Source organism: Aliinostoc maniaoense, assembly GCF_058172895.1.
Window position 1 is genome coordinate 5880463 of sequence record NZ_CP187952.1, and the last position, 230686, is coordinate 6111148.

At 41.1% G+C, this 230686-nt stretch carries 212 protein-coding genes, 1 tRNA gene, 1 other RNA gene, 3 pseudogenes and 1 CRISPR repeat array (2 of these 218 running past the window's edge); of the genes and pseudogenes, 117 read left to right on the forward strand and 100 right to left on the reverse strand.

Annotation, left to right across the window (positions count from 1 at the left end):
• Both ACPZ3T_RS25690 and ACPZ3T_RS25695 read left to right on the forward strand, forming a co-directional pair.
• On the forward strand, window positions 1-1561 hold the 3' portion of the coding sequence (locus tag ACPZ3T_RS25690; RefSeq protein ID WP_490272261.1) for a GAF domain-containing sensor histidine kinase. The gene continues 377 nt to the left of window position 1, outside the view; only the last 1561 of its 1938 coding nucleotides appear in the window; the start codon falls outside the window, past its left edge; its stop codon occupies window positions 1559-1561.
• Entirely contained in the window at window positions 1554-1751 is a 198-nt protein-coding gene (locus ACPZ3T_RS25695; RefSeq protein WP_490272262.1) for a hypothetical protein, read from the forward strand. Before ACPZ3T_RS25690 ends, ACPZ3T_RS25695 begins: the two co-directional genes overlap by 8 nt.
• On the opposite strand, the gene ACPZ3T_RS25700 is transcribed toward ACPZ3T_RS25695, so the two are convergent.
• Window positions 1739-2623, reverse strand: a complete 885-nt coding sequence (locus tag ACPZ3T_RS25700; RefSeq protein ID WP_490272263.1) for a hypothetical protein — start codon at window positions 2621-2623, stop codon at window positions 1739-1741. The genes ACPZ3T_RS25695 and ACPZ3T_RS25700 overlap by 13 nt on opposite strands.
• A gap of 678 nt (window positions 2624-3301) precedes the next feature.
• Here ACPZ3T_RS25700 and ACPZ3T_RS25705 point away from each other — a divergent pair.
• Window positions 3302-4210, forward strand: a complete 909-nt coding sequence (locus ACPZ3T_RS25705) for a metallophosphoesterase family protein (RefSeq protein ID WP_490272264.1) — start codon at window positions 3302-3304, stop codon at window positions 4208-4210.
• A 567-nt stretch (window positions 4211-4777) separates the two neighbouring features.
• On the opposite strand, the gene ACPZ3T_RS25710 is transcribed toward ACPZ3T_RS25705, so the two are convergent.
• Complete coding sequence (locus ACPZ3T_RS25710; RefSeq protein WP_490272265.1) at window positions 4778-5293, reverse strand: L,D-transpeptidase; 516 nt, start codon at window positions 5291-5293, stop codon at window positions 4778-4780.
• A gap of 348 nt (window positions 5294-5641) precedes the next feature.
• On the opposite strand from ACPZ3T_RS25710, the gene ACPZ3T_RS25715 reads away from it, so the two are divergent.
• Window positions 5642-7084 (forward strand): RtcB family protein, encoded by a 1443-nt coding sequence (locus ACPZ3T_RS25715; RefSeq protein ID WP_490272266.1) that lies wholly within the window; start codon window positions 5642-5644, stop codon window positions 7082-7084.
• Window positions 7085-7188: 104 nt separating this feature from the next.
• On the opposite strand, the gene ACPZ3T_RS25720 is transcribed toward ACPZ3T_RS25715, so the two are convergent.
• Complete coding sequence (locus ACPZ3T_RS25720; protein ID WP_490272267.1) at window positions 7189-7821, reverse strand: bifunctional 4-hydroxy-2-oxoglutarate aldolase/2-dehydro-3-deoxy-phosphogluconate aldolase; 633 nt, start codon at window positions 7819-7821, stop codon at window positions 7189-7191.
• A 240-nt stretch (window positions 7822-8061) separates the two neighbouring features.
• Here ACPZ3T_RS25720 and ACPZ3T_RS25725 point away from each other — a divergent pair, with 240 nt between their 5' ends.
• Both ACPZ3T_RS25725 and ACPZ3T_RS25730 read left to right on the forward strand, forming a co-directional pair.
• A complete protein-coding gene (locus tag ACPZ3T_RS25725; protein ID WP_490272268.1) occupies window positions 8062-9408 on the forward strand; it encodes an erythromycin esterase family protein in 1347 nt (448 codons plus the stop codon).
• Window positions 9409-9461: 53 nt separating this feature from the next.
• Window positions 9462-10037 (forward strand): HdeD family acid-resistance protein, encoded by a 576-nt coding sequence (locus ACPZ3T_RS25730; RefSeq protein ID WP_490272269.1) that lies wholly within the window; start codon window positions 9462-9464, stop codon window positions 10035-10037.
• A gap of 183 nt (window positions 10038-10220) precedes the next feature.
• Here the strand turns inward: ACPZ3T_RS25730 and ACPZ3T_RS25735 are convergent, their stop codons facing one another.
• The 3 genes from ACPZ3T_RS25735 to ACPZ3T_RS25745 all read right to left on the reverse strand — a co-directional run bounded on the left by ACPZ3T_RS25735 (window position 10221) and on the right by ACPZ3T_RS25745 (window position 13390).
• Window positions 10221-10634 carry a heavy metal-responsive transcriptional regulator gene (locus ACPZ3T_RS25735; protein ID WP_490272270.1) on the reverse strand — a complete coding sequence of 138 codons (414 nt, stop codon included), beginning with the start codon at window positions 10632-10634 and terminating at the stop codon, window positions 10221-10223.
• Window positions 10635-10773: 139 nt separating this feature from the next.
• Entirely contained in the window at window positions 10774-10950 is a 177-nt protein-coding gene (locus tag ACPZ3T_RS25740) for a hypothetical protein (RefSeq protein WP_490272271.1), read from the reverse strand.
• Window positions 10951-11008: 58 nt separating this feature from the next.
• Window positions 11009-13390, reverse strand: coding sequence for a heavy metal translocating P-type ATPase (locus ACPZ3T_RS25745; protein WP_490272272.1), 2382 nt, complete (start codon window positions 13388-13390; stop codon window positions 11009-11011).
• 242 nt (window positions 13391-13632) lie between these two features.
• On the opposite strand from ACPZ3T_RS25745, the gene hemJ reads away from it, so the two are divergent.
• Window positions 13633-14217 (forward strand): protoporphyrinogen oxidase HemJ, encoded by a 585-nt coding sequence (hemJ, locus tag ACPZ3T_RS25750; protein WP_490272273.1) that lies wholly within the window; start codon window positions 13633-13635, stop codon window positions 14215-14217.
• A 451-nt stretch (window positions 14218-14668) separates the two neighbouring features.
• Entirely contained in the window at window positions 14669-15532 is an 864-nt protein-coding gene (locus ACPZ3T_RS25755; RefSeq protein ID WP_490272274.1) for a DUF6671 family protein, read from the forward strand.
• Between the two features lie 2 nt (window positions 15533-15534).
• Here ACPZ3T_RS25755 and ACPZ3T_RS25760 read toward each other — a convergent pair whose 3' ends face one another.
• A complete protein-coding gene (locus ACPZ3T_RS25760) occupies window positions 15535-16575 on the reverse strand; it encodes a mechanosensitive ion channel family protein (RefSeq protein WP_490272275.1) in 1041 nt (346 codons plus the stop codon).
• Between the two features lie 115 nt (window positions 16576-16690).
• On the opposite strand from ACPZ3T_RS25760, the gene ACPZ3T_RS25765 reads away from it, so the two are divergent.
• From ACPZ3T_RS25765 to gshA, 4 genes are all read left to right on the forward strand, one after another.
• Window positions 16691-17611 carry a histone deacetylase family protein gene (locus ACPZ3T_RS25765; protein WP_490272276.1) on the forward strand — a complete coding sequence of 307 codons (921 nt, stop codon included), beginning with the start codon at window positions 16691-16693 and terminating at the stop codon, window positions 17609-17611.
• A gap of 353 nt (window positions 17612-17964) precedes the next feature.
• Window positions 17965-18192: an AbrB/MazE/SpoVT family DNA-binding domain-containing protein gene (locus ACPZ3T_RS25770; RefSeq protein WP_490272277.1), complete on the forward strand. Its 228-nt coding sequence runs from the start codon at window positions 17965-17967 to the stop codon at window positions 18190-18192.
• Entirely contained in the window at window positions 18189-18581 is a 393-nt protein-coding gene (locus ACPZ3T_RS25775; protein ID WP_490272278.1) for a type II toxin-antitoxin system death-on-curing family toxin, read from the forward strand. Before ACPZ3T_RS25770 ends, ACPZ3T_RS25775 begins: the two co-directional genes overlap by 4 nt.
• Before the next feature lie 306 nt (window positions 18582-18887).
• The gene (gene gshA / locus ACPZ3T_RS25780) at window positions 18888-20027 is read left to right on the forward strand and encodes a glutamate--cysteine ligase (protein WP_490272279.1); all 1140 of its coding nucleotides are present in this window, start codon (window positions 18888-18890) and stop codon (window positions 20025-20027) included.
• On the opposite strand, the gene ACPZ3T_RS25785 is transcribed toward gshA, so the two are convergent.
• Window positions 20024-20305, reverse strand: coding sequence for a hypothetical protein (locus ACPZ3T_RS25785; RefSeq protein ID WP_490272280.1), 282 nt, complete (start codon window positions 20303-20305; stop codon window positions 20024-20026). The two genes, gshA and ACPZ3T_RS25785, sit on opposite strands and share 4 nt — an antisense overlap.
• 185 nt (window positions 20306-20490) lie before the next feature.
• Here ACPZ3T_RS25785 and ACPZ3T_RS25790 point away from each other — a divergent pair, with 185 nt between their 5' ends.
• From ACPZ3T_RS25790 to ACPZ3T_RS25805, 4 genes are all read left to right on the forward strand, one after another.
• Window positions 20491-20952 carry a tRNA (cytidine(34)-2'-O)-methyltransferase gene (locus ACPZ3T_RS25790; protein ID WP_490272281.1) on the forward strand — a complete coding sequence of 154 codons (462 nt, stop codon included), beginning with the start codon at window positions 20491-20493 and terminating at the stop codon, window positions 20950-20952.
• A gap of 830 nt (window positions 20953-21782) precedes the next feature.
• Window positions 21783-24059 carry a peptidoglycan DD-metalloendopeptidase family protein gene (locus tag ACPZ3T_RS25795; protein WP_490272282.1) on the forward strand — a complete coding sequence of 759 codons (2277 nt, stop codon included), beginning with the start codon at window positions 21783-21785 and terminating at the stop codon, window positions 24057-24059.
• Window positions 24060-24200: 141 nt separating this feature from the next.
• Entirely contained in the window at window positions 24201-24374 is a 174-nt protein-coding gene (gene rpmF / locus ACPZ3T_RS25800) for a 50S ribosomal protein L32 (protein WP_490272283.1), read from the forward strand.
• Between the two features lie 211 nt (window positions 24375-24585).
• Complete coding sequence (locus ACPZ3T_RS25805; RefSeq protein ID WP_490272284.1) at window positions 24586-25179, forward strand: sulfite oxidase-like oxidoreductase; 594 nt, start codon at window positions 24586-24588, stop codon at window positions 25177-25179.
• A gap of 413 nt (window positions 25180-25592) precedes the next feature.
• Here the strand turns inward: ACPZ3T_RS25805 and ACPZ3T_RS25810 are convergent, their stop codons facing one another.
• Both ACPZ3T_RS25810 and ACPZ3T_RS25815 read right to left on the reverse strand, forming a co-directional pair.
• Window positions 25593-26975: an aldehyde dehydrogenase gene (locus tag ACPZ3T_RS25810; RefSeq protein WP_490272285.1), complete on the reverse strand. Its 1383-nt coding sequence runs from the start codon at window positions 26973-26975 to the stop codon at window positions 25593-25595.
• A 283-nt stretch (window positions 26976-27258) separates the two neighbouring features.
• The gene (locus ACPZ3T_RS25815; protein WP_490272286.1) at window positions 27259-28356 is read right to left on the reverse strand and encodes an ATP-binding response regulator; all 1098 of its coding nucleotides are present in this window, start codon (window positions 28354-28356) and stop codon (window positions 27259-27261) included.
• Here ACPZ3T_RS25815 and ACPZ3T_RS25820 point away from each other — a divergent pair.
• Window positions 28355-28516: a hypothetical protein gene (locus ACPZ3T_RS25820; RefSeq protein ID WP_490272287.1), complete on the forward strand. Its 162-nt coding sequence runs from the start codon at window positions 28355-28357 to the stop codon at window positions 28514-28516. The genes ACPZ3T_RS25815 and ACPZ3T_RS25820 overlap by 2 nt on opposite strands.
• A 492-nt stretch (window positions 28517-29008) precedes the next feature.
• On the opposite strand, the gene csx18 is transcribed toward ACPZ3T_RS25820, so the two are convergent.
• Window positions 29009-29317, reverse strand: a complete 309-nt coding sequence (gene csx18, locus ACPZ3T_RS25825; RefSeq protein ID WP_490272288.1) for a CRISPR-associated protein Csx18 — start codon at window positions 29315-29317, stop codon at window positions 29009-29011.
• A 613-nt stretch (window positions 29318-29930) separates the two neighbouring features.
• On the opposite strand from csx18, the gene ACPZ3T_RS25830 reads away from it, so the two are divergent.
• The 5 genes from ACPZ3T_RS25830 (at window position 29931) to ltrA (ACPZ3T_RS25850) (ending at window position 38204) form a co-directional block, all read left to right on the forward strand.
• On the forward strand, window positions 29931-30944 hold the full coding sequence (locus tag ACPZ3T_RS25830) for an IS701 family transposase (protein ID WP_490277297.1): 1014 nt from the start codon (window positions 29931-29933) through the stop codon (window positions 30942-30944).
• 62 nt (window positions 30945-31006) lie between these two features.
• Window positions 31007-31957 (forward strand): CRISPR-associated endonuclease Cas1, encoded by a 951-nt coding sequence (gene cas1 / locus ACPZ3T_RS25835; protein ID WP_490272289.1) that lies wholly within the window; start codon window positions 31007-31009, stop codon window positions 31955-31957.
• Window positions 31958-32053: 96 nt separating this feature from the next.
• Window positions 32054-32338 (forward strand): CRISPR-associated endonuclease Cas2, encoded by a 285-nt coding sequence (cas2, locus tag ACPZ3T_RS25840; protein ID WP_490272290.1) that lies wholly within the window; start codon window positions 32054-32056, stop codon window positions 32336-32338.
• Window positions 32339-32671: 333 nt separating this feature from the next.
• Window positions 32672-33250: direct repeats of the CRISPR family, unit length 37 nt; unit sequence GTTAAACACCACCTCTTCCCCGCAAGGGGACGGAAAC.
• 586 nt (window positions 33251-33836) lie between these two features.
• On the forward strand, window positions 33837-35606 hold the full coding sequence (gene ltrA / locus ACPZ3T_RS25845) for a group II intron reverse transcriptase/maturase (protein ID WP_490270564.1): 1770 nt from the start codon (window positions 33837-33839) through the stop codon (window positions 35604-35606).
• Between the two features lie 828 nt (window positions 35607-36434).
• Window positions 36435-38204 (forward strand): group II intron reverse transcriptase/maturase, encoded by a 1770-nt coding sequence (gene ltrA, locus ACPZ3T_RS25850; protein ID WP_490272291.1) that lies wholly within the window; start codon window positions 36435-36437, stop codon window positions 38202-38204.
• A gap of 322 nt (window positions 38205-38526) precedes the next feature.
• Here the strand turns inward: ltrA (ACPZ3T_RS25850) and ACPZ3T_RS25855 are convergent, their stop codons facing one another.
• Complete coding sequence (locus ACPZ3T_RS25855; RefSeq protein WP_490272292.1) at window positions 38527-39081, reverse strand: Uma2 family endonuclease; 555 nt, start codon at window positions 39079-39081, stop codon at window positions 38527-38529.
• A 36-nt stretch (window positions 39082-39117) separates the two neighbouring features.
• Here ACPZ3T_RS25855 and ACPZ3T_RS25860 point away from each other — a divergent pair, with 36 nt between their 5' ends.
• From ACPZ3T_RS25860 to ACPZ3T_RS25875, 4 genes are all read left to right on the forward strand, one after another.
• The gene (locus ACPZ3T_RS25860) at window positions 39118-39978 is read left to right on the forward strand and encodes an urease accessory protein UreD (protein WP_490272293.1); all 861 of its coding nucleotides are present in this window, start codon (window positions 39118-39120) and stop codon (window positions 39976-39978) included.
• A 176-nt stretch (window positions 39979-40154) separates the two neighbouring features.
• On the forward strand, window positions 40155-40457 hold the full coding sequence (ureA, locus tag ACPZ3T_RS25865; protein ID WP_490272294.1) for an urease subunit gamma: 303 nt from the start codon (window positions 40155-40157) through the stop codon (window positions 40455-40457).
• A gap of 107 nt (window positions 40458-40564) precedes the next feature.
• Window positions 40565-41338 (forward strand): Uma2 family endonuclease, encoded by a 774-nt coding sequence (locus ACPZ3T_RS25870; RefSeq protein WP_490272295.1) that lies wholly within the window; start codon window positions 40565-40567, stop codon window positions 41336-41338.
• A gap of 16 nt (window positions 41339-41354) precedes the next feature.
• Complete coding sequence (locus ACPZ3T_RS25875; RefSeq protein WP_490272296.1) at window positions 41355-41681, forward strand: urease subunit beta; 327 nt, start codon at window positions 41355-41357, stop codon at window positions 41679-41681.
• An 18-nt stretch (window positions 41682-41699) separates the two neighbouring features.
• On the opposite strand, the gene ACPZ3T_RS25880 is transcribed toward ACPZ3T_RS25875, so the two are convergent.
• Complete coding sequence (locus tag ACPZ3T_RS25880) at window positions 41700-42077, reverse strand: GxxExxY protein (protein WP_490277372.1); 378 nt, start codon at window positions 42075-42077, stop codon at window positions 41700-41702.
• A 79-nt stretch (window positions 42078-42156) separates the two neighbouring features.
• Here ACPZ3T_RS25880 and ureC point away from each other — a divergent pair, with 79 nt between their 5' ends.
• A complete protein-coding gene (gene ureC, locus ACPZ3T_RS25885; RefSeq protein ID WP_490272297.1) occupies window positions 42157-43863 on the forward strand; it encodes an urease subunit alpha in 1707 nt (568 codons plus the stop codon).
• Window positions 43864-44789: 926 nt separating this feature from the next.
• Here the strand turns inward: ureC and ACPZ3T_RS25890 are convergent.
• The 6 genes from ACPZ3T_RS25890 to lipA all read right to left on the reverse strand — a co-directional run bounded on the left by ACPZ3T_RS25890 (window position 44790) and on the right by lipA (window position 51482).
• Window positions 44790-45737, reverse strand: a complete 948-nt coding sequence (locus ACPZ3T_RS25890; protein ID WP_490272298.1) for an NAD(P)-dependent alcohol dehydrogenase — start codon at window positions 45735-45737, stop codon at window positions 44790-44792.
• A gap of 66 nt (window positions 45738-45803) precedes the next feature.
• Window positions 45804-46703, reverse strand: a complete 900-nt coding sequence (locus tag ACPZ3T_RS25895) for a polysaccharide deacetylase family protein (RefSeq protein WP_490272299.1) — start codon at window positions 46701-46703, stop codon at window positions 45804-45806.
• Between the two features lie 249 nt (window positions 46704-46952).
• Window positions 46953-47408: a Fur family transcriptional regulator gene (locus tag ACPZ3T_RS25900; protein ID WP_490272300.1), complete on the reverse strand. Its 456-nt coding sequence runs from the start codon at window positions 47406-47408 to the stop codon at window positions 46953-46955.
• A gap of 353 nt (window positions 47409-47761) precedes the next feature.
• Window positions 47762-49012: an RNA polymerase sigma factor SigC gene (gene sigC / locus ACPZ3T_RS25905; RefSeq protein WP_490272301.1), complete on the reverse strand. Its 1251-nt coding sequence runs from the start codon at window positions 49010-49012 to the stop codon at window positions 47762-47764.
• A gap of 620 nt (window positions 49013-49632) precedes the next feature.
• Complete coding sequence (locus tag ACPZ3T_RS25910; RefSeq protein ID WP_490277373.1) at window positions 49633-50556, reverse strand: NAD(P)H-dependent glycerol-3-phosphate dehydrogenase; 924 nt, start codon at window positions 50554-50556, stop codon at window positions 49633-49635.
• A 32-nt stretch (window positions 50557-50588) separates the two neighbouring features.
• Window positions 50589-51482 carry a lipoyl synthase gene (gene lipA, locus ACPZ3T_RS25915; protein WP_490272302.1) on the reverse strand — a complete coding sequence of 298 codons (894 nt, stop codon included), beginning with the start codon at window positions 51480-51482 and terminating at the stop codon, window positions 50589-50591.
• A gap of 336 nt (window positions 51483-51818) precedes the next feature.
• On the opposite strand from lipA, the gene ACPZ3T_RS25920 reads away from it, so the two are divergent.
• The 5 genes from ACPZ3T_RS25920 (at window position 51819) to ACPZ3T_RS25940 (ending at window position 55884) form a co-directional block, all read left to right on the forward strand.
• Window positions 51819-51892: transfer RNA gene (locus tag ACPZ3T_RS25920), tRNA-Pro, on the forward strand.
• A 308-nt stretch (window positions 51893-52200) separates the two neighbouring features.
• Window positions 52201-53280, forward strand: coding sequence for a GDP-mannose 4,6-dehydratase (gene gmd, locus ACPZ3T_RS25925; RefSeq protein ID WP_490272303.1), 1080 nt, complete (start codon window positions 52201-52203; stop codon window positions 53278-53280).
• A 24-nt stretch (window positions 53281-53304) separates the two neighbouring features.
• Window positions 53305-54249, forward strand: coding sequence for a GDP-L-fucose synthase family protein (locus ACPZ3T_RS25930; RefSeq protein ID WP_490272304.1), 945 nt, complete (start codon window positions 53305-53307; stop codon window positions 54247-54249).
• A 176-nt stretch (window positions 54250-54425) separates the two neighbouring features.
• Window positions 54426-54995, forward strand: a complete 570-nt coding sequence (locus tag ACPZ3T_RS25935) for a 5-formyltetrahydrofolate cyclo-ligase (protein ID WP_490272305.1) — start codon at window positions 54426-54428, stop codon at window positions 54993-54995.
• A 49-nt stretch (window positions 54996-55044) separates the two neighbouring features.
• Window positions 55045-55884: a carbohydrate ABC transporter permease gene (locus ACPZ3T_RS25940; RefSeq protein ID WP_490277374.1), complete on the forward strand. Its 840-nt coding sequence runs from the start codon at window positions 55045-55047 to the stop codon at window positions 55882-55884.
• A 163-nt stretch (window positions 55885-56047) separates the two neighbouring features.
• Here the strand turns inward: ACPZ3T_RS25940 and ACPZ3T_RS25945 are convergent, their stop codons facing one another.
• Complete coding sequence (locus tag ACPZ3T_RS25945; RefSeq protein WP_490272306.1) at window positions 56048-59983, reverse strand: hypothetical protein; 3936 nt, start codon at window positions 59981-59983, stop codon at window positions 56048-56050.
• Window positions 59984-60512: 529 nt separating this feature from the next.
• Between ACPZ3T_RS25945 and ACPZ3T_RS25950 the strand changes: the two genes are divergently transcribed.
• The 3 genes from ACPZ3T_RS25950 (at window position 60513) to ACPZ3T_RS25960 (ending at window position 63353) form a co-directional block, all read left to right on the forward strand.
• Entirely contained in the window at window positions 60513-61187 is a 675-nt protein-coding gene (locus ACPZ3T_RS25950; protein ID WP_490272307.1) for a Crp/Fnr family transcriptional regulator, read from the forward strand.
• A gap of 13 nt (window positions 61188-61200) precedes the next feature.
• Window positions 61201-61932, forward strand: a complete 732-nt coding sequence (locus ACPZ3T_RS25955; RefSeq protein WP_490272308.1) for a DUF2232 domain-containing protein — start codon at window positions 61201-61203, stop codon at window positions 61930-61932.
• Between the two features lie 176 nt (window positions 61933-62108).
• Window positions 62109-63353 (forward strand): nicotinate-nucleotide--dimethylbenzimidazole phosphoribosyltransferase, encoded by a 1245-nt coding sequence (locus ACPZ3T_RS25960; protein WP_490272309.1) that lies wholly within the window; start codon window positions 62109-62111, stop codon window positions 63351-63353.
• Between the two features lie 63 nt (window positions 63354-63416).
• Here the strand turns inward: ACPZ3T_RS25960 and ACPZ3T_RS25965 are convergent, their stop codons facing one another.
• A complete protein-coding gene (locus ACPZ3T_RS25965) occupies window positions 63417-63791 on the reverse strand; it encodes a hypothetical protein (RefSeq protein WP_490272310.1) in 375 nt (124 codons plus the stop codon).
• Between the two features lie 528 nt (window positions 63792-64319).
• Between ACPZ3T_RS25965 and ACPZ3T_RS25970 the strand changes: the two genes are divergently transcribed.
• Window positions 64320-64433, forward strand: a complete 114-nt coding sequence (locus ACPZ3T_RS25970) for a helix-turn-helix domain-containing protein (RefSeq protein ID WP_490272311.1) — start codon at window positions 64320-64322, stop codon at window positions 64431-64433.
• A gap of 232 nt (window positions 64434-64665) precedes the next feature.
• On the opposite strand, the gene ACPZ3T_RS25975 is transcribed toward ACPZ3T_RS25970, so the two are convergent.
• Both ACPZ3T_RS25975 and ACPZ3T_RS25980 read right to left on the reverse strand, forming a co-directional pair.
• A complete protein-coding gene (locus tag ACPZ3T_RS25975; protein WP_490272312.1) occupies window positions 64666-65856 on the reverse strand; it encodes an FtsW/RodA/SpoVE family cell cycle protein in 1191 nt (396 codons plus the stop codon).
• A 211-nt stretch (window positions 65857-66067) separates the two neighbouring features.
• Entirely contained in the window at window positions 66068-67057 is a 990-nt protein-coding gene (locus ACPZ3T_RS25980; RefSeq protein WP_490272313.1) for a UDP-N-acetylglucosamine--LPS N-acetylglucosamine transferase, read from the reverse strand.
• Window positions 67058-67623: 566 nt separating this feature from the next.
• On the opposite strand from ACPZ3T_RS25980, the gene ACPZ3T_RS25985 reads away from it, so the two are divergent.
• Window positions 67624-71736, forward strand: coding sequence for a non-ribosomal peptide synthetase (locus tag ACPZ3T_RS25985; RefSeq protein ID WP_490272314.1), 4113 nt, complete (start codon window positions 67624-67626; stop codon window positions 71734-71736).
• A 312-nt stretch (window positions 71737-72048) separates the two neighbouring features.
• On the opposite strand, the pseudogene ACPZ3T_RS25990 reads toward ACPZ3T_RS25985, so the two are convergent.
• From ACPZ3T_RS25990 to ACPZ3T_RS26005, 4 genes and pseudogenes are all read right to left on the reverse strand, one after another.
• Window positions 72049-74229, reverse strand: a pseudogene (locus ACPZ3T_RS25990) (esterase-like activity of phytase family protein); the annotation flags it as partial.
• Window positions 74230-74459: 230 nt separating this feature from the next.
• Window positions 74460-75074: an FHA domain-containing protein gene (locus tag ACPZ3T_RS25995; RefSeq protein ID WP_490272315.1), complete on the reverse strand. Its 615-nt coding sequence runs from the start codon at window positions 75072-75074 to the stop codon at window positions 74460-74462.
• A gap of 3 nt (window positions 75075-75077) precedes the next feature.
• A complete protein-coding gene (locus ACPZ3T_RS26000; protein WP_490272316.1) occupies window positions 75078-75755 on the reverse strand; it encodes a hypothetical protein in 678 nt (225 codons plus the stop codon).
• Between the two features lie 8 nt (window positions 75756-75763).
• Window positions 75764-76666, reverse strand: a complete 903-nt coding sequence (locus ACPZ3T_RS26005) for a hypothetical protein (RefSeq protein ID WP_490272317.1) — start codon at window positions 76664-76666, stop codon at window positions 75764-75766.
• Window positions 76667-76816: 150 nt separating this feature from the next.
• Between ACPZ3T_RS26005 and ACPZ3T_RS26010 the strand changes: the two genes are divergently transcribed.
• Entirely contained in the window at window positions 76817-78010 is a 1194-nt protein-coding gene (locus tag ACPZ3T_RS26010; protein ID WP_490272318.1) for a glycosyltransferase family 4 protein, read from the forward strand.
• Here the strand turns inward: ACPZ3T_RS26010 and ACPZ3T_RS26015 are convergent.
• The 8 genes and pseudogenes from ACPZ3T_RS26015 to ACPZ3T_RS26050 form a co-directional block, all read right to left on the reverse strand.
• Window positions 77974-79140, reverse strand: a complete 1167-nt coding sequence (locus ACPZ3T_RS26015; RefSeq protein ID WP_490272319.1) for a glycosyltransferase — start codon at window positions 79138-79140, stop codon at window positions 77974-77976. The genes ACPZ3T_RS26010 and ACPZ3T_RS26015 overlap by 37 nt on opposite strands.
• Before the next feature lie 375 nt (window positions 79141-79515).
• On the reverse strand, window positions 79516-79722 hold the full coding sequence (locus ACPZ3T_RS26020) for a phycobilisome linker polypeptide (RefSeq protein WP_190702125.1): 207 nt from the start codon (window positions 79720-79722) through the stop codon (window positions 79516-79518).
• A 236-nt stretch (window positions 79723-79958) separates the two neighbouring features.
• Window positions 79959-80444, reverse strand: coding sequence for an allophycocyanin subunit beta (gene apcB / locus ACPZ3T_RS26025; RefSeq protein ID WP_490272320.1), 486 nt, complete (start codon window positions 80442-80444; stop codon window positions 79959-79961).
• A 69-nt stretch (window positions 80445-80513) separates the two neighbouring features.
• Window positions 80514-80999 carry an allophycocyanin subunit alpha gene (apcA, locus tag ACPZ3T_RS26030; RefSeq protein ID WP_490272321.1) on the reverse strand — a complete coding sequence of 162 codons (486 nt, stop codon included), beginning with the start codon at window positions 80997-80999 and terminating at the stop codon, window positions 80514-80516.
• A 381-nt stretch (window positions 81000-81380) separates the two neighbouring features.
• Window positions 81381-84635: pseudogene (locus ACPZ3T_RS26035) on the reverse strand (phycobilisome rod-core linker polypeptide); the annotation flags it as partial.
• A gap of 920 nt (window positions 84636-85555) precedes the next feature.
• Window positions 85556-86215 (reverse strand): hypothetical protein, encoded by a 660-nt coding sequence (locus tag ACPZ3T_RS26040; RefSeq protein WP_490272322.1) that lies wholly within the window; start codon window positions 86213-86215, stop codon window positions 85556-85558.
• A gap of 114 nt (window positions 86216-86329) precedes the next feature.
• Window positions 86330-86779 carry an Imm30 family immunity protein gene (locus ACPZ3T_RS26045; protein WP_490272323.1) on the reverse strand — a complete coding sequence of 150 codons (450 nt, stop codon included), beginning with the start codon at window positions 86777-86779 and terminating at the stop codon, window positions 86330-86332.
• Complete coding sequence (locus ACPZ3T_RS26050) at window positions 86776-87162, reverse strand: hypothetical protein (RefSeq protein ID WP_490272324.1); 387 nt, start codon at window positions 87160-87162, stop codon at window positions 86776-86778. The genes ACPZ3T_RS26045 and ACPZ3T_RS26050 overlap by 4 nt, the downstream gene beginning before the upstream one ends.
• A 134-nt stretch (window positions 87163-87296) precedes the next feature.
• Between ACPZ3T_RS26050 and ACPZ3T_RS26055 the strand changes: the two genes are divergently transcribed.
• The 13 genes from ACPZ3T_RS26055 to ACPZ3T_RS26115 all read left to right on the forward strand — a co-directional run bounded on the left by ACPZ3T_RS26055 (window position 87297) and on the right by ACPZ3T_RS26115 (window position 97445).
• The gene (locus tag ACPZ3T_RS26055; protein WP_490272325.1) at window positions 87297-88481 is read left to right on the forward strand and encodes a class I SAM-dependent methyltransferase; all 1185 of its coding nucleotides are present in this window, start codon (window positions 87297-87299) and stop codon (window positions 88479-88481) included.
• A 74-nt stretch (window positions 88482-88555) separates the two neighbouring features.
• On the forward strand, window positions 88556-88696 hold the full coding sequence (locus ACPZ3T_RS26060; protein ID WP_490272326.1) for a hypothetical protein: 141 nt from the start codon (window positions 88556-88558) through the stop codon (window positions 88694-88696).
• 170 nt (window positions 88697-88866) lie between these two features.
• Complete coding sequence (locus ACPZ3T_RS26065; RefSeq protein ID WP_490272327.1) at window positions 88867-89310, forward strand: ATP synthase subunit I; 444 nt, start codon at window positions 88867-88869, stop codon at window positions 89308-89310.
• Window positions 89311-89372: 62 nt separating this feature from the next.
• Window positions 89373-90131, forward strand: a complete 759-nt coding sequence (atpB, locus tag ACPZ3T_RS26070; RefSeq protein ID WP_490272328.1) for a F0F1 ATP synthase subunit A — start codon at window positions 89373-89375, stop codon at window positions 90129-90131.
• A gap of 148 nt (window positions 90132-90279) precedes the next feature.
• The gene (gene atpE / locus ACPZ3T_RS26075; RefSeq protein WP_008233924.1) at window positions 90280-90525 is read left to right on the forward strand and encodes an ATP synthase F0 subunit C; all 246 of its coding nucleotides are present in this window, start codon (window positions 90280-90282) and stop codon (window positions 90523-90525) included.
• A gap of 178 nt (window positions 90526-90703) precedes the next feature.
• The gene (locus tag ACPZ3T_RS26080) at window positions 90704-91129 is read left to right on the forward strand and encodes a F0F1 ATP synthase subunit B' (protein ID WP_103135532.1); all 426 of its coding nucleotides are present in this window, start codon (window positions 90704-90706) and stop codon (window positions 91127-91129) included.
• A gap of 263 nt (window positions 91130-91392) precedes the next feature.
• Window positions 91393-91962 carry a F0F1 ATP synthase subunit B gene (locus ACPZ3T_RS26085; protein WP_490272329.1) on the forward strand — a complete coding sequence of 190 codons (570 nt, stop codon included), beginning with the start codon at window positions 91393-91395 and terminating at the stop codon, window positions 91960-91962.
• Window positions 91962-92516, forward strand: coding sequence for an ATP synthase F1 subunit delta (gene atpH / locus ACPZ3T_RS26090; protein WP_490272330.1), 555 nt, complete (start codon window positions 91962-91964; stop codon window positions 92514-92516). The genes ACPZ3T_RS26085 and atpH overlap by 1 nt, the downstream gene beginning before the upstream one ends.
• Window positions 92517-92578: 62 nt before the next feature.
• The gene (locus ACPZ3T_RS26095) at window positions 92579-92701 is read left to right on the forward strand and encodes a hypothetical protein (protein WP_490272331.1); all 123 of its coding nucleotides are present in this window, start codon (window positions 92579-92581) and stop codon (window positions 92699-92701) included.
• 43 nt (window positions 92702-92744) lie between these two features.
• Window positions 92745-94265 (forward strand): F0F1 ATP synthase subunit alpha, encoded by a 1521-nt coding sequence (atpA, locus tag ACPZ3T_RS26100; protein WP_490277375.1) that lies wholly within the window; start codon window positions 92745-92747, stop codon window positions 94263-94265.
• Window positions 94266-94365: 100 nt separating this feature from the next.
• Complete coding sequence (locus ACPZ3T_RS26105; RefSeq protein ID WP_490272332.1) at window positions 94366-95313, forward strand: F0F1 ATP synthase subunit gamma; 948 nt, start codon at window positions 94366-94368, stop codon at window positions 95311-95313.
• Between the two features lie 289 nt (window positions 95314-95602).
• Entirely contained in the window at window positions 95603-96964 is a 1362-nt protein-coding gene (locus tag ACPZ3T_RS26110) for a pentapeptide repeat-containing protein (RefSeq protein WP_490272333.1), read from the forward strand.
• A 214-nt stretch (window positions 96965-97178) separates the two neighbouring features.
• On the forward strand, window positions 97179-97445 hold the full coding sequence (locus tag ACPZ3T_RS26115) for a ribbon-helix-helix domain-containing protein (protein WP_490277376.1): 267 nt from the start codon (window positions 97179-97181) through the stop codon (window positions 97443-97445).
• Window positions 97446-97525: 80 nt separating this feature from the next.
• Here the strand turns inward: ACPZ3T_RS26115 and ACPZ3T_RS26120 are convergent, their stop codons facing one another.
• Window positions 97526-97720, reverse strand: coding sequence for a hypothetical protein (locus tag ACPZ3T_RS26120; protein WP_490272334.1), 195 nt, complete (start codon window positions 97718-97720; stop codon window positions 97526-97528).
• On the opposite strand from ACPZ3T_RS26120, the gene ACPZ3T_RS26125 reads away from it, so the two are divergent.
• Window positions 97719-97874 (forward strand): hypothetical protein, encoded by a 156-nt coding sequence (locus ACPZ3T_RS26125; protein WP_490272335.1) that lies wholly within the window; start codon window positions 97719-97721, stop codon window positions 97872-97874. The two genes, ACPZ3T_RS26120 and ACPZ3T_RS26125, sit on opposite strands and share 2 nt — an antisense overlap.
• Window positions 97875-97935: 61 nt before the next feature.
• Here the strand turns inward: ACPZ3T_RS26125 and ACPZ3T_RS26130 are convergent, their stop codons facing one another.
• Both ACPZ3T_RS26130 and ACPZ3T_RS26135 read right to left on the reverse strand, forming a co-directional pair.
• Window positions 97936-98373, reverse strand: coding sequence for a type II toxin-antitoxin system VapC family toxin (locus ACPZ3T_RS26130; protein WP_490272336.1), 438 nt, complete (start codon window positions 98371-98373; stop codon window positions 97936-97938).
• Between the two features lie 8 nt (window positions 98374-98381).
• The gene (locus tag ACPZ3T_RS26135; protein WP_490272337.1) at window positions 98382-98678 is read right to left on the reverse strand and encodes a hypothetical protein; all 297 of its coding nucleotides are present in this window, start codon (window positions 98676-98678) and stop codon (window positions 98382-98384) included.
• Between the two features lie 217 nt (window positions 98679-98895).
• On the opposite strand from ACPZ3T_RS26135, the gene ACPZ3T_RS26140 reads away from it, so the two are divergent.
• Both ACPZ3T_RS26140 and ACPZ3T_RS26145 read left to right on the forward strand, forming a co-directional pair.
• Window positions 98896-99207 carry a type II toxin-antitoxin system TacA family antitoxin gene (locus tag ACPZ3T_RS26140; RefSeq protein WP_490272338.1) on the forward strand — a complete coding sequence of 104 codons (312 nt, stop codon included), beginning with the start codon at window positions 98896-98898 and terminating at the stop codon, window positions 99205-99207.
• Between the two features lie 6 nt (window positions 99208-99213).
• Window positions 99214-99711, forward strand: a complete 498-nt coding sequence (locus ACPZ3T_RS26145) for a GNAT family N-acetyltransferase (protein ID WP_490272339.1) — start codon at window positions 99214-99216, stop codon at window positions 99709-99711.
• Between the two features lie 4 nt (window positions 99712-99715).
• Here the strand turns inward: ACPZ3T_RS26145 and ACPZ3T_RS26150 are convergent, their stop codons facing one another.
• From ACPZ3T_RS26150 to ACPZ3T_RS26160, 3 genes are all read right to left on the reverse strand, one after another.
• A complete protein-coding gene (locus ACPZ3T_RS26150) occupies window positions 99716-100354 on the reverse strand; it encodes a hypothetical protein (protein WP_490272340.1) in 639 nt (212 codons plus the stop codon).
• Window positions 100355-100470: 116 nt separating this feature from the next.
• A complete protein-coding gene (locus ACPZ3T_RS26155) occupies window positions 100471-100737 on the reverse strand; it encodes a Txe/YoeB family addiction module toxin (protein ID WP_490272341.1) in 267 nt (88 codons plus the stop codon).
• Entirely contained in the window at window positions 100730-100984 is a 255-nt protein-coding gene (locus ACPZ3T_RS26160) for a type II toxin-antitoxin system Phd/YefM family antitoxin (protein WP_490272342.1), read from the reverse strand. Before ACPZ3T_RS26160 ends, ACPZ3T_RS26155 begins: the two co-directional genes overlap by 8 nt.
• A gap of 148 nt (window positions 100985-101132) precedes the next feature.
• Between ACPZ3T_RS26160 and ACPZ3T_RS26165 the strand changes: the two genes are divergently transcribed.
• Together ACPZ3T_RS26165 and ssrA are read left to right on the forward strand one after the other, a co-directional pair.
• On the forward strand, window positions 101133-101897 hold the full coding sequence (locus ACPZ3T_RS26165; RefSeq protein ID WP_490272343.1) for a class I SAM-dependent methyltransferase: 765 nt from the start codon (window positions 101133-101135) through the stop codon (window positions 101895-101897).
• A gap of 99 nt (window positions 101898-101996) precedes the next feature.
• Window positions 101997-102388, forward strand: a transfer-messenger RNA (tmRNA) gene (gene ssrA, locus ACPZ3T_RS26170).
• 144 nt (window positions 102389-102532) lie between these two features.
• Here the strand turns inward: ssrA and lysS are convergent.
• A complete protein-coding gene (gene lysS / locus ACPZ3T_RS26175; RefSeq protein WP_490272344.1) occupies window positions 102533-104059 on the reverse strand; it encodes a lysine--tRNA ligase in 1527 nt (508 codons plus the stop codon).
• Between the two features lie 137 nt (window positions 104060-104196).
• Between lysS and ACPZ3T_RS26180 the strand changes: the two genes are divergently transcribed.
• Window positions 104197-104754: a Uma2 family endonuclease gene (locus ACPZ3T_RS26180; protein ID WP_490272345.1), complete on the forward strand. Its 558-nt coding sequence runs from the start codon at window positions 104197-104199 to the stop codon at window positions 104752-104754.
• Window positions 104755-104828: 74 nt separating this feature from the next.
• On the opposite strand, the gene ACPZ3T_RS26185 is transcribed toward ACPZ3T_RS26180, so the two are convergent.
• Together ACPZ3T_RS26185 and ACPZ3T_RS26190 are read right to left on the reverse strand one after the other, a co-directional pair.
• Window positions 104829-105254 carry a hypothetical protein gene (locus ACPZ3T_RS26185; protein WP_490272346.1) on the reverse strand — a complete coding sequence of 142 codons (426 nt, stop codon included), beginning with the start codon at window positions 105252-105254 and terminating at the stop codon, window positions 104829-104831.
• Window positions 105255-105582: 328 nt separating this feature from the next.
• Window positions 105583-106545 carry a M48 family metalloprotease gene (locus ACPZ3T_RS26190; protein ID WP_490272347.1) on the reverse strand — a complete coding sequence of 321 codons (963 nt, stop codon included), beginning with the start codon at window positions 106543-106545 and terminating at the stop codon, window positions 105583-105585.
• 169 nt (window positions 106546-106714) lie between these two features.
• Here ACPZ3T_RS26190 and ACPZ3T_RS26195 point away from each other — a divergent pair, with 169 nt between their 5' ends.
• From ACPZ3T_RS26195 to ACPZ3T_RS26205, 3 genes are all read left to right on the forward strand, one after another.
• Window positions 106715-108283 (forward strand): helicase C-terminal domain-containing protein, encoded by a 1569-nt coding sequence (locus tag ACPZ3T_RS26195; protein WP_490272348.1) that lies wholly within the window; start codon window positions 106715-106717, stop codon window positions 108281-108283.
• 102 nt (window positions 108284-108385) lie between these two features.
• A complete protein-coding gene (locus ACPZ3T_RS26200) occupies window positions 108386-108598 on the forward strand; it encodes a DUF2839 domain-containing protein (RefSeq protein ID WP_490272349.1) in 213 nt (70 codons plus the stop codon).
• Window positions 108599-109686: 1088 nt separating this feature from the next.
• Window positions 109687-110031, forward strand: coding sequence for a DUF1815 family protein (locus ACPZ3T_RS26205; protein ID WP_490272350.1), 345 nt, complete (start codon window positions 109687-109689; stop codon window positions 110029-110031).
• 366 nt (window positions 110032-110397) lie between these two features.
• Here ACPZ3T_RS26205 and ACPZ3T_RS26210 read toward each other — a convergent pair whose 3' ends face one another.
• Complete coding sequence (locus ACPZ3T_RS26210) at window positions 110398-112437, reverse strand: CHAT domain-containing protein (RefSeq protein ID WP_490272351.1); 2040 nt, start codon at window positions 112435-112437, stop codon at window positions 110398-110400.
• 120 nt (window positions 112438-112557) lie between these two features.
• Between ACPZ3T_RS26210 and ACPZ3T_RS26215 the strand changes: the two genes are divergently transcribed.
• Complete coding sequence (locus ACPZ3T_RS26215; RefSeq protein ID WP_490272352.1) at window positions 112558-113058, forward strand: acyl-CoA thioesterase; 501 nt, start codon at window positions 112558-112560, stop codon at window positions 113056-113058.
• A 182-nt stretch (window positions 113059-113240) separates the two neighbouring features.
• Here ACPZ3T_RS26215 and ACPZ3T_RS26220 read toward each other — a convergent pair whose 3' ends face one another.
• Together ACPZ3T_RS26220 and dxr are read right to left on the reverse strand one after the other, a co-directional pair.
• Window positions 113241-113438 carry a hypothetical protein gene (locus ACPZ3T_RS26220; protein ID WP_490272353.1) on the reverse strand — a complete coding sequence of 66 codons (198 nt, stop codon included), beginning with the start codon at window positions 113436-113438 and terminating at the stop codon, window positions 113241-113243.
• A 444-nt stretch (window positions 113439-113882) separates the two neighbouring features.
• Window positions 113883-115079: a 1-deoxy-D-xylulose-5-phosphate reductoisomerase gene (gene dxr / locus ACPZ3T_RS26225; RefSeq protein WP_490272354.1), complete on the reverse strand. Its 1197-nt coding sequence runs from the start codon at window positions 115077-115079 to the stop codon at window positions 113883-113885.
• Window positions 115080-115359: 280 nt separating this feature from the next.
• Between dxr and ACPZ3T_RS26230 the strand changes: the two genes are divergently transcribed.
• On the forward strand, window positions 115360-116652 hold the full coding sequence (locus tag ACPZ3T_RS26230) for a mannosyltransferase family protein (RefSeq protein WP_490272355.1): 1293 nt from the start codon (window positions 115360-115362) through the stop codon (window positions 116650-116652).
• A gap of 443 nt (window positions 116653-117095) precedes the next feature.
• Here the strand turns inward: ACPZ3T_RS26230 and ACPZ3T_RS26235 are convergent, their stop codons facing one another.
• Window positions 117096-118643, reverse strand: coding sequence for an ArnT family glycosyltransferase (locus tag ACPZ3T_RS26235; RefSeq protein ID WP_490272356.1), 1548 nt, complete (start codon window positions 118641-118643; stop codon window positions 117096-117098).
• Between the two features lie 1298 nt (window positions 118644-119941).
• On the opposite strand from ACPZ3T_RS26235, the gene ACPZ3T_RS26240 reads away from it, so the two are divergent.
• Window positions 119942-120859 (forward strand): polysaccharide deacetylase family protein, encoded by a 918-nt coding sequence (locus ACPZ3T_RS26240; RefSeq protein WP_490272357.1) that lies wholly within the window; start codon window positions 119942-119944, stop codon window positions 120857-120859.
• Between the two features lie 239 nt (window positions 120860-121098).
• On the opposite strand, the gene gltB is transcribed toward ACPZ3T_RS26240, so the two are convergent.
• Entirely contained in the window at window positions 121099-125784 is a 4686-nt protein-coding gene (gene gltB / locus ACPZ3T_RS26245; RefSeq protein WP_490272358.1) for a glutamate synthase large subunit, read from the reverse strand.
• A 775-nt stretch (window positions 125785-126559) separates the two neighbouring features.
• Between gltB and ACPZ3T_RS26250 the strand changes: the two genes are divergently transcribed.
• The 10 genes from ACPZ3T_RS26250 to ACPZ3T_RS26295 all read left to right on the forward strand — a co-directional run bounded on the left by ACPZ3T_RS26250 (window position 126560) and on the right by ACPZ3T_RS26295 (window position 136208).
• Complete coding sequence (locus tag ACPZ3T_RS26250) at window positions 126560-128560, forward strand: phosphodiester glycosidase family protein (RefSeq protein ID WP_490272359.1); 2001 nt, start codon at window positions 126560-126562, stop codon at window positions 128558-128560.
• A gap of 130 nt (window positions 128561-128690) precedes the next feature.
• Complete coding sequence (locus ACPZ3T_RS26255) at window positions 128691-128867, forward strand: hypothetical protein (protein WP_490272360.1); 177 nt, start codon at window positions 128691-128693, stop codon at window positions 128865-128867.
• 138 nt (window positions 128868-129005) lie between these two features.
• Entirely contained in the window at window positions 129006-129425 is a 420-nt protein-coding gene (locus ACPZ3T_RS26260; protein ID WP_490272361.1) for a phosphomannose isomerase type II C-terminal cupin domain, read from the forward strand.
• A gap of 175 nt (window positions 129426-129600) precedes the next feature.
• Window positions 129601-129939, forward strand: coding sequence for a HesB/IscA family protein (locus tag ACPZ3T_RS26265; RefSeq protein ID WP_490272362.1), 339 nt, complete (start codon window positions 129601-129603; stop codon window positions 129937-129939).
• A gap of 107 nt (window positions 129940-130046) precedes the next feature.
• A complete protein-coding gene (rpsL, locus tag ACPZ3T_RS26270; protein ID WP_015140400.1) occupies window positions 130047-130430 on the forward strand; it encodes a 30S ribosomal protein S12 in 384 nt (127 codons plus the stop codon).
• A 408-nt stretch (window positions 130431-130838) separates the two neighbouring features.
• Window positions 130839-131309, forward strand: coding sequence for a 30S ribosomal protein S7 (gene rpsG / locus ACPZ3T_RS26275; RefSeq protein ID WP_490272363.1), 471 nt, complete (start codon window positions 130839-130841; stop codon window positions 131307-131309).
• 137 nt (window positions 131310-131446) lie between these two features.
• Window positions 131447-133525 carry an elongation factor G gene (gene fusA / locus ACPZ3T_RS26280; RefSeq protein ID WP_490272364.1) on the forward strand — a complete coding sequence of 693 codons (2079 nt, stop codon included), beginning with the start codon at window positions 131447-131449 and terminating at the stop codon, window positions 133523-133525.
• A 22-nt stretch (window positions 133526-133547) separates the two neighbouring features.
• A complete protein-coding gene (gene tuf, locus ACPZ3T_RS26285; protein ID WP_490272365.1) occupies window positions 133548-134777 on the forward strand; it encodes an elongation factor Tu in 1230 nt (409 codons plus the stop codon).
• 253 nt (window positions 134778-135030) lie between these two features.
• The gene (rpsJ, locus tag ACPZ3T_RS26290; RefSeq protein WP_015113498.1) at window positions 135031-135348 is read left to right on the forward strand and encodes a 30S ribosomal protein S10; all 318 of its coding nucleotides are present in this window, start codon (window positions 135031-135033) and stop codon (window positions 135346-135348) included.
• A gap of 209 nt (window positions 135349-135557) precedes the next feature.
• The gene (locus tag ACPZ3T_RS26295; RefSeq protein ID WP_490272366.1) at window positions 135558-136208 is read left to right on the forward strand and encodes an LON peptidase substrate-binding domain-containing protein; all 651 of its coding nucleotides are present in this window, start codon (window positions 135558-135560) and stop codon (window positions 136206-136208) included.
• A gap of 15 nt (window positions 136209-136223) precedes the next feature.
• Here ACPZ3T_RS26295 and pheA read toward each other — a convergent pair whose 3' ends face one another.
• Window positions 136224-137102 (reverse strand): prephenate dehydratase, encoded by an 879-nt coding sequence (pheA, locus tag ACPZ3T_RS26300; protein ID WP_490272367.1) that lies wholly within the window; start codon window positions 137100-137102, stop codon window positions 136224-136226.
• 120 nt (window positions 137103-137222) lie between these two features.
• Window positions 137223-138905 (reverse strand): glycosyltransferase family 39 protein, encoded by a 1683-nt coding sequence (locus ACPZ3T_RS26305; RefSeq protein ID WP_490272368.1) that lies wholly within the window; start codon window positions 138903-138905, stop codon window positions 137223-137225.
• A 299-nt stretch (window positions 138906-139204) separates the two neighbouring features.
• Between ACPZ3T_RS26305 and ACPZ3T_RS26310 the strand changes: the two genes are divergently transcribed.
• Complete coding sequence (locus tag ACPZ3T_RS26310) at window positions 139205-139792, forward strand: DUF1997 domain-containing protein (protein WP_490272369.1); 588 nt, start codon at window positions 139205-139207, stop codon at window positions 139790-139792.
• Window positions 139793-139882: 90 nt separating this feature from the next.
• Here ACPZ3T_RS26310 and ACPZ3T_RS26315 read toward each other — a convergent pair whose 3' ends face one another.
• The 4 genes from ACPZ3T_RS26315 to ACPZ3T_RS26330 form a co-directional block, all read right to left on the reverse strand.
• Window positions 139883-140518, reverse strand: coding sequence for a ribonuclease HII (locus tag ACPZ3T_RS26315; RefSeq protein ID WP_490272370.1), 636 nt, complete (start codon window positions 140516-140518; stop codon window positions 139883-139885).
• 325 nt (window positions 140519-140843) lie between these two features.
• Entirely contained in the window at window positions 140844-142919 is a 2076-nt protein-coding gene (rne, locus tag ACPZ3T_RS26320; RefSeq protein WP_490272371.1) for a ribonuclease E, read from the reverse strand.
• A 555-nt stretch (window positions 142920-143474) separates the two neighbouring features.
• Window positions 143475-146153 carry a TIGR03960 family B12-binding radical SAM protein gene (locus ACPZ3T_RS26325; RefSeq protein WP_490272372.1) on the reverse strand — a complete coding sequence of 893 codons (2679 nt, stop codon included), beginning with the start codon at window positions 146151-146153 and terminating at the stop codon, window positions 143475-143477.
• A 760-nt stretch (window positions 146154-146913) separates the two neighbouring features.
• A complete protein-coding gene (locus ACPZ3T_RS26330) occupies window positions 146914-147231 on the reverse strand; it encodes an STAS domain-containing protein (RefSeq protein ID WP_490272373.1) in 318 nt (105 codons plus the stop codon).
• A 484-nt stretch (window positions 147232-147715) separates the two neighbouring features.
• Here ACPZ3T_RS26330 and ACPZ3T_RS26335 point away from each other — a divergent pair, with 484 nt between their 5' ends.
• Complete coding sequence (locus ACPZ3T_RS26335; protein WP_490272374.1) at window positions 147716-147916, forward strand: hypothetical protein; 201 nt, start codon at window positions 147716-147718, stop codon at window positions 147914-147916.
• A 158-nt stretch (window positions 147917-148074) separates the two neighbouring features.
• The gene (locus ACPZ3T_RS26340) at window positions 148075-149247 is read left to right on the forward strand and encodes a pyridoxal phosphate-dependent aminotransferase (RefSeq protein ID WP_490272375.1); all 1173 of its coding nucleotides are present in this window, start codon (window positions 148075-148077) and stop codon (window positions 149245-149247) included.
• Window positions 149248-149381: 134 nt separating this feature from the next.
• Here the strand turns inward: ACPZ3T_RS26340 and ACPZ3T_RS26345 are convergent, their stop codons facing one another.
• Window positions 149382-149738, reverse strand: a complete 357-nt coding sequence (locus tag ACPZ3T_RS26345; protein WP_490272376.1) for a hypothetical protein — start codon at window positions 149736-149738, stop codon at window positions 149382-149384.
• A 232-nt stretch (window positions 149739-149970) separates the two neighbouring features.
• Between ACPZ3T_RS26345 and clpS the strand changes: the two genes are divergently transcribed.
• Window positions 149971-150252, forward strand: coding sequence for an ATP-dependent Clp protease adapter ClpS (clpS, locus tag ACPZ3T_RS26350; RefSeq protein ID WP_490277377.1), 282 nt, complete (start codon window positions 149971-149973; stop codon window positions 150250-150252).
• Between the two features lie 11 nt (window positions 150253-150263).
• Here clpS and ACPZ3T_RS26355 read toward each other — a convergent pair.
• Window positions 150264-150422: pseudogene (locus ACPZ3T_RS26355) on the reverse strand (RNA-guided endonuclease TnpB family protein); the annotation flags it as partial.
• Window positions 150423-150472: 50 nt separating this feature from the next.
• Between ACPZ3T_RS26355 and ACPZ3T_RS26360 the strand changes: the two are divergent.
• From ACPZ3T_RS26360 to ACPZ3T_RS26375, 4 genes are all read left to right on the forward strand, one after another.
• On the forward strand, window positions 150473-151297 hold the full coding sequence (locus ACPZ3T_RS26360) for a CPBP family intramembrane glutamic endopeptidase (RefSeq protein ID WP_490272377.1): 825 nt from the start codon (window positions 150473-150475) through the stop codon (window positions 151295-151297).
• A gap of 2 nt (window positions 151298-151299) precedes the next feature.
• The gene (locus tag ACPZ3T_RS26365; protein ID WP_490272378.1) at window positions 151300-151593 is read left to right on the forward strand and encodes a hypothetical protein; all 294 of its coding nucleotides are present in this window, start codon (window positions 151300-151302) and stop codon (window positions 151591-151593) included.
• Between the two features lie 98 nt (window positions 151594-151691).
• Window positions 151692-151913 (forward strand): type II toxin-antitoxin system VapB family antitoxin, encoded by a 222-nt coding sequence (gene vapB / locus ACPZ3T_RS26370; RefSeq protein WP_490272379.1) that lies wholly within the window; start codon window positions 151692-151694, stop codon window positions 151911-151913.
• A 1-nt stretch (window position 151914) separates the two neighbouring features.
• Window positions 151915-152304, forward strand: a complete 390-nt coding sequence (locus ACPZ3T_RS26375) for a type II toxin-antitoxin system VapC family toxin (RefSeq protein ID WP_490272380.1) — start codon at window positions 151915-151917, stop codon at window positions 152302-152304.
• Here ACPZ3T_RS26375 and ACPZ3T_RS26380 read toward each other — a convergent pair.
• The 3 genes from ACPZ3T_RS26380 to ACPZ3T_RS26390 all read right to left on the reverse strand — a co-directional run bounded on the left by ACPZ3T_RS26380 (window position 152299) and on the right by ACPZ3T_RS26390 (window position 156024).
• Window positions 152299-152937, reverse strand: coding sequence for a pentapeptide repeat-containing protein (locus tag ACPZ3T_RS26380; protein WP_490272381.1), 639 nt, complete (start codon window positions 152935-152937; stop codon window positions 152299-152301). The genes ACPZ3T_RS26375 and ACPZ3T_RS26380 overlap by 6 nt on opposite strands.
• A gap of 4 nt (window positions 152938-152941) precedes the next feature.
• Window positions 152942-154312: a DICT sensory domain-containing protein gene (locus tag ACPZ3T_RS26385; protein WP_490272382.1), complete on the reverse strand. Its 1371-nt coding sequence runs from the start codon at window positions 154310-154312 to the stop codon at window positions 152942-152944.
• A 137-nt stretch (window positions 154313-154449) separates the two neighbouring features.
• Window positions 154450-156024 carry a photosystem II high light acclimation radical SAM protein gene (locus ACPZ3T_RS26390; protein ID WP_490272383.1) on the reverse strand — a complete coding sequence of 525 codons (1575 nt, stop codon included), beginning with the start codon at window positions 156022-156024 and terminating at the stop codon, window positions 154450-154452.
• A gap of 620 nt (window positions 156025-156644) precedes the next feature.
• Between ACPZ3T_RS26390 and ACPZ3T_RS26395 the strand changes: the two genes are divergently transcribed.
• The 5 genes from ACPZ3T_RS26395 to ACPZ3T_RS26415 all read left to right on the forward strand — a co-directional run bounded on the left by ACPZ3T_RS26395 (window position 156645) and on the right by ACPZ3T_RS26415 (window position 159477).
• Window positions 156645-157022 (forward strand): DUF1830 domain-containing protein, encoded by a 378-nt coding sequence (locus ACPZ3T_RS26395; RefSeq protein ID WP_490272384.1) that lies wholly within the window; start codon window positions 156645-156647, stop codon window positions 157020-157022.
• Between the two features lie 273 nt (window positions 157023-157295).
• Window positions 157296-157760 carry a DUF4079 domain-containing protein gene (locus tag ACPZ3T_RS26400; RefSeq protein WP_490272385.1) on the forward strand — a complete coding sequence of 155 codons (465 nt, stop codon included), beginning with the start codon at window positions 157296-157298 and terminating at the stop codon, window positions 157758-157760.
• 114 nt (window positions 157761-157874) lie between these two features.
• A complete protein-coding gene (locus ACPZ3T_RS26405; RefSeq protein WP_490272386.1) occupies window positions 157875-157997 on the forward strand; it encodes a hypothetical protein in 123 nt (40 codons plus the stop codon).
• Between the two features lie 10 nt (window positions 157998-158007).
• Complete coding sequence (locus ACPZ3T_RS26410; RefSeq protein ID WP_490272387.1) at window positions 158008-158562, forward strand: hypothetical protein; 555 nt, start codon at window positions 158008-158010, stop codon at window positions 158560-158562.
• 162 nt (window positions 158563-158724) lie between these two features.
• On the forward strand, window positions 158725-159477 hold the full coding sequence (locus tag ACPZ3T_RS26415; RefSeq protein ID WP_490272389.1) for an ABC transporter ATP-binding protein: 753 nt from the start codon (window positions 158725-158727) through the stop codon (window positions 159475-159477).
• Between the two features lie 46 nt (window positions 159478-159523).
• Here ACPZ3T_RS26415 and ACPZ3T_RS26420 read toward each other — a convergent pair whose 3' ends face one another.
• On the reverse strand, window positions 159524-160294 hold the full coding sequence (locus ACPZ3T_RS26420; RefSeq protein WP_490272390.1) for a response regulator transcription factor: 771 nt from the start codon (window positions 160292-160294) through the stop codon (window positions 159524-159526).
• Between the two features lie 653 nt (window positions 160295-160947).
• On the opposite strand from ACPZ3T_RS26420, the gene ACPZ3T_RS26425 reads away from it, so the two are divergent.
• Entirely contained in the window at window positions 160948-161196 is a 249-nt protein-coding gene (locus ACPZ3T_RS26425) for a DUF6761 family protein (protein ID WP_103139212.1), read from the forward strand.
• Window positions 161197-161498: 302 nt separating this feature from the next.
• Here the strand turns inward: ACPZ3T_RS26425 and grxD are convergent, their stop codons facing one another.
• The 4 genes from grxD to ACPZ3T_RS26445 form a co-directional block, all read right to left on the reverse strand.
• Window positions 161499-161822, reverse strand: coding sequence for a Grx4 family monothiol glutaredoxin (gene grxD / locus ACPZ3T_RS26430; RefSeq protein ID WP_490272391.1), 324 nt, complete (start codon window positions 161820-161822; stop codon window positions 161499-161501).
• 69 nt (window positions 161823-161891) lie between these two features.
• A complete protein-coding gene (locus ACPZ3T_RS26435) occupies window positions 161892-162146 on the reverse strand; it encodes a BolA family protein (protein WP_490272392.1) in 255 nt (84 codons plus the stop codon).
• Between the two features lie 124 nt (window positions 162147-162270).
• Window positions 162271-162456: a hypothetical protein gene (locus tag ACPZ3T_RS26440; protein ID WP_490272394.1), complete on the reverse strand. Its 186-nt coding sequence runs from the start codon at window positions 162454-162456 to the stop codon at window positions 162271-162273.
• Window positions 162404-162979 (reverse strand): hypothetical protein, encoded by a 576-nt coding sequence (locus ACPZ3T_RS26445; protein WP_490277378.1) that lies wholly within the window; start codon window positions 162977-162979, stop codon window positions 162404-162406. The genes ACPZ3T_RS26440 and ACPZ3T_RS26445 overlap by 53 nt, the downstream gene beginning before the upstream one ends.
• Before the next feature lie 175 nt (window positions 162980-163154).
• On the opposite strand from ACPZ3T_RS26445, the gene ACPZ3T_RS26450 reads away from it, so the two are divergent.
• Window positions 163155-165260 carry a S8 family serine peptidase gene (locus ACPZ3T_RS26450; RefSeq protein WP_490272395.1) on the forward strand — a complete coding sequence of 702 codons (2106 nt, stop codon included), beginning with the start codon at window positions 163155-163157 and terminating at the stop codon, window positions 165258-165260.
• Between the two features lie 47 nt (window positions 165261-165307).
• Here the strand turns inward: ACPZ3T_RS26450 and ACPZ3T_RS26455 are convergent, their stop codons facing one another.
• The 3 genes from ACPZ3T_RS26455 to ACPZ3T_RS26465 all read right to left on the reverse strand — a co-directional run bounded on the left by ACPZ3T_RS26455 (window position 165308) and on the right by ACPZ3T_RS26465 (window position 168426).
• Window positions 165308-167290 carry a primary-amine oxidase gene (locus ACPZ3T_RS26455; RefSeq protein ID WP_490272396.1) on the reverse strand — a complete coding sequence of 661 codons (1983 nt, stop codon included), beginning with the start codon at window positions 167288-167290 and terminating at the stop codon, window positions 165308-165310.
• A gap of 453 nt (window positions 167291-167743) precedes the next feature.
• The gene (locus ACPZ3T_RS26460) at window positions 167744-168184 is read right to left on the reverse strand and encodes a type II toxin-antitoxin system PemK/MazF family toxin (protein WP_490277379.1); all 441 of its coding nucleotides are present in this window, start codon (window positions 168182-168184) and stop codon (window positions 167744-167746) included.
• Entirely contained in the window at window positions 168184-168426 is a 243-nt protein-coding gene (locus ACPZ3T_RS26465) for an AbrB/MazE/SpoVT family DNA-binding domain-containing protein (protein WP_490272397.1), read from the reverse strand. The genes ACPZ3T_RS26460 and ACPZ3T_RS26465 overlap by 1 nt, the downstream gene beginning before the upstream one ends.
• Before the next feature lie 383 nt (window positions 168427-168809).
• On the opposite strand from ACPZ3T_RS26465, the gene ACPZ3T_RS26470 reads away from it, so the two are divergent.
• Complete coding sequence (locus tag ACPZ3T_RS26470) at window positions 168810-169205, forward strand: rhodanese-like domain-containing protein (RefSeq protein ID WP_490272398.1); 396 nt, start codon at window positions 168810-168812, stop codon at window positions 169203-169205.
• An 80-nt stretch (window positions 169206-169285) separates the two neighbouring features.
• Here ACPZ3T_RS26470 and ACPZ3T_RS26475 read toward each other — a convergent pair whose 3' ends face one another.
• The 4 genes from ACPZ3T_RS26475 to rpmI form a co-directional block, all read right to left on the reverse strand.
• Window positions 169286-169810, reverse strand: coding sequence for a tetratricopeptide repeat protein (locus ACPZ3T_RS26475; RefSeq protein WP_490272399.1), 525 nt, complete (start codon window positions 169808-169810; stop codon window positions 169286-169288).
• A gap of 145 nt (window positions 169811-169955) precedes the next feature.
• On the reverse strand, window positions 169956-170777 hold the full coding sequence (locus tag ACPZ3T_RS26480; protein WP_490272400.1) for a transporter substrate-binding domain-containing protein: 822 nt from the start codon (window positions 170775-170777) through the stop codon (window positions 169956-169958).
• A 12-nt stretch (window positions 170778-170789) separates the two neighbouring features.
• A complete protein-coding gene (rplT, locus tag ACPZ3T_RS26485; RefSeq protein ID WP_490272401.1) occupies window positions 170790-171146 on the reverse strand; it encodes a 50S ribosomal protein L20 in 357 nt (118 codons plus the stop codon).
• 26 nt (window positions 171147-171172) lie between these two features.
• Complete coding sequence (gene rpmI, locus ACPZ3T_RS26490; protein WP_015140715.1) at window positions 171173-171370, reverse strand: 50S ribosomal protein L35; 198 nt, start codon at window positions 171368-171370, stop codon at window positions 171173-171175.
• 3 nt (window positions 171371-171373) lie between these two features.
• Here rpmI and ACPZ3T_RS26495 point away from each other — a divergent pair, with 3 nt between their 5' ends.
• The 7 genes from ACPZ3T_RS26495 (at window position 171374) to ACPZ3T_RS26525 (ending at window position 175282) form a co-directional block, all read left to right on the forward strand.
• Window positions 171374-171535, forward strand: a complete 162-nt coding sequence (locus tag ACPZ3T_RS26495) for a hypothetical protein (protein WP_490272402.1) — start codon at window positions 171374-171376, stop codon at window positions 171533-171535.
• Between the two features lie 507 nt (window positions 171536-172042).
• Window positions 172043-172324, forward strand: a complete 282-nt coding sequence (locus ACPZ3T_RS26500) for a hypothetical protein (protein WP_490272403.1) — start codon at window positions 172043-172045, stop codon at window positions 172322-172324.
• Window positions 172325-172369: 45 nt separating this feature from the next.
• Complete coding sequence (locus ACPZ3T_RS26505) at window positions 172370-172810, forward strand: nitrogen fixation protein (RefSeq protein WP_490277380.1); 441 nt, start codon at window positions 172370-172372, stop codon at window positions 172808-172810.
• A 17-nt stretch (window positions 172811-172827) separates the two neighbouring features.
• Window positions 172828-173139, forward strand: a complete 312-nt coding sequence (locus tag ACPZ3T_RS26510) for a Nif11-like leader peptide family natural product precursor (protein ID WP_490272404.1) — start codon at window positions 172828-172830, stop codon at window positions 173137-173139.
• Window positions 173140-173187: 48 nt separating this feature from the next.
• On the forward strand, window positions 173188-173541 hold the full coding sequence (locus tag ACPZ3T_RS26515) for a Nif11-like leader peptide family RiPP precursor (RefSeq protein ID WP_490272405.1): 354 nt from the start codon (window positions 173188-173190) through the stop codon (window positions 173539-173541).
• Between the two features lie 281 nt (window positions 173542-173822).
• Entirely contained in the window at window positions 173823-175073 is a 1251-nt protein-coding gene (locus ACPZ3T_RS26520) for a nif11-class peptide radical SAM maturase 3 (protein WP_490272406.1), read from the forward strand.
• 44 nt (window positions 175074-175117) lie between these two features.
• Window positions 175118-175282: a hypothetical protein gene (locus tag ACPZ3T_RS26525; RefSeq protein WP_490272408.1), complete on the forward strand. Its 165-nt coding sequence runs from the start codon at window positions 175118-175120 to the stop codon at window positions 175280-175282.
• Between the two features lie 575 nt (window positions 175283-175857).
• Here the strand turns inward: ACPZ3T_RS26525 and ACPZ3T_RS26530 are convergent.
• The 15 genes from ACPZ3T_RS26530 to ACPZ3T_RS26600 all read right to left on the reverse strand — a co-directional run bounded on the left by ACPZ3T_RS26530 (window position 175858) and on the right by ACPZ3T_RS26600 (window position 190869).
• Window positions 175858-176445, reverse strand: coding sequence for a hypothetical protein (locus ACPZ3T_RS26530; RefSeq protein ID WP_490272409.1), 588 nt, complete (start codon window positions 176443-176445; stop codon window positions 175858-175860).
• A 374-nt stretch (window positions 176446-176819) separates the two neighbouring features.
• Complete coding sequence (locus ACPZ3T_RS26535; protein WP_490272410.1) at window positions 176820-177581, reverse strand: peptidylprolyl isomerase; 762 nt, start codon at window positions 177579-177581, stop codon at window positions 176820-176822.
• A gap of 40 nt (window positions 177582-177621) precedes the next feature.
• Window positions 177622-178659: an aldo/keto reductase gene (locus tag ACPZ3T_RS26540; protein WP_490272411.1), complete on the reverse strand. Its 1038-nt coding sequence runs from the start codon at window positions 178657-178659 to the stop codon at window positions 177622-177624.
• Window positions 178650-179774 carry a T3SS effector HopA1 family protein gene (locus ACPZ3T_RS26545; protein ID WP_490272412.1) on the reverse strand — a complete coding sequence of 375 codons (1125 nt, stop codon included), beginning with the start codon at window positions 179772-179774 and terminating at the stop codon, window positions 178650-178652. Before ACPZ3T_RS26545 ends, ACPZ3T_RS26540 begins: the two co-directional genes overlap by 10 nt.
• Before the next feature lie 36 nt (window positions 179775-179810).
• Window positions 179811-180998, reverse strand: coding sequence for a phosphotransferase (locus tag ACPZ3T_RS26550; protein ID WP_490272414.1), 1188 nt, complete (start codon window positions 180996-180998; stop codon window positions 179811-179813).
• Window positions 180999-181370: 372 nt separating this feature from the next.
• A complete protein-coding gene (locus ACPZ3T_RS26555) occupies window positions 181371-181607 on the reverse strand; it encodes a hypothetical protein (protein ID WP_490272415.1) in 237 nt (78 codons plus the stop codon).
• A 28-nt stretch (window positions 181608-181635) separates the two neighbouring features.
• Entirely contained in the window at window positions 181636-181872 is a 237-nt protein-coding gene (locus ACPZ3T_RS26560) for a hypothetical protein (RefSeq protein WP_490272416.1), read from the reverse strand.
• A gap of 28 nt (window positions 181873-181900) precedes the next feature.
• The gene (locus ACPZ3T_RS26565) at window positions 181901-182131 is read right to left on the reverse strand and encodes a hypothetical protein (protein WP_490272418.1); all 231 of its coding nucleotides are present in this window, start codon (window positions 182129-182131) and stop codon (window positions 181901-181903) included.
• A gap of 550 nt (window positions 182132-182681) precedes the next feature.
• On the reverse strand, window positions 182682-183425 hold the full coding sequence (locus tag ACPZ3T_RS26570; protein WP_490277381.1) for a peptidylprolyl isomerase: 744 nt from the start codon (window positions 183423-183425) through the stop codon (window positions 182682-182684).
• Window positions 183426-183499: 74 nt separating this feature from the next.
• On the reverse strand, window positions 183500-185023 hold the full coding sequence (locus ACPZ3T_RS26575; RefSeq protein WP_490272419.1) for a beta-barrel domain-containing protein: 1524 nt from the start codon (window positions 185021-185023) through the stop codon (window positions 183500-183502).
• A 58-nt stretch (window positions 185024-185081) separates the two neighbouring features.
• On the reverse strand, window positions 185082-187802 hold the full coding sequence (locus tag ACPZ3T_RS26580; RefSeq protein WP_490272420.1) for an ABC transporter transmembrane domain-containing protein: 2721 nt from the start codon (window positions 187800-187802) through the stop codon (window positions 185082-185084).
• A complete protein-coding gene (locus tag ACPZ3T_RS26585; protein WP_490272421.1) occupies window positions 187696-188421 on the reverse strand; it encodes a helix-turn-helix domain-containing protein in 726 nt (241 codons plus the stop codon). Before ACPZ3T_RS26585 ends, ACPZ3T_RS26580 begins: the two co-directional genes overlap by 107 nt.
• 936 nt (window positions 188422-189357) lie before the next feature.
• On the reverse strand, window positions 189358-189669 hold the full coding sequence (rbp, locus tag ACPZ3T_RS26590; RefSeq protein ID WP_490272422.1) for an RNA-binding regulator: 312 nt from the start codon (window positions 189667-189669) through the stop codon (window positions 189358-189360).
• A 385-nt stretch (window positions 189670-190054) separates the two neighbouring features.
• On the reverse strand, window positions 190055-190243 hold the full coding sequence (locus tag ACPZ3T_RS26595) for a hypothetical protein (RefSeq protein ID WP_490272424.1): 189 nt from the start codon (window positions 190241-190243) through the stop codon (window positions 190055-190057).
• Window positions 190244-190629: 386 nt separating this feature from the next.
• Window positions 190630-190869 (reverse strand): hypothetical protein, encoded by a 240-nt coding sequence (locus ACPZ3T_RS26600; protein ID WP_490272425.1) that lies wholly within the window; start codon window positions 190867-190869, stop codon window positions 190630-190632.
• Between the two features lie 316 nt (window positions 190870-191185).
• Between ACPZ3T_RS26600 and topA the strand changes: the two genes are divergently transcribed.
• The 5 genes from topA to ACPZ3T_RS26625 all read left to right on the forward strand — a co-directional run bounded on the left by topA (window position 191186) and on the right by ACPZ3T_RS26625 (window position 198306).
• On the forward strand, window positions 191186-193822 hold the full coding sequence (gene topA / locus ACPZ3T_RS26605) for a type I DNA topoisomerase (protein ID WP_490272427.1): 2637 nt from the start codon (window positions 191186-191188) through the stop codon (window positions 193820-193822).
• A gap of 263 nt (window positions 193823-194085) precedes the next feature.
• Window positions 194086-194223, forward strand: coding sequence for a hypothetical protein (locus ACPZ3T_RS26610; protein ID WP_490272428.1), 138 nt, complete (start codon window positions 194086-194088; stop codon window positions 194221-194223).
• A gap of 19 nt (window positions 194224-194242) precedes the next feature.
• Complete coding sequence (gene aroQ, locus ACPZ3T_RS26615) at window positions 194243-194698, forward strand: type II 3-dehydroquinate dehydratase (RefSeq protein WP_490272430.1); 456 nt, start codon at window positions 194243-194245, stop codon at window positions 194696-194698.
• 135 nt (window positions 194699-194833) lie between these two features.
• Window positions 194834-195757 (forward strand): ADP-ribosylglycohydrolase family protein, encoded by a 924-nt coding sequence (locus ACPZ3T_RS26620; protein ID WP_490272431.1) that lies wholly within the window; start codon window positions 194834-194836, stop codon window positions 195755-195757.
• Window positions 195758-195915: 158 nt separating this feature from the next.
• Window positions 195916-198306: an HD family phosphohydrolase gene (locus ACPZ3T_RS26625; RefSeq protein ID WP_490272432.1), complete on the forward strand. Its 2391-nt coding sequence runs from the start codon at window positions 195916-195918 to the stop codon at window positions 198304-198306.
• A gap of 493 nt (window positions 198307-198799) precedes the next feature.
• Here ACPZ3T_RS26625 and ACPZ3T_RS26630 read toward each other — a convergent pair whose 3' ends face one another.
• Complete coding sequence (locus tag ACPZ3T_RS26630; protein WP_490272433.1) at window positions 198800-200242, reverse strand: FAD-dependent oxidoreductase; 1443 nt, start codon at window positions 200240-200242, stop codon at window positions 198800-198802.
• 112 nt (window positions 200243-200354) lie between these two features.
• Between ACPZ3T_RS26630 and ACPZ3T_RS26635 the strand changes: the two genes are divergently transcribed.
• Together ACPZ3T_RS26635 and ACPZ3T_RS26640 are read left to right on the forward strand one after the other, a co-directional pair.
• Entirely contained in the window at window positions 200355-200477 is a 123-nt protein-coding gene (locus ACPZ3T_RS26635) for a hypothetical protein (protein WP_490277382.1), read from the forward strand.
• Window positions 200474-200692 (forward strand): type II toxin-antitoxin system HicB family antitoxin, encoded by a 219-nt coding sequence (locus ACPZ3T_RS26640; protein ID WP_490272435.1) that lies wholly within the window; start codon window positions 200474-200476, stop codon window positions 200690-200692. Before ACPZ3T_RS26635 ends, ACPZ3T_RS26640 begins: the two co-directional genes overlap by 4 nt.
• A 25-nt stretch (window positions 200693-200717) precedes the next feature.
• Here ACPZ3T_RS26640 and ACPZ3T_RS26645 read toward each other — a convergent pair whose 3' ends face one another.
• Complete coding sequence (locus ACPZ3T_RS26645) at window positions 200718-202418, reverse strand: RluA family pseudouridine synthase (RefSeq protein WP_490272436.1); 1701 nt, start codon at window positions 202416-202418, stop codon at window positions 200718-200720.
• Between the two features lie 290 nt (window positions 202419-202708).
• Here ACPZ3T_RS26645 and ACPZ3T_RS26650 point away from each other — a divergent pair, with 290 nt between their 5' ends.
• The 4 genes from ACPZ3T_RS26650 (at window position 202709) to rfbA (ending at window position 206583) form a co-directional block, all read left to right on the forward strand.
• Window positions 202709-203482 (forward strand): nucleoside phosphorylase, encoded by a 774-nt coding sequence (locus ACPZ3T_RS26650; protein WP_490277383.1) that lies wholly within the window; start codon window positions 202709-202711, stop codon window positions 203480-203482.
• A 231-nt stretch (window positions 203483-203713) separates the two neighbouring features.
• Complete coding sequence (locus ACPZ3T_RS26655; protein WP_490272438.1) at window positions 203714-204289, forward strand: retropepsin-like aspartic protease family protein; 576 nt, start codon at window positions 203714-203716, stop codon at window positions 204287-204289.
• Window positions 204290-204357: 68 nt separating this feature from the next.
• Complete coding sequence (rfbB, locus tag ACPZ3T_RS26660; RefSeq protein WP_490272440.1) at window positions 204358-205422, forward strand: dTDP-glucose 4,6-dehydratase; 1065 nt, start codon at window positions 204358-204360, stop codon at window positions 205420-205422.
• Between the two features lie 201 nt (window positions 205423-205623).
• Window positions 205624-206583, forward strand: a complete 960-nt coding sequence (gene rfbA / locus ACPZ3T_RS26665) for a glucose-1-phosphate thymidylyltransferase RfbA (protein WP_490272442.1) — start codon at window positions 205624-205626, stop codon at window positions 206581-206583.
• A 191-nt stretch (window positions 206584-206774) separates the two neighbouring features.
• Here the strand turns inward: rfbA and ACPZ3T_RS26670 are convergent, their stop codons facing one another.
• Both ACPZ3T_RS26670 and miaB read right to left on the reverse strand, forming a co-directional pair.
• Window positions 206775-207056, reverse strand: coding sequence for a YiaA/YiaB family inner membrane protein (locus ACPZ3T_RS26670; protein WP_490272444.1), 282 nt, complete (start codon window positions 207054-207056; stop codon window positions 206775-206777).
• Between the two features lie 341 nt (window positions 207057-207397).
• The gene (gene miaB / locus ACPZ3T_RS26675; RefSeq protein ID WP_490272445.1) at window positions 207398-208762 is read right to left on the reverse strand and encodes a tRNA (N6-isopentenyl adenosine(37)-C2)-methylthiotransferase MiaB; all 1365 of its coding nucleotides are present in this window, start codon (window positions 208760-208762) and stop codon (window positions 207398-207400) included.
• 202 nt (window positions 208763-208964) lie between these two features.
• Between miaB and ACPZ3T_RS26680 the strand changes: the two genes are divergently transcribed.
• Window positions 208965-209312 carry a translation initiation factor gene (locus ACPZ3T_RS26680; RefSeq protein WP_490272447.1) on the forward strand — a complete coding sequence of 116 codons (348 nt, stop codon included), beginning with the start codon at window positions 208965-208967 and terminating at the stop codon, window positions 209310-209312.
• Between the two features lie 312 nt (window positions 209313-209624).
• On the opposite strand, the gene ACPZ3T_RS26685 is transcribed toward ACPZ3T_RS26680, so the two are convergent.
• Window positions 209625-212738, reverse strand: coding sequence for an MFS transporter (locus tag ACPZ3T_RS26685; protein WP_490272449.1), 3114 nt, complete (start codon window positions 212736-212738; stop codon window positions 209625-209627).
• A 592-nt stretch (window positions 212739-213330) separates the two neighbouring features.
• Between ACPZ3T_RS26685 and ACPZ3T_RS26690 the strand changes: the two genes are divergently transcribed.
• Both ACPZ3T_RS26690 and ACPZ3T_RS26695 read left to right on the forward strand, forming a co-directional pair.
• Window positions 213331-213537 (forward strand): high light inducible protein, encoded by a 207-nt coding sequence (locus ACPZ3T_RS26690; RefSeq protein WP_490272450.1) that lies wholly within the window; start codon window positions 213331-213333, stop codon window positions 213535-213537.
• A 53-nt stretch (window positions 213538-213590) separates the two neighbouring features.
• The gene (locus tag ACPZ3T_RS26695) at window positions 213591-213803 is read left to right on the forward strand and encodes a high light inducible protein (protein ID WP_490272451.1); all 213 of its coding nucleotides are present in this window, start codon (window positions 213591-213593) and stop codon (window positions 213801-213803) included.
• Between the two features lie 115 nt (window positions 213804-213918).
• Here ACPZ3T_RS26695 and ACPZ3T_RS26700 read toward each other — a convergent pair whose 3' ends face one another.
• On the reverse strand, window positions 213919-214401 hold the full coding sequence (locus ACPZ3T_RS26700) for a gluconokinase (RefSeq protein WP_490272452.1): 483 nt from the start codon (window positions 214399-214401) through the stop codon (window positions 213919-213921).
• 10 nt (window positions 214402-214411) lie between these two features.
• The gene (gene sfsA / locus ACPZ3T_RS26705; RefSeq protein ID WP_490272453.1) at window positions 214412-215137 is read right to left on the reverse strand and encodes a DNA/RNA nuclease SfsA; all 726 of its coding nucleotides are present in this window, start codon (window positions 215135-215137) and stop codon (window positions 214412-214414) included.
• A 383-nt stretch (window positions 215138-215520) separates the two neighbouring features.
• Between sfsA and ACPZ3T_RS26710 the strand changes: the two genes are divergently transcribed.
• The 3 genes from ACPZ3T_RS26710 to ACPZ3T_RS26720 all read left to right on the forward strand — a co-directional run bounded on the left by ACPZ3T_RS26710 (window position 215521) and on the right by ACPZ3T_RS26720 (window position 218038).
• Window positions 215521-216189 (forward strand): 2OG-Fe dioxygenase family protein, encoded by a 669-nt coding sequence (locus ACPZ3T_RS26710; RefSeq protein WP_490272454.1) that lies wholly within the window; start codon window positions 215521-215523, stop codon window positions 216187-216189.
• Window positions 216190-216432: 243 nt separating this feature from the next.
• Window positions 216433-217854, forward strand: a complete 1422-nt coding sequence (locus ACPZ3T_RS26715; protein ID WP_490270384.1) for a hypothetical protein — start codon at window positions 216433-216435, stop codon at window positions 217852-217854.
• A gap of 46 nt (window positions 217855-217900) precedes the next feature.
• Window positions 217901-218038: a histidine kinase gene (locus ACPZ3T_RS26720; RefSeq protein WP_490272455.1), complete on the forward strand. Its 138-nt coding sequence runs from the start codon at window positions 217901-217903 to the stop codon at window positions 218036-218038.
• On the opposite strand, the gene ACPZ3T_RS26725 is transcribed toward ACPZ3T_RS26720, so the two are convergent.
• From ACPZ3T_RS26725 to ACPZ3T_RS26750, 6 genes are all read right to left on the reverse strand, one after another.
• Window positions 218031-219164 (reverse strand): DUF711 family protein, encoded by a 1134-nt coding sequence (locus ACPZ3T_RS26725; RefSeq protein ID WP_490272456.1) that lies wholly within the window; start codon window positions 219162-219164, stop codon window positions 218031-218033. The two genes, ACPZ3T_RS26720 and ACPZ3T_RS26725, sit on opposite strands and share 8 nt — an antisense overlap.
• Before the next feature lie 115 nt (window positions 219165-219279).
• Window positions 219280-219615, reverse strand: coding sequence for a XisI protein (locus tag ACPZ3T_RS26730; protein WP_490272457.1), 336 nt, complete (start codon window positions 219613-219615; stop codon window positions 219280-219282).
• A gap of 255 nt (window positions 219616-219870) precedes the next feature.
• Window positions 219871-221868, reverse strand: coding sequence for an ATP-binding protein (locus ACPZ3T_RS26735; protein ID WP_490272458.1), 1998 nt, complete (start codon window positions 221866-221868; stop codon window positions 219871-219873).
• 1 nt (window position 221869) lies between these two features.
• Window positions 221870-223036, reverse strand: coding sequence for a cysteine desulfurase family protein (locus tag ACPZ3T_RS26740; RefSeq protein ID WP_490272459.1), 1167 nt, complete (start codon window positions 223034-223036; stop codon window positions 221870-221872).
• Window positions 223037-223308: 272 nt separating this feature from the next.
• On the reverse strand, window positions 223309-223785 hold the full coding sequence (bcp, locus tag ACPZ3T_RS26745; RefSeq protein WP_490272460.1) for a thioredoxin-dependent thiol peroxidase: 477 nt from the start codon (window positions 223783-223785) through the stop codon (window positions 223309-223311).
• 318 nt (window positions 223786-224103) lie between these two features.
• Complete coding sequence (locus ACPZ3T_RS26750; protein ID WP_490272461.1) at window positions 224104-226176, reverse strand: right-handed parallel beta-helix repeat-containing protein; 2073 nt, start codon at window positions 226174-226176, stop codon at window positions 224104-224106.
• 56 nt (window positions 226177-226232) lie between these two features.
• On the opposite strand from ACPZ3T_RS26750, the gene ACPZ3T_RS26755 reads away from it, so the two are divergent.
• The 4 genes from ACPZ3T_RS26755 to ACPZ3T_RS26770 all read left to right on the forward strand — a co-directional run.
• Entirely contained in the window at window positions 226233-227153 is a 921-nt protein-coding gene (locus ACPZ3T_RS26755; RefSeq protein ID WP_490272462.1) for a histone deacetylase family protein, read from the forward strand.
• Between the two features lie 1043 nt (window positions 227154-228196).
• Window positions 228197-228334, forward strand: a complete 138-nt coding sequence (locus ACPZ3T_RS26760) for a hypothetical protein (protein ID WP_192881704.1) — start codon at window positions 228197-228199, stop codon at window positions 228332-228334.
• A 180-nt stretch (window positions 228335-228514) separates the two neighbouring features.
• Window positions 228515-228958, forward strand: coding sequence for a tellurite resistance TerB family protein (locus ACPZ3T_RS26765; protein WP_490277384.1), 444 nt, complete (start codon window positions 228515-228517; stop codon window positions 228956-228958).
• Between the two features lie 595 nt (window positions 228959-229553).
• A protein-coding gene (locus ACPZ3T_RS26770; protein ID WP_490272463.1) for a UDP-N-acetylmuramoyl-tripeptide--D-alanyl-D-alanine ligase crosses the window boundary here: on the forward strand, window positions 229554-230686 show its 5' portion. 205 nt of this gene lie beyond the right edge of the window; 1133 of the gene's 1338 nt are visible here — the first part of the coding sequence; it begins with the start codon at window positions 229554-229556; its stop codon lies off the right edge, out of view.

Below are 230686 nucleotides of genomic sequence, written 5' to 3' on the forward strand. Positions count from 1 at the left end.
TACTTATCAACATCTAGAATATTATCGTCAAATTCTCCAACCTAATGATGCTACCCTACAAAGTCAGTTTTCTTTGTTGTTATTAGAATCTCTTTTACCTCCTCAAGCGAACGGTGAATTACTAACATCTACACTCAAAGATGTTCCAGAAGTTTATAGCTGTCAACCAGTAGAAGATGCTTTAAAAAAACAAATTTCTCAAGAACGACTACTGAATCAAGTAACAACCCAAATTCGCAAAAGCCTAGATTTGTCAGTGATTATGACAACGGCAATTGCCCAAGTCAGAGAGTTTTTAGAATTAGACAGATTAGTAATATATAAATTTGATGGTTCACGAGTCAATAATTACAATTCTCGACGCTCTCCCATGCAAGATTTACAACAATATGGGGGTTGTATAGTTTATGAAGCTCGTGCTACAGATAATATCCCATCCATATTAGATTACCAGGAAAAAACTTGTTTTGCTAGAACTTCCCCATGTTGGGAGAAATATCGTCAAGGTTTTACTTTAGTTGTCGATGATGTTGAAAAATCTTACGCTCTGGAAGAGTGTTTGTTAAATTTTTTAAGACAAAGCCAAGTCAGAGCAAAATTAGCAGCACCAATTATGTTTGAAGATAAACTTTGGGGTTTGCTGATTGCTCATCAATGTTACAATCCTCATCAGTGGACTGAAAGCGAAAAAAGTTTATTGACTTCCATTGCTGAACAATTAGCGATCGCTATTCATCAATCAGAATTAATGCGATCGCTCACTCAAGAAAAACAAACCCTCGAACAAAGAGTCATTGAGCGCACAATGGCTTTACATGATGCTTTAATGGCAGCAGAAGCTGCTAGTCGTCTCAGAAACGAATTTTTAGCTACCATTAGCCATGAATTGCTCACCCCTCTAACTTACGTAATTGGGATGTCATCTACATTATTACGTTGGCCTTTAGGTGAATTGACTCAACGACAACGAGATTATTTACAAACAATCCACGATAGCGGCGAACATCTCCTAGAAATGATCAACGATATCCTCGATTTATCTCAAATTGAGGCAGGAAAAGCAGCATTAAATATTGCAGAATTTTCCTTAGTTAATCTCGCAGAAAATACCATAGAAGCATTATTAGATAAAGCTCAAACTGAGCAAGTGAGTCTCAAACTAGATTTACAAATCGATCCCAGACGCGATCGCTTCACTGCCGATATAGTCAGAGTACAACAAATCCTGTGGAATTTATTAACCAATGCCATTAAATTTACCCCTGAAGGTGGCAGCGTAACTTTACGTTTGTGGGTAGAAAATGACACTGCTATTTTTCAAATTGAAGATACAGGTATTGGCATTCCTGAAAACAAATTACCACTCTTGTTTGAAAAATTTCAACAACTCGATACCCCCTATCGTCGTCGCTACGAAGGTACAGGTTTAGGTTTAGCGTTAACTAAACAATTAGTAGAACTACATCGAGGTCGCATTGAAGTAGAATCCACAGTAGGAATTGGCTCAATTTTTACAGTCTGGATACCATCTCAGCCAATGGGAGTGTTGAGTAGTGAGTAGAGATGTGGTAAGGGGGCAGGGGGCGGGGGGCAGGGAGCAGGGGGCAGGGGGCAGGGGAGACAAGGTAGACAAGGTAGACAAGGTAGACAAGGTAGATAAGGGAAAATTTACTTCCCCTACACCCCTACACCCCTACACCCCTACACCCCTAAACCCCTACACCCCTACACCCCTACACTATGTACGTTGAAAAATAATCATTTCACTACCCACAACCGGGTTACGCGCTACTAACCTATCTTGAGAGTCAATGATTTCTAAATGAGCAAAATCTAATTCTTGAGAACGTTGTAATATGTCTGCGGCTAGTTGATTTTGCTCTGATGGTTTGAGGCTGTACCAATCATCATTAATTTTGACAGTTAAGCTACTGGTGCGGAAATTAGCTTGAATTGATTTTATGATGCCAGAGGCGATCGCATCACTAATTTCTGCAACTTGATTTTCAATGGCTGCAATTAATTTTTGTTCTGGGGTTAACTCTAATACTGGTGTTGGCGTGGGTGTGGGTGTGGCTGTTGGTTCTGGTTCTGGTTCTGGTGGTGGAGGAATTTCTGCTTCTGGGGTTGGTGTAATTTCCTCTGGTGGTTGTGGTTCTGGTGTGGGTGCTTCGGGTGGGGTAGTTATGGTGGGTGTGGGTGTGGGTGTTGGAAGTTCTTCTACTGGGGTAACTGTGGCTATTTCTGTGGGTTTGTGACTGAAAACAGTTGTAGTTGTCCAAACTAAAATCACGGCGATGGTGGCAATGATCCCTGTTAATGCTTCATCCGTCAACTTGATAGATAAATTCGATGGTAAAAAAGGACGGACTTGCCTAAGTAAAAATCTACTCCATTTAGAGGGGAGCGATCGCCAAAATCCTTCTTTTGCTTCACTATCGGGAGGGGGTGCTGTCTCTAGTTTATCGACAGTGGTTTCTAAAAGTGCGATCGTTCCTCTGAGAATCTGAATAATTGTCCCCTTCCAAACAGGCTGCACTCTCCTCTGACGTGGTTGATTTCTCGACTCGTTTGTCGGTTCTGGTTGATTAGCTTGGTTTTCAGGAGAATTGTTTTCTGACATGGAACTTTCATCAACAGCAGAGAATCAACAACAAATAAGTAGAACGGTGTAAATAATTAAAGGTTTGTAGTAAGGACTTTAGTCCTCTATTAACGACTAAAGTCCTTACTACGAACTAAATTCAATTTTTTTTACATTACTTTACATAGTTGGGTTTTTTCAAGTCGTTTTACTTAGTGAGCGTATGCTTCAAACAGTTATCAGTTATCACGGATATGATGGTAGATTTAAATCCACCAACAATCAATAGATTACTCTTTAGTCTTCACTGTCAAGTGTAATACCTATGGTAAAACTGTGCTGAGAGAATACAATTACAAATTACGCCCGATGATTTATCTTGTAGTCTCGGCTTTACTTCACTCCATCAAAACTATGCTTTGTCTTCCTTTGCTATAAATCTACGGTATACACATAAGTTGCTCCATCGGCATTGTTAATGTATCGCCTGACAATGCCAATGTATCCCCTAACAATGCCAATGTATCGCCCAGCAATGATAATGTATCGCCTGACAATGTTAATGTATCCCCTAACAATGCCAACGTATTGTCTGACAACGCCAATGTATCGCCTGACAATGCCAATGTCAGGATGAAACTAACCGAATTTCACCAAAATTTTCACGACTCAATTCACATTAGACGTAAATTATCAATTTCTTGAATTTCACAACCAATGAAACTAAACCGCCGCCAATTTTTATTTTTAAGTAGTCTTACCACCCTGGGGACTGGAGTTTTAAGTTGGACATTAGTTCGTCAAAATAACCAAGTTAAACTAATAGATTTAGCAACAGCCGCCACACCGACTAAAAAAGACTTACTTTTGCGGTTTGTATCTGTAGCCGATACAGGTACTGGGGCAAAAGGACAGTATGCTGTAGCTAAGGCGATGACGCGTTATCACCAACAAAATCCTTATGATTTGGTGGTTTTAGCTGGAGATAACATTTACAACAACGGTGAAATCGAGAAAGTGCAGGCTGTTTTTGAGCGTCCCTATCAAGATTTACTCAAACAAGGTGTAAAATTTCAAGCTTGTTTAGGTAATCATGATATTCGCACTGATAACGGTGAACCCCAAGTTAAATATCCTGGCTTTAATATGAACGGACGCAGATATTATACTTTTCGCCGCGATCGCGTGCAATTTTTTGCTTTAGATACTAACAATAACGCTGATTGGCAAAATCAATTACCTTGGTTAGAACAAGAGTTAAGTAATAGTAATGCCACTTGGAAAGTAGTATTTGGACATCATCCTATTTATTCTTCTGGTGTCTACGGTAATAATCAAGCTTTTATTAAAACCTTCACACCATTATTTAAAAAATATGGTGTGCAATTGTATATTAATGGTCATGAACATAGTTACGAACGCACTCGCGCTATTGATGGAACTACCTATTTAATTTGTGGTGCAGGTGCAGGTAATCGTCCTGTAGGCCGTTCAGAGTGGACAGAATATTCGACTAGTAATTTAAGTTTTGCTGCCTACGAAGTGTACCCCGATAGAATTGATGTTGTTGCTATTGGTACTAATCATCGAATTTTTGACAGGGGAATCATTAAGAATAATTCGTAATTCGTAATTCGTAATTCGTAATTCGTAACGCACCTTCTATTAAGGGTTTTGGTGCGTTACTACATCTACATCTAATGAGATTTTTTCTATAAATCAAATTAGATGGGTGATATTTCATCTAAAACTAGATATCAAACTGTGTATAAAAATAAAAATTAATAACGCAAAACTGCTGAATAAAGAAGCACTGAGAGTAATGAGAACAGGTATATTCATTGATTGAATTATGGTGATTGCACCTATACTGAAACCTATAGCAGCTATAAAACTGATCAAGCTGACTAGATTTTTATTCACCATCTTTATTTATTCCTCATTCACTCCTGCTTGTTTATTCATAATTGATGATCAGGATTGAATGCTGTAAAAGGCATTACTTTAAATTGGCTGAAATTGTTCGTTTATTATGCTAATTTTATCGAAAGCGGCGGGAAACTCCATCCCCTTGTGGGTGGAGAGGGACAGCCGCCCCGCCGCTTGGGGCATAGGGCATTGGTAGCTTCTTCCCCATGCCCCATGCCCGATTCCCTATGCCCAAAAACTCCATCCCCTTGTAGGTGGAGTTTTTTATTTATGAATAACAACTGGTGTACCTAAAGAAGCCCAATTAAATAACCATTTGGCATGATTCGGGGCAAGATTTACGCAGCCGTGGCTGACTGGCGTACCAAATTTTTTATGCCAATAAGCACCATGAATACCATAATTACCTTGATAAAACATCGCATGGGGAACATTGGGAACATCATAAGTTCTACCCCGCATTCTCGTAGACTTATGCTTTGATTGAATTTTAAAATTACCTATGCGTGTAGGTGTGGATTTTTTACCAGAAGAAATAACGATCGCATACACTGGTTTTTTACCTTCCCATGCTATTAATCTCTGGGTTGAGAGATTAATCTGAATCCAGCGTTCCTCTGATTTTTGGAGAGCTTGGATATTATCGGCAATTTTTTGGTTAAGTGAACTAGCTTGCGCCACATCATCAGGACTGATGTTAATTGTACTTAATGACAATACTGCACCAGCAACAAATACTTTTAAACAGTGTCTCCAGTTCTGGAACATTAATATTTTCATGGTGATAGCACACAAATGATCAAACTGCAATCAGTTTTGTAGAAATCAAATATAACTGTGGGTTTACCATAAGTTCATCGAGAAAATTACGAGTTTTAAATAAATTGCGATCAATATCAATGTTCTTGCAATCCAACTATGCGATCGCACTGCCGAAAAATTAGAGCTTGCCATTTCATCGGGTGTTGTGTTATAAGATAACTATAATTTTGAGAAATCTTCTGTTGTTTTCCCCATAGTTCTGGGAATCGACCCTTAAAGATATCTTCGACGCGGCTGCTGAACCCACGTCTTTTAACTCCTCAACATCAATCAAAGGATCTCATAAATAGATCCTGTAGGGTATTCATGCAGCCAAAAAATTTCCAGCGTCTGATGCGTGCTTTAGCACGGCAAGGTCTAGATGTTACATACAAAGACCAAGTTTACTCTATTCGTTTATCTAACTCACTGAATGCACCCATAGCAGAAGTTCTCTTACCAGAAGAATTTCCTGTAGAAGCTAAAGCACTCAAGCAGTTAGCGACTTTGGCAAATGCTCATCATCCAGCAGGTGGATGTGTCTGCCGTGCCTGTGCAACACCAGACTTTCATCCTGGTGATGCAGGTATTGCCATTGGTTCAGTAGTTGAAACCAAAGATATGATTATCCCCACGGCTGTCGGCTCTGACATCAATTGTGGGATGCGTCTTCATGTAGCTGAATTAACTATTGACGAGTTTTTAGCCAAGCGTGATTTGTTTGTAGAACACATGAAAGGAGATTACTTCTTTGGCACTCGTGATGTCACAATGACTGCTCACTCGATGCGTGCTTTATTTGAGTACGGCGTAACTGGCTGGTTGGATGCAATGTTAGATCAACCAACTGGTAGTGTGATCAAGTCTGACTTACAACAACTTGCCAAGGAAAGCGATCGCATCTTCTTAAATGGTTCAATGGATGGTAACTGGAAATTTGCACCAGTTGAACTAGTTCCCCATGATGGATTAGTCCGGGATAGTTCCTTGGCTACTATCGGTTCTGGGAATCATTTTCTAGAAGTACAGCGAGTTGAGCGAGTTGAAAACCGCGCTTTAGCCCATGCTTGGGGAATAAAAGAAGGACAACTAGCTTTTATGATTCACTCAGGTTCGCGCAATGTCGGTAAGTATATTGGCGGGATGTGGCGTGATAAAGCTAAAGCTGTTTGGGCAAAAGGTCTGAAGTACCCTGATAGTCAGATTTTCCCCCTTTCTACTCATTCTCATCCAGAATTAGTAGAAAACTATCTGCAAGCCCAGGCTACTGCTGCCAACTATGGTTTTATTAATCGCTTACTGTTAGCCGAGTTACTGCGTTTGCGGTTGCGCTCAGTTTACGGAGATGTGGAAGCCCCTTTAGTCTACGATTTACCACACAACATCACCTTAAGAGAAAAAGACCGAACCTGGATAACACGCAAAGGTGCGTGTCCTGCTTATGCGGGACAACCTGTAATTATCCCTGGTTCAATGGGTGCTGAATCTTACCTGATGGTGGGTGAAGGTAATCTAGCATTTTGCAATTCTGCTTCACATGGCGCAGGAAGGCTTCGTTCCCGTTTTGATCTGAACCGCCGAGGTGCATCTCAAAGCGAGGCAGAATTAGGGTTAACTGGGGTAGACTGTATCACTTTACGCTCAGAACGCAGAATAGAAGAAGCACCCGCCGCCTATAAGCCCATTGGCTCAGTTATTGATGTACAAGTTGAGGCTGGAATGGTGGGAGTAGTCGCCCGGTTGAGTCCTGTGCTGACTTTTAAAGCGTAAAACAGTGTATGGTGTAGTGTTTCACTGCACCAACGCTTTCCACCAATTGGTATGGTGTTTCAGAAGTGTGATTTTACTCTGGAGCAGGAAACAAACGATAGCAGTTAAGTTAAATTTTGCAGTAAGTTGCTAGCCAATTGCGCGATCGCCTGCCAATTTCTCTCTATGATTAAGTGTTTAGGAAATAATTCCCCACTTAAACCAACAGCAATAGCACCAGCTTGAATCAGTTCTGGAGCATTTTCTAGGGTGACTCCCCCAGTGGGAATTAAGGGAATATGACCAAGTGGCCCTTGCAAACTCTTGATATAGTTAGCACCTCCCACCGCTTGCACAGGAAAGACTTTCACACAACTAGCACCATAAGACCAAGCTGTGATAATTTCCGTCGGGGTGAGTGCGCCAGGGATAATTGGGATATTTTGGGCTACTGCGGCTTGAATCATGGCAGGATCAACATGAGGTGTAAAGAGAAATTGCGCCCCAACAGCGATCGCCTCTTGCAATTGTTCTACATTAAATAATGTCCCTGTCCCAATGGTACATTCGGGTAATTTGCTGCGTAGGTGCGTAATTAATTCGCCGGCGCGATCGCTATTCCAGGTAATTTCAATCAGTTTCATCCCCCCATCTGCTACAGCCAAAGCCATCTCTAGTCCTAATTCCAGCTTGGGTGCGCGAATAACTGCAAGCGATCGCTGTTGTTGCAACTGTGATAACCAAACCTGATTAGACATTTCGATATTTCCCAAAGTTTCTGGCTGTTTTAAGGATGCAGAATTTGCATTTTAGCTGTTCATCCCTCAGATAGATCAAGACATCAAACCTGATGCGTCAATAGCTAGATGGAAGATGAGGGATAAATTTTTACTCTGAGTTTAAACGGCCAAGAATATATCCCCAGAAGCGCAAAACTGTATCATTCTTGGCTGACAAAAGATACAGGGTTGAAAAAGCAGTGCTTCTTTGTAAATCCTATGGTAAACGCAACTATCACTAACGTAGTTGAGGCTGTGCGTCAGTCTGCATACCCAATTATAGGTACAGCTACAGATTATGATCCATTAATTAACTTGATTGGTAATGCTCGTTTTGTGTTGATTGGGGAAGCTTCCCACGGCACTCATGAATTTTATTACCAACGGGCTGAGATTACTAAAAGATTAATTCAAGAGCAGGGTTTTACAGCCGTTGCCATAGAAGCAGATTGGCCTGATGCTTACCGTGTTAATCGCTATATTCAAGCCGTGAGTACAGATCCCACACCAGCAGAAGCACTGGCAGGTTTTCAACGCTTTCCTACTTGGATGTGGCGCAATACAGATATTTTAAATTTTGTCAATTGGTTGCGTGAATATAACGACAATCTACCAGATAACGCGATTAAGGTTGGTTTTTATGGCTTAGACCTGTATAGTATGTATGCTTCAATGGCAGCAGTGATTAAATATCTTGAGCAAATAGATCCCCAAGCAGCCCAACGCGCCCGTTACCGTTACTCTTGCTTTGATCATTGTGGTGAAGATAGTCGGCAATATGGGTATACAACTAGTTTTGGATTAACTAAATCCTGTGAGCAAGAAGTAGTTAGTCAGCTAGTGGAACTACAACAACAAACTGCCGACTACATCAGCAAAAATCATCAATTAGCAGCAGATGAATTTTTCTCAGCTATACAGAACGCACGATTAGTTAAAAATGCCGAGGCTTATTATCGCTCAATGTTTAGTGGGCGAGTTTCATCATGGAATATTCGAGATCGCCACATGGCAGAAATGCTAGAACAGCTAGTTGAACATTTGGATAAACGAGGAACACCCAGCAAAATAGTGATTTGGGAACATAATTCCCATCTAGGAGACGCAAGAGCTACAGATATGGGAAAATTGGGTGAGGTGAATTTAGGTCAATTAGTACGCGATCGCTACGGAAAAGATGCGGTATTAATCGGGTTTAGCACCTACACAGGTACAGTCACAGCCGCTTCTGATTGGGGCGGAACAACGGAACTCAAGCAAGTACGCTCCGCCTTACCGGGTAGTTATGAAGCCATATTCCATGAAACACAACTACCGCAATTTTTGCTGTTGTTACGGGATGATAATTCAGCTATTACCAGTCTCAGAGAACCCAGATTAGAAAGAGCAATTGGTGTCATTTACCAACCCGAAACCGAGCGTGTCAGCCACTACTATTATGCTTGTCTGCCGAATCAATTTGATGCCCTGATTCACATTGATGATACTAGGGGAGTCGAACCCCTAGACAAGACTGCTTACTGGGAAATGGGCGAAGCACCAGAGACTTTTCCTTCGGCTCTTTAGAAATTGGGGATTGGGAAAAGAGAATTTCTGCCAACTAGATTAATTTTGAAGCAATGAGAAATAATTTTGATCCATTGAGAATGGGAAACCGCCTAGCAAGGAACTGGTGGACATTAGCCTTGCGGGGAACACTGGCTATTCTCTTTGGTTTAGTAGCACTATTTTGGCCGGGAATTACTCTTACGGCCTTAGTATTGCTCTTTGCTGCCTTTTTGGTGGTGGGAGGATTTTTATTAGCGATCGCAGCCTTGAAAGATCGTCTCGATGATACTAATGCTTGGCTAATGTTGGTTGAAGGTGCAGTAGGGATAATAGTAGGCATTTTAGCATTTATCTGGCCGGGCATTACTTTCATTGTGTTGCTTTATCTCATTGCTGCTTGGGCAATTATCACCGGTATTTTTGAAATTATTGCTGCCTTTCAATTGCGAAGGGCAATTGAGAATGAATGGCTACTAATCATAGCCGGAATTGCTTCCTTTTTCTTTGGTGTGTTGCTGGCAATTTGGCCATTAGCTGGAGCAGTAGCCATTGCTTGGATTATTGGTATTTATGCCCTTATCTTTGGAGTATTACTATTAGCTCTTTCTTTCCGAGTACGTAATTGGAGCAATCAAAATAATTCGTAATTCCTAATTCGTAATTAAGTAAGTCGGTGCAATAAAACCAAACTATGTAAAGAAAAGTAAATAAGGCTCAAACTCTTTTTCCCCCTGCTCCCTGCCCCCTGCTCCCTGCCCCCTGCTCCCCGCCCCCTGCTCCCTGCCTTATTCCAACAATAATTATTTACGCCGACCTACTTATTTTAAGGTTCACTCTTTTTCAATGATGGGACAAATTGTAGTGTGAGGATTATCAGGTTTGATTTCCCAGCCTGAAAGTAGTCCTTCTAACTCTTGTTTGAGAATTAGTAATTGTTGAATTTGTTGATCAATGTCTTTGACTTTATCTTCTAATTTAGTTTTTATGTGTTCACAAGGTAATTTTCCGGCATCATGGACTTGTAAAAATTCTTTAATTTCTGATAATGTCAAACCCAAACCTTGAGCGCGTTTAATAAAATGCAAACGAGCAAAAACATCATCATTAAATAGTCTAAATCCCCCCTCAGTTCTCCCTGAAGATTTCAACAGACCGAGTTCTTCATAGTAGCGAATGGTTTTAATAGGAACACCACTTTTCTTGGCTACCGAACCAATTAGTTCTGATTCTTCTTGCATCAACATAAATAGAACGGTGTAAATAATTAAAGGTTTGTAGTAAGGACTTTAGTCCTCTCGTACTACGAAATAAAAAGTATCTCCCATGCCCCATGCCCCATGCCCCATGCCCCATTCCCAATTAATATGCCAATAAAAGAACAAATTAAGACTGAGATTTACTTACAAGAAACCACCATAATTCTAACCCAATTAACCCTAGTCCACCGATTGTCACAGCAGTTTTTATTGGTAGTGTTTGTTCAATACGACGGAATTGAGTTGTAGATACTTGATGATTCATTGTTGCTAAAGTTTTATGAGGCAATAAACCAAGTATCAATCCGCAACTTGCTAGACTCGCAAGAACTATTTTTTTACTTAACATTTTAGCCATACTCCTAGAGAATTGATTTTGGTTGAAATTTACGCAGACGTAGAGCATTAGTAACTACTGAAACCGAGCTAAATGCCATTGCTGCACCCGCAATAATAGGGTTAAGTAACCAACCGAAAATAGGAAAGAGAATCCCAGCCGCAATAGGAATACCCGCAACGTTGTAAATAAAGGCGAAAAATAGATTTTGTCGAATATTTTGGATAGTGGCGCGACTGAGTTGAATAGCTGTGACAATACCTTGCAAATCACCAGATATGAGGGTAATATCGCTAGCAGCGATCGCAATATCTGTACCAGTCCCAATAGCAATACCCACATCAGCTTGAGCCAAAGCCGGCGCGTCATTTATCCCATCCCCAACCATCGCCACAATTGAGTGCTGAGTCCTGTTTTCTCCCCTGCTCCTCCGCAATTGCTCCACTTGGGCAAAGCCCAAGACCGCATTGCTCTCTGCCCCCTGCCCCCTGCCCCCTGCTCCCTGCCCCCTGCCCCCCCACTTCTCAAATTGCAGCGACTTAACCACCTCTGCCTTTTGCTCAGGACGGACTTCTGCTAACACGCGCTTAATACCAACTTCACGGGCGATACTTTCGGCGGTGCGGCGGTTGTCGCCTGTTAACATCACAACTTCTAAGCCAAGTTTTTCCAACGCTTGCACAGCTTTGACAGAATTGGGTTTAATAGCATCAGCAATTCCCATTAACGCTTGCATTTCTCCGTTTACTGCTAGCCAAACGGCAGTTTTACCTAAGTATTCCAAACGTTCTTTATCTTGTTGTAATGCTTGGGTGTTAATTGCCAATTCTTCCATCCACCGTTGTGTACCAATTTGGACAAGATTATCATTTACAATACCTTGGACACCACTCCCGGCAATGGCTGTAAAATCTCTGGCTTCTATTAATTTCACTTCCTGAGATTGAGCATATCTGACAACGGCTTCTGCTAGGGGGTGTTCCGAATTGCGTTCTATGGCTGCCGCTAGTTGCAATAGCTTGATTTCGTTGCTGTTAGCTGTACCATTAACTGTCAGAAAATCTGTAACTGTGGGTTTTCCCTCGGTAATTGTGCCGGTTTTGTCTAAAACAATGGTTTTAATTTTGTGTGCTAGTTCTAAACTTTCTGCACCCTTAATTAAAATGCCGTTTTCCGCACCTTTACCTGTACCTACCATCACAGATGTTGGTGTAGCTAAACCCAAAGCACAGGGACAAGCGATAATTAACACCCCGACGGTAGTCATCAATGCCAGGGTGATGTTGCCCATGATATTAAACCAAATTATCAAAGTCAGGAGAGCGATCGCAATCACCACCGGCACAAACCAACCTGTAACTTGGTCTGCTAGTCTTTGAATAGGAGCTTTAGAACCTTGCGCTTGCTGTACTAACTGTACAATCTGCGCCAGTACAGTATCCTTACCTACCCGTGTAGCCCGAAATTGGAAACTCCCTGTTTTATTAATAGTCGCGCCAATTACCTCATCCCCTACCTGCTTTTTCACAGGTAGACTTTCCCCTGTCACCATTGCTTCATCAACTGTAGAAGCACCGTTAATTACTTCCCCGTCCACAGGAATCTTTTCCCCAGGACGAACTAACACCACATCACCAATTTCTACTTCTGCAATTGGCACGTCTATTTCTTGTCCGTTGCGAATTAACCGCGCTGTTTTAGCTTGTAACCCGATTAATTTACGGATGGCTTCTGAGGTTTGACTCTTGGCGCGATGCTCAAATAAACGTCCTAATAAAATTAAGGTAATGACAATTACAGCAGTTTCATAATATACATCTGCCATCAAACCCTGACTGACGAAAAAACCAGGAAATACCGTAGCAAATAGAGAATAAAAATATGCCGCACTTGTACCCAAAGCTATCAATGTATCCATTGTGGCGTTATGACGTTTGAAAGCTTTCCAGGCGTTGATATAAAATTTTTGACCGCACCAAAATTGTACAGGTGTAGTTAAGATGAATTGCAACCAAGGGTTATGCAGCCATGCGGGAATGAAAGGTAGGTGTAATCCTGTCATCATTGGCAGTGAACCAATTAACAGCACAATACTAATAATTCCGCCTACTATCAACTTCTGCTGTAAATCCTGTAACTCTTGCTGGTGATGTCTTTTGTCATCATCATCATCCCCTGTCATCAGGGTTTGTTCCGGCAATGGATAAGCAGAGTAACCGGCTGCACTCACCGCATTTTGGATAGTTTGTAAATCCGTTTTTTGGGCATCATATTTGATTGTTGCCTGTTCTGCGCCAAAGTTAACGCTACATTCCTCCACCCCAGTCACAGCAGTGATAGCATCTTCAATATTTTTGGCACAAGCCGCACAACTCATCCCGCGCAGTTTCAATGTGGCATTATCCATATTGCTCACCCCATTGGTACACTTTTATCTTGAATCCTCCAGTCAACTGGAGAGTCAAGTCTTTTGGGGAATTAAAAATTAAATGTTGCAATACAAAATAAGGTGGTGTAGGAGGGGAAATATTGACTCAAAGTTACAGTTCTTCACATATCTGCAATGTGGAATCATGTTTTGCCTTAACCTGATAATGATAGGACTGGCAATTATTAAGAGAAGAGATTCACAAAGGCAGGTTGGGATTCATGGCATATTCCTGGTTTAAAGCATTTCATATTATTGGCATTGTGGTTTGGTTTGCGGGGTTGTTCTACTTGGTCAGGTTATTCATCTATCATGTAGAAGCTAACCAAGAACCAGAACCCGCACGGACGATACTGAAAAATCAGTATCAAATTATGGAGAAACGCCTGTATAACATCATCACTACGCCAGGAATGTTGGTGACGGTAGCAATGGCTATTGGTTTATTAAGTACAGAACCGGAAGTTTTAAAACAGGGTTGGTTACACTTCAAGTTGCTGTGTGTGGCTTTGCTGTTGGGTTATCATCATTACTGTGGTCGGTTAATGAAGAAGTTAGCCGCCGATGAATGTCGATGGAGTGGGCAGCAGTTACGGGCATTGAATGAAGCACCTACAGTTATGCTGGTGGTGATAGTGATGCTAGCTGTGTTTAAGAATAATCTACCGACAGATATCACAGCTTGGTTGGTTTTTGGACTGATTATTTTGATGGCGGTGACAATTCAACTTTACGCCAGAAAGCGTAGACTGGATAAAGAAAAACTCACAGCCCAAATAGGACAAGTTCCTCAAGAACAAAGTTAGATAGGATTGTTTGAGATATTCTAATTATTCTTGAAACCCCTCTCCCCTGCAACTGTAGAGACGTTGCATGCAACGTCTCTACTTTGATTCTTGCTCCCCTTCCCTACAAGGGAAGGAGTTGGGGGTTATAGCAATTCATGAAAAGAATGAAACAGATGCGTAGGTTGGGTTGTAGCTTGCTTCCCCGTAGGGGTACGAAGTGAAACCCAACAATCACAAGACTTTGAGGTGTTGGGTTACTCTTCGAGAAGGCTGCGCCTACGTTCCTCAACCCAACCTACATTTGCATCATATTTTTTGTGAAATGGTATTAGGTTTAAAACAAGTTGCACACGGCGTTATTTATCAAACTCATAGCGTCACGCACCAACCATTAATTGTGATACTTGCGTAAGTCCTGCTAAATTAAAAAATATTAAAAAATAGTTGGGATATCTCAGGTAGATGTTATATGCAATATCAGGAATTATTTAGCGATCGCCTGGCTGTGATAGCGACAATGCACCAGAAAGAAAAAGTGATTGCTCCCCTGTTAGAACAGGGATTAGGAGTTAAGGCGATAGTTCCCCAGGAATTTAATACAGATATTTTCGGCACATTTACCAGGGAAGTAAAACGCCCAGGTACGCAAATAGCAGCCGCTAAGTTAAAAGCCCAAAAAGCTCTAGAATTGACTGGAGAAAATTTAGCGATCGCCAGCGAAGGTAGTTTTAATCCTCATCCCATAATACCTTATATTTACGCTAATCGAGAAATAGTCATTTTATTAGATAAAATTAATAACTTAGAAATTATTGGTGAGCAATTTTCTACAGAAACTAACTTTAATCATCAAGTTGTTGAAAATTTAGATGCAGCCTATGAATTTGCTGATAAAATCGGCTTTCCTGAACATGGACTTGTTGTTAGTTTTGCGGTGTCGAAAAATAGTCATCCGCAAATTATCAAAGGTATTAACACCGAAGCCAAATTCCTAGAAGCTCTGAACTTGGCTTTAAACAATGCCCACAACAATCAAATAACTATTGAAACAGATATGCGGGCAATGTACAATCCTACCCGCATGAAGAATATAGAAGCAGCCACCCGTAATTTACTAGATAAAATTAATAGTCGCTGTCCTCAATGTCAAACACCGGGATTTGAAATTACTGAACGCATCCCCGGTTTACCTTGTGAAATATGTCATCTGCCCACCACATTAACCCATAGTGTGATGTATCAATGTAAAAAATGTGGGTTTAGACAAGAAAAATTATTTCCTAATGGTGAACAATTTGCCAATCCTGCCCAATGTATGTACTGTAACCCTTAACTTCAGTTATCACTTATTAATTCGCCGTCAGAATTAACATTTTCTTTGATGTAAATATCTCGAATGGGGAAAGGAATAGAAATTCCTGTTTCTTGATAACGTTTATGCAGTTTCTTGATAAACAAGTGTTTGCCAATGCGTTGATCAAAATATTCACTGACACGCATATATAATGTGAAGTCTATACTAAAATCCCCAAAAGTATGAAATCTGATATATGGTTCATTCTTAATTAATTCCGGGGCAATTTCTTGCATCACTTCTTTAGCTACTTCTACCGTCACCCGTTCTACATACTCTAAATCACTATTGTAACTTACACCTAAAGTCATCGTTAAAGTAATTTCTTTAGCTGGAAGATGATAATTAGTGAAAATTGTTGAACCGAGTTTAGAATTAGGAACTATGACTACATTATTAGAAAGCTCTTTAATGCTGGTATTACGCCAAGAAATATCAGTCACATATCCTTCATTACCATCATCTAATTTGACATAATCTCCAGTTCTCACTTGTTTAGAAAGAATTAGATAAAAACCAGAAAATAAATTAGCAAGGGTATCTTGTAATGCTAAACCAACCGCTAAACCTCCGACTCCTAAAGTGGTAATAATCGGAGTAATAGCAATTCCCAAAGTTTGGAGTAAGATTAATCCTCCTAATCCTAAAACAGCAGCTTTAGCTAGGTTAGATATCAGAGATGCTGTTGCTCTTTCTGTGGTCTTAGTGTATAGACGGACGAAACCCGCACTCAGTCTAGCTAAAACTAAGGTAACTGAAAATAGGAAAACTATCGTAGTGATTTTTTGCAATAAAATAATCACATCTGTTTTAATCGGCGCAGTGACAACAGCACCGGAAAAACCTGCAAGTACAAACCAAACAAAAGGCATCCGTTGCAGAGATGTAAATATGATATTGCTGCCGGGAATTTGTTTACTGGTGGCAAATTTTTTCAGTCTCTTGAAAATAAATGTCTCACCAATTATTCCCATCAGCAAGCCAACTAAGATAAAGCCTAAAGGTAAAATCCAGTCCATCATTATTAATTTAGAATTTCAGACAAGGGGATGATTACTGCAAGATTTTACATCATCAGTACACAATCACAAATCTCCAGATGGATCGAATACTACAATTCAGGTGAAAATAAATAACATGGATCTACCAATTATTTATCACCCTGATTATGTTGCACCATTACCTGAAGGTCATCGTTTCCCGATGCCAAAGTTCCAAAAGCTCTATGAGTTGCTGTTAACTGAAGGTGTAGCACACATAGAACAATTTCATACACCAACGCGCCCGCACTTAGACTTAATTGAGTTAATTCATACGCCCGATTATGTGCAAGCTTACTGTCAAGGCACATTAGATGTTAAAGCACAGCGTCGCATTGGTTTACCTTGGAGTCCAGCATTAGCCAATCGTACCTGTGTGGCAGTCGGTGGGACAATACTCACGGCACAGTTAGCATTAAATCAAGGTTTAGCTTGTAATACGGCTGGTGGAACTCATCACGCCTTTCCCAGTTATGGATCTGGTTTTTGTATTTTCAACGATTTAGCGATCGCCACTCGTGTTCTCCAAAAACAAGGACTAGTACAGAAAATCCTGATTGTTGATTTAGATGTCCATCAAGGAGACGGTACAGCGTTTATTTTCCAAGATGATGACAGTGTATTTACCTTCTCCATGCACTGCGAAGTTAACTTTCCTGGTACAAAACAAAAAAGTGATTTAGATGTTGCTCTACCCGTAGGAATGGAAGACGACGCTTATTTACAAACCTTGGCGAATTACTTACCAGATTTGTTATCTGAAGTCAAGCCAGACTTGGTATTATATGATGCTGGTGTTGATCCGCATATAGGCGATCGCTTAGGTAAATTAGCCTTAACTGATACTGGCCTTTTCCGTCGAGAAATGCAGGTATTAACTACCTGTGTGAGTGCTGGTTATCCCGTCGCCTGTGTCATTGGCGGTGGTTATGCAGATGATCTAAAATCTTTGGTTTGGCGACACTCTCTAGTCCATCGTGCCGCAAGTGAGGTTTACCATCAGTATAAATTATACTAATACAGTTTTGGTGTCATCTAATAAGTAATGAGTAATGAGTAATGAGTAATGAGTAATGAGTAATGAGTATAGGACTTACGCAACTGGCATATTTTTCACGTAGGGTGTGTGACGCTGCGAAAGTATTGGAACGTAGTCATGAGACTTATAGCGTCACGCACCAACTATCAATTGTGACACTTGCCTAAGTCCTGGAGTAAATACCCATGACTTATTACTTGTTACTTCAAGAACGCGAAACATAACTTTTCCCACTGCAAATTTTACTCAGCCAGAATAGAAAAGGATGTCACGAGTTGGGAATTTAAGGGTAATATAGTAGTTACGCTCGTAATTACATAGAAAAAAGTTTTATGATCCAGACTTTAAAGTTACGCAAAATTGGTAATTCTGTGGGGGTGACATTTTCTAAGGAGTTGTTAGAAAAGCTCAACCTTTCTGAAGGGGATATTTTATTTGTGACGGAAACAGAACATGGACTCCAGCTTAGTCCTTATGATCCTGAATTTGAGAAAGCGATGGCCATTTATCGGGAAGGTAGCCAGAAGTTTCGTCATGCGTTGAAAGAACTTGCTAAGTGAATGAACCAACTTGGCTGACAAAACAGATGGTGCTTGCTATCCATGAGGATTTGATTTCTCAGTATGGCGGTTTATCTGGGGTGAGAGATACGGGGTTATTAGAAGCGAGTTTAGCCCGTCCCCGGCATAAATTTTCTGATCAGCCGCAGGCTTCGCTCTTGGAATTGGCGGCGGCTTATGGTTTTGCTTTGTGTAAAAATCATCCCTTTCTAGATGGCAATAAGCGTACAGCTTTTATGACGATGTATGTTTTTTTGGGGTTGAATGCTTATAGTTTCAATGCGCCAGAGCCGGAAATAGTATTAGTCATGGAGAGTTTAGCTTCTGGGGAGATTGACGAAAATACTTTGCAGATTTGGTTAGCAAAATATGCTGATCAATTGCTGTGAACAGGGTGTAGGGCTAACATCGGTAATCCACATCAATAAATCGTAATTACCCTTCACTAGTTACCGAACTCAACAGATAATTTAAGTATTAGGATGTACACTCTAAATAAGTATTTCTAATCAAATTGAGATTAAAGATTGTTAGAAATTATGAATTGAGAGTTAATTTAGACTCTCAAGATTTACCTTGTCTGTAGGTAAGGTGAAATTCCATAATTCTTAACCGAAAATTAGCTCTCATAGGCGATACAGAAATTGGTTCAACGTCGATAAAATCTATAGGCAGGAAGAGCCGAGGAGAACGCAGTGGGCTTATTAAAAGGCTTTGAAATTGAAATGTACACAGGTACACCTCAAGGGGAAATCGTCGGTCTTTCCGATAAAATTGTGGCTGACTTAGATGGATTTGTCAGAGAACCAGACAGTCGCAACGTCGAATACACAACCAGTCCCTTACAGAATTATGAAAGTCTGTTGTGTGCCTTGCTGCGTCCTCGGCGAGAATTGCGAAAATATCTGCAAAAATTAGGAGACTATACCCTAATTCCGGGGAGTACCTTATCTTTAGGGGGAAGCGATCGCTTTATGCGTTCCAATCCGGCTAACCCCTATCATGACTACATTGAAAACACCTATCACACGAAAGTTGTTACCGCTAGCGTTCATATCAATATAGGTATAGATGATCCAGAAGTGTTAATGCGGGCTTGTCGCTTGATTCGCCTGGAAGCACCCTTATTTTTAGCCTTAAGTGCTTCATCACCCTTTTTGGATGGTAAAGCTACCGGTTATCACTCCACCCGTTGGGCTGTTTTTCCCCAAACACCAGCCTATGTTCCACTGTTTGAAAATCATGCCCATCATATTGAATGGGTAGAACAGCAATTAGCTGCGGGGACAATGCAAAACGTCCGTCACCTGTGGGCATCAGTCAGGCCAAATGGCGATCGCCGTCCTTATGATTTGAATCGCCTCGAATTGAGAATTTGTGACTTAGTGACAGATCCCATCGCCTTACTTGCCATTACAGCCCTATTGGAAGCGCGATTACTCCAACTCATCAAAAATCCTGATTTAGATCCTTTAACCCAAAGTATTTTGTCTCCCGAAGAACTGATCAGCATCACCAGCAAAAACGAAATAGCAGCCGCTACCACTAGCCTTGATGCTCAACTCACACATTGGCAAGATGGGCGCACCATCATCGCCAGAGATTGGATCAGTGAAATCTATGCAGAAGTTTGGGCGATCGCCAAAGAAGAAGGTTTTAGCTGTTTCCTCTCTCCTTTACAAAAAATCCTCCGCGCCGGTAACGAAGCCCAGCATTGGCTACAACTCCATAAAATTGGTTTAGATAGCCAGCAAGTCATCACTCAAGCCATTACCGCAACTTACGAACGAGAAATCGAACTACAAGATAAATTGTGTTCTTCTCTGGCAGCTTAATCATAATTTTTGGGCATTGGGCATTGGGCATCGGGCATCGGGCATCGGGCATCGGGCATGGCACGCTTGTTAAGCTGAAACCTCGTCAGGGCAGGGTGTGGGAGGTGTGGGAGGTGTGGGAGGTGTGGGATGGTGGAGAACAAATCTTTCCCCCCACACTCCCCTCTCTCCCCACACTCCCCCCTCCCTTGTCTCCCTTGTCTCCCTTGTCTTCCTTGTCCCCCCGCTCCCTTCCCCCTGCCCCCTGCTCCCTGCCCCCTGCCCCCCGCTCTGCCCAATAAACCCCCGTCTCTACCAAAAATCTTCAATGTTAAGTAGATAAAAGTAGCAATTTTTGCTTTTAAAAATCTAATCTATATCTCTAGCTTGACATTTATTAACAAAACCTATCGTTAGCCTGTGTCTATTGGTAGATTTTTCGTGATAAATATATCTTTTTATACAAATAATAGTTTTACGGACAATGCCCCAGGTAGTTTTAGTTAATCCGCAAATTCCTCCGAATACAGGTAATATTGCTCGTACTTGTGCGGCGACAGGTACAGAGTTACATTTAGTAGGCCCTTTGGGATTTGAAATTAGCGATCGCTACCTCAAACGAGCCGGCTTGGACTACTGGCCTTACGTCAAGCTGCACTATCACAAATCTGTAGAAGCTTTTAAAATAGCGCATCAAGAGCGTGGAGGCAGATTATTAGGTTTTTCTGTCCGTGGCAGTTCCAATTACATTCACTACCAATTTCAAGATGATGATTGGCTATTGTTCGGAAGTGAAACCACTGGCTTATCAACAGAAGCTTTGTCAATTTGCGATGGTCTCTTACATATCCCAATGGCTCAACCAGGTGTTCGCAGCTTGAATTTATCAGTCAGTGTAGCTATCGGTCTATTTGAAGCCCGTCGCCAGTTAGGTTATTTACTGTAATTGTGAACTAAAATTTGCGTAAGTAATTTTGCTTACGCAAAATATGTATTTTCATTACGAAATAAGACTTTTAAGCTTGTAAATCTTTCGTATATATATGTATTCCTGTAATATTGATTACGTTATTTTTGATTGTCAACTGTAATTATATTTAAAATTTAGAAAAAATAAATGTTTTTATGATAAGAAATTTGTATATCAAATTTCATCACTTAGCAAATTTGAATGATAGATTTTGATGAATTAAAAAGCTGGAGGAATAGGGAACAAAAAATTCAAAACCCTTTCTTATATAGACTTTGCGGCCTTTTTGGTGAATAAATATTTTTCAGGAGCAAAAAAGCAGTTGTGAGTTTGTACGGTTGTTTTTTAGGGAATAATCAACGTAAAGTCTCCTGTTGGGAAGACGGATCTGCTAAAAAACCCTTGAAGATATTTACATCAGGGGGCATCGCTTTTCCAGAAGTCTTAGTGAGAGTTGCTCACAGCGACTGTTTCCTTGGAAAGTATCATGTATTTTCTAGTCAGACCGCCGAAAGCAAGAGTAACTAAAGACAACTCTGTGAATAGCAAACTGTGTGAGGGGGTGAGGAGTTAAACGGACAAGTCAGCATAGCAACTTTTTAAGGTTTGCTAACAGGTGTGAACTTGTCTAAATCAGAGAACCAGGTTAATCTTGCCTAAGTATCTCTGGTAAAAGTGATCTTGATCTATCGTGTGATGTGATCTAGATCGTTGACTAGTTCCAACTGGAAAATCTAGGTCAGTTAAGCACTATTGATCATAGGAGGTCGTCTTTGAAACGAGCATTGAAAAAAAGAGTAAAAGCTGTGTTGAATAATACCCCTAGCAGCGATGATGCACCAGTGGATCAACTGAACGTGGCGAACAATAAGGCGAATCGCCGAGCGCGTACACAAGTAGCCATGATTGGTTTAGCAATCTCGATGGGAGCAACCAGCCTTTTGGTGACTCGGCAAAGCGATCAAGCCCAAGCAGCAGCACCTGTAGGTAGCCAGAAAGCCACCTCAAATGCTTCTGTCACCTCTGATAATCAAGTGAAATTTGCTCCCACAAAGCTGGGGACTCCCATAGTCTTATCAACAAGTGTGCCAGAAAATTCTGTCATACTTGAACCAACAGCAGTTTCACAATTGCCTGGGCTTGAAGCTAAATGGCAGGTTTTGGCAAGTGGAATGTCTGTGCCAGTTTCTACCTCAGAAACTCTTTCTCAAAATTTAGCAGCTTACAAAACTTCCATAGACAAGCAAGACCAAAAATCACAGCCAGAGCAAGCTCAATCTGGAGAGCCGCTTGCTCAAACTAATGATGTTGATGGTCAACAAACTACATTTATAAAAACCCAACCACAAACAGATGTAGCAGCAGATAGTCAAGCTGCTAGTAGTGAAATTAATCCTCAATTGAAGGCACAGCAAGAATTTGCTCTGAATCGCCTCCAGGAAAAATCGAACCGTTTAAGAAAAAGTCTGGCACAGTTGCGGTCTGAGGAGTCAAAAGATTTATCCAAAGATACCTCTAGCTTAAAAGAGCCAAAGGTTATAGCCAATCAGTTGCCCCCTCTGAACACTAACGGCACAGTTATCCAACAGTCGCCAACTGCGACCACTAGTAATCAAGAGCAGTTAGCAACAACTGTACAACAGCCACAGCCGATTACTATTCCCGTGCAGCAACCAGCAACAACTACACCAATAGTTACACCAGTTGCCCCAGTTGCACCTACAATTACTGCACCAACACAACAGGCTAATTACGAAGTCAAACCAGGAGATACCCTAGCAGCGATCGCTAGCAGATACAATACTTCTGTTTCTGAATTAGTCAAAGCTAATGGCATCAGTAATCCCAATCAGCTGCAAATTAGCCAAAAATTGGTGATTCCTGTAGCTCAGAACCCCAGCAACAGACAGTACCCAATTAACTCGGAAATAGCTAGTACTCCTGTTAAACCCACTAGCGTTAATTCCCAGCCAATTACTGTACCAACACCTGTTTTAGCTGATAACAGCAGTGTTGCTGTACCCACAACACCCTCTGAAGATAGCGACAACCAAGCAACAACTTCTGTTGAGCCTTCAGAAACAACTGCGACTAACCCCATCACTCAAGGTATAGGTGGTGACACACCTGTTCCCAGAGCTTTCGTAGAAATACAGAAACCGAAAAAGTCTAATGACAGAGTAGCTAGAGCTAAAAACGAGCGTTTACGTAGCTTACAAGCCGAAATCAAAAGACTACAAGCAAAATACCGCGCTCAACAGTCTGGCAGAAATGCTACATCCCAAACAACAGAAAATGTAGCTATTCCCATTCCCGTAGCTACTCCCAATGACTTGACAGTCTCTAGACCTGTTGCTAATCAAAGTAATTTTTCTATTCCTATTACTGTTCCCACACCTCTGACATCTGGCTACGCTAACGAACCAGTTAAGCCGACATTCCGCGCTACTCGTCCTCTGGATAATGAGCCAGTTAACCCGGAGTTCTTGCCTAACCGTGAACCTAGTCAGTTGAAACCATCCCGAAATCCATCGAGTGTGAGAGTAGCAACACCTCCGGCTGGTTTGGATGCTGCCGACTCTTTAGGCAATATGCGGGGAAGAACTGTGTCTCCAGGTAAGCTACCACCACTAGCTGCTGTAGACCAATATCTACCCAGAACCATTGATGAGAATACACCTGTTCCATCAAGTGCTTCTACAACTTACGTTTGGCCAGCTAGAGGTGTACTGACATCCGGCTATGGTTGGCGTTGGGGAAGAATGCACAGAGGTATTGATATTGCTAACGCTGTTGGTACGCCAATTATTACAGCATCTGATGGTATTGTCGAAAAAGCAGGCTGGAATAACGGCGGCTATGGCAATCTTGTAGATATCCGTCATTCGGATGGCAGCTTAACTCGTTACGCTCACAACAGCAAAATTTTCGTCCGAGTCGGTCAACAAGTAACCCAAGGGCAGCATATTGCTAACATGGGTAGCACCGGTTTTAGCACTGGGCCACACCTGCACTTTGAAATTCATCCAGCAGGTAAAGGAGCAGTTAACCCCATAGCGATGCTACCGAAAAACCGCATCTAACTAATACCTGTTTTTAATTTCAATATTAGCTAGTTATAAAGAGGGAGTAATTAAGCTCCCTCTTTTATTATTTTTGACTTTGACTTCGGCTAGCGATCGCTTAGAATAGAAAGGTTGTCAAGAATTGCGATATCGGCTATCATGGCTGTTCCTAAGAAGAAAACATCTAAATCTAAACGAGATAAACGTCGGGCTACCTGGAGACGCAAGGCTGCTGTAGAAGCACAAAAAGCTCTTTCCTTGGGTAAATCTATTTTGACGGGACGTTCTACATTTGTCTATCCTACTGCTGAAGAAGAAGACGAAGAAGAATAAGAAAAAATTGGTAATGAGTAATTGGACTTACCTAATTACCCATTACCCATTACCCATGACTGATGATCAAATAATCACATCAACAGTAAAGTATCTATAACCCCTAATTTTTGGATTTTCAACAAAATTAATATTTAGGGGTATAAATTTTGGTAACTATTACCCCTACACCCCCACACCCCTATACCCCTACACCCCTAAAAATGTAACTATGCTAGGGAAATTTTTTCACAAACCAGATCCAGAATATAGCGATCGCGTCCCCCCAGGACAACACTTAGCTAAGGGTTTTCCGGTGTTAACCTACGGTACAGCACCACAAGTTACTATAGAAGAATGGGAATTTCGGGTTTGGGGTTTGGCTAAACCTGTAGTGTTGAGTTGGTCAGATTTTATGAATCTACCTCAACACGAGTTCACCGCAGACTTTCACTGTGTCACCCGTTGGTCTAAGCTTGATGTTAAGTGGACGGGGATTAAAGTTACCGATTTTATGAATTTAATTGAGGTAGATTCCAAAGCAGCCCATATTATGGAACATTGCTATGGGGGCTACACTACTAATATTGCAATAGCGGATTTTGTCAGGGAAGAAAATTTTTTCGCCTTTAAGTTATTTGGTGAACCATTACCCAGAGAACACGGGGGGCCAATGCGGTTAGTTGTACCCCATCTCTACGCTTGGAAAAGTGCTAAATGGATTAATGGTTTGGAGTTTTTAGAAACAGAAGAATTTGGTTTCTGGGAACGCAATGGCTACCATACTCGTGGTGAACCTTGGGCGGAAGAAAGATATAGTTATTAATTCACGTCTAATGTGAACTAAAATCTTGCGAATACCTAGATATTTGTAGGGGCGGGTTTACCGAGATTAGGAGTTAATCATGAAAGATGTTTGTTAATCCGCCCCTACTATTACGTGAGTTCGACAAGTCTTTTCTGACCTCTCCCCCAACCCCTCTCCGACGCGGAGAGGGGAGTAAAAAGCAGATATATCAAGAAAAAATCAAGGTTTTAAAGCCTCTCTCCTTGCAGGGGAGCCAGTGCGTTGGGCGGCTTTGCCGACTTGTTCGCGTAGCGTCTCGTAGAGAAGCAACTGGCGTGAGAGGTTTGGAGAGGGGTTTTTTCCAGTCGTCGAACTCACGTTACTATTGATTGGATAGACGGTTTTCCTAATTCACATCAGGCGTAATTCGTAATTTTTTAACCTGTATTGAATTAACGAATAATTAGCTTTAACAAGGATAATTTACCTTTGTATGGTGCGTATCGCCAATTGATGTCTAGCCAGAAGGAATTTTTTAAGACGCTTTTATAATGTGAAAAGGTGTCGAAACTGGCTTTACCGTGGTAACTGCCAATACCGCTATTGCCTACACCGCCAAAGGGGAGAGATGATACAGCAAATTGCATGGCTATATCGTTGATACATACTCCTCCTGATGAGGTATTGTGTAGGATGTGTTTTTGTAGTTGTTGATTGCGGGTAAATAGGTATAAAGCTAAGGGTTTTGGTTGGGAATTAATCAGGGCGATCGCGGTTTCTATATCTGTATATTCTATGATGGGTAAAATCGGCCCGAAAATTTCTGTCTGCATGATCGGATCTGTTAAAGATACATGATCAATTAATGTCGGAGCAATATATAATTCTTCGGGTTTAGTCTCACCACCAATGATGATTTCACCATTGTTTAATAGTTTAGTTAAATGCTCAAAATGCTTTTGATTGATAATTCTAGGATAATCTGGGCTATTGGCAGGGTTTTCAGTATAAAATTCTTTGATAGTTGTTTTTAAAGCAGCAATTAAATCTGGTTTAATGGCTTTGTTGACTAATAAATAATCCGGGGCTACACAAGTTTGTCCAGCATTAATAAATTTACCCCATATAATGCGTTTCGCTGTATGTTCTAAGTTAATATCTGTATCAACAATGCAAGGGCTTTTACCACCTAATTCTAAGGTAACTGGAGTAAGGTTTTTTGCTGCTTCCGCCATAACGATTTTACCAACGGCAGGGCTACCAGTAAAAAAGATATGATCAAATTTTTCTCGTAATAGTTGTTGACTAGTTTCTATTCCCCCCGCAACTACAGCTATATAATCATTCTCGAAGTATTTACTGATAATTTCAGCGAAAAAATTAGAAGTATGAGGCGCAAGTTCTGAGGGTTTAATTATCGCACAGTTCCCAGATGCGATCGCACCGACTAAGGGAGCAATAATTAACTGAAATGGATAGTTCCACGCCCCCATAATTAAGACAATTCCTAATGGTTCTGGGACAATTTGGGCTGAATATTGTATAAGTTTTAATGGCAGGGGTGCTTTTTGAGGTTTCGTCCAATTTTTTAGATGCTTGATGGCATAATCAATTTCTCTAATAATAAATAGTTCTGTGGCATAGCTTTCAAATTCTGATTTATGTAAGTCTGCCTTGAGTGCTTCAATAATTGCTGATTCATGGGTTTTAATTAATTGTTTAAGTTTTTTGAGTTGTGCTAGGCAAAAATCAATATTTTTGGTTGTACCAGTGTCAAAAAAATCTTTTTGTTTTTGTAAAAGTTCTGGGATGTTTGATGTAGTGTTTAGAATCATTTCACAATTTATTTTTGATTGTCGAAGGTAGAAAAACTCATTACGAATTACGTTAGCGTACCATCTCGTAGAGAACTCCATTACGAATTACGTAGCTTGCTACTCTTCTCTACGAGAGGCTGCACCAACGAGTTCTCCAAAGGAGTACCCGCAAGGAATTAAGTAGGTAGGCAGAATAGAACCAACCTGTGTAAAGAAAAGTAAACAAGCCTAAAACCCTTTTTCCCCCTGCTCCCTGCTCCCTGCCCCCTGCCTTATCCCAAGAACCATTTTTAACGCCAACCTACTTAATTGGCAGTGAGACAATAAATACACTACCTTTTCCTAATTCCGAATTAACAAATATATTACCGTGATGGGCTTCGACAATACGCCGGGAAAGATACAAACCTAAACCACTACCAGAAATTTTGTGACTACCTTGACGAAATCTTTCAAAGAGGGTGGCTTGTTCTGTGGATGAAATACCTCGCCCGGTGTCTGCTATTTCTATATTTATATATTTAATGTCATAGTGAGGATATTTAAGCCCGATAGTCACTGCACCAGACTCAGTAAACTTAATGGCGTTACCGATGAGGTTAGTAAATAGACGATGTAACTCTAAGCGATCGCCTTTGATGGTGCTATTGGTTGTATCATCAAATTCTAGATTGAGATTTAAGTCTTTGGATGCGGCTAGGGGTGTGAGTTCTCCCGCGACTTCTTCGAGTAATTGGTTTAAATTAACTGGCTGAAATGCCAAGGTTTTGCGCCCAGCTTCAAACCTATAAACTTCTAATAAGGTATTAACCATTGATAGCAAGTTGCTATTACTACGCCCCATAATTATGATCGCTTCCTGCATTTGGGGGGATAACGTACCTAATGCACCTTGTTGAAATAGCGTTAACATTCGATCTGCTGCCACTAGGGGAGTACGTAAATCATGGGTGAGACGCGAGACAAAATCTTCTCGCTGCCGGGCTATTTCATCTCGTTCATCCATGCTACGCTTTAACCGTAATAGCGATCGCACTCTCGCTAATAATTCATCAACTGTCACAGGTTTACGGATAAAATCATCCGCACCTAAATCTAATCCCCGTGCTACATTCGGCGCATCGTGGGCAGTAATTAACAGGATGGGAATGTATTGTTGTAACTCCATCTTTCCCCGAATGTGCTTAGTCACTTCATAACCATCCATTCCCGGCATCATTAAATCTAGCAGCACTAAGTCGCAAGGAGATGCTTGCAGTTGTTCTAAGGCACTAAAGCCATTTTCTGCGGTATTAATTGTGTAGCCTTCTTCCTCCAAAATGGTTTTAATTAAAAACACATTATCAGGAGAGTCATCCACAACAAGAATTTTACCGGGGTGAGAAGGGTTTGAACTCATGAGAGGCAGGGGGCAAAGGGGGCAGGGGGCAAGGGAGGCAGGGGGCAGGGGAGACAAGGGAGGCAGGGGAGACAAGGGAGACAAGGGAGGCAGGGGGCAGGGGGCAGGGGAGACAAGGGAGGCAGGGGAGACAAGGGGCAGGGGCTTAGTTTTAATCTAATAATCTAAATATAGGACTCATATTTGATTTTTGAACAGGTACGTAGATATGTAGTAATATCGTTTCTTGATGTAGCTTGCCTGGCGTAGCCATAGATGCACTTTATTCTGTACTGTAGAGACGTTGCATGCAACGTCTCTACATCATTTATTTGGCGGAACTTCATAGAGAATTGGTATAACACACCCCCCAAAGTGTTTGGTGCGTTACGGCTTACTTCTAACACACCATACATATGTTACATATACTTAGATTTTTTCAGAAATGAAATCAGATGTCTATACAAGTATAACGACTTGAAAAAACTCAACTATGTTAACTAATGTAAAAGGAATAAGATTGAGTTCGTAGTAAGGACTTTAGTCCTGATTTGTTCGCGGAGCGTCTCGCAGAGATAACTAAAGTCTCAACAAGCCCTAAAAAACCGGGTTTCTGAACAAAATTTGCAAGAAACCCGGTTTTTAACCCAGGTGCAAGATGATAGTCATGACTTCATTGATTTTCTTCTTGGTTTTGCTGTCTAGTTAAGTCGAGATATGGGGAAAGTCCCATATCCAAGTTATCTGTATCGCGCCTAGCTTCCATCACATCACGCTGGAGGTTACGCAAAAGTTGAAATAAAAGCCTGTCGCAAATCTCACCTACAAGCAAACTAGCTAAAAATACCGCCACAGTACAAGTAATCACCGCAAACAAACCCAAAGGCGCGATAATCAAAATCACCCAAGTAGTTGCAGCATTCACTACCGCCACAATCCAACTACGATATCGAATCAATTTTTTCGCCACAGAACTAGACATAATCTTTACCCCCTTTAGTTAATTAAGGATGAGATTATTCTATACCCCCTTGGAAGACCCCTCTTCCAGCCCCATAGATAATAAAAATACAGTTAATTGTCAACCCCTAATAGTCGGTATTACCAATTACGAATTAACGCGATGTGCAACTTATTTATAAACCCCTCTCCAAACCTCTCCCCTACAAGGAGAGAGGCTTTGATTCTTGCTCCCCTTCCCTTGCAGGGAAGGGGTTGGGGGTTAGGTTTGAAAAGAAGTTGCAGACGGCGTGAATTACGTTAGCGTACCCCTCTGGGGAAGCAAGCTACGCGGTAGCGTCTCGTAGAGAAGCGGGACGAAGTCCATTACGAATTACGAATTACGAATTACGAATTACAAATGACTACCCTCTATCTCACCGAACCCGGAACTATTGTGCGTTATCGCAATGAATCTTTAGTGATTCAGGACTTACGCAACTGGCACAATGCGATCGCCAGTTTATAGTACATAAGTATTAATTTGATTCCGAAAGCTTTGTCTTCGCAATAGAAGTCGGTGTCTTGGAAGCAAAACATAAAATATTCATGAGAAAATAGCTAGAGATTGTATGAAATAAATTTTGCTGACGGTAATGAGATTTACTAAACTTAATTACTGCCAATACTTATTAAGTAGTCAAATTAATTATACGATGACTAATTTGGCAGAGCATTTAGAGACTATTAGCCATGATGCAATTAACTACTATTTGAAGAGAGAAAAGTTAACACCTCGATTACTCTGGGATAACGTGAAAGAGGTAGTTGAGCCGGATACGAATGCTTACATAATATTTGATGATAGCGTTTTAGATAAAAGATATTCTGAAGAAATAGAAATAGTCAGGAGACAATATAGTGGTAATGAGCATGGTGTTGTCAAAGGCATTGGTGTAGTTAGTTGCGTGTATGTCAACCCTACTATTCAAAGATTTTGGGTCATAGATTACCGCATTTTCAATCCTGATATCGATGGTAAAACCAAGGTAGACCATGTGAAAGATATGCTGCAAAACCTTGTATATCATAAGCTTTTACCATTTGATACTGTTTTGATGGACACATGGTATGCTGTACATAGTTTAATGCTTTATATTGATAGTTTAGAAAAAATTTATTATTGCCCTTTAAAAAATAATCGCTTAGTTGATGATAGCTTTGCCAAAGAAAAATATAAACGTATTGAATTATTAGAGTGGAGTCCTGAAGAGTTAGAATGTGGTAAAATCATAAAAATTAAAGGGTTTCCGCCAGAGAAAAAAGTGAAACTATTCCGGGTTACTGTTTCTACCAACAGAACGGATTATATCGCCACTAACGATTTATCTCAAAGCTCCACGGATGTTGTACAACAGGTGTGTAAGATTCGTTGGAAAATTGAAGAGTTTCACAGAGAGATTAAACAATTAACAGGCATTGAATCTTGTCAATGTCGTAAGGCTAGGCTGCAAAGAAATCATATTGCTTGTGCAATGTTAGTTTGGATTAGATTAAAGAATTTAGCCTATCAAACTGGTCAAACTGTTTATCAAATCAAGCATAATTTGCTTTCTAATTATTTAATTCAGCAACTCAAACGCCCAAGTATTCTTATGTGCTTGGTCTGAGTTGAATTGTCCCTGGGTAGGGCTGCGCCTTACCCCCTCTTTGTGCCAGTTGCGTAAGTCCTGTGATTGTCAAACAGGAACAGTCTACAAATTGCCGTTTGGCGGAGTTGACACTGGTGATAGTTTTACCAGGGGTACAATTAACAGATGTGGTAATCTCTTTATTACTTGACCGAGGAATTGAAACGATTTTTCTCCGTCAAGATGGGCAATTTCGCGGTCGTTTGCAAGGGCAATTTGCTACAAACCCGACTTTGCGTCTAGCACAGTACCGCACTGTAGAAACAACGTTTGGGATGGCGTTAGCACAAAAGTTAGTCATGGGTAAAGTTCGTAACCAACGGGTGCTGCTACAACGGCGTAACCGTGCAACTAATGGACAAATCAGTGAATTAACCGAAGCGATCGATTTAATTAGTGCCTATGCTTCCCAGTTAACTAATACTACAACACCCCTAAATCGGAATGAACTGATGGGAGTGGAAGGAATTTGCGCTCGTACTTATTATCAAGCACTTAAACACTGGTTTCCTTCTCAGTGGAATTTTAACGGACGCAATCGTCGTCCGCCACTAGATCCTGTCAATGCCTTGCTCAGTTGGGGATATGGGGTTTTATTGGCGCGGGTGTTTGCGGCTTGTGTTCAAGCGGGACTTGATCCTTATTTGGGATTTTTTCACGCTATTGAACCATATCGTCCAAATTTGGTATTAGATTTAATGGAGGAATTTCGACCAGTAGCGGTAGATCAAGCTGTGATTTCTCTAATTCAGTCGGATTTATTGACACCGGATGATTTTCAACCTTCGCCGGATGGGGTGGGTATTTGGTTGGGAACAATGGCGAAAAAGTTATTACTAGGTGAGTTAGAAAGGAAGTTTCGCACTTCTATACTTTACCCACCGCAAAATCGTCAGTTAAGTTTGAGTCAAATTTTACTAGAACAATGCCGCAGTTTAGGACGCTGTTTAGTACAGTCGAGTTTAGATTATGAGGCGTTTGTCATTAAATGACTTGGTTGGTAGTAAGGACTTTAGTCCTTAAAAAAGGGGAAGGAAGGACTAAAGTCCTTACTACGAACGGGAGATTAATTTTGAAAGTTGGTAATTATGGCAAAACTTTATTTGGTGTGTTACGACATACCAGACGACAAGCGGCGGACTAAGTTGGCGAAGTTGTTAGAACAACGCTGTCAACGGGTACAGTATTCGGTGTTTGAGTGTCCTTTAGAGGAGTCAGCTATTAACTCTCTATTGGAAAAGCGTTGGCTACCAATTTTGAAGTTGAATGAGGATAGTTTAAGGGTTTATCCCCTAGATGCAACTGCAAAAGCACAAACACGAGTTTATGGCAGTCAGCCGCCTTATGAACCCCCAGATTATTTAATTTTGTAAAGTTGGATGTCTGGTTTTTGGTGAGGGTTTACAGGCTGGAGTTGATGATTTTGCTAGTATTTGGCGGTTTGTAACGGAATGTAAAGTTAGCCGCAACTTTGTCGCGTCGATTTATAGGAAGTAAGAGTGAGTAAAGTTGTGTAAATAAAAGAAAAGTTTGTTTTTTTGCCTTGACTCCTGGAGCTTTTTCGTTTAGATTATCTATAAAGCTAATTTTTTACGGAAAAGGCTTTTGGATTTTTGTACTGATGCTGTAGGTTACACCTCTATCTCCGTACCTCGGCGCAACTGAACCTTGAAAACCAAATATATCAATAGTTTCCAAATGGTAGGGTTAAACACCACCTCTTCCCCGCAAGGGGACGGAAACGAACATAACAACGAAGTGATGTTGAAATTGTTCCATTGGTTAAACACCACCTCTTCCCCGCAAGGGGACGGAAACTGGCAACTGTAAATGAGAACGGTAAACGCTTAAAACAAAGTCAAGGTTAAACACCACCTCTTCCCCGCAAGGGGACGGAAACCTGTTAGGTGATTTGTACATTATTGTCTCCATAATATCGTGGTTAAACACCACCTCTTCCCCGCAAGGGGACGGAAACGATAGCCGAGTCATGTAGGTAACTACGGTAGAAAATTTTTTTTGTTAAACACCACCTCTTCCCCGCAAGGGGACGGAAACCTGCCACGCCTTCCCAGACCGCTTAGTTACTATATCTTGTTAAACACCACCTCTTCCCCGCAAGGGGACGGAAACTGGCTTGCACAGTGGCTACTAGTATGTCTACCTTCTTACTATGTTAAACACCACCTCTTCCCCGCAAGGGGACGGAAACAAAGGGGACAAGCCCCTAACTTATTAGATATCAATAGTTAAACACCACCTCTTCCCCGCAAGGGGACGGGTGCGACTATCAGTCGCTCATGAGAGTGAGTATCTGAGAAATACTCCTGGTTAATGTCTAAACCAGTACCTACCCGAAGGGGCATTGCGGGTAACTGCGGTGTCTCAGAGCTAGAGGGGAAAGCGTAAAATCTGCAAGCCGAAAAGTGGAGGTAACGCCAAGGTAAAACCACTGACGGGTTAACGAGAGTGAACCTTTGACGAGGCATCGTGAAGCGGAAATACTGAAACGGCTGAAACAGTAAAAGGGGTGAGATATTCTGCCCTGTCCTCAGAATATAAGACATCAAAACGCCCCCGGTGTATAGAAGGAACGCGCAGTGGTTGTGTCTTTCATGTGTGATATGAAGAAACCCCAATGGAGTCTGACAACTAGAAACGATGCGGTCAGTAAAGCAGGGAGTAATCCCGACTGAACTCTCCAGTGGGAGTAAGATGCTACAAAAAGCGAAAGCTGTGAAGCCGAAAGGCAACGGGAAACCATAACCGCGCAGATAGGTTTAACTAAACCGACCTGAAAGGGTGCAGACGTGTAGCGAGTGAATCCCTTGAAATCAGAGTAATAGGAAACCGAACTGTGCGGGAAAAGTTATGGTGCAATCAACGATTGTGAATGTAACCGACAGGACTACGGACTGGAACAGCATTAACTGGAAAAATGCCTACCGCGTAGTCAGGCGACTCAGACAAAGAATATTCAAGGCAACCAAAGACGGTAACTTTAAGAGGGTACGCAATCTTCAAAAGTTACTCATGAGGAGTTACTCCAACATTATACTTTCCGTGCGACGAGTAACGCAATTAAATCAAGGCAAGAAAACAGCAGGTGTGGACAAATTACTGGTACTGACACCACACGCTAGGGCAACATTGGTAGATATTCTCGCCATGCGCTTACCGTGGAAAGCATTACCAGTGAAGCGGGTATACATCCGCAAATCCAACGGCAAACAACGCCCCCTCGGTATTCCCTGCATCATCGACAGATGTCTTCAGGCAATAGTATTAAACGCCTTAGAACCAAGTTGGGAAGCACAATTCGAGAGAACATCTTACGGTTTCCGCCCCGGCAGAGGTGTACATGACGCGATAGAAAGAGTACACACAATGTCAAAAGCCAACTCCACTACTAGTTGGGTGGTTGATGCCGACATTGAAGGTTGCTTTGATAACATCGCCCATGCACCGCTCATGCAAGCCATTGGGAACTTCCCCGCACGGCAGTTAATACACCAGTGGTTAAAAGCGGGATATGTAGACAAGGGCGTGTTTTACGATACAGAAATGGGCGTACCCCAAGGTGGAATCATTTCCCCACTACTCGCAAATATTGCATTGCATGGTATGGAAGCAGCATTGGGTATCAGATACGATAAACACGGTCATAAAATCGGACATCGTGGTCTGGTACGCTACGCTGATGATTTGGTAGTTTTCTGCAAAACTCAAGAGGATGCCCACAGGGTGGTTGATATCTTGTCCGACTGGATGAAAACTAAAGGGTTGGCTTTATCAGAGTCCAAAACCCAAATAGTACATCTAACTGTGGGATTTGATTTTCTGGGGTTTAACATCAGATGGTATCAAGACAAAAATACCTTAACGGGACGGAAAGTATTAATCAAGCCCAGCAAGAAATCTTTGCAAGATGTCCGAGACCAGATTCGGCAAGTTTGGCTAGAGAATAAAAGCCAGAATGTCAATTATCTCATAGGTAAGCTCAACCCGATAATTCGCGGTGTTGCTAATTACTATCGGACAGTTGTTTCCTCACATATATTCGCCAAGTTAGACAGATGGATGTATGTGCGACAGCAACGGTACGCCAAGAGAATGCACCCAAATAAAAGCTCTCATTGGCGCATTCCTCGCTATTGGGGGAACTTTAACTTGGATAGAAATGACTATTGGGTGTTTGGGGACAAACGTTCTGGTCAATATCTACTCAAGTTTAGTTGGTTTAATATCAAACGGCATACTTTGGTGAAAGGGGATGCTTCTCCTGATGACCAACAGTTACGTGTTTACTGGGAGCATCGACGCAAGAATCAATCTCGCTGTTTGATTCCCAGTTACCAAAAGTTAGCCCGAAGACAAGGGTATAAGTGTCCTATTTGTGGCGAGTCTCTGTTTAACAATGAGTCGCTACATAAACACCATAAAATCCCTTGTGCTGCTGGCGGTAATGATAGCTACTCTAATTTAGAGTTGGTGCATTTCTACTGTCACCAACAAATACACTCAGTAGGGCGCAAGTCTGAAGATGAGGTGTTTGTGCCAACACAAAATTGCTTTCATCCACCGATACACTCAGTAGGATTATTAGATGAATCTGAAGACGAGGTATTTAGTCTTTGGTAAGCGTTCGGGTTTGCTAAAGCCGGATGCAGGGTAACTTGCTTGTCCGGTTTGTCGGGGGGAAGGGGATTGCAACATCCCTGCCCTACCCTCTAAACCAGTTAGTGTTGTCTTCGTATCTTAGAAGATAGAAAGTGTTAAACACCACCTCTTCCCCGCAAGGGGACGGAAACAAGCAAATGGGCTGACCATCTTTGAAAACATGAACTGTTAAACACCACCTCTTCCCCGCAAGGGGACGGGTGCGACTATCAGTCGCTCATGAGAGTGAGTATCTGAGAAATACTCCTGGTTAATGTCTAAACCAGTACCTACCCGAAGGGGCATTGCGGGTAACTGCGGTGTCTCAGAGCTAGAGGGGAAAGCGTAAATCTACGAGCCGAAGTGTGGACGTAACGCCAAGGTAAAACCACTGACGGGTTAACGAGAGTGAACCTTTGACGAGGCATCGTGAAGCGGAAATACTGAAACGGCTGAAACAGTAAAAGGGGTGAGATATTCTGCCCTGTCCTCAGAATATAAGACATCAAAACGCCCCCGGTGTATAGAAGGAACGCGCAGTGGTTGTGTCTTTCATGTGTGATATGAAGAAACCCCAATGGAGTCTGACAACTAGAAACGATGCTGTCAGTAAAGCAGGGAGCAATCCCGACTGAACCCTCCAGTGGGTGTAAGATGCTACAAAAAGCGAAAGCTGTGAAGCCGAAAGGCAACGGGAAACCATAACCGCGCAGATAGGTTTAACTAAACCGACCTGAAAGGGTGCAGACGTGTAGCGAGTGAATCCCTTGAAATCAGAGTAGTAAGAAACCGAACTGTGCGGGAAAAGTTATGGTGCAATCAACGATTGTGAATGTAACCGACAGGACTACAGACTGGAACAGCATTAACTGGAAAAATGCTTACCGCGTAGTCAGGCGACTCAGACAAAGAATATTCAAGGCAACCAAAGACAGTAACTTTAAGAGGGTACGCAATCTTCAAAAGTTACTCATGAGGAGTTACTCCAACATTATACTTTCCGTGCGACGAGTAACGCAATTAAATCAAGGCAAGAAAACAGCAGGTGTGGACAAATTACTGGTACTGACACCACGAGCAAGAGCAACATTGGTAGATATTCTCGCCATGCGCCTACCGTGGAAAGCATTACCAGTTAAGCGGGTATACATCCGCAAATCCAACGGCAAACAACGCCCCCTCGGTATTCCCTGCATCATCGACAGATGTCTCCAGGCAATAGTATTAAACGCCTTAGAACCAAGTTGGGAAGCACAATTCGAGAGAACATCTTACGGTTTCCGCCCCGGCAGAGGTGTACATGACGCGATAGAAAGAGTACACACAATGTCAAAAGCCAACTCCACTACTAGTTGGGTGGTCGATGCCGACATTGAAGGTTGCTTTGATAACATTGCCCATGCACCGCTCATGCAAACCATTGGGAACTTCCCCGCACGGCAGTTAATACACCAGTGGTTAAAAGCGGGATATGTAGACAAGGGCGTGTTTTACGATACAGAAACAGGTGTACCTCAAGGTGGAATCATTTCCCCACTACTCGCAAATATTGCATTGCATGGTATGGAAGCGGCATTGGGTATCAGATACGATAAATACGGTCATAAAATCGGACATCGTGGTCTGGTACGCTATGCTGATGATTTGGTAGTTTTGTGCAAAACTCAAGAGGATGCCCACAGGGTGGTTGATATCTTGTCCTACTGGATGAAAACTAAAGGGCTGGCTTTATCAGAGTCTAAAACCCAAATAGTACATCTAACTGTGGGATTTGATTTTCTGGGGTTTAACATCAGATGGTATCAAGACAAAAATACCAAAACCGGGCGGAAAGTATTAATCAAGCCCAGCAAGAAATCTTTGCAAGATGTCCGAGACCAGATTCGCCAAGTTTGGCTAGAGAATAAAAGCCATAATGTCAATTATCTCATAGGCAAGCTCAACCCGATAATTCGCGGTGTGGCTAATTACTATCGGACAGTTGTTTCCTCACATATATTCGCCAAACTAGATAGATGGATGTATGTGCGACAGCAACGGTACGCCAAGAGAATGCACCCAAATAAAAGCTCACATTGGCGCAAGCTTCGCTACTGGGGGAACTTTAACTTGGATAGAAATGACTTTTGGGTGTTTGGGGACAAACGTTCTGGTCAATATCTACTCAAGTTTAGTTGGTTTAATATCAAACGGCACACTTTGGTGAAAGGTGATGCTTCTCCTGATGACCAACACTTACGTGTTTACTGGGAACAACGACGCAAGAAGCAATCTCGCTGTTTGATTCCTAGTTACCAAAAGTTAGCCCGAAGACAAGGGTATAAGTGTCCTATTTGTGGCGAGTCTCTGTTTAACAATGAGTCTCTACATAAACACCATAAAATCCCTTGTGCTGCTGGCGGTAATGATAGCTACTCTAATTTAGAGTTGGTGCATTTCTACTGTCACCAACAAATACACTCAGTAGGGCGCAAGTCTGAAGGTGAGGTGTTTGTGCAAACACAAAATTGCTTTCATCCACCGATACACTCAGTAGGATTATTAGATGAATCTGAAGACGAGGTATTTAGTCTTTGGTAAGCGTTCGGGTTTGCTAAAGCCGGATGCAGGGTAACTTGCTTGTCCGGTTTGTCGGGGGGAAGGGGATTGCAACATCCCTGCCCTACCCATTAAACCTAAGCCAATAATATAATGCAAAATTCTTTATATAGCAAGTTAAACACCACCTCTTCCCCGCAAGGGGACGGAAACTTAGTTACCCTTGCAGTCTTAGTCTTAGGATTAGCGATCGCGTTAAACACCACCTATTCCCCGCAAGGGGACGGAAACATAGTAACTGTATTCATGAATCGTCTCCTGAGAGTTAAACACCACCTATTCCCCGCAAGGGGACGAAAACACATTAAACAATTAACCAACTAAAAACATCCTCAACAGTTAGAGAGAGGTTGATATTGCTGAGAATGGGTAGCTGATCTTTACCCATAAACATTTCAACCCGTTGGTTGGGGAGTATAGTTAAAATACTTGCATCCTCTGGAACAATTAACCATCCTAGTTCTGTGCCATATTGGGAACAAAGCAGCAGTTTACGCAGAACTTTGACGAGAGTTTGATCAGGGGATAAAATTTCTATTGCCCAGTCAGGATAAATTTCAAATCGGTTACTAATTCTCCCCGACGGTTCACGGGGAATACGCTCCCAACGAAATACAGCAATATCAGGAACAATTGCTGCACCTCCAAAAATACAACGCAATTCAGGGAAAGCTAAGGCAGTTTTTTCAGGTTTGGCTATCTGATTAATTGCTTGGCATAGCTCCACTTGTAATAAACTATGTTCTCCTTGGGGCATAGGTTTTTCAGTAATTATTCCATCAATATATTCAGAGGCGGGTTTAGTTTCGGGGAGTTGCAAGAATGCGTCTAAAGTGATGGAATTGACTAGTGTAGTCATTTTATTTCCTACCCAAATTCTCTTACTTCAATATTAATGGTGGCTATTTTACACACCGAAAAAAGTTGGCATGGCAAACTTAACTTAGTTTATAGCGATCGCCTGGGTAAAACAGAGTTAATTTACAATCACCACCAAGCACCGCTAAAAGTACAACGTCCATTCTATCCAGAAGGGGAAAAAGTCTGTCATAGCATTATTTTACATACAGCCGGGGGAGTTGTGGGAGGCGATCGCTTATCTAGTAATATCCATCTCCAACCCCACAGCCAAACTGTCATTACTACCGCCGCCGCAGGCAAGATATATCGTAGCAATGGCTTAGAGGCACAACAAAATATAGATATTAAAATTGATGCCGATGCTTGTTTAGAATGGCTACCCCAAGAAACAATTTTATTTAACGGGGCAATTTATCGCCAAAACTTACGGGTAGAATTAGCAAGCACAGCTAAATTTATAGCCTGGGAAATTACCCGATTTGGGCGCAGTGCGAGGGGAGAGAAATTTTACCAAGGAAAATGGCGATCGCACACCGAAATCTGGCAAAATGGTCTACCAGTCTGGATAGATCGTCAATACCTACCCGGTAGTGAAGCAGTATTCCACAGTCCCCACGCCTTATCAGGACAACCAATAGCTGCTAGCTTTATTTACGTAGGTAGTTCAGTTACTCAAGACACCATTGAAAAAGCCCGTTCTATATTTACCCCTCATTCAACAGTTAACCCTCAACATTTAACCTCTATAGGCGTTACCAGCTTAGAAAATGGATTTTTGTGTCGATACCGTGGTGCTTCTACTTCGGAAGTGAGAAACTGGTTTACATCCGTGTGGCAAATGCTACGATTTGATATCTTCAATCGTAGTCGTTGCATACCGAGAGTGTGGGGGTAATTCGTAATTCGTAATTCGTAATTCGTAATTCGTAATTATTCGTAGTAACGTACCGCAGGCTTTGGGGGGAGTGAAACCAAACGTGATTTTACTGTTCACTGTTAAAGTCTTGATATGAACATTGAGAATAAGTTACTCTGTTCGGTGAAATTATATTTTTATGATTTGGTATAAATATGCAACTTACGCCACAAGAAAAAGATAAATTACTGATTTTTACTGCCGCTTTATTAGCAGAAAGGCGGAAAAATAGAGGTTTGAAATTAAATTATCCCGAAGCAGTGGCTTATATTTCGGCTGCGATTTTAGAAGGGGCAAGAGATGGACAAACCGTAGCCGAATTAATGAGTTATGGCACAACTTTATTAACTAGAAATGATGTCATGGAAGGTGTGCCGGAAATGGTGCATGAAGTACAATTAGAAGCCACCTTTCCTGATGGTACAAAATTAGTTACTGTGCATAATCCGATTCGATGAACTCCTGACATTAAAAAGAATGGAAAACAAGTTAACTTAAATTTTAAGTCAGAATAGTTGTAGAGCAGTAGACAATCAGTTTCTTAATTTGGAATCTTGAATTGATTATGGTAAGCCAACTCAGCCAAACCAAACCCCAAACTGAACTGAATATTAAGTGGGAAGCTTTACCCAAAGACTTCAAACTAGAGGATGAACCGGTGGAAAATACAGGGCAGCCTATCTTGGCTGGTGCTTTACGCGAAAGTTTAGAAATCAGTGGCTTCATCCAACCCCAAATGCTGATAGCATCAAACTTTGGATTGTGTGCAACTATTAACGAACAACTGGTGATTAAAGCCCCAGATTGGGTATATGTACCATCAGTTAAAGAAGTCATTACTAATCGCAAAAGTTATACACCAAATTTAGAAGGTGAAATTCCGCTCATAGTGATGGAATTTCTCTCAGATAATGATGGGGGAGAATATTCTGTTAAACGCAGTTATCCGCCTGGTAGATGGTTTTTTTATGAGCAAATATTGCAAGTTCCCATCTATATTATTTTTGAACCAACTGGGGGATTATTAGAATATTATAACTTAGAAAATGGACGTTATGAACTAAAATTACCCGATGAAAATGGTCGTCATTGGGTAGATGGAATGGGCTTATATTTAGGAACTTGGCAAGGAACAAAAGAAGCCCATACTGGTTATTGGTTACGTTGGTGGGATAAAGATGGTAATTTGTTATCTTGGGCGGTAGAAAAAATTGAACAAGAACGCCAACGGGCAGAACAAGAACGCCAACGGGCAGAACAAGAACAACAGGAAAAAGAACGATTAATTGCGTATTTGCGATCGCAAGGTATCGACCCCGATAATTTACCAAATTTATAAGGAATAAAGACTACATATGATACCAGGGGAAATCATTACACCAGCCGGAGAAATTGAACTTAATACAGGGCGTGCAACTGTAAAATTAAGTGTAGCAAATAGAGGCGATCGCCCGATTCAAGTTGGTTCGCATTTTCATTTTTATGAAGTGAATAATGCGCTGAATTTTGATAGAGAACAAGCGTTGGGAATGCGGTTAGATATTCCTGCCGGAACAGCAGTGCGGTTTGAACCGGGGGATGAGAAGGAGGTAAATTTAGTGGCTTTGGTTGGGAGTCGGGAGGTTTATGGGTTTAATGGGAGGGTGAATGGGGAAATTAAACGCAAAGGTACGCAAAGGTAGACGCAAAGGTACGCAGAGTTAAAGTTGGTTGGCTACGCGTTTGATACCTTCTTTGAGATGAATAACGTTGAAGTTGAGGAGGAGTCCGAGTTTACAGTGGGTGAGTTTCAGGTAGGTGAGAAGTTGTACTGCGTGGATGGGTTTGAGAGATTCTACAGACTTGACTTCAATTACTACCTTATTATTAACAATCAAATCCAAACGGTAAACACAATCCAACTCCACCTCCTTATACACCAGGGGTAAGGAAATTTGCCTACCAACATGACATCCCTGCTGCTTCAACTCATAATGCAAACACTCCTCATAAGCCGACTCCAACAACCCAGGCCCCAAAGCCGTATGCACCCGCATCCCACAACCAATAATCACTCTACTTAACTCATTCTCATCCATACTCTGCGCCCCTTTGCGTTTACCTTTGCGCCCCTCTGCGTTTAAACTCAATTCTAACCCCACTTCCCAGGAATGTAATATGCCTTACAAAATATCTCGCCACGCCTACGCAGAAACCTACGGCCCCACAGTAGGCGATCGCATCCGCCTAGCCGACACAGAATTATTTATACAAGTAGAACAAGACTTCACCACCTACGGCGACGAAGTAAAATTTGGTGGCGGTAAAGTCATCCGCGATGGTATGGGACAATCCCCCATTTCTAACGCTGATGGTGCAGTAGATTTAGTCATTACCAACGCTTTAATCCTCGATTGGTGGGGAATAGTCAAAGCAGACATCGGCATTAAAGACGGCAAAATATTCAAAATCGGTAAAGCCGGTAATCCCTATATTCAAGACAATATTGATATTATTATCGGCCCTGGTACAGAAGCCTTAGCCGGCGAGGGCATGATTCTCACGGCTGGCGGCATTGATAGCCATATTCATTTTATCTGTCCCCAACAAATTGAAGTTGCGATCGCCTCTGGTATCACAACCATGATTGGCGGTGGTACAGGCCCCGCCACCGGTACAAACGCCACCACCTGCACCCCCGGCCCCTGGAATATGTACCGAATGTTACAAGCGGCTGATGCTTTCCCGATGAATTTAGGTTTTTTAGGGAAAGGCAACGCCAGTCAACCCCAAGGCTTAGTCGAACAAGTTGCAGCCGGCGCAATGGGGTTAAAACTCCATGAAGACTGGGGAACAACACCAGCCACTATTGATACCTGTCTCAGTGTCGCCGATGAGTATGATGTGCAAGTAGCAATTCACACCGACACCCTCAACGAAGCCGGATTTGTGGAAGATACCATTGCCGCCTTTAAACATCGCGTCATCCACACCTACCACACCGAAGGCGCAGGCGGTGGACACGCACCAGATATCATCAAAGTCTGCGGTGAAACCAACGTCCTCCCATCTTCCACCAACCCCACCCGTCCGTATACTCTCAACACCCTAGACGAACACCTAGATATGTTGATGGTATGTCATCACCTCGACCCCAGTATTGCTGAAGATGTCGCCTTTGCAGAATCCCGCATCCGCCGGGAAACCATCGCCGCCGAAGATATTCTCCACGACTTAGGCGCGTTTAGTATGATTGCCTCCGATTCCCAAGCAATGGGTAGGGTAGGAGAGGTAATAATTCGTACTTGGCAAACAGCCCACAAAATGAAGTTACAACGGGGAAGCTTTGCAGGAGATGGGGACGCTGATAATTTGCGGGCTAAAAGATATGTTGCAAAATACACTATTAACCCAGCTATTACACATGGAGTTGCTGAGTATGTTGGTTCTGTAGAGGAAGGTAAACTTGCAGATTTATGCTTGTGGCGACCAGCATTTTTTGGCGTAAAACCAGAGATAGTCATTAAAGGGGGGATGATTGCATGGTCACAGATGGGAGACGCTAACGCCAGCATTCCCACACCCCAACCTGTGCATATGCGACCGATGTTTGGCAGTTTTGCAGGTGCGAGACACGCTACATCTTTAACCTTTGTCTCCCAAGCGGCGTTAGCTAGAGAAATTCCTAGCCAGTTGGGTTTAAAAAAATCAGCCGTTGCGGTTTCAGGAACACGTCAATTAACTAAACAGGATATGAAGTTAAATGATGCTTTACCTAATATAGAAGTAGATCCAGAAACCTATGAAGTTAAAGCCGATGGCGAATTGTTAACCTGTGAACCCGCTACCGTTTTACCAATGGCGCAAAGATACTTTTTGTTCTAGTTCAACAAAATAATTCGTAATACCGCTACGCGGAAGCAAGCTACGTAATTCGTAATTAAGAAATTCAGAAAAAAAGAGTGGGAGAAAGCATATCAATCGCTTTTATCTCCCACCCTGCCATTACTGCTGTAGAGTTCAGGAATTTTGACAGATATTGCCATTTCATATAGGGGCTAATTATCAATCAATGGCATAACCTGTACAAATTACACATCCCTGATGCAGCAAAGGCTAAGTTTAATTATTCTTTTGAAAAGTTAGCAGATCAAACTAACATGACAGGCTAACAATAACAGGGTTTTAAATCCGTCAATTGTTAACTTTCAACTTCTATGTAAGTAGAACGGTGTAAATAATTAAAGGTTTGTAGTGAGGACTTTAGTCCTCTCTTAAGGACTAAAGTCCTTACTACGAACTAAATTCATTTTTTTTACATTACTTTACATAGTTTGGTTTTTTCAAGTCGTTCTACTTAATTTAACTCGATAAGTTGTAGTTAGGTTGCCATTTTGGCAACTTTATCTTAATTTCAAGGGTTTAGAGATGATTTATAAAGTAAAGCTGAAATTGTAGGGTGCGTTCAAGCAACGCGTAATACCGTTTCACTTTAAGATTGATACATTTAGGGAAGCAGGGGGAGCAAGAGAAATGATTTGTATCAATAATTTCGTGAAATGGTAAGTAGAACGGCGTGAATAATTCAAGGTTTGTAGTAGGGACTTTAGTCCTCTCTTAAGGGCTAAAGCCCTTACTACAAGCCGATTCAATTAAATTTTACATTACTTAATGTAGTTTGTTTTTTTCTCGCCGACTTACTTATAACGCACCGTATGATTATGGTGCGTTACGGCAATTTATACTGTCGCGCATACTCAAATCATCACACTGCCGTAACACACCCTACCATATTCCAACAATAATTATTCCTACACCCCACCGCAGGAAATCGCAATTTTACCTACAGCGCGTTCACTTTCGCTATACCCATGAGCCGCCGCTAGTTCCTGTAGGGGATAGGTGCGGTCAATCACAGTTCTCACTTTTCCAGCTTCAATTAACTCTTTTAGATAAACTAAGTCTTGGGAGTTGGGTTTCTCCAGAATCAACTTTGCCTTTTGACCAGGAAGAAAGATAGAGAAAAAACCCTGAATCAAAACGTCTGGGTTGGGTAGAGTACTGACAAATACGCCATTGGGTTTGAGAACTTTTTTGCAATCAGCGAGCGATCGCTTGGCTACCACATCAAAGATAATATCGTATTGTATCTTCTCGGTTGTAAAATCTTGTTGTGTATAATCAATTACCTTATCTGCGCCTAAAGATTTCACAAACTCTAAATTTCTCGTACTACAAACCCCTGTCACCTCAGCCTCTAAAGCTTTAGCAATTTGCACTGCAAATATCCCTACCCCACCCGCAGCACCATTAATTAACACCTTTTGTCTGGGGAGAATATGACCCAAATCGCGCAAAGATTGCAGTGCTGTCATGGCGGCTAAAGGTACAGTTGCCGCTTCCTCATAGCTCAAATTTGCTGGTTTGAGAGCCGCAAAATTTTCGGGAATAGCCGCAAACTCTGCATAAGCTCCCCCCGGAAACGTAGTGCTACCGTAAATTGCATCCCCCACTTGAAACCGAGTGACTTGCGAACCAACAGCAACTACTTCCCCCGCCACATCAAATCCCAAAATCATCGGGAATTTATTCCCTGTCAACAAACTCAACATTCCTTTGCGAGTTTTCCAGTCAATGGGGTTAACGCTGCTAGCATACACCCTCACAAGTAATTGGTTAGGTTGAATTTGCGGCTGCTCTAATTCTTCATACTGTAAAACATCAGTAGCCCCATATCGCCGGATAACGACTGCCTTCATAGCATTCCTCCTGCTACCCTGTGTTTATAAGTTTAGTGTAACCGTTAGATGTTGATTGAGTAACTCTCAACACTCTTGATTTTGTTTAGTAACTGGATGTTGGTTTTCTGCCATTTGTATGAGTTCTTGAGGTGATTTTTGTCGATTCACCATTAAACGGGGAATCTGATAATAATTGTTGATACAAGTATGATTTAAAACTTCGTTATTATACAAATAACCAGTGAGATAATATCTAGAAACGTATGATACTACCTGTTTATTAGTAGCACCATAGGGATAGGCAAAATGAGATGCTACTCTCTGTTCTGGGTCTAAATCTTGTGTACACTCTCTTAATATTGTTCTAGCTTGTACAAGTTCCCTAAGTAACTCTCGGCGTGATAATTTAGTTAAATCTTTATGTGTCAATCCGTGAGATTGAATATCATAAAAACCCTTTTGTAAACCTTGTCTTAATTCCTGACATCCCAAGTGGGTTTTACTATTAAATCCTGCTTTGGCTAAATTACCCGGATTGATAAATAATACAACTTTTATTTGTTTCTGATATTTTTTTTCTAGTTTTAATAGGATAGGCATTAATTTTGTATGTACTGATTTATACCCATCATCAAAAGAAATCATAATTGGCTTTTGTTGCCGATTTTTAGCTGGAATTGCTTTGGATTTACTTAAAAAAAATTCATATAATTCTTGAGTTGATAAAAACCAGTAGTCATTCACAACCAAATACTCTAATATTTTCTCTAGCTCTTGTTGAGAATACTGCATTTCATTAGTATTGACAGCTAGAGATTTATTCTGCATATCTACAAGACCATGAAATCCCAAAATTGGTAATGTAGGTTCAGTATAATTAAAGTTAAGCACTGTCCATGAGATTACGGAAACTATACCTAACCTCAAGGGGAAATTGTGAGTTTTTTGAGAATGTTCTAAAATTTCTTGCTGATTATCTGTCATTTTCCTAGCTGTTTTGCACCAAATAAATCAGATTATTCAGTAGCTAGTAGTGAATTGAACTTGCGGTTTAACCATAACTAATTACCGGAACATCATATCAATTCAATACTCAAATAATATTATTCCCCGGATTTAGCCGGGGATTTAAGCATCACGTTTCATAAAGCCACCATCTGAAAATAGGCAAAAAGCTCATTAAACCAGCACTTAGACTTTTGCCTTTTGCCTTTTGCCTTGTTGCACATGAGGCTAAAGTGGCATCAATGCCCTTTGGCATTTAGGACATATAGCATGGATAGTCATTTGGCAATCAAGTAGGTGAAAACCTTCTTTTTGAGCAGTTTTAGCCCCAATTTTCAAAATCGAGTCATTTTTGAACTCAATGGTTGCGTTACAACGCACGCAAATCAAGTGATGATGGTGATGGGGATAAGGTTGGTTGATTTCGTAGTGCTTATGTCCTTCTCCGAGTTCAAGTTCCCTTAAGATCCCCATTCGTGCCATCAATTTCAAAGTCCGGTAGATAGTTGAAAGGCTAATTCCTTCTCCATCCCCTTCTAAACGATGATACAAATCCTCAGCACTTAAATGCTCACCTTGAGGGAGTTCTTGAAAAATGTGTAATATAGTTTCTCGCTGGGGAGTTAAACGCCAACCGCGTTCGTTTAATTCAGCCTTGAGCGCACTAGTTGTGTAGACAGTCATACTAATTTTTCTCAACAAAGCCTATTAATTGAGAATATAGCAAATAATTAGAGTTATTTGCAACAACTATTGCTTATTGCGAATATTTATTAAATTTTAAAAATAATTGATCAAGTCGAGAAGATAGAACTAATCATCTCTGATCCCGACTTTTAATATGTCTAGCAGAGATAGGCAATATAAATAATGCTATCACTAATTGCTAAAAATTTCTTATAAAGAACAGATAGCCTTGAGGAGTAGGGATCAAAAAATTTGTGTGTAAATAAATAGTCCAGAGTCAACAATCTATAGTTAAAATTTTGTTGACTATTAACCATTGACTATTGACTGTTGACTATTGACTATTTCCACTAACTCAAAGATTCCAAATAATCGCGGATGAGGTTGCGACGCTTGGGTTGGCGGAGTTTTTGTAACGCTTTAGACTCAATTTGGCGGACTCGTTCCCGTGATAAATCAAGGGCGCGGCCAATTTCAGCTAATGAGTAAGGATGACCATCAGCTAAACCAAAGCGCATCAGAATCACATCCCTTTCCCGACTGGTTAAATCTGCTAACAAATGTTGCAAGTCTCTTTGTAAAGATTCTCGCATTAACATTTCTTCAGGAGTAACACCATCGGTTTCCAATAATTCACCTAACTCAGTATCTTTATCTTTACCTACTTTAGTTTCTAAAGAAACAGAACGAGGTACTCTTAGCAAAACTTCCCGGACTTGAGTAGGTGTCATTTCTAACTCAATTGCTAGGTCTTCTAAAGTAGGAGTACGACCTTTTTCTTGGGCAATTTTGCGTTGAGCTTTTTTAATTTTGTTGAGTTTTTCGGTGATGTGAACAGGAAGACGAATCGTGCGGCTAGAGGTGGCGATCGCTCTGGTAATTCCTTGACGAATCCACCAATAGGCATAGGTACTAAAGCGATATCCCTTAGTAGGGTCAAATTTTTCTACTGCTCGTTCTAGACCAAGAGTTCCTTCTTGGACTAAATCCAACAATTCCAAACCGCGATTTTGATACTTCTTAGCAACAGACACAACCAAGCGCAAATTAGCCTTGATCATGTGTTCCTTTGCTTGCAGTCCGTTAGATTGGATTTGCTCCAATTCTTCTACAGTCATTTTGGCAATTTCTGCCCAACGACGCTTACCTTCTGATAAAATCGGCTTGAGATCAGATACCTTCACACCTGCGGTATTAGCCCACCTTTCCAAAGAAGGGCGGTGTCCTAACTCGGATGCCAAACGCTCTTGCACTTCAATTAAGTTGAGATAAGGAGTAGCTACTGCGTCTCCTTGTTTGGCTGCGTTGGCTAGCACTGTCCGCAATCTTAGGTAACGCTGGACTTTTTGCGCCTCAGAAACTTCTTCATCACGGCCTAGCAACCGTACTCGGCCGATTTCTTGAAGATATAGACGCACTAAGTCTGTACTGCGGCGATTACCGTTAGCAGCAAAGTTATTGGGATCAGCAGCAGCGATTTCCAATTCTTGGAGATCATCTACTGAAAACTCCCCGTCATCAACTGTCAGATCAGGGTCTAAAACCTGGCGGGATTTTTGGGTATTGTAGGCGGCATCTGCGTAAAAAGATGTTGCTGGCATAAAATCGTCTCTATGGCTCCAGGTAACAATAGATTGCGGTCAGCTATTTAACTGTTGCTATTGTTCCCGTGATTTTAGATGAACTAACACGGTTAAGACTTCCAGTAATGTTTTTTTGCAAAACAAATTTACTGGGTCTGTGTCAAGCATTCAAACCGAACTAGGCTCGGCTGCTGAATTTTTGATTGAAACAATAGCTATTCAAGTCCACAATTAGGCTGTAAATTCCGAACTACCGAGTCCGCATTTCAACATTGATAGATATTAATTGCTACTTTGGTACTTTGTATAAACATATTTCAGTGGAAACTATGTTTCTTATCGGTATAGTCACATCTACATGGATATGAAAGTAATTTCCTGACGATTTTCTAATTTTTTCTAGGGATTTTTTGGGAATAAATCAAGGTATATAGATGATCACAGGTGCTTGAGTAGTCTGTTACAAGTGATACTTTCAATTATTAAATTGTTCAGAATTAGCAGTTTTTCATCAACACTTTACACTTAGTTAGCATTTGTTCAACCTGTCTTCATATTTCGGCCTAGCAATGTACAGGTTCAGCTTAAAAATATATAAGCTGTCCCCAGTCCCCAGTCCCCAATCCCCAGTCCCCTATTCACTGGTACTCTGGTTTAATATCTCGGAGCATAAGTTCATCAAGGGCTTGTCTGGGAGTAACTTCACCTTGTAATAATCGATAAACTTGCTCGGTAATCGGGATAATTATATTTTTTTCCCTAGCTAGTTGTACTAATACCTGACAAGTATTGACCCCTTCGGCAGTTCCTGGTAATTTAGCAAGAATTTCTGGTAGTGACTTAGCACCAGCAAGTTGATAGCCAACTTGGTAATTACGACTTAATGGACTATTACAGGTGGCTAACAAATCTCCTAGACCAGATAAACCATAAAAGGTTTCCGTCTTTGCTCCCCAATAATTGCCAATGCGAACCATTTCTGTGAGTCCGCGAGTGACTAAAGCGGCTTTGGCATTAGTGCCTAAATGTAAACCGTCACATACTCCAGCTGCGATCGCCATTACGTTTTTGAGTGTACCACCTAGTTCTACTCCCACCGGATCAGGATTGGTATAAACTCGAAACCGCGCCGAAGAAAATACCATCTGTACTGTTGCGGCGGCTGTCGCATTATCACTAGCTACGACTGTGGCGGCTGGTAATGATTGTTCAATTTCTTTAGATAAATTCGGCCCCGATAGGACAACTACGGGATTTTGGGGAAATGTTGATTGCCAAATTTGTGACGGCGTACAGATAGTTTGTGGTTCTAGTCCTTTTGTGGCCGTCACAAATATAGTTTCTGGTGAAAGGGTGAAAGAATGTACTTGAAATGCAACTTCTCTCACTCCTTTCATGGATATAGCAGACAGAATTATGTCAACATCTTGTAAAACATCTGCCAATGTTGCAGATCCTTGGCGTGACCATACACGCACTCTATTACCATTTTCTGCTGCTAGCTTTGCCAAAGCTGCACCCCAAGCACCTGCACCCAAAATTGCTACTGTCTTTTCTTGCACCACTCAAAAATTCAAAATTTAAAATTCAACATTCAACATTCAACACTCAGCACTCTCTGGCGTGGATAAAGTTGCATCAGTTCTCGTACTTGCTCGGCATGATAGGAACTTCTAGTTAAAGGAGAAGAAACAACTTGTAAAAATCCTAGTTCTTTACCGTAAGCTTCCCAGGCAGCAAATTGTTCTGGAGGAATAAAACCTTGTACTTGCAAGTGTTTTTGGCTGGGTTGGAGGTACTGTCCAATGGTTAAGATATCACAATCTACAGAGCGTAGGTCTTGCATGACTTGGCGAATTTCGGCATCGGTTTCACCCAATCCCACCATTATCCCAGATTTAGTGTAAAGCCAAGGAGCTATTTGGCGCGATCGCTGTATTAATTCTAAGGTGCGATCGTAATTTCCTTGGGGTCGCACCCGTCGATATAGACGGGGGACTGTTTCTGTATTATGGTTTAATACCTCCGGTGCAGCTTGCAAAATCATCTGTAAAGCATCCCAGTTACCACATAAATCAGGAATCAGTACTTCAATTGTGGTATTTGGTGAAACTGCCCGCACTGCTTCGATGCACTGCACAAATTGAGCCGCACCACCGTCTGCTAAGTCATCTCTATTCACAGAGGTGATTACCACATGATTGAGTTTCATCCGGCGGACAGCTTCTGCTAATCGTGCTGGTTCTGTGGGATCTAAAGCTTTGGGTTTTTTCTCAAAGTCAATATCACAGTAAGGACAGGCACGAGTGCAAGCCGGCCCCATAATTAAAAATGTAGCCGTTCCAGCTTGGAAGCATTCGCCAATATTGGGACAGGAAGCTTCCTCACACACTGTATTAAGTGCTAAATCTCGCAAAATCTCTTTGACATTACCAACACGTTGCCATTGAGGTGCTTTTACTCGCAACCAATCTGGTTTAACAGTCACAATCTGCCCTTACCACTCAAAGTTGTACAAATCTAATCCTAGCAAGCAAATCCCTTGCTGAAGATATTTAACTATAGGAATCCGATTTGATTCGTGAAAACATTTGCGTAGGAAGGGAACGGGGTTGAAGGAACGGGGAACAGGTAAGAAGGAATAAAAGTCTACTGAGTTTTTTTCAGAAATCAAATATGAGTCCTATATATATATGTATGAGAACAGGGCAGAAAAAGTAATGACTATTGATTCACCGGATTTTAGATTAAATCCAAAATCCAAAATTGATTGACTATTGAGTATTGAGAATTTGTGCTATGTTTAGGAATATGTGCAAATTTACGGGATGTAGCGCAGCTTGGTAGCGCACTTCGTTCGGGACGAAGGGGCCGCTGGTTCGAATCCAGTCATCCCGATTTTGATTGTAGAGCCACCAATGATTTGTCAAACTGGTATAAGTTTATTTACTCTTAATAAATAAACTCTCGTGTATGAATTTTTCGCAAAGATAAATTTGGCTTAACCGTCTACATATCTTGATGATAGCTGGTTACAGCTAGATTTCCTGATCAAACTTAGTTGTTTGTCAGTATATTTATTTACGATAAAATCCTCCTATCCTGAAAATTCGTAGGTTTCCCATTAGGCAATTTGGCAATTAACTGCTAGTTTGTGTAAATTGGACTACATATATTTAATAGGGACAAAAAGGAATAAAAATAGCATGACAGAAAACAAACGCGCCTTAATTACTGGTATTACTGGTCAAGATGGTTCATACCTGAGTGAATTTTTACTAGAGCAAGGTTACGAAGTACATGGTATAATTCGCCGGACTTCTACCTTCAATACTGACCGTATTGACCATATTTACGAAGATCCTCATAAAGAAGGCGTGCGGTTATTTCTGCATTACGGTGATTTGACCGATGGTACAACACTCAGACGGATTCTAGAAGAAGTCCAACCTACAGAAATTTACAATTTGGGCGCACAATCCCATGTTCGGGTGAGCTTTGATTCACCAGAATATACAGTAGATGCCGTAGGGATGGGAACGCTACGATTACTAGAAGCTATCCGAGATTATCAACAGCGTACTGGGATTCAAGTACGCTTTTATCAAGCTGGTTCTTCAGAAATGTATGGTTTAGTACAGGCAGTACCCCAAAGCGAAACCACACCTTTCTATCCCCGGAGTCCCTATGCCTGTGCGAAGGTTTATGCTCATTGGCAAACTGTAAATTACCGTGAATCTTACGGGATGTTTGCTTGTAATGGTATTTTATTTAACCATGAATCACCACGACGGGGGGAAACCTTTGTCACCCGCAAAATTACCAGAGCCGTGGCTCGGATTGTAGCTGGTAAACAGAAAAAAATCTACATGGGTAATTTGGATGCTAAAAGAGATTGGGGCTACGCTAAGGACTATGTGCGGGCAATGTGGTTGATGTTGCAACAAGAGCAAGCAGATGACTATGTGATTGCGACAGGTGAAACCCATTCAGTAAGGGAATTTCTGCAACTAGCTTTTAGTCATGTAAATCTTGATTGGCAAGATTACGTAGAATTTGACGATCGCTATCTCCGTCCAGCTGAAGTAGATTTATTAATTGGCGACCCCACTAAAGCCCAGCAAAAATTAGGTTGGAAGCCTTCAGTAACTTTTGAAGAGTTAGTTGCACTGATGGTAGAAGCAGACTTGCAAGCATTAGGTCAAACTTCACCTAATGGCAATGGTTCACTTCTGCCTCAAGACCTTGCTACCATTCGTCAAGAACTGGGTGCTTTGCACTTCTAATCAAATCTTGCCAAGGATAACAATATGACCGCCTTAGAGCTACAAAATAAACGCATCCTCGTCACTGGTGGGGCAGGTTTTTTAGGTCGTCAGGTAATCGAACAGTTGTGTAAAGCTGGGGCTGACTTGGCCAAGATTACTGTACCGCGATCGCGGGAATTAGATTTACGCATTCTCGAAAACTGTCAACGAGCAGTAGACCAACAAGATATCATCATTCACTTAGCGGCTCATGTTGGTGGTATTGGTTTGAATCGGGAAAAACCAGCAGAGTTATTCTACGATAACTTGATCATGGGGACACAGCTCATCCATGCTGCCTATCAAGCAGGGGTAGAAAAATTTGTCTGTGTGGGTACAATCTGCGCCTACCCGAAATTTACCCCAGTACCATTTAAAGAAGATGACTTGTGGAATGGTTATCCAGAAGAAACTAATGCTCCCTATGGCATTGCTAAAAAAGCTCTTTTGGTGCAACTGCAATCTTATCGTCAACAGTACAATTTTAATGGTATCTACTTATTACCAGTGAATTTATACGGGCCGGAAGATAATTTTGATCCTAGAAGTTCTCATGTTATCCCAGCATTAATTCACAAAGTTCATGAAGCTCAAGTGCGAGGAGATAAACAACTACCCGTTTGGGGTGATGGCAGTCCTACCCGTGAGTTTTTATATTCAGAAGATGCCGCACGGGGCATTGTCATGGGTACACAGTTTTATCATGAGTCTGAACCAGTCAATTTAGGAACTGGTTCGGAAATCTCCATCCGTGATTTAGTCACTCTCATTTGTGAACTGATGGAATTTGACGGCGACATTATTTGGGAAACAGATAAACCAAATGGTCAACCCCGTCGTTGTTTGGATACCGAAAGGGCAAAACAAGCCTTTAATTTCACTGCCCAAGTAGATTTCCGGCAGGGATTGAAGAATACTATTGACTGGTATCGTCAAAATGCTGCATAGGGCATAGGGTATAGGGTTGGGGGAATGGGAAACTATAACCATTAACCCTTGACCTATTACCTAGCTTGAAACAGGGGTGTAAGGGTGTAGGGGTGTAGGGGTGTAAGGGAAAGACTTTTTCATGTGTTCTGGTGTACGGAGTTCATGAGGGGTATTTATTCACTGCACAAATTCTCATGGATAAAGTTGATTATCAACTTCATAAAACAAAATTACGGCGGACGCTATTAAAAACTCGGCAGTCGATGTCTGTAAGAGAATGGCAAGACAAGAGCGATCGCATATGTAAAATATTACAAGCTTCTACTCTCTTCACGGAAGCAAAAACTATACTTGCTTATTTCAGTTTTCGTCAAGAACCTGACTTGAGTCCCCTATTTACAAATAATCGCTATCGCTGGGGATTTCCACGCTGCATTGGTGAATCTCTACATTGGTATAGCTGGCAACCTGGAGAATCTTTACAAATTAATTCCTATGGTATTCAAGAACCCCATCCTGACAGCCCAATTATCAATCCTGAAACTGTAGATTTAATTCTCGTTCCCAGCGTAGCTTGCGACTATGGGGGATATCGTTTAGGTTATGGTGGCGGGTATTATGATCGCTTACTGAGTTCACCAGCATGGGCAAACAAACCTACTTTCGGGCTGACATTCAACTTTGCGCGCATACCACAATTACCGATTGAAAGTTGGGATAAACCCTTACAAGCAGTGATTACAGAAACTGGATTTTTCCCGTAGCCACTACTAGCGAAGCGAGATAATGGAACTGGATAAATCCATAATTGCTATGACTCAGAAAACTCTAGATTCACGCTGGCAAATGATCGCAATGTATATGTTACTAGGTGCGATCGCCATTATTACACTTTTCCCCCTACTGTGGCTAATTAGCACCGCTTTAAAATCACCCACAGAAAATATTTTACAATCGCCACCCCAGTTATTACCTAGTGAACCTACCCTAGAAAACTTCTCTAAGGTATGGCAATCTTTACCTTTTGGGCAGTACCTTTATAACAGTACATTGGTAGCAATGCTGACTGTAGGTTTAAATTTACTCTTTTGTTCCTTAGCGGCTTATCCCTTAGCACGGCTATCATTTCCGGGGAGGAATGGCATTTTTATTGCGATCGTTTCTACTATTATGATTCCTTTCCAGATCGTGATGATACCCCTGTATATTTTGACGGTGCAGTTAGGCTTGAGAAATACTTATTTGGGAATGATTTTCCCTAGCTTGGCTTCTGCCTTTGGGATTTTTCTATTGAGACAAGCTTTTATGGGTGTTCCCAAAGAAATAGAAGAAGCTGCCCGCATGGATGGCAGTTCTGAATTAGGTTTATGGTGGCATATTATGTTACCAGCCGTTAGACCAGCACTAGTGACTCTCGCTATTTTTGTGTTTATTGGTTCATGGAGTGACTTTTTGTGGCCTCTAATAGTCATTCAAGATGAAAATTTATACACCTTGCCCTTGGGAGTAGCCAAGTTAGCGGGGACATTTTCTCTAGACTGGCGTTTAGTAGCGGCTGGTTCAGTAATTGCGATCGCACCTGTATTATTACTGTTCCTGATTTTACAGCGTTATATTGTCGCCACTGATACAGGAAGTGGAGTTAAGGGGTAATTCGTAATTCGTAATTTGTAATTTGTAAACACATGATACCAATTCTCTATGAAGTTGTACCAAATAAATGATGTAGAGACGTTGCATGCAACGTCTCTACAGTCCAGAATAAAGCGCATCTTCATGAAGAAACGGTATTACTTATTACTTATTATGTACAAAATCAACACCCTACCCCTACACCCTGAAAATTAATAGTATAAGGTTCATCCAAAGACTGTTGAGTGCTGGCTTTCATGGCATCTAAATAACGGTGGACAATTTGCAGTTTTGAGAAATTGGGACGATAAGTGAGATTACCTTGTTTCTCAAATAGTGGCGTAGTAAAAATTACCTGATAATCTGAGTTAGATTCAGAGTCTTGGGTAAGCCAACTAGATTCGGGGGAGACAGGAATTAAACCGGGAGGTAATTCCCCTTCTAAGAAGGCTAGGAGTCTTTGCTGACAGTTGGTGGTGTTGATACCACGGGCTTCAAATAGTTGTAGCACTTCCCCAAATGCTAGGGTTCTGTCTGGTAAGAGTCGCAGTAATTCTGTAAACAGAAAATAATCTGTATATTGATGACGAGATTCTTCTAACACTTGAGGATGTAGGGGTAGTACCGCTAAACCATAGGCGACGCGACTACAGTTAGGAATGCCATTGTCACCTAGGTATGTATCTTGGATGATCTTGGCGTTGGGGAGTTTTTGACGCAACCAACGATTAATTACGTCTAAAGTAGCCACGCCGCCACTTAAAATCGCTTGGTTAATTGCTTCTGTGGGAATACCACGGGCTACTAATAATTTATTGAGTTCTCGATTGAGACGACGCACAAAGGGGACTAATACCTGAGTTTCTAAATCTCGACGCTGTAAAGTCCAGCGTTGATCTGCTAATTCAAAGCTAAAAGACTCTTGGCGTTGTAAAATCAGTTTTAAAGCTAGGGCTGCATCTAATACAGCTTGTCCTAGTAGGGAACTTTCTAGACGCTGTTGTAAGAAAATCCGCGCCTGGATATCTGGTTCTCCCACGCGGGGTAATTCTAAATCTGCCAAACCTAAACTTTCCCACTCGGCTGTGTCTAAATCTGGAAAGGCTGATTGCCATTGCCAAGGGTTAGTATCAGTTTCGGAACTAGCTTGTGGCTTTTCTCCACGAGATTGGCGATATTTGGGCGGTAATAATAATTGACAGATAATATCTTGCTCAATTCCTTTACTGGCATAGGCAAAACCGTGGAGTAGGAAATGATTATGGGTGAGTTCTCCTAAGCTATGGGAAGTTGGCAGATCAACTAAGGTCATTTCTGTCGCGGTTGCGCCAAGATTCATCACTAGGGTATGACCAACGATCGCATAATCGCTGCTTGCAGATGGGGTTAAACCTTGGTGAGTGCTAAATTGTACTGTCTCACCATTAGCACCATTGAGGATGCTGAGTAAACTAGCGATCGCTTCTTCTATAAAAAATACTTGTTGGGGATGTTGCACTAATTTACTTGTGAGTAAAGCTTCCCGCACATTAAAGCGATATTGTTCCGACCAACTAGATGGTGCGTTGCAAATCACACCAGTAATATTCTCAATAATTCGGTGAAAGGTGCTTTCATCTAAGCCCACGGCTGTAGCAATTAAGCCTTGTGTGGTGCTGTCGCGGTCTGCTTTGAGGGTTAAAAGTAACTTGGAGAGCGATCGCACTATCCAAATTAACGGCCCCGCCGAGAATTGGTTAAATTGCAGTACAGGTTGCCATTTTTGTTGTGCATTTTTATAGGGAATTGCTACCTGTAAATATGGTTTTAACTGAGCGGAGTACAGATGATTTTTCATGCTCTCATCCGTGCCGTCAGCTTGTTTGGGAGGGATAGAAGTATTAGGTAGATAAACCTCTGCGGGTAAACGGAAGGATTGCTGGAAAGTATTAGTTCCCGGTTGCTGTTCTGCTGACCAACAAATTGGATAGACTACACCAGTAGAACGATTTAACAAGGTGGCAGAAATCCCGGTAGTTCCTAAATCTATGCCTAAATACCAAACCCCTTCTACAGTATCCCTAGGAGTATCAGGAGTGATTACATAACTGTCGCCCTCTGTGGTTGTGGCTTCCTTTTTTTTTTCAGTGGGGTTAGAGTCTAAGGGGGTTTGTGTGTCTACAGTCAATGTATTTTCTGTTACTTCTGCTGTTTTGCCTAGCTCATCACTAACCCAAAAATCAGCACTTTCCACCCCAATTACTGGTGATTTTGGTGACTGTGGGCTTGGTTCATCCAACTTGGCTAAATCTTGGTGTAATTTTAGCCATTGCTCTTCATTGAGAGAAATATCTGGTAGATTGGCTAACTCATTGACTTCTGGTGAGAGTAAATTTTCTTGGGGGGAAGCGGGAATAAATTCTTCTGGTGAGTGTTCTGGTGTTGTGTGGGGGAATGTTGGTGGCTTTTCCTCAACGGTGGGCATCATTACGGGTGAGTCCTCTATCGCCGCCGCTAGGGGTAACTGTTCTGGTATTGGTTCTAGTGTTGTGGGAGTAGGAGGTGTGATAGTTTCTGGACTTGCCGATTTTTGCGCCAGTGCTTCAATATCTACATCTGCAAATAAATCTATTAAAGATGTAATTGTATCTTCATCGCTGGGCTGTATTGCTCCTAGGTCTGGTGCGGCAGTTGCTGGAGCAAACGATAATGAGTCTGGGGAATCTTGGGGCGGATCTGGGATATCTTGAGTTTGAGGATCAGCAAAAAAATCGCTATCTGATTGGTCAAACCAAGCATCGGGCATCATTGCGGCCGTGTCTACCTCAGCCAGAATATCGTCAGATGTGGTTTGAGGTGCGATCGCTACACTTTCATCAACATTATCTAAATCTGGTAACTCTGGCGTTACTGACGGGGAATTTAATTCTAAAAGGGCATTGATTAAATAATTTTCATTACCAAATAAACTGGCGTAAATTAAATCAACTTCATCATCGGTTGATTCCCTATTATCCTCAGATAAAATATCTGGGGTAGTTAAATTTTCAGTAGATATAGGTTGTTCACCACCCAGTTCTAACAGCATGGCATCTAATTCATCAGTCATTAATGCCTCAAATTCTGTTGTTGAGGGGCGATCGCTAGATGCGTCTGTATCTGTAAATAAAGGCTGTGATTCTACTAGATTAGTCTCAGTTGACGCTGATAAATCTGGTGTCACGGGACTAAATCCTGGTGGTGGAGTGGCAGGAGTTTGATTTGGTAATTGAGGATTAGTTACTGACAAACTAGATATATTTTGTGTCCAATTACTCAATAGATTTATCAATAATTGTTCACCTTGCAAACCCTTGCTGTGCATCCTTTCCAGGGATTGAGACAAAGATTCATGATAAGTATTAATATTACGTTGCAGCACATCAAATACAACATTTAAAGTTCCATCTAAAGACAACAAACGCTGATCTAATTCTTGTGCTAGCTGGGTTAACTGCTCTGTTTTTGCAGAAGATTCCCACAAGGTTGGACTATTAGCGGCTGTAGGTTCTAGATGGCTTTGATGATCATTGTTAACTTCATGAGGATAACTTACTCCTGCCTCACCTATTTTTGAGATTAATGTCGGTGCGAGGCGACTCATCAAAACTTGTAAAAATTCAGTAATAATTTGTTCTTGGTTAGCAAGTTGTTGACTTAAAGAGTAATTATGTAATCGCTTTTGTTCTAGTTGTCTAATTTCTTGAGCTAAAACTGTCCGTTCTTGCAATAGTGCGGCAATTTCTGCTTGCAAAGGCTGGATACAGGCGGCAGATAATTCATTTTTTAATTGTTCAGCCACACCATGAGTATATTCATGATGAGTGGGAATGGCTGAGGATGTAGCGTGATTCTGACTTTGATCAATAAATTTGGCCAACAAAGGCGATTTTGGGGATTGTTCCCCAGACAAATTGGCGGGAGATTGTTCTAATGTCTCAGACTGTTGTAACTTAATTAAAAAATGCCGCGTTCTTTCTAAAACTTCTTTTGGCTCTTGCGCCTGACTAGACAGCAGCCTAGACAGGCGCGTACTATTGCTGTTGAGTAAGTTGTCAATATCTGCAATTAGTTGTTGAATTTCATCGTTGCGGAAAGTCACTTTAAATTACCTTAGCTAAAATTTGAGGTTAACTGATTGTGAAAGTTAATTTACAATTACTCAAGTACAAAATATGACTCAGTGTAATTGTGGTCTTGATAACTGGAAGTTGTAGAGTTATGTAAATTTGCCCCAGGCGATCGCCATTTGACAACATATAGCAAGTATGGTTTGAGTAAAATACATCTTCTTGTCGGGGCGCAAAGCCTTCCGTACCCATGTACCCCATTCCCAGAAAAATCACTATATGTTTGAGCCAGTAGTAATCCTAGAACACAATAATATTCTTAGATTGCTAGTATATGGTAGTTATTAAGGTGATGTTACCCCTTGATGACTTCAATAGTATAAAAACACAAAAAAATCCCAATCGCCAAGCCAAATTACTATCATGATGGTTGTCTAACCCTCTAATTACCTTATTTGTGTAACACACGTAAATATTCTTGTAAAATTAAATGTACTGGCAACGCTTAGGCAAAAGTTAACGTTTTTGCTTAATTTATATAGCCGCTTGAATAATGTCGTAATGGAAGACAATCCCTGGATAAACTCGGCTCCCTTTTTTCAAGGTTTACCAGAAACCTCAGTGGAGATAGCCCTTAACCACCTTGTAACCCGCACACACCCACCCAATCAAGTGATTCTACTGGAAAATGATTGGGGCGGTTCTGTGTATTTTATCGTAGAAGGCTGGGTAAAAATTCGCACTTACAATTTGGAAGGGAAAGAAGTAACACTGAATATTCTTGGTAAAGGAGAATTATTTGGAGAAATGGCGGCATTAGATGAAGTACCCCGCTCTACAGATGTGATCACCCTAACTCCTACAATCATTGGCAGTATGCCATCTCAGGATTTTGTAAAGTTAATTTATGCAGAACCTTTAGCGGGAGTCCACCTATCACAACTGATGGCTCGGCGTTTAAGACAAGTCAATCGACGACTCCGACTAAGAGAATCTGATAGTCAGTCAAGGGTAGCAGATACATTATTATTTTTGGCAGAAGGTCAAGGAAAACGTGGTCAAACAGGAACAGAAATTCCTAATTTACCCCACAGAGAACTGAGTAGTTTAAGTGGACTAGCACGAGAGACAGTCACTAGAGTCTTGACAAAATTAGAAAAAAAGGGGTTGATTAAGCGAGATCAAGACAATATTTGTATCCCTGATTTGTCAGCCTTAGAAAAAATGATCGTTTAACAACTGTTTTCCGATGAGTATTTTAGATTCTTTGCCAGATGACTCAGAAGATAATTCATCCCCTGAGTCTCAAGCTTCACCCCATCAAAACTTAGATCAAGCAGCACAGTTAAAGCAACCTCAATTAAAGGTTGATGCACCTTTAAGAATGGTAGAAACAGCATTTTTAGCCAGTGCTGCTAGCTTGATTTGGTTTATTAATTTTTACTTTCCCCTAGGGCCAGTATTACGGATATTTTTCCCTGTACCGATTGCTTTAGTTTATTTACGTCGCGGAAAACGAGCTGCATGGATGGCGGCTGTCACCTCTGGTTTACTTCTATCGGTACTTATGGGGCCGATACGCAGTCTGTTATTTGTGATGCCCTTTGCATTTATGGGTGTGTTACTGGGAGCTACATGGCATCGTCGTGTGCCTTGGCTAGTTTCTATTACCTTGGGAACACTATTAGGAACTTTAGGGGTATTTTTTCGCCTGTGGTTGCTATCTATTTTGTCGGGAGAAGACCTGTGGATTTATATAATTAACCAAGTTACACAACTGACAGAGTGGATATTTTTACAGTTGGGATTATTAGCCAGTCCTAGTGTGTTTTTAATTCAGGTAGGGGCAGTAACTTTGATTGTGATTAACAACTTTATCTATCTTTTTGTTGTACATTTAGCCGCATGGTTTTTGTTAGATCGATTAGGCAACCCCATACCTCGTCCACCCCATTGGGTGGAAGTTTTAATGGATTATTAGATGAGGCAGGGGAGTAGGGGGCAGGGGGCAGGGAGCAGGGAGTAGGGGGCAGGGGGCAGGGAGCAGGGGGCAGGGGGAGACAAGGTAGACAAGGTAGACAAGGGAGAGAATAACTCTTGAATTTTGAGTTTTGAATTGATATGCCCCATGTCTACTCAGCACTTAAGTGAAATTATATGATTGGTATTTATACTGAAAGAGAACAGGCTGAAAGATGGCTGGAGCAATATCGTGGTCAGATGCCTTTGTTTGCCTGTGTTTTGGGTTTTACAGAAACTGGGTTGATTCCAGGAATTTCTGCGGCTGGTTCTACTCCAGAGGATAGAAAATATACTGCCTGTGCTGATGCCGAGTTTTTATATTACGGTGCAAGCTATAAACCCCAATATCCCTTACCTCCACTGACGGCGGGAGCGTCACCTGTGCTAATTTCTCGTGCTGTAGTGGAGTCATTGAATATACCAGTTTATGTGTTTAATGCTGGATTACCTCAAATCCCATCTATACCACTTATTGATTTGGGTGGTTCTCCAGCTAGATGTTTAAGTACAGGCACAGCAATGGATTTAACAACTGTACACAACTTATTTAAGCAGGGATTATTGTGGGGCGATCGCCTGGCGGATAAAAATAAATCAGGATATCTGATTTTAAGTGAATGTGTTGTTGGTGGTACAACCACGGCTTTAGCAATTTTAACGGGCTTGGGTATCAACGCACGCGGAAAGGTGAATAGTAGCCACGCTGTTTGTAATCACGAACAAAAATGGCAGGTGGTACAGCAGGGGTTAGAAAAGATGGACAAGGGGGACAAGGGGGACAAGGGGGACAAGATGGACGAGGGGGACAAGGTAGACAAGGGGGACAAGGGGGACAAGGTAGAAGATGATTTTTTGTCTTCGCAGTTTCCTGATTCTGCTGTCATTGATCCTCTAGAATTAGTGGCGGCGGTTGGTGATCCTATGCAGGTGGTAGTGGCTGGAATGACAATCGCCGCTAGTCTTCGTTGTGGTGTGATGCTGGCTGGTGGAACGCAAATGTTGGCGGTTTATGCTTTGATTAATGCGATCGCTCAAGTTTATCGTTTATCTTGGCAACCAACATCTGTAGTTGTGGGTACAACCCGATGGGTAGCGGAAGATCCCACAGGTGATACAGTCAATCTTGCTCTCAGTTTAAGCAAAAATACCACATATCCCCATAGCCAAACTCCTCCTTTACTTGCTACTAGTTTGAGTTTTGCTAATTCTTCTTACCCCCAACTCCAAGCTTATGAGCGGGGATTTGTTAAGGAAGGTGTTGGTGCTGGTGCAGCTTGTATCGCTGCTAGTCTCAGTCAAAATTGGCAACAACAACAACTTTTAGCTGCAATTGAAGCCCAAATTCAACAACTTAACCACATGAATTGTCAAAAGTCATAACAAAAATACCGGACTCATAACTTCCGGCACATCTGGGCAAGAATAGGTTATAACTCACTAAAATTAATGTATTCTCTCTCTAAGTAATTGTTCTTCTAAAGCGGCAATACGATTGTATGCTGCTGTTAATTGTGCTGTTAGTCTTTGTATTTGAATTTCTGGTGATAAGTTTCTTTCTCCATTTTGGCGATTCATTTCTAGATAAACGCCGTCTGTTAATACATCCTTGTGTTCTAGTTCGGAATTGACTCTAATCTGTCCTTTGAACTGAGAGTAAGTAGCATCGCTAGTTTCCGGGATATTCTCCTTTGCTTCTGTTCTGGCTAAGGAGCATTCTGAAACAGCTTGAGCTACTTTTAAGTCGAGTTGCTCAATAAACTGGTAGAGGGCATCCAGTTTATTACTTACAGTTAGGATTTGTTCTTGTAATAGCTCCATTTAATACCCTCATCTGCACATTTTCTATATGTTATTCAATTTACTGCCAATGTTAAACATACTTATGAATTATTTAATTATTCAAACCCTGCTTGGCAATGTGATACACAGTTAATTATTTTTATACATGATTCAATATTTTTTGGGGCTATTACTCATGAGATATTGAGATTAATTAAGTCTGTAGGCTGATGACTGGCAAATTGATAAACTTAACTTTCTTTTTATTTGTCTAGAAAATTGTCAAAAAATCTCAATTCAAGTTACAAGCTATTAATTTTTAACCTTTCTGATTGATTTGTAGCTTTCTTAACATCCAGTTGTATAAATCAACTTTCTCCTCATCAACTAAGTAGAACGGCGTGAATAATTCAAGGTTTGTAGTAGGGACTTTAGTCCTCTCTTAAGGGCTAAAGCCCTTACTACAAGCTAATTTAATTAAATTTTACATTACTTAATGTAGTTTGTTTTTTTCTCGCCGACTTACTTAATATTGACAATCTAAAGTAAAAGTTAAATTTGTAGGGTGTGTTCAAGCAACGCTGGAATGACCAGCAGATAGGGGCAGTATCAGGATTACATCGTAATAGCGTTACCCGTATTCGCAAGCAATTTTTAGAGCAAGGAGAACAACTAGCTTAAAAGCAGACGTATCCGCGCCAATACCAATGACACCCGCAAGCGATGCCTTCTCTTTCAGAGACGCTAACGCGAACAGTGGGCTACGCCTACGCAAAGAGGATTATCATATGAACGGCATGGTGCGCGTGCGTTATTTATGTTTTTTGACCCCTTGCGGGCATAGCGACGCGTCAGCAGCCCTGAACACTGTCTATCGCCTACAAGGTTTTGAATTTGAGTGAGATGTTCACTATTAAAACATTCGCCGACGTTGACGTTTCTTATCAATTTGTGGTCTTCTTAAGGGTAATACTTCCGCTTCGCTACTTTCTCTGGCTACGCGAATTAACAAAGCTGCACCTATCAAGCTAGCAATCATGGAATTACCACCATAGCTAAACATCGGCAAGGGTAAACCTGTAGTGGGTAATGCACCTGTGGCTACAGCAATATGGAGTAAAGATTGGCCTACCATGATAATGGTGATACCAATTGCTACTAATCGGTATATGGTATTTTTAGCTTTGAGTGCCACAATTAACCCAAGGGTGGCAAATGTAGCTAAGAGCAGCAACAGGATAATACTGCCCACAAAGCCAAATTCTTCAGCAAAGACAGCAAAGATAAAATCTGTGTCTTGAATTGGTAAATAAAATAGCTTTTGTTGAGACATCCCAAAGCCTGCACCCCAGGTTTTGCCAGAACCTACGGCTAGGAGACTTTGTACTAATTGATAACCGTCTCCTGTGGCATCTGCCCAAGGATTGAGGAATGACATCACCCGCCGACGTTGATATTCTTTTATACTGATACTGAGTAATCCTAATGAGAACCCGCCGATGGCTGTACCCGCTAAATATTTGTAAGGTATACCACCTGCTAGGGCTATCATCCAGATAGTCATCCCACAAAGTGCTGCTGTACTTAAGTTAGGCTGGGCGAGAATGCCTAAAATTACTAAGCCAAAAATACTTAACCACGTTAAACGCACTCGCCAAGTTAGTCTTTCCCATTGTCCGAATAATCGCGCACTTTGAAGGACTAAAAAGGGTTTAATTAATTCTGAGGGTTGTATGGGTATCGGCCCTAAAGCTATCCAACGGGCGGCATCAAAGGCTTTTTTACCTACGCCGGGAATGAGTGTGACAAAAATTAATGCTAAAAATAGTCCTAATAACCAATGGGATATGCCGAGAATTTTCTGTAAGGGTTGATTGACAATGATGTTGAATCCTATCAGGGAAGCAAGAACCCAAAGAACTTGTCGCTTAAAGTAAAATAAGCCATCGCCTTGACGAACATCAGCCACTACATAGGAGGCTGAAAATAGGATAATCAAGCCGACAAATAGCCAAGTAAATGTTAACCACCGCAACAACCGCGCTTCTAATGCCCAAGCGGAGACGGAATCATCAAAAATTGGAATCAGGGTGCGTAGATTCACGATACAGGTATATGTAATGAGGATGTTTAAATAGTATTGTTATGTTCTCTAACCTAACCCCCAACCCCTTCCCTACAAGGTAAGGGGAGCAAGAGTCAAAGTAGAGACGTTTTGCAGGGGAGAGGTACTCTAGCGTAGGGGTTTTGGTATATTTGATGACTTGCCATAAGAATTTCAGGAGTTGTGGAAAGTTAGGAATTACACTCATAACTTATAACTCAAAATTGGTGATGTGATGCAAAGCAGCGATCGCCCCATTGGTGTAAGTTGGTGTTAAGTGAGTCTTGGTGACTGTATCTAGAATTTTTTTAACAGTGAAAAGTGCATCTGGGATGTTCTGCACCTGGTTAATTTTGTTAGCTCTTTTGGTTTGGCGATCGTACAGTCTTGGTAATGCTAATGCTACTAAAGGTACACCCACAGCTACACATTCGTAAACTGTGTTGTACCCCCCAGCACCCACAACTACATCGGCGGCGGCTAAACATTCTATCCCTGGATGATGGGATACCCATAATGTTTTGAGTGCATCTTCTGGGGAATGGGGGGATAAAATTCTCACAGCACATTGTGGAAAAGCTTGATTTAGTGCCTGGGTAAGTTGGGTAAATAAGGGTAACTCGGCAGCTTGCCCAGAGGCACACACTAGGATAATTTTACGGGTATCATTGACTTGGAGAATCTGCGATCGCACAATTTCCTGATGCTGTAATTCCTGTGCGTTGCGAATTAACCACGGCGGGGTATGTATGACACCGGGTAAATCTGCTAAAGGTAAATCTTGCCCTTCCCCCGGTACAATCACAGCATCGAAGTTATTGGTGACAAATGTGCGTAAGTCTTTAACTTCCACATAGCGGGGGGTAATATCCCGATGAATCAAAATTCTGGGTATGTGGTGTAATTTGGGTAAGACATCTACCAATTCACCACCTAAACCTCTGGGAAAGGTATCAACAATTAAGCAATCGTATTCAGTGTTAAATACAATATTTCTGACTTGCTCACAAGTTTCCGTAAAATCTGCATTGGGATTAATTAAATGTAATAAACACCCTTCATTACTGATATGTTGTGCATAAGGACTATTAGTAATAATCGTTACTGTTCTTTGGTGATTTGCAAGTCTACCTAAAGATAAAGCACGAGTGATATGTCCCCAACCACCGCCTAAAGCATAAATTAACCAGGTTTTATTCAAGCTGCTATTCTCTTTGGTTTTGGAATAATAATGTATTTTAAACTACTATTTTAGTAATATTGATTACTTGTGTTGATACATTTTTATTGTCAAAAAAAAGTCCTTGATTTGGGGAAATTTCGTAAACCAATTAAAGCTTTATATTCTCTTCGTACAATGCTGTTTATTCTTGATTAATTTGATATAGACATCAAAAAATTAACTGCTAAATTTTATTGATGTTGATTGTAGTTATTTACTATGAAGTTTTTTAATTTTCTGTCTTGCCTGAACATTTCTTGATTCATAGAAATCTTTGATTTTTGATATACGCGTATGGGGTGTTAGCAGCGAGAATACTGCACCTCGCATCAAAGTTTTCGGTGCGTTACCACACATCTTGCACCTCGGTTAAAAACCGGGTTTCTTGCAAATCCCTCAGCTTAAAACCTTAATCTTTCGTTCAGAAACCCGGTTTTTTAGGTCTTGATTTAATTCTGGTTAATTTTCGTCATCATCCAATGTTGTATAGGATGGTGTTTTTTTTCAACGTTTATCAACACAATAATAATATTCGGTAAAACAAAATGCAGTTAGTAGATGTAAAAAAATCATATCAGCTATCATCTATGCAGCAAGGAATGCTGTTTAACAGTTTAGTTGCTCAAAATTCGGGAGTGGATATTGAACAACTCGTCTGTTTAGTCAAGGAAAAAATCAACATTGTAGCATTCCAAAAAGCATGGCAGAGAGTCGTAGCAAGACACGCAATTTTAAGAACTAGCTTTGATTGGGAAAATGGAGGAGAACCTCTGCAATGTGTTCATCAATCGGTAAAAATTACCCTAGAACAGCAAGATTGGTGTGGTTTATCGGAGCGAGAACAATCGACGAAATTGCAAGCTTATTTAGAAAGCGATCGCCATTTGGGTTTCACGCTCAATGTCGCGCCATTGATGCGGTTAGCATTATTTCGCTTGCAAGAATCTGCATACCAATTTATTTGGACTTTTCATCATGCTTTGTTAGATGGTCGCTCTATGTCGATCATTATCAAGGAAGTATTTACATTGTATGATGCTTTGTGTGCAGGTAAAGACTTACAACTGCCGCGAACTCGTCCTTATCAAGATTACATCACATGGCTACAACAACAAGATTGGTGTAAATCTGAAGGTTTTTGGCGGGATTTGCTCAAAGGTTTTACTGCACCGACACCTTTATTAGTAGACTCAAACCCTACTACTCAAGGCGGTTTTGGTGAGCAAACCATGCAACTTTCTACAAAAACTACAGCAAGGTTGCAATCTTTAGCAGCAGAACATCAACTGACGCTCAATACTTTAGTTCAAGGTGCTTGGGCTTTATTGCTGAGTCGTTATAGTGGTGAATCTGATATTGTATTTGGCGCGACAAGAGCCTGTCGTTATTCCTCTGTGCCTGGGGCGCACTCTATGGTGGGATTGTTGATTAATACCTTACCAGTGAGAGTGCAGGTGTCAGGGGAAAAACCGCTTTTGACTTGGCTGCGAGAATTGCGATCGCAATGGGTAGCTTTGCGAGATTATGAACATACCCCCTTAGTTAATATTCAAAGATGGAGCGATGTTCCCGGCGGCACGTCTTTATTCCATAGCATTGTGGTATTTGAAAACTATGAATTAAATTCAGCTTTACGCTCTCAAGGTGGTAGATGGCAAAATCTAGAAGTCAAGCCAGAAGAACAAACTAATTTTCCCCTAACTTTAGTTGGCTATGGCGAGCGAGAATTGTTATTGAAGCTGAAATATGATCGAAATCTGTTTAATGATGCCAAAATTGGGCGAATGCTCGGACATCTTGAGACTTTATTGTCGAGCATAGCTAATAATCCTTGGCAGTGTTTAGGAAAGTTGCCACTATTGACGAGGGATGAAAAACATCAAATGTTGATGGAGTGGAATCATACACAAGCAGATTTTGCCCAACAACTTTGCATACATCAACTATTTGAGGCGCAAGTCGAAAAAACACCAGACGCTATTGCTGTAGTTTGTGGAGAAGAACAACTCACCTACAAACAGTTAAACTGTAGAGCGAATCAGTTAGCGCATCACTTGCAACAACTGGGAGTTAAACCAGGGGTATTAGTTGCGGTATATTTGGAGCGATCGCTAGAAATGATTCCGGCTGTTCTAGGGATTTTAAAGGCTGGAGGTGCATATGTGCCACTAGAACCGAGTTTCCCCCAGGCGCGTATTCAATTACTGCTGTCTTCTCTGCAAATTAAGTCTATAGTCACTCAAACAACTCTGTTACCTCAGCTTCACGAACTAGAACTGAGCGCGCTGCAACATTTAATCTGTTTAGATAAATCTTTAGTTTCCCCTGCCCCCTGCCCCCCTGCCTCTTATCAAGTTCCCCCTGCCCCCTGCCCCCTGCCTCCTGCCTCTTATCAAGTTCCCCCTGCCGCTTTCAACGTTCAAGTATGGAATCGCTCCTATCTAGATTTACTACCTACAGGCAATTTACCAACATCTACCAATTCTGATGATACTGCCTATGTGATTTTTACCTCTGGTTCTACAGGTACACCTAAAGGAGTTGTAGTTCGTCATCAACCAGTCATCAACTTAATTGAATGGGTGAATAAAACATTTCGTGTTAATGCTAACGATAGGGTTTTATTTATCACATCCTTATGTTTTGACTTGTCAGTTTATGATATCTTCGGACTGTTAGCCGCAGGTGGTTCGATTCGGGTTGTTTCTAGCGATGATGTTCGAGATCCAGAGGCTTTATTACACATTCTCTGTGATGAGCCGATTACATTTTGGGATTCTGCGCCGCCTGCACTGCAACAACTGGCTGGCTTTTTCCCCAAGGTGCAAGAGTGTAATTCTCAGCCGCAATTGCGACTAGTATTTATGAGTGGTGATTGGATACCAGTCACTCTACCAGATTTACTCAAAACTACCTTCCCAGGAGTGGAGGTAATTAGTTTAGGGGGAGCAACGGAAGCAACTGTTTGGTCGAATTATTATCCTATCAAGAAAGTTGAGCCGCATTGGAAAAGTATTCCCTATGGTAAACCCATTCAAAATGCTCAATATTACATTCTCGATGCTTACCTGAATCCTTGCCCGATTGGTGTGACTGGGGAATTGTATATTGGTGGAGAATGTTTAGCCTCTGGCTATTTAAATCAACCCGAACTGACTGCCCAAAAGTTTATTCCTCATCCTTTTAGTCATCATCCACAAGCACGGCTGTATAAAACAGGAGATTTAGCCCGCTATTTTAGTGATGGCAATATTGAATTTCTCGGACGAATTGATCATCAAGTCAAGATTCGCGGTTTCCGTATTGAGTTGGGAGAAATTGAGACTGTACTTACACAACATGAATGCGTACAGGAAACTGTAGTTATTCCCAGAGAGGATGAGCCAGGAAATAAACGTTTGGTGGCGTATGTAGTATTAAATGGTGATTCTGTCACTACAATGAATGAATTGCGGCGATTTCTACAGGAGAAATTGCCAGAATATATGATTCCATCTGCCTTTGTAGCGATCGCTAAAATTCCACTTACTCCTAATGGTAAGGTAGATCGTCGCGCTCTCCCCATCCCCGACCAAAGACCAGAATTAGAAAAGGCTTTTGTTGCCCCAAGGAATGCAGTAGAAATTCAGCTAGCACAAATTTGGTCTGAGGTTTTAAGTATTCAGTCCATCGGCATCAAAGATAATTTCTTTGATTTAGGGGGAAATTCACTACTGGCAGTTCGATTATTTACCCAAATTGAACAAAAATTTGCTCAAAAACTGCCCCTAGCTACCTTGTTACAATCACCAACGATAGAACAATTAGCTACGATTCTTCAGGAATCAAATACATCGGCTGCTTGGTCTTCTTTGGTAACTATTCAGCCTGGTAATAGTGGGAAACGTCCTTTATTTTTAATCCATGCGTTGGGAGGCAATGTAATTGGCTACCAAACTCTAGTACGTCACTTAGATGCCGAACAGCCTGTATATGGACTGCAAGCACAAGGATTAGATGGGAAACAAACCCCACACAACAAAGTGGAAGACATGGCATCTCACTACATCCAACAAATTCGCACTGTGCAACCGCATGGCCCCTATTTATTGGGTGGTTTCTCCAGTGGTGGAATAGTTGCTTATGAAATGGCGCGTCAGTTAGATGCTCAAGGCGATCGCGTGGACTTATTAGCCATGTTTGATACTTACAACCCCAGTCTTTATATCAGTAATCCCTCGTTATTACGGACATTCTATGTCTACTTGCTGACATTATTACGACTACCATCTGAAGATAGATGGAACTATGTGCTAGCGAAAGTAGATTGGTTGCAATCAATGTTAACTGGCAAACCTAGCAGCAAGTTTGACTTATGGAATGAGCATTCTTTTACTGACGATGCCAATCCTTATAACATGGCATTAATTGAAGCTCTCAAGCAAGCAACAATGGTAGATTATCTACCCAAGTCATACAATGGCAAGGTAACTTTATTTACAACTAAAGAAATTTTACGATGGTGTCAATTTAAACCCTGTAGAGGTTGGAGTGAAATAGCTCAACAAGGGGTAGAAATTCACCAAGTTCCTGGCACACATCTAGGTATGCTAGGAGAACCAGGTGTTCAGATACTAGCTGCAAAATTGAGCGTTTGCTTAAAAGCAGCCCAAGCTTGAAAGTAATTCGCAATGCACTTCTCTCCCTTCGCGGAGTGTGCGGAGACAGACGCTAATGCAATTAGGCGTTTAACCAGTTAGTCGATACATTCACAATGTCAGTCGATACATTCGCAATGTTAGTCGATACATTCACAATGTTAGTCGATACATTCACAATGTTAGTCGATACATTCACAATGTCAGTCGATACATTCACAATGTTAGTCGATACATCCCACATTCCGCAGGTAAACGAGCAGATCAATGGTATTTTTGATGAATGACAACATCAAACTCTGAGAAATTGCTGCGGTTTCTCATAGCGATCGCCTAAGCAATACTTAAATTTACTTTAACAATCACATCATTAAAATCTTGATCACCACCGTTTGGTAAGTCCTCAAAACCAAAGGTGTTATCTGCCAACAAACGAATGTGATCAAAGCCATCAGTGTTTGCACCCAAATAAGGAAAGTAAACAGCAGGATCATTACTGGTATTGCTATCTAGCAGAGCATCTGGTCTGCCATCAATGATAATAAAAGGTACAAAGATAGCACCGCCTGATAATGTGCTGGTATAAGTTGCAGTTCCTTGGTTATTGGCTGTTAAATCAATTCCCGCAACACGGTTTTGGATAGCGGCTTGAATATATCCCGCTTGTCCTGGGAGAATATCGGCAATCCCATCACTGTTAGTATCAATACCGCCGTTGGTGTTAGCTACTCTGTAGAAACCCACAAAGTTATCAAAGGCTGCTTCTCGGTTGACTGTAAAATCGGCTGTGACAGTACCAGTGATATCGCGTAAATCAATGACTTCGCCTTGAGATTGTCCTTGGAGACTTGTTCCTAGAGGTAAAGATTCATCAAAAGCTTGAATATTTACCACTAAATCTTGGAAGTTACTACTACTAGTATTTTGCCAAGCGAGGGTAAAGCCTTCTGCACCCAAGTTAGTAATTTGTTGGCTGGTGCTACTAGAAAAGATAATGTTGTTGGTGGAGATGCTTCCGGTGTTGAGCGCATCGGTGGAAGCGTTGCTGATGAAATAAAATCTCAGGTTGCTGCTGCTGCTAAATTCTAGCAACCGCGATAAGCTGGCGGGATTATAGCCATTGGGATTCTTGGCGATCGCAGAAAAAATCACTCTTGCTCTCGCCAAGGCTTTGACTGTATACTCAGCAGAGCCAGGCGCAACACCGTCAATTGTTCCTACCGCATCATCAACAGTGAACACTCCCAACTCATTGACTTGCGAAGACTTACGCCCAGAAAGAGTAACTTTTAGTTGAGATTGTTTATTTCCAGTAATTTGAAAAACATCATTACTAACTAAGCTCAGTTGCACAGTTGATGTCTGAGCATTGTCGTCATCATCTACATTATCAGGTATAGATTGAACACCTGCACTCAAAGCCAAAATTTGCGTAAATTGAGCCTGATTAAAGTTGTTGTCGCTTACCAAAACAATTGACTGTCTACCATCTGCCAATTTCGGCCCGAAAGTCAATCCTTCAATATTATCTAAACCAGTGGGGTGAAAACCATCACTATTAGGTAGATTCAATTGTGTTAAATCAAGTACCAAACGCTTTTCAACAGGTTGAATTGCTGCTAATTCTTGAGTAGTCAAACTATTGAGAGAGTCAATGGCACTGATATCTGTAGCATTCTGCACGCTGATTTCGTAGATTTTGATTGTAACTCCTACATTTGGATCAACGGTGCGTTCTAAAGCTAATAGAGTACCTTGGTTATCAATGGCTAATAAATCTACTAAACCAGTATTGTTTGTTTCCGTGAAGTATAAGTATTCTTTCTCTGGCTGACCGCTTTCTAAATTGTATTGTATGATGCGAGAACGAATAATATCAGTATTGTTAGCCGATCCATCTTGAAATAAAGCGTTTTCTGTGGCGGTAAATAAAGTTTTTTGATCTGGTGTAATGGTGAGACTTTCAAAAGCTAAGTTATTCCGAATACCTGAAGTTTGCTCACCAGAATTTAAAATACCATTATTGTTCAGGTCGTTAAAAACTGGGAGAAATTTAGCAGGAACAGGTAGAGATTTGATTTCTTGCCCTGTAGATAAAGAAAATTCTCGAATAAAAGGATCAAGAACGCGACTAGAACTAACTTCCCCTTCTGAGGAGATGAAAACCGTGCCATTATTTGTTAAAGCAATACCTTCTAAATCAATGGTATTAATTGCAAAAAAGTTATTGTTAGTATCTGTGAGGGGAGTAACATTGGTAAAATTTACTCCTGCTGTATTAATGGTAGCGGGGTCAGTGGTAAAAGTGTAAAATCTTGCAGGGGCTAATTGGGAGCGATCGTCGGAAATTGCGTAATAAAGATTATTCAGTGCGTCATAAGTCAAGCCAGACAAACCGCCCAACGGGACTTGCTGGTTATTTACTGTTCCTGCTGTACCAGAGGGAACAACACTAGTGTTGAATATAGTTTGTCCTTGAAGTGTTACATCAAGAATAGTGTTAGTTGTGTTCATATTCCCAGTATGATTACTTAGAAGTAAATGGAAAATAGTTGAATATCACACAACTGTAATGTATAAATTTCTATCGTCAAGTTTTATCCCACACTCCCCACACTCCCCACACCTTTTTTCTCTCACCCCCTGTTCAGCGTTTCCTGCAATGTCTCTACTTTAAATCTTGCTCCCCTTCCCTTGTAGGGAAGGGGTTGGGGGTTAGGTTTGAGAGAAAGTTGCACACGGCGTTAACTTGCTCCGAAATGAGTTTCAAAATCCCTGTCTTGTTCCCTTTCTAAACTGATAGCATCCGCTTCAGTAAAGTCTACATTACCGGTTTCCGGGTCATAGGAATAGCGATCGCGTTGATAATAATAGTTACTACTCCAAACACTAGAGCGATAATTGCCATAGTCAGGGTAATAGGCGTAGTCTTCTTCATAGGACTGGTGACAGTAGGGACAATCAATATTATCAGTACGTCCGCAGCGTCGTTTGAATAAAAAGCCAACCATGCGATCGCACTCGCCGCCACTTATGGCGGTAAAATTGACGATAATTTCACAATTGCCAATTTGAATGCGATCGCCATCATTCAGGCTACCTGTTGTTAGTTGTAACCCATTAATTTTTATCCCATAATTCGTATTCTGGTCGATAATAATTAACTCTTGATTTTGCCAAGTAATTAAAGCATGATAAGCTGCAATTAGGTCATCTTGAATGGTGACTCTAGATACTCTTTCCTCATCAATCTCTTGTGGCATGGCTGCAAATTCCTTGCCAATAGCCACTGGTATCTGTAATAATGGCTGTCTGCGATCGCCTGTATTGGGATCTATCCAAGTTAATTTAATTTGCAAGGCTTATTCACCTCCTGTTAAATTCACAGCATAAGCTAAAGCAGCTTGTTGTTCCCGCGTTAGTACATCTAATCCAAAGCAAGCAAATGCTATAGGAGATATATTTGATTTAGTAGAAAAAACTGTACTTCCAGAGGTATTTCTTAAGGAGATTTTACCTTCTTTAATTCTTACTTGATAAAGTAAATTTTTATCGGGTGTAATAATTTCTAATCCCGTTTTATTAGTTTTAATTTGATAAATTCGTTTCTGGTTGCTATCCTCTAATTGATAATTACTGTCACTGTTGCGTTTGAGAATATATAAAGCTTTCTTGTCAGGGTTCTCTACTGTCCATAATCCTGGAGATTTCAATACATAACCCAAAACTTTTTCTTGAGGGTTTTTAATTTTAATTTTTCCAGCTTCATCTGTTTTGATTCTAGCTATTTCTTGTTCTTTCCCATCAACTAATTTGCCTCCATCTGGCAGTGGCTTGAGGGAAAATAAATCTGTACCTCCGGCGGTTTTAAACTTGATTTTATCTATACGATAACTAATTTTAAGTATATTTGTGTCTGTCGATTGATTATTTGTGCTAATTGGGCTAGGTGTTGCTTGATTACCTTGGTTACTACTACAGCTAAAAATAGAAGTTAGCAAAAAGCCAACAATTAAAATATTGACAAATATTTTGGGCATATGTTTGATTATTTAGAGAGAGTTTTTGCTAAATTTAGTACTTGATAAATACTCAAAAACATTGATATAACTGTTTGGTAAATTACATCTTGTTTTTCAGTAAAGTGTGGCACAATTCTCACCAGAACATAGATAAATTTATCTGTAACTTTTAATCGTTTTAAATTTGATGATTCAGGAAGCTGTACGGCATTAATCACTTCATTTTTTAAAACTTTTACTGCCCCATAGCGACGCTGAGGATAGGTTAAATTCAAATTTATCTCTAACCCAACAGGCTTAGTTTTTGATTTATACTTACTTTTCCCACTACTACCACGTTTCCAACCATATTGTTTTTTCAATATCTCAGTAGTAGTTAATGAAAATCTACTATTATCTAGAAACTTTCCTCGGATTGTCAACCATTCGTTTTCGTAAAAATCTATTTTCCAACCAGATTTATATGGGTGTGGTATCGTATTTTTTTTATTTTCGTTTTTTTCAGTGTTATTAAAATTTAATTTTAGCGAAACTGAAGCAGTGACATCAACATCTCTAGCCAGCATCGCTAATATTTTTTTTGTTACATCATAGCGATAATTATTAACATTCAATCTGGCAAACTTAAACATCATGGATAAATAATAAATCCATGTCACAATTAAACCAATGCAAGCCAAAAATAACAAAATTATCAATATGCTTAAAAATTCTATTTCTTTACTAATCACAAGTAAAACTATGATTAATATACTTAAAGCTAATGCTCCCAAAAAATAATACAGTGCTTTTTTACCATATTTTTTTTGTTTTAACTCTGCTAGTTGATCAAGTGCAGCTAAATCATCCAAATCAGTTGTAATAACTTTAATTGGTGCTGTTTGTTGATAAATTAGTTCTTTGCGAAACTTTTGTAATTCAATAGGCATATAATCTAAATTCCATTACTTGAATATAATCATCAATATCTAAATTTATGAAAAATACTGAGTTTTGTAAAAAAATATTTAGATCAAACTAATATAAATTGCCGTCAGTATACCAAACGAAAAAAACACTGTCAACGAGATTAAACATTTATGAATAAAACAAAAATTGCTTATATTTCCTTTGACACTGTACCCGCACCAAAGGGCGCTGCTATCCATATTCAGGCATTTTCTATGGCTTTAGCAGCAGCTTTTGGTGATATACATTTATTAACAGTTTCTCCGACAATAGAATTGATAGAGTCTGTCGAAACTCAGCCACAACTGAGGCACACAATGTTGCCAGCTTTGGGTGAGAATCTGATTGAGCGAGTTTTGTACTTTCGTCAGCACTTGCAATTATGGTTGCAGCACAGGCAATTTGATATTATTCATATTCGGTCAATTTATGAAGGTTTAGCCATTGCAATTCACAAAAATCAATATTGTGACAAGTTAGTCTTTGAGGTGAATGGTTTACCTTCTATAGAATTAAAATACCGCTATCCGGCTGTTGTTGAAGATCGAGAACTTTTACATAAGTTGTATTCTCAAGAGCAAATTTGCTTTGCAGCCGCAGATTTAATCGTTACCCCTAGCACAGTCACCGCTAAATATTTACAACAACAGAGACATATCCCAGCAGATAAAATCCGCGTCATTCCTAATGGTGTAGATTTAGATGTGTTTACTTATCGTTTAGATAAGAGCAATGATTTACCTGTGCAGATGTTATATTTCGGTACGCTTTCACCCTGGCAAGGTGTGAATTTAGCAATTGAAGCTTTAGGGCTGATAAATCGAGATATTCCTGCTCATTTAACTGTGATTGGACAAGCTAGAGAATACCAAATACAAGCTTTACAAAAACTAGCATTAAAGTTAGATGTAGAAGATAAATTAACTATCTTAGAACCAATTTCACAAAAAGATTTGGTAAAAAAAATTCATCACTCAGATGTGATTTTATCTCCTCTGACAGCCAACGATCGCAATTTAGTCCAAGGTTGTTGTCCTCTGAAGATTTTAGAAGGCATGGCAACGGGAACACCAGTAATTGCCAGTGATTTGCCTGTAGTTCGGGAATTAGGAACAGATGGGGTTGATTTTTTACTCGTCAAGCCAGGTTCAGCTAAAGCAATTAAAGATGGGGTGTTAAGGTTACATCGTGACAGACAATTAGGTAAACAACTCGCAGTTAACGCCCGTCAGCGAATTGAAAATTACTATACTTGGCAACAGGCTGGAGATGCTTTAGTGAAAGCCTATCAAGAATTAGGCATTAACAGATCAATCACTCTTTGAAGTTGCTGTTTTTCCTGAGTGATAGAATGGGTAGTTAAAATGCGATCGCGTGCTGTTTGCTTAACTGTATTTTTTTCCTCTAACGACATCGCCAAACATTCCAGCACCGCCTCACCCAACTTGTGTAACTGAGAACGAGATAATAAAAACCCGTTTTCACCATGCGAGATAATTTCTGGCATCCCACCCGCATCACTAGCAATACAACAACAACCGCAAGCCATCGCCTCTAACAGTGCATTCGGCATTCCTTCCCAAAGTGAAGGCTGAAGATAAACATCACATAACCGTAAATAGGCAGCTACTTTTTCCGGCTCAGATAAATGCCCTGTTACAATTACTCTTTGAGCATCTTCTGGGTAATGACTCCCATACAATTGCAGTATAGATTCCTGAGTCGCCCGAACTTCACCAATAATTAATAGACAAGCCGCACGATATTTGCGAACTGTAGTTAAAGCACTCAATAAAAACTGTTGCCCTTTCTTTTCCCGTAATTCCCCACAAAATCCCAATACTACTTCATCAGGGGCAATTCCTAAACTCTGCCGCAGATTATCCTCCATTAATCTTTCATTCCCAGGCGCAAATATTTCTGGATCAACAGTATTTTTTAATACTAATACATCATCACGCCCACTCAATAACTGAATCTTTTTAGCCATATCAGCACTGACAGCAGTAATTACATCGGCATTTTGCAATGTCCACTGCAAACGCGCAAAATCTCCCGGCGGAAACATTTCTCTGTCAATATCATTACCACGCGCACTTACAGTACTAACTATTTTTTGCAGTTTGGCAAACCAAGTAGCGATAAAACCACTCGGAAAAAGATAATGTCCCCATACAGCATCACAATTACGAGTTTGATGCAGCCATTCTAGAAAATTTAATGTATGAGGCATAGTCATATCCCAATGGCGATATAAACCTATGCGATAGATACGAGGTTGTATTTCTAAAGATGCCGGTGGTAAAACTTCCCCCGGTTGTAAATAGCGACTCCAGGTAACAACATCAACTTCTATACCCAGTTGAGATAATGTTGTCGCCAGTCGTGTAGCACTACTAGCCAAACCACCCAAATCTGGTGTAAATCTTTCTGTAATTATTAATAGTCTATTCATCTAAATATTAAGTAGGGTATGTTACGGCTATGCAAGGATTTAAGAACTTAAGAGGGTCAAAATTAAGTAGAACGGTGTAAATAATTAAAGGTTTGTAGTAAGGACTTTAGTCCTTACTACGAACTAAATTCAATTTTTTTACATTACATTACTTTACATAGTTTGGTTTTTTCAAGTCGTTCTACTTAGCCGTAACGCACCATTTTTTTGAACAAATGATATCCTCCCCACCTTATAATAGTGGTGCGTTAGGTATTGCTTAAACGCACCCTACACATTTAAGGTTTACTTTATAAATTTATCAGCAAAAAAAATAAAGAGGTCAAATTAGACCTCTGAGAAAACTTCTTATAATAAATTTTAAAACTATAGCAATTACAGCAAACCTGCATTAGAGCCTTGCTTACCAGTTGCGAGTTCCACCTTAACGATTTTGCCACCCATTTTTTGAATCCGTTGTTGTTCGGAGAACCAGTTTTCGTAAGGAACAAGCTTAGTAAAGTAGGTATTTTGTAGTTCTCGTTGGGTACGAATCCGGGTTTGGCTGGGAACGCAAGCTGTAATTTTAAATAAGCGAGCCATGTTTTGATTCTCCTGTGGTGAATATGAAAAATTTTTTATTTCAAAAATGGGGATGATGAATCTTACTCAGATGTCTAACTTAATCTTTCCAAGGCTGGAAATCAAACATCAATACCAGACAGCTAACACTCATAACTGATATTTTAGTTAGATAAGCATTTAGATGTTCTAGCACTCATGGCTGATTTCCAGTCCTTAATATAAGCGCACCTAATTAACTAAGTGCAGTCTAACTCTTAGCTCAAGCCAGAGGAGATGTAGTCGAAGTAAACACCCATTTCTTTACCAGCGTCAGGGCCAACTAAGCTAGCAGTTACTTCTTTGATAGCTTGGATAGCTTGAACGGTAGCACCAACGGGTACACCCAAGGAGTTGTAGGTTTCTTTCAAACCGTTAAGTACGCGCTCATCCAGAATGGAAGGATCGCCAGCTAGCATAGCGTAGGTAGCGTAGCGGAGGTAGTAATCCAAGTCACGGATACAAGCAGCGTAGCGGCGGGTGGTGTACATATTACCACCGGGACGGGTGATATCAGAGTACAACAAAGATTTAGCTACAGCTTCTTTAACAATTGCAGCTGCGTTTGCGCTGATGGTGGTAGCAGCACGTACACGCAGTTCGCCAGTAGCGAAGTAGCCTTTGAGTTTTTCTAAAGCTGCGGTGTCAAGGTATTTACCTTGAACGTCAGAGGAGTTAATTACAGAGGTAATTGCGTCTTGCATGTTGTTATTTCCTTATTTCCAACCTTATTGCAATAGATTTCAGTTTCGTGCTTTGGAAACGGTTTCCAACTACTGCATTGCACCAACAACGTAGTCAAAGTAAGCACCAGCTTCAGCAGCGTCTTCAGCAGACAACAAGCCAGCAGCTACGCTCTTCATAGCAGCAACACCACCAGCAACTGCGTCGATGGGTGTACCTAGGGATTTGTACATTTCACGTACACCAACGATACCGATTTCTTCGATGGGGGTAACGTCACCAGCAACGATTCCATAGGTAACGAGGCGGAGGTAGTAGTCTAGGTCACGCAGACAGGTAGCGGTCATTTCTTGACCGTAAGCGTTACCACCGGGGGAAACAACATCAGGACGCTTTTGGAAAAGTTGGTCGCCAGCTTGCTTAACGATACGCTCGCGGTTGTCGGTTAAAACTTGAGCAATGCGGAGGCGTTGCTGACCACCAGAAACAAAGCTCTTGATCCGATCTAGTTCGCCGGGGCTGAGGTAGCGGGCTTCTGCATCAGCATTCACGATGGACTTCGTGACGATACTCATTAATGGATTCCTCCAGTACGAAATAAAACCAGAATTTAATTAAACTGGTGCGACTTTGAAATTGTTTGGGCTGAGATTTTAGTCTCGTCCTACAGACACGAGCAGTTAAATGAGTGACTGCTACTGTCATTAGATTACGAGGTTGCTTGAGTTAACACAACTACACAAGCTTTAAAACTCAACTACCTTACGCAAAATATTCTCCGGCATTCTGTTGAGCATTTATTGCTACTCTTAACAGTTTGTAACATTCGTTTTCAGAATTTGCCATGCACAAGGCAATCAGGGATTGTTTACTGGGTCTTAGGTATTGGGAAAAATCTTCCCAGTTCCTAGTCCCCAGTTCCCAGTCCCTGATAGATTAGCTGTTTAACTTTGTTAGCGAGAGTAAGGAACTACATCGTCACCAAAGTAGCCGCTATATTCTGCGCTATTCACGATTGCTTCCACAGCAGCGCGCAGACCGCTATTAGCCAATAGGTTGTGATATTGGCTGATTTCCTCTTGGCTAGCTGGTACACGTCCCAACAGGTGGCGGAACAGGAGTTCAACTACCTTAGCAGAGGGGTAAGGTGTACAGAAGCGTTGACAGTATTGGTCAGAACTAGCTAGTTCCAGCACAAACTGACGTACAGAAATTTCGCCGTTGCTTAGTTGAGTTTCCAGGTGGGCAAGACGTAAATCTTCAGGAATGTCGCTGCTATAGACATCCATTACCTGAGAGTAAATAGCGTTGATGATTACCTGTGTTTCGGCTAGGGTTGTAGCTGCACTCAGACGGTGAATGCGAACAGGTTGGCGAACCACTGCTACAGGTTGAGCGTTGCCATTGTTAGAAGAACGACTCAATTCTACAAAAGCGGGTTTGCTCTCGGCTGCTAAATCTGCGATCGCCTTTGCTAAGATTGGTGTCTTATCAGAGTCAATGCGTGGCTTGACAGTCTTAAAGCTAGGTACTACCAAATCATCGTTTTGTTTGGTGAGCTGATTGTAAAGTCTTTGAGTATTGGGGAAGTTAGCAGCAGGTAAGGTGGGGAAGCGACGATAAGGTACAGTATCTTCACCAAATACCTCACGATACTCCTGACTATTCATCAATGCGGCAATAAAAGCACGAATCCCTTGGGTAGCCAATATCTGGTTATACTTACGGATTTCTGCTTGGTCAAGCGGCGCACGTCCCAGGAAATGCTTAGTTCCTAACTCAATTACCTTGGTGTTGGGATAGGGTGTATAGAATTCTTTCAAGTAGAGGTTAGAGTAACCCAAACCTTCAATAAATTCTTTAACGGTGATTTCGCCGTTACTCAACTTGCTTTCTAAAGCTGTAAATTCGTTTTTAACAATGTAAGGTGCAATATCACGCTCAAAAATCTGGCGATAAGCTGCACTAATCAAAGTTTTGACTGCGACTTTATCAGCAGTATTTGCTACTAGTTTGAAAACTTTGGTTTGTTCCCGTTGCTTGGTAACACCTTGATTGATGCGAACTCCTACCTCTGGTTCTGGGCGTTTTTCCCCAACCGCACCTAATTCTACAAAGCGTGGTGTTACTGGTTTTTCAACTTTTGTACCTACATCTTCACGAATGCTACCAACACGCAGTTGTCGTTGTGCTACACCAGCCGGAGTTAGATAGCGTTCGTAAGGAACTGTATCTTCTCCAAAGGCTTCACTGTACTCTACGCTGTCAAGAATCGCATCAACTACTGCGTAAAAACCTTTTTTGGAGGCGATATCAAAGTATTTGTTCATTTCTTGACGACCGTAGGTCGGACGACCTAACAAGCGTCTGTGAATGTACTCAATTGCTTTACAAACATAAAGCGATGTCCAGTACATTTTGCGGAATACATCTGATTTCGCTAAAGCACGCACAAATTCCCGTATGGAAATTTCGCCGTTTTCTAGCTTAATTTCTTGCACCTTCAACCGTTGACCTTCATAAAGGTCACGACCGAAAACTTGCAGGTAAGTAGCTCTAATTACCGCCTGGGTAGAGCTTTCCGAGAACTTAATACTTGCTCCCTTAGCCGCCTTTTTACCAATTGTGCCTGGCAATTGATCTAACTTGAACACCTTAGCACCAAGAGTTCCAGGCGCAACACCTCTAGCACCAGGGTTGCTCAGTTGGTTATTAATACCAGGGCCTTGGTGAATTAAGATGCGTCTTGTATCTTTACCAAAAGGTGCAGGACTGCTGCTGGGGTTGCGAGTTTCTTTCGGGAAAATCGCGCCAAACTGAATTTCTAAGGGGTCATTACCAGAACCGTAAGGATGCTGGTCGGGTAATGGCTGTTCGTAAGCCGCAAATGTCGTAATAAATTGAGGTACTTTACGGAAAGGCGCGCTGTAGTTAAACAGGTCTTGCTGTGGCCCCCAGTTGCGACATTCTTGAGCTTCTTGACCTAGACCACGTAGGTAAGGTACTGTTTCTTCCCCAAAGTAGTCGCTGTATTCTTGAGAATCTACCAAAGCATCTACTAAAGCTGGCAGACCACCATTGGAAATAATCGAGAAGTATTTTTGTACTTCTTCACGGCTACTTGGCCCCCGTCCCAAAATGTGACGGAAAGCTAGTTCAATAACACGGCTGTTAATAAAAGGTTGGTAAAACTGTTTTTGGTAAAGGGGAGATTTTGCCAAACGACGCACAAATTCCTTCATGGAAATGCTGCCGTTTTTGACTTTGGATTCTAAGTCAGAGACAGACAAGCTGTAAGCACGGGTAATATCGCGCTCAAAAATTTGTCTGTAAGCGGCTTTGACTACGTCATTTTTTTCGCTAGCCGATAACCCAGGCTTCATCACAAACTTGGGTCTTCTTTCGGCGGCGTTGAAATAAATTTGGGGTAATTGTAAACCCTGTTGGTCGCCAGAGGGACGTTGACGCAATTTAGTAGAAGGTGTTGCTGCTTTGAACTCTGTCAACAACACATCCATATACTGAGTAACAATCTCAGTAGCTTCAGGATCTTTGCGGAAGTAAGACAGGGATGCTGATCTAATTTCTTGCAAAGCTACTAGGGTTGCTTCCCCAGAACAAGCGTTTTCAATAATTTCCCGCAAACCACGGGTATTGACAGCAATGATGTTGGGGTCGCCTGCCACGATCGCATAAGTAGCATAGCGCAAGAACCAGGATAAATCCCGTAAGCTCTTGGCCATGTTGCTAGGGCCATAGCGCGCAACGTTAATTGGTCTAAATCCCGGTGGGGTAGGGCCACTAGGAGATGTGTTGAAGATAGAACGCAAATTTTCTAAGAATCCACCACGGGTTTCCACGTAGGTGATAGTTCCTAGTTTCATGCCTTCGCTAACATCTGCACCTCCACTAACAGCAGCAGTAGCCATTGCCAGTTCTTGTTCTCTAGGCTTTTCTAAAAAAGCCATTGGCGAACCACCGACAAAAATCCGGTTAGCAGCACGAGAGACGATAATCTCAGAATTGTCTGTGAGAGTCTGGGCAATTTCTAAACGTTTTGCACCAGATGCAAAATAGCTTGCTAGTTCTTTTAGTTCCCCAGTTCCCAAAAAGCGGTCTTGTTGCTCTGCTTGGGAAATGGTAGCTACAGCCAAGGTTTGATATAGTTGCGGGCGCGCAACTGAGCTTCCACCACTCGCCTTAACACTCATTGGATTTGTAAAACTCCCATCATAATAATTTATGTGTTAAGTCTGGGTTGTTTTGAGGCTTGACACATCGGTCTTTTCATGCGTTGTGATTATTGCCTACAAATTTGCCAGTAAAATTAACCCAGTCAGCTTTTAGATTAGAACGTTTTGCGTTTACACTGTTAATTTATTAAGAAGTATGTAGATTTTTTTGGCTAGATCCTTGTATTGCAAGAAGTACATACTCTTAACACGTTGAGACAAAATCTAATTTTTGTTACTTTTTTTAACAAATCTGCCAAAAAAGTTCTAATTTGCTTTCGTTGTCTAATTTTTATCTTTCAGGCGGGAACACCCTACACGTAACAAGGTGGAGTGTAGGGATGAGAGCCAGGGCAGGGGCTTGATAAAAAAACGAAGTAAGATACTCTTACCCAACGGCTTTTAAGGGGGAGAAGATCAGCCGTGGACGGCGAACTGCTTCAAGCGGAGTTAAAAACCCTAGAGTCCACACTGGATGGAACGCGATTACTTGTAATCTTCACGACAACATCCTAAATCAAACTCAGACTGGTCGTAAATCATAAGAGCGATCGCTACAGTTCCAAAAACAATAGGGTAAGGCATTAAATCCTAAAAAATATTCCTGTACTTTCGGCTAACGCACCCTGAAAATACTTTTAGAAATAAAGTCCTTACTACGCAATAATGTCAGCACCTACCCTCCTCAAATTGAATCTCCTTTAATGGAAGCTGCGGAAATGTTCAATGCTGATGGTAACGCTTGGGATATTCTAGAGGCATTAACAGGAACAATTGAAGCATCAATATGGTAAACGAGTTTTTAGAATAATAAAACAATACCTAAACATCTTCTTAGACTTGCTTTTCTAGTATGTTCAAGTGCAAGTGTTTATTAAACTAAAAACCAAATTATAAAGTTATTGTTCTGGAGGCTTAAACCCAATCCTATACACAGTTATCTGGGGATTGTTATCACGAAAAGATGGAGGAAGTTTGTCTAGAATTGAGTGAACCATTTCTGAAGCTGTGTTGCAAGCCCATAAAGCAGCTTTAGCGGTGCTAACTTTTAATGTTATTGATTCCACTGATGTATCTTTTAGAAGTATGCCTTTGCTACGAAAACGTTGAGTTAGTTCTCTTACAAAATACTTAATTTCACCATCCTCTCCTTCTTCAATGCGATCTTCTGGCTTGAGATGAACCAAACAATCCCTTAGCTTAAATAAGTCTGCAAAGTTTTGATAAATTTTATCTCCTTTATTAAATTTACTATTTAAAGCTTCACTAGCCCTCATAAACTTCTCTTGTGTGTTTTTCTTGATAGAAGAGATAGACTCATCAATGGCATTAATTAAAGTATCCAAAAAAGGTTCATCTGAGCCAGCTTGCTTTTCACATTGAGCAAGGGCTGGAATTTCATTAATAAAAGCCTCTAGTGCTAGTGCTGAAAAAACAATAGAAACTAGAGCTTCATTTTGCCGATGGATTTCGCAACCTGCCTTTGCTTTTGAGTATCCATCCTTAGCAATTTGATAAAAGTGATAGGAATCTATAATAAATCCTTGTTTTTTATCCATTTAAGCTAATTGATGATTTGTGATTATTTAGTATAAATTACGTAAATTATACCTTATAAGATGATATTACATTTACTTAACTTGTCAGTTTGAGACATTAATATATACCAAAAACTAACTAATCTGCAATTTATTTAAATTATTATCTTGCTCCTTTTGATGATTAATAATGCTTGCTTCTAATAAGCAATAAATAAAATGAGGTGTTTCTGTATTGATTGAATGTAAAAGATTATCATAAACTTGACAAGCTAATTCATCATTTAAAATTCGATTATGTATAATTCTTACCCATTCAGGAGCATTAATCATTAATTGAGGAACAACATTAATAAACGCTGAAATTTGTTTTTCAACATCAAAAGATTCCAAAAAATGAACCAAGCCAAACATTACTTCTGAATGTTGACAATTATCATCTAAAATCAAATGATATTGAGATAAAAGTTGCTCATCCCCATTTTCTTCTAGTTCATTTAAAGCATTTTCAAACCTACTAATTTCTTCTTCCGTTTGCATCAGACGATTATCCTTTAATATTGCTAGTAACTCAGATTGATTCATAACCTTGTATTTCCTTTATCAAAAATACCTTTCCATTTTAATTTATTCAATCTAATTAACGTTAGTAAACTTTCACGGATATATTTATTGTACAAATTCTGACAAATGTAAATAGAACGTACATCCCGAATTTCTATTGCTAATACTTCTCTAGGAGATAAACCTAAATTAGGTAATTTGCCATAAGAAATGGTTTGTCGATGACGACCTCCTTTTCCTGGTGATAAATGTTCCATCATTATGGACAAACCTTGGTCTGTTGTATAACCTGGAACTTTGGCTTTCATGAAAGCATTAGAGGGTATATGATGCGGGGTTAGGTTGTCACCCCTGCGTCCAAATTTAAGTAAGTCTCCATAAGTACCTACTCTTCCTTCGCCCACAATTAGCTGAGAGTGATTGTTAGTAATATCTTTAATCCCTTTGTAGCTTTAAATATTCTACTTTCTGAGAATATCAACCTTTGCCCTAATTACCCCTATCCGCTAAACTCAGAAATACTGCGTTATTACTGATCATGTCCGATTCCCAAGCTGTTAGTAGTGCTGTCGCCAAACTCTACGATACTTACCCATTTCCGCCAGAACCCATCCTTGATGAACCACCCCCTGGTTACAACTGGCGTTGGAATTGGTTAGCCGCTTACAGTTTTTGTACGGGACGCAAACCAACAAAGCAAGACATTCGCATTTTGGATGCTGGCTGTGGTTCAGGTGTAGGGACAGAATATTTAGTACATCTCAACCCCCAGGCGCAGGTTGTGGGAATTGATTTAAGTTCTGGAACTTTAGAGGTAGCAAAAAAACGCTGTCAAAGTTCTGGTGCTAACAGAGTGGAATTTCATCACCTGAGTTTATACGATGTGGAGCAATTACCAGGTGAGTTTGATTTAATTAACTGTGTGGGGGTGTTACATCACCTACCTGACCCCATCCGTGGTATACAAGCTTTAGCGAAAAAATTAGCTCCCGGTGGTTTGCTGCACATTTTTGTGTATGGGGAGTTGGGACGCTGGGAAATTCAGTTAATGCAAAAAGCGATCGCACTCCTGCAAAATGATAAAAGAGGCGATTATCGTGATGGTGTGCAAGTCGGAAGGCAAATCTTTGCTTCTCTCCCAGAAAATAATCGCATTCTCAAACGGGAAAAGGAACGTTGGTCTTTAGAAAACCATCGGGATGAATGCTTTGCTGATATGTATGTTCATCCCCAGGAAATTGACTACAACATTGACACCCTGTTTGAATTAATTGATGCGGCAGAATTAGAATTTATTGGTTTCTCCAACCCTCAGTTTTGGAATTTAGACAGACTCTTGGGTAAAGCACCAGAGTTAATGGAACGGGCAAAAGAATTGAGCGATCGCCAACGTTATCGTTTAATAGAATTACTCGACCCAGAAGTCACTCACTACGAATTTTTCCTCGGTCGTCCACCCATCACCACTACCGACTGGTCAAAAGATCACCTGCTATTATCAGCGATTCCCGAATTAAATCCCTGTATGGATCAGTTTCCTGGTCAGTACGTATTTAATCAAGATTACCAAATTGTGAATTTATCGGAAATTGACTTGCAATTTTTACAAAAATGTGATGGTAAATTGACAGTGGCAGAGATTTTGGCAACTGTAGAAATTGGTTTAGATGCAGTTAGAAGATTGATGCGGGAACATTTACTGATTTTGGCGGTTAACAGTTAATCACCTGCCAATATTCCCAGAATTTCTTAACTTTGAATTTGGAATTGGGAATTTTGAAGTAGGATAATCTAGAAATGTACCCAGCGATCGCGCAACAACAACTAGCGATCGTCAACCAAATCAGCATTCGTGTAGTATCTAGCGACCATTCGCTGCTCTACAAGACACTCCACAGCACTGATTTGGGGATGAAAAGCTCTGTTTGGGGGAAATAGGGGTTGCAAATCTCCCTGGTTTCCCCTACACCCCTACACCCCTACACCCCTACACCCTCAAAAAAAGAAGTTAATTGTTTTTTTCTAAAGTATTGTTACCGGATCGTGATATGATTCAGCTGACTGAATATGCAGTCATCATATAGTTAGCTGTACTGGTTTCGAGTCCCGTGAGCTTGTCAGAAGAATCAGTTGCACCAAATCCAACAACACCACAAGATGCTCAACCTGGTTTTGAGGATACAGAACCAGTGGACGACTCTATGGGGGAGTTCTATCAACTCTACCAGAAGTTGTTGGTAATCACGCTTGTCTTAACTGGGATAATATTTATCTCTGTGTGGATTTTTTATTCCCTCAACATTGCCCTGAATTATTTAATAGGGGCGTGTACAGGTGTGCTTTACTTAAAGATGCTAGCTAAAGACGTGGAGCGACTTGGCGGTGAGAAAAAGCGTCTGAGCAAAAACCGTTTTGCTCTGTTTATTGGGTTGATTGTACTAGCATCTCAATGGCACGATCTACAAGTAATGCCCATTTTTTTGGGATTTCTCACTTACAAAGCAACGCTCCTAGTCTACATGGTGCAAACTGCTTTCAATCCTGATTCTTAAAACAATCAGGCTCACTAAAGACAATACACCCATCCTCGCTCCTTGGGGAAAATGCTTGAAGAATGCAAATGCTTAGTGTCTTAAACGCCTTTAATTCTTTTCCCCTAGCCGAATTAGAAGTGGGTCAACATTTCTACTGGCAATTGGGCAATCTCAAAATTCACGGGCAAGTGTTCCTCACCTCATGGTTTGTAATTAGCTTGCTAGTAATAGCTTCACTAGCTGCGAGCCGCAACCCCCAAAAAATTCCCAGTGGCATCCAAAATTTAATGGAATATGCCCTAGAATTTATTCGGGACTTGGCTAAAAACCAACTGGGTGAGAAAGAATACCGCCCTTGGGTACCATTTATTGGTACATTGTTCTTGTTTATCTTCGTATCGAACTGGTCAGGCGCGCTCATTCCTTGGAAGCTGATTAAGCTGCCATCAGGAGAATTAGCAGCTCCTACCAACGACATCAATACGACGGTAGCATTGGCATTGTTGACCTCATTAGCATACTTTTATGCAGGGTTCAGCAAACGTGGTTTAGGCTACTTTAAGAAGTACATAGAGCCAACACCCGTATTGTTGCCAATCGCTATTCTGGAAGATTTTACTAAGCCCCTCTCCCTAAGCTTCCGTCTTTTCGGAAACATTTTGGCGGATGAATTGGTTGTGGCGGTATTAGTGCTGTTAGTTCCTTTATTCATACCTCTACCTGTAATGGCCTTGGGTTTATTCACCAGTGCTATCCAGGCGTTAGTGTTTGCCACCCTAGCCGGGGCATACATTCATGAGGCGATGGAAGGACACGGCGACGAGCATGAGGAGCATTAACGCCCTCAGTTGTTAGCACAGTTCAAAAAGAGCATTGATGCTCGAAATGTCGCCTGGCGCGATTTGTAAGAACTCGGTGCAGCGTGAAAAAACACGTCTTAACTAGTTAACTTTTGTTATTTCTGTACTTAAAGCAAGGAAAATCAACATGGATCCATTAGTTTCTGCTGCTTCAGTTCTGGCTGCTGCTCTAGCAATTGGTTTGGCTGCAATCGGCCCTGGTATCGGTCAAGGTAACGCTGCTGGTCAAGCAGTAGAAGGTATTGCTCGTCAACCCGAAGCAGAAGGCAAAATTCGCGGTACTCTGCTATTAACCTTGGCGTTCATGGAATCCCTGACTATTTACGGTCTGGTTATTGCCCTCGTATTGCTGTTCGCTAACCCCTTTTCCTAATCCCTAAAAGTTTGATCAATGTAGAGACGTGAAATATCACGCCTCTACAAACGTGAAGATTGTGGGTATTAAGCTTTGATCTCAGTTGACCCTTGTTGGCTATGGGTCTCTAAAATATCAAAGGTTGGATGTAATTGTTAGCCATGAAAACTGCTACTCCAACCTCACGAGGAGAGAAATGTTTGATTTCGATGCTACCTTGCCATTAATGGCATTGCAGTTCTTGGTGTTGGCAGCATTGTTGAATGCTATATTCTATAAGCCAATCACCAAGGTACTGGACGATCGTGATAACTACATCCGCACCAATACCCTGGATGCAAAAGAACGCTTGGCGAAAGCTGAACGTTTAGCTCAAGAATACGAGCAAAAATTAGCCGATGCACGCAAGCAAGCACTAGCAGTTGCAGAAGCAGCCCAAACTGACGCTAAAACCATTACTGCCCAAAAGATTGCCGAAGCACAACAGGAAGCTCAAGCTCAAAGAGAAAAAGCTGCCATTGAAATCGAGCAACAAAAGCAAGAAGCTATGCGCTCCTTAGAGCAGCAAGTGGATAGCCTCAGCCAGCAAATTCTCGGAAAACTATTAGGGACAGCAGCTTAAATCAGTAACCAGTAATCAGTGAACAGTGATCAAAGCAGAAATTCCTGATTGATGACTAATAACTGATAAATGATAACTGATACCTGATAACTGTCAAAAAATCAGCGCACCTGGGCAATCGTCCCAGCGCGCTTAATTAAGTGTCATTAAGACACCTTTCTCATCGGGAAATGAAGACGCTTAATTTCTGATTAGGAAGTAAAGAAGTTAAAGTTTCCTGGGAGAAAATACAATGTACTAACAAGCGAGCAGCGCACTTGTAAATGGGTATCATGGGCAATTTCTTATTACTTGCCGCAGAAGCGCACGCTGTTCACTCTGAGTTGGCAGAAGGCGCAGCAGAAGGTGGTTTCGGTCTAAACCTAGACATCCTGGAAACCAATGTCATTAACCTGGCGATTCTGATTGGCATACTATTCTACTTTGGACGTAAAGTTTTAAGCAATATCCTGACTGAGCGCAAGTCCAACATTGCTACAGCGATTCAGGATGCCGAAAAACGCTTAAAAGACGCACAAGCTGCTCTTTCCCAAGCGCAAGAACAGTTGACCCAGGCTCAGGCTGAAGCAGAGCGCATCCGCAAAGCAGCCGAAGAAAATGCCCAGGCAACTAAAGAAGCCCTATTGGCCAAGGCGGCGCAAGACGTAGAACGCTTGAAACAAACAGCAGCAGCTGATTTAAACACCGAAAGAGAGCGGGCGTTGACCGAACTGCGGCAGCGAGTAGCCGCCCTAGCATTAGAAAAAGTCGAGTCACAACTGCGGTCTGGAATTGCTGATGATGTACAGCAAGCCATCATTGACCGTAGCATCGCTCAGGTGGGAGGACGGTAATGAAAAGTACTGTAGAAACAGCTGAAATAGCCCAGCCTTATGCACAGGCTTTGATGTCACTAGCAAAATCCAAAAATCTCACCGAAGAGTTTGGTAACGATGCTCGTACCTTAATTGACCTGGTGCAAAATTCTCAACAGCTAAAAAATTTCATAGATAACCCCTTTATTAAACCAGATACAAAAAAAGGGGTTATCTCGCAAATTTTGGGCGAGCAAGCTAACCCTTACTTACGCAACTTTTTGTTACTGTTAGTAGACAAACGACGCATTTTCTTCTTGGAAGAAATTCTACAGCAGTATTTAGCACTGTTGCGGCAGTTGAATCAAACCGTGTTAGCGGAAGTCACCTCTGCTGTTCCCTTATCACAAGAGCAGCAACAGGCAATTGAGCAGAAAGTTATCGCTCTCACCAAAGCTCGTCAAGTAGAACTGGTAACTAAAGTAGACAGCGATTTAATTGGTGGCGTGATTATCAAAGTCGGCTCACAAGTAATTGATTCCAGCTTAAGGGGTCAACTCCGTCGCCTGTCTTTACGCTTAACGAATGGCTAGAAGAAGCAGGGGAGCTTCAGGAGCAGGGAGCAAGGGAGCTTCAGGAGCAGGGAGCAGGGAGCATGAGTAGACAAGGTAGACAAGGTAGACAAGGGAGAAATATTTACCCCAATGCCCTGTTTGGCCAATGCCCCATGCCCAATTCCCAATTCCCAATTCCCAATTCCCAATGCCCAATCTACTGATTACTATCAAATTCTTCCGTCTTGCAAGAAAAAAAGATACACCATGAGCATATCAATTAGACCCGACGAAATTAGTAGCATTATTCAACAGCAAATCGAGCAATACGACCAAGAGGTTAAAGTTGCTAACGTAGGTACTGTTCTGCAAGTTGGAGACGGTATTGCCCGGATTTATGGTCTAGAAAAGGCTATGGCGGGTGAATTGTTGGAATTTGAAGACGGTACTGTTGGTATCGCCCAAAACTTGGAAGAAGATAACGTGGGCGCGGTATTGATGGGTGAAGGCCGCGACATCCAAGAAGGTAGTTCTGTCACCGCTACTGGTAGAATTGCTCAAATCGGTGTAGGCGAATCCTTGATTGGTCGCGTTGTTGACGCTTTGGGTCGTCCTATCGATGGTAAAGGCGACATTAAAACCACCGAAAGCCGTTTGATTGAATCTCCAGCACCTGGTATTATTGCGCGTCGTTCCGTACACGAACCGATGCAAACCGGTATCACCGCTATTGACTCCATGATTCCCATCGGTCGTGGACAACGGGAATTGATCATTGGCGACCGTCAAACAGGTAAAACTGCGATCGCAATTGACACCATCATTAACCAAAAAGGCGAAGATGTAGTTTGTGTTTACGTCGCCGTTGGTCAAAAAGCTTCCACCGTTGCTAACGTAGTCCAAACCCTGCAAGAAAAAGGCGCGATGGACTACACCGTAGTTGTTGCTGCTAACGCCAGTGACCCAGCTACCCTGCAATTCCTCGCACCCTACACCGGCGCGACCATTGCTGAATACTTCATGTACAAAGGTAAAGCTACCCTGGTAGTTTACGACGACTTGTCCAAGCAAGCACAAGCTTATCGCCAAATGTCCTTGCTGCTGCGTCGTCCACCCGGACGGGAAGCTTACCCCGGAGACGTATTCTACATTCACTCCCGCTTGTTGGAACGCGCTGCTAAACTCAGTGACGAATTGGGTAAAGGTAGCATGACTGCTCTACCCATCATCGAAACCCAAGCTGGTGACGTTTCCGCTTACATTCCTACCAACGTAATTTCCATTACCGACGGTCAGATTTTCTTATCTTCTGACTTGTTCAACGCTGGTGTTCGTCCGGCTGTAAACCCTGGTATCTCCGTATCCCGTGTAGGTTCTGCGGCGCAAACCAAAGCGATGAAGAAAGTTGCTGGTAAGATTAAACTCGAACTAGCTCAGTTCGACGACCTGCAAGCTTTCGCACAATTCGCTTCCGACTTGGATAAAGCTACCCAAGACCAATTAGCTAGAGGTCAACGCTTACGGGAACTGCTCAAACAGCCCCAAAACGAGCCTCTGTCTGTAGCTGAACAAGTAGCTATTCTCTACGCTGGTATCAACGGTTACTTAGATGATATCCCCGTTGACAAAGTTACCACCTTCACCAAGGGTCTAAGAGATTACTTGAAATCTGGTGTTAACCCTTACTATCAATCAGTACAAAGCAAGAAAGTATTGGCTGATGAAGAAGAAGGTGCTTTAAAAGCAGCTTTAGAAGACTACAAAAAGACCTTCAAAGCAGCAGCGTAGTTGGTCATTAGTCATTAGTCATTAGTCATTAGTTCACCAATTAATGGCTATTGACTATGAATTTGCGACTAGAGACTATTGACTGGGAACTTAAGAGAATATGCCTAACCTAAAATCAATACGCGATCGCATTCAGTCGGTCAAGAACACCAAAAAAATTACAGAAGCGATGCGCCTAGTAGCGGCGGCGCGGGTACGAAGAGCGCAAGAACAAGTGCTAGCAACTCGCCCCTTCGCAGATAGACTAGCGCAAGTGCTTTACGGTCTGCAAAGCCGTTTGCGCTTTGAAGAAGCCAACCTCCCACTCCTGAGAAAACGGGAAGTGAAATCAGTAGGGTTGTTGGTAATTTCAGGCGATCGCGGTTTGTGTGGCGGTTACAATAGTAACGTCATCCGTCGTGCTGAAAACCGTACCAAAGAACTGAAAGCAGAAGGTATTGATTACACCTTCGTCATCGTCGGACGGAAAGCTGCTCAATACTTCCAACGCCGCGACCAACCCATTGATGCTACTTACAGTGGTTTAGAACAAATCCCCACTGCTGAGGAAGCAACTAAGATTGCTGACGAATTGCTGTCTTTGTTCCTTTCTGAGAAAGTAGACCGCATCGAGTTAATTTATACTCGCTTCGTCTCCTTGGTAAGTTCTCGTCCCGTAGTGCAAACCTTGCTACCTCTTGACCCCCAAGGTTTAGAAGCAGCCGACGACGAAATTTTCCGCTTAACAACCCGTGGCGGTCAGTTTGAAGTAGAACGGCAAAAAGTCACTAGCGAAGCACGTCCCTTACCCCGCGACATGATTTTCGAGCAAGACCCAGTACAAATTCTGGATTCCTTGCTACCTCTATATTTGGGTAACCAACTATTACGCGCATTGCAAGAATCTGCTGCTAGTGAACTAGCAGCGCGGATGACAGCGATGAGCAACGCCAGTGATAACGCTGGTGAATTGATTAAAAGCCTTTCCTTGTCTTACAACAAAGCCCGCCAAGCGGCAATTACTCAAGAGCTGCTTGAGGTTGTTGGTGGTGCAGAAGCACTCGGTTAGGAATAAGTCAATTGCTAACTATAATTAATAGCTAATTGCTGGTGAGTTTAAAACTAGCAGTTAGCTATTTTTAGTTTTGGCGATCCTCAGAAGTTGGGAATTTTATTTATGATAACATCGAGGTAAATGCTGAAAAACAAGGACTTAAATTGAGCGATTTACCAGAGAGTTGTGATCGTGCCTAGCGAATGAAGTAGACGAGATGTAATAAAAACAAAAAACTGTTTATTATTTATTTAAAAAAAATGTAACTATTAACATTCTTCAATATAAATACGAACAATTTGAAATGACAGAAGAAATAATTAAAAGAATTATTGATAAAATCTCCAAAATACAAGCTCGTAATTTTTCTTCAGAACAACTAGATAAGTTAGAAGAATATATAGATAAGGGAATATTAAACTTAGATAAATATAATAACATTAACATACAAAGAAACACTCTTATATTTAGTGTAGTCTTTCTTATATTTGTGTTATTTTGTGTTTTATTTTTTGTGATTCACCCAATTTTATTTATTGAGCAATGGACGGAACAAGATGTAATAAGAAATAAAATCAGAGTCGAAAATTTAAAAACAATAGGTTTAATTATCGGTGGAATTATAGCCTTTTTTGGTCTTTACCTTGGATACAAACGTGCAGTTGCTATGGAGAATAGTGCTTTTGCTGCGAATAAAACAGCCGAGGCTGCTAATAAAAATGCTGAAATAGCTTCTCGAAATACTGAAATAGCACTTCAGAATTTAAAAATAGCAGAAGATAAACAAATCACAGAGCGATTCTCCAAAGCAGTAGAGCAACTTGCTAATGATAAAATTGTAGTTAGATTGGGTGCGGTATACACATTAGAAAGAATTGCTAAAGACTCGGAGGGAGATCATTGGACAATCATGGAACTTCTTACAGCATTTGTTCGTGAAAATACAAATTTTGCAAATTTTGAAACTCTTTATTATTTAGAAGAAGAACCTCTAGATATATGTGAATTTTTAGAAAATCCCACAAGAATAGAAAATTTACAAAAGCTGAGACTTTTCCAACAAACTCTTATGGTAATTTCGCATTTAAATTATCAAAAAGCCCCGGAAGGTCGAAAGTTAAATTTATCTAACATTAATGTTATTCTATCTGAACTTAGAGGTGCTAACTTTAAAGAAGTCAACTTTGAAGGAGCTATCCTTATACAAAGTAGCCTTGAAAAAGCTGACCTCACAAAAGCCAACCTCACAAAAGCCAACCTCAGAGGAAGTAAGCTCAGAGAAGCGGATCTTCAAGATACCAAACTTAATGGATCTGATCTTAGTCAATCTGATCTTACGTGTGCTAACCTCTCAGGTGCTAACCTCTCAGGTGCTAACCTCGTAGGTGCTAACCTCGCAGGTGCTAACCTCGCAGGTGCTAACCTCACAGGATCTGATCTCACAAGTGCCGATTTAATAAAAGCAAACCTTACAAATACGGATTTTAGATCAGCAAACCTTACGAAAACCTGCTTTATGGGAGCAAACCTTACACAAGCTAATTTTATTGGAAATACAACTATAAAACCTTATCAGTTTCAAGATAATGCTGAAACTTTAAATAAAGCAAAATACGATGAAAAATTTCGTCAAGAGTTAGGTTTACCACCAGAAAATTCAGAGTAAACTTATCAGAAATTTTGATCGCACCTCCCACAAAAACGGACGAAATGCGATCAGCTTTTTATCTTAAGGCAATTTTACTCCATACCCCATTAGAGCTTCAGGCTTTTAATTAGTGAATGTGAGTTTTGCAATAAAGCGTGGAGAATCTACACCCCTCAACATGAATGAGGTTATAGGCAGAGCTAACACTTTTAAGCAACTATATGTAAAAACTATGAATATTCAACTAAAAGCAGAATATGAGCAATTTATCCAAACCCGGATTGCTACAGGTAGATATGAAAATGCTGAAGATGTGATTATTAAAGCATTGAAACTGCTGGAGGAATGGGAGAAAGGTTATCAAGAATGGGAAAAAGAAACTGAGAAAAAACTAGCTGCTGGGCTAGCGGCTATCGAACGTGGAGAAATTGAGGATGCTGGAGTAGTTATGGCGCGACTAGAAGAGAAATTACGCAAAGCCCGTGAAACTCAAAGATAATGCAATACTTTCCATATTACTCATTCCTAATCTAGCTCCAGGCTTCCCCACAAGCGAATCAGTGATTGAAAACACTGAGGCTAGCGAGACTGAACGAAAAGCGATCGTGAAACCAATTTTCCCGTAGCTAAGTTGTAGTGTTTGTCTAGGTAGGGAATCAGTAAAGCAAATAAAATAAAGAGGAAAACTCGAATACCCAGAGTTAATAGCATGGTTTCCTCAGAACTAATCTCGACATTAAAGGGTCTGAGTCGTGCAGACAAATTCCATGTCATGCAAATTTTAATCTCGGAACTAGCACAACAAGAAACGGATCTAATTCAAGCTAAACAGTCTTATCCAGTTTGGTCGCCCTATGATGCAGTAGAAGCTGCAAAAACTATGTTACAAGTGAGACAAGACGCTCAAAATCAGCCCTATCAGTCTTAAATTGGGATCAGGGTTTTTTGCGATCGCTCTTTTTGTGGGGCGATATCTGATGTCATATTATTTAAATGGCGATCGCGCTAGGATGAACAGCCGTAACTTCAGAGTAACGTGCAAAGTCACTAGTATTAAAGGTCAAAATGTGAGTTAATCCATGAACAATCATGGCAGCAACCAGACGTGTATCATGTACTTTGACTCCCGACACCCTATAATCCACCACTAAACGCCGCCATTCAGTATGAACGGCTGCACTATCAGGTAAAAAAGTGCAGTAGCGTTCTATAACTTGCGCCCTCCGGTCTGTTTCTTCAATTGATAAGCCAAAGCCACTCCGTGCAGTTGTAGGTCGTGTACATACGTTCCAGAATTCTCCTAAAATTTGGGAAGTATAACAGATTTGTTCTCCCCTTTGCAGTAAAGAGTAGATGACATCACGAACCAAAATATGATTTGGATCTGAAGGAGAAATGAAGCGTAAAATGATATTTGTATCAGCCATGAATAGCATTAGTCATGATTCCCATAAATGCTTTCACGAGTGAACGCTTCTGGCGGTAAAATCGGTATTTCTTCTGCGTGTTGAGCTAATAATTTCATGTCTATTTCCCACTGCTGTGAGTCAACAACACTCTTTCTTGTTGTACCAATGGTATATTCCTGTGCGTGTAATGTGCCTAACACATCCTTTTCAATCAAATCACGGATATAAGCAGACCTATCTCCACCAAATTGCTGAACTCTCTGATCAATGAGCCTTAATAAAGGTTCGCTGATTCCAGTCACCTCAATTTTGTAATTGTTCATTGTTTTTTATGTTGATGCTTATATTATGAGTATATCCAGCTGATAATTTTACAAAAATAAATAACCTGAGTTCAGGATCAGATCAAAGCATAGATTCATAGGTTGGGGGAGCGATGCCTAATTAAATTTGGATCAGCATCTTGTGCGATCGCTATACTCGAAAACAATTTTAATTCCTTGTTCTTATTGTCAGGACAATGTGTGTATGGTAGCTTAGGTGTTGAGAGTACAATCTATCTACACTGAAGTTATGAGTCACTCACCGGAGTCTAGAACCGAAAGGATAGACATTCGTACAAGTTCTACTGTCAAAAAACTATTGCAGCAAGCTGCGGCTGCAAGTCATAAAAATGTGAGTGAGTTCTTATTAGAACACGGTTTAATTGCTGCTCAAAATGCTTTGACAAATCGTAAAGTCTTTGCACTAGATGATGAACAATGGCAAGCTTTTCAAAATGCCCTTGACGCTCCCACAGCAGAAAAACCCCGCTTGCGTCGTCTATTAAATGAGCCTAGCGTATTTGAGTAATTTCCCTTGAATAATTTATATATTGAGAAATTATCAGCTACCCACAATATTCAAGACTTTGATTGTGGGAAACCTGCTTTAAATAATTTTTTAATTAACTACGCTTTACAAAATCAACAATCTGACAGTTCAAAAACTTATGTAGCCTGTGTAGATAATAATGTCATTAGTTACTACACTCTCACTGTTGCTTCTGTTATTCATCAAGATGCACCACCTCGGATAATTAAAGGATTGCCAAAATATCCTGTTCCCGTAGCTCTTTTAGCGCGTCTAGCAGTCAGTAAAGATTTTCAAAATCAGAGAATAGGAAGTGGTTTATTAAAAGACTGTCTCAAACGTGTCAACGCAGCCGCAGAGATTTTAGGGATTCGTGCTTTGCTAGTTCATGCTAAAGATGAGCAAGCACGAGCATGGTATGAAAATTTTGATTTTGAATCTAGTCCGACTGATCCTTTGCATCTATTTTTAATGTTGAAGGATATTCGGAAAATGTTAGAGTAAAGTTTCAACTTGAATTGTCACATTTTATGGAATTATCTTCCATAATTCCCACCAAAACCCTAACAAGGGCTTCTAAATCATCAGGTAGTGAATAAATGGTAATATCTTCAGTGATTTGCTGTGCTTTCACATCCAGCTTGCCAAATCTCCACACATCACCAATTGTCACTGCTCCATATTGAAACTGTTGTTCTTCTATTTGAGATAGGGCAATTAATTCTGTTGCTAATTGGGTAAATCCTCTGGTTAAATCGTCATTTTTTGCTTCTACAACTAATAAATTCTGTTCTGCGCGTAGTAAATAATCTAGATTACCTTTCAACCATTTACTAACAACTAGCGGGTATTCAATGCGTAACTGGCAATCACAATAGTATGTAGCAACTTCCAATAAAACAGGTGCTACCAGTGTTTCCCGACGTGCAGTTTCGCTGGTTAAACTAACTCGTGTTAATGTTCTTTCTATGCGTTCTTGTAAATCTGGCAAGCGGTCAAGAGTTTTTTGGGTTTTGGGGAGTGATAATCTTGACCGAACTAATTTATACCCTAACTCTGCTAAAATTTCCTCTGGTGGATACGTCATTTCAAAATAAGAGCGAAAAGTATACTCTCGCTCTTCTTGGAGAATTTTCGGTTTAGTCATCGTGAGAATAATAGTTTAGGTGGAGTTCACTATCAGATTCCCTTTGATTATAGATATAGTTTTGGTTGGGAATAGCGATCGCTCTCCTTCTCAACTTTACTAAGCAAAGTTCAGCCTTAATCAGAATAGTGGTATCGACAAGCAATAATCGTTAAATACTCATCATCCACCGCATAAACTAACCGATTCGTGTCATCAATTCGCCGTGACCAAAAGCCAGCTAAATTCTCTCTTAATGCTTCTGGCTTGCCAATTCCCTCAAACGGTAGTCGGATTGAAGCAACAATCAGCTTGTTAATTCGTTTTAACGTTTTCTTGTCTTGCTCTTGCCAATATAAATAATCTTTCCAAGCTTCATCTGTCCATGCTAGCTTTCTAGTCATCTAACAAATTTCGCTCCACTACTTCCCCCTGTTTGAATTGAGCAATAGAACGCTCCAAATGGGCAGCATTAGCAGGAGACTTGAGTAAATGAACAGTTTCCAGCAAACTATTAAATAACTCTAGCGACATCACCACGGCATCTTCTGCATCCCTCCTGGTGATAATTGTATAGTCGGCATCTTCTACCACTCGGTCTAAAACAGCCTTGAGGTTATTTCTCGCTTCGCTAAATGAGACAATTTTCATTTGCTTGGTTATTGTACTGTTTATTGTACAAGTATAGCGAATCCAAAATATATTCATCACACCAAAGCAACTATGTCAACAAGTTGATCATTTATTAATGTTAGAAAAGCGTTATTGCCCATTTCTGAAACCCTAGCAGCCTTTAGTTATGACTCTCACATCATACGGAACTTTATGTACTGAAGCTTATAACATTACCAAGCCTATTGGCGGAGCATATACAGATGTTCCCTACTACATCAAACATCTTTCCCAAATCGGCGGCAGAGTTTTGGAAGCAATGGTAGGAACAGGACGGTTACTGATCCCTTTGTTAGAAGCTGGTTTGAATGTAGAGGGTATTGATAATTCACCTGATATGCTGGCTGCTTGCCGTCAGCATTGTCAAGAAAGAAATCTCAATCCAGTTTTATACCAGGGTGACATCAAAAATATCGAACTTCCTGGTAAATTCAGTGCCATTATTGTTTCCTTTGGTTCATTTATGTTGCTAGCAAAGCGAGATGCAGCTATAGCGGCCTTGCAAAACTTCGCTCGACATTTAGAACCAAGGGGACGAATTTTTATTGATTTAGAGCTACCAATCGAAGATTTTAAGACGGAGAATATTATTAAACAGCGATCGCCAATTATTTGTCCTGACGGCGCAACAATCCTTTTACAAACTACATCTTCCATAGACTGGCTCAACCAAACCAACATGACAGTAATTCGCTACGAGAAGTGGAAAGACGGTAAACTCCTGGCGACTGAGTTACAAAATTTTCCTTTACATTGGTTTGGACGCGACGAATTTATCATGTGTTTGCAGGAAATAGGCTACACAGACATTAACTTATGCGCCAACTATCATGATGGTCTAAAACCAGACTCTTACACAGATACGCTCTGTTTTTCAGCAGTATGGGGCTAAAATAAGATTTTTCACAATCTTGATTTCTCTGAAATTCCAACCTTGTTCACCCACAACACATTTTGAAAATCCCGTACTATAATAAGGGTATAGAGACATGGGTCCGTAACGGTTTCGACAGGTTGGCGAACGCTGCTCTATGATTCAGGTCGAGAGTGAGTCATCTCTCGCAAATCAAGGCTCAAAACAAAAGTAAATGCGAATAACATCGTAAAATTTGCTCGTAAGCCTGCTACTGTAGCAGTTGCCTAATAATCTCTCACAGATTCGAGCGTCTTTAGTTTGACTCCGTTAAGGACTAAAGACCAACCCCCAACGGACGCTCTAGCAAGTGTTCTCTGGTTGGCTTGCTAGCTAAGACTTAATCAGAGCATCCTACGTTCGGGATAATGAACGATTCCCGCCTTGAGGGTTAGAAAGGCTAAACCTGTGAATGAGTGGGGGGTCAATACCCAATTTGGACAGCAGTTCGACTCTGCTCGGATCCACTAAAATAAATGAAAATCCACCTGGTTTTAGGTGGATTTTTTTTAACGCAAAGTGGCGCAGAGGTTAACGCGGAGGAACGCGGAGAGGTTCATAAGTAAAAACCTGTAGAGACTTTCTACAGGTTGTTGGTAGTTGAATTTGACTAATTAAGTTGCTGATTCTGGTGATGTTTCTGATTTTTCTGGTTTGAGTAATGGGAAGGCGATTACGTCCCGAATGCTGGCAGAATCAGTTAATAGCATCACTAATCGGTCAATCCCAATTCCTAAACCGCCTGTGGGTGGCATTCCATATTCCAAAGCGGTGAGGAAGTCTTCATCTACGCCTTGGGCTTCTAAGTCACCGGCGGCTTTTCTTTCGGCTTGGGCTTCTAGGCGTTGTCTTTGGTCGATGGGGTCTGTTAATTCTGAGAAACTATTAGCAGTCTCTCGTCCGACTATGAATAATTCAAACCTTTCTACTAACCCTGGTTGAGAACGGTGGGGTTTAGCGAGGGGTGAAATTTCTACGGGATAATCAATCACAAATGTAGGCTGAATTAAGTTGGTTTCTACCTTTTCTTCAAAGGCTAAATTCAGCAATTTACCTATAGATGGGGCTTCATCTACGCCAGGAATACCAGCATTTTTACTTGCTGTTTTGGCTGCTTCCAAAGTTTGGAAGGAATTGAAATCTAAGCCTGTATATTCTTTGACTAAATCGTGCATTGTTACCCGTCGCCAAGGTGGTGTTAAATCTACACTTTCGCCTTGGTAGGTAATTTGCAGTGTACCGAGAACTTCTTGGGCGACGGTGGTAATAATACCTTCCGTTAACGCCATCATATCGTTGTAGTCGGCGTAGGCTTGGTAAACTTCAATGGAGGTAAATTCGGGGTTATGGCGAGTAGAAATTCCCTCGTTACGGAAAATGCGCCCTAATTCAAAGACTTTCTCAAAACCACCAACAATTAGCCGCTTGAGATGGAGTTCTGTCGCTATTCGCAGATACAGTTCCATTTCGAGGGTGTTGTGATAGGTGATGAAGGGGCGCGCATCTGCACCGCCAGCTTCACTTTGTAATACTGGGGTTTCAATTTCTAGGAAATCACGCTCCTCTAGGTAGCGGCGAATACCTGCGGTAATTTGGGCGCGACGGCGAAAGGTTTGCCGGACTTCGGGGTTAACAATCAAGTCAACGTAGCGTTGACGGTAGCGTTTAGCAACATCCGTCAACCCGTGCCACTTGTCGGGTAGGGGCAGGAGGGATTTAGTAAGAATGCTGTATTGTTTAACGTAGACCGATAATTCGCCCTTTTCAGTCCGTTTGATTGTACCTTTGACTCCGAGGATGTCGCCTGCATCTGTGAGCTGTTTGAGGTGATTAAAAGCATCGGCATCAATCTCTGCCATGCTTTCTTGGATACGACTTTTCTCTAGATAAATTTGAATTGTGCCGGTTTCATCTTGCAAGGTGAAGAAAGCAAGCTTACCGAAAACACGACGCGCCATAATGCGTCCAGCAATAGCAACTTCTAGATCAACTTCTTCACCACTGGGTAAATCAGCAAATTTTTCTTGTAACTGCGCGGCGTGGTGTGTAGATTCCCAACGGTAGGCGTAGGGATTACTTCCTAGCTGCTTGAGTTGTTCTACTTTCTCCAGCCTGGCGGCACGGATATCTTCTTCCGACATGGTAACGAACTTTCAGAGGGCAAGATTAATTATAAATAGGGATTGGGGATTGGGGAGTAGGGATTGGGAATTGGCGAAAAATTTTTATGATTTTGTAATTGATGCGATCGCTACAATTAAACTAAAATCAAGCCACTATGACACAAACTAGAGTCCGCTTGTGGAATGTAGACGAATATCATCGGATGCTTGATACAGGTATTATTGCCCCCGATGAACGGGTAGAACTAATTGCAGGGCAAGTAATTCCGATGAGTGCGAAAAATCCTCCCCATGCAGCCACAACTCTGTGTGCTTCTGATTATCTCAAACGGCTGTTGGCGGAATTTGCCTTAGTTCGTGTACAAGATCCCGTGCAGTTAAATCAATATTCTGAACCTGAGCCAGATATTGCTATTGTTCGCATCGAGCCACGTAAATACATTGATCACCATCCTACACCGAATGAAGTATTTTTATTAATTGAGGTGGCAGATACAACGTTAGAAACAGATCGTAGACAAAAAGCACCTCTCTATGCTCAAGCGGGAATTACTGAATACTGGATTTTAGATGTCAATAAATTCCAGGTTTATGTTTTCCGTGAACCCAGTGGGGAGGCTTACACCCAACAATTCATTTTAGGGGAGAATGCAACGTTATCTTTGGTTACTTTCCCAAAGATAGAAGTTGAGATTAGCCAACTATTTCCCTAATTTCATAAAGTGAAGCGATCGCCCCCATCATATCCCAGCAAGCGATCGCTATTTTGTTGAAATAGTGTCAGGCTTTAATTAAGTAGAGAATATCGCTCTAAGGCTGCCTTGATTTTCAAGTTGGTAAATTGCTCTATAGCTTTAATTAGGTTTTCTTGTTCTGGCTGCAAATCTAGTTTGAGCAATGCCTCAAGTAAACTATGTCCAGAATGCAGTTGATGTTGGAGTTCGGTACGTTGAGCAGAAGTTAACACTGCTGCTATTTCTTTATTACGACGTTGCAGCATCCCTTGGAGTTGTTGACGCTGCATCGGAGTCAAATCTAGTTCCGACAAGTTAGGGTAATCAGTGACGATATGGCCAGCAGGGTCAATAATCGCCTTCGCAGCAGGATAATTAAACCCAAAGGGTGCTGCTGAAGCAATACCGGGTGTGAGGAGAAAAACGGCGAGAATAATAGCGAATAAAGGTAGCCGCCATTTGGGAGTGTTAATTGCCATGATTAGCAGTTCCTAGGCAAAATTTGGATGTTGGTTGTGTAACTTGTGCTATTAGGAGTCACATTTGAGATTTTCCCACTCTGGCAGGTATCAGGACTTATGCAAGGAAAATTTTTGTTGTGTAAGGGTGTAGGGGTGTAGGGGTGTAAGGGTGTAGGGGTATTACCTGGATTCTTAGCCTAATTGTTGATTTTTCGTTGTCATCAGTCTGAAAATTACCTGTCTAATGCTGAGGCTACACCTGATACGAAAAAAACGGAGTCTCTTAGACAACCGTTTTTATGGGGATTGGTAATTGGGAAAGCCTTTAAGAGTTAACAGGTAATAGTCATTCAGATTTTTTCCTTTTATCAATTTCCTGTTGCAATTCTTCAATTTTGCGGCGTAATTCTTCTATTTCTTGGCTGGGAGTTTGGGCGTTGACATCCACTGCACCGGAGGCGGGCGATCGCTGATAGTTACCTCGGCGGATTTCTTGATATTCTGATGATGTTGCCCATTGCCGTAAATACTGCACTCTCTCAACTGGAAAAGGATGAGTCAGCATCATTCCTTGACCACCGTTGTACATTAAAAATTTATACACTTGATTGAGTCCATCATCATCTAGTGCCTGATAGTCTTCTGACTGCTGAATAAATTCTTTTAAACTACATTCATTGATATATTTGCTACTCCCACCAGACACTTTCATCATTGAAGACATCACAATATTTAAGTCATCAATAACTAACAATGCCGCTCTGTCTGCTGATAGCTCGGCTTTCCGTCGCCATTCAAAAAAGGCGTAAATCAAGGCTTGAGTGACTAAATTGCCAATACCAAAGGTTAATTCCCCGATTACCGAAGCGGCACTCATCGCCCACATCGCCATTTGGATTAAAATAGTATGACCACACTTAATATGTCCCAGTTCATGGGCTAACACCGCCCTAATTTCGGCTTCATCGAGTAAGTCTAGTATCCCTGTATTAATTACTATGTAAGGATGCTCTTGACCCAAAGCATAACTATTGGCTTGGGGATTTTGATCAACAAATAGTGCAGGTTCTGGATAAATATCCAAATCCCGCACACATTCACGAAACATCTGGTAAATAGTGGAATATTGACGCGGCCCGACTTGGATGGTGTTGCCCATAAGATAAACTAACTGAGGGCGTTCGTAAACAAATTCCACAAATTTACGAGCAATTAAATCAAATCCTGGTAAATTGCGTAAAGCTTGCTCGGCTTGGCGATCTAGTGGATGCCTAAAGGCTTCGCTGGAAATTCCTGTGTAAGTTGGCATAATTCAGGGTGATAAGTAATTAGTCATTAGTTATTTAGTCAAAAGTCCCAATTTTGATAGTGTTGAGCCTTGACTGTTGACTGTTGACTGTTGACAACCCACAACTGACAACATAATAGAAGTGGGGCAATTGGCACAATAAAGTCACTTTGTATGGGATTAAAAACGCGTGATTGAGGCAGAAGTTCATTTGTCATTGCATAACTTCCTGCGATCGCAGGCGGGGTTTCCTTCCTGGCCTCATCATTTGACGATGGCTCGGTTGGTAGCACGCGCCTTGCGTGTAGGACGGAGTGCCTTAATTCAAGTAGGGGCAGTTTGTGGCTACCAAGGACGGTATCGCACTAGTTTTATTGCCTCTGCTTTAATGTGGCATGAGCCTGTAATTATTGTTGCAACAGAAGCAGTGCAACAAAGATTACTACGAGTAGAAATTCCCCGCCTACAGCAATGGCTGCAAGTTAACAAACCAATCAGAACAGGTGACGCTTGGCCTGATCCTGAGTTCCAAGGGCTACTTCTCACCTCTCCAGAAGCTTGGTTAAAAGGTCAGCTGACATCTAGTGATAACTTTCCCCCTGGTATTCCCACAATTATCGACGGTGTGGATGATTTGGAAGATTGGGTACGTCATCAGCTTACCCAAACTATTCAACCCCAAGACTGGGATCAACTGATTCTAGCTTGTCCTCATCAAGCAGATTTGGTTCGTTCTGCAAGAGCTGAACTCACCCACGAAATATTCCAGCATCCTCCTAATCCCTATGAATGTTATTTGATTGCACAGTCAGAAGCAGATATTTTAAACTCTCTGTGTGCAGCTTTAGCATCCGTTGAAGGTGTTCCACCCGTTTGGCAACAATTTTTTCAGGAGTTTGCCAAACTCAATCATCATTCTTCTGATGTTCCCATTCCTCCCTCTCCTCCTTTGTTTTGGTCAACTGTTGCCCGTCGTCAAGGTTTATTTTCCTTGCACTACGCACCCTTAGAATTAGGCAGTATTCTCTCCCCCATTTGGCAAAGACAACCTGTAGTATTAGTGGGTAGTGCTTTAGAACCAGAAACCGAAGCACCTTTATTTCGGGAACGTTTGGGGTTAAATGATATTACTTGCTTGAAATTTGCCTCTGAGAGCCAATCAGAAGCCATTCAACTGCACATTCCTTATCAGTTACCTTTACCTAATACACCAGAATTTCAAGCAGCATTTATTCATAAAGTGCGGACACTGTTGTGTTTAAGTTCCACCGCACCAGGATTGACAGTTTTATTGGTGGGAGATGTACCACTCAAAGCCCAAGCTGGAGCAATTCTCGCCGCCGAATTTGGTTCACGGGTACAAGTAGAAAAAACTTGTTTAGATGACAATGGTATTTTGATCAGTGGTTGGGAATTTTGGCGAGAACATCAAGCTGTGTTACCTGCACCCCAATTGTTAATTATTGCAACTTTACCCCTGCCATCTTTAGAAAATCCCCTGGTGGCTGGTAGGGTAGCTTACTACAAGCGATCGCATCAAGACTGGTTTCGTTTATTTCTCTTGCCCACAGCTTTGAATGAATTACAAAGGGCAGTTGCACCTGTACGCGAAAGTCAAGGTATTGTGGCTTTACTTGATAGTCGTGTAGTCAACCGCAGCTACGGTTCTCAAATTCTATCAGCCCTTAGCCCTTTAGCACGTCTAAATTATTTAGATCCGAGTTTATTTGCTCAGGGCAATGACAAAAATTCTCTTTAGTTCGTTGATATTGAGCAATGTAAAGTTTAACTGCTATGAACTAACGGTAAAATACCTGTTGATATTGCCTGATAGCCTACATCGAATTGTGGATTTCTGATTATGGGTGAAGCAAAGCGTCGCAAACAAGCACTTCAAGAAGGATATGGTCAAGAGACTCGAATCTTGCCTTGGGTTCCTATCACCAAAAACCAAGCAGAACTATTTATGAAGTGGACAACTCGTGGTACTTGGGTCTGTATTGGTGTTCTAGTTGTCCTGTGGGTAACTATCCGGTTTATTGGGCCGGCCTTTGGCTGGTGGCAAGTGGTTTAACAGTGAACAGTTATCAGTTCAATATGAGGCTGAATCTAGGCTGTTGACTCTGTGGCTTTTCAGGGGTGAAAAATTCATGCACAATCCTTTCCTTATTTAAGTAATGAGTAATGAGTAATGAGTAAATAGCCATTACTTATTACTTATTGAATTTGGTTCACCGATGATGACACCAAAACTTTATGAATAAAGAATAGGTAAATCTCATCAAGGTCAACACCCTAGGCTGAATCCCCCAATCTAGTGCTGATAACTGTTCAGTGATTTGATTGCCTTACTTCACGTTTCTTAAAACAACAACATCGGAATTGATTTAGTCTTAAAGTTATTAAATTAGCTAAAACATCTCTAAATCCTGGAGTTTACTTGATTTTTCAAGCTAACTCTATTCACACCTGTATTTATTTATAACCATCGTTAGAGTGACTAACTTCAACTCTCCCGTATGATTGGCTAACAGAGTTGAGGAAAAATTCACCTAGTGGCATTTTGAAGTATAAATAAATCTGATTGTAGATTTCATCTTGAATACTTATGTGATCAATCACATAGCCAAAGATTGAAAATCTATCTTCCCAATCAAGCGTCAACCGTTAACGCTATATTCCAGACCGAGGACGTGAGTTATCTACCTTATCTCACCTTACATATATAGGAGATTTGTAACGTTTACAACCAATCAAAGCTGACATTGGCTTTCTTGCCGTTATGATTACTGGAATTGACTGTAAAAAGCTTGTGGTTGGCAATCCGTGGTTTTTCTGTGGTAAACCAACGCTAAAGCTAGGTTAATGTTAGAGCGATGCCTGCGGCGGGCTACGCCTACGCTGCCACTAATCAAAGTAACGGACAGATTTTTGTAAAGACAACATTAAGTTTACCAATTCTGCCTGCTAACTTGAATTTGCAAACTGAATAGTTTGATACGGCAACAGATGCAGTTTTCTCTTAACCTAAGCCAAGGTAGCTAATTAACTACTAAATGAATATCTGGTAATTGTAATGAATAGTTTACAATACCAAAGGATGAGAAAATCTAAAGAAAATATAAAAACGACTCAAATGACTGTGGTGTCTGGAGGACAAAAGTGTTTCTAAGACTAGCGCATCAACATCGGCAATTCGTCCAAGACTTGGTAATGAACCTACAAGCCTTGGCAATTGTACTAGAACGGCGGGGATATCCTGCATCTTGTTACACCTGCGGCGACCAAATGAACAGTGCTTCATTTATGGTCAGCCTGGGAAATAATCACCTGATTCGGTTTTTAGTATCCGACTATGGGATCACCTGGACAGAAATGCGGGATGATCGGGAATTAATGAAATTAGAAGGAGCGGAAGCAATTAACCAGTTGCAAGAACTAGCCAATCTAGTTAAGCAACCTACACCAGTCATTACTAGTGGTAAGGTTTTAGCAAAAAGAAGTTAGAAATAGCTGTTTTACAGCATTCATGACAAGATAACTCAAATTATCGACGCTCAAGTTGAGAATCGATTCAATTTTGTTTGAAAATTCTTAGTTTGCCCTAATTAGCAATTTTTCATAGCAGTTAACCTTCATTGTCAGTAGTTGATTAGCTGTATGTTTTGCTGTGTCTGATGTTGAGTTCAGAATCTAGGGTAATACCAATTTTGGATTTTGGATTTTGGATTAAAAGCCTAGATTCTTAGACTATTCCAGAATCTCGAAACAATACTACCTATCTCAATTCGGTATAATTCGTAATTTCCCCACTCCCAACAGCCAGAAATAGCTGCTTGAATTACGAATTACGAATTACGAATTACGAATTATTTACAGTCCATTCCCAATTAAAATGAAAGATGCCCAATAGTATGGGTGATTCAAACTACCAATGTTAGTTGGTGAAATAGCTTTGTTATTTTTGACAAAATCCCCTGTAATTAATTCAATTTGGGCTTTTTGTAAGGCTGTAGCTTTCGTAATATTGCCCTGAGCTAGTTTGTCATAAAAAGCACTCATTAAAACTTGAGTCCCGCCATCATCTACAGTCCACAGTGATGCAATAGCGGACTTAGCACCAGTTTTTTGAATTTGGTAGCCAAAGCCTAAAATTTCTTGACCGTTACCTAACTGACCGCCTAAACCAGTTTCACAGGCACTCAAAACAACTAAATCTACCCTGGGTAATGACCAAGTAGCAATATTAGCGAGGTTTACGCGATCGCCATTACCAAATAAAATAAATGAGTCTTGCGGCTTACCAACAACAAACGCTGCATGAGTTGCCAAATGCACAATTGGGTAATCATCCATTTGTGGAACTGTCACTTCGGGACTAAAAGCTTGATTGAAAAGTGTCTTAGTTTGGGGGAAAGTAGACGCTAGAGTTTTAACTTCTATCCCTGCAAATGGTAAACCAGAAAAAGCAACCCGACGATTACCCAAAGCTACTTGATAGCTACCTTGAGTAAAAGCACCAGCTAAAATGCGTAACTCTTGTTGTGGCGGTGTGTTCAAGTTAATCAAACTGGCGGCGGTAATATGATTGACACTGAAACGCTCAACTAGCCATTGTTTGCCATCATACAAGGCCGATAACGGGATATAGCGTAACTTGCCATCGGGTGCATACATTAGAGTTTGTGTCCCCGCCTGTTGGAGTTCTGTTTCTAGGGGTTTAATTAGCCAGTTATACAATTGGCGTGCAGGTGTTTTAATATCCCGACTAGGATTTGTTAAGGCTTGACGAAAAGCTTTAATACTCTGATGAAGTTGTTCTTCCTTAACTGCTACTGTGCGATGAATTGGCGGTGACTCTGGTGTCACTAAGACTAATTCCAAACTGTCTTGAAGAACTAAGGGATAAATAATCGCTGATTTTTGCGGTAATCGAGCTAAATCATCACGAATAGCATTAATACTTTGTAAATCTAAATTTTGCTGCCTAGCAGTCTGATTGAGTTGTTGTAGTTGTGCAGTAACATTGGGACTAGAGAGAAATTGCTGAAAGGCTTGTAAGAGTTGCTGTTGTTGTGTCACCAATTCCTGGAGGCGTTGGGTTTGTTGTGGCGATCGCGCTTGGGGTGATATTGTTCTTAATCTGGTGAGTTCTTTACCTAGTGCTACAGCATTATCTAAAGTCTGGTCTAGTTTTTGCTTAACTGGTTTTTCGCCTGAGACAATATTAATACCTTTAGCAGTCCGTTGATTACCGGGGACATTCTCCAGATATTGTTGTAATTCTTCAACTTTGAGTAAATCGATTGCTGTTTGTGCTTCGTTGACACGTCCTTGTTTGAGCAACTTTTCACCCAAAAGGCGATATGTTTGAGCTACAGTAATACTATAAGCATCTGGTTGTGGTGTAGAAAACACAGATGGTTGCAAGCGTGCTAACTCACGGTTAATTAGACAATGCTTGTAGAAAAAAATTGCTAACTCTGGTTTTTGTTGAAGTTTGAATAAATGACCAATATTACTATAAGTTTTACCTAACTGGACGCGATCGCCAATTTCTCGATTAATGACCAGAGCTTGCAGATAAACTGGTAATGCGAGAGAATACTGACCTTGAGATTGGTGAACTCTACCGATATTATTCAGAGTCACCGCTTCCCAAAATGGCGATGAGATTGTTCTACTAATGGTTAAAGCTTGCTGTAGCTTGGTTAATGCCGAAGCAAATTCTTCTTGTTGAGATTGAGCGAGTGCTTGTATATTTAACTGCTCGATCAAATTCTGTTCCTCGTTGTAAGATTTTACCTGAGCATTAATCGTCACCCGTTGATTGTTTGTTTCTAATGTTCCACAACTTACCAGCAGAACCAAAGGTAAAGCTATAATTTGAAAATGCTTAAGATTAGTTCCCATAAAAAAAACACTCCTTTGATTGGGGAGTGTAAATACTAATCACTGAAATTAATATTATAATTCAATACCTTTTTATGCTATTCCAGATGTGGAAAAAACTAGCGATAGAGAAAATTGAAGATGTCTCAAGAACAATCTAGCCAAGCACAACTCCCACCTACCACTGCTATAGAAATCCCCTCCATTAGTGAATTTGATACTTGGTTTACATATCCTGTGAAAGTCCATCCCCACCACACAGATTATGCAGGTGTGGTTTGGCACGGTAATTATATTACCTGGATGGAAGAAGCACGCATAGAATGTTTGCGATCTATTGGTATCGATTATACTGATTTAGTAGCTTTGGGCTGCGATTTACCAGTTGTAGAACTTTCTGTCCGTTATCATCGTGCTATTCAGTTAGGCATGGCGGTACTAGTCAAAACTCGCATGGCGGAAGTAACCGGTGTGCGGATGAATTGGGATTATGCGATCGTTTCGCCTGATGGACAACAACTATATGCTACTGCCAAAGTGACTTTAGTAGGTTTAGATAGAGAAAGAGGTAAGATTATGCGTCAGTTACCTGCTAGCGTTCAGGATGCCTTAGCCAAAATTGCTGCACCGAAAAATAATTGATTTAGAAAATATCATGCAGTAAGTAGAACGGCGTGAATAATTCAAGGTTTGTAGTAGGGACTTTAGTCCTCTCTTAAGGGCTAAAGCCCTTACTACAAGCTAATTCAATTAAATTTTACACTACTTAATGTAGTTTGTTTTTTTCTCGCCGACTTACTTAGAGATGGTATAAGTTATCATCTCTACTTGCCAAGATCAATTTGTGATACTGTTTGAGCTAACTTGGTGATCTGATACCAAATATCTTGGGGCGTAATGCCAAAACCGATATTTAATAAAATGAGAATTGCGGCAATAGTTAACGCGTTACTAATAGTCGCTTTTAATACTTTCCAAACTATGATAAATACGATCCAAGCTAAAATTAAGGTGGGAATCATATAAGTTTCAGTGCTGTATATTCAAGGTTTTGAGAATGTTTAATGATCACAAAAGTCTTGATTCCAAACTTAAATTTCCAAAATTACTTGCATAATTTTGTTACTATGTGTTATTGTTGACTATGGGACTTATATTTTAATAAGTAAAATCAAGACTAATTAACGCCTAATAATTATACACTAAGCAACCACAGCCATTCCGGAATAACAGCAAGCTTTTTTAGACATAATTAGTAAAAATAATTTTCTTTTTTAGTAGTTAAATATAAGAATTATCTGTGAGTAAATATTAAAAAATTTGAGGGTGGTGTGATGTAGTCACCATCCTCTATGTTTTTGTAAAATCTAATACGACCTATTAGGAATAGCACACAGTTATAAATCGGCAAAAACTGGAGATTGTATAACTTAGTCTGGTGTTGAATTTCCTATCTTACTAGCTTTTTAGCCGACAGAAATTATCCGGGGTTCGGCTGCTAAATTTTTAGTAGCAGTTAATACTTCTTGTCTAGCCCATTGATCTGCTGCCAAAATGTCATCTAAAGCAGGATTTGCACAGTTATCATGTTGATGGCGATCGCACACCCATTCAATACAGCGAGGAATATCTAAAAATCTGATTTTTTCTTCCAGGAATAAAGCCACCGCCTGTTCATTAGCAGCATTCAACACAGCAGGCATTGAACCGCCAGCCTTACCAGCCGCATAAGCCAAGCGCATACACGGATACTTTTGATGATCTGGTTCGCGGAAAGTAAGATTACCAGCTTTGACTAAATCTAGTCGTTCCCAGTCAGTATAGACACGCTCTGGCCAAGACAGGGCATACAGCAGAGGTAAACGCATATCTGGCCAGCCTAATTGTGCTAAGACAGAAGTATCTTGTAATTCAATTAGGGAGTGAATAATGCTTTGGGGATGGATGACAATTTCGATATCTTCGTAATCTAAGCCAAATAAGAAATGAGCTTCAATTACTTCCAAACCTTTATTCATCAAAGTAGCAGAATCAACGGTGATTTTACGTCCCATTGACCAGTTAGGATGTTTAAGAGCATCAGCCACTGTTACCTCTGCTAACCTGTTTACATCCCAGTCACGGAATGCTCCCCCAGAAGCAGTGAGTAAAATCCGCCGCAAGCCACCTTTGGGTACACCTTGCAGACATTGAAAAATAGCCGAATGCTCAGAATCAGCCGGGAGTAATTTAACACCGTGTTTTTCCACTAAAGGTAAAACTACTGGGCCACCCGCGATGAGAGTTTCTTTATTTGCTAAGGCAATATCTTTACCAGCTTCAATGGCAGCGATAGTTGGCAACAACCCAGCACAACCCACAATACCTGTCACCACAGTTTCAGCATCACCATAGCGAGCGACTTCGATGACACCAGCTTCACCACCAAGTAAAATGGGTTGGGGATCAAGGTCTTGCAAAGCTGCTTGTAGTGCTGGTAATTTTTCTGCGGCTGAAATTGCGGCTATTTGTGGTCGAAATTGCCGAATTTGGGCTGCTAGCATTTCCACATTGCTCCCAGCCGCCAACCCCACAATCCGAAACTGATCTGGGTACTGAGTGACAATATCTAAAGTCTGAGTACCGATTGAGCCGGTAGAACCAACAAGAGTTATAGCTTTCACAATTGCTTAAGAATGTACAGATAACTCTCACTATAAATTGCTTGGGACGCATTCAGCACAGCGATCGCCACAATCCATACTGGGTTTTATCTGGTAAATCCACCACTCACACAAAAGAAAATTAGTATTTTAATATACTAAAACTACGAAGATAAAGACTGACAATGACAAAATCGGTAGTACATAACTTTTAGTGTTGATTTGAGTCAATATCAGTGTAAAATTTCACTTTTAATCAAGTTATTGCAAACATAGATAAAACGATCTAAAACACAAGTTCATGGCGAGAGTTCAGATATTAATCAGAAAATTTTTATGGAAAAATCATCTTTTTTTCCCTGTAACAATGTGGTTTCTCAGTCGAGTAATTATCTGGACTACCATGTTATTGGTGACACCAAGATTGTCTGCATCTAGCAATTGGCACTGGGGAATATTCGACGCTTGGGATGGTATCCATTATCGAGCGATCGCTACTACTGGTTACGAATTTATTGATGATGGCAAACAACATAATTTAGCTTTCTTTCCCCTGTTTCCCTTCACTATCAGGGTTTTAATGCAATTTGGCCTATCTTTTGAAGTCGCAGGATTGGTAATCAATAACTTGGCATTTTTGGCAGCCCTTTACTGCTTGTACTTATGGCTCAAGGAGTGCTATGGCACAAAAATTGCTCAGTGGGGTACTGCTGTACTGTGTTGGTATCCAGCTTCAATGTTTACTGGTGTAATTTATACAGAAGGACTATATTTATTTTTAAGTACAGCGACTTTACGAGCTTTTGATCAAAAACAATATGGCTGGATGGCAATTTGGGGAGCAATGGCTACAGCTACACGTCCCACAGGGTTAGCTTTGATACCAGCATTGCTGATGGCAGCCATTAAAGAACGTAGAAGTGCGATCGCTTATCTGGCTAGTTTAGCCTCTGCTACAGGTGTATTATTATTTAGTGTCTACTGTACCATCCGATTTCATGACCCTCTAGCCTTTATCGCTGCTCAAAGGGGTTGGCGGCCTTCTTTGGGATTTGACTGGCAAGGGTGGTTAAATATGTTAATGCAAATTATCTTAGGCGAAAAAAACTGGAAATTTGGCTGGGTAGAGGCTTCATCAGGTTTGATTAATGATCCTTGGCATCCTCTAATTTTTGTCTTGATTTGTCTTAGTGGTTATGGTTTATACCACTTCCGTAAATCCTTGATTGCTGCCAAAATAGGGTATGGCTTTTACGCTGTAATTTTATTATTGCTGATCTGGGTTAACCTCAGTTTCATCAATCAACTACTCAATACTTTTATGATTTTGGGTGGTATTTGCTTTCTGTGGTATTGCCGTCAAAAACTCACCGCAGTCACTATTTTCTACGGCTTTTGTGGCGTTGGCTTGCTGTTAGCCTCTGGCGGAACTATATCCCTGAGTCGTCTAGCTTATGGAATTGTGCCTTTGAGTGTAGGCATGGGTATTTTACTATCTCGCCATCCCCGTTTCGGTTCTTTCACCTTGGGTTTATTTGTCGTCTTACTCGCTAAACTTGCTGTTGGATTTGCTCAAGAACAATGGGTAGGATAAGAGCAAGAAAAATCCATTAGCAATCTCATTTAATGGTAAATTCAAGGGTGTAAGAGGATGTTTGAAAAGTGTTTCGCTGTGTTTTTAAACACTTGTTGATCCCCCCTAACCCGCCTTGAAAAAAGCTAAGGTGTACACACATCTTTGTGCTGAGTAAAAAATGTGGCTTGATCCCCCCTAGCCCCCCTTAAAAAAGGGGGAACAAGAATCAAAGTCCCCCTTTTTTAAGGGGGATTTAGGGGGATCTGAAAGTATTTGATACATCACCAGAAACTTTTCAAAAAACCTATCAGTTGAGTAGGGGTTTAAACATTACTCATTACTCATTACTCATTACTCATTACTCATTACTCATTACTCATTACTCATTACTCATTACTCATTACTCATTACTCATTACTCATTACTCATTACTCATTAACACCCAAAAATACATCTGTATATTATTTCTTTGGTGCAACGAGTGTAAAATTATGAAATGTGCCTAAATCTTGATACCCAGATAAATTTATTTGTTGCAAAGATATGTTATCTAGCAGCAAATTATATTTATCCAGCATGAGCTTTTGTAAAGTAGGTATAGTGGCAGGAACAACCCGACAATCACAATAAAAATCTAAACTAGGACGACTATAAGCAAAAGAAGTATAAATTTTCGTTCCTGGTGAAACATTGGCACGAATTAAGGCAGCGACTGGTTTAACAGGGAAAGCCTCGTTTAATTCCCAAATCCAAGATTGCGAACTCATCAACAAAATTAAAACTAAATACATTCCAGCAAATAAAACTGGAATAGAATTGCGATCGCCTCTATTCACTAACCATGCTACACTACCCATACTGATAGCTAGAATCATGCTCATCACTATTAAAACAGGCTGAGGATCATTAGTAGCAAAGTAAACACAACCTCCTAAGCCTGCCATCGATAACACAATAAATATTGATGTCCAAAGTCTCCCTTGAAGATGTCTATTTTGCCAGATTTCGCTAATTTCTGCACCAATTGCTAAAGCTAAAAATGGATATACAGGTATCACATACCAGGGAAGTTTGGTATTCATCAGAGAAATTGTTCCTAAATAGATGATTGTCCCTACCAGTACCAAACAACCCCAAGTAGTATGACGCTGTTTCCCAGCTAGATAAAAACCCCCAGGTAAAAATAGTAGCCAAGGAAAACCATATTTGATAATTTCCACTAAATAGTACCAAGGAAGACCAGTATTACCCTCAACAGATTGTGTGATTCTGTTAAAACTTTGGTTTTGTAAGTTGATTGCTAAAAAACTCTGGCCATAATGCTGCCACTGTGCAATATACCACGCGATCGCAGGCAAACTTCCTAAGAATATTCCTATCCACAAATAACGATTTTTCAACCAAGATAATTTTCTATTTATTAAGATGAATAAACTAACAATTCCCCCCAATAATAAAACCATCACTCCTTTTGTGAGAGCAATTAACCCCAAACCAAATCCGATACCTAAAGCATAACGTGGGTTTTTACCTGCTTTAAATAGACAAAAAAGCACCAGTAAGAAAAAAGTCACGAGCGCACCATCCAACATTGCCAACCTGCCATGACGGACTACAGGTAACATGGTCATGTAAACTAAAGCTGCAAATAAAGCTGGTAAATTACATGGAAAAATCAATCTTCCCACTGAGAACAACAAAGGTACACCTAAAGCAGTTAATACTGCACCAGGTAAACGTGTTGTCCATTCATTCACACCGCCTATAGAATAAGCCCCAGCAATCAGTAAGTGTATTAATGGTGGTTTATTATGATACGGTTCTCCTGCTAAGGTTGGATAAAGCCAACCCATCGCACCACTAGGGGAACGCCAAATTTCCCGCGCGACTTGTGCTATTGTTCCCTCATCCCAATCCCGTAAAGGTGAGTTACCCAAGCATATTAGCCACAGCAGCAAAGATAACACCCATAAGCTTAACAGCCATTCTTGTTGTCGGAATGGACGCATATTAAAAAATCTAGATACTGTTTTTATCAGAACTTTAATTTATTTTTATACTCTTTCCGTATGATTAATTATAATATCTAACCGATAAGCAAAAATCTCTATAATTCATAATGGTAGCAATAATTGCATGGCAAATGGCGGCTTACTGTAGCTAGCTAAGTTTATAACAAGATTAAGGTTCAAAACCGAGTGAAATTGAGCGCGATATCTCCGTTGCTCCCTGAGTTGAAGTTTTACCGCTTGTGGGTAGTTTTTCTCCTCTACTCACCTCCTCAAGAGCTTTTCACTTCCTAGCTGCTTTGAGGTAGGAGCTAGGTGAAACTTACCTCTGTTGTGGGTTAGTTTGTGAATGTATGCCTATACTGAGTCGTAATTCATAACACTAACTAAGTAAAAAAAGATACTAATTCAATTTAGTTCTTGATTTCTTCCATGACTAATGATATCGGTTCAAAACTTAAGCTTTCTCTTAACTAATTTCAGTAATTATACTGTAACAACATATATTTAATTTTAATATTAATAATGTAGGAACTTACGGTAATTAGAGATTTAAAAGAGATTTGGTTAATTAACTCACTATTGATATCGCTAGCTTTCTATGATCTATCTATGATCATAGAGAAATTTCCACATTTACTAACATACTTGGAACAAAAGGATAAAAAAGGTATATGGATTAACTAATAAAAAACTATTATCTATGAGAAACTATGCTGATAAGACTCTAGTCTATATATTCGATATGGAATCAAATTTCGTATTTACACAGCTAAAAATTTAACGTTTTCTTCATTAGGTAATAATGGTGTTAAATATTAAGATATATATGATTCTTTCCAGCCTACTAGATTTTCTAGCATAGTCAGTAGTTTTCCTAGAATCAATATCTTAAACTTCTCATCTTTTATTAAAGATATACGTAACAGCTCATGCTGTTTTTACTCATAAAAAATTTGTACTAATTAAGGTATAATTAATTACGTTTTTTCTGAGTATTCATCCTTGATTCTCAAAGCCAACAACTAAAGCTGTGACGCTTGATGATGAATCTAGGAAAATTTAAACAACTACAAACATTTTTAAGAGGCTATATCGAATATAAGTATCGAACGGTAGATGTATTGCTGATAGTGGGAGCTAATACAGCAAGAATATGATTTTTTAATTTCTGTAAATCTGTATTCAAATTTCAGGATTATCCGAGATTATCTAAGTATCTACATATTGGCATTGGAATGTGTTAAAAATCACCTGAAAGTGGTGATTGATGGTTATAACCTTGGAGGAGCTAGGCAGTGGAAAACAACAAACAGTTAATATGGCCGCAAGGAATATTATTTGGGCTGTTTGCTTTAAGTGTGAGCTTGAGTATTGGTTTGATGATGTTAGTTAAACCTAATACTTCTGATGCTCAAAGCAGACAAACTATCAATGTCAGCAATATACCCGTTACTGCTGCCAAAATAGGAACTCAAAAGCGGATTGAAAGCTTAAAAGAAATCATGCTGACAAGTTGGCAACAACAAGCACAAACTAAGGGGCTTTCTTACGTTTTGTCACCACGCTTTCAAGGTGCAACCATTAAGTCAGCAAAACTTAGCCAAAATCAAAAGGTGATTGCTTTGACGTTTGATGATGGCCCTTGGCCTCAATCTACAGCACAAGTACTAGATATTCTTAAAAAAAACAACGTCAAAGGCACATTTTTTGTAGTTGGGCAGAATATCAAACATTATCCAGACTTACTTAAGCGCGTAGTGGCTGAAGGTCATGCAATTGGCAATCACACTTGGCATCATCGCTATCATTTTATGAATCCCCAAGTGGCTGCTTATGAAGTAGCTAACACAACAGATTTAATTTATAAAGTTACTGGTGTAAAAACAAATTTATTTCGTCCACCCGGAGGAATCATGAATAATGGGGTGGCTAGTTACGCAAGAAATAGTAAATACGCTATTATTATGTGGTCTTCTGACTCTATTGATTATTCTCAGCCTAGAGTTCCAAATTTAATTAATAACGTCTTTAGAACCGCAGCACCTGGTGGAATTGTACTAATGCACGATGGTGGTGGCAATCGTTCTCGAACTGTAGAGGCTTTACCAGGAATTATTAGTAAGTTTCGCAGCCAGGGTTATAGCTTTGTGACTGTTCCAGAACTTTTAGAAATGCAAGATAAAGAGCAAAAAACAATAGCGAATAAAAAATAATTCGTAATTCGTAATTCGTAATTAACGTGATTATGTAGGGTGTGTTAGGCGTAAGCCGTAACGCACCTGAAGCTTTACTTGATGTTGTATTCTCGCTGATCACAGATTCTACATATTTTTTGAAAAATGAAATAGAAGTCCTATATTTGGCGTTGCTCTATGGGAAAATAGGGCAATTTTTAGTTTTATTAGTATTAGCTATTAGTCATTATCAGTGACTAATAGCTAATAACTAATAACTAAACTGAACTCAAATGTTTTTCAACCACAGCTTGGGGATTGGTTTCTGGACTATCAGCCTCGGAAGGAGGTACTAATTGCCAGAATCTGGGGAGAAATTCTGACCAATTTTGTAAGATGAATTTGGCTTTAGCTGAACCTGTCCGTTCTAGATGAGCAGTGATTAAATCTTTTAGCTGCTTCTCACCGGCGGCTGTAATTACCCGTTGAATTTTGACAATTTCTTTGTTGACTAACTCAGGGAATGAGCCATCTTCATCTAAGAAGTATGCTAGTCCACCAGTCATCCCGGCAGCTACGTTCCGTCCAACTTTGCCAAGAACTACAATTACGCCACCAGTCATATATTCACAGCAGTGATCCCCTGCGCCTTCAATGACAGCTACGCCTTTGGAGTTGCGAACAGCAAAGCGTTCTCCACCCAAACCATTGGCAAATAATACTCCACCTGTTGCACCGTACAAGCAAGTATTACCGACAATTACGTTATGTGATGGGTCATATTTGGCATCGGCTGGTGGTTTAATGATGATTTCGCCACCGTGCATTCCTTTACCTACGTAGTCGTTGGCTTCTCCTTCCAGAGTCAAAATCATGCCAGGAAGGTTAAACGCACCAAAGCTTTGTCCGACGCTACCAGTGAAGTTGAGGTTAATTTGCCCTTCAAAACCACTATCACCGTATTGGGAAGCGATCGCACCGGCTAATCTCGCGCCTACAGTTCTGTCAGTATTAACAATGGGTAAGTTCTTCGTAACTGTCGATTGGTTATGAATCGCCGCTTGAATAGTTAGATCGCCCAGGATTTGGTCATCTAGCACTGGCCCATTGCTGTGAACTGCTTCATGCTCTAACCAACTACGGTTGGTTTTGGTATCTGGTAGTTGAACTAAGCAATTGAGGTTGAGTGATTCGGTTTTAGTTAGTTTTACGCCTTGGCGGGTTGTCAGTAAATCCCCACGTCCGGTAATTTCTGACAAGGAACGATAACCCAGTCTTGCTAACAGACTTCTGACTTCTTCCGCAATGAAGTAGAAGAAATTAACAACGTATTCTGGAATACCTGCAAACCGCTTCCGTAGTTCTTCTTTTTGGGAAGCTACACCCACAGGACAGTTATTGGTGTGGCAAATTCTCGCCATGATACAACCTTCTGCAATCATGGCAATTGAGCCGAAGCCAAATTCTTCTGCACCCATCAATGCAGCCATCAAGACATCCCAACCAGTTTTGATTCCGCCATCTACGCGCAAAATGACGCGATCGCGTAAACTATTTTCCATCAACACCCGATGTACTTCAGTTAATCCCAATTCCCAAGGTGAACCCGCGTGCTTGATTGAACTCAGAGGAGATGCACCTGTACCGCCATCATGACCAGAAATTTGGATAATATCGGCGTTAGCTTTCGCTACACCAGCCGCGATTGTCCCTATACCGATTTCTGCCACTAATTTCACTGATACCTGGGCTTTCGGGTTAATTTGGTGCAAGTCAAAAATTAACTGTGCTAGGTCTTCAATGGAGTAAATATCATGGTGGGGTGGGGGTGAAATCAAGGTAACACCAGGTTTGGAGCGTCTTAACATGGCAATGTAAGGACTAACCTTTGGCCCTGGTAGTTGTCCGCCTTCCCCTGGTTTTGCCCCTTGGGCGATTTTGATTTCGATTTGTTTGGCACTGGCTAAATATCCTGGTGTCACCCCAAAGCGACCTGATGCTACTTGCTTGATGGCACTAGAAGCGGTGTCACCATTGCGTAACCCTTTCAGGTGGGGGAGGGTGGGTGAGTGTCCAGATTCATCCACGTCGTTGAGGACTTTGTAACGCACAGGATCTTCGCCACCTTCCCCAGAGTTGGACTTGCCACCTAAGCGGTTCATAGCGATCGCCAAGACTTCATGGGCTTCCCGTGACAATGCACCCAAGGACATCCCACCTGTACAGAAGCGTTTGACTATATCACTAACTGATTCTACTTCTTCTACAGGAATAGGAGTGCGATCGCTTTGGAAGTCTAACAAGTCCCGTAAGGCTGTAACTGGTCTACCTTGCAGATGTTGCTTGTAGACTTCGTAGTGGTCGTAATGCTTACCATCTACGGCTTTGTGCAATGCTTTCGCCAGTTCTGGGCTATTCATGTGGTATTCTCCACCAGGACGGAAGTTATAAAACCCTAGGTTCTCTAACTTCTTCACTGTTAGTTCTGGGAAGGCTTTACTGTGGAAGGACAGCACTTCTTGGGCTAAATCACTTACACTCAAGCCACCGATGCGGGAGGTTGTCCCCTGAAATCCTAGTTGTAATAAATCTCCGCCAATACCAATGGCTTCAAAGATTTGTGCGGCTTGATAGGTGGAGAGGAGAGAAATTCCCATTTTTGAGAGAATTTTCAGCAAACCGGACTCTACAGCTTTACGATAGTTAGCGATCGCTTGTTCTAAGCTGATGGCTTTCAGCTTACCCCGTTCCATGAAACTTTGGGTTTTGGGGTCATCCCACCAATCCCGCACGGTATCCAAAGCCATGTAAGGACAAACCGCACCCGCACCATAGCCAATTAAACAAGCAAAGTGGTGGGTACTCCAACATTGAGCGGTATCAACAACGAGGGAAGTTTTCATCCGCAAGCCTTCCCGAATGAGGTGGTGGTGTACTGCACCCACAGCTAATAAGGGGGGAATGTAGCTGTATTCAGAGGTAATACCACCATTAACGCGATCGCTCAAGATTAAAATTTTCGCACCTGCCCGCACTGATTCGGCAGCTTGTTGTTGTAAAGCCTCTACAGCGTCTTTTAATCCGGTGGGGCCGTGAGCAATGGCAAATATGGTTGATAGTTCAGCTGTGCCGAATCCTGATAGTTTAATCGCCTCTAATTCTGCTTCTGTTAAGACTGGTGACTCTAGCTTTAATCTTTTAGCGAATTGTGGCTTGGGTGCTAATAAGTTACCTCTTTCACCGAGCTCTACCTTCAACGACATCACCAATTTTTCCCGCAACGGGTCAATTGCGGGGTTGGTAACTTGGGCGAAACGCTGTTTGAAGTAGTCATACAACAGGTGAGGTTTATCTGACAGCACTGCCAGAGGAATATCATCCCCCATACAGAACGTTGGTTCTGCGCCGTTGCTAGCCATTGGCTGAATCACCATTTCTACATCTTCGGTGGTGTAGCCAAAGGCGAGTTGCTTTTGTAATAGAGTTTGTTTATCAATGCTGTTGGTGGTCAGATGTCCGTTTTCGGCTACTTTGTGACCGTTACCATTGCCATTGTTGGCTGAAGACTGTCCCACAACTTGTTTGAGGTCTTGGCGATATTGGCGCAGCCATTCACCGTAGGGATGTTTTTTCGCTGCACGCTGCTTGATGTCCCAATTCTTCAGGATTTCGTGGTTGACTAAATCCACCGCAATCATTTGCCCAGGGCCAAGTCTGCCTTTTTCGACAATGTTGGCTTCGGGAAAGTCTACTACACCAGCTTCGGAAGCAACTACAATGTAGTCGTCTTTGGTAATGAGATAACGGGCAGGTCTTAAGCCGTTGCGGTCTAAGGTTGCGCCGACTTTTGCACCATCACCGAATACTAACAGGGCTGGGCCGTCCCAGGCTTCTTGCAGACCACTGTAATATTCGTAAAAATCAACAATTTCAGGATAATCGGCTAAAGATGGTTGATTTTGATAAGCTTCTGGCACCATGATCATCAAAGCTTCTTCCGGGGCGCGGCCAGAACGCACTAATAACTCCACAACGTTATCTAGGGTGGCGGAGTCACTGCTATTAATATTAGCAACGGGTTTTAGGTCTGCGATGCGATCGCCCCAGATGGGATGATCTAAGGTAGCTTCCCGTGCCATCATCCAATTAATGTTACCTAATAAGGTATTGATTTCACCGTTATGACCCAACAACCGCATTGGTTGCGCTAGCGGCCATTTTGGCATCGTGTTGGTACTAAAGCGGCGGTGATATACAGCAAACGCACTCTTATATGCTGGGTTTTGTAAATCTTCGTAGAATTGTCCCAACACCGCAGAACGCACCATGCCTTTATAGACAATTGTCCGGCTAGATAATGAACAAATGTAAAGTTCTTCTGTAATACTTTTCGCGGCTTTAAATATGCGTTTGCGAGCAATATACAGTTGTTTTTCTAGCTCATCACCGGTGTGTTCTGAACTGAGCAAAACTTGTTCAATTTGGGGTTGATTGGCTCTGGCTTGTACTCCCAACAACTCAGGTTTTACTGGGACTACGCGCCAGCCCAGTACAGTTAGTTTTTCTTCGTTGGCTATTTTCTCAAAGCTGGCTTTTGCTTGTTTGGCGACTTCTGCATCTTGGGGTAAAAAGATCATCCCTACCGCCAAATTGCTATGAGATGCAAAGTCTATTTGTTCTCTAGAATATTCTGCTTGCAATAATTCCCAAGGAATCGCTGTTAAAACTCCTGCTCCATCACCAGAGTCATAGTCTGCGCTACAACCTCCCCGATGCTCTAAACAAGACAATGCTACTAAAGCCTTAGCCACAATGTCATGGCTGGCTTGATTTTGACGATGAGCAATAAAACCTACACCACAGGCATCTCGTTCTTCTACTAACCACTTTTGCCCTTGGTAGGTATCCCCTGAGTTCATATTTACTGTGATTTCTTGGTTTAGATTCATCGGTTGATCTTTCATAGCCTATTCCTGAGATGTCCTGAGATGTTAAGTCACTAACTTCGCTACTGCTGGTGAGAAAATTTTCTAAATTTCGTCGTGCATAGATACATGAAAATCACCGAAATTTAGATGTCGAATTTTAACTTTTGTTTCTTCAACTAAACTAGTTAAAATTTTGACTTTATTGTTTATGTATTTGTCCTATGTTAGATGCAATACCTTTATGTTGACTTGATATTTATAAATTGTGAAGCTGATGATTTTGTTAATTTTTGTTCTCTAAGAAATATACTTTTGAGATAGAGAATAGCTTTGGCTGAAAAAAACAAAATTTTGATTAAATGCTTCACTCCTTGACAGACAAAAATTATCCTGATTTAGTAGCAAAATCAGCGTATTACACTATAGACCCATTTGACAATTCCTAAGTATTTTTGTGAGTTGCTCAGTTTTTTACTAATATTTTTTTGACACCAAAATGCTGCTACTGTTTAGAATTTACTAAAGTAGTAACAGCAGCAAATATCCTTTGCGGGATCTATTATTTTAATCCAAGTTTGACTACCAAGACTACTGTCTATGGATTGGTCATCATGATTGCTAGTTAAAGCATTAGCTGACAAAGATGTTAGCAGCTAGTTTGCTAAATCTAATTTATAAGAGATAGGTAGCCAATATATAGGCTATCACGTTTTTACAAAAGATGAATCATTATTTTTTAAGATTTCCAGACAATTAGTTAATCTGTAACTTGGTTGATAATTTTGAACAGTACTTACAACTTACGGTAAAAATGCCAAATTATTGCCGACAACAGAATCATTGTGCTATTGCCAAAAAGTTCAACTATCAGTTATTTCAGGTGAGTGTATCGCCAATGATGGCGATCGCGCTATGTTTGTTGAATGTTAATACCACCAATGCCCAGGACTCAGGTACGACTCAACCACACACACAATTGACTGCACAGACTCCGGTATCTCCTGTTCCTAACACAATAGTTGCTGGTAGCCAAATTTCCTTAAATGGTCGCAACTTACCAGGTGCTTGGTTGCAAAAACCGACAGGAACAAATGCAGTTAAAACATATATCAGTGACGCTGCTCTCAGGCAACTGATGGGTATAGACCTATTAAGTAGTAATAACCCACTTACACAACCGATAGAGTGGTTTTCCTCCATTACTAGTCCCTTAGTTTTAGCTACCCATCTCCTCAGAGGATACCGCTATCTGGATGTGACTAACTTTGCCCAAACCTCAGGATGGCAAATGCAAGGGCAAGGAAACACCCTAGTAATTGTCACACCCAAAGCCGAAGTCAAAAATATTCGTCAAAGTTTACGCACACCAGTCATTATTAATGCTAAACGCTTACAAACATCCCGCATTGTTTTAGACTTAGACCGTCCTACCCCTTGGCAAGTTAAACAAGGATTACCGATTAAAACTCTTTTAGATGATCCTAACGCGCCTAGTTCTAATAGCTCTGCGCCCGTTAACAGGGAGTGGACAATTACCTTAGATGCGATCGCTGATAGTAGTTTAATTCAACGATACTCTCCCTTACCAACCCCAGTTCCAAATCTGCTCAAACAATCACCACCAACATCAGGATCTGAGGGATTAATTCAAAAAGTGGAGGTGATCAACAATCAAACTATGATTACCCTCAGTGTTCCTTTGGATCTGTCTCCTCAAATTACCACGATTAATAACCCCAATCGCCTAGTCATTGATTTACGTCCCGATAGTCTCAAACCGAAAGATATAAATTGGGCAAAGGGATTACGCTGGCGACAACAATTGATTACATTAGGGCAAGACCGCTTTCCTATAGTTTGGCTAGAAATTAATCCCCGCACCGTAGGGTTAGGTATCAAACCAATTACGGCTACCAATAATACCGTAGTTGGTACTGCCCCCTTAATTCAAACAGCCCAAAAAGACCTAGCTGTAGCCGCCATTAACGGTGGTTATTTCAACCGTAATAACAGATTACCCCTAGGGGCAATTCGTCGGGACGGTCAATGGCTATCTAGTCCTATTCTCAACCGAGGTGCGATCGCTTGGAATGATGCAGGACAATTTTACTTTGGTCGCCTCACATTACAAGAAAGTTTAACTACATCTACTAACTTGAGATCGCCGATTTTATTTCTTAACAGTGGCTATGTACAAAGTGGTATTGCTCGTTACACCCCTGCTTGGGGAGGGAGTTACACATCATTAACTGATAATGAAAGGGTTGTCATCGTCCAAAACAACAAAATTACTAATCAATTAGTAGGGAATAAAGCTGGCCAAACTAACTTTCCCATTCCCCAAGATGGCTACTTACTAGTATTACGTGGTACTGCTATTCCCCTAGCAGCACAGTTACCCATCGGTACTGATGTCAAGATTACAACTGCCACTACTCCATCGGAGTTTAATCGTTACCCTCACATCTTAGGTGCAGGGCCTTTGTTAGTACAGAATCGGCAAATTGTCCTTGATGGCAAAAGCGAACAGTTTAGTAATGCCTTCATCAATCAAAAAGCTAGTCGTAGTGCTATCTGTACAACAACAAACAATCAGCTAGTCATTGCGGCTGTACATAACCGTGCTGGGGGTACTGGGCCGACTTTGGCAGAACACGCCCAATTAATGAAGCTTTTAGGTTGTGTCAATGCCCTCAACTTAGACGGTGGCAGTTCCACCAGTCTTTACCTAGGAGGACAACTCCTTGACCGTTATCCTAATACGGCTGCACGGGTACACAATGGGCTAGGTATTTTCCTCCAGTCCCCATAACTAGAACAGTGTAAATACTTGTAGTTGAAATGGGCAGGGGGTAGGGGGCAGGGGAGCAGAGGGGCAGGGAGCAGGGGGAGACAAGGGAGACAAGAAAGACAAGGGGCAGGGGGAGTAGAACTCTTGAATTTTGAATTTTGAATTGATATGCCCAATGCCCAATGCCCAATGCCCAATGCCCCATATTTCCTTAATTTTGAATTTTGAATTAGTTTGTCCCCACTTCCTGTTTAAAGCTGAGAATAAGCAGCCATCAAGCTTAATGAAGAATTGGTGTAGACAATGTAGTTTCAGCAAAAATTATTGATCCAGAAAAGTTTCACTTTGCTATGTTTAGCAAGGTGAAACTAAATTGCCGATTTCTACGGTTGTAAAATTGCCTCAAAGTTTTCCATCAATTGTTAAGAGTAATGACGGTTTGTATATGTCTTCAAGTGAGGTAACTATGGCTCAACATCAAGAAAATACTAAGAGTAACACTTTATCATTGCCTACTGCGATCGCTAACCGCAGTGTTGCTGCTACAGAACTACGTCCTTGGGGTGCTTTCACAGTTTTAGAAGAAGGACGCGGCTACAAAATCAAGCGCATTGAAGTTAAGCCAGGACACCGCCTCAGCCTGCAAATGCACCATCACCGCAGTGAACACTGGATTGTTGTTTCTGGAACTGCTAGGGTAGTTTGCGGTGATCAAGAAATATTACTTGGTAATAATCAATCCACATACGTACCCCAATGCACAGCTCACCGTCTAGAAAATCCTGGAGTTATTCCTTTAGTACTGATTGAGGTGCAAAATGGCGAATACTTAGGTGAAGATGACATTATTCGCTATCAAGATGATTATGCCCGTACTGCTAATTAACACTGTTGGATGTTGGGTTTTAAGTGCCACACCACAGCATAAGCCTGATAACTGAATAAATTCTTCAGTCCCTACCTATTCGGTGGGGACAAATCAATTTTCAAATATTTGAGTGTTCAAGTCCAGTCATCTGTAATAATTAAAGATAGTGTCTTGAATTGCCTCAACTAGTTTCATGATTCATTTAAGCCCAGCCGCAGTTAGTGAAATCAGTCGCTTACAGGCAAAACAGCAGCGAAACACACATTTTAGGTTAGCGGTTAAACCCGGTGGCTGTTCTGGTTGGTTTTACGACCTTTCCTTTGATGAACAAATCAGAGTGGGCGATCGCATTTTCGACATTGACAGCTTGCAAGTCGTCGTAGATGCAGAAAGTTTTGCATACGTTGATGGTCTAGCCATAGACTATTCCGAAGACCTCATGGGGGGAGGTTTTCGTTTCCATAATCCTCAATCTGTTGTCACCTGTGGCTGTGGTAATTCGTTTTCTACGACTACACCACCTATGGTTTAAGCCAAAATTAAAAATAATCTGAAAGTTTGACATGAAACTAGAAAAAAAGCTATAATCAGGATTTGTTAAAACTTAGACATAGCAAGCAGCTTCACGCGCTGTAACTCATGCCAACAATACAGCAATTAATACGTAGTGAACGCGAAAAAGCGCGTCAGAAAACCAAGTCTCCCGCTCTCAAGCAATGCCCCCAGCGTCGGGGTGTTTGCACCAGAGTTTATACGACTACACCTAAAAAACCTAACTCCGCTCTGCGGAAAGTAGCCAGGGTAAGATTAACATCTGGGTTTGAAGTAACAGCTTACATTCCCGGAATTGGCCACAATTTACAAGAACACTCAGTTGTGATGATTCGTGGTGGTCGGGTTAAGGATCTACCTGGTGTGAGATACCATATCATTCGCGGCACTTTGGACACAGCCGGAGTCAAAGACCGCAAACAAGGTCGTTCCAAATATGGAACTAAACGGCCAAAAGAAGCCAAGAAATAAGACAAGTGATTAATCGTAATCTATTGCGATTAGTCTCTTGACTCAAAAGCGTCCAGATTGCATAACAACTGATTAATCGCTTGTTCTGAAACAGAAATCATTAATTTATCAACTAACTGTTTACAGAAATTATTCCAGCTTCTCCCCCACCACTACACTCAGCGAGCAAGTGTAGTGAGTATTCAAAACGCTGTAAGCGGCAGCAGCGTTTGTATGATCCAACTAAATTTAAAAGACGTTGTCGCTTTGTTGTCCGAAGTTTTTGAGGATACAAGTCCATAAAATTAGGGTATTTGCGACCGGAAAGTACACCTTCGCCGATTCGCATCTGTAGCTCCCAGAGCTTCAGCAAAGCCTTTGTCTGATAGCATATAATTTCGTTGCCAAAATCCGAATTAAGGTTAAAGTATGTCTCGTCGTGGTGTTATTCAAAGGCGTCCAGTTCCGCCTGACTCTGTATACAACAGTCGGCTTGTGAGTATGATCATCCGACGGATAATGCGTCATGGCAAAAAATCCCTGGCAGCCCGTATCGTTTATGATGCCTTAAAAACCGTAGAGGAACGCACAGGCACAAATGCACTAGAAGTATTTGAAAGAGCAGTGCGAAACGCTACCCCTCTAGTAGAAGTGAAAGCTCGCCGAGTTGGTGGAGCAACCTATCAAGTACCAATGGAAGTACGTACAGAAAGAGGTACTACCCTAGCTTTACGTTGGTTAGTACAATTTTCTCGTTCTAGACCTGGACGTACCATGGCTAGCAGATTAGCTAATGAATTATTAGATGCAGCCAATGAAAGCGGAAATGCTATTCGCAAACGGGAAGAAACACACCGGATGGCGGAAGCAAACAAAGCTTTTGCTCACTATCGTTACTAAGTAAAATGGCGGTATATCGTGCCTTCAGAAGCGATATATCGCGGCCTTACAAAAAAAACGGTTTTCTCTAAAAGTATAGAATCTTAACAAAGAGTAATATACAAGATATCATGAGGCAAAAACTATAGGAGGCTACTGTGGCACGTACCAACCCGCTAGAGAAAGTACGCAACATCGGTATTGCGGCGCACATAGATGCGGGAAAAACAACTACAACAGAGAGAATATTATTTTACTCTGGCATAATTCATAAAATTGGTGAAGTTCACGAAGGGACTGCTGTAACTGACTGGATGGATCAAGAGCGGGAGAGGGGAATTACCATCACCGCCGCAGCGATCAGTACCAGTTGGAAAGATCATCAAATTAACATTATCGATACTCCAGGTCACGTAGACTTCACAATTGAAGTTGAACGCTCCATGCGGGTGTTAGATGGTGTAATTGCGGTATTTTGTTCTGTAGGTGGTGTCCAACCCCAATCAGAGACAGTTTGGCGGCAAGCAGACCGTTACAAAGTGCCTCGGATTGCCTTTATCAACAAAATGGATCGCACAGGAGCGAACTTTTACCGAGTTCATGAGCAAATGTGCGATCGCCTGCGGGCGAATGCCATTGCCATTCAACTACCAATTGGCAGTGAAAGCGAATTTCAAGGCATTGTAGACTTAGTACGCAAGCGTGCCTATATTTACAGCAACGACCAAGGTACAGATATCCAAGAAACAGAGATCCCAGCAGAATTGCAAGAGCAAGCGGAAGAGTACTACACCAAGCTTGTAGAAGCAGTTGCAGAAACTGATGACGATCTCATGAATAAGTACTTCGAGGGTGAAGCACTTACAGAAGAAGAAATCAAAAATGCCCTACGCAAAGGTACAATTGCTGGCACAATCGTACCCGTACTGTGTGGTTCAGCCTTTAAAAACAAAGGCGTGCAATTGATGTTGGATGCGGTAGTTGATTATCTACCAGCACCGATAGATGTGCCACCCATCCAAGGTACATTGCCAAATGGTGAAACCGTAGAGCGCCGTTCTGATGACAACGAACCTCTAGCGGCTTTGGCATTTAAGATTATGGCTGACCCCTACGGCCGCCTCACCTTCGTCCGTGTCTACTCTGGCGTACTGAAAAAGGGTAGTTACGTTCTGAACGCGACCAAAGATAAAAAAGAACGGATTTCTCGCTTAGTGCTAATGAAAGCCGACGAGCGTCAAGACGTTGATGAACTGCGGGCAGGGGACTTAGGTGCAGCAGTAGGCTTAAAAGATACCTTGACAGGTGATACTCTTTGTGACGAAGGCGCACCAGTAATTCTCGAATCCCTGTTCATTCCTGAACCCGTGATTTCAGTTGCGGTTGAACCCAAAACTAAGAACGACATGGACAAATTGTCCAAGGCTCTGCAATCACTATCGGAAGAAGACCCCACCTTCCGCGTTAGTGTCGACCAAGAAACCAACCAAACCGTAATCGCGGGGATGGGAGAATTACACCTAGAAATTCTTGTAGACCGGATGCTGCGTGAATTTAAAGTGGAAGCTAACGTGGGTGCGCCACAGGTAGCTTACCGCGAAACAATTCGCAAAGCCGTCAACAGAATTGAAGGTAAGTTCATTCGTCAAAGTGGTGGTAAAGGTCAGTACGGTCACGTTGTGATTGATCTAGAACCAGGTGAGCCTGGAAGTGGCTTTGAATTTGTTTCCAAAATTGTCGGTGGTGTTGTACCCAAAGAGTACATCAACCCCGCAGAACAGGGAATGAAAGAGTGTTGTGAATCTGGTGTACTAGCTGGATATCCACTGATTGATGTGAAAGCTACTTTAGTGGATGGTTCATACCATGACGTAGACTCTTCAGAAATGGCTTTCAAAATCGCTGGCTCAATGGCGATGAAAGAGGCGGTAAACAAAGCTGCACCCGTACTCTTAGAGCCTATGATGAAAGTTGAGGTAGAAGTTCCCGAAAACTTCCTGGGTGATGTGATGGGCGACCTCAATTCCCGTCGTGGCCAAATTGAAGGAATGGGATCTGAGCAAGGTCTAGCCAAAGTGACTGCTAAAGTCCCCTTGGCAGAAATGTTTGGCTATGCTACCGATATCCGGTCAAAAACCCAAGGTCGGGGCATCTTCTCTATGGAGTTTAGCCACTACGATGAAGTGCCTCGCAACGTGGCTGAGGCAATCATAGCAAAAAGCAAAGGGAACGCTTAATTAAAAAAGGAAACGAGCATTCATGGCACGCGCAAAGTTTGAAAGAAACAAACCCCACGTTAACATCGGTACTGTTGGCCACGTTGACCACGGTAAAACTACATTAACAGCAGCTATTACCATGACATTGGCTGCTTTAGGTAAAGCTGAAGCTAAAGCTTACGACCAAATCGACAACGCACCCGAAGAAAAAGCACGGGGTATTACAATCAACACCGCTCACGTTGAGTATGAGACTGAAAACCGTCACTATGCTCACGTAGACTGTCCCGGACACGCTGACTATGTGAAAAACATGATCACTGGTGCAGCACAAATGGACGGAGCTATCCTCGTGGTAGCTGCTACCGATGGCCCTATGCCCCAAACTCGTGAACATATTCTGTTAGCACGTCAGGTAGGTGTACCTAAGCTAGTAGTCTTCTTAAATAAAGAAGACATGATGGAAGATGATGAACTACTAGAATTAGTAGAACTAGAACTTAGAGAACTACTAACTGAGTATGGTTTTGATGGTGATGAAATCCCCATCATTAGAGGATCAGGTCTGCAAGCTCTAGAGGCCATGACCAAGAATAACAAGACCCAAAAGGGAGAAAATCCTTGGGTTGATAAAATCTACGCATTAATGGATGCTGTAGATTCCTACATTCCTGACCCAGAGCGCGATATTGACAAGCCTTTCTTGATGGCGGTAGAAGACGTGTTCTCGATCACAGGTCGTGGTACAGTAGCAACTGGCCGGATTGAACGTGGTAAGGTCAAAGTTGGCGATAACGTTGAACTAGTAGGTATTAGAGATACCCGTAACACCACCGTTACAGGGATCGAGATGTTCAAGAAGAGCCTCGATGAAGGTATGGCTGGTGATAACGCTGGTGTACTCCTGCGCGGTATCCAAAAGGCCGATATTGAACGGGGTATGGTAATTGCTAAACCCGGTTCTATCACTCCTCACACCCAATTTGAAGGTGAAGTATACGTACTCACCGAAAAAGAAGGTGGTCGGAAAACACCCTTCTTCTCTGGCTATCGTCCCCAGTTCTATGTGCGGACAACTGATGTAACCGGCACTATCACCGCCTTCACCTCCGATGATGGCAGCGCAGCAGAAATGGTAATGCCCGGCGATCGCATCAAAATGACAGTAGAATTGATCAACCCCATCGCTATTGAGCAAGGTATGCGCTTTGCGATTCGTGAAGGCGGCCGCACCATCGGTGCTGGTGTCGTCTCTAAAATCCTCAAATAGTACCTTTTTAACCTAATAACTAAGAGCAGAGACGGTAAAATCCTCTCTGCTCTTTTATCTGACTTGAGAAACTAAAGACTAGGGATTGGGTACTGGGGGCTAGAGACTGGGAAGCAAATAGGTAAAAGGCAAAAGAAACAATCTTTTTTACTTTTTTGATCCTATGGCCAATCCCCAATCCCCACTCCTCAATCCCCAATCCCCAATCCCTAATACCCAATCACTAAATTAATCAGAACCTGGAAAATTAAAGATGGCAACTCTACAGCAGCAAAAGATCAGAATCCGTTTAAAAGCCTTTGACCGTCGATTATTGGATACATCTTGCGAGAAGATTGTAGACACAGCTAATCGTACTAACGCTACAGCTATAGGTCCTATTCCCTTACCAACAAAACGCAAAATCTATTGTGTGCTACGTTCCCCTCACGTAGATAAAGATTCCCGTGAACACTTTGAAACCCGCACCCATCGCCGCATTATCGATATCTACCAACCCTCTTCTAAAACTATCGATGCTCTGATGAAATTAGATTTGCCATCAGGTGTAGACATTGAAGTAAAACTTTAAATAAGAGTTCAAAGTTAATCATCCACTCTCAGCATTTACAAGCTGATTGATTATGAACTAATTGATGAATGTAGGAATATTCACCTAGCCCTGAGCGAATTTATCTCAGGGCTTTTTATTAACTGTAAAACAGATGATACAATGTAGACAAATTAAAGGGAAAGCAGAGAATAATAAATTTTTATAGTTAAATTTATATTCAGGTAACAATGACATCTTCTTCTAGAATTGCAGTTCGTGAACTACCTCTGTTCCCGTTACCCGAAGTAGTTCTGTTTCCCACGCGACCATTACCCCTGCATATCTTTGAGTTTCGCTACCGAATCATGATGAACACGATTCTATCAAGCGATCGCAGGTTTGGTGTACTCATGATTGATCCAGTCACAGGTCAAATCGCTAATGTTGGATGCTGTGCAGAAATTATTCACTACCAGCGTCTACCAGAGGATCGCATGAAAATGCTTACCCTAGGACAACAAAGATTTCGGGTTTTAGAGTACGTCCGGGAAAAACCTTATCGTGTCGGCTTAGTAGAATGGATAGAAGATCACCCACCAAGTAAAGATTTGCGTCCTTTAGCGACAGAAGTAGAACAACTACTACGTGATGTAGTTCGACTCTCCGCTAAGTTAACAGAACAAAATATAGAACTCCCTGAAGAGTTGCCTGATTTGCCCATTGAGCTATCTTATTGGGTGGCAAGTAATCTTTATGGTGTGGCGGCCGAGCAACAGTCATTATTAGAAATGCAAGACACGGCCACTCGCTTAGAACGAGAAGCAGAAATTTTGACTACTACTCGTAATCACTTGGCAGCTCGTTCTGTACTTAAAGATACCTTTAATCCCAATTTATAAGTTATCAGCTCATCCTCAAGAGTCTTGGGTACTGATTGGGAGAACATTGTAACTACCAAAAATTTTCAGAACTTCTGTATATGTGTTCAGTTCTGCTAGAGCTGAGTGCATTTTTGGTGTGTTGACAGCAGCTTCTAAATCAATAAAAAATAAATACTCTCCTAGCGATCGCTTTGTTGGCCGAGATTCGATCCGACTGAGGTTAATTCCTTGTAAAGCAAACACTAGTAGGGTTTTAACTAAAGCTCCTGGTACGTTAGCAGGGACACTAAAAGCCACAGATGTGTGAGTGGCAGTATCTAAGCGTAGTTGCTGCGTAATATCTGTTTCTCCCTGACTGATCACCCAAAAGCGGGTGCAGTTGTCGGGATAATCGTTAATCTGATCAGCTAATATCGGCAAATTGTAAATTTGTGCGGCTCTAGTAGAAGCGATCGCGGCGGCTGTGACATCCTGATCTAAAGCTTTTAATGCTTCAGTAGTAGAATTAGTAGGGATGATACTCACATTAGTCAGAAACTCTCCCAGCCAATTTTGACACTGCCCCAAGGCTTGGGGATGAGAATAAACAGTTTTAATCTCATCTAGACTAGGAGCGCAGGAAATCAAAGTATGGGCAATCGGCATGACTAATGCTGATTGAATCCGTAAGCTGTCTAACTGCCACAATGTATCCATTGTCATGGTGACACTGCCTTCAATAGAATTTTCTACAGGCACAACAGCTAATTGTGTTTGTCCTTGAGCAACGGCTTTGAGTGATTGAGCAATACTAGGATAGGGGTGTAAGATGCCTTCAATACCTATATTCTGTTGCAACCAGTTAACATAAAAAATAGTTGCCTGTTCTGCGTAAGTTCCCGGTGGGCCTAAATGGGCAATTGATAGAGTCACGTCGCTTCGCTCCCAATTCAAAATTCAAAATTAATCAACCGACAGATCAATCCAGGAGATAGAATTAATCTTGCTTAAATTATGGTGTTACTAGTCTGCTTTTCTTTGGTTTAAATACTATTAATTAGAATGGGCTTGAGCCAAGCAACGATAGAGTTTATAACGATATTCGCCGGCAAAGTTGCCATATTCTTGATCCAATACACAGTTTTGGGATACTAAATCAACTGGTTGGCGAAATTCGACTAACCACAAATCTAAAGGGCGCGGTAGTTGAGTGAGTTGTTCTCCTAAGATTTGTTGGGCTTGAGTAGAAGTCTGATGATTTGGATCTTGAGCAGCTAAGAAAAACTGTAAATTCTTCACAGGTTGATTTTGCAATTCCCAAGCTAACCCCATCATTCTGCCAGTTTGACCATGATGAATATGTGTTGTAGCAATTAGCACATTATTTCTAGAGGCTTTGTGAATGATGGTGGCGAGGATATCAGGACGTTGATTTTGCAAGTAACCCAGATTTCCAGTTACTATCACACCTCCTAAACTTGCCATCAATAAAATTATGCTGACTGCCACTTTACCATGTGGGATTAATGGCAATTTTGGTAGTTGATACCAGCAGCCTGCTAAAGCAACCCCCAAGAGCAAAATGACTGGGGGAGCGTAATAAAACTGGAAACGGGCTGCTAAGGTTAAATCCTTACCAAATCCGTAGGTTAACAATAAAGTTAAAGCGATCGCAGCTACAACATACCCAGTTAAAATTTGCAAAGTCAGATGACTTTCCGCATCTTGTGGGTAAATTTTCCAGCCATGAATTATCTGTGGTAGACTCCACATCAAAAACAACAATGTCACCACACCAGAAATAATTACTACCGTTAGAGATAAAGTTGTCAGGGCAGACGGTAACAACAACAGCATACTCATCAGCCACAGTAGTAACCGCGCCAATGGTTCTACCCATCTAATATGGGGACTACTACTTGCTACCCAAGTAGTTAAATCACTTCCAGGAATATTTTGTAAGTTCGGTATCCACACTACACATCCTATGAAAGTGCCTAGAGCAACTATCCCCATCCGCCACCAACTAATCTGCTGATTTTTCAGTCGCCACATTTGTGCAAGCAATACCAAGCCTTCTGCACAAAGGGTGAGCAAGAAAAAATAATGAGTTGCTACCCCCAAGCTATTAATAACTATCCAGGTAAATACTAGCCATGTCGGTAAATATTGTTGCCGATCAATTTTCTGAATGGCGAGGATGAGACAATATAAAGAAGCAATTACTAGCAACATCACCAAACTATAATGACGGGCTTCTCTAGCTAAAAAGATTGTATAAGGCGAAACTGCCATCATCGCTGCTGCTAACTGAGCCACCAACTGGGAGCGAAAAGTCAAATAGCCAAAACAGAACATGGCAGGAATTGATATTACTCCCAATAAAGCACTGAGTGAACGTGCCGTAAAAACAGATACTACTTCCCCCACAGGGGAAAAAAATTTCATCCACAAATGGGCAATTACAAAATATACAGGGGGATGGGTGCTTTCTTGCAATAAATGTTCAAGGACTGTGCTGATATTAGTTATTGATGTAGGTTGGAGTGGTTGTAACAAAATATCTGCACTAATGAGTTGATTGAGCGGTACTGTACGGAAACTATTGCCCAAACTAAATACCATCGTGGCACATTCATCAGTCCAAGGGGGCAAGGAATCCAGATAAAAAAAGCGTAAACTAGCACCGACAATTAACCAGAGCATTAGTAGTAACAGGTGAAAATGAGTTTTCATCAGGAACTGCCAAATTGAACAAGAGTGGTAAGCAATGTCTTTAGTTCTGAGCCAAATAAGTGATCAAAGTTACTACTATTTGTAATTACTCAAAATAAATGTCTTTTCTGCCCAAAGATTGTTTATCTTTTCAGGTATAATGGCGAATTTTTTAAAATTAAATTTAAATCAGACAAGGATTGAAATACCTAATGTTAAGTATAAGCAATTTTATTGTGTCAATTTTTTAGGGAATTAAAAACCATAAATTGGCAAATTAATCAATAATAAAATTATCAAACAATTACTGTCTTTAACTCATGGCTACCAGGTTTACTGCGTCCCAATCGGTAGAAATTGCTGTGCCACAGCAAACTATTCCTATTCAGCACTACTTGCGTCAGCCGCAACGTCTAGTTAATGCTTTGGTTGATCAAAGGCGCATTCAGCAGCTTTCTGAGGAAGTATTTCGTTTAAAAATGCGTCCTTTGACTTTTATGTCTTTGAGTATTCAACCTACTGTAGACATGAGAGTCTGGGCAGAATCAAATGGCACAATTTATCTGCGATCGCTAGGCTGTGAAATTCTCGGTTTTGAGTATATTAATCAGCGTTTCTCTCTAAATTTACGAGGGTATTTGTCTCCATACCAACTCAGTAGTGAAACTCGTCTCAGAGGTCAAGCTGATTTAGAAGTGCAGGTGGAGTTACCACCACCATTTTCTTTCACGCCTAAGCCAATCTTAGAAACCACAGGTAATGGTCTACTCAAGAGTGTTTTATTAACAGTTAAGCAGCGATTAACCCATCAACTGTTAGTAGATTATCGCCAATGGGTAATTTCACAAACTCAAAATCAGAGTTTAAACAATGACGCACCTAATTTACCGTTCCTCAATTTAGAGTAATTTTTGGTGTAAGGGTGTAAGGGTGTAAGGGTGTAAGGGTGTAGGGGAGAAATAATTTATATTTATTCTTTCCCTCATACCCCCATACCCCTATACCCCTATACCCCTACTTTGACAAGGACGAAAAGACTTACGGTGTAGAGGAGAACAGCCGTATTTTTGCAATGCTAATAAATGCTTTTGACTGCCATAACCCTTGTTATTCTCTAAATCATACATGGGATATTTGGCAGCTAAACGCATGATCAAATCGTCACGCCAAACTTTAGCCACAATACTAGCAGCAGCAATGGAGAGCGATCGCTCATCTCCTTTGATGATGGTTTGTTGTGGCATAGCTAAGTCTTTCACCAACTGATTACCATCTATCAAGCAAAGAGCAGGCTGTACTGTGAGTTTGTTGACAGCCCGCTTCATAGCCAATAGAGTTGCTTGCAAAATATTGATTTGGTCAATTTCCGCAGTGGAAGCATAACCAATTTTCCAGTCGGTTGCTAGGGTATAAATTTGTTGAGCTAGTTTAACTCTGCGAGTCATAGATAGTTTTTTACTATCTTTAATTTCAGCTGCTGTTAGCAGTGGTAATGCAGAGCTTGGTAGTATAACTGCTGCTGCAACTACAGGGCCAAACAAACAGCCGCGCCCGACTTCATCTACTCCAGCTATCAAACCGGGAATATTTGCTACAGTGGAGGAAAACTCTAGCCAAGGAGTTTCCTTTGACACTCCCTGAAATTCTATTTCAGGGATTCTTGCTTCATCGGGAGATCCAAAATACCCCAAGGACGAATCCATACAGCAATATCCCAGATTACTTTACCCTTAGCAAGCATACACCGGCTGCCCGACGGCGAATCAATATTTTGCCACCCATTTCGAGACAGGTTCCTCCCTTGCGGCGAGACTCTGCCTGTGTTGTGGACAAATTCATCATATCATTCAACGGTCAAATAAATTTGACCTGTTCGCTTATATCCCCCGCATGAATGACGGGGGAACCTCACGCATCACGACTCCTAATGGCGATCGCTCAGGCTCTACCATATATACACTAACTTTCTTCCGTATCAGACTCGACGGCAGAAGAACGGCGACGACGGCGACGGTTAGGAGTTGTGTTAGTTACTTCACTATCCTCGGTGCTGAGTGTTGATACTGTTGGCTCAATTGGCTCAGATGCTGTCACCGATGATGATTTTGGTTCTAACTTCAGTTTGGGTGGGCTAAATTCTGTAGTTGTTGTTTCAGCAATAGGTGTTGTGGCAGTTTCTTCAGGTGGTGGTGTGGATACTTGTCCTGGCTGAACAATATTGATAATGACAGATTTAGGATTTTTTACTTCCTGCTCTAATTTAATTAGGGGAGAAACTCCCATTAAAGCGAAGATATCCTGTTCTGGTTTTGTCATTTCCACAGTCCGAATTTCCGGTGGTTCTACCACGGGTTTAATCGGCTCTGGTTTTGTGATTTTGCTACGCTCTGCTCTTTCTCCCCAACCAGATTTACCCAAAGTTGGTGAGGGGAGTTCTGGTGTTGTACCCAGTTCTACATCATTATCGAGGTCTAAGTCTGATTCATTGATATAGCCGAGAGGAGTTTGATTAATACGGCTTTCATCTTTGCCGTTGACTCCATTGATACCAATCCGACTCCGACGGGTACGGGTACGACGTTTATTGTGATCGTTGAGTTCTTGATAGCTGGGGTGATTAATTAAATTAATCGAGCCAAAGTCAGAATCACCGTCGAATCCTTCACCAAATCCTTCGTAACTTTCCCGCATATCTGTCATGCGCGTGACAGGTAAACGCGGTTCTCTTTGGGGTTCTCTCTGAGGCAAAGATACAAATCTATCTGGTACTTCTACTGGGGTAGGTAAGCGGCTTTCTGTTTCTCCAGGTAGGCGGACTGTATGTCCTAAACCGCCACAGGTGTTACAAGTTTGTCCAAATAATTCGTAAATATTTTGACCTTGGCGTTTACGAGTTAGTTCTACTAAACCTAGCTCTGTGAGTTGAGCAATCTGAGGACGAGCTTTATCTGCTCTCAGGGCTTTGTTAAAGTGTTCTAAAACTTGTAGTTGGTCGCGCCGTGATTCCATATCAATGAAGTCAACAACGATCACCCCAGCAATATTTCTTAAACGTAGTTGACGGGCAATTTCTGTGGCGGCTTCGCAGTTTGTCCACAACACGGTTTCTCTAGCTGTTGCCGATCGCGTGAATGAACCAGAGTTAACATCTATAACAGTTAATGCTTCTGTTGGCTCAATAATTATATAACCACCAGAAGGTAAATCTACTCTTGGTTTAAGGGCTTCACGGATAGCAGCATTAATACGGAAATATTCTAAAATCGGAGAGCGATCGCGATGGTGGTCAATTAATAATCCTTGGGGTGTTTGACCTCCACTCCAGTTTTGCAAATACTGCTTGACTCGCTTGAGTCCGGTGCTGGAGTCCACGACAATTCGGTTGACATCTCCGCCGTACATATCTCGCAACACACGCTGGATAAAATCATCGTCTCTATTTAGTAGTGCTGGCGCACGGGTAGATTGCGCTTCTTGTTGAATTGCTTCCCACTGCTTTTGCAGCACTTCCAAATCTTCGATAATTGCTTCTTCTGGTTTGCCTTCTGCTTCTGTCCGCACTAACAAACCCATCCCTGCGGGTTTAATTAAAATTGCTAATGCCCGTAAACGATTACGTTCATTTTCACTTTTAATCCGCCGGGATAAATTCACCCCTCTACCATAGGGCATCAATACCACGTAGCGTCCAGGCATAGTGATATTACCTGTGAGCCTGGGGCCTTTTGTCCCTGTTGGCTCTTTCATCACCTGCACTAAAACTTTTTGCTGTGGTGCTAATAATTCTGTAATTGCTGCTGCTGTCCGCTTTAGCCTCAGTGGGCCTAAATCAGTTACGTGAATAAAACCGTTACGCTCAGGATCGCCGATGTTGACAAAAGCTGCGTCAATTCCAGGTAAGACGTTTTCTACTACACCTAAGTAGATATCACCAATTTGATGATGCCCTGTGGCTACAACTAACTCTTGTATTTGATCTTCCGAAAACACGGCAGCAATTTGATGCTGCTCCGCGATAATAATTTGTTTTGGCATTCAATTTCCTCAAAAATCGGCAGCGTCAACGGACTTGGAGGTTTGTTATGCCTCTCGCCCCTGCCAGCCTCTAAAGACGCTGTTAGTAATAAAAATTGTGAAGTCGAGCTTCAAAATTAAAGAGCTATTGGCTAAGGAATTGCGTTCACACGCCTGTTTATTCCAGAACGGCTGCATACTGTCTAAGCAAATAAATCAACCGTCCATAGTTGATTTCTGATGCGATACCTTCACCGTCTAGGGATTGGGCATTCAGCAGTTGTTTTAAAAAGCATAGATAGAGAAGTTGACCGGAATCTGCTGTTAATTACTAGTTCACAGGGTAGCTATAGAAAGAGTGTTCTTTAATCTGCCTTAATTTTGTCTGGGGTAAAATCCCAGAAGCTTCACTCTGATATCTTGCTCGTTGCTCCCTGATGACCAGGGTAGTTGTGAACCAGTTTCTTCAATGCAGCGTCAGAAAATTTCTCTTCATCTCATTCTAACGCAACCTTGCTAAAAATCAATTCCTATGATTGCGATTGGGGGCAACTACTAGCCAGTTGCCCTCTAGGATTATACCGTTAAGATGAGCTGATTGCGGTGGATGTGCAGAAGATGAAATTTTGTGAAGTCTGTTTTGGGAGTAGCTGAGTTTTGATCAGCGACTATTTCCAGCATCAACAGAATTTGTTCAGGACGCAATAAAAAACCATCTTGCCGACAGCTACCAACATAACGCACAATAGCGATCGCTTCGGTTTCCGTGTTGCTGGTAGAAATTAATTCCAACTCAAACAACCGTGAGCGCAGATTTATCATCTGAGTCTTACCAGATTTAGTAGTTTGCTCACAGATAATTTCTGCTTGCGCCTCAATTCCTGCTATCCAGTCTTGCCACTGTGCTGATGTGACTTCACTAGAGGCGGCAATGGTAATTAGATACTCGGCTTTTTCGAGTAACTTATTGGCGGCTGGAGCTTTTAAGTCTACTTCTGCCACACGATACACAGGAATATCTGGGGGCAGTTCTTGAGTTAATCTTCGTTGAAATGCTTCCACTTCAACAAGTTCAGTTAACTCAAAATCGACAATCTCACCGCTACTTGTAGCCCCTAGAGCTAAAGCACTCGCTACAGCAATTCTGGGGCTGGGATGAAAGCCGTTACTATAGGCTACTGGTAAACTAGCCCGTCGTACTACTCGGTCAAACAACCGCATCAAATCGAGGTGACTCAGCAAGGCCATATTACCTTGTTTACCAAACCAAACCCGTAGACGTTGGGTTTTAGTGATGTTCGGAACAAAATCGCCAGCGAATTGGGGGATGGCAGGTGGCTCGATGACGATATTATGACCAAAATCTGTGCCACACACACCACAGTGGGAACAACCTTCAAAGGAACAGTCGGGGACAACTGCGGCTTCTAGAGCGTGTTGTAAGTCTTCAATCAGCCATTTTTTATCAATTCCTGTATCTATATGATCCCAGGGGAGGGGGGCTTCGAGGGACTGGGGATTGGGGACTGGGGACTGGGACTCTCCTCTGCTCCCCTGCTCCTCTACTCCCTTGCTCTCTTGTTGTGTCGCAAACAGATTCCATTCTCCGTTTTCGACTTGGCGGTATTTCCAATCTAAACCAGCTTCGTTGATTGCCTCTGCCCAGGCGGCGAAAGCTTTGTCTACACTATCATACCAGGAATCCATGCCTGCGCCTAATTCCCAGGCACGGCGTAATACTTTACCCAAAGAGCGATCGCCTCGACCAATGAAGTCTTCCATTGCGGAAATGCGGACATCTGTAAAATTGACTTTCACGCCCCGAATGCGCCGGAAGGCTTGCCGCAATAGCTCTTGCTTGCGCTTAAATTCACTGGTGGAAACTGAGTGCCATTGAAATGGTGTATGAGGTTTGGGGGTGAAATTAGAAATTGTCAGGTTGAAGTTGAGTGGTCTTCTGCCTTTACCCCGACATTCCCTTTGTAACCAACTGACTGTTTCCGCTATCCCCAAAACGTCGGCATCTGTCTCCCCTGGTAAGCCGATCATGAAATACAACTTAATTTTATCCCAACCTTGTTCCCAGGCTGTTTTCACACCTCGTAATAGTTCTTCGTTGGTTAAACCCTTATTGACGATATCTCGCATCCTTTGTGTGCCAGCTTCGGGGGCAAAAGTTAAGCCGCCTTGGCGTGTGCCACCGAGAATATTAGCGATGTTTTCATCAAATCTATCTACACGTTGGCTGGGGAGTGACAGGGAAATATTTTCATTTCTTAATCTATTTTTGATTTCCATCCCTACGGCTGGTAGGGCTAAATAATCAGAACAACTCAAAGACAAGAGCGAAAACTCATTATAGCCAGTCGCTCTCATGCCCTGTTCAATGGCTTCTACTACTTGTTCTGGTTCGACATCTCTGGCTGGTCGAGTCAGCATCCCTGGTTGACAGAAGCGACAGCCACGGGTGCAACCGCGTCTAATTTCTATGGTCAGGCGATCGTGTACGGTTTCTACGTAGGGAACTAGTCCAATAGAATAGGCGGGAATTGGGGTAGCTACTCGCCGCAGTATCCGTTCTGGGACATCTGCCCTGAGTGGTTGTACTGAACCGTCTGATATTGGGGTATAAAACTGTGGTACATACACCCCAGGAATTTGTGCTAAGTCCAGCAGTAAATTTTCCCGACTTAATCCGGTTTGTTTACCTTCTTCTAAGACTAAGCCAATTTCTGGTAAAAGTTCTTCCCCATCTCCCAAGGCGAAAAAGTCAAAAAAGTCAGCGTAGGGTTCAGGGTTAGATGTTGCCGTTTGTCCACCGGCGAAGATGAGCGGATAATCACCCTCTAATCTTTCTTGCCATGTTAGGGGTATTCCCGCTAAATCCAACATTTCTAAAATGTTGGTTGCGCCTAGTTCATAACTGAGGCTAAAACCTAAAATATCGAATTGTTTTAGTTGTCGCTTCGACTCAACGGCAAACAGGGGAGTGTGTGTTTCCCGGAGTTTAGCTGCTAAGTCTGTACCTGGTAGGTAGGCGCGATCGCATAACTGCCGAGGTTGGGCATTCAAGATATTATAAAGAATGATATGCCCTAAATTGGATGCACCTACTTCGTACACTTCGGGATAAGTCAACACCCAACGGACGACTGCTTTATCCCAAGGTTTGTGTACTGCCAGTTGTTCGTTACCCAAGTAACGGGCTGGCTTTAAGATATCCGGTGTGATTAATTGTTCAAATGCAATAGCCACTTTGCCAACTTTGAGCTACTTGAATTACAGCTACTTCTTCCCTCCAACATTAGCATTGATTAGCTCTTTGGTTGGCTTTTCTGGTCGTAAGTTATAACTCTTTTACACTCAGTTGCCCAAAAAATGGCTTGTGTTGCCTTGGCTAACCTATGTGCGAGCAACTGGGGACTTCGCTAAAAAAATATTCTATCCCTGCGGGAAGTTACGGGTAGGTTGCTTCCCCAGAGGGGTTTGCTGGTAGGCTCTGGTAGGCTCTGGTGCAGGGAGGAAAAATAGTCTTGACACTCCCCCGACCGTTTAAATTTCGCTACGCTCATTTAAACAAAAAGTCGGGGGATTCTCTAAGAAACACTTAGAAGGGACAGTCAAAAGTCCCCCTACCTGCTTGACATCACTGAACATACGACATCCATGAGTCTTACAGCTACGTTATTTATTCAATTAATTAATGCTTTCCGGGGTTCTCCACTCAGCCAATTCGGTACGCTCCCCATCCTGCCTTTACTTGCATTCTTGGGAGATTGTCACAATGCAATTCCGAAGATGCCGGGAGTTCGCCGTACTAGGATGGTTCTTCACGTAGGAGTATTACCTTACTCACGCTACTATTTTACCATTTTTTTTGACTGCGACTAAAGTCGCACGAGTCACTTTTCCTCCTCGATCTTTAGATGCGAGGCTACCAAGTTTCCCGTATTGTCGGGTGTTAAGTCTAGAAATTGGAATAATTTATTTTTTGGCTTTGCCTAGACAATATTACTTATTGGACTTTAGTATCAGATATAGCAAAAACCTGATCAAGTTGGGTCAACTCTAAAATGATTTTAATGGCAGGGGAGACAGAATCAAGCTGGAAACTTTTGCCTAACTTCTGAGATAATTTGAGTGCAGATACTAGCGACATAAGTCCAGAGCTATCAACAGACTCTACTGCGGCTAAGTCTACTAACAAACTAGTAACATCATCTTGAGCCAAAGTTGTGGATAATTCACGCTCAAATTCTAAGGCATTGGTCGCATTCAGGTAGCCCTGAGGACGAATAACTGCAATTGTTGGACTGTTTAATACTGCTTGCATATAGCCATCCTCATCAGAGTTATTTAACCACTAAGCTTGAATTTATTTGAACATAAACTGTTTGCTTGAACATCGACCAGATGTCTTAAATCTCTTTGCTGAATCTTTATTTTTTTTCCGTGTCTGTTTAAAGATTGTCATAATTTCGGGGTTAACTGTATTCGTATATACTTTTTTTCTGGAAAGTTCACAAAAAAATCAACATAGACTACCACCAGGCAGAAGACAGCAAAAACGTCATCGATAATTCTGCTGAAAATTCATGCCAATTTATAGAAATCCAGCCAAGTGAGCCTTGATTTAGCAAGGGTTTACGTGCATTTGCTGCTCACAATTTCGATCACAATTGTTAAGTTTAATCAGGAACTATCTACTTAGTTTAAGTGTGATCTAAGTCACTAGTATAATAGGATGACGATCACATTTTATACTGAACTTCATCTTGGATAATTTAGTATCACCGTATAGCGGGTTCATATTACCTATGAGAACTAAATACGTAATTCGTCAGTTAGTAGAAAAAGCTCTTGATATTAAAAAACTCACTCCAGAGATAGAAAACGAAATCAACTCAGAATTAACTCAACAGGGTTATATATCTGATGTAGATTACGAAGCTTTAGAATTATTGATGGCAGAGATGGATGCTGGACGTATTCAGCTAGTTTCTAGTCTGGGATATTAAATTTGTTGATTGCTGCGAGATTTTTCTCTCAAAAATTGAATTTGCGAAAATCATCGAAAAAACAGCTGGTACTTCTGCACGATATTTACTATTTATTTACCTAGTGTGGCGTAAACTGTGCTAATGAGCCTCCACTTGTGCATTAGTAAAAAGTTGTCATGCAGCCTGCTAAACGTTTAGAAAAAATTCCTCCTTATCTATTTGCTGAGATTAACCGGAAACGGGAAGAACTTGTCAATCAAGGAGTTGACATCATTAATATGGCAGTGGGTGATCCTGATAAGCCGACTCCTGCTCATATTCTCGAAGCAATGCACGCAGCAATTGATGAAGGGAGTAATCATAATTATCCACCCTACGATGGTATGCCAGCATTTCGGAAGGCAGCCGTTGAGTGGATGGAACGACGGTTTGGGGTTGAGGGACTAAACCCGAATACAGAGGTGATATCTTCTATTGGTTCAAAGGAAGCGATACATAATACTTTTTTAGCCTTCGTGGAAGCGGGAGATTATGTATTGATACCCGATCCTGGTTATCCTGTGTACCGAACGGCGACAATTTTTGCTGGGGGTGAGCCGTTTACCATGCCTCTGAAGGCTGAAAATAAGTTTTTACCTGATCTTAACCTCATACCTGAAGCTGTAGCCCACAAAGCCAAATTGTTATGGATTAATTACCCAAATAATCCCACTGGGGCTTTAGCGACTCTAGAATTTTTTGAGGAATTAGTGGCGTTTTGTCGGCAGTACAAGATTTTACTGTGTCATGATCATGCCTATTCTGAAATGGCTTATGATGGCTACAAACCACCGAGTGTATTGCAAATTCCAGGGGCTAAGGATGTCGCAATTGAGTTCCACAGCTTGTCTAAGTCTTACAATATGACAGGGTGGCGGATTGGATTTGTAGTAGGTAATGCCGTTGGGATTAAAGCGTTGAGCCAAGTAAAAACCAACGTAGATTCTGGAGTGTTTAAAGCTATTCAACAGGCAGCGATCGCAGCTTACAATACTGATGAAGCTGAATTACAAAGCTTGATGTCAGTGTATCAAAACCGCCGTGACATAATTGTCAAAGGATTACAATCATTAGGCTGGCCAATTGAGCCACCAAAAGCCACACTTTATGTTTGGGTGCAAGTTCCTTCAGGCTACACTTCCGCCGAATTTGCTAACCTCCTGCTAGATAAATGCGGTATCTTAGTTCCCCCAGGCAATGGCTACGGTGCATCAGGAGAAGGTTACATCAGAATTGCCCTGACTATTCCTGACGAACGGTTACAAGAGGGAATAGAACGGATGCAGGATGCGGGAATTAGGTATGTTTAGGGAATGGGGCTAATCAATTCAAAATTCAAAATTCAAAATTCAAAATTGAAGAGTGTTACTCCCCCTGCTTCCTTGCTCCCTGCTCCCTTGTCTACCTTGTCTCCCCCTGCTCCCTGCTCCCTACTCCCTACTCCCTACTCCCTACTCCCTACTTTCTCTTGATAAGCTTGCCAAAGTTGCTGAATAAACTGATGAAGTTGCTGTTTTGCTAGGGTGTCTATTTCTGATTTTGGTTCTTTGGCTAAAAGTTGACCTAAGAAAGTGATGATTTCTGTATCTAGGGCTGGCCGAAATAACTCAATAGGCCAAAGCAAGTCAGAACTATCTCTGAGGTCGGTAATGATGGGCAGTTCTGGGGTATGAGTGACTAGCAAGAATGGGCGTACCCAACAAAGATGACGGGAAACCACAACTTGTATCACTTCTGCATACAGATTTCTGTCGCCATGCTCTAAAGACACAATTTGTCCTGGTTGAAAGTCGAGACTCATGTCTATCATCACCTAATTAGGGTAGTCGCACGGGTCAGTTCGTGGTTTCTGCTATTTTTATTTTAAGAGTGGGAGGGGATTTTGCTCTCTGCTATCTTGTGAGTGTTGCTAGCAAAATTTTTACCTGTCATGAAGTTTTAGTTAAAATGCTATAAAATAGGTGAAAAACTGTGAAGCGATCGCTAGTACAGAACCCTGTTGTAGTAAATCAGCAATAAAAAGAGCAAAAGTTGTGTCAGTCGAAACCATTGAGAAGCGTTCTACATCCCGCAAGCTTGCGCCTCGGTATCGCGTTTTGCTCCATAATGACGACTACAACCCTATGGAGTACGTGGTACAAGTGCTACTAACTACAGTACCAAGTCTGACCCAGCCCCAGGCTGTTAGTATCATGATGGAAGCCCACACCAATGGGTTAGCTTTAGTAATTACCTGCGCGCAAGAACACGCCGAGTTTTATTGTGAAACTCTCAAAAGTCATGGACTCAGCAGCACCATAGAACCAGAAGATTGACACTCCCCAGCCTAAAGGCGTGGGGATTCTACATTCACAGACTCGCCGTTAGACGACAGGCCGAGGCCAATCGCCCAAGAGGGTAAATCTCCTGTAGCGTAAGTTCCGGTATGCCCTACCGTACTGAGTCCTCGTCTCAAAATATTGATTGCTGCGATAAGTTTTGAGTCAATAGTCATGATCTGAAATGATAGACTGGTGACTTTAAACTCAACTAGATATGAAAATTAATTTGTTCAATTTAGCTCAACGCCCTGCCCCTATACGGCTGGGTTGTTTTATTTTGGCGTTATTGTTGCTGTGGATACCCATAGCTGCACCAATTTATTTATTAGTAGATGATTCTAACTTAGAAAGTATCTTGACAATGGTGGTGTTATATGTAGAGTTTATTTTCCTGTTGAAATTATGGGGTAATAAAGTCTATCAACAGCCAAGAATACTAAGTTTTTATGGATTGCAATTCACACGGCGTAATGGTGTAGAACTGCTTTGCGGTTTAATTTTAGGAATAATTAATATTTTTATCTTATTTGGGCTACAAAGTATTTTCGGTTGGCTAGTATGGCAACAACCTAAAATATTTCTTCCTCAGTTAATTTTAGAAGGTTTACTTGTTGGTTTAGGTGTAGGGTTTGCAGAAGAATTATTATTTCGTGGTTGGTTATTAGATGAGTTGCAACGAGATTACAATCAGAATCTAGCATTATGGATCAATGCACTCACTTTTGCAGTTTTACATTTCATCAGGCCATTGGCAGCAATTATCCAAACATTGCCACAATTTCCTGCTTTAGTATTGTTGGGGTTAACTCAGGTATGGGGAAAGCGTTGGCGACGCGGACGCTTAGGCTTACCAATAGGTTTACATGGGGGTTTGGTTTGGGGTTACTACATTATTAATGTGGGAGGAATAATTAAATATTCGGGACAAGTGCCTGACTGGGTAACTGGGGTAAATAATAATCCCTTGCAAGGATTAATGGGGGTATTTTTTATGAGTATCTTGGCGATTTGGATGTGGCGGCGGAGTGTCAAAGGTTAATTATGATCAAATACAGTGTGATTTTAGTAATATTAATAATATCTTTCTCTTGGGCTAATCCAGTGTGGGCTAAAGTCTGCCGCAACTATGAAGGGCATCAGATTTGTATTCTCAGCATCAAACGTAGTGCCAAAAAATATTGGGAATATCAGGCATCTGTAAGTGTGGATGGAGTTAAAACACCTGTGGAAACTTACAATTGTCGAGGTAAGTTTAAACTACAGAAAGATAGGACTGTAATTCAATTTACTCCAAATAGTCCGGGTGAAATGATTTGTAGTTTTTTTAAGAAGTAGCTAATCATAATTGTTTTTATGCTACAGCAATACATGAAGACAGATTCACAATGGCTAGATAATAAATAATGACTTGTAGTTAATGAAAAGGAGTATTTATGAATACAGATGCAGCTTTATGGCAAGCCGTTCTTAAAATGCCAGATACTCTCAAAACAGAACTTTTACATTATGCGGAATATTTACTAGCAAATTATCCAAATCTTACAAAATCAACAGAAAAGATTGAAAAAACGCATGGTTATGGTAGTTGGGCTGGAGAAATAATTATGTCTGATGATTTTGATGAACCATTAGCAGATTTAGAGGAATATATGTAAGATGAAATATCTTTTAGATACTCATACATTCCTTTGGTATTTGCTTGGCGATCGCAATTTAGGAATGAAAGCAAAGGAAATTATTGATACGAAAGCGAATTTATATTTTAGTATTGTTAGTTTGTGGGAAATAGCTATTAAAATTAACATTGGTAAGCTGACAATTAATCGACCAGTTGACGGGTTGTTGGCAGAATTGCAATATATCAATGCTCAAATTTTGCCTATAGGATTTGAAGATATTGAAGTATATGCCAAACTTTCTTTCCCAACTAACCATCGTGATCCATTTGATCGCCTTCTGGTGGCGCAAGCTATGAATCATAGTTTAGTTTTAATGAGCCGAGATTCGGCTTTTGATGCTTATTCAATTCAGAGGTTATGGTTATAACCCTTTCTCCATTAAAGTACCGACTATACAAGCTTTCTCTAAATTTACACCATTAAAATTCGCACCTTCCAACTCAGCACATAACAAGTTAGCTCCCGTAAAATTTGCCCCGGCTAAATTAGCTCCGCGTAAGTCGGCTTCTTCTAAATTAGCTTCACTTAAATTAGCCCCTTGCAAGTCAGCACGGCTTAAATCTGCGCCTTTGAGATTAGCACCTGTGAGATTAGCACCACGCAAATCAGCACCACGTAAATCAACACCTTGCAAGTTAACATTCATCAAATTTGCGCCACTTAAGAATGCACCAGCTAAGGACACATCGCTAAGTGTTGCCCCCATCAAGCTAGAACCCCGCAAGTTGCTGCCTCGTAAATCCGCACCAGTTAAATCTGCTTGCATGAGGTTAGCACCCATGAGGTTAGCTCGTAAGTCTGTAGCTTGGAGGTTAGCACCCATCAAATTTGCGCCTTCTAAATGTCCACCTTCAAGCTTAGATGCTGCGAAATTAGTACCAACGAGGGTAGCACCTGCCAAATTAATCCGGCTTAAATCTAGCTGAGAAAGTTCCTCATCTTCTAAATTTACCCCTGGAAGATGTTTGAGTTGTCCTTGTCTAATAGCTTCAATATTCATGGGGCTAACTACGAATTTCTTGACTAGTCTTGCTTTGGCTATCCCATCGGGAATCAAGCAGCCACATACCTGTACTGACTTTGGGTGTCATCAGGGGTAAGTCTAAACCCTGTTGTAAGCCCATGACTAACAAAGTGAGTGCATCTAATAGTTTAGGGTCAAAACGCTGCGGTTGTTGTCTGCATTCTGCTAAGGCTTGAGCAAATATTTCTTCCCGTGGCTGCTGGGAAGATTTTCTTTGATTAACTCGCCCCTGAAAGTCTGCAACTAATGCCAAAATTCTTGACTCTAAGGGAATAGCATCACCAACTAATCCGGCTGGTTCTCCTGTGCCATTCCAATGTTCGGTTTGGTGGGTGATAATTTGGGCTAATGCTCTTAATCTGGGCATTTTGCGTAATACTTGCGCGCCTGGTACTAGAGGACAACTAGGGGCTGTTTCTGGCTTTTGTTTTGTCGTAGGAGTGAGAACGCTTTGTGTGGTGCGGAGTGGATCTATGCGATGTAATAATGCTGCTAGTTTTAATCTTTTGATTTGCCATGCAGGGAGATCCAAAAGTTGTGCCATTGTTTCAGCGATCGCACTTACTTCCGTAGCGGCCATAGGATTGTTAATATCGCCTAAATCCATCAATTGTGCCATCCGCAAAAATGCTTGCACTTCGTTAGATAGCAGGTTGTTATCTAAGGCTTGCTGACGTAATGCTATGGGAATCGATAGTTGTTCTTGGCCAGTTTGCAGGTAATCTACAACACGGGAGACGACTGTACTCAAGTCTTCTGGATTAATGATAGCCGGGGGAATTGCTTGTAGATGTGCCAGTAATTTTTGTGCTAACTCTGGATTGTACTTTTGAATGTGAGCGATCGCTAATTCTGCTGTTTCTCTCACCAACATCGGCTCAAATGTCCACAACCCATAAAATTTGCGCTCTAAGTCGGTAGCAGGTAATCCTCTATCACCATAATCAGCATTTGATAACTCTTGACAAAGTACCATTGCTGTGTATTTGGGCGATAAAATAATCAAGTGCCATTCTTGAGCTACAGGATCATTTGCATCTAATCCCACCAAGTCTACATTTGACAGTTGGCTAGTCGGGTGTTCCGCAAACCCCGTTTCCGGTGCAGCCATAATCACAATTTGACGGCTGTTTTGGGCAATGTCTGCATATCTTTCTGCCTCTTGTAAATACCACTTACCCCGTTGAAAGGCAGTAATTACCAAAGGTGTGCTGTCATCGCTTAATATATGGTCTTCCAGCGCATGGCACAAAGCCACCAGTGTATTCTTATAATACACCCCGAAGCGAATCGGTCTGGTAGTTTGGCGATGGGCTGTTTCTAGCAGTTGTAGAATTGAACCTTCTAACATAAGCAGGGGGCAGGGGTAGGAGGCAGGGGAGCAGGGGGCAGGGGGGCAGGGAGCAGGGAGCAGGGGGAGGTAGACAAGGTAGACAAGGTAGAAATATTTACCCCAATGCCCAATGCCCAATGCCCAATGCCCATTGTTCAAGATACGCTAGCTAACTGTTTCTGTTTCGTTTCAATTGGTGCAGACAGAGCTTCTTCTAAATCGGCACACCCCAACTTTTCTTCTAAGATTTTCATGACTTCTCTACCGAAATCGTTGGGGTTTTGTTGCCAGGCTTGCAAGCACACTTCACCAAAGAATGAACCCAGGGGTTCGGGATTCCATAGCAGTTTTTTGGCTGTCCACGGCATCAAACTCATAGGATTATACCCTGGTTTGAGAATCCCTTCTTTAAAGGCATATTCTTCTAAATGGGTATGGGGTTGCAAACCAATGAAAAAGATAGCTGGCTCAACTTTATCAGCACCAAAAATCTTTTCTAGTTCCCGGTGGTAAGCAATGGTTTGGCGAATGGTTTCGGGACGCTCATCAATAACGTTAAAGGAATAGTTCACAGAGACTAAATCGTTAAAACCAGCTGCTTTTAAGTCACGGCAGTTTTGCAGCACAGTTCGCAGATTGTAACCCATCCGCATTTTTCGCACGAGTTCTTGAGAACCGCTAGTAATACCGATTTCAAAATAATTCATCCCTGTTTTCGCCATTAACTCACACAACTCTGGTGTGAGGTTGTCGGCTCTAATGTATGCTGCCCAATGAATATCCGTCATCCCAGAATCAACGATTTTCTGTAAGAGTTCGATAGCATCGTCCATAAATCGCCGTGCTGGGATAAACTGGGCATCGGTAAACCAGAAGTTACGCACACCACGATTATAGAGTTGGCGCATTTCTGCCACCACTTCATCGGCGGGGTTAATTCTTACCTGTTTACCTTCTACAACGGTATACACACAATAACAGCAGTTGTGAGGACAACCGCGTTTAGTTTGTACACCAATGTAAAAGTCTTGTTCTTGCAGGTAATAGTTAAACTCTGGCCAAATCGTTTCTATGTAGTCGTAGTTACAGGCGGTTTTTTCTAGGGGGGTAGGTTGTTCGTGAATTAGTCTTTGTCGTGGTTTTGCTTCTCCCACTACATAACAACGCTCATCTCGAAATTCTCTACCACTGAGAAATTTTTCTAGTAAGGTTTCCCCTTCACCCACAGAAATAATTGTTCCTGGGGGTAGGCTTTTACCCAACTGTTCGTAAAATACGCTGACTGCACCACCACCCACAACCGCACGGGCTGATTGATGATACTGCTTCGCTCGTTTTAAACCCCGTTTAATTAATCCCAGATTACGCCATAACTCTACATAGTAAGCAATAAAAATCCGCAAACCACCCAAAGCCCCACGCAATTTAATGAAGGGATTTTTCGCGTAGTAGAACTCAAAGGCGTTTTGTAGTGGATTGCCACCACGTCCCCCGACTGGCGCATAAATTTGAATATCCCGCCAGGAAAATACTAGTAACGTTGGTTGAAATTCATCAATACAACGGTCTAAGGCTGAAGCATAGTCTAAAGGTGGAACAGTTCCCAAATCAAAAATTCGTTGTTCGATGTTGGGAAAAACCTTGTGAACATGATCACTAAGATAAACAACCCCTATGGGAAAAATAGGGTTACAAGGAAGGCGAACGTAAAGAATACGATTTTCCATCATCTTGCCGTTTTTTGGGGAAAGTCCAAGAAAGTATCAATTTCTCATGTGCTGGTTAATTTAGCACTTTATTGACAATCATACTTGACATTTAAGCAAATTGTTGGTATGTAGATTTGCTTAAGATCGAGGAGTATGAGTAAGGTTTTATGAAGAAAATTTTCATATATCTTTACCATAACATTGAGTTCATCAGAAATTAGCTGTAAAAGCCTGTGACTTTACCATTAAGAATGAAAAGTAGTGCATAGACTTGAGCTATACAGACCTTCCATCATTCCTCAATGATCCCTGGGGCTATGTCTGAGGATAGATGAAACAAAAAATACTCATTGAGGAGAAATTAAATCAAAACTAGTTAAGTAACTAACTATGAGTAACATTGATGATATTCAATGCAATAAGCTAATTAATATAGGGAAAAATAAAAAAAAATTCCTTTATAGTGTAAAATTATTTGGGCTGACAATTTTTTTATTAAAAATTCATAACTTGAACATAACTTTAGATAGAAATAACGTAGAAAATTTCAGTTGGTAGTCGGAGTTACAACATATAGGGATCAGCAAGTGTTAACTTTGCTGGTGTAATGTAAAATTGTGGCGTAAAGCTCCTCGGCAGTTATGGCTCAAATATTAGATCCTCTACCACCTGAGCAATTGGGGAAAGTTCTCTGCTGCTACGTTAATGCCACGAGCAAAATCCAGGTGGCTCGCATCTCCAATATTCCCAATTGGTACTTTGAAAGGGTTGTGTTTCCTGGACAACGCCTCGTGTTTGAAGCTCCTCTAGAAGCTCAAATGGAGATTCATACAGGGATGATGGCAAGTGCGATTTTATCGGATACAATTCCGTGCGATCGCCTGGCAATTATCGAGCATAGCAGTAGTGAATTAGATACTAACTCAGTCGGTGCAGACCCTATTAGTACAAAGGCATTTGTTCAGTCAAATAATACAAAATCTAGTGATACAACAAAACCTTTAACAGTTTCCGGTTAAGCATCAATTGATAAAAAATGAATTTACATCTGTAAAGGTTGCTAAGTTCAGCAGCCTTTTTATTTTTGGGAATGGGGCATGGGGCGTATCAATTCAAAATACCCTGCGGGAAGCAAGCTACAAAATTCAAAATTCAAAATTCAAAATTCAAGAGTTTTACTCCCCTTGCTCCCTGCTCCCTGCTCCCTGCCCCCTGCTCCCTGCTCCCTTGTCTACCTTGTCTCCCAATTCCCTTAACCCCATTCCCCATTCCCCATTCCCTTAACCCCTCTTATGCACCTACCTTCTTTTCTCTGGTTGTGGAAAATAGCTGCTTGGTCGATGGGATTGTCGATACTGGCTTATTTGCTGTTAGCTGTTACAGGCTTTTGGATGTGGCGCGTGAGAAATCATCGGGATATGGGTGATTTCTGGTTGAGTAATTGGGGTGTGCTGGGGTCGTGGCGATCGCTCCACTATACAATAGGCATCAGCATGGTTAGTTTAGTGCTGTTACTGTTAGCTATTGGTATAATCGGCACTTTGGGTCACTTCGGTTCATTAGGACACTCTTCACATTTATGGGCTGGGTTAGTAGTAGTAGCATTAGTTGTAATATCAGCCTTTAGTGCCACACAAATTGATAGCCGCAGACCTTGGGCTAGGACTTTACATATTACCGCGAATATTATTTTATTTTTCGGTTTTACCTGGGTATCATTCACAGGTTGGAGTGTGGTGCAGAAATATTTACCGTAAATTAGGGAATGGGGACTGGGGACTGGGTACTGGGTACTGGGGAATAGGGTTAAGGGACAAGGTAGACAAGGGAGCAGGGGAGCAGGGGAGCAGAGGCAGAAAAACTCTTGAATTTTGAATTTTGAATTGATACGCCCCATTCCCCATTCCCCATTCCCCATGCCCAATGCCCAATGCCCAATGCCCAATGCCCCATCCCCAATAGCAGTTAGACTGAATCAAAAGCCCATGTATTGATGATGGAACTGTGACCACAAATTCAGCTAATACTTCAGCGTCTATTTTCCGTTTATCTCCCCTAATTCGGATTACGCTGCTAAGTCTTTATCTCGCACTCACTTTACCTTTACCCTTTTTAGCCAAAGCCACAGCTGCGCCTACCCCTCCCGCTTTGTTGTGGGTAGGAATTTGTCTTGGCTTTGTTGGCTTGTATGCAGTTTTAAGTGAAAGAGTAATTGTAGACGAACAAACAATTCAAGTAACTTACCCAGCTTGGGTTTCTCGCTTCTGGCGTAAAGGTTGGTCTTTACCTTGGTCAGAGATTAAACAGCTTAAACCCCGTTCTACTGGTCAAGGTGGGTTAGTTTATTATTTTCTCAGTCAAGATGGCAAAGCCTATCTACTACCAATGCGAGTAGCAGGATTCGCCCGTTTAGTTAATATAGTGCAAGCTAAAACAGGTATAGACACCACAGATGTTCGCCCTTTAGCACAACCGTGGATGTATTTGATTTTATTAGGATGTACAGTCCTGTTATTGTTAATTGATGGCTGGACTATCACCACAGCTTTAGCTAGCTAAAGAAGGGACTGGGGACTGGGGACTGGGGACTGGGGACTGGGGGAGACAAGGTAGACAAGGGAGACAAGGTAGACAAGGTAGACAAGGTAGAATTTATTTCCCTTACACCCCTACACCCCTACACCCCTTACACCCTTACACCCCTACACCCCTATACCCCTAATGCACCAACTACGGCTAGAACAAGTTAATCTGTCTGCTAAACTGAAAACTCAGCTTCAGGGATACCCAATATTGCGGGATATTTCCTTTGCGGTTTCCCCTGGAGAACGTTTAGCAATTGTCGGTTCTTCTGGTGCTGGTAAAACTTCACTGTTACGTCTGATTAACCGTTTGAGTGAACCTGCTAGCGGCAAGATTTATCTAGATAATCAAGATTATCGCCAAATTCCGATTATCAAATTGCGCCAGATGCTGACACTGGTATTACAAGAGCCAAGGCTGTTGGGGATGACAGTCCAGCAAGCCTTGGCTTATCCTTTAGTTTTACGAAAATTACCTAAACAGATAATTCAGCAACGAATAAATCATTGGGTAGAAGAACTGCAAATTCCCAATGATTGGTTAGGACGCACTGAACTACAACTTTCGGTTGGACAACGACAGCTAGTAGCAGTTGCGCGCGCTTTAGTCATTCAACCGCCAATTTTGCTGTTAGATGAACCAACCTCCAATTTGGATATTGGCAAAGCTACCCATCTCATGCAAGTTTTAATTAAACTCAATCAAACCCATCAAACAACAATTTTGATGGTTAACAATCAATTAGATTTAACCCAGATATTTTGCACCCGGTTGTTAAATCTCCAGCAAGGAAGTTTGTTATCTGATCAAACAGCCTCTCATATCGACTGGGTTAATTTACGAGAACATTTACTGCACGCCGAGGCTCAAATCAGTGAAGAATGGAGCTAATACCCCACTGAAATTAACAATTTTCATTATCTGGAAATTGTAAAACCTATGATCTTTGTCCAGTCAGTGTTGAGCGTTGGTTACTAAATCTCTCCTTTGGTAACTTTGTTTGGGTTTGAGGAAGATTAGCATTCAAAATTTCCATGTTAAATCTGTATCCCACGTTCCTAATAGTTTGAATTAAACTCGGCTGACGGGGATCAAGTTCAACTTTTTTGCGTAACGATAAGACATGAGTGTCAATGGTACGCGGGTTGTCAATAGCATCAGGCCAAGCACGACGCAGCAACTCAGACCGACTCAAAGGTACTCCACCAGCTTGTGCTAACACGTACAGCAAACTAAATTCCTGGGGTGTGAGGTCAATAAACTCCCCTTGGAATCGGACACGACGCTGTACTAAGTCAATTTGCAAAGTACCATAATCCAAGTAAGCCGGTGCAGTTGGTGTGCGCTTACGCCGAATTAATGCTTCTACCCTAGCCAGAAACTCTTGCATTCCAAAAGGTTTGCTCAAGTAATCATCAGCTCCAGCCTTCAAGCCTGCGACTACATCAGCTTCATTACTCCGAGCAGATAGCATCAAGATAAGCGGCTGTTGCTGACGATGCAACCACCGACAAAACTCAATTCCATCTCCATCTGGCAAATCTGCATCTAGGATAACCAAGGTTGGTTGCTGGCTTAAAAAAGCTTCCCTAGCTTGATAAATGCTAGCAGCTTGATGAACTCTATACTCCAATTGTTGCAAGTGCCAGCCAAGCAACGATCTCAGATGGGGATTCCCCTCAACGATTTCAATACAAACCGAACCCACGGCGGCAAGACCCCTTAGCGTCTGATGAATTTCAAAGTAACAAGCCCATGCTCTAGGTTTTGTAGTCTTTGTTACTCCCTTAATAATTCCCTTTATAATTCCTGAATAAATAAATTGACCAAATGTTTATTTTCTGGATGTTTTAGAGATAAATTAGTAATTTTATTAAATTTTTGTTATGATTATTAAAAGTTTTCCGGTTTAGTATCCTATGTGCTATTTACGAATAAAACAGCATCCTAAGAAACTAAAAATTATCTACACGGCAAGCTAATAATCATCTCCTGCACTTCAATTTTTTCGAGACAAACACATACTTATAATTATCTATACTAGCCCAATACCTATAACGAAAACCCACCGCCAAAAGGACAATTTATGTTAAGTTACCATCGGCTCAATGCCCTGCTACTAGTAACATAACTCATTACTTTCCAGTCCAGCTATTATCCAAAAAAACTATAAAAATACCTGATTGGATAATCTAATTGATTTTTTCTGGAATAGGATGTAACTATGTTGTATGTAGTTGCTGGAGGCATTACCAACAGCAAATATCAAACCTTTTGAGAGCAGAGGCGGAAAATAGACCCCTTCACTTTTTAGTCGGAATCAATTAAAATTCTCATTCCAAAGAGATCAATACAGCAGTTATGCTCCAAGACACACAAACCATCCGCCATTACCAAAAAATTACCGACGCCTTCGTCGAATTGTGGAATCGCGGGTATCGTTCGGATGATATGCGGATGTATTTGGATGGCTATCTAGCCGCACTGCGAAATGGGAACGTTATTGAACCATTTCTGATTCATCGTTTGGAGGAAGAAGCCAGTCGTTACTTGTACGATGCGTCAAATTTTGTCATGCCACAACCCCAGCCACAGCATGATTATTACTAATTCAAAATCTATTCTTAGTGGCGATAAACCAACGCAGATAATTATAGCATATTATCTGTTAATGTCAACAACTGTATTAATGTTAACTTTGGGAATCCTGTAATTACAAAAATTTACCCCTCAACCTTTGAGGGGTATTTAGCATTTAGGTAGAGATGGGAGTTTTATTTTTAAACGCAAAGTATCGCAGAGGTTTACGCAGAGGAGCGCGGAGTTTTTAATGATAGGTTTGTTGTTTGAATTAAAAAAAAATGGGATGCTTTGCTGCAACCCAAATTAATGCTAGGTTAAGTTGTATTGGATTAAGAAGCTAATGCTACTTCTACCATTTGTTGTAATTCACCTTTTTGGTAAAGTTCAATCAAAATATCAGAACCGCCAATGAATTGACCATCAATATAAACTTGGGGAATTGTCGGCCAGTTGGAGTATTCTTTGATGCCTTGGCGAATTTCGTAATCGTCTAAAACGTTAATGGTTTCAAAGGGAACGCCCAGAGTATTAAGAATCTGCACAACGTTGTTAGAAAAACCGCATTGGGGCATTAACTTAGTTCCCTTCATAAAAACGAAAATTTTATGATTTTTAACTAATTCGTCAATTCTTTGTTTTACTTCTGGTGTCATGGTTGTTGTGTTCCCTACTTTTGCTGATATTTTTGATAGCTAATAGTCGTTGATTATGGACTAATTTCTTTAGGAAGCTGTTGAGTGCCAAGTTTCTGGAGTATATGTTTTTAATGCCAAGGCGTGGATAGCTTCAGTTGACATAGCTTGGCGCAAAGCACCATAAACTAACTGATGCTGCTGCACCAGTCCTTTACCCGCAAATTGCGATGAAACTACTGTCACTTGATAGTGGTCGCCACCACCGGTCAAGTCTTGCACCTGAACTTGGGCATCTGGCATTTCCGCTTTGATCATTGCTTCAACTTGCTGCGGAGTAATCATCGCAATTCCTGAAAAACCTACTTTTCTATTATTAACAGATATAGAGGGATTTACTCTGCCAACTTGCGGTGATGACAGAGTAATTTAAGCATTGTTTTTTTACTCCCCTGGTATTGGTGGGAGTCTATGGGTGATTGGGGAATTGGGCATTAGGCATTGGGCATTGGGCATTGGCAATCAATTTTCCCTTGTCTCCCTTGTCTCCCTTGTCTCCCTTGTCTCCCTTGTCTCCCTTGTCTCCCCTGCTCCCCTGCTTTCTACTTTTGGGATGAGGAGCTATTGCCTTGTCGGGGGTAAGGGGTATCAACAAAGCCTAATTCAAACAACTGCTGATAGGCTTTTTTGCCTAAATCTCGTGTGGGATTTTGACTTCTAATAATTTGAATGAGTAAAGGTACGGCAAGTTCTGGTTGATTTTGGGCGCGATGTACTAGTGCTAGTTGATAGGTAGCTTCATCACGTTTTTGGGCTGTGAGTAGGGCTTTTTGACGTTGGGAGTCAGAGACGCGGATGTCTATTCCTGAAAAACTGGAGTTTAATTCTTGATAAAAATTGGATAGTTGGTTATAGACTTGACGGGCATCTTGGAGTTTTTTGGCGGCTAGGGTGTAGTTTTGGGCAGCTACAGCTTGCTCTGCCTCTTTCATCAAGCGATCGCCACCTTCAATGCTCAATAGGCTATTATTTTGAGCGGTAGGACGTAGAGTATTCGGACTATTAGGATCAATAGGTTTGACTTGATTTTGAGCATGAACTGGTGCAAGCAGACCTAGGGTTGCTAACACCGCTAGGGTAGTCAAAGGAATTAAGGAAGCAGGGGCAGCAACTTTCATGGGGTCAATTTGTGCAACAACTATTAAGAAATCGAACAAGCTAGGGAAACTTCGGGTATCTTAACTCTGTTTTCGTTTTTAACAAAGCGAAGCTAGGTACTGAGTTTCTTTGATTTAGACTGAAAATCGGTTTGAGAGAGTTCCCATTGCCCCAGCATTAACCACAATTGCCTATATGAACAATCGTAATCCATCCTCTGATTCCACAACCACAGGTGTACCAGCCAGCAATAAGGGATTAGTACTCCAACGGGGAGGTGAAGAATTAATCTTAGCGAAAGCTTTAGACCGCTTCACCGTCCGTTTTATCACCGAATTTCCTGTGCAACAATTATCTCAGGTTAGTTGGGCAATTTGGCAGCGTAGTATTATCCAAGCTAAATTACAACTTTTTCAAACTACACCAGAACAAATAGAGCAGGCGATCGCGCAAGCACGCAATGATGAAAATGTAGCATTTGCTAGTCATGCGTACACAGTTGAAAATAATCCTGGGACTTTCGTTTATCTGAGTGATCAAATGACCATTCAGTTTGCCGATGGGGTAGATACGGTGAAAATTAATCTCATCGCGTCCCAATTTCAGCTACTCCCAGATAAACCAATACTAGGATTACCCAACGCCTTTGTATTTTTGGTGAGCAAACAAGCTACAGAAAATCCCGTCAAAATTGCCAATCAATTACAAACACTACCGGAAGTGTTGGCGGCTGAACCAAATGTGTTAATCGAAACTGAAGCCCATTATCAGCCCCGTGACACCCTCTACAGCCAGCAATGGTATCTCAACCATAATGGGGGTAGTGAATTATCTCTGGGTTCTCATATTGCTGTAGAACAAGCTTGGGATGTCACCCGTGGGGTGCGCTCTGTGGTGGTGGCTGTGGTGGATGATTCCTTTGATTTGAATCACCCAGATTTTCAAGGTAGTGGTAAGGTGGTTGCACCCAGGGATTTAAGGGAAGATGATTTTTTGCCGTTACCAGATGGTAAAGGTAGCAGTCATGGTACAGCCTGCGCTGGGTTAGCTGTAGCTGAAGAAAATGGTGCAGGAATTGTCGGAGTTGCCCCTGGTTGTGCTTTCATGCCCATCCGTACCACTGGGTTTTTAGATGATGAATCTATTGAACTGATATTTAATTGGGCAATTGAGAAAGGTGCTAGTGTAATTTCTTGTAGTTGGGGGGCTTCAGCTGTTTACTTTCCCTTATCTTTGCGCCAACAGGCAGCTATTACCAGGGCTGCAACCAAAGGACGCAATGGTAAAGGTTGTGTAGTGTTATTTGCGGCGGGGAATGCTAACCGTCCGGTGAGTGGTACTGTCTATGAACAGAATTGGCCTAATAATGTTTTACAAGGTTTAACAGAATGGCTGGGTGGGTTTGCTGTCCATCCTGATGTGATTACGGTTTCGGCATCAACTAGCACGGGGAAAAAAGCGGCTTATAGTAATTGGGGAGTGAATATTTCGGTGTGCGCCCCTAGTAACAATGCTCCCCCAGGTATGTCGTTTCCGGGAAAGGGTTTTTTGTACACACAACCGGCAATTGCTAGTACCCTAACCGGAAGGGGAATGTTGACAACTGACCAAATAGGTATAGCCGGCTATGATTTGGGTAACTTTACTAGTAACTTTGGGGGAACTTCTAGTGCTACACCTGTGGTTGCAGGGGTAGCGGCTTTAGTATTATCTGCAAATCCTGATTTGACAGCACAACAAGTTAAACGGATTTTAGAAACAACGGCAGATAAAATTGTAGATGCAGATCCTGACGCACAATTGGGTTTGTATGGTGGTACTTACGATCAAAATGGTCATTCCCAGTGGTTTGGTTATGGTAAAGTGAACGCAGCTAAGGCGGTGCAAGCTGCTTTACAAATGCGGTCTGATCAGACATTAACGGCTAGTAAACAAGTGAAGGTGAGTAATTCTAGCCCTGTAGAAATTCTTGATGGTAATCAACAAGGTGTCAAAAGTGCGATCGCAGTTTCTGAAGCGAGTACAGTTAAAGATATTGAAGTGACAGTCAATATCAGCCACGATTTCTTAGGTGATTTAGAAATTTACTTAATTGCTCCTAATAATCAACAGGTGTTATTGCAAAATCGGACTTTAGGATGTCGGACTGAGTTAAAAACAACTTATACATTGCGATCGCATCCTTTACTTAAACAGCTACTTTCACAGTCTGCTAAGGGTAATTGGTATTTATGGTTAATTGATTATGCACCCCAAGATGTTGGTAAGCTCAATAGCTGGGAATTAAATTTAGGTATTTGATATTTTGAACAGGGATGCTAGAGTGCGATCGCATCCCTATTCATTAGCTATTCTGGCAAATTAATCGCCGGATTTTTACTAAAAAAGCCCCTAGGAGACAGTTTAAAGCTCAATTTGTGAACAGGCATCACCGGCCAATCTTCTGGCTTCGGAACATGAGTAATCCCCATTGTGTACCAAACTACAATATCTTCACCTGTCAAAGACTCATTATCAGCAATATATTTTGGTAAACCTTCCCCTGGTGCAGTTTGATTGGGATAATCCCCACCAGCATATAATTCATCGGGTTGATATTTTGTCACCCAAAAATGATGAGTTGCAAAACCTGCTTTTTGGCGAATTTTTGCCCCTTCTACCGGGAAAAATATGGTGTTACTTCCTGGCATCAGCATATATGCAGGTGCAGCCCCTAATGTATTCTTTTTCTCTGCACTAGTAATCATCCATTCTCGACTATGTTTAATATCTGCATCACGAACGGCAGCTTTTTCTGTGGTTAGTGGGGTATCTTCTACAACAATGGCATTGCCTAGAGGATTATTCTTACCCATCGGTAAACTGTTGACGTTCATTTCCACCACAGAATTAGCTTGGCCATCAACATCCATATCTAAGCGGTAATTGAAAAAGTGCTGATGATTTACCCCAAAGGTATTTTTCGCCAACATTCGGCCATAGGAATTATCAAACTTTTCTTGTTCAGCAGCCGTTCCTTGTACTAAAACTATGCCTGATAAATCGTTTTCTACTTCAATAGTTCCATCTTGGTGGAAAATCCAGTTAATGGCGTAGTCATAGTTATCAATAGCCGCCGTCATCGTCATGACTAACTCTCGATTACGGCGCACATCATTACGCTGGGTATTATACTCATAGTGCTTCCACAGGATACCGCGATCGCGCTCGTAAATACCTACGACTCCCGGCATTGTATAGGGTTCGCCTTCTTCATTGGCAAACACCGCATCCAGTAACACCCCATTTTCCGGTACTTCCTTCCCTATCTCCATTGTGTTGGCAAGTAACCCCAGGTTATATTCCCCGACATCAAAAGCGTTTCTAAATGACCAAGTGGGGTTAGGATCACCGTAAGGAACTACCATTTCCGATAAACCTGCACGGTACAGCACAGGACGCTCATTTTCGCCGTCTTTGTAGGTGACTTGATATAGCACCAGTCCACTACGGGGGTGCATCATGTAACGAAATTTCCAACCTTGCCAAGTGATTTCATTTCCCTTGATTTGAAAAGTCTTACCCTGGGGTTGGAGGATTTTTAAAAGTTTTGGCGGTGAGAGAAGTTTGCCTAAAGACTCTAAATCATAGTTCCAATTAGTTTTGGATATGGGAACTATACCTTGGTCTATAATATTACTGACAGTGTTGGTATTTAAATTGACAGTTACTATTACACCCTCAATGGGACTGCCGTAATAATTCCAGCCATTACCCTTGTAAAATAATAAATTCCGGCAAATCCTGTTACCTGCTGCCGCTTCTTCTTTGTTTAAAATTCCCGCCGCCCAGCAACTAATCTGCACTTGGTTCAAATCTTTAATTCCCCGTTTTTTCATTGCTGCTTGCCATCGGGGGTCAGATTTCACGATTTGGGTAGCGATCGCGTAATCTGATATCATCATTGGTGGTTGTACATTGGGAATCTCTTGCCAAGAAGCGATTTTTTGAGTTTTGAGGTTAACTGTAGCCTCATAGGTTTTATTTTGCACTCTCTCATAGACTACCAAAAAAGCTTGGCGTGTAAATGTTTGGCCTGGTGTAAATTTCAGCACCTCGCTTTTATCTGGTTCAGCTAGGGTAATGAGGGGAAAAGCCGCCATATCAGTTAAGGGCTTTTCTTTTCTAATCACAGCTACGGCTGTTTTAATTTCTGCTGCTGTCAACGCTGTGAGGGGATGGGTAATTGCTGGCTGTTGTGCTGTAACTGTCCCTATGAACTTCAATGAGAGAGCAAAACAAAGAATAATGGTAATAACTAAACCAAAAAATAATCTGACCCGCTTAATCATGCTTGAGCATCTGGAAACAACTTGATTGTTATTTATTACCAGAAATTAGCTACAAAACAGAATTGAACTGGAATTACCAATAGTTTTATATACCTTCTCAATCAATGGTTCTGAAAGCTAATGTGATATATCTCTATTATGCGGTCGTAGCTAGGAAGTGCGATCGCCTTCGACAGCGCAATCGAGGTACGCAGTATTGGCTCTAGAAACCCTTATAGAAAAAACTTTTACTTGAACTTCCGACTGAAGACTAAGTTAGACTGTTCTAATTTCCACCCTCGACAAAAAGTTTTGCTTGAAAAGCTTCTCCTGCTTGAGTAGTTTGAGATGGTTAAAAGCGATCGGTAGACAGTCCCTCAAGAGTGTAATGTCGTCTTACCCTCATTACACGACATCGAGGCAAAATGCAATGAGGGTAAGGCATTCAACTCGTAATTAACACAATTGTTTTTTCTATAAAATTAATGTTTCGAGTTTTGCTTGTACTTCTTCTATTAAATCTTCTGTTACACTTTCAACAAATTTTACTTTTCTAGCTTTCCAATCTAGTGTTTTAATTTGATCTGCTAACACAACCCCTTTTGTTTTCATTCCTTCAATAAGGGGAACTTCAAACTTAAGCCCCTTTGGCTGAGTAGTTATAGGACAAGCTAAAACTAAAGAAGCCATTTGATTGTACTTAATTGGAGATATAACAAGAACAGGACGATAGCCAGTTTGCTCACGCCCTTGTTGTTGTAGCTCGTTATTTAGTGTTATGGCAATATCATCAAATGACATTCCAGAATTACGAAGGGTAAATACACGCTGAATTGATTTAGCCGTGAACTGTTGTGCAGAGCCAAACTCTAATTTAACAATGTCTCCTCTATTGGGAAAGTAAGGGGGCTTCACTACCAAGCTTCATTCCCCACAGCGTCACCTGTTTCAAATTCTGGATGAAAATTATCAGGTGTCATCCCTTCAAGTAACTCATCAAGCGTATATTTTTTTCGTCTCTTTGGTGTAATTACTATGCTATTGCCTTCAACACTAAAATTAATATCTGTTCCTTCAATTATGTGTGCTTGTTCAGCTATCGATCTAGGAATCCTAACAGCTAAACTGTTTCCCCATTTAGCTACAACTGCTGCCATAATTTTCTCCCAACGCTCTCTTAGCGATTTATACGCCCGATTTTGTGTTTCCGCAGCAAAACTTTTTTAATAATCGTTTGTCTGATGTATATACTTTGAAGATACATAAAAAAACAAGGGGTGTCAACAACCCTTTAGAAAAAGTGACTTTTTACTTTTTTCTTACTTGATATTCATCAAGAACGATCGCCTTTACCAATTGAAAAGCGATCGCCCCCAAGTTTCTTGCAACTGTTGAACATCTTCACAGCTAGCCGAAAACAGTAACTGTCACGTTTTGAGATATGATGTCTAAAATTGACGTTAATCAGGAAAGCTCACAGTAGCATAATCAAATATATCAAGCACTATCAATCAAATTTGGCTCGAAGAAAGGAAAAATCATGAGCGTAGATCAAATGGCGCACTATCAACGTAAACTGGCCTATGAGATGGATTCATGGGATCTTTACATTGCGCTAAATCAAGGTCAGGCAATCACTGTTGTTGATGGTCGTTCTGAGACTGCGTTTGCTGATGAACATATTCCCGGCTCTCTGAACCTTCCACACAAAGAAATCTGTTTCAATTCGACTGAGATGCTGGATAAATCCCGGCTTTATGTTTGCTATTGTGACGGCATTGGCTGCAACGCTTCAACCAAAACAGCACTCAAGTTACTCACATTGGGCTTTGAAGTACGCGAACTGATTGGTGGGCTTGATTGGTGGAAACGTGATGGTTACGCGACTGAAGGACAGAAAGCACAGCCTGGTACTCGGATAAATTGTGGCTGCTAAATAAGTCTTGCGGAAAATTTATGAGCGATCGCCTTTACCAATTGAAAAGCGATCGCTCCCAAGTTTCTTGCAACTGATAATTACGCAGCTACCAACCGACGCAAAGATTCCGCACGGCGTTTAGCTGTAGCATTATTTGGTTGCAATTTTAGTGCTTGTTCGTACATTTGCAAAGCTTGAGCATTTAACTTTTTGCGCTCATAAGCATGACCTAGATTATTGAGTGCTACCACATAATCAGGTGTCAATTTTAGAGCTTCTTTGTACTGACGAATTGCTAAATCATATTGCTCTTGAGCAAAATAAGCGTAACCTAGACCATTGTAAATAGGAGCAGTGCTTTCTTCTCCTTCTTCCTGTGCCGCTTTGAGTGCTTGTTGAAACAATGCTATAGCCTGGCTATACACTTTCTTCTCAGAGTAAATACAAGCCAGTTCGTAATATTCTTGAGTTGTACCCTTGTCTTTATTCAACTTGTTTCGCAACCGCGATAAAGAACTTTCGCGCTTGCGAGTTTTGAACAGCTGGCGGAGAACACTCACAACTGCGAATGCCAGTAAACCCACCAAAACAGAGAGATAAACAACCGCTAGACTGTTATCCATTGCCTTCAAATAAAAATATTAAAGTTACTTCTATATCTATTATCGGTCTTATTGGGGCATGGCGCATGGGGGAGGCAGTGCGGTCTTGGGGTCTCCCCAAGTGGAGCAACTGCCGTCATGGGGCATGGGTAAGAATAATTAATGACTATTGACTATTGAATAATCCCCAATATTTAATGCGTTCTTTGAGCCAGCCTTTAGCGATGTAACTAGCGATCGCTTCATTGACGTTTCTTCTTAACTCATCGTACTGCAATCCTTTGGGCATGACTACAGATAAGGGTGCAGTTGATAATTTTGTTGGTAATATCCGGTATTGGGGGTTTTGTTGCACCCACCCACTCAACACGCTAGCATCGGCGGCGAAGGCTACCACCCCATTATTTTCTAATTGCTTTTGCGCTTCTGTGTAGGAATCCACTCCTACTAAATTGGCTTTGGGAATATAGTAACGGATATCGGCGATGGTGCTGGAGTGATTTAAGACGGCGATTTTTTGTTGTTTTAAATCGCTTAATTTCTCTATCGCCGCATCTTTGGTGATTAAAACTGTACCATCAAAGTAATAGGGGACACTAAAACTTACTAGGCGTGAGCGTGATTCTGTGGCTGTCACCCTAGCGATCGCCATATCTACTTGATGATTGTAAACTGCTGATAAGCGATCACGATTCATCACGGGTTGAAATTTCACAGCGTCAGCTTTCCCTAATAAATCAGCTGCTAAACGCTGTGCTAAATCAATTTCTAGCCCTTGTAGTTTCCCTGTTGCATCTTTAAATCCCAGAGGCGGTGAATTATCTTTTACCGCCACAATTACATAACCCCGCCGTTGAATTTCTGACATTGGGGCGGCAGATGCAGCCAAGCCGGTGGCGAAAAACACGCAAAAAATGCAAATAATAGTGGCGGATAATACCAGATGTAACTGACTAATTATTTGCCATCTGTTACATCCGTTATTCATCCGATTTCACCTTTAAACTTTAACTTGACTAGCCATTTCCACGACTTTACCAAAGCTAGCAGGATCGAGAACTGCTAATTGTGCCAACATTTTGCGGTTCAGTTGAATGTTAGCTTTTTTCAGGTTGCCGATCAAGCGACTGTAGCTTAAGCCATGTTCTCTAGCAGCCGCATTGATGCGGGTAATCCAGAGACTGCGGAAATCGCGCTTTTTCTTTTTGCGATCGCGGTATGCACTGCGGAGTGCTTTCATTACCTGTTGGTTAGCGGTTCTAAACAGAGTTGAGTGAGAACCACGGAAACCTTTAGCTAGTTTGAGAATTTTATTGCGGCGTTTACGAGCAACGTTACCGCGCTTTACACGAGTCATATTTTATTCCTAAAGAATCAACGAATTTACAAATAAGGAAGCATCAAACGCACGTTTTCTTCGTCGCGTTCGTTCACAACCGCCATTTTGGACAGATTGCGCTTCTTGTTGGTGGTTTTATGTTCTAACAAGTGGTTTTTGAAAGCTTTGCGACGGACAATCTTACCGCTACCAGTGGCGCGGAATCGTTTTGCTGCTGCTTTGCGTGTTTTGAGTTTAGGCATGGATTGGCTCTAATTCGACACAATCCCTCATTATATACTAATCAAACCATATTTAAAGCACCAAACACCGATCAAACATCCATACCCCAAGGAGAAGAAAAATTTTGGATTCAGCAAGCCGTAGGTAATTCCCAGCCAGCACCAATGAGACTAGAGCAGATATAACCATTTTGTTTGCTGAGAGAGGATCTAAGGGTATCAAGAGGGCTTTTTTCATTTACGGCTAGATGCTTTGGCGGTAAAAATTAAATCTATTAATCAGAAAACCCAAAAAATATGGACATAAATATTTTAGTTTTGTTCCTAAATTATGTTTGCTAATTGGTAAATTAAAGTGAGAGCATATTTATAAAGTAGATGTAGTAGCGTGTCCAGCCTTAAATGTTGCATTAAAAAATCGGTTTTATCCGCGTTTATCTGCGTTTATCTGCGTTTATTTTTTTCCAGTTTAATGCAATGTTTTAGCCTTGCAACATCACTAAAACTTTAATATTTAGTTGAGAAATATCTCTAAAACAATAAAAATTTAAGTTTATTTAAGTGACATAAATAATTTATTTTTGCACGAGAAATAAACACCTACAATATTTTAATCATTTTACTTCAACTTAAAATATACGAAATGAGAAATAGCTTTTCTCATGAATAAATTTACAGTTGTAATTATCAAACATGGAAACCAATAACAGAAACTGCAACAATCAAATCGAAATTAATGATTTGATAGATGCTGCTGTCAGTGATGCAATAGCACGTAGAAGTGGCAATTCTGAAGCCTTGCCAGAGTTATCGACTGAAGACGCTGAGAATGTCACAGGTGGTATTGGGTCTATAGCGATCGCCAAACCTATAGCGATCGCAGGTTATAAACCTATCTGTCCTCCCATCATCACAAAACCAATTTTCCCTCCCATTATCGTAGGACTGCTCGTACCCCCTGAAAAATTCCTATAATTCTGGATTTTGATGGAATCATCACCTTTGCAGGAGCATAAATTAATGGGAGAAATTCCTGCTGACAAAACTACACTTTGTCCTAGTGCTAGACCAGAAATACCAGGAAGTGTAGTCTTCGGTTTAATTAGTGGGACAGTCACAGAACCAAAAGTCACTTATCTGAAACAGCAACTACCTGTGACAGATGAATTATTAGCGAAAGCATCCCCTGTGACCCCCACAGAAATATTTCGGACAGCCGCCCCTTGTGCAGCTAAAAAATGCCAACATTTTGACGGTCAAGACTGCCGTTTAGCCACAAGAGTTGCAGAAAAATTACCTGTTGTAGTATCAGAACTTCCACCCTGTTCTATACGCAGAGATTGCCGTTGGTGGCAACAAGAAGGTAAAGCAGCTTGTATGCGTTGTCCACAAGTAATCACTGACAATTACAACCCATCTCAACTAATGCAAGAAGTAGCATTAACTGAGGTAAATACTTAATTTCTCAGGAGAAAAATATGTCCTTTGAAAATGTCAGAGCTTTTTATGAAAGACTAGCTAATGATGAAGCTTTCCGTACTCAAATTCAAGGAGTACAAAGCAAAGAAGCAGGTCTAGAAATTCTGGAAAATGCTGGTTACATCTTCACTCCTGATGAATTTGAAGAATATACAGCTAACTTATTAGAAACAAATCCTGTTGATTCAGAGCTAAGAGACTTGGATGAACAAGAATTAGAGGCTGTATTTGGTGGAATCACTTCTATATTGAGATTTCCATTCCCAGTCCTATTGTATGGAGTTGTTATTAGCAGATTTCGCTTTCTTTAGTAATCAATCTTCACCCTCAATTAGAAAATTGATCCAGAGGAAATAATCATGTCATTTGAAAACGTCAAAGATTTTTATCAACGATTAGTCTCTGATGAAACTTTTCGTAGTAGCCTGCAAGCTGTGAATAGTGATGATGAATATAGCCAAATCGTTCTCGATGCTGGCTATAACTTCACTCAAGAAGAGTTTGAAGAATACACCTCCCAATTACTAGAATCTGATGCTGGTGAAAGTGAACTCAAAGATTTAAATAAACAAGAGTTAGAAGCAGTTTTTGGTGGTTTTTTGGGAAATGATTTAGTACAGCCCTTATATGGGGTAACTAGACCTATTTGGCCGATTAGACCTATTTGGCCTAGACCCCAACCTCTATACGGAGTTGTGGTGAATCTCGACTAGTATGAACTGCCAAAAGAAAGCTGATTTTGTCAGCCTTCTTCTTTTTCACATATAACAATCCGGTTTGATTTGGAGAAAAATTTATATGTAGGGGAGGCAAATTGCAGTGTGGATTTTCCTCCTGCAATATTGCCGTTGTGTTAGGCGTAAGCCGTAACGCACGGACAGCTTTGGCAGGTGCGTTACGCTGTCGCTAACACACCCTACGTATTTACCTATCTGATAAAAATCCGTTCTTACCTCAATACAAATCATCAATTAATCTAATAGAGGCTATTCCCATGACTTACCGCAGAATTAGCTATGCAGTTTGGGAAATTACACTTAAATGCAATCTTGCTTGTCAGCACTGTGGTTCTCGCGCCGGTCACACTAGGGCAAAAGAACTATCTACAGAAGAAGCTCTAGATTTAGTTAGACAAATGGCAGAGGTGGGAATTACGGAAGTTACTCTCATTGGTGGTGAAGCTTTTTTACGTCCTGACTGGTTACAAATTGCTCACGCCATTAACCAGGCGGGAATGCTCTGTGGTATGACAACTGGGGGTTATGGCATTACCTTAGAAACAGCCCAACGCATGAAAGCAGCAGGTATTCAAGTAGTTTCTGTTTCTATTGATGGCTTAGAAGCCACTCACGATCGCATCCGAGGTAGACAAGGCTCTTGGCAATGGGCGTTTAAAACCATGAGTCATTTGAGGGAAGTGGGTATTCCCTTCGGTTGCAACACTCAAATCAATCGCCTCTCTGCACCAGAATTTCCCCAAATCTATGAATGTATCCGCGATGCTGGTGCGTTTGCATGGCAAATTCAATTGACTGTACCGATGGGTAATGCAGCCGATAATAGTGAAATTCTCCTGCAACCATACGAACTTTTAGATGTCTATCCCATGATTGCCAAGGTTGCCCAACGCGCCAAGGCAGAAGGTAGAGTACAGCTACAGGCAGGTAATAACATTGGTTACTTTGGCCCCTATGAGCGAATGTTAAGGGGTGGAGATGCTTGGTCTTTTTGGCAAGGATGCAGCGCAGGGCTTTCCGCTTTGGGAATCGAGGCTGATGGCGCAATTAAAGGTTGTCCTTCTCTACCAACATCTGCTTATACTGGTGGTAATATTCGTGACTACTCACTCAGAACCATCATTGAAGAAACAGAAGAACTGCGGTTTAATTTAGATGCAGATACACCCAAAGGAACAGCCCATTTATGGGGTTTCTGTAAAACTTGTGAATTTGCTGAACTGTGTCGGGGTGGTTGCAGTTGGACTGCACACGTCTTTTTTGATAAACGGGGTAATAATCCCTATTGTCACCATCGTGCTTTAACTCAAGCTAGACATGGTATTCGGGAAAGAGTATTTCTTCAGCGTCGAGCCGATGGACAACCTTTTGATAATGGTGAATTTGGTTTAATTGAAGAACCTATTAATGCACCTTGGCCAGAAAATGATCCTCTACATTTTACTGCTGATAAGATTCAGTGGTCAGAAAGTTGGCAGGAAAAACAGGAAGTCTTAGTCATTCATTAGTCATTAGTTTTACTGCCCTCAATCCTTACACCTGTGCAAATCTTATGTCTATCAACTCCCAGGATTTAGAAACATCATCACAAGTTGAGCCTATTTTGCCTCGTTCAGCTTGGAATAGTCAGATAGCTCATTTAAAACTTCTGTTTAGAGCCAAGAAAGCTTTAGAACGCATCGAGCAAGAAGCAGCCATCAACAAGCCAGAAGTTTAATAGAACTGACGCAACTGTCATATTTTTTATGTAGGGTGTGTGACGCTACGAAAGTATTTGAATCTAGTTTTGACACTCTCCGCGCTAAAAGCGACGGAGATTCTTGGTTCAACGAGTCCACTTAGACTAGATTCCTTGCGTTATCTAACCCAGAGGTGGTTCTCTCCCCAAGCTTTAACTTCCGGTATGCCCTACCGTAGTTGCAAACAATGCAAAATTTGTTTGAGTTAAATGCTGGTCGTCTAGCCCCCATGAAGATTTTACCTATTCCTGGGTAGGAACTAGAACTATGGAATAGAACCCATATCTTCAATTGTCAAGGTTCAGCGTCTGCATATTAAGCAGCAAATGGGTTTTTCAAGTGGTTGATTACCCTTCCACTATTGGTCATTGTACCATTCACACTGCAACTAAAGTTGCTCGTATCGTTTTCATCCACCATCTATAAGAATGGTGGTTTTCAACTTCCCGCTATTTTCTATAAGATTGATAGCGTCACGCACCAACCATCAATTGTGACAATCTGATTAAGTAGCCGTCATGAACTGCGTACACCAGAACGCAGTTCATGACGGCTAGTTATATTCTCGCTGTAACTTGCCGAATCCTGTTCTCGTCTCTTGCTTCAAGCGGCGTAGCTCTACCCCAATAGAACCACCAACTGGGCTATACCAACTCACAGGCTGTTTACGCTCAAGCATTTCCACTAGTCCATCCTTACCTCTGGGACTAGCTGATGTCATTTTATATAAGTAATGCTGTATTCCTTGTGCCTGAGCAAACACAAAAAAACCCCAGTAGGGCAGTGTAAATGGCTCACCTAGAACATCTGAATTGAACACAAGGTCAGATATGGCCTTTGTCACAATAAAAACCAGCAGTAGTATTGTACAAAGTTGCCCAATTCGATGCAGTGGTGAGCCATATCTGAGCAAAATACGCTTGATGGTGTGTGAACCTACTCCCCAAAGATACAGCGTCCAAAATAAAACGATATATCCTGAAATCACTACAAACAGGGCGATGGGAATATCGACAACAGACCATTGATGAATCGGTTTGACAACTAGATAAATTGCCCAAGGTGGCAATAGCAGCACATGGAGGAAGATAGTACCTAACCAACTGCGAATCAGTTGTTTTTTGATTCTTTTGAGTTTCATCTTTTTAGGCAATTCTAGAAATTGAATATATAACTTACGAATTGACAAACCGATAATATTTTGAAACGCAGAGGGGCGCGGAGTAAAGCGCAGAGGTACGCAGAGATTTGCTATATATTTTTAGTTCATACAAATTCAAATTAATTCAATTCTTTCTCAGAATTAGCAGTAATTACTACATTGGTGGCATCGAATTTACATTTTTATCTGATGGAAAATAATCGATAAATCATTAGATTTGCAATAGTTGTAATCAATGATAAATTTAATGAAAAGGTCAGGGTTGAATATCAACATCCTGAGCTTTTCATATTATCAATGATGACTAACTATGGGCGATGGCAGCGAGTTAATGTAGCAATTGCGAATTGGTTCTATTGATTCTTAACTTCTTGCAACCAGCGTTGAAATAGAGAATCTAACATCTGCTCGCGGCTTACTAAATCGAGTTCGGGTGCAAACCATGTCTCAACTCTGAGAATGTGATAGCCAAGCTTGGTTTGTACAGGGCCAATAATCTCACCGGCTCCGGCGTTGGCGATCGCGTCTGCAATTTCAGGCATTAACTCAGATAGAAAATGTACGCCTAGAAAGCCGCCATTTTCTTTGGATTGCCTACCCTTAGAAAACTCAATGGCTAAGGCACAAAATGATGTATTAGTTTCTCGCAGTTGGCGGCTCACCTTGAGGGCATCGGCTAAATTAGCAACGAGAATTTGAGACAGTGCTACCCGTTTATACTCTTGGCGGTGATTCATGTAGTGAGTATCAATTGCCTCACTAAAGAGATAGTCTTTCAGCTTTTTAGCCAGTAAATCGGCGCGAATACCTTCAGACCAATCCTCAACCGTAATGCACTGGCGTGAGAGCCATTCCATTGTCTCAGTTGTTCCTAGTAATTTGTGTTCCATGCGAAAGGCATCGCCTGCTGCCTGCCATTCCTCATCAGATACAGTGATGCCATATTGGTTACACAGTGCTTCAACTAACAAATTCTGCTCGGTGAGGGCAATGATCTGAGAAATCTGGCGCGATCGCCGCAGGTAGGCCAAAATTTGTGTATCACTTACATCAGGAATCTCTGGTAATACAAATTTGGAGTGGAGTGAACTGGAATTTGCTAATGTTTTTTCCATAATCTTGCTGCTGGAGTCAGGTGATGCGATCAAAAACTCATTAGTTAACCGTTGAGACTACAGAATGAGGCTGGTAGATGAGCTTGTCGGGTGGTATGTCTTGCAGTGAGAGACGTTGCCGGTGGATGTCGCCATAGTAGTTGAGATACTCAAGCTCAGTGTTAGTTAATTTGCCCTGTTGAACCCCCTTGATTGCTGCATCAATTTCATGGCGATCGCGTGAACCCATCAAACAAACATCGACACAATTTTGGGAGAGAGAATAACGATAAAGATCAGGAGGAGACGGTTGCCAATATGTCTGCGGGAAGTGAGGCGCAATCCAAAGAGGGCCTGATTGAGCTGTAGTTGAGCGAAATGTGACAATTCCAGGGCGATCGCTATCTGTAGCATTTAAACGATTCAAAACCTGATTTTGGGCTGAACGATGCGCCAAACTATGACGCACCATCACCACATCTAACAAGTCGCTATCTAGATATTGCTGTGCCAAATCCAGGTCATGAAATGATGCCCCAATATACCGAACTGCTCCCATCTTCTTCAGTCGCTCTGAAGCACCATAAATTCGTTCAACGGTTCGTTGATAAACGGTGTTAGTTCCTCTTAAATCTGGGGAGAGTTGCAAGCATTTCTTAAACATTGGTTCGTCGTCTGTTCCAATCCAGCCCCAAAAAAAGATGTCAATGTAATCAATCCCTAATTCTTCAAACTGGTCGAATAAAGCTCCTAATGCCATTTCTGGACTCTTGATGTAAGTCACTGTGGCCAGCACCACCTTTTCCCGCACAGACGAGCCTCGACGGCAAAGTTGGCGGATTGCTCCACCCATAAAGCTATAGATAAAGTGGTGCAAATCACTGGAGTAAAAAAAGTAATTGATTCCCTGATCAAAAGCATAAAGGGCATCATCACTAGAAATACCTGAGCCACCACCTAAGCCTAAACAGCTTACAGTCAAGTTAGTTCGTCCCAAGGTGCGATAAAATGGCAAATCTGTTGCAGAGGAAGCCAGGGCTGTTGGATGAGTCCCATTCAGTTGTTCCGTCTGCTGTGGAGTCAGGTCAGTTATTCGCATAAGTCTAGGGGTAAATAAACATCCTCGGAATCAGCGTTTAAATAGGGCTGCTGCAAGGTAATACCATGTAATTTAAATTGCTCTAAAATTGCTGTCATGCGCCTTTCTGGAGTTGTCTGGCCTTGTTGCAACGCATCAACCAAGCCATTAGCCACAATTCGACAGCGATTTTGTCCAAAGCTTTCTTGTGCAGCAAATTTGCGGTTGGGTTCTTCTGCTAGAGACAATCCAGGAGCTAATACTTTGGTAAATAAGGGTGTCTCAGCCCGGAAATGAGATTGATGCTGTGCATAGATGGTTTGCAAACAGCCACGAATCAGAGAATAGTGCTGTTTTGGAAAGTAAAGAACTCCTGAGTCATAACGCTCATAGTCTGAGGGATTATATAAAACTTTGAATGAAAAAGGTATTTCAGCTTGGTTTAATTGCTGTGTCAGGCTCTGCATAATTGCCACCGCACCATCAGGGCTGACATTAAAGTAAATTCTGACTGTATCAGCGTAGTTATCCTCCTGGCTTTGGTCTATTCCCTGATTACCAACCGCCATGTAGAAACCATTTTGCACCAGATTTCTTGGTAATCGAATTGCTACCAAGTCGCCCACCTGTGCAGATTGATCAGCTCCTTGAAGATGCTGCTCTCGTTGAATGTGTAGGGTTAAACCTTCTTTAAAGACTGCAAGACTACTATCTTGCTCTTGTTTCACAATTTGCCAACCTGGATCAAAATATCCTACACCACAATTACTATTATGCAGTTGCTCATAGAAAGCTAAATCAACACCTAAAAAGGAGTCATTCTCCAGATTTTTGTAAAGTTCTAAATGATTTGTCTGTGTATTTAGAGCCAAGGTAGATCGTAAAGAGCCATTGTAGTAAATGCCATAGAGAAAACTTTGCAGTTGTAATGCTTGGTATTTACTTTTGAGTTCTATGGATACTTGCTGAAAACGTTGGACTAGATCAGATGGAAACTCAAATGGTTTATAGTTGGGATGCTTAATACAAAAGTTAGATTCAATTTGTAAATAATTAACAATGTCTTGCAGTGCAGTTTGTAATGACTCTGAGATTGCAGTTAGAGGTTGATTAACAGTGGCATTGAGCAATTGCATAATCTTGCAGCTAAATAGTGTTGTAATAAATGGTTTTTAAACTATTGCATAAGCAGAGTTTTTCAGTTCAGCCTCTGTTATGCCAAAGATGCTAGAAAATGATGTTTCTGGTCTACAGAGCAAACTTTTCGCTACTTGCAGTAAGCAAATACTGGAATTACCAAAATACTTTTGATGTTGAATTGTGCCAACAATTTGTTGAATTAGTGCCAGTCCAGCATACTGAATTGTACGCTTGAGAAAGTCTGGATAATGCTCTAATGTGATGGGGAAATAATTCAAATATGCCCGAATCAATGCAATTAAAGAAGGCTGAATTTTCTCTAGTGGTGTGCCTGCTATGCGTAAAGACGCTTCTAAACTAATAGACGGATCAATTACTAAACTATTCAGCCAAATTTGTAAATAACTAGCAATCAGCGTGCCTAAATCAAAAGCTGGATCGCCCCAAGTAGAGCGTTCCCAGTCAATCAAGCGTAGATGACCGGTGGCTAGTTGACTTGCGGCAGTTTGCGATCGCGCCCACTCATGATGAAGCAAAATATTATTTAATTTCAAATCATTATGAGTGAGACAACAAAGCTGTGAATGAGAAACTAATTCTTGCACCGCTATACTCAGGCTATCGTAGCGTTGATAAAGCACAAAAAATTTCAAACAGTTAGTAGGCACTAAGCCAAAAATTTCAGGATCAAGACGATTTAATAATTCAGCAGACACAGCATGAGAAAATTGAGGAGGAGAAATTTCCTCTGGTGTATGAGAGATAAAATCATGATACTCTCGAACGTTAAATGTATGGCGATGTAGTGTTGCTAAAGTTGTTCCCAATGTGCTAGCAATCTCTATGGGAAACGATTGTTCCTGACGATAAAATGTATCTAAGTCTGTGTAATCTAATAAATAGTTGTAGATAATAATTGCATTTTCCTGATCAAAATTTACTACTTCCGACACAAATGATGTCATGGAATTGAGTTTTGGGAAATGGCGCAATAATTGATGAAATTGCCACTCGTTAAAAAACTCGTTTGCTGCTTTGCCGTCTGCTCCCAGACGCTCTTGCTTTACCAATAGACTGCGATCGCTGCCACACTTAACTAACAAATTAAAGTTTTTAGCGGGTTTGACTTCAATTTCAGCACTATTGCTAGTGTTTTCATTGCATAATCCCAACTGTAAAAGATATTCAAAAATATTTTTGGAACTCAGAATAAATGGCATAACTATTTCTATCTCACTGAGCTAATTGATGCTAGAAAAAGGTTTAGCAGAAAGTGGGTTAAGAGTATTAACTAAATTTTGCTGCTACTACTCTTAACCCTGTTCAAAATTCTCAGCAGTGCTAAGAATGTTGACTATATAGGAATCCAATTTGATTTCTGAAAAAAATTTAAGTATATGTAGTAACGCACCAAAGGTCTTGGTGCTAGGTGTTGTACTCTCGCTGCTAACACACCCTACTGGACTGTTCAAAAATCAAGTTGGTAGGGTGCGTCAGTATGAAAATAACTTCTGGGTATAGTTAGTTTTTCTCAAACTGACGCATCCTATTGGATATTTTTTGATCTGGAAGTCCCTTAGAAGTGTGATTAATTAACGCCACCAACCTAATTGGCGAGTTGCGAGGGTAAAGCCAACACCAGCACTAAAACCAAGACCAGCATGAACGGTCAATTTAATGCCTGTGCCAATGATGACAGGGCTACCAGGAGTGATACCACCATGTGTTAAGCCCAGTTCATTGTCTGTGACTTCATTCAGGTAGCTTTCTTGGTCGTTGAACAAGTCAACTCCAGCAACATTTAAATTAGAAACGGTAATAGATGCCATAGTTTGCTGCTCCTAAGTTAGTTATTAATTAGCGAGAAGTGAAGTAAGCTGATACACCTGTGACGGCACTCACACCTCTAACGCAGTATCCAGAAGATGCGCGAGTTGCAACTAAAATGCCTTTACCCACGGCAATGAATGTAGGGCTGATACCACCATGTGTTAAGCCCAATTCATCGTCTGTGACTTCAGTCAAATAGCTCTCTTGGTCGTTGAACAAGTCAAGTCCAGCAACATTTAAATTAGAAACGGTAATAGATGCCATAGTTTGCTGCTCCAAAGCTAGTTATTAATTAGCGGAATTTGAAGTAAGCTGATACACCTGTTAAGGCACTCACGCCTCTAACGCAGTATCCAGAAGATGCGCGAGTTGCAACTACGATAGGATAAATGCTAGAAGGGAAAGAAATTCCACCATTTACACCGTTTAATTCATCATCAACGATGTCGTTCATGTAGGTTTCGGAATCTAAAAATAGTCCAGAACCAGCAGGACGTAAATCAGAAACAACGATACTTGCCATTGTTATTCTTAGCTTCGGTATTTAATAGAATCGATTTAAAAGAACTGAGTCAGAATTAAGTTTAATTCCCTCAATTCCTGAAATTAATTTAATTTCTTTTTTTATTGGAAATCAAGATTTAAAACTCCTTTTTTTTGACTAAGATGAAACATTTATGTCATTTATAAAGCAAAAGCATGACTAGTAAATATGGTTTTAGTGCTAATTTAATGGCTAATTAATACCCAAAGAATAGTGGATTAAGTTGTTTCATTGACAATAGAAATTGATATTAAGATTCTGGCTCATTTTTTTGTGACTTAAAAAATTTATTTATGGTCTCATTTATTAGAAATTTATAAAAGTCAAATTCAATCAGGACTTACCCAAGCAACTGTAGAGACGTTGCATGCAACGTCTCTACTTTGATTCTTGCTCCCCTTCCCACTCCTTCGGAGAAGCAAGCTATGTAGGGAAGGGGTTGGGGGTTAGGTTTGAAAAGAAGTTGCCACGCCACTAGAGTTTAAGATTTGCTTTCTCAAGCATCTCTAAAATTGTCTGAGAATTAAAGTTAACTATCTTCGCAATCAACATTAACTGTAACTGCTGCAACTTGTGCTTGTAGCCAATGGGAAAATAATTCCAATGTAATTATGTTGCGTAAGTTATCATCTAATTCTGGGGAAATAATTTCTTCTACTAAAATTAGATGCGCGCCTTTAGCTGTCAAGATGGGCTTTAGCAATTGTGGTGGTTGAGAGGCGAAAATTGCCGCAGAAATTTCTGGTTTTAAATCCTTACGTCTTAAAGCACCTTGATATCCCCCATGACGGCGTAATTCTTCATCTTGAATATACTTGTGGGCGACATCATAAAAACTTGTTTCCCCTTCTTGGATGGCATAAAAAAGTTCTATGGCTACATCTTCATCATCAAGGATGACTTCATAGGCGATCGCACTGATATAATCATTACGATTCTCGAAAAAATAAGGTTCAACTTTATCTGCAAATAAATGCTCTGCTAACTTCCCAGAAAGCACAGACAGATAAGCCATCTTTTCAAAATCATCTAGAGAAAGTTTATGTTTTTCTAACCAATCCCATGTATGCGCCGCACTGTGTAATTTATGAGTTAATCGGATTTTGTCTGCTGTCTGTTGTAACTCGTCTGTATCTACTTGAATACCAAGTGTTTGTGCTGTATTTTCTAGAATCTTACAGACAGTAATTTCTTCCACAACAATAGGAATTTTGCAAGTAAGTTTAATTTGGTTAATGATGTCTTCTTTGTTGATGTTAATTTGTTGAGGGATGCTAATTGCTGGTGACATAATTTTTTACCAAATACTAAACTGTTATACCCTTAAAATCTTGCTCAAATTCTCCGTCACAATTTCACTCCTCCTTGTTTTAATTTCTTAAATGGATCTAGGAGAAAATCTATAATTCGCCGTTGTCTTACTACTACCTCTGCTGTGGCTGTATCTCCAGGGCGTAGAGGAATGCACTGATTAGCGGTAGGCATACAATGCTGATTTAGAGCAATATCTAATTGATATGCGGCTACTTTGCCATTGGGTGTATCTAGTTCAACAGTGGTAGGAGAAATTTCTAATAATTTGCCTTCTATAACTCCATAATCTTGAAAAGGATAAGCATCAAATTTGAGTTTGACAGGTAATCCTGCTCGCAAAGAACCACTCTCATTAGTTGCCATTTGCGCTCTAATTACTAAAGGCGAATTGCTGGGAGAAATTTCTGCAACCATTGCTCCTGGTTGTACTACAGAACCAGGGCGTTGAATTGGTAATTGAAAGACTATACCATCTATCGATGCTTTTACTTCTCTTTGACTTAATTGAAATTTTAAGGCTTTTATTTGGCTTTTATTTTGAGCTATTTCTGCTTTGAGTGCAGTAATTTCTCTATCTAAATTATTGAGTTGTTCTTCACTTCTGAGAACGGCTAATTTCCCAGAATGATTTAAGCTCTGAAAGCTACGTTCTTGCTCTTGGATTCTTAACTGTGACTGGGAAATGTTAGCTTTGGCTTGACGCATAGTTCTTTCATAACTATTTTGTTGTTCTGCTAGCCTTAACTTGGACTGTTCAATGTCTGACTTGGCTTGTTCTAGCAATTTTTTTCTTTCTTTCGCTATGTCTTGTTTGTCTACAAGGTTAATTTCTGGAACTATTCCTTCTTGCCAAGCGAGTTTGTAGCGTTCTACTTCTCTGACTGCACTCTCTACACTAATTTCTGCTAAATTCTGGTTAATACGGCTATGTTCAACAGCTTTTCGTGCCTGATTAACTTGTGCTAGTTTTTCTTCTTCTTGAAAGTTAAATGAGTTGATAATAGTGTTAAGATTTTGTTTTTCTTGGGCAATTTGTGATTGTTTTTCTAATGCTTGGGCTTGATTTTGTTGACGTTGAACTGTCAAGGCTAAAACTAATTGATTTTTGAGTAAATTTAGCTGTGACAATTGGTTTAATTGTCCATCTAATTTTGTTTGTGCTTGTTGTAATTCGGTGTTAACTAAATCAGACTCTAATAATAATAAAGTCTGTCCAGCTTTAACCGCATCTCCTTCTTTTACCAGAATTTTTTCTACAGTTCCTGCCACAGCCGCATCTAGTCTGACTGTTTTGCCTTCAGGCTCTAATCTACCTCTAGCTGTACCAGTTTCATCAACTTGAGATAATATTGCCCAGGGTAAAACAATAGAGATAAACACTATTAAAAAATACAACAGTCCTCGCGTCCAAGCTTGCGGCAAGCTATCTAATAATTCTTTGGTGACGTGAGACCAATCATCATTGGATGTGATAGGTTTTGGTGATGTGATGATATGTTCATGAAGCTTCTCTTCATGCACTGGAGAGGGAACAAATCCATTCAATGTGTTAGGCATGACTTTGATTAATCCGTGGGATACTTGAAAGGTTGTATTTTTGCTACGGACTTACTGATTACAAAAGTTGGGATTCAATTCCAGAGTCTAACTGCTGTTGATTGAGATAATAATAATGACCTTTTTTGCTCATCAACTGTTCGTGAGTTCCCTGTTCAATTAATAGACCTTTATCGAGGACTAAAATTAAATCTGCATTACGGACTGTAGAGAGACGATGGGCAATAATTAAGGTAGTTCTATTCTTGAGGATAGTGTTAAAGTTGCGCTGAATAATTCTTTCTGATTCAGCATCTAAATGGGAAGTAGCTTCATCTAAGATTAGCAGTTTTGGATCACCGAGTAATGCTCTGGCGATCGCAATTCTTTGGCGTTGTCCACCAGATAGCATTCCTCCGCCTTCTCCAATCTGGGTTTCATAGCCTAAAGGTAACTTTTTAATGAAATCATCAGCACCAGCTAATTGAGCGGCTGCAATAATGGATTCTAAGCTAGCACCGGGATATCCTAAGCTAATATTCTCCCTAATTGTACTGCCAAACAGAAAGGTATCTTGGTCAACAACTCCCACCTGTTCCCGTAAGGAACGTAAGGAAATACTAGTAATATCTTGACCATCAATGAAAACTTTACCATCTGTAGGGGGATACAAGCCTAAAACTAACTTAGAAATTGTAGTTTTACCTGAACCACTCCGCCCTACCAACGCCACTACTTGACCTGGTTTAACTTCAAAGTTCAGGTTTTCTAAAATATTAATATCACTTTCTGGGTGATAACGAAATGTGACGTTTTCAAAACGAATATGACCCTTAATTTGTGGTAATGATTGCCGTGATTGATGTTGTAAATCTTCTTCTGGTTCGGTATCTAATACATCATTAATCCGTTCTACAGCAATGGTCACTTCTTGCAATTCATTCCATAAAACTGTGAGTCTTTGGAAGGGAGTAATAATATTATCCAGCAGCATATTAAATGCTACTAATTGACCAATGGTTAATTGATTATTAATGACTTGATGCGCGCCGAACCAAAGTAATGCTGTGGTAATTACTGCTTGAATTGCGTTGCTAAAGATTTGCAGGCGATTGCCAATAACTTGTCCAGAAAAACTAGTTTTGGTTTCTTTATGTAACAACTCTTCCCAATGCCAGCGTACTGTTTGTTCTACTGCGGTGGCTTTGACTGTCCGCACACCAGATAAAACTTCAATCAGGTAACTACTTTCATTAGTAGCAGCATTGAAGATTTCCCTAGATATTTTGCGGAGAAATGGTGTAGCAACTAATGCCAAAATTACAAAAGGTGGCACAATTACTAATACCAATAATGCCATTTTCCAGCTATACCAAAACATCAATCCTACATAAATAAAGACTGTAAGCAAGTCTAAGAGAATTGATAAGGCTTCACCGGAAAGGAAACGTTGAATTTTCTGGTTTTCCTGGACGCGAGAGATAATATCGCCTACATAACGGGATTCAAAAAAGCTCAATGGTAGCCGGAGAGTGTGGCGAATAAATGCCACAATCAAAGCTATATCTATTTTATGGGCAGTGTGGTCGAGCAAATATTGTCTCAACCCGGTCATTGCTACGCGGAATAAATTAAATATGAGCAATCCTAAGCCAACAGCAAATAAAGTTAGCTCAGAACGTTGTACTACTACTCGGTCTAAAATCAACTGGGTGAATAGAGGGGTAATTAGACCAAATATTTGGATAAAGATAGAGGTAATAAATACCTCGAACAATACTAAACTATGGGGCTTAACTAGTTCAAAAAATTGCCAAAAAGGTGTTGTTGCTTCTTGAGTATCCTTGAAAAAAGCTGTTGGTTGTAGTAGTAATGTGTAACCACTCCAATCTGCTTTAAATTCGTTATGGGTGAGGGTGCGTTGTCCAATGGCAGGATCGGCAACAATGACGTGCTGGGAAGTGATTTCATAGACGACAATATAATGTTTACCTTCCCAATGTGCGATCGCAGGTAATTTTTGTTTAGCTAATTGATCTAAACTAGCTTTGACTGGTCTGGTAGCAAAACCGATACTTTCAGCCGCCGCAGACAAACCCCGCAAGGATGCGCCATTCCTATCTACATTGGCAATATCTCGCAAGCGGTTAACACTAAAACGCTTCCCCCAATACCGAGACACCATCACCAAACACGCTGCACCACAATCTGATGCACTTTGTTGAGCAAAAAAAGGATAGCGACGGGTTACTTTTTGTAAAAAATGGTTGACACGTTGGGTGGGATGGGGAAAGTAGGCTTTGCTGATTGTCTTGGGTTTTGACTCTATGACTGGTGTTGATGGAGCATCAGTCTTGGTTGCGGTTGTTTGAGAGGTGTTACCCAACAGACGATGGCGTGCTTGTGCTTTGGCTAACAAATGCTCTTTGATAGGAGGGTACTGTTTGATCAAAGATGCAATCACTTCACCGGGTATGAAGCATAATTGCAAATTGATACTTGCTCTTGCTCCATACGCTGGAAATGCTTGTTCTGGAAATAGGGTAAATTCCCCGAATGATTCCCCAGTTTCCAAGCTGGTGATTAATTCCCCATTGTCATCTAATAAACGTACCTTACCAGCGATCGCAATATAAATTCCCGGCTCAACATTCTTACCTGTCCAAAATTTGCCAACTTTCGGGGTGAGGAATTTAAACTGTTGATAATAAGTTTGAAACTCTGCTGGCGAAAGGCAATAACCTAACGCATTGTTTAACTGTTCTAATGACAGCAAGGGTTCGGATATTTGTTGCACCATGAATTTCTGACTCCGTACCTAATTTTTCTAAATTGATCGGCATAAATCCGTGACTATCTGTCATGTCTTCGGATTTCAGGTCGTGAATCAATATACTGGAATTATTCGCTTTTTTATCTGCTATTATTGGGGATTTATCTGGTTTTGATTTAGTAGATAATCCCATTTGTTTGAGTAGTCGCTTGATATGGCGATCGCTAATTTCAATCCCTAATTCTTTTGCTAAATGTTTCTGTAACCAATTAGCAGTCCATCGTCTAAAAGAATAGCCATAATCGCGGGGACTATGACTAATCAATTCTTTTAATCGTGCTAAATATTGCTCGTTAACTGCTTTAGGACGACCAATCGGACAATCTTGCCATTGGTGCGCCATACCACTCCGGGCAATGTGCATCCAATGCCTAGCTGTAGCCGGACAACAACCTAAATTTTGGCAAATTGCTGTTTGAGATTTACCTTGATCTGCTAACAGCATTATTTCAATACGCTGACGATAAGACGCTGGTAAATTCTCTTGCAAACTTTTTTGCAGTAGCCTACGTTGGAAGGGCGTTAAAAATTTACCTGTATAACTGTCTGCAATTTTTTGTGGTGTATGCAATTGAGATTGAGACATAAAATAGGTTAGTTAACACACTGACTGAACTGTAAGCATCTCAAAATCTAGCTGTTTCTTAAATAAGTAACAGCCCATACTTCTTATGAGTTTCTAACTAGGTTTTAGAGACTCATACTCGGCATCAATTAAATATTTTCATGAAATCGTTTGTCTCCCATAATCTATAGAGAGAAATTCTTAATTAAAAGTCAAATTACTGTCAAAATTTGTTGTCTTAAATTTCTGTCTGTTACCTATTAGCAATATATTTTAAATTTAGATTTTCTGAAGTAAATAATTGGTTAAAATTTGGGAAAATTTAGTTAAACAGGTATTTTATTACAATAAAACAACTAATATAATGCTTAATTTTTTATTAATTTCCGGGAAATAAAATTTTTATTTGAGTTAATTTAGCAAATTTAGTTTAAGTTGAAAACAGCAATATATAGGAATCCGACTTGATTATTGAAATTATTTGCGTAGGTAGGGAACAGGGAACGGCGTTGGGGGAACGGGAAAAGAAGTAACAGAGGTGTACTTAGTTTTTTATGCGCTAGCGCAGGCTACGCCAACAGAAATCAAATATGATTCCTATATATAGAATTTCTATAGGACTGATAGATAGATGGAAGGGAACAAGAAAAACTAAGCTACCCGCAATATGAGTGAGGTTGCCCCTACTTGGGCTGCTCCTTCTTCCCAGGTAAACGAAATTTTGTGTGGGATTTCTAGCTAAGTATCCAAAAAATTACCCTCCACACTCCCCACACGTTTTTTCTCTCACCCCTTCTTCCCTTACCAAGCCCCTTCTCCGGGAGAAGCTTGGTAAAAAAAATCACCACAGATAAATGCGGATAAATCAGATAAAATTAAAAAACGGTTCAGTAGATTACTAAACCGCCGATTATGGGATGATGAATTTTTTTTAAATGCTGAATTTACTCAAAACTTTTAGTATTGACTTGAGTATCCACCATTATTTCTTCCCCAACTACCACCACCAGAGCGAGAGCTTTTCTCCTCCCGTGGACGAGCTTTGTTAACTTTCATTACACGACCCATCCATTCAGCACCATCTAGGGCTTGAATCGCAGCGTCTTCCGCAGCCGATGTTTCCATTTCTACGAAACCAAAGCCACGAACGCGGCCAGTTTCCCTATCTGTAGGTAACTGTACGCGTGTAACTGTTCCGTATTCAGAAAATACTTTAGATAAGTCGTCTTGAGTGACGCTGTAGGATAGGTTCCCTACGTAGATTGACATGAAACTCTCCAGAATCCATTGATGCAGAGATGTTTATCCGGAGAGCCGCTTGCAATTATGAATAAAAACAAGATACGTTTCGCCGAAATTAACTTCTCCAATTATATGTTAGCACAACTTTATGAATAGCAAAGTCTCATTTTAAATATTTATTTAAATGTATGGTAAAATACGAAATTTTATATATGTAAATTAACTTTGCACAGCAAAATCCTCTGGGTAAACGCCCCAATTCAACCAGCGAATAACTTCCCGTGGTTAATTAGTATCAGGAGGAACTCGCAAAACGTGAATAAATCCCATGCTAGGGTAGGTCATTTTTAATAAATAAATTGGCTCGACATCAATAAAATTGTCAATCTGTAAAAAGGTATATTCTTTCCAACTATCTCATTCTCTTGCTTGTAATTCGGCACAGATGCGAGTGTACCCAATAAATACCCTGAATTAACACCCGACGCAATTCGGCGTTGTCTTGTGTTAACAACCATTGAGGATGCCATTCTCTGGAGTGGACTTTACCATATTCTTCCGGCAGGGCGACACCGTAATGAAAAATGTCACAAATACTCATTAAATCTCTGCGCCACTTGGCATTAACCTCCGCGCTCCTGTGCGTTTACAAATACATTATTAATCAGCGACATAACGCCAAGCTTCCGGCACATATTCTCGCTTAATTTTCACCATCCAATGACCTTGATAAATTTTAATCGCGCGGTCTTACTCATGAGAGAGCAAAGCTATTTCAGAAATCACACGTAAGTAGAGAGTAACATTTTTATTTAATAACTCAGCCTTGCCCCCAGTGATGCGATGCTTATATCCTGTAAATTTGCTCTCTGCCAAACTTTAAGTGAGGTATTACTTCAAATGTAGCTTTTTACATAAGTATTAAAATAAGATCACCTTGACGAATTGGCTGCATAGTTTTTTCTTAGTGGATAAGTACAAACCCCACTACGCTTTTTTTCTCAAATTTGCTTTAATTCTGTCACAGGTTGTTGGGAATTGGGCATGGGGCATTGGGCATTGGGCATCGGGCATCGGGCATGGGATAGAGTGAAATCTTCTCCCTTGTCTCCCCTGCTCCCCTGCTCCCCTGCCTACCTTGCCTCCCTCTACTTCCCCTACACCCTTACACCCCCATACCCCTAAACAAAGCGATGGCGTAACCGCCCGCCGGAGGCGATCGCACAATTGAATCGTGATGTATTTTGAAAACAGTAGTCGCCAATTATGCCATTGATAAGTTAAAGATTAGAAATAGCTGACAAAGCATAGTGGGGAGTAGTGAGTAGGGAGTAGAAACAGGGGAATAAAGAGCAGAGGAGATTTAACCCCAATGCCCCATGACGGCAGTCCGCTCAAGTCGGGAAACCCGCCCACACGGCTGCCTCCCCCATGCCCAATGCCCAATTCCCCATGCCCCATTCCCAATACCCTCTTGACATTTCGCTGAAATTAGCTCAATTTGACTGTTTAGCTTCATAGCTATTTTTTTATTGAAATTTCCATGTCAACTCTCGTCATTGTCGAATCTCCAACTAAAGCTCGCACCATTCGCAACTACCTACCAAGAGACTATCGGGTAGAAGCGTCGATGGGTCATGTGCGTGACCTACCCCAGTCGGCTAGCGAAATTCCTGCTGCTGTTAAAGGGGAAGCATGGGCGCAGCTTGGTGTGAATGTGGACGCAGACTTTGAACCTGTATACGTTGTCCCCAAAGACAAAAAGAAAATTGTCACTCAGCTGAAAGATGCTTTAAAAGAAGCAACTGAACTGATACTGGCAACTGACGAAGACCGCGAAGGTGAAAGTATTAGTTGGCATTTATACCAGCTACTTAAGCCGAAAATCCCGACTAAGCGGATGGTGTTTCATGAAATCACCCAAGACGCGATTAAAAAGGCTTTGAAAAACTGCCGCAATATTGATGAGCAGTTAGTCCGCGCTCAAGAAACTCGGCGAATTTTAGACCGATTGGTCGGCTACACCCTCTCGCCTTTGTTGTGGAAAAAAATTGCCTGGGGATTATCCGCCGGACGAGTACAGTCTGTAGCCGTGCGGTTGTTGGTGACTAAAGAACGTCAACGCCGCGCCTTCCGAGAAGGTACATACTGGGATTTAAAGGCATACCTAGAGCAGAATAAAGCCCCTTTTACCGCCCTGTTAGTGACTCTAGGCGGCACAAAAGTAGCAACAGGCAGCGATTTTGACTCATCCACAGGACAAATCGCCGCCGGACGCAATGTGGTGCTGCTATCTGAATCAGATGCCATTGCTCTCAAGGAACGCCTGACTGGTAAACCCTGGACAGTCTCCGAAGTGGAAGAACGGCCAGTTACCCGTAAACCTGCGCCACCGTTCACTACTTCCACATTGCAACAAGAAGCTAACCGGAAATTGCGGCTTTCGGCACGGGACACCATGCGCGTTGCCCAGAGTTTGTATGAACAAGGGTATATTACCTATATGCGTACAGACTCGGTGCATTTGTCAGAACAGGCGATCGCAGCTGCTCGTGATTGTGTAGAAAAACTATACGGCAAAAACTATCTCAGTCCCCAACCGAGACAATACACCACCAAATCCAAAGGCGCGCAGGAAGCCCACGAAGCCATTCGTCCGGCTGGTAGCAGTTTCCGCACTCCCCAAGAAACTGGGTTAAGTGGTCGGGAATTAGCCCTGTATGACTTGATTTGGAAGCGTACAGTTGCCTGTCAAATGGCAGACTCCCGCCAAACCCAAATCACCGTCCAGCTAAAAGTTGAGGATGCGGGTTTCCGTTCTTCCGGTAAACGCATTGATTTTCCTGGTTATCTACGCGCCTACGTCGAAGGTTCTGATGATCCCGAAGCCGCATTAGAAGACCAAGAAGTAATTTTACCAGGGTTAAAAGTTGGGGATCATCCTGATTGTAAAAATTTAGATACCGTTGACCACGAAACCCAACCGCCTGCCAGATACACCGAAGCCACCCTAGTCAAAACCTTAGAAAGTGAAGGTATTGGTCGTCCTAGTACCTACGCCAGCATTATCGGCACAATTATTGATAAGGGTTACGCCCAACTGGTAAATAATGCCCTAATTCCCACATTTACCGCTTTCGCTGTCACCGACCTACTAGAAAAACATTTCCCCGATATCGTTGACCCTAGCTTTACCTCCAAAATGGAGCAAACCCTAGACGACATCGCCGAAGGTGAAGCTAAATGGCTGCCTTATCTGCGGGAATTTTATCTGGGTGACAAAGGTTTAGAAACCCTAGTCAAAGAGCAGGAAAGTCAAATTGATGCCAGTAAAGCTAGAACCGTAGAACTAGAAAATTTAGCCGTCAAAGTCCGCATTGGGAAATACGGCCCTTACATTGAAGTAGATAACGGTGACGGTGTAATTACCGCCTCAATTCCCAAAGACCTGACTCCAGCAGACCTTGACCCGAAACAAGTTGAAACCCTGCTCAGGCAAAAAACCGCAGGGCCAGACCAACTAGGCCGCCATCCCGAAACCGGTGAACCAATTTACGTTAAAATCGGTGCTTATGGCCCTTACGTCCAATTGGGCGATAAATCAGAAGAAAACCCCAAACCTAAGCAAGCCTCTTTACCCAAAGGTGTCACCCCAGAAACTATCACCCTAGAAACCGCCATCGGTTTGTTATCACTTCCCCGTCATTTGGGAGTACACCCAGACACAGGTTGTAAAATTCAAGCGAGTTTAGGCAGGTTTGGCCCTTATATCGTCCATGACCAAGGTAAAGAAGGGAAAGATTACCGTTCTTTAAAAGCAGGTGATGATGTCTTGACAATCACCCTAGAGCGGGCATTGGAATTATTGTCAGAACAGAAAAAAACCCGTGGTGCTAGCAGTAAGTCCAAAGCTGCTTTAAGGGAATTGGGTAAACACCCAGACGATGACACCCCAGTCAACATCTACGACGGCCCCTATGGCCCTTACATCAAACACGGGAAAGTCAATGTCAGCATCCCAGAAGGTGTTTCAGTAGAAGATGTCACCCTAGAACAAGCTCTGGAATTGTTAGCCGCCAAAGCATCAACCAGCAAATCTAGCCGTAAAACCACAAAATCCACCACAAAATCCACCACAAAATCCACTACAACAACCAAGAAAAAACAAGTTAAGAGTTAGTTAGTTCTTTACTAGAGACGCGATTTATCGCGTCTTGACAATTCACAAGAGCCAATCCCCACTCACTATTACCTTCCGATCAGTTGCGAATGTGATACTCTAAAAAGTAAGGGAGATAACAACACTAAAATTTCCAGCGTGGCTTATGCCTAGAATGAAAAAGTGTGTATCAGCCCCATTGTCAGCCAGAGGTGCAAAATTACGCCAGTTTTTGCGTAGCTATTAATCACAATTGAGGTAGTATCTCAGGAGCAGTCAGTTTAATGGACTATATAGAAAAGGTACTGGAAAAGCTAAAAGAATTGGCGCGTAAGCTGATTGAAGCCCTACTAGGGCCTGAAGTAGAGCCGGAACCAGAACTGATTCCGATACCTGTAGATCAGCGATCGCGTCGTCGTTAGTAGCCTGAAGGTACAATCATTGACAGTACAACCTATAAGTATTTTGGTGCTGCACGGGCCAAACCTAAATTTACTGGGACAACGAGAACCAGGGGTTTACGGTTCTACTACGTTGTCTGAGATTAACACCCTACTAGCAGACGCAGCACTAAATTTACAGGCAAAAGTGTTTCCTTTGCAGTCTAATCATGAAGGCGTGTTAGTGGATGCGATTCATGAAGCATTAGGTAAACACCAAGGGATTCTGATTAATGCCGGGGCTTATACTCATACGAGTGTGGCGTTGAGAGATGCGATCTCTGCTGTAAATATACCGACAGTAGAAGTGCATTTAAGTAACATATATCGCCGCGAAGAGTTCCGCCATCATTCTTATATAGCCCCGGTAGTTATTGGCCAAATTAGCGGGTTTGGCGTACAAAGTTACCTATTGGGCTTACAAGCTTTAGTGAACCATCTGACTTGTAATTCGTAATTCCTAATACCCTAGGGTTTGCGTAGCGTCTGCCTACGACATCCTCCGCGAACGGAGAGAAGGCTAACGACATAAATTTGGCTGATGCAAAAATTTTCCCTTACACCCCTACACCCCTACACCCCTAGTTAAATTATGCGTTATTTACTTGGAAATCGTTTTAGAGGCGCATTTCTGGGAGGGTTAGTAGGGGAGGCTTTGCTGCAAAGCAGGCAGCCAACACATCCCACAGGTAATAACTTTTTAGAAAGCTTAGTTCCTGGTGTTGGGAGTTTGATTCAATTAGGGAAATTTGATATAGATCATTGGTTAGAAGTTTATCAACAAAAATTTACACATTTAGAACCATCAACAATAATATTCGCTACAATTCCTATTGCTCTTTTTTTCTCCGAAAATCCGGTAAAATTACACCAAAATATACTGCGGGTGTTAAAACATTGGGATAGGGACTTAGAAATTACCGATAGTAGCCTAGCTCTAGGATATGCGATCGCCCAATCACTTACAGAAAAACTCCAACCGCAAACTCTAATTCCCCAAATCATGGCTTTTATTGGGGAGACAAACACCTCAACCACACAAAATTTACTAAAAGTAAATAATTTATTACAACAAGGGGCAGGCTTAGAAAAAGTACAAGCTGAGTTAGGTAGCCCAGGGAAGTTGTCGCACCAAATAGCTATGGCGTTTTATTGCTTTCTCAGTAATTTAGAAGACTTACCTGTGTCAATTTTACGCTCAATTCGCTATGACACTATCTGCTTAGAAAAATATGAGAAGTTATATTTACCCAATAGCAGTGTAATCACTGGGGTTTTATCAGGTGTGTATAACACAACCACGAGTATTCCCCCAACTTGGCGAGTTTTGTTAACTAGGCAATTGAGCCAAATTTCACAAGTGCTAGAATTAGCTGATGCGCTTGCGACTAGTTGGTCGGGAGTTTATCAGCCTGGGTTCACTTCCCAGGAGTTTGCACAAAAGGAAAGTTTAATGTCTCACCAAAATTTACCACCTTGCGTTTATGCTGCTCCTCGGGTCATGGGGAAGGGTTAAGATAATTCGTAATTCGTAATAGCCTACGGCTAGGCTTGCGCCTATTTAACTTGTGATTGAGGATGGGCTATTAAATAATTATCCTGAAAATACCCTGGCATTTATTCCCATATACTCATAACGGCAGCCAGAAAAAACGCAAAATCGACCTCAGAACAATGAAAAAGTTGCTCAAAAATCGGAGTAGGATTGAGGCAGTAGGTTTAGGTTGGGTACATAAAAGGCGTTCTTCTCTAGTTTTAGCGATCGCAGTTGTATCATTGACTGGTGTTATGGGGCATGGACTATACAACCAGCCTCAATTAAAAGTAGGGACTGTTGCCCCACAAACAATTAAAGCTCCTTATACTGACAAAATTGAAGATCAACAAAAAACAACCGATAAACGCAAAACTGCTAGCAGACGTTCTACACCAGTATTGATGGTTGATACTGAAATCACTGCCAAAATCAACCAAAAGTTACAAAAATTATTAGATGAGGGGACTGCAATTCGTAATGTTGCTGGTTCTTTTCCGTTTTACGATGCTTCTGTTTTGTCCATACCTACCCAGCATTATTTACGTTCTTGCTCAGAATCAGAATGGCAAGCTGTGCTGACTACCCTCAAAAATACTACCCCACAACAGCCAAGTCGTCGCTTCCGACAAAATAATAATCAACAAGCTGCTAATAGTAACCCAATTAACATTGTCCCTACAGGTGATTTTACCCAAGCCGTCGGCGAACTATTAGCTTACCGCCTGATGATTGGTGAAAAAAACTTATCCTCACTCATCAATCAAATATCCCAAGCGCGCCAAGCATATACTCAAGCTAGCACTCAACTACTTAGAGTCAATAGTGTGACTCCAGAAACAATATATAGTGAAACAGTGCTGCTGGAATTATCAGATGATGAGTGGAGAAAAACCCAATTAGGCATTAATCAAAGTGCAGAACGTATTCTCACCCAAGGTATTCCCCCAGGCTTACCAGATAGTATTTTAACTAATGCTGTGAGCTTACAAGTACAAGTCTTCGTCCCCAGAAATGCCGAAGCTTTAGCCAGCAAACTTTTATTAGCAATCTTAGAAGCTAATTTGAAAATAGACACAGAACAAAGCAAAGAACAAGCCAAAAAAGCAGCAGATGGTGTTAGTCCTGTGTTTATTGATGTTAAGCAAGGTCAGATCATCGTCAATAAGGGAGACGTGATCACACAATTACATTTTGAGATTTTAGAGCATTATCAACTAATTCAGCGAGAAAATAACTGGTGGGGATTGCTGAGGTTAGCAACTTTAGTAACTGGGGCAATTGGTGTATTTCTATTATTAGAAAGACGAATTAAGCACAACTTGCGACAACGCGATCGCCTGTTAGTTTTACTATTAACCTTGAGTATACCGGGAGTATTAGCGATTAATGTACCTTATACTACTTGGGGTGCAGTTGGTTTATTGTTGGGGAGCTTTTATGGCCCTAGATTGGGTGTGACAGTCATCGGATTATTGTTATTATTGTTACCCATTAGTTTAGAGATAAGTATAATCACGGTATTAGCTGGAGCAGTGGGGGGAATTTTAGGGAGTTGTGTAGCGCAAAGATTGCGATCGCGCGAAGAATTGGCACTTTTAGGTTTAGCGATCGCTATCACTCAAGGTAGTATTTACTTAATTATTAAACTTTTGATTGGTGCCGCCTTTGGTGCAGGTTGGTATATTGTCCTGCAAGAAGCGGGATTTTTTGCTTTATCCGGTTTAGCCTGGACTATTGTGGCTTTAGGTTTAAGTCCCTACCTAGAAAAACTATTTGATTTAGTCACTCCCATTCGGTTAGCAGAGTTAGCTAATCCCAACCGGCCGTTACTCAAACGATTAGCCACAGAAACCCCAGGAACTTTTCAGCACACCTTATCCGTAGCCACACTAGCAGAAGCAGCCGCTAATAAACTGGGATGTAACGTGGAATTAGTCAGGGCTGGGACATTATACCATGATATTGGTAAAATGCACGACCCTTTAGGATTTATTGAAAATCAAATGGGGGGGCCAAACAAACACGAAACAGAAATTAAAGATCCTTGGAAGAGTGCAGAAATCATTAAAAAGCACGTTAGCGAAGGGTTAGTGATGGCGAGGAAACACCTGTTACCAACAGCCATTCAAGCATTTATCCCCGAACATCAAGGGACAATGCTAATTGCCTATTTTTATCATCAAGCCGAACAAATGGCACAAGCCGACCCCAGCATTATTGTGAATGAAGCTGATTTTCGCTATGCTGGCCCTATTCCCCAATCACGGGAAACAGGAATTGTCATGTTAGCTGATGCTTGTGAAGCAGCATTGCGATCGCTCAAAGATGTCAATCCTGAACAAGCCTTAACCATGCTAAATAATATTCTCCGTGCCAGATGGCAAGATAATCAACTGATTGATTCAGGGTTAACGCGCGAGGAAATGACACAAATAGCAGAAATATTTGTAGAAGTTTGGCAACAATTCCATCACAAGCGCATTGCTTACCCTAAGTTAAAAGCCAAAAATAAAATCAACCAATGTTAGATTTTGGATTTTAGATTTTAGATTGACCAATTATTCCTTGATGTGACAAGCTAGGGTGTTAATTTTCTACCTTTTCAATCCTGAAAAATTCATGCACAATCCTTTCCCTGACTGCCTAATACCGTTTCTTGATAAAGATGCACTTTATGCTGTACTGTAGAGACGTTGCATGCAACGTCTCTACATCATTTATTTGGTGCAACTTCTAGAGAATTGGTATAAGTAAAATTTGCAGTAGTAAAATTCTTTGAGTAATGAATCATGACTCATTACTCGTCAGGACTTACGCAAGTTTCACAATTGATCGTTGATGCGTGACGCTATAAGTCTCATAACTACGTTCACATACTTTCGCAGCGTCACACATCCTACATCCTCCCCTCTCCGCGTCGGAGAGGGGTTGGGGGAGAGGTCAGAAAAGACTTGTCGAACTCACGTTTACTCATTACTTATTACTCATTACTCATTTAATGTATTTCACCGATGATGACTATTAGAAACTAGCTAATTCTTCCATCATATGTCCAACATTACGTCCATAAATTTTTTGACTATATTGCTGCCAATTATCTTCTGAAGAATAGGGATGTCTGTTTAAAGTTGCTTCCTGAACATACGCCATGCACGGACGACGTAATTTTTCATATTTTTGGAATGATTTTGCTATTGCCTGTGTATTATTCCAGTTATTTTCTGAGGCAATTTGAGCAATTAATGTCACAATAGCTAAAGCATCTTCTAAACCTTGATTAGCACCTTGCGCCATAAAAGGTGGCATTCCGTGGGCGGCATCACCAACTAAAACTACCCTCCCGACATTCCAAGTTGGTTGAATTGCTGTAGTTGCAGAATCAGAAATAACTGCCCGATGAATGTAATAAGGACGCTGTTCCATGTTTTCTGGAGGCGATAAACGAACTAATTGCTTCAAGATATCGGGAAATCCTGCTTGCTCAAAGGCTTGTACAGCTAAATTAATTAAAGAACTGCCGGATTGATTTTCTAAAGTTGCCAAAGGTATAGCGAAATGGATAAGATAGCCAAATTGATTAGTAATACGACTACGGAATAACATCATCCTTGTGTCTTCCATTTCACCAGCCGCTTTTCTCGATATCTCATCATGACAAATAGTAGTAACTCGTGAATTGTGCAGAAATTTGGCTTCGATTTCTGTTGCTATTGCTGCGGGAACATCAGCAATTTCTCGACAAGAAATAGCAGCAAATCCAGAGTATTCCGGCTGGGCATAATCTGCATAAGAACTATCTTGATAAACTACTCGCCGAATTGTAGAATTAATACCGTCGGCGGCTACAACTAGCCTAGCTCGGAAAGATTTATGAGTTAGTTGTTGTTGGGTATTCGTATCTAGATTTTCAGGTTTATTTTCTTGCCAATGGGCATAGGGATTGGCTGAAATTGTAGCGTCAGAAACACAGTCTATCCGCACACAATTATTTTCTAATTCATCTACAACATGAATACAACGATGATTAGCCTTAACAATTTCTTCAGGTAACTGTTGTCTAAAAGTTGTTTGTAAATCATACCAAGGTATTGAAAATCGACCTTCACCATATTTTTGAAACCAATCATCAAAACTCAACGAAACTGAGCGAATTATCTCTCCTTGTAAGTTTCTATAAAACCATTTTGGCAAAGGTTTGGGAATATTTTCTCCTGAATGAGATGATTGAGGATTAAACCAACCAAGGGATGTATTTTTAACAGCTTCGTAAGCAGAAGTATCTAAATATTTCAGAGATTTTAAGCCATTGGGAAGCAAATCCAAAATTTGACCAACTGGACGAAAAGCACGGGTTTGATCTAATACCAAAATATTTTCAATTCCCCGCTTGCGTAAACCAATGGCAGTTGCTAAACCAATTGGCCCAGCCCCAACTATGACAACATCGTAGATATTAGGTAACATAAATTTTTTCAGCAAACTAACTATATTCTATTTATAGTTATCAGTCCGTGAAGGATTTATTTACTTATCCAAGCGTGGCAAGGGCAGCCATGAACGTTGGCGGCATCCTCTGCTGAGAAAAACACTGACAATCTCAGGGAAGGATGGAGATGATGTGCCACTTTACCTAGAAAAGCAACTAGAAAAGTTACTCAGTCAACTAAAGGATTTAAGAGAGGAAGAAAAAGATTTATGAGTCAGTATAGTATGATGATTCAATGGTCTGATGAAGATCAGCTTTTCCTTGTCACCATCCCAGAATTTGCCGATCTAGTTGTGATGCCTTGTACTCACGGAAAAACTCGTGAAGAAGCAATTCACAACGGGGAAGAAGTGATTGAAATGTACTTAGAAGCTTGGCAATTAGAAGGAGAGCCTATCCCTGAACCTAGAACGCTTCACGTTGCCTGATCAGTGTACCGCATCAGTAAATAGATTAAAAAGGTGTTGCAGTCTGCAAATGAATAGTTGCGTGGCTGTGGGGATGCTGAAAGCGGAGTTCTCTGGCGTGCAAGTGTAAACGAGTCGCCCCAGCATTGCAACCATAGAGGCGATCGCCTAAAATCATCACACCTAATCCTACCAAAGCATGAACCCGCAATTGATGGGTACGTCCTGTTAATGGTTCAAACTCAACACGGGTATAATTTTCTTCCCGCCCCATTATCTGAAAACGTGTCACGCTGGGTTTACCATGTTCCCAATCAACTTGCTGATAAGGTCGATTTTCGGGGTTTCCCCATAATGGTAATTCAATCACACCTGTGTCTGTGGTGACAATCCCTGCTAGTATCGCTTCATACACCTTGTGAACTTGTCGCCGTTGGAATTGCTGACTAAGTTGACGGTAGGTTTGGGAATCACGCGCCAGTAACAGGATTCCAGAAGTTTCTTGATCTAAGCGATGCACCGCCGCTAAATTATCCCCATTTGGTAATAAATTACGCCAGCGACTGACGACACTATCTTGAGTTTGGAGATAACGCCCTGGAACAGATAACAATCCCGCAGGTTTGTTGATAGCAATCAAATGTTCGTCTTCGTAAATAGTTTTGACCTCTCCCCAAACCCCTCCCCTTGTAGGGGAAGGGCTTAAAACTCCCCCTTCCCTTGCAGGGAAGGGGGTAGGGGGGTTAGGTCTTAAACCTGCCAACAAAAACCTCATCAACGGCTGACAGCGTTCTGCACAAGCACCGTAAAATTCCCCCTGGACTTTATCTTGATGAGATTTTCCCCACCAAAATTCTGCCATTGCTAGGGGTTTAAGTGCGTGGGTGGCGGCGTAGTGGAGTAATTTGGGGGCGCAACAGTCCCCTGTACCTGTGGGTAAACCGTTGGGCATTAATTGCTGTAATGATGAAGATTGCCCTAAAAAGTTCATCAGGGAGTAAGCCGCGTGCATCTGTGCTTGTAGTTGTCGAGATATGACTTTACGCTGCTGTTTGAGTTGTTGAATGCGTATATCTGCGGTGGCGATCGCCTGTTTTAAAGTTGCCAAGTTTACATCGCGTTGGCGTTTGAGGTGGCGGCGTTCTATTCCTTGTTGTCGGCTTTGTTCATCTAGTTGTTCTAAAGCTAAAGTTAAGGCTGTACCTGTGAGTGTGTCATAAAATTGTTGGCGTTTTTGTTGGCGTTGCTGTTTAGAATGAGTATGGCGATCGCTCATTTGTTGTAACTTTTGTGCATACTCCTGGGATAAGGTTTCATACTCTTGTCTAGCTGGTAATTGCTTCAGGGTAATCAGTTCTTGCTTGATTGCTTCTAACTCAGCCAAAGTTTGGGCTTCTTGTAAAGCTACTTGTTCTCTCCCTGGAATCGGTGTTACCCAACCATCAACAACACTTGCACCATTGAGCAAACCAGAAAAAGCTTTTAATACCCGTTGTTCACCTGTGGGTAATTCCACGAGCAAAACACCATACATTTTGCCTTCATAAGAATAACGCTCATCTTTGGCTAATTGCTGCATTAAACCACAGGCGATCGCTTCTACAAAAGGGGTACGAGGTAGCCTGAGTAAATCTCCTGTTTGCAAACAACGCCCTTTATACCAATAGCTAGGAGATTGGTTACTATCTCTCCAATCATCATCCAGAAAATCTGCAATCTGATGTAATATCTCGGTAGAAGTTGCCATCACTGTGGTTGTAATAATTCGTAATTCGTAATTCGTAATTCGTAATTCGTAATTCGTAATTAACGCGATGTGTGACTTATTCTTATAAACCCCTCTTCAAAGCTCTCCCCTGCAACTGTAGAGACGTTGCATGCAACGTCTCTACTTTAAATCTTGCTCCCCTTCCCTACAAGGGAAGGGGTTGGGGGTTAGGTTTGAAAAGAAGTTGCACACGGCGTTAATTAAGATGAAAAGTCGGAACTTTGATATATTCTGCAATATCACAACAGTATCAAAATATTGTTAATTATATGTCCGGGAAAAGTTTCTATCATATTGGCTTTGGGCAAGATGATTTAGGTTCTACACCTCCTACTATGACCTTATTATCTGGCGATCCTGAACGTGCGCGGTTGATTGCTTACACTTATTTACAGGATGTACGTTTACTTTCAGAAAATCGCGGACTGCATAGCTATTTGGGATATTTACCTAATGGTCGCCCTATTTTATCAGCTACTAGCGGTATGGGTGCGCCTTCTTTAAGTATTGTTGTGAATGAGTTGGTGCAGGTAGGGATAAAACAAATTATTCGTATTGGCACTTGTGGATCAATTCAACCCCATATCCCTATCGGTAGTATTGTAATTAGTAGTGCGGCGTTGTGTCGTCAAGGTGCAGCTAATGATATTGCACCTGTGGAATATCCAGCCGCCGCCGATCCTTTTTTGACGGTGGCTTTGGCAAAGGCTGCACAAGCATTAGAAATTGAGTATTATGTGGGAATTACCGCTTCAGTTGATACCTTTTATGAAGGACAAGAACGCACCGATGCTGCTAAACCTTATTTAATGCGATCGCTACAAGGCATAACTCAAGAATATCGACGGTTAAATATTTTGAACTATGAAATGGAATGCGGCACACTGTTTAAAATGGCCGGAGTCTATGGCTTGGCGGCGGCTGCTGTGTGTGCAGTAGTCGCACAACGCACGATTACAGAAGAAGTGATTGTATCTCAAAAGGATATAGCTGTGAAGCAGGCGATCGCCACCGCTATATCTGCCGCTACAAACTGTGATTAAAGTTGCAAAATACCCGAATTTACCAAAGTTTTATCGACTCTCCAGTACTTTTATCTAGTCTTCACTTAAACTTTAATTTATTCCTCAGTGAATATATGTATTATATATAAATTACATCTCATATAAATAAAATAGATAGACGTAAAACATAAAGTTTGTAGTAAGGACTTTAGTCCTAACAAATCTATAGGTAAAAATCAGATTTTATTTAAATATTAAAAATCAAATCAAATGATTAACGCTAATAAGGGGATAATTAAAACTATTAATTTAGCTTTAATTCCATTCTTACCAACATTGATATTTTTAGCATTACCCCATCATGTCACTGCTGAAGATCCAGGGGAATGTTTTATGATTAATGCCTCCGGTAGAACGATTAAATTAGAAAAGCTGTGCGGCGTTAACAGTGAGAAAACAACATCTCCCCAACCAGAAAAAAAAGTATTTCGTGTTCCCATTAAGCGGCGTTTGGGTAGAACTCCTGTAATTGATGTTACCTTGAATAACAAAAAAACCGTTGAGATGATTGTAGATACAGGGGCAAATAATACCCTGATTACGATGGGAACAGCAAACGCCCTGCAACTCAAAACTACAGGAGTTATGACAGCGCAAATTGCCGACGGTAGCCAAATCCAGTTGCCTGTGAGTACAGTACAATTGATGACAGCAGGTGGAGCTAGAGTGCAAAATATAGAAGTTGCGATCGCACCCAAAGCCCCAATCGGATTACTCGGTAATGATTTCTTTGGTCATTACGACATCAAAATTTTAGCAACCACTGTAGAATTTCATTCTCGATAAAAGCTCAAGCTTAATTCAATGGGGAAAAAATATACAATGCAAGAAATTCCCATTACTTCTCAAATGAAATGCTAACGTTCTTAGTTACAGGCGGAGTCGGCTTTATTGGAGCTAACTTTGTACTGCAAGCTCGAAAATTAAAATGGGCTAATATAGTTAACTTAGATAAATTGACTTACGCAAGTAATTTACAAAGTTTAGCAGAACTAAAAGATGATTCGCACTATCATTTTGTCCAGGGGGATATTAACAATTATGAGTTGGTTCGGTATCTTCTAGAGCAATATCAACCTGATGCCGTCATTAATTTTGCAGCAGAAACTCATGTTGATCGTTCAATTTTAACCCCCCATAACTTTATTCAAACTAATATAGTCGGAACATTTCAACTATTAGAAGCCAGCAAAGATTATTGGCAAAATCTCACATCAGCAAAACAAGAAACTTTTCGGTGTCTGCATATATCTACTGATGAAGTGTACGGTTCATTAAAAGCAACAGATCCAGCTTTTCGAGAAGATACACCTTATGCACCCAATAGTCCTTATGCAGCTTCTAAAGCCAGTGCTGATCATCTCGTGCGCTCTTATTATCATACCTATGGTTTACCAACTTTAACAACCAATTGCTCAAATAATTATGGGCCTCTACAATTTCCAGAAAAACTTATACCTTTAACTATCCTTAATGCTATAAATAATAAACCTCTACCCATATATGGTGATGGTCAAAACATCCGCGATTGGCTTTATGTAGGCGATCATTGTGATGCCATTTATCTGGTTTTGAAAGATGGTTTGATTGGAGAAAGTTATAATATTGGTGGTCTAAATCAACAAACAAATTTAGCAGTGGTGGAAAAAATTTGTTGTATTCTAGATCAGTTATTACCCAAAGAAAATTTTAAATATTCATCTCTAATTACCTTTATTAAAGATCGTCCAGGTCATGATCGTCGCTATGCAATGGATTGTACTAAAATTACTAAAAATTTAAATTGGCAACCAAAGGAAAACTTTGATAGTGGTTTATTAAAAACAGTCCAATGGTATCTTAACAACTCAGATTGGCTAGAATCTGTATGTACAGGTACATACCAAAACTGGATTAAAAAAAATTATGAACTTCGATAATTTATTCTCAGTTATTATACTGAGAATAACTAACATTCCTTCATCAAATTGCCAAATTTAGGGTGCATTACTGACGCACCGAAAGTTTTTCACAATTCAAAATCAAAAATATACCAATTCCGTCAGTCCTAATTATTACTTCCTGAATTATCCTAATAATAAATACTCACACCGACATACTTATTTCATAGGAATAACTAAATGAAGGGTATTATTCTAGCAGGTGGTTCTGGTACACGTCTTTATCCGTTAACTCAAGTTGTGAATAAGCAACTTATGCCTGTTTATGATAAACCCATGATTTATTACCCGTTGTCTGTATTAATGCTGGCGGGAATTAGGGAAATTATGATTATTTCTACTCCCACAGATTTACCCCTTTTTCGGCGTTTACTTCAGGATGGTAGTCAATGGGGACTGGAGTTTAGTTATGTGGAACAGCCGCAACCAGAGGGTTTAGCACAAGCATTTATTTTGAGCAAAGACTTTATTAAAAATCAGCCAGTATGTTTGATTTTGGGAGATAACATATTGTATGGACATAATTTAACTCAAGTTCTCTATCGTGCCGCTACACTCCAGGATGGAGGTTTAATTTTCGGGTATAAAGTCACAGAACCACAAAACTATGGTGTAATTGAATTTGATATCTATGGTAAAGCAATTAGTATTGAGGAAAAACCGAAATTTCCTAAATCAAAATATGCTGTACCTGGTATTTACTTTTATGATGCTCAAGTTACAGAAATTGCTGCTAGTCTCCAGCCTTCAGTGCGGAACGAATTAGAAATTACGGATGTAAATTTAGCTTATCTTCGTCAAGACAAATTAAAAGTAGAAATATTAGGATCGGGATACACTTGGTTAGACGCAGGTACACATGAATCCCTACATCAAGCATCTAATTTTGTCCAGACATTAGAACAAAGACAAGGCTTTAAAATAGCTTGCATTGAAGAAATTGCATATCGTCAAGGATATATTGATGCTCATCAGCTTGTTCAATTAGCTACATCTATGGGTAAAAGTAGTTATGGTATTTATTTGCGTCAGATTATTAACGGTGAGGTTAATTGTTCTAGAGAAAATCAAGAATTAAAAAGTAATATCAGTCCTTTAAATGGCATGATAACACCATTGATTATGGCTACTTCAAGCTAGGGAAAAGTCAAAACCCATGACTATTATGAATTACGCAAGTGTGACGAAAAAATCAAGTTTTCTGTTTGTAATCAGAGCTTAAGCCCTTGATGTGAGGACTAAAGTCCCTACTACAAACAGAATTTGAACTTGTGAGCAATTGATATCTAGCCGTAACGCATCGTGTGATGTTGGTGCATTTATAGCTAATTTTATTTCAACAAATTATCATGTTCTGCTAATAACTTCTCTACTTTGGCTTCATCTATTCGAGCCACAATCTTTCTCGATTCATGTAAATCTCGCATGGTTTTCGCCAGAGTGAAACTAGAACCAGTTAAGAAAGCTATACCCATACCCATGTAACCTTTAATCCAGTTATCTGTAGGTAGATTAACAATACCAGCAGTTGTCATCGATACAGAAATCAAAAAAGCAGCCCATGACTGAAAGAGCCAAGCAGCACTGTCTTTTTGATGATTGAGTGACTGCATATCAGCCTCCAAAAAAAGGTTTTTAGTGATAACTTTAGTTCTCTCTCCGTTCGTCGCATAGCGTGTCGTAGACAGACCCTCCGCGTTCGCGCAGCGTCCCGCAGGGAACAAATCAGGACTAAAGTCCTGACTACGAACTTAATCTTAGTATTTTTACATGACTTAACATAGTTCGGTTTTTTCAACTTGTTCTACTTAGTTAAGTTTTATTGAGTTTTCAAAAAAAGCAGACTTGCCTTTTTTAGTTAATATTAAAAATACGAAAAATTTGTGAGGAACTTGTGAGGAAATAATCATTTGTGGGAGAATGTGTAGATCAGGACTTGAGTCCTGATTACAAACTATACGGGCAAGGGTTGACGGACTGCGATAGGTTCACCAGTTAAGCTAAAGGCGCGGACTTCGGTGATTTTTACCTTTACCAATTCGCCTTTTAATTGGTTAATGTCACCGGTGAAAAATGTCAGCCGATTTCCCCGTGTACGTCCCATGACTTGGGTTTTGTCTTTGGGGTTTTGATCTTCTACTAATACTTCCTCGATGCGTCCCATGTAACGTTGCGATCGCTCGGCTGCTTTGATCCCTACTAAATGGTTTAATCTTTGTAGGCGATCGCTTTTGACTTCTTCACTGAGTTGATTTTCCCACAATGCCGCAGGTGTGCCGGGACGGGGAGAATAGGCGGCAGTATTTAACTGGTCAAAGCCAATATCATCAACTAATTTTAAGGTATTTTCAAACTGTGCTTCTGTTTCTCCAGGGAAACCAACAATGGCATCGGCACTAATTGAGGCATCAGGCATATATTCACGGATGGTATCAATAATCCGCCGATATTTTTCGTGAGTGTAACCCCGTGCCATCGCTTTTAATAGTTGATTATCCCCTGACTGGAAAGGAATGTGAAAATGTTCACAGACTTTGGGCAATTCTGCACAAGCTTTAATTAATCTCTCCGTGAAGTAACGGGGATGACTTGTAGCAAATCGAATACGTTCCACGCCTGGAACATCATGGACGTAATAAAGTAAATCTGTGAAGGTGTGCAGGTGTCTTCCTTCTGGTGTTGTTCCTGGTAAATCTCGTCCGTAAGCGTCAATATTTTGACCGAGGAGGGTAATTTCTTTGTAACCTTGCTGTCCTAATTGTTCCATTTCGGCGCGAATGGCTGCCGGTGTGCGGGACTGTTCCACACCGCGCACGTTGGGAACTACGCAATAGGTACAGCGTTCGTTACAGCCGTAAATCACATTTACCCAAGCTGTAACGGTGCTATCCCTCCGAGCTTGGGTGATATCTTCCATAATGTGAACGGCTTCTGTAGCGACAACTTGGTTGCCTGCAAACACTGATTCTAATAAATCTTTGAGGCGGTTAGCGTGTTGTGGCCCCATGACTAAATCTAGTTCGGGGACTCGTCGTAGTAGTGCTTCCCCTTCTTGTTGAGCAACACAACCGGCAACAACTAAAGTTAAATTCGGTTGTTGATGTTTGCGTTTAGCTTGTCTGCCGAGGTAAGAATAGACTTTCTGTTCGGCATTATCCCGAATGGTGCAGGTATTGTAGAGAATCACTTCTGCATCGTTGGGATCTTCGGAAAACTCAAAACCCATATCTTCTAATATGCCAGCCATGCGTTCTGAGTCGGCTTTATTCATTTGGCAACCGAAGGTAGTAATGTGATAGCGGCGGTTAGAAGTGGTCATGGGCAACTGCTGAGTTAGCTAGGTGTTAAATATGCTTTGTGTTCTACTCTATTCTAGTAGAGTATCAACCGAAGTAACGCGTTGAATAGGCGATCGCTTTTTTCCCAGCTACAGGCATGGCTAGGATTTGTGATTTTAGTCTAAAATTTAATTTCTAGTCAAACTTGCTATTGCCTCTCCAATATTTTCTACTTAAAGTTTTATGTCTTCATCCAATTCCAACTCTCCTGATAAAAAATACGCCTACCGAGAATTTGGTAACAACAACCCAGCCGCCACAGAAAGGGCAACTCCAGACTTACCACCAAAACAACAAAATCTCAGAGTCCAAGCCACCCGTTCTGGAAGAAAGGGTAAAACGGTGACGGTAATTACTGGTTTTCAAACTAAAGCAGAAACCTTAACAGATTTACTCAAAAAGTTAAAAACTCAATGCGGTACAGGTGGCACAGTTAAAGATAATGAAATAGAGATTCAAGGCGATCATAAACAGAAAGTTTTGGAAATTTTGACTCAGCTTGGTTATAAAGTCAAAATTAGCGGTGGTTAATCAGTCAAGACTATCACATTAACGTGAGTTCGATGACCTCTCCCCAACCCCTCTCCGACGCGGAGAGGGGCTTAAATATCTGGAAAGCTCAACGAAAGATTAAGGTTTTTAAGCCTCTACGCCACTTGCTTCAAGTCGGGAAACCCGCCCAACGCAGTGGCTTCTCCTTGCAGGGGAGAGGTACTCTACGAGAAGCAAGCTATGGAGAGGGGTTTTTTTAATTCGTCGAACTCATGTCACATTACCACTTTTCCATAAAACAGCCTCCCATATTTAGGAGGCTGAGAATTAAGCGGAGACAAGTTTATTTACCTACACTACAACTACAGCGATCGCACCTCCTAATGCTGAGAAAATGGCGGATACTATGGCTGTAGCGAATAACCACCAAGCGGCGGAAGCGGCGGCTTTGCGGGTTTCTTCCGCTTGTCTTTCGGCTTGATGTTTGACTGCTTCTAAACGGCGTTGGGCTTGGTGTTGTAGGCGTTCAGCACGTTGTAATACTGTGTTACGTGCGCGTTCAATTTGGTCAACAATCCGGTTAGCATCGGCTGTAGAAATATCTTCACGGGAACTCATAATGGCTACGAGGGTATCGCGGTTGAAGGATGAAAGGCGATCGCGTAAGGCCTCAAATCCGGCTTGGGGGTCTTCTAATAATGTGCGAATATCGTGTTTAATTCCATCATAATTGAGTTCGGGACGCTCTAGGGAGTTGAGATAATCACGAATCCTCTCAAAAATGCCATCAATCAAATGTTGAATGCGTCGTTGGATTCCCCGCAGTTGCTCGACAAATTGATCCCGGACTGAGACGATGTTATCAGCTATTTGGGCAGCTTCTTGATCTGTGATGTCTTCCCGAATTTTCAGCAGAGCGATAATTGTCGAACGATCAAAATGTGACAAGCGATCGCTCAAACTTTCCATCCCTACCCCTGGATCATGCAGTAGTAATTGTACATCCCGCTTGATTCCTTCTGGGTTCAATTCTTCCTTGCCAGTGTGCCGCAGATATGCTTCTAAATAAGTTTGGAAGTTCTCCACTCTTTGTTGGGTGCGGGTAGCTAGGCGACGGGGCGCACGGACAATGTTGCGAATAGCACTTTGTACAGAGTCAATCACTTCATTGACTTGGGCTTCACTCAAGTCTTGACGCTGACTGAGCAATTTCACTAAGGTATCTCTGTCTACCTGGGACAATCGCCGTCGGAAGGCAACAACTCCCTCTCTGGGATTTTCAAACAGTCGATTTAAATCTCGCTGAATGCCTTCTGGGTTAAGTTCCGCTTTGCCTGTACTGCGTAAGTAATCGGCAATGGTGGTAGTGACAGCATCATATTGTTCTTTGGCTTTGTCTGCTACAGCGTGGGGGACGTGGCGGACACTGTGCCAAGATTCCTCAACAGTATGAATAATTTGATTTGCTTGGTCTTCGCTAATATCTTGCCGTTGACTCAGTAATTTTACTAAAGTGTCACGGTCAAAACGAGACAATCGGGCTTGAATTGCCGCCATCCCGGCTTGGGGGTCTGCTAGCAAGGTTTTCAGGTCAGCACGGATAGCATCGGGGTTTAATTCGGCTTTGTCGGTATTACGCAGATATGACTCAACATTTAGCCAGAGGGTTTCTGCATGATATTGGGCTTGTGCTGCTAAGTTTTTGGATTCTACCAAAGCGCGATCGCGTTGTGCTTCTAATTGATCTAAGATTGGATCAACTTCGTAGGACTGGATATCATTACGTTGTAGCAATATATCCCGCATTTGTTGACGCTCAACTATAGCCAGTCGCCGTGACAGGGTTTCATAATCGACTTCGTGGTCTGTAATTAAAGGTTTGAAATCCCTCTCAATACCTTCTGGCGTTAAATCAGCCTTAGCAGTTACTAACAAATAACTATTGATGCGTCGTTGTAAGTCTTGGGATATCTCCCTTTCGGCTTCAGCTGAGACTATGACTAGCACTTGTTGACGTACCGCTTCTAGGCGATCGCTGATATGCTGAATTTGAGTTTGGGTGAGTAATCCCCGGTCTTGGAGAATATTTACGAAATCTTTGCGGGATAGTCGTTCTAGTTCCCCACGCACAATATTTGGGTCGGCGGCTGGGTCGTAGATGACATCACGAAATTCTTGGGCAATTCTGTCTTCGCTCAATTGCCAAGCATAGGTGTTGTAGAGATAGTTTTCGACATCAGCACGAATGGGGCTATAGGGTTGGGATGGTGTGGGCAATCCTAATTTATCAGCTTGTGCTGTAGCTTTTGCTTTAGCTGTGGTCAAGGCGTGCCAAATTTTTTCCACATCTAAATCTGATAAATCTGCTCGTCCCAAAACTACCCCAGTTAAAGCAGATAGTCCTTGCTGGAGTGTACGCTGAATCGGACTTTGGTCTGTTTTCTGGTCAGATGTTTTGGCGGGGCGCATTTCTGCAATTAACCGATCTAATTTGGCATTGAGTTCATCGGTTTTGCTTTGTCCTGGTGGCATGGTTTTGAGATAATTCACCAACTCACTCAGGCTGTCTTGCATAGGTTGTTGCTGACCTAGGACTTTTTGCCACACATTATATAAAGTATCAGCAATGCGGTTGACATCTCGCCGAGACAAATCGGTACGGCTACTGACTAAATCCACGAACTTTTGGCGGTCTATGTGACGCAAATCAGGACTACCAGCAATTTCTCTCAGTTGTGGATCTTGCAGTAAAGTTTCAAATTCCCGGCGAATATGAGATATATCTAGTTCTGGTGGACGCAGCTTTTCAATATAATCTTCTATGTTTTCTCGGATACTGATTGGGTCAATGGCACTGCCTAATTCTCGCCGTACTGCTGAGGCGGCTGCTTCTGCGGTGGATACAACTTGCTGATTCACAGCTTTCGCACCCAAAGCGGCGGTAGCTGTTCCCATAATTGCCTGAAAACCAGAGGTAGCAGTGTGAACTACCGAACCAATTAATGAACCGACGGTAGTAGAACTGACCCAAACCAATAATAAGAAGTACGCACCCCAAATTACTAAACCGAGAATTGCTCCCAGTCGAGGATCTAAAACCAATAGGCTCAACTTGACGGCTAAAAAACAGGCAATTAATAAGGCAATAGTTACCGAAATTAATGTCCAAATGCCTACGGCTGTACCAATTTTGCGAATCGTACCGCCAAAACTGCCACCTGTTTCCGAGACTGAATCCGATGGCCGACCCAAATAAGAAATCCCTGCGGCTACTGAAAGATTAGTTAATACCAATTGAAACGCAAAAGCTAAAATCACTCCAGACAGTAAAGCCACAAAAAACCTCGGCCCAGAGGTCAGTAGTGATAATTGTGCTGGTGAAACTCCCGTTGGTGCAACGGGGACTTGTGCCACCCATAACAGAGGCTTGTAGAGTGCGAATATAATATCTGTACTGTAAAACATCGTATTTCCTTACGCTAATAATGAGTCCTGAGAGGTGTTAACAAAGGGAAGCGTAGCCGCTATGAAAAGAGCAAGGGTACACTCACTCATGACTCAGGAGTCAGCACTGAGTTAATTAGATTGTGAGTAGCAACTGTAGTTTATCTATGTAGTTATGACCTTACCTAAATCTTAGTGGTTACTCTATAGAATCCTGAAAATTGATAGCTAAAATCATCTTCCTAAAGATTGAAAGCATATCAGACGCTAGATAGAAGTTTATATTTTTAATAGAGTTAGTTTTAATCAGAATTAACAAAATTAAAATGACAGGATACTGATAGCATAAAAGCTCATATATTTAATTTTTAATGATAATTACTGGTTTATTTGTTTTAATAAATAGCCTAATTATCGATAAGTATTTACAGTAGGTTTACATTTATTTACAAATACAATTCTGCTCACCTCCTGAAGATGGATTTGAGGATGTAACAAGATTAATCGTAATCGTCCATAAGAAGTGGCTAGGGATTGTATCTATCGACGGAAAGCAATTGATTGATAGATAGCTAAAGTAAAGTTAAGTAACAAATTGTTTGGAGCAAAAAAAATGGAAACTCGTTCTTCCAGTACTAATCTGCCAACAATTGCTACCGCATATAATGGACGCGATCGCAATGCTTTTTTATTCGGTTGGACTCCCCAAGCAGAAATTTGGAACGGTCGTTTGGCAATGATTGGATTTCTCGCTTACTTGCTTTGGGATTTAGCAGGTTATAGCGTTTTGCGGGATGTATTACATCTAATTGGCTACTAGCTAAAAAATGATTGTTAACTGAAGAAAACAAGATAAATATTTAGGAGAAAACAATGGAAACTCGTGAAACTCGTCCTTCTACAGATTTACCACCAGTTGCTAATGCTTACAATGGCATAGACCGTAACGCCTTTATCTTTGGCTGGAATCCTCAGTCTGAACTGTGGAATGGTCGTTTAGCAATGATTGGTTTTCTAGCTTATTTACTTTGGGATTTAGCTGGTTATAGTGTGCTACGTGATGTACTGCACTTTATCGGATATTAGGAAATAATGCCAATTCGTAATTCGTAATTCGTAATTCGTAATTCGTAATTCGTAATTACGGAAATAGCGCAAAATCTCGGTTTTAGCCATTCCCTACTATCGTGTTTTGATCTAATCAACAAAGGATAGTCTTGAGAGTATTCACAATCTCTTTTGGAGGTTGTGAAATATCTATATATATGGCGTTATCTGGCTCTTCCAGGGTGTGAAACTGACTGGTGAGGAGTTTCGCGCTCATGAAATGATTTTCTCGTGTTTGCAGGCGTTTTTGGATGATGTTGTCTGAGCCTTGGAGATAAACTACCTTGATATCATCCCTATCCATGAGTAAAAATTGCCGATAGCTAGCTTTGAGTGCCGAACAGGCTAAAACTACATTTCTATTTTCTTGCAACCATTGAGCGATCGCATTTTGCATATCTTGCAACCAAGGTATTCTATCAGCATCATCAAGGGGAATACCCAGGCGCATTTTTTCAATATTGGCTGGTGAGTGAAAATCATCTGCATCTTGAAATTGCCATCCCAAAGACTCCGCCAACAGTTTACCGATGGTGGTTTTACCCGAACCAGATACACCCATAATGAGAACTATCATCTTGTTGAGCTTAAATTTTAAGTTTAGCTAAACCTATGTAGCGGATACCTTCGGGAGAGATATCAAATCGGCAAGGTAGCACTTCTAAACCGAGAGCGATCGCATCCCGTAGTAACTTACCATATAAAGGATCAGCCGTATCACCAGGGGCAAACTCTGTACAATCACCCCGATTAATTAAGTACAACATAACTGCACGGGTTTGGGGAAGTAATGCCATCAGTTCTCGTAAATGCTTCTGTCCCCTAGTAGTTTCGGTGTCTGGAAATAATGCTAAAGTCCCTGCACACCAAGTTGTATTTTTCACTTCTAAATAAATTGGGGGTTCGGTATCATTCCCTGTCAATAAGAAATCTACCCGACTTTTTTTATCTTGGCCATAAACTACCTCGCCTTTAATTTGGCTATAATTACCCAATTCCGGGAACAAGTGTTTTGCTAAAGCTAACTTGATGATGCGATTTGGTAAGGCTGTATTCACACCTACCCAAGTCGGCTGGTTATCATGTACCTCAATTAATTCTAGAGTGTAAGCCAATTTGCGGTTAGGATTATCACTTTTAGAAAGTTGTACAGCACTACCTAGGGTAGAAACTCCAGTCATGGGGCCAGTATTAGGACAGTGTGCTGTAACAACTTCTCCATTAGTTAACTGCACATCCACAAAAAAGCGTTTGTAGCGTTTCAACAGAATACCAGGATACAGAGATGGGTAACGGTAGAGCCAATCAGTCATGGAAAAATTAAGTGCAGCAACAAGAATATTTTCCCCGATTTATGCGTTCGTAGTCAGGACTTTAGTCCTGATTATTTTTGAGGACTAAAGTCCTCACTACAAACAGCCTTTATCATGATTTGACAACTTTTGAACTTAACTTGACCACAATTTAATAAAAAGTAGCATATACTCGGTGATATCAGCCTTCCTACAAATACAGCAGATTCGATGTTGATGAGGTACAGCAACTGATTGAAAAAAGTAATGAGTAATGAGTAATGAGTAATGAGTAAGAAATTTACTTATTACTTATTACTCACTACTTATTACTGATGGTGTACCTCACTTACTTCAAAAGTGCTTGAAGGGGGAGATTTATAAAATGCAAGGAGAAAAATCCTATGCAAAAATTAGGGAAAACTACGGAATTAGAATACGCTTTTCTGTTTACCTTAAGAAAAGTTAATTCAATTAACACAGAAGATTTTCAACCATTTTTTAATAATTTACCCGTAGATCCTTATATTAAAGGTAACTACCGTTTAAGAAGATTATCACGGTTTACAGTATCTGGGGGTGAATTACATAAATTACCTCATGGCTATCTTTTTCAAAGTAAAGCATACAACCCATTAGTAGGTGATATTAAACGAGAGTTCGCTGATTTAGAAGATGCCATTATAGAACTTGATAGTTTTCAAAAGTTAGTTTTGGCATTTAGTGATTCTTGTAAACTCCATCCAGAAGCCGAAATTGGCGTGCATCAAATCAGAACGATTTGTTCTCCCGATAATTTTGGTAATCCTGCACCTGAAGGTATCCATCAAGATGGTACTGATTTTATTGGGATTTTCTCTGTAAATCGGGAAAATATTCAAGGTGGAGAGACACATTTATATACTGCGAAGAAAGAGAAGCCTGTACTGAGCAAAATTCTCTATCCTGGGGAATTATTATTAGTCAATGATCATGATTTTTTCCACTTTACCACGCCAATTAAACCACAAACAGAAGCTCAAGGTATTAGGGATGTATTTGTGCTGACTTCTCCTAGTTTGTTGACTGATTAATTAGGGGTGTAGGGGTAGGCTGTTGACTTTGTCGGTTTTAAGGCAGAATTAGTTCATACAATAATTGTGTCGGAAAAATCCAGCAAAGTCAAAGTCTATGCAAGAGTTTAAAAGCCCAGTGAGTAGATTAGCGAGATTGTTCAAGAAAGGTAGAGAAAACTGGAAAGAGAAGGCGGTCGTAAAACAGAAGCAAATCAGAGCTTTAGAAATAAAAGTGAGAGACTTAACGGATTCGAGAGAGAAGTGGAAAAAGCGTGCGATGGCGGCAGAAGCAAGGTTAAAAAAACTGAAGTTGGAGGAGGAGAGCGAAAAAAAGCAGAAATCGAAAACCAATCAGCCGACATAGAATCGGAGATGGGTGAAACAGACTTAAAGATTAAGGGTCACTATTATGATGTAAAAACAATTCAGCAAGCGATACATTTGTTAATCAACAGTGGGATTAGTTTTAGAGGTGTAGAGAAAGTTTTTGAATTATTTAATGATTGTGAATCACAGGCAACTCCTAGCTTTAGCTGTATTAGAAAATGGTTAGGAAGAATAGCAATATATGAGTTAAAAAGAGAAAAAGAGTATCGCAGGGATTGGATTTACATTGTGGATTTTACTTTAGCATTGGGAAAACATAAAGCTTTAGTTGTGCTAGGGGTGTCACAGGAATACTTATTATCAAATGTAATTGAGGAAAAGAGGGGATTATCACATAAAGACGTAGAAATACTAGCAATAGAAATAATGGAGTCTACCAAAGGAGAAATCATAGAAAAGCAATTAGATAAAATTAGCCAAAGGGTGGGAGTACCAAGACAAATCGTTGCAGATAATAGTAGTGACCTAGCGCGTGGAATCAAGCTATATCAAGAAAATAATCCAGAGGTAATTTATACGCATGATGTGACTCACGCAATGGCATTACTATTAAAATATCAATTAGAATCAGATAAGAGATATCAATCATTTATCCAAAAGTGTAGCATATGTAGGCAGCAATTACAGCAAACAGAATTATCTTTTTTAGCTCCGCCATCACAGCGTTCTCAATGTCGTTATTTTAATATTGAAAGGCTAACTAATTGGGGAATTAAGTTATTAAACTCATCAGTGGAAACTCTAATTAGCCTGATTCCAGATATTGCCCCCACAGTGATTTATCAAAAAGTCAGAGATAAGTTGGGGTGGTTAAATGATTATCAATCAGATTTAATTAAATGGAATCAAATGGTATTGCTAACACGCCGTATCGAAACTGAGCTTAAACAATCAGGAATCAATCATGATTCTCTTGTGCATTTCGCAAATAATCAAGATAATTATGATGATAATTGTCTCCAGAAGCTTCAGCAAGATATTTTGGGTTATCTAGCTGTTCAATGTAACAAAATCAAGCATGAAGGTACTTTTTTGGCTACTTCTGATGTTATTGAATCACTCTTTGGAAAATACAAGCAATTTTCTGCTCGCTGTCCATTTAAAGAAATCAGTCAAATGCTACTAACCATATGTCTATCGACTATGGATTTAACAACTACTGTTGTTAAAAATGCACTTTTAAATATTAGCTTTGCTGATGTTGAAGCATGGTTTCTTCAGGTTTTTGGTCAGTCTTCGCTCTCGAAACGAAAAATATTATTTTCTCCTGATTACGAAGACACAGAAACTGCATGAACTTTTACCCCTAAAAAAAGTACAGAGTCAACAGCCTAGTGTAGGGGTGGAGGGGTGTAGGGGAAGCAGAGGGAGACAAGGAAGACAAGGAAGACAGGGGAGACAAGGGAGAAATATTTACCCCAATGCCCAATGCCCAATGCCCAATGCCCAATGCCCAATGCCCAATGCCCATTTTAATTAACTGCAAATATTTGACAATCTACGAGATAGGGGGAATTGAAATTAGTCATTTCCCCTGCTTTTTTATTGGGGATCGGAAATAATCTGGCGGAAAGTGGTTTATTGAGTTTAAAAGCTAAAGTTGTCATGTCAATTAATATGGCTGTAATCTTTTCTAGAGAAATATCGCCAGGAATGGGTACAGTATCTAATCCACAACCACAAACGGCTGAATATAATAATAAATTGGTAATATCATAAGTTCCTTCATTGGCTCTAGTTGCTAAACCGATATCCTCACAAACTGGTAACATTAAACCAGAGTAACCACAGGTTTTGATGGGGATACTTTTTAAAACTCGTGTTAGCATTCCCGAAATGGCTAAAGTGCCAGGATGACCAAATTTACCATCTAGTAATTTTTCATAGATAAAAGCGATACTATTTTTTTGATCTAATGATGGTGTAAGGGATGTATCTATTCCATAAAAGTGAATCTGAAATTGGGTGGAAATTTCTTGTGCGATCGCCTCTACTTTTTTGACTTCTGATGCTAAAATTATTTGTAGCTGGTTTTCAGCATCTCGGATATTATCAGCAACCATAAATGCTGGCATTACTAAATCAGCCAACTCTAAACCAATGGCAAAAGATGTTTCCCCTAAATGGTAGGATGTGGGGAAAAATGGGATACCTGGCTGACAGTTAGCCCCAGCACAAAAGCGAAAATTACCATAGCCATGTTCAGTTTCTTGGGAGATGCGTTTAATAGCTTGGGCTGATGCTTGAGCATTATCAAAATATTCACCAATTTTACTGGAACAGTAAATTATTGATGTGTTTTGGATGATGTCAGGAATTATATCTATAGTTGCACTAGTGCTAGCATAACCAATATTAAAAAAGCTGACATTTAAACTTCGACAAAATTCTTCTAAAATTTTAATCTGATCAATAATTTCGGAGGGAGTTAAACCTGCAAGATATTCTTCCCAAGGGTTGGTAGTAATTCGTGTAGTTTGTACTTCGTAACCTTGTTGTGCAAAAATTATTTGAGCTTTTTGGTTAAAATCAGCCGCTATTTTGAGTCTTTCTGTTCCTTGGGGGAAATCAAGAGATATACCTGTAGTAATAGTTCTAATTTTCATAATTTAGTTTTCTTAGAGATATAGCAGTTAACAGAATTGAAAGCCTGTTATGGTGAGATTTTTATTTTTCCCCCCGCTCCCTGCTCCCTGCCCCCTGCCGCCCTGCTCCCTGCCCCTAAGCGACTCCATATCCTGTGTACGGGCGTTTATATGGTGGCTGTAAACCTAACACAATATCTTCTTTTGGTACTCCCATTTCCAGCAACTCTCTTGCTATATCTACATCTGTCATATTCTGCTGAATCCAGATTTTCTCATTTTTAATATCAAAATGAATGACAGTATGATACACGCGACTTAACCCATTCCAACCTATACGCATCAACTGATAATGGTCGTGTACTGTATCAAATATTAATTCACTTTCAATTTGTTCTCTATGAGGTTTATACTTACCATGTTTAATTAAAAGATTTTGGATATATTGACGATATTGCTCTACTTTATCCATTTCACCAAAAGTTAGAACCAAATCTAAACACAAAAAACTTATGAATTTTGAATTTTGTAGCTTGCTACTCTCCGAGTTCTCCAAAGGAGTATCCGCAGGGTAAGCAGAACAGGGTAAATAATTCAAGGTTTGTAGTTCAAATAAGGACTAAAGTCCTTACTACGAACTCAATCTTCTTCTTTTTACATTACTTAACATAGTTTGGTTTTTTCAACTCGTTATACTTATTTTGAATTTTGAATTGTTTTTTAAGAGTCAAGGTATCCATCCCTTGATTTCGACATCAGTCAAGGGGCGTTCCATCTTGATATATTCGCTTTTCGCCGCTTGTAAAATATGTTTCATCCCCACAGGCTCATCGGCATCAGCCGCCAAAAACGCGGCATTGAGGGCTATATTGCGAATATTACCGCCGGTGACACTCAGTTTGGCTAATTTCTCAAAATCTAAGTCTGCGGTTGGGGTTAGGGCTGGAAATACCCGTCGCCAAATCTCGGCTCGCTGTTTGGCATCGGGAAAGGGAAACTGAACAATAAAGCGCAGGCGGCGCAAAAATGCTTGATCTAAAGAGGTTTTTAAATTAGTGGTAAGAATAGCTAAACCTCGGTAGGCTTCCATACGTTGTAGTAAATAGCTTACCTCGATGTTGGCATGGCGATCATGGGAATCTTTGACTTCTGTGCGTTTGCCAAACAAAGCATCGGCTTCATCAAATAGTAAGATGACTCCTCCCCCCTCGGCGGCATCAAATACCCGGCGTAAATTCTTCTCTGTTTCACCAATATACTTACTGATTACGGCACTTAAATCAATTCGGTAGACATCCAGATGTAGGGTATTACCTAACACCTCTGCGGCTAGGGTTTTCCCTGTACCACTTGCTCCGGCAAACATGGCACTAATCCCTAAACCCCTACCTCCTTTGGCAGCAAAGCCCCACTGTTCATAGACTTTGGAACGCTGGCGCAGATGGGCGGCGATATCACGCAATACTCCCATTTCATTGGGTGGTAAGACTAAATCTTCCCATTGTGCGGTGGCTTCTATGGGTTGTGCTAATTCATCTAAGCGGGGACGAGCCTGGCTACGGCAGACATCCCAGAGGGAACGGAAGGCTTGGGCAGAGTCGCTAGTGGGGTTGTGTTGAGTTTTAAATTGCCAAGTGGTGGCTGTAATTGTGGCTGTACTCAGGTTAAAGTGGGAAACAAGACGATCAATGTGTCCATTGGCATTGAAGGAAATTTCACTCAAGGCTGTTTGCCAGACTTGACGCTGTTCGGCTGGGGTGGGGTGATTTACGTCTAAGGTAAATAGAGGGCGTTGGATGCCACGACGACGTTCTAAACTGGAGATGATTAAGGGAGCATCTAGGGTTTCTAGTAGTTGAGCGATGGTATTTTCTCTTTCTGGTTCTGTAGATTGTATGCGATCGCTATCTAGTAAAATCACCCGTCGATATAATTGCCATTCCCGTTCCCATAAGCACCGCAGTAAATGCTGCTGATGACTCTCACGGGGCAAATGATGGGCATTTACAGCATATCCTGTTAATCCTAAACTATGGCAAGTATGAGCAGCGATCGCTTTTTTGCTGGCTGTTTCAGTACCACATAGTTGCAGTATGGGTAATACTTGCTGTTGTTGGGAAGCTTGCACCCAACAATTTACCATCTGTGCGGCTATGGCTGCATGGGATGAGACTAAGTTCTCTGTCTGTAATGGGGATAAGCCTAATTGTTGCCATCGCTCGTCTACAAGATTCAATCCTGCCAAATAGTGAGTAATTTGCTCATCCAACCGTAAAGGAGAAATGCTCAAAGCATGGGCTGCTCCCACTTCAATTAATCGCCACCGTCGCAAGGGTGCATTCTGGGTCAGCGCGCCCCAATAGGGAGATGATGAGAGAGATAATGCTAAACTGAAAGTGGGATATTCTAACTGTGGTTGTCCCTGAGCCATAGCACATAATTGCCCCCAGTTACGGTCAAATTCCATACCTGCACACAACAGCAGAATTTCTCGCTCAAATGCAGATAAGCCAAAAACTGCACACAGTTTTTCTATAGCCGGAGGTGCTTGAGCAAAGGCTGAGTCGTCAGGATCATTAATAAATATTCCTTTCTCCCATGCCTCATTTCCCTGTTGGTTCTGTGCAATTAGCCGCTCTAAAGCCTGACGGGTTTGGGAAACTAAACCCATCAAGTAACGGTGATTTGCGGTGTACCAATCATTTGTAACAGGTTGGGAGAACATTTTACACCAAGGTTTTTTGTTTGCGTAAACTTTGAATGGTAGCGATCGCGTGTTTCGCTACTATATCAATTTCTGCTGGCGTGTTAAACCTCCCCATTCCAAAGCGAATAGACGCATAAGCCAGCTGCTCAGAATGTCCCAAGGCGGTAAGCACATGAGAAGGTGCGGTTTTCGTCGATGAACAAGCTGAACCAGAGGATATAGCCATAATTGGCTGTAAACCTAGAGACAGTGCTGCACCATCAACTCCTGCCACACTAATATTTAAATTTCCTGGTAATCTCTGGGTAGAATGTCCATTCAGGTAAACGCCTTCCAACTGTGAAAGTTGATTCCACAAACTTTGTCTTAATTGGGTGAGGCGTTGGCTTTCTGTCTCTTGTTCCGCTAAAGCAATTTCTACAGCTTTACCAAAACCGACAATTTGCGGTGTGTATAAAGTCCCAGAACGCATTCCCCGCTCATGCCCTCCGCCGTGCTGTTGGGGTGCTAGTTGCACTCTGGGGTTACGTCTGCGGACGTATAATGCACCAATACCTTTTGGCCCGTAGACTTTATGAGCTGTGAGAGACATTAAATCTATGTCCATTGCTTGCACATCTAGGGGAATTTTACCAATAGCTTGGGCTGCATCTGTATGAAAAATTATCTGACGAGCATGACAGATTTTGCCAATTTCTGCTAATGGTTGCAATACCCCAATTTCATTATTAGCTGCCATCACCGACACTAAAATTGTCTCAGGACGCAATGCTGTTTCTAATTGAGCTAAATTAATTAATCCATCTGCTTGTACTGGCAATACAGTAATCTCAAACCCCAGGCTTTTTAAATAGTCACAAGGATCAAGCACTGCACTATGTTCAGTAGCTACAGTAATAATATGTTGACCTTTTGGAAAATAAGCTTCCGCTACACCTTTAATAGCTAAATTATTCGCTTCCGTTGCACCACTAGTAAACACAATTTCTTCTGGAGAAGCATTAATGGCGGCGGCTAATATTTCCCGTGCTTGTTTCACAGCTGCTTCTGCTTCCCAACCATAAACATGACTAATACTAGCTGGATTGCCAAATTTCTCTGTAAAATAAGGTAGCATCGCTGCTAATACCCGTTCATCTACAGGTGTAGTAGCGTGACAATCAAGATATATAGGGCGAGTAGACATATAGGAATCCGGCTTAATTATTGAAATTACTTACGTAGGTAGGGAACAGGGAACGGGGAACGGGGAACGGGGTAAGAAGGAATAAAAGTGTACTTATTTTTTTCAGAAATCAAATATGATTTCTATAGTAAACTTAATAATTTTGTTTGATTTTCTTCAGAAACCGTAAACTTTAGACAATTTGACCATCAATAATCATTATTTTTCAAGACTAAATTAATTAATCCCATCCCATTTATTGAATACTATTTTACTTTTAATTTTAGCTAAAATTAGCCTACCAATTCTTGTAATTTATTTAACACTGCTTGGGCATGACCTTTAGCTTTCACATTTGGCCAAGCATAGGCAATTTTTTGTTCAGGTGAAATGAGGAAAGTAGAACGAGCTACACCCATATATTCTTTGCCCATAAACTTCTTTAAACGCCAAGCACCATAAGCTTCGATCATTTGATGTTCTGGGTCACTTAATAGGGTAATAGACAAGTTATGTTTGGCAATAAATTTGCAATGAGCCTTACCAGAATCTGGACTAACTCCTAAAATTTTTGCTCCTAATTTGCTGAATTGCTCATGTAATGCTGTGAAATCAGTGGCTTCTGTAGTGCATCCAGGTGTATCATCTTTAGGATAAAAATAAATAATAACCCACGCCCCATTTAAATCCTTTAAATTCACCAATGTACCCTGATGGTCTGGGATAGAAAAATCAGGTGCTATTTGTCCAATTTCGGGGATATCGCTCATAAACCAAAATCCTAAAACAAAAAACAATGTTTATTTTTTTACACAACTAAAATAATACATTAGACGTAAGTTGCCTTAAGTGCAACAAAACTTAACATAGATGTTGGTGTTAAATTTTCTTTCGCCAACCCTTGTATATTGAGGGAAGTATTAGCTCCTCCAATACAGCACCCCTAAAAGCTTTCGGTGCGTTACGGCTTACGCCCAACACACCCTACATATACTTCCGCGTAGCAATATTACATTATGGGATCGGGGGGGGAGCATCGTTACGAATTACGAATTACGAATTACGAATTACGGATTACGAATTACGAATTATTCCTGATTTCCACTCCGTTGTGCTTGAGAAGTTTCATCAATGTGAAACGCTCCTTTGCCATTGCCTGTTAAATCACAGTTCTCAACTGTACCTATACCTCCGTCATGAAGATATATAGCATATTCTTGATTTTTATTAATTTTGCAATCTCGAATGACAGTATTGCTATCATTTCTGATTTCTACACCAGATAAACCATTATTGAATATCGAACATTCTTTAATTGTACCTTTCCCATTATTATCTACAAGGATACCAGCCCCTTTACCATCCCGAATTTGACAATTTTCTAAGAAAGGATTGCCATTTTTGCGAATTTCTAAACCTGCGCCTAAGTTAGTATTAAAAATTTCACAATTGCTGATATTTCCTTGACCGTCTTTATCAATGAGAATACCTCCGTCACGGATGCGACAACGCTGAATGGTGGGATTTCCACCTTCCTGAATGGTAAAACCTGATAAATTAGAATTAAATAAATAGCAATCTTCTATTGTGCCTTGACCATTATCGTAGACAAACACACCACTAGCTTTACCATCATGAATTTCGCAGTTACGGACTATAGGGTTAGCAGTGGGGTTATGAATGGCCACACAAGCTAAAGAATCAGAAGTAATATGGCAATTTTCTAAAATCAGTTGTCCTTGAGCAATATCTACAGCGTAGAACTTTTTGTTATTCTTGCCAGCCGTACAACGTAGGGTTAAACCACTAACCTGAGCCTGGTCAGTTTTCATCAAAATGCAATCTGAATTTTCACTTTCAATGACAATATCGGCAGTAGAACCCTCACCAATAATTTGTAGTGGTTTGTTAATCACTAAACCTTCTAAATATAATCCCGGCTTGACGATGATACGGGTGTTGGGTTGAGCATTTTCAATGGCTTCAGTGATACTTTTGTAGTCACTTCCTGCTAATTTAGACACAGTAATAGTTGGTTTATCTTTAGGAATTACTGTATATAAAAGTGCTGATCCCAGTAATCCGACACCACCAAAACCAAGGACTTTAACGAAACGCCGCCTGGGAACTTTTGGGGAATCAAAAGTTACAGGCGGGTTTAAAACTTTGTCAACTTCTGCCAATTTTTGTAAAATTAGCTGTGTATTTTGAGGGCGTTGATTGGGTAAACGCGCCATCATTTGGTCTAGTAAATCTGCAAATTGAGGCAATACGTTAGTATGATCACGCCAGCGTAATTCATCGCTATAAGGATCATAAATGATTGAGTTAGTGGGTTCTTTACCAGTCAGCAAATAAACAAAAGTCCGACCTAAAGCGAAAAAATCCGATTGCTGCACAGCTTGACCATTAATTTGCTCTGATGGTGTGTATCCTGCGGAAACTACCCCTGTGACTTGTCCGATAGGTTGCTTGGCGATGTAGGTTTGGGTAATTGACCTAGCTGTGCCAAAGTCAATTAATGCTAGACGACCATCTGCGCGCAGCATAATGTTAGATGGTTTAATATCGCGGTGAAATAAACCTTGTTGGTGGACTTGCTGAAGAATTGTGACTACTTCTTTGAGCCATTGCAGAGCTAGTTTCTGATCAATAGGTCGATATTCTCGTTGGGTTAAGTACGCGCCTAAATCTAACCCTTCGATTTTTTCCATGACTAGACAGTGTAACGGCTGTTGGCTATTCCTAGGAAAATAGATAAAGTAACCATTAGCTTCTACTTTGGGGATGCCTGGATGATTGAGGTGAATTAAGACTTGTGCTTCCCTTTGAAATAGCTCGATCGCTTTCGGATGATTATTGGTTAAAATCTTGAGGACTTTAGATGTTTGAGTGCGTGTATCATTGACTGCAAAGGTTTTACCAAAGCCGCCACCGCCTAGAATATTCACTACTCGATAACATCCTTCGAGAAGCAACTCCGAGCCACAAGCTTGACAAAAGAGTATATTGTCAGGATTTTGTGGATTGGTACATTGGGGGTTTATGCAGAGGCTCATGGCTTCGGCAGGTAAGGTTTTTATCTGAATAGTGTAACTTTTCTGGTGTAATTCACAAATAAATTTTGTAATAATTTCGTGATTTCCCCCTACAATCCTCAACCCCTACACCCCTAGGGTAGAATGGCATTCAGTATCCTGCTGCCGATGTTATCCCTATGTTGCCAGTCATTTACTCGGATGAGTTTCTAGATCACAAAACTGGAAGATATCATCCAGAAAATCCAGAACGGTTGACGGCGATTGTCAATGGTTTAAAGCAAGCCGCATTTGCACACAAACTTACCTGGAAATTGCCTACTCCCACATCAGAAAATACATCGGTAATGCCGTTTTTACTTAAGGCGCATAGTCCAGCTTATATCAAGAAACTCCAGGAAATAGCGGCTAGTGGCGGCGGTTATTTAGATGGTGATACTCCTGTTTCTCCCCGTAGTTATGATGTGGCGTTGTTGGCGGTAAGTGCTTGGTTGGATGGCATAGATACAATTTTAAGTACAGCAAATCCCGCTTTTGTGTTGTCTCGTCCACCGGGACATCATGCTGAAAGTGATGCAGGGATGGGTTTTTGTTTATTTTCTAATGCCGCGATCGCAGCTTTTTATGCTTTAGCACAACCGGGAATTAACCGTGTGGCTATTCTCGATTGGGATGTACATCATGGTAATGGTACACAGGCGATCGTGGAAATTAATCCCGATATTGTTTACTGTTCTTTACATCAGTATCCCTGTTATCCCGGTACTGGCAGAGCTACAGAACGCGGTTTTCATAATAATGTGTTGAATCTCCCTGTACCTCCCGGTAGCGATATAGCCGTATATCAACCACTTTGGAAAAAAAAGATAGTCCCGTTTTTAACTGAATTTCAGCCAGATTTGCTAATTGTCAGTGCTGGCTATGATGCTAATGCTGACGATCCTTTAGCTAATATCAATTTACAACCTAATGATTATGCTGTATTTACAAACTATTGTTTGGGAATAACCCGTAAAATTCTCTTTGGCTTGGAAGGTGGTTATGAATTTGATGCCCTGACTCAATCAGTCATCGCCACTATTGAATGTTGCTTAGTTTAGTCTGGATATTCTCACAATTGCTAATTCTGGAAAATATTAAGTAATGTTGCGGCTTTACTCAAGATTTCTGTGAGAGTCTGAATCAGGATTCTGTGAAAATCCGGTAATTCAGTGTTTATATTAAGTTGGATTGCAATCAAAGAAGGACTAAAGTCCTGACTACAAACTGCGATTTCTGGCGATTTAGTTACTTGAACGGGGTTTTTACAGCAATTCCTATTAAAATGAGGTACAAAACTAACGCCGTGTGCAACTTTGTCTCAAACCTAACCCCCAACCCCTTCCCTGGTAGGGAAGGGGAGCAAGATTTAAAGTAGAGACGTTGCATGCAACGTCTCTACAGTTGCTGTTCGGAGGTACTCTACGAGAACAGCTTCGCTCTATGGAGAGGGGTTTCAAAAATAAGTTGCACATCGCATGAACTAATGTTTTTAAACGCGGAGGGGCGCGGAGATTGCCCAATTTTATTAGTGGTGTATTCAGTACCTCCGCAGATTAAGAAACAATATATTGTATATAATAATACTTATTTACATTTCTTCATCAAAAGGTGAGTAATTTACTACTATTAGTTTATTTTCCGAGTTTAGCCATTGAAGTTATAAAGAAATTACTAAATTTTTTTAGTAATTTTTTTAAAGTAAATTTCTATATCTATAAATTTTAAATTTCCGTAAATTTCCTGAATTGCATTGATAATCAATTCAGATTTTTTTAGTAGAAAACAGCAATTAAATAAAGTTTAATTGTTTTGAATATATATCCCATAAAAAATTTATATTCGTGATATAGATAACATGGACAACCTTAAGCCAGGTAAAGGTTCTGTACGATAAAGTGGATTTTTGAATTTTTTCAGTATTGTATGCAACTAAATCTAGGGTAATTTCATCGAATCTTCAGAAAGAAAAAATCTTATTGATTGCATCCAAGAGCTAAAGTTTTGTTAAGATGCAAGTGCTAGCAGTTTCCCAACGGAATTTCCAACTCCGCAGGTGGAGAAATAAACATCACTAGCAGCACATAGTTTAAAAGGTGAAGCTATGACCACCTACATTTTCTTTGATGAAGCCCTTCGGATGTTAACCAACGCCTACTTGCTATCAGCGATACTGTTAATTGCAGCATCAGGGATTGGGTTAGCAGTTATTGAAACCATTGAAAAAACAGGACAACGCTAAGTTAATCGGTATTTAGACGCTGCACATCTGAGCCAAACCAGATTGAGTAAAGGTGTTCACTGTCAAAAAATCCTGGGAACACTAAATGATGAAAGTCTCACAGCGTTGCAGGTTGCTGGAAAGGTGAAAAACTGTCAAGTTAACTGTACGCTATTGAGACCCCATCCAGGAGCAATTATGATGAATCTACTAGATACCGTTCTGGACACGGAAATTCCCACTCCAGAAAAACTTAGTCTACCAGCAGCTTTTGTGGCGATCGCGTTACTAGCCACCGTGTCAGATAATTATTTAACTGATGAACAACAGCATTTCATCTCCTGTGCGCTGTCACGGACAAAACTATTGAGAAATTATTCCCAGGATGCTATCCAGAACCTATTGCACAAAAACCTGGATATTCTCTGGCGGGATGGCTTCAATGCCTTATTTAATTTAGCTAAAGCATCTCTACCTTTGGAATTAAGAGAAGCTGCTTTTGCTGTATCTGCTGATTTAGTCTTGGGTCAAGATTCAATCACCGATGAAGAAAAAAACTTTTTAAACGATTTTTATCAAGCTTTAAGTATTTCCCGCGATATAGCAACACAAATTTTACAAACTATGTCAATCAAAAATCAGTGATGAATTGAGCATTGGGCATGGGAAGATTAAATGAGTAATAAGTAATAAGTAATAAGTAATGAGTAATGAGTAATACCCATTAATTATTACTTATTACTTAAAGACAGCACCAAGGCTTTTGGTGCGTTACTGCTTACGCCTAACACACCCTACTAGCGTGACAAGGCTAAAATAGTGCATTAAAGGTAGGTTGGGTAGAACGGAGTGAAACCCAACACTTTCAGGATTCTGTTGGGTTTCGTTCCTCAACCCAACATACGCCTAATCCATCATTTTAGGCTTGTCAGTCCACTACATATACTACATATAAGTATAAATTGCCGTAACGCACCATAATCACACGGTGCGTTACGCGTTGCTTTAACGCACCCTACAATTTAAGCTTTACTGGTAACAGAGATCCTTAACTTTGGTTGTCGGTTTATCTGATGACTAGTAGGATTATGAACTAATCCCAAATAGCATATATACTTAAGTGTGCCAAAGGAGTTTATCTTCTTTGGCATTACTTTGATTTTGAGGCTGGGACAGCAGAGCAGATTTTATCCTAATCCCCAGTCCCCAGTCCCCAGTCCCTAATCCTCAATCCCTATTTATGTCTGCTACCATCACCCAATTAGTTGAAGTTCTTTTAGCGCAACCGATAAATTTAAGTGCGGCGGATTTAGCACAAGTCAGCAGTGGTATACAAACAGATAGCCGCATCATCAAACCCGGTGAAGTTTTTGTAGCTTTACGAGGAGAAAAGTTTGATGGACATCAATTTGTCCCGACTGCGATCGCTCAAGGTGCAATTGCTGCTATCGTTGATTTTGACTACGAAAATCCGGGATTGCCTGTATTACAAGTTCACAATACCCTAGAAGCTTATCAAAAAATTGGGCGATGGTGGCGCGATCGCTTTCATATACCTGTAATTGGGGTAACAGGTTCTGTAGGTAAAACTACTACCAAGGAACTCATCGCCGCAGTTTTGGCGACACAAGGCAAGGTTCATAAAACTTTTGGTAATTTCAATAATGAAATTGGTGTACCCAAAACTTTGTTAGAACTAAATTCAACCCACGACTATGCTGTAGTGGAGATGGCAATGCGGGGAAGGGGTCAAATTGCTGAACTGACAAATATAGCGCGTCCCACAATTGGCGTAATTACCAATGTCGGGACAGCGCATATTGAGTTACTGGGTTCAGAAACAGCGATCGCACAGGCAAAATGTGAGTTATTAGCGGAAATGCCCCAGGATAGTATTGCTATTCTCAACCACGACAATCCTCTACTACTAGCCACGGCGGCGCAAGTTTGGCAGGGTAAAGTCTTGACTTATGGTTTGTCTGGGGGAGATATTCAAGGCTTACTCATCGATAACAATACTATAGAAGTAGCAGGAATCCAATTACCCTTACCTTTGCCCGGTCGTCACAACGCTACAAATTTCCTAGCCGCCTTAGCTGTAGCCCAGGTATTAGGCATCGATTGGTCAAGCTTCAAAGACGGTGTAATTGTGAATATGCCCACAGGGCGATCGCAACGTTTTAATTTACCCAACGATGTGTTAATCTTAGATGAGACTTATAATGCTGCACCAGAAGCTATGGTAGCAGCATTACAATTATTAGCAGACACCCCAGGAAAACGAAGAATTGCTGTCTTGGGAGCAATGAAAGAATTAGGAGAGCGATCGCAGCAACTACACCAGCGAGTCGGTGAAACAGTACGAGACTTAAA

What these genes read in the sequence shown, in the direction of transcription:
- ACPZ3T_RS25700 (WP_490272263.1), bottom strand. Translation starts at nt 2,623, where the DNA reads ATGTCAGAAAACAATTCTCCTGAAAACCAAGCTAATCAACCAGAACCG.
- ACPZ3T_RS25705 (WP_490272264.1), top strand. Translation starts at nt 3,302, where the DNA reads ATGAAACTAAACCGCCGCCAATTTTTATTTTTAAGTAGTCTTACCACC.
- ACPZ3T_RS25710 (WP_490272265.1), bottom strand. Translation starts at nt 5,293, where the DNA reads ATGAAAATATTAATGTTCCAGAACTGGAGACACTGTTTAAAAGTATTT.
- ACPZ3T_RS25715 (WP_490272266.1), top strand. Translation starts at nt 5,642, where the DNA reads ATGCAGCCAAAAAATTTCCAGCGTCTGATGCGTGCTTTAGCACGGCAA.
- ACPZ3T_RS25720 (WP_490272267.1), bottom strand. Translation starts at nt 7,821, where the DNA reads ATGTCTAATCAGGTTTGGTTATCACAGTTGCAACAACAGCGATCGCTT.
- ACPZ3T_RS25725 (WP_490272268.1), top strand. Translation starts at nt 8,062, where the DNA reads ATGGTAAACGCAACTATCACTAACGTAGTTGAGGCTGTGCGTCAGTCT.
- ACPZ3T_RS25730 (WP_490272269.1), top strand. Translation starts at nt 9,462, where the DNA reads ATGAGAAATAATTTTGATCCATTGAGAATGGGAAACCGCCTAGCAAGG.
- ACPZ3T_RS25735 (WP_490272270.1), bottom strand. Translation starts at nt 10,634, where the DNA reads ATGTTGATGCAAGAAGAATCAGAACTAATTGGTTCGGTAGCCAAGAAA.
- ACPZ3T_RS25745 (WP_490272272.1), bottom strand. Translation starts at nt 13,390, where the DNA reads ATGGATAATGCCACATTGAAACTGCGCGGGATGAGTTGTGCGGCTTGT.
- hemJ (WP_490272273.1), top strand. Translation starts at nt 13,633, where the DNA reads ATGGCATATTCCTGGTTTAAAGCATTTCATATTATTGGCATTGTGGTT.
- ACPZ3T_RS25755 (WP_490272274.1), top strand. Translation starts at nt 14,669, where the DNA reads ATGCAATATCAGGAATTATTTAGCGATCGCCTGGCTGTGATAGCGACA.
- ACPZ3T_RS25760 (WP_490272275.1), bottom strand. Translation starts at nt 16,575, where the DNA reads ATGATGGACTGGATTTTACCTTTAGGCTTTATCTTAGTTGGCTTGCTG.
- ACPZ3T_RS25765 (WP_490272276.1), top strand. Translation starts at nt 16,691, where the DNA reads ATGGATCTACCAATTATTTATCACCCTGATTATGTTGCACCATTACCT.
- ACPZ3T_RS25770 (WP_490272277.1), top strand. Translation starts at nt 17,965, where the DNA reads ATGATCCAGACTTTAAAGTTACGCAAAATTGGTAATTCTGTGGGGGTG.
- ACPZ3T_RS25790 (WP_490272281.1), top strand. Translation starts at nt 20,491, where the DNA reads ATGCCCCAGGTAGTTTTAGTTAATCCGCAAATTCCTCCGAATACAGGT.
- rpmF (WP_490272283.1), top strand. Translation starts at nt 24,201, where the DNA reads ATGGCTGTTCCTAAGAAGAAAACATCTAAATCTAAACGAGATAAACGT.
- ACPZ3T_RS25805 (WP_490272284.1), top strand. Translation starts at nt 24,586, where the DNA reads ATGCTAGGGAAATTTTTTCACAAACCAGATCCAGAATATAGCGATCGC.
- ACPZ3T_RS25810 (WP_490272285.1), bottom strand. Translation starts at nt 26,975, where the DNA reads ATGATTCTAAACACTACATCAAACATCCCAGAACTTTTACAAAAACAA.
- ACPZ3T_RS25820 (WP_490272287.1), top strand. Translation starts at nt 28,355, where the DNA reads ATGAGAGGCAGGGGGCAAAGGGGGCAGGGGGCAAGGGAGGCAGGGGGC.
- ACPZ3T_RS25815 (WP_490272286.1), bottom strand. Translation starts at nt 28,356, where the DNA reads ATGAGTTCAAACCCTTCTCACCCCGGTAAAATTCTTGTTGTGGATGAC.
- csx18 (WP_490272288.1), bottom strand. Translation starts at nt 29,317, where the DNA reads ATGTCTAGTTCTGTGGCGAAAAAATTGATTCGATATCGTAGTTGGATT.
- ACPZ3T_RS25830 (WP_490277297.1), top strand. Translation starts at nt 29,931, where the DNA reads ATGAGATTTACTAAACTTAATTACTGCCAATACTTATTAAGTAGTCAA.
- cas2 (WP_490272290.1), top strand. Translation starts at nt 32,054, where the DNA reads ATGGCAAAACTTTATTTGGTGTGTTACGACATACCAGACGACAAGCGG.
- ltrA (WP_490270564.1), top strand. Translation starts at nt 33,837, where the DNA reads ATGGTGCAATCAACGATTGTGAATGTAACCGACAGGACTACGGACTGG.
- ltrA (WP_490272291.1), top strand. Translation starts at nt 36,435, where the DNA reads ATGGTGCAATCAACGATTGTGAATGTAACCGACAGGACTACAGACTGG.
- ACPZ3T_RS25855 (WP_490272292.1), bottom strand. Translation starts at nt 39,081, where the DNA reads ATGACTACACTAGTCAATTCCATCACTTTAGACGCATTCTTGCAACTC.
- ACPZ3T_RS25860 (WP_490272293.1), top strand. Translation starts at nt 39,118, where the DNA reads ATGGTGGCTATTTTACACACCGAAAAAAGTTGGCATGGCAAACTTAAC.
- ureA (WP_490272294.1), top strand. Translation starts at nt 40,155, where the DNA reads ATGCAACTTACGCCACAAGAAAAAGATAAATTACTGATTTTTACTGCC.
- ACPZ3T_RS25870 (WP_490272295.1), top strand. Translation starts at nt 40,565, where the DNA reads ATGGTAAGCCAACTCAGCCAAACCAAACCCCAAACTGAACTGAATATT.
- ACPZ3T_RS25875 (WP_490272296.1), top strand. Translation starts at nt 41,355, where the DNA reads ATGATACCAGGGGAAATCATTACACCAGCCGGAGAAATTGAACTTAAT.
- ACPZ3T_RS25880 (WP_490277372.1), bottom strand. Translation starts at nt 42,077, where the DNA reads ATGGATGAGAATGAGTTAAGTAGAGTGATTATTGGTTGTGGGATGCGG.
- ureC (WP_490272297.1), top strand. Translation starts at nt 42,157, where the DNA reads ATGCCTTACAAAATATCTCGCCACGCCTACGCAGAAACCTACGGCCCC.
- ACPZ3T_RS25890 (WP_490272298.1), bottom strand. Translation starts at nt 45,737, where the DNA reads ATGAAGGCAGTCGTTATCCGGCGATATGGGGCTACTGATGTTTTACAG.
- ACPZ3T_RS25895 (WP_490272299.1), bottom strand. Translation starts at nt 46,703, where the DNA reads ATGACAGATAATCAGCAAGAAATTTTAGAACATTCTCAAAAAACTCAC.
- ACPZ3T_RS25900 (WP_490272300.1), bottom strand. Translation starts at nt 47,408, where the DNA reads ATGACTGTCTACACAACTAGTGCGCTCAAGGCTGAATTAAACGAACGC.
- sigC (WP_490272301.1), bottom strand. Translation starts at nt 49,012, where the DNA reads ATGCCAGCAACATCTTTTTACGCAGATGCCGCCTACAATACCCAAAAA.
- gmd (WP_490272303.1), top strand. Translation starts at nt 52,201, where the DNA reads ATGACAGAAAACAAACGCGCCTTAATTACTGGTATTACTGGTCAAGAT.
- ACPZ3T_RS25930 (WP_490272304.1), top strand. Translation starts at nt 53,305, where the DNA reads ATGACCGCCTTAGAGCTACAAAATAAACGCATCCTCGTCACTGGTGGG.
- ACPZ3T_RS25935 (WP_490272305.1), top strand. Translation starts at nt 54,426, where the DNA reads ATGGATAAAGTTGATTATCAACTTCATAAAACAAAATTACGGCGGACG.
- ACPZ3T_RS25940 (WP_490277374.1), top strand. Translation starts at nt 55,045, where the DNA reads ATGACTCAGAAAACTCTAGATTCACGCTGGCAAATGATCGCAATGTAT.
- ACPZ3T_RS25950 (WP_490272307.1), top strand. Translation starts at nt 60,513, where the DNA reads ATGGAAGACAATCCCTGGATAAACTCGGCTCCCTTTTTTCAAGGTTTA.
- ACPZ3T_RS25955 (WP_490272308.1), top strand. Translation starts at nt 61,201, where the DNA reads ATGAGTATTTTAGATTCTTTGCCAGATGACTCAGAAGATAATTCATCC.
- ACPZ3T_RS25960 (WP_490272309.1), top strand. Translation starts at nt 62,109, where the DNA reads ATGATTGGTATTTATACTGAAAGAGAACAGGCTGAAAGATGGCTGGAG.
- ACPZ3T_RS25965 (WP_490272310.1), bottom strand. Translation starts at nt 63,791, where the DNA reads ATGGAGCTATTACAAGAACAAATCCTAACTGTAAGTAATAAACTGGAT.
- ACPZ3T_RS25985 (WP_490272314.1), top strand. Translation starts at nt 67,624, where the DNA reads ATGCAGTTAGTAGATGTAAAAAAATCATATCAGCTATCATCTATGCAG.
- ACPZ3T_RS26000 (WP_490272316.1), bottom strand. Translation starts at nt 75,755, where the DNA reads ATGCCCAAAATATTTGTCAATATTTTAATTGTTGGCTTTTTGCTAACT.
- ACPZ3T_RS26005 (WP_490272317.1), bottom strand. Translation starts at nt 76,666, where the DNA reads ATGCCTATTGAATTACAAAAGTTTCGCAAAGAACTAATTTATCAACAA.
- ACPZ3T_RS26010 (WP_490272318.1), top strand. Translation starts at nt 76,817, where the DNA reads ATGAATAAAACAAAAATTGCTTATATTTCCTTTGACACTGTACCCGCA.
- ACPZ3T_RS26015 (WP_490272319.1), bottom strand. Translation starts at nt 79,140, where the DNA reads ATGAATAGACTATTAATAATTACAGAAAGATTTACACCAGATTTGGGT.
- ACPZ3T_RS26020 (WP_190702125.1), bottom strand. Translation starts at nt 79,722, where the DNA reads ATGGCTCGCTTATTTAAAATTACAGCTTGCGTTCCCAGCCAAACCCGG.
- apcB (WP_490272320.1), bottom strand. Translation starts at nt 80,444, where the DNA reads ATGCAAGACGCAATTACCTCTGTAATTAACTCCTCTGACGTTCAAGGT.
- apcA (WP_490272321.1), bottom strand. Translation starts at nt 80,999, where the DNA reads ATGAGTATCGTCACGAAGTCCATCGTGAATGCTGATGCAGAAGCCCGC.
- ACPZ3T_RS26040 (WP_490272322.1), bottom strand. Translation starts at nt 86,215, where the DNA reads ATGGATAAAAAACAAGGATTTATTATAGATTCCTATCACTTTTATCAA.
- ACPZ3T_RS26045 (WP_490272323.1), bottom strand. Translation starts at nt 86,779, where the DNA reads ATGAATCAATCTGAGTTACTAGCAATATTAAAGGATAATCGTCTGATG.
- ACPZ3T_RS26055 (WP_490272325.1), top strand. Translation starts at nt 87,297, where the DNA reads ATGTCCGATTCCCAAGCTGTTAGTAGTGCTGTCGCCAAACTCTACGAT.
- ACPZ3T_RS26060 (WP_490272326.1), top strand. Translation starts at nt 88,556, where the DNA reads ATGTACCCAGCGATCGCGCAACAACAACTAGCGATCGTCAACCAAATC.
- atpB (WP_490272328.1), top strand. Translation starts at nt 89,373, where the DNA reads ATGCAAATGCTTAGTGTCTTAAACGCCTTTAATTCTTTTCCCCTAGCC.
- atpE (WP_008233924.1), top strand. Translation starts at nt 90,280, where the DNA reads ATGGATCCATTAGTTTCTGCTGCTTCAGTTCTGGCTGCTGCTCTAGCA.
- ACPZ3T_RS26080 (WP_103135532.1), top strand. Translation starts at nt 90,704, where the DNA reads ATGTTTGATTTCGATGCTACCTTGCCATTAATGGCATTGCAGTTCTTG.
- ACPZ3T_RS26085 (WP_490272329.1), top strand. Translation starts at nt 91,393, where the DNA reads ATGGGTATCATGGGCAATTTCTTATTACTTGCCGCAGAAGCGCACGCT.
- atpH (WP_490272330.1), top strand. Translation starts at nt 91,962, where the DNA reads ATGAAAAGTACTGTAGAAACAGCTGAAATAGCCCAGCCTTATGCACAG.
- ACPZ3T_RS26095 (WP_490272331.1), top strand. Translation starts at nt 92,579, where the DNA reads ATGAGTAGACAAGGTAGACAAGGTAGACAAGGGAGAAATATTTACCCC.
- atpA (WP_490277375.1), top strand. Translation starts at nt 92,745, where the DNA reads ATGAGCATATCAATTAGACCCGACGAAATTAGTAGCATTATTCAACAG.
- ACPZ3T_RS26105 (WP_490272332.1), top strand. Translation starts at nt 94,366, where the DNA reads ATGCCTAACCTAAAATCAATACGCGATCGCATTCAGTCGGTCAAGAAC.
- ACPZ3T_RS26110 (WP_490272333.1), top strand. Translation starts at nt 95,603, where the DNA reads ATGACAGAAGAAATAATTAAAAGAATTATTGATAAAATCTCCAAAATA.
- ACPZ3T_RS26115 (WP_490277376.1), top strand. Translation starts at nt 97,179, where the DNA reads ATGAATATTCAACTAAAAGCAGAATATGAGCAATTTATCCAAACCCGG.
- ACPZ3T_RS26125 (WP_490272335.1), top strand. Translation starts at nt 97,719, where the DNA reads ATGCAAATTTTAATCTCGGAACTAGCACAACAAGAAACGGATCTAATT.
- ACPZ3T_RS26120 (WP_490272334.1), bottom strand. Translation starts at nt 97,720, where the DNA reads ATGACATGGAATTTGTCTGCACGACTCAGACCCTTTAATGTCGAGATT.
- ACPZ3T_RS26130 (WP_490272336.1), bottom strand. Translation starts at nt 98,373, where the DNA reads ATGGCTGATACAAATATCATTTTACGCTTCATTTCTCCTTCAGATCCA.
- ACPZ3T_RS26135 (WP_490272337.1), bottom strand. Translation starts at nt 98,678, where the DNA reads ATGAACAATTACAAAATTGAGGTGACTGGAATCAGCGAACCTTTATTA.
- ACPZ3T_RS26150 (WP_490272340.1), bottom strand. Translation starts at nt 100,354, where the DNA reads ATGACTAAACCGAAAATTCTCCAAGAAGAGCGAGAGTATACTTTTCGC.
- ACPZ3T_RS26155 (WP_490272341.1), bottom strand. Translation starts at nt 100,737, where the DNA reads ATGACTAGAAAGCTAGCATGGACAGATGAAGCTTGGAAAGATTATTTA.
- ACPZ3T_RS26160 (WP_490272342.1), bottom strand. Translation starts at nt 100,984, where the DNA reads ATGAAAATTGTCTCATTTAGCGAAGCGAGAAATAACCTCAAGGCTGTT.
- ACPZ3T_RS26165 (WP_490272343.1), top strand. Translation starts at nt 101,133, where the DNA reads ATGACTCTCACATCATACGGAACTTTATGTACTGAAGCTTATAACATT.
- lysS (WP_490272344.1), bottom strand. Translation starts at nt 104,059, where the DNA reads ATGTCGGAAGAAGATATCCGTGCCGCCAGGCTGGAGAAAGTAGAACAA.
- ACPZ3T_RS26180 (WP_490272345.1), top strand. Translation starts at nt 104,197, where the DNA reads ATGACACAAACTAGAGTCCGCTTGTGGAATGTAGACGAATATCATCGG.
- ACPZ3T_RS26185 (WP_490272346.1), bottom strand. Translation starts at nt 105,254, where the DNA reads ATGGCAATTAACACTCCCAAATGGCGGCTACCTTTATTCGCTATTATT.
- ACPZ3T_RS26190 (WP_490272347.1), bottom strand. Translation starts at nt 106,545, where the DNA reads ATGCCAACTTACACAGGAATTTCCAGCGAAGCCTTTAGGCATCCACTA.
- ACPZ3T_RS26200 (WP_490272349.1), top strand. Translation starts at nt 108,386, where the DNA reads ATGGGTGAAGCAAAGCGTCGCAAACAAGCACTTCAAGAAGGATATGGT.
- ACPZ3T_RS26210 (WP_490272351.1), bottom strand. Translation starts at nt 112,437, where the DNA reads ATGGGAACTAATCTTAAGCATTTTCAAATTATAGCTTTACCTTTGGTT.
- ACPZ3T_RS26215 (WP_490272352.1), top strand. Translation starts at nt 112,558, where the DNA reads ATGTCTCAAGAACAATCTAGCCAAGCACAACTCCCACCTACCACTGCT.
- ACPZ3T_RS26220 (WP_490272353.1), bottom strand. Translation starts at nt 113,438, where the DNA reads ATGATTCCCACCTTAATTTTAGCTTGGATCGTATTTATCATAGTTTGG.
- ACPZ3T_RS26230 (WP_490272355.1), top strand. Translation starts at nt 115,360, where the DNA reads ATGGCGAGAGTTCAGATATTAATCAGAAAATTTTTATGGAAAAATCAT.
- ACPZ3T_RS26235 (WP_490272356.1), bottom strand. Translation starts at nt 118,643, where the DNA reads ATGCGTCCATTCCGACAACAAGAATGGCTGTTAAGCTTATGGGTGTTA.
- gltB (WP_490272358.1), bottom strand. Translation starts at nt 125,784, where the DNA reads ATGAAAGATCAACCGATGAATCTAAACCAAGAAATCACAGTAAATATG.
- ACPZ3T_RS26250 (WP_490272359.1), top strand. Translation starts at nt 126,560, where the DNA reads ATGCCAAATTATTGCCGACAACAGAATCATTGTGCTATTGCCAAAAAG.
- ACPZ3T_RS26260 (WP_490272361.1), top strand. Translation starts at nt 129,006, where the DNA reads ATGGCTCAACATCAAGAAAATACTAAGAGTAACACTTTATCATTGCCT.
- ACPZ3T_RS26265 (WP_490272362.1), top strand. Translation starts at nt 129,601, where the DNA reads ATGATTCATTTAAGCCCAGCCGCAGTTAGTGAAATCAGTCGCTTACAG.
- rpsL (WP_015140400.1), top strand. Translation starts at nt 130,047, where the DNA reads ATGCCAACAATACAGCAATTAATACGTAGTGAACGCGAAAAAGCGCGT.
- rpsG (WP_490272363.1), top strand. Translation starts at nt 130,839, where the DNA reads ATGTCTCGTCGTGGTGTTATTCAAAGGCGTCCAGTTCCGCCTGACTCT.
- tuf (WP_490272365.1), top strand. Translation starts at nt 133,548, where the DNA reads ATGGCACGCGCAAAGTTTGAAAGAAACAAACCCCACGTTAACATCGGT.
- rpsJ (WP_015113498.1), top strand. Translation starts at nt 135,031, where the DNA reads ATGGCAACTCTACAGCAGCAAAAGATCAGAATCCGTTTAAAAGCCTTT.
- ACPZ3T_RS26295 (WP_490272366.1), top strand. Translation starts at nt 135,558, where the DNA reads ATGACATCTTCTTCTAGAATTGCAGTTCGTGAACTACCTCTGTTCCCG.
- ACPZ3T_RS26305 (WP_490272368.1), bottom strand. Translation starts at nt 138,905, where the DNA reads ATGAAAACTCATTTTCACCTGTTACTACTAATGCTCTGGTTAATTGTC.
- ACPZ3T_RS26310 (WP_490272369.1), top strand. Translation starts at nt 139,205, where the DNA reads ATGGCTACCAGGTTTACTGCGTCCCAATCGGTAGAAATTGCTGTGCCA.
- rne (WP_490272371.1), bottom strand. Translation starts at nt 142,919, where the DNA reads ATGCCAAAACAAATTATTATCGCGGAGCAGCATCAAATTGCTGCCGTG.
- ACPZ3T_RS26330 (WP_490272373.1), bottom strand. Translation starts at nt 147,231, where the DNA reads ATGCAAGCAGTATTAAACAGTCCAACAATTGCAGTTATTCGTCCTCAG.
- ACPZ3T_RS26335 (WP_490272374.1), top strand. Translation starts at nt 147,716, where the DNA reads ATGAGAACTAAATACGTAATTCGTCAGTTAGTAGAAAAAGCTCTTGAT.
- ACPZ3T_RS26340 (WP_490272375.1), top strand. Translation starts at nt 148,075, where the DNA reads ATGCAGCCTGCTAAACGTTTAGAAAAAATTCCTCCTTATCTATTTGCT.
- ACPZ3T_RS26345 (WP_490272376.1), bottom strand. Translation starts at nt 149,738, where the DNA reads ATGAGTCTCGACTTTCAACCAGGACAAATTGTGTCTTTAGAGCATGGC.
- ACPZ3T_RS26360 (WP_490272377.1), top strand. Translation starts at nt 150,473, where the DNA reads ATGAAAATTAATTTGTTCAATTTAGCTCAACGCCCTGCCCCTATACGG.
- ACPZ3T_RS26365 (WP_490272378.1), top strand. Translation starts at nt 151,300, where the DNA reads ATGATCAAATACAGTGTGATTTTAGTAATATTAATAATATCTTTCTCT.
- vapB (WP_490272379.1), top strand. Translation starts at nt 151,692, where the DNA reads ATGAATACAGATGCAGCTTTATGGCAAGCCGTTCTTAAAATGCCAGAT.
- ACPZ3T_RS26375 (WP_490272380.1), top strand. Translation starts at nt 151,915, where the DNA reads ATGAAATATCTTTTAGATACTCATACATTCCTTTGGTATTTGCTTGGC.
- ACPZ3T_RS26380 (WP_490272381.1), bottom strand. Translation starts at nt 152,937, where the DNA reads ATGAATATTGAAGCTATTAGACAAGGACAACTCAAACATCTTCCAGGG.
- ACPZ3T_RS26385 (WP_490272382.1), bottom strand. Translation starts at nt 154,312, where the DNA reads ATGTTAGAAGGTTCAATTCTACAACTGCTAGAAACAGCCCATCGCCAA.
- ACPZ3T_RS26390 (WP_490272383.1), bottom strand. Translation starts at nt 156,024, where the DNA reads ATGATGGAAAATCGTATTCTTTACGTTCGCCTTCCTTGTAACCCTATT.
- ACPZ3T_RS26395 (WP_490272384.1), top strand. Translation starts at nt 156,645, where the DNA reads ATGGCTCAAATATTAGATCCTCTACCACCTGAGCAATTGGGGAAAGTT.
- ACPZ3T_RS26400 (WP_490272385.1), top strand. Translation starts at nt 157,296, where the DNA reads ATGCACCTACCTTCTTTTCTCTGGTTGTGGAAAATAGCTGCTTGGTCG.
- ACPZ3T_RS26415 (WP_490272389.1), top strand. Translation starts at nt 158,725, where the DNA reads ATGCACCAACTACGGCTAGAACAAGTTAATCTGTCTGCTAAACTGAAA.
- ACPZ3T_RS26425 (WP_103139212.1), top strand. Translation starts at nt 160,948, where the DNA reads ATGCTCCAAGACACACAAACCATCCGCCATTACCAAAAAATTACCGAC.
- grxD (WP_490272391.1), bottom strand. Translation starts at nt 161,822, where the DNA reads ATGACACCAGAAGTAAAACAAAGAATTGACGAATTAGTTAAAAATCAT.
- ACPZ3T_RS26435 (WP_490272392.1), bottom strand. Translation starts at nt 162,146, where the DNA reads ATGATTACTCCGCAGCAAGTTGAAGCAATGATCAAAGCGGAAATGCCA.
- ACPZ3T_RS26445 (WP_490277378.1), bottom strand. Translation starts at nt 162,979, where the DNA reads ATGAAAGTTGCTGCCCCTGCTTCCTTAATTCCTTTGACTACCCTAGCG.
- ACPZ3T_RS26450 (WP_490272395.1), top strand. Translation starts at nt 163,155, where the DNA reads ATGAACAATCGTAATCCATCCTCTGATTCCACAACCACAGGTGTACCA.
- ACPZ3T_RS26455 (WP_490272396.1), bottom strand. Translation starts at nt 167,290, where the DNA reads ATGATTAAGCGGGTCAGATTATTTTTTGGTTTAGTTATTACCATTATT.
- ACPZ3T_RS26465 (WP_490272397.1), bottom strand. Translation starts at nt 168,426, where the DNA reads ATGGCAGCAGTTGTAGCTAAATGGGGAAACAGTTTAGCTGTTAGGATT.
- ACPZ3T_RS26470 (WP_490272398.1), top strand. Translation starts at nt 168,810, where the DNA reads ATGAGCGTAGATCAAATGGCGCACTATCAACGTAAACTGGCCTATGAG.
- ACPZ3T_RS26475 (WP_490272399.1), bottom strand. Translation starts at nt 169,810, where the DNA reads ATGGATAACAGTCTAGCGGTTGTTTATCTCTCTGTTTTGGTGGGTTTA.
- ACPZ3T_RS26480 (WP_490272400.1), bottom strand. Translation starts at nt 170,777, where the DNA reads ATGAATAACGGATGTAACAGATGGCAAATAATTAGTCAGTTACATCTG.
- rplT (WP_490272401.1), bottom strand. Translation starts at nt 171,146, where the DNA reads ATGACTCGTGTAAAGCGCGGTAACGTTGCTCGTAAACGCCGCAATAAA.
- rpmI (WP_015140715.1), bottom strand. Translation starts at nt 171,370, where the DNA reads ATGCCTAAACTCAAAACACGCAAAGCAGCAGCAAAACGATTCCGCGCC.
- ACPZ3T_RS26500 (WP_490272403.1), top strand. Translation starts at nt 172,043, where the DNA reads ATGGAAACCAATAACAGAAACTGCAACAATCAAATCGAAATTAATGAT.
- ACPZ3T_RS26505 (WP_490277380.1), top strand. Translation starts at nt 172,370, where the DNA reads ATGGGAGAAATTCCTGCTGACAAAACTACACTTTGTCCTAGTGCTAGA.
- ACPZ3T_RS26510 (WP_490272404.1), top strand. Translation starts at nt 172,828, where the DNA reads ATGTCCTTTGAAAATGTCAGAGCTTTTTATGAAAGACTAGCTAATGAT.
- ACPZ3T_RS26515 (WP_490272405.1), top strand. Translation starts at nt 173,188, where the DNA reads ATGTCATTTGAAAACGTCAAAGATTTTTATCAACGATTAGTCTCTGAT.
- ACPZ3T_RS26520 (WP_490272406.1), top strand. Translation starts at nt 173,823, where the DNA reads ATGACTTACCGCAGAATTAGCTATGCAGTTTGGGAAATTACACTTAAA.
- ACPZ3T_RS26525 (WP_490272408.1), top strand. Translation starts at nt 175,118, where the DNA reads ATGTCTATCAACTCCCAGGATTTAGAAACATCATCACAAGTTGAGCCT.
- ACPZ3T_RS26530 (WP_490272409.1), bottom strand. Translation starts at nt 176,445, where the DNA reads ATGAAACTCAAAAGAATCAAAAAACAACTGATTCGCAGTTGGTTAGGT.
- ACPZ3T_RS26535 (WP_490272410.1), bottom strand. Translation starts at nt 177,581, where the DNA reads ATGGAAAAAACATTAGCAAATTCCAGTTCACTCCACTCCAAATTTGTA.
- ACPZ3T_RS26540 (WP_490272411.1), bottom strand. Translation starts at nt 178,659, where the DNA reads ATGCGAATAACTGACCTGACTCCACAGCAGACGGAACAACTGAATGGG.
- ACPZ3T_RS26545 (WP_490272412.1), bottom strand. Translation starts at nt 179,774, where the DNA reads ATGCAATTGCTCAATGCCACTGTTAATCAACCTCTAACTGCAATCTCA.
- ACPZ3T_RS26550 (WP_490272414.1), bottom strand. Translation starts at nt 180,998, where the DNA reads ATGCCATTTATTCTGAGTTCCAAAAATATTTTTGAATATCTTTTACAG.
- ACPZ3T_RS26555 (WP_490272415.1), bottom strand. Translation starts at nt 181,607, where the DNA reads ATGGCATCTATTACCGTTTCTAATTTAAATGTTGCTGGAGTTGACTTG.
- ACPZ3T_RS26560 (WP_490272416.1), bottom strand. Translation starts at nt 181,872, where the DNA reads ATGGCATCTATTACCGTTTCTAATTTAAATGTTGCTGGACTTGACTTG.
- ACPZ3T_RS26565 (WP_490272418.1), bottom strand. Translation starts at nt 182,131, where the DNA reads ATGGCAAGTATCGTTGTTTCTGATTTACGTCCTGCTGGTTCTGGACTA.
- ACPZ3T_RS26575 (WP_490272419.1), bottom strand. Translation starts at nt 185,023, where the DNA reads ATGCCTAACACATTGAATGGATTTGTTCCCTCTCCAGTGCATGAAGAG.
- ACPZ3T_RS26580 (WP_490272420.1), bottom strand. Translation starts at nt 187,802, where the DNA reads ATGGTGCAACAAATATCCGAACCCTTGCTGTCATTAGAACAGTTAAAC.
- ACPZ3T_RS26585 (WP_490272421.1), bottom strand. Translation starts at nt 188,421, where the DNA reads ATGTCTCAATCTCAATTGCATACACCACAAAAAATTGCAGACAGTTAT.
- rbp (WP_490272422.1), bottom strand. Translation starts at nt 189,669, where the DNA reads ATGTCAATCTACGTAGGGAACCTATCCTACAGCGTCACTCAAGACGAC.
- ACPZ3T_RS26595 (WP_490272424.1), bottom strand. Translation starts at nt 190,243, where the DNA reads ATGAGTATTTGTGACATTTTTCATTACGGTGTCGCCCTGCCGGAAGAA.
- topA (WP_490272427.1), top strand. Translation starts at nt 191,186, where the DNA reads ATGTCAACTCTCGTCATTGTCGAATCTCCAACTAAAGCTCGCACCATT.
- ACPZ3T_RS26610 (WP_490272428.1), top strand. Translation starts at nt 194,086, where the DNA reads ATGGACTATATAGAAAAGGTACTGGAAAAGCTAAAAGAATTGGCGCGT.
- ACPZ3T_RS26620 (WP_490272431.1), top strand. Translation starts at nt 194,834, where the DNA reads ATGCGTTATTTACTTGGAAATCGTTTTAGAGGCGCATTTCTGGGAGGG.
- ACPZ3T_RS26625 (WP_490272432.1), top strand. Translation starts at nt 195,916, where the DNA reads ATGAAAAAGTTGCTCAAAAATCGGAGTAGGATTGAGGCAGTAGGTTTA.
- ACPZ3T_RS26630 (WP_490272433.1), bottom strand. Translation starts at nt 200,242, where the DNA reads ATGTTACCTAATATCTACGATGTTGTCATAGTTGGGGCTGGGCCAATT.
- ACPZ3T_RS26640 (WP_490272435.1), top strand. Translation starts at nt 200,474, where the DNA reads ATGAGTCAGTATAGTATGATGATTCAATGGTCTGATGAAGATCAGCTT.
- ACPZ3T_RS26645 (WP_490272436.1), bottom strand. Translation starts at nt 202,418, where the DNA reads ATGGCAACTTCTACCGAGATATTACATCAGATTGCAGATTTTCTGGAT.
- ACPZ3T_RS26650 (WP_490277383.1), top strand. Translation starts at nt 202,709, where the DNA reads ATGTCCGGGAAAAGTTTCTATCATATTGGCTTTGGGCAAGATGATTTA.
- ACPZ3T_RS26655 (WP_490272438.1), top strand. Translation starts at nt 203,714, where the DNA reads ATGATTAACGCTAATAAGGGGATAATTAAAACTATTAATTTAGCTTTA.
- rfbB (WP_490272440.1), top strand. Translation starts at nt 204,358, where the DNA reads ATGCTAACGTTCTTAGTTACAGGCGGAGTCGGCTTTATTGGAGCTAAC.
- rfbA (WP_490272442.1), top strand. Translation starts at nt 205,624, where the DNA reads ATGAAGGGTATTATTCTAGCAGGTGGTTCTGGTACACGTCTTTATCCG.
- ACPZ3T_RS26670 (WP_490272444.1), bottom strand. Translation starts at nt 207,056, where the DNA reads ATGCAGTCACTCAATCATCAAAAAGACAGTGCTGCTTGGCTCTTTCAG.
- miaB (WP_490272445.1), bottom strand. Translation starts at nt 208,762, where the DNA reads ATGACCACTTCTAACCGCCGCTATCACATTACTACCTTCGGTTGCCAA.
- ACPZ3T_RS26680 (WP_490272447.1), top strand. Translation starts at nt 208,965, where the DNA reads ATGTCTTCATCCAATTCCAACTCTCCTGATAAAAAATACGCCTACCGA.
- ACPZ3T_RS26685 (WP_490272449.1), bottom strand. Translation starts at nt 212,738, where the DNA reads ATGTTTTACAGTACAGATATTATATTCGCACTCTACAAGCCTCTGTTA.
- ACPZ3T_RS26690 (WP_490272450.1), top strand. Translation starts at nt 213,331, where the DNA reads ATGGAAACTCGTTCTTCCAGTACTAATCTGCCAACAATTGCTACCGCA.
- ACPZ3T_RS26695 (WP_490272451.1), top strand. Translation starts at nt 213,591, where the DNA reads ATGGAAACTCGTGAAACTCGTCCTTCTACAGATTTACCACCAGTTGCT.
- ACPZ3T_RS26700 (WP_490272452.1), bottom strand. Translation starts at nt 214,401, where the DNA reads ATGATAGTTCTCATTATGGGTGTATCTGGTTCGGGTAAAACCACCATC.
- sfsA (WP_490272453.1), bottom strand. Translation starts at nt 215,137, where the DNA reads ATGACTGATTGGCTCTACCGTTACCCATCTCTGTATCCTGGTATTCTG.
- ACPZ3T_RS26710 (WP_490272454.1), top strand. Translation starts at nt 215,521, where the DNA reads ATGCAAAAATTAGGGAAAACTACGGAATTAGAATACGCTTTTCTGTTT.
- ACPZ3T_RS26725 (WP_490272456.1), bottom strand. Translation starts at nt 219,164, where the DNA reads ATGAAAATTAGAACTATTACTACAGGTATATCTCTTGATTTCCCCCAA.
- ACPZ3T_RS26730 (WP_490272457.1), bottom strand. Translation starts at nt 219,615, where the DNA reads ATGGATAAAGTAGAGCAATATCGTCAATATATCCAAAATCTTTTAATT.
- ACPZ3T_RS26735 (WP_490272458.1), bottom strand. Translation starts at nt 221,868, where the DNA reads ATGTTCTCCCAACCTGTTACAAATGATTGGTACACCGCAAATCACCGT.
- ACPZ3T_RS26740 (WP_490272459.1), bottom strand. Translation starts at nt 223,036, where the DNA reads ATGTCTACTCGCCCTATATATCTTGATTGTCACGCTACTACACCTGTA.
- bcp (WP_490272460.1), bottom strand. Translation starts at nt 223,785, where the DNA reads ATGAGCGATATCCCCGAAATTGGACAAATAGCACCTGATTTTTCTATC.
- ACPZ3T_RS26755 (WP_490272462.1), top strand. Translation starts at nt 226,233, where the DNA reads ATGTTGCCAGTCATTTACTCGGATGAGTTTCTAGATCACAAAACTGGA.
- ACPZ3T_RS26760 (WP_192881704.1), top strand. Translation starts at nt 228,197, where the DNA reads ATGACCACCTACATTTTCTTTGATGAAGCCCTTCGGATGTTAACCAAC.
- ACPZ3T_RS26765 (WP_490277384.1), top strand. Translation starts at nt 228,515, where the DNA reads ATGAATCTACTAGATACCGTTCTGGACACGGAAATTCCCACTCCAGAA.